This is a genomic window from Myroides albus (genome assembly GCF_024722315.1).
GTDB lineage: Bacteria > Bacteroidota > Bacteroidia > Flavobacteriales > Flavobacteriaceae > Flavobacterium > Flavobacterium album_A.
This window is the reverse complement of record NZ_CP102754.1, coordinates 2,846,543-3,077,228: the sequence shown is the minus strand read 5'-3', so window position 1 is coordinate 3,077,228 and position 230,686 is coordinate 2,846,543. Positions and strand designations below refer to the sequence as shown.

General features: G+C 32.9%; 176 protein-coding genes, 4 pseudogenes and 1 riboswitch (2 of these 181 cut by a window edge). Of the genes and pseudogenes, 45 read left to right on the top strand and 135 right to left on the bottom strand.

From position 1 onward, the window contains the following. The 7 genes from NWE55_RS13750 to NWE55_RS13720 all read right to left on the bottom strand — a co-directional run. A protein-coding gene (locus NWE55_RS13750; protein ID WP_258204254.1) for a T9SS type B sorting domain-containing protein crosses the window boundary here: on the bottom strand, positions 1 to 472 show its 5' end (the start). It extends 815 nt beyond the left edge of the window; only the first 472 of its 1,287 coding nucleotides appear in the window; the start codon lies at positions 470 to 472; its stop codon lies off the left edge, out of view. A 1-nt stretch (position 473) separates the two neighbouring features. Further along, on the bottom strand, positions 474 to 4,664 hold the full coding sequence (locus NWE55_RS13745) for a CLIPPER-2 domain-containing protein (protein WP_258204253.1): 4,191 nt from the start codon (positions 4,662 to 4,664) through the stop codon (positions 474 to 476). A gap of 77 nt (positions 4,665 to 4,741) precedes the next feature. Further along, the gene (locus tag NWE55_RS13740) at positions 4,742 to 7,198 is read right to left on the bottom strand and encodes a phage tail-like protein (RefSeq protein WP_258204252.1); all 2,457 of its coding nucleotides are present in this window, start codon (positions 7,196 to 7,198) and stop codon (positions 4,742 to 4,744) included. Between the two features lie 20 nt (positions 7,199 to 7,218). Beyond that, positions 7,219 to 9,735: a phage tail-like protein gene (locus tag NWE55_RS13735; RefSeq protein WP_258204251.1), complete on the bottom strand. Its 2,517-nt coding sequence runs from the start codon at positions 9,733 to 9,735 to the stop codon at positions 7,219 to 7,221. A 25-nt stretch (positions 9,736 to 9,760) separates the two neighbouring features. Next, the gene (locus tag NWE55_RS13730; protein ID WP_258204250.1) at positions 9,761 to 14,986 is read right to left on the bottom strand and encodes a phage tail-like protein; all 5,226 of its coding nucleotides are present in this window, start codon (positions 14,984 to 14,986) and stop codon (positions 9,761 to 9,763) included. A gap of 400 nt (positions 14,987 to 15,386) precedes the next feature. Continuing rightward, complete coding sequence (locus tag NWE55_RS13725; protein ID WP_258204249.1) at positions 15,387 to 16,391, bottom strand: helix-turn-helix domain-containing protein; 1,005 nt, start codon at positions 16,389 to 16,391, stop codon at positions 15,387 to 15,389. A 100-nt stretch (positions 16,392 to 16,491) separates the two neighbouring features. Then, a complete protein-coding gene (locus NWE55_RS13720) occupies positions 16,492 to 17,472 on the bottom strand; it encodes a helix-turn-helix domain-containing protein (RefSeq protein ID WP_258204248.1) in 981 nt (326 codons plus the stop codon). A gap of 593 nt (positions 17,473 to 18,065) precedes the next feature. Here NWE55_RS13720 and NWE55_RS13715 point away from each other — a divergent pair. Next, entirely contained in the window at positions 18,066 to 18,458 is a 393-nt protein-coding gene (locus NWE55_RS13715) for an adenylyltransferase/cytidyltransferase family protein (RefSeq protein WP_258204247.1), read from the top strand. An 88-nt stretch (positions 18,459 to 18,546) separates the two neighbouring features. Here the strand turns inward: NWE55_RS13715 and NWE55_RS13710 are convergent, their stop codons facing one another. Then, positions 18,547 to 19,698 carry a hypothetical protein gene (locus tag NWE55_RS13710; RefSeq protein WP_258204246.1) on the bottom strand — a complete coding sequence of 384 codons (1,152 nt, stop codon included), beginning with the start codon at positions 19,696 to 19,698 and terminating at the stop codon, positions 18,547 to 18,549. A 618-nt stretch (positions 19,699 to 20,316) separates the two neighbouring features. Here NWE55_RS13710 and NWE55_RS13705 point away from each other — a divergent pair. Next, positions 20,317 to 20,454 carry a hypothetical protein gene (locus NWE55_RS13705; protein WP_258204245.1) on the top strand — a complete coding sequence of 46 codons (138 nt, stop codon included), beginning with the start codon at positions 20,317 to 20,319 and terminating at the stop codon, positions 20,452 to 20,454. Positions 20,455 to 20,863: 409 nt separating this feature from the next. Here NWE55_RS13705 and NWE55_RS13700 read toward each other — a convergent pair whose 3' ends face one another. The 17 genes from NWE55_RS13700 to NWE55_RS13620 form a co-directional block, all read right to left on the bottom strand. Further along, entirely contained in the window at positions 20,864 to 21,463 is a 600-nt protein-coding gene (locus tag NWE55_RS13700; protein WP_258204244.1) for a toxin-antitoxin system YwqK family antitoxin, read from the bottom strand. Further along, entirely contained in the window at positions 21,460 to 22,035 is a 576-nt protein-coding gene (locus NWE55_RS13695) for a peptidase associated/transthyretin-like domain-containing protein (RefSeq protein ID WP_258204243.1), read from the bottom strand. The genes NWE55_RS13700 and NWE55_RS13695 overlap by 4 nt, the downstream gene beginning before the upstream one ends. Before the next feature lie 355 nt (positions 22,036 to 22,390). Next, a protein-coding gene (locus NWE55_RS13690) for an IS3 family transposase (RefSeq protein WP_373425571.1) occupies positions 22,391 to 23,748 on the bottom strand; the annotation gives its coding sequence in 2 pieces (ribosomal slippage) (positions 22,391 to 23,433 and positions 23,433 to 23,748; 1,359 coding nt in all). Between the two features lie 48 nt (positions 23,749 to 23,796). Beyond that, on the bottom strand, positions 23,797 to 24,513 hold the full coding sequence (locus tag NWE55_RS13685) for a hypothetical protein (protein WP_258204242.1): 717 nt from the start codon (positions 24,511 to 24,513) through the stop codon (positions 23,797 to 23,799). Positions 24,514 to 24,706: 193 nt separating this feature from the next. After that, positions 24,707 to 25,366, bottom strand: coding sequence for a GDSL-type esterase/lipase family protein (locus tag NWE55_RS13680; protein WP_258204241.1), 660 nt, complete (start codon positions 25,364 to 25,366; stop codon positions 24,707 to 24,709). A 107-nt stretch (positions 25,367 to 25,473) separates the two neighbouring features. Further along, complete coding sequence (locus NWE55_RS13675) at positions 25,474 to 27,165, bottom strand: BACON domain-containing protein (RefSeq protein WP_258204240.1); 1,692 nt, start codon at positions 27,163 to 27,165, stop codon at positions 25,474 to 25,476. Between the two features lie 2 nt (positions 27,166 to 27,167). Continuing rightward, positions 27,168 to 28,088 carry a phosphodiester glycosidase family protein gene (locus NWE55_RS13670; protein ID WP_258204239.1) on the bottom strand — a complete coding sequence of 307 codons (921 nt, stop codon included), beginning with the start codon at positions 28,086 to 28,088 and terminating at the stop codon, positions 27,168 to 27,170. After that, positions 28,088 to 29,350 carry a RagB/SusD family nutrient uptake outer membrane protein gene (locus tag NWE55_RS13665; RefSeq protein ID WP_258204238.1) on the bottom strand — a complete coding sequence of 421 codons (1,263 nt, stop codon included), beginning with the start codon at positions 29,348 to 29,350 and terminating at the stop codon, positions 28,088 to 28,090. Before NWE55_RS13665 ends, NWE55_RS13670 begins: the two co-directional genes overlap by 1 nt. A 12-nt stretch (positions 29,351 to 29,362) precedes the next feature. Further along, entirely contained in the window at positions 29,363 to 32,707 is a 3,345-nt protein-coding gene (locus tag NWE55_RS13660) for a SusC/RagA family TonB-linked outer membrane protein (RefSeq protein WP_258204237.1), read from the bottom strand. An 11-nt stretch (positions 32,708 to 32,718) separates the two neighbouring features. Then, entirely contained in the window at positions 32,719 to 33,621 is a 903-nt protein-coding gene (locus tag NWE55_RS13655; protein ID WP_258204236.1) for a FecR family protein, read from the bottom strand. Between the two features lie 106 nt (positions 33,622 to 33,727). Further along, positions 33,728 to 34,273 (bottom strand): RNA polymerase sigma factor, encoded by a 546-nt coding sequence (locus tag NWE55_RS13650; protein ID WP_155093244.1) that lies wholly within the window; start codon positions 34,271 to 34,273, stop codon positions 33,728 to 33,730. A 566-nt stretch (positions 34,274 to 34,839) separates the two neighbouring features. Then, a complete protein-coding gene (galE, locus tag NWE55_RS13645) occupies positions 34,840 to 35,862 on the bottom strand; it encodes a UDP-glucose 4-epimerase GalE (RefSeq protein WP_258204235.1) in 1,023 nt (340 codons plus the stop codon). 35 nt (positions 35,863 to 35,897) lie between these two features. Further along, positions 35,898 to 36,701: a glucosamine-6-phosphate deaminase gene (nagB, locus tag NWE55_RS13640; RefSeq protein WP_258204234.1), complete on the bottom strand. Its 804-nt coding sequence runs from the start codon at positions 36,699 to 36,701 to the stop codon at positions 35,898 to 35,900. Positions 36,702 to 37,213: 512 nt separating this feature from the next. Further along, the gene (locus tag NWE55_RS13635) at positions 37,214 to 38,044 is read right to left on the bottom strand and encodes an outer membrane beta-barrel protein (RefSeq protein ID WP_258204233.1); all 831 of its coding nucleotides are present in this window, start codon (positions 38,042 to 38,044) and stop codon (positions 37,214 to 37,216) included. A gap of 12 nt (positions 38,045 to 38,056) precedes the next feature. Continuing rightward, positions 38,057 to 43,453 carry a BspA family leucine-rich repeat surface protein gene (locus NWE55_RS13630; RefSeq protein ID WP_258204232.1) on the bottom strand — a complete coding sequence of 1,799 codons (5,397 nt, stop codon included), beginning with the start codon at positions 43,451 to 43,453 and terminating at the stop codon, positions 38,057 to 38,059. A 310-nt stretch (positions 43,454 to 43,763) separates the two neighbouring features. Beyond that, positions 43,764 to 45,449: a hypothetical protein gene (locus NWE55_RS13625; RefSeq protein ID WP_258204231.1), complete on the bottom strand. Its 1,686-nt coding sequence runs from the start codon at positions 45,447 to 45,449 to the stop codon at positions 43,764 to 43,766. Between the two features lie 294 nt (positions 45,450 to 45,743). Further along, positions 45,744 to 46,655 carry an HNH endonuclease gene (locus tag NWE55_RS13620; RefSeq protein WP_258204230.1) on the bottom strand — a complete coding sequence of 304 codons (912 nt, stop codon included), beginning with the start codon at positions 46,653 to 46,655 and terminating at the stop codon, positions 45,744 to 45,746. Positions 46,656 to 47,044: 389 nt separating this feature from the next. Between NWE55_RS13620 and istA (NWE55_RS13615) the strand changes: the two genes are divergently transcribed. Then, complete coding sequence (gene istA / locus NWE55_RS13615) at positions 47,045 to 48,598, top strand: IS21 family transposase (RefSeq protein ID WP_258204229.1); 1,554 nt, start codon at positions 47,045 to 47,047, stop codon at positions 48,596 to 48,598. Between the two features lie 18 nt (positions 48,599 to 48,616). Further along, positions 48,617 to 48,814, top strand: coding sequence for an ATP-binding protein (locus NWE55_RS13610; protein ID WP_258204228.1), 198 nt, complete (start codon positions 48,617 to 48,619; stop codon positions 48,812 to 48,814). A 26-nt stretch (positions 48,815 to 48,840) separates the two neighbouring features. On the opposite strand, the gene tnpC (NWE55_RS13605) is transcribed toward NWE55_RS13610, so the two are convergent. Genes tnpC (NWE55_RS13605) through tnpA (NWE55_RS13595) form a run of 3 tightly spaced genes read right to left on the bottom strand, consistent with a single transcriptional unit; the run spans position 48,841 to position 51,063 of the window. Continuing rightward, complete coding sequence (gene tnpC, locus NWE55_RS13605) at positions 48,841 to 50,391, bottom strand: IS66 family transposase (RefSeq protein WP_258204227.1); 1,551 nt, start codon at positions 50,389 to 50,391, stop codon at positions 48,841 to 48,843. 49 nt (positions 50,392 to 50,440) lie between these two features. Then, positions 50,441 to 50,779 (bottom strand): IS66 family insertion sequence element accessory protein TnpB, encoded by a 339-nt coding sequence (gene tnpB / locus NWE55_RS13600; RefSeq protein ID WP_258204226.1) that lies wholly within the window; start codon positions 50,777 to 50,779, stop codon positions 50,441 to 50,443. Continuing rightward, a complete protein-coding gene (gene tnpA, locus NWE55_RS13595; RefSeq protein ID WP_160338907.1) occupies positions 50,779 to 51,063 on the bottom strand; it encodes an IS66 family insertion sequence element accessory protein TnpA in 285 nt (94 codons plus the stop codon). Before tnpA (NWE55_RS13595) ends, tnpB (NWE55_RS13600) begins: the two co-directional genes overlap by 1 nt. An 11-nt stretch (positions 51,064 to 51,074) precedes the next feature. On the opposite strand from tnpA (NWE55_RS13595), the gene istB (NWE55_RS13590) reads away from it, so the two are divergent. After that, the gene (gene istB / locus NWE55_RS13590; protein ID WP_258204225.1) at positions 51,075 to 51,686 is read left to right on the top strand and encodes an IS21-like element helper ATPase IstB; all 612 of its coding nucleotides are present in this window, start codon (positions 51,075 to 51,077) and stop codon (positions 51,684 to 51,686) included. On the opposite strand, the gene NWE55_RS13585 is transcribed toward istB (NWE55_RS13590), so the two are convergent. The 17 genes from NWE55_RS13585 to NWE55_RS13505 form a co-directional block, all read right to left on the bottom strand. Then, the gene (locus NWE55_RS13585; RefSeq protein WP_258204224.1) at positions 51,663 to 52,670 is read right to left on the bottom strand and encodes a hypothetical protein; all 1,008 of its coding nucleotides are present in this window, start codon (positions 52,668 to 52,670) and stop codon (positions 51,663 to 51,665) included. The genes istB (NWE55_RS13590) and NWE55_RS13585 overlap by 24 nt on opposite strands. After that, on the bottom strand, positions 52,652 to 53,059 hold the full coding sequence (locus NWE55_RS13580) for a hypothetical protein (RefSeq protein ID WP_258204223.1): 408 nt from the start codon (positions 53,057 to 53,059) through the stop codon (positions 52,652 to 52,654). Before NWE55_RS13580 ends, NWE55_RS13585 begins: the two co-directional genes overlap by 19 nt. A gap of 17 nt (positions 53,060 to 53,076) precedes the next feature. Then, positions 53,077 to 54,627, bottom strand: coding sequence for an IS66 family transposase (tnpC, locus tag NWE55_RS13575; RefSeq protein WP_258204222.1), 1,551 nt, complete (start codon positions 54,625 to 54,627; stop codon positions 53,077 to 53,079). 49 nt (positions 54,628 to 54,676) lie between these two features. Continuing rightward, on the bottom strand, positions 54,677 to 55,015 hold the full coding sequence (gene tnpB / locus NWE55_RS13570) for an IS66 family insertion sequence element accessory protein TnpB (RefSeq protein WP_258204221.1): 339 nt from the start codon (positions 55,013 to 55,015) through the stop codon (positions 54,677 to 54,679). Continuing rightward, positions 55,015 to 55,305 (bottom strand): IS66 family insertion sequence element accessory protein TnpA, encoded by a 291-nt coding sequence (gene tnpA / locus NWE55_RS13565; RefSeq protein ID WP_258204220.1) that lies wholly within the window; start codon positions 55,303 to 55,305, stop codon positions 55,015 to 55,017. The genes tnpB (NWE55_RS13570) and tnpA (NWE55_RS13565) overlap by 1 nt, the downstream gene beginning before the upstream one ends. Before the next feature lie 560 nt (positions 55,306 to 55,865). Continuing rightward, a complete protein-coding gene (locus tag NWE55_RS13560) occupies positions 55,866 to 57,002 on the bottom strand; it encodes a DegT/DnrJ/EryC1/StrS family aminotransferase (protein ID WP_258204219.1) in 1,137 nt (378 codons plus the stop codon). 289 nt (positions 57,003 to 57,291) lie between these two features. Next, positions 57,292 to 58,203 carry an IS982 family transposase gene (locus tag NWE55_RS13555; RefSeq protein WP_155093499.1) on the bottom strand — a complete coding sequence of 304 codons (912 nt, stop codon included), beginning with the start codon at positions 58,201 to 58,203 and terminating at the stop codon, positions 57,292 to 57,294. A gap of 176 nt (positions 58,204 to 58,379) precedes the next feature. After that, the gene (locus tag NWE55_RS13550; protein ID WP_258204218.1) at positions 58,380 to 59,447 is read right to left on the bottom strand and encodes a right-handed parallel beta-helix repeat-containing protein; all 1,068 of its coding nucleotides are present in this window, start codon (positions 59,445 to 59,447) and stop codon (positions 58,380 to 58,382) included. An 88-nt stretch (positions 59,448 to 59,535) separates the two neighbouring features. Continuing rightward, entirely contained in the window at positions 59,536 to 59,967 is a 432-nt protein-coding gene (gene tnpA, locus NWE55_RS13545) for an IS200/IS605 family transposase (protein ID WP_155093506.1), read from the bottom strand. Between the two features lie 129 nt (positions 59,968 to 60,096). Further along, complete coding sequence (locus NWE55_RS13540; protein ID WP_258204217.1) at positions 60,097 to 60,678, bottom strand: sugar transferase; 582 nt, start codon at positions 60,676 to 60,678, stop codon at positions 60,097 to 60,099. Further along, complete coding sequence (locus tag NWE55_RS13535) at positions 60,675 to 61,673, bottom strand: glycosyltransferase family 2 protein (RefSeq protein ID WP_258204216.1); 999 nt, start codon at positions 61,671 to 61,673, stop codon at positions 60,675 to 60,677. The genes NWE55_RS13540 and NWE55_RS13535 overlap by 4 nt, the downstream gene beginning before the upstream one ends. 17 nt (positions 61,674 to 61,690) lie before the next feature. After that, on the bottom strand, positions 61,691 to 62,818 hold the full coding sequence (locus NWE55_RS13530; protein WP_258204215.1) for a glycosyltransferase family 4 protein: 1,128 nt from the start codon (positions 62,816 to 62,818) through the stop codon (positions 61,691 to 61,693). A 5-nt stretch (positions 62,819 to 62,823) separates the two neighbouring features. Further along, positions 62,824 to 63,987, bottom strand: a complete 1,164-nt coding sequence (locus NWE55_RS13525; RefSeq protein WP_258204214.1) for a hypothetical protein — start codon at positions 63,985 to 63,987, stop codon at positions 62,824 to 62,826. Positions 63,988 to 64,084: 97 nt separating this feature from the next. Beyond that, positions 64,085 to 65,029: an AAC(3) family N-acetyltransferase gene (locus NWE55_RS13520; protein ID WP_258204213.1), complete on the bottom strand. Its 945-nt coding sequence runs from the start codon at positions 65,027 to 65,029 to the stop codon at positions 64,085 to 64,087. Between the two features lie 24 nt (positions 65,030 to 65,053). Further along, the gene (locus NWE55_RS13515) at positions 65,054 to 66,496 is read right to left on the bottom strand and encodes a lipopolysaccharide biosynthesis protein (RefSeq protein WP_258204212.1); all 1,443 of its coding nucleotides are present in this window, start codon (positions 66,494 to 66,496) and stop codon (positions 65,054 to 65,056) included. Between the two features lie 66 nt (positions 66,497 to 66,562). After that, positions 66,563 to 67,858: a nucleotide sugar dehydrogenase gene (locus NWE55_RS13510; protein ID WP_258204211.1), complete on the bottom strand. Its 1,296-nt coding sequence runs from the start codon at positions 67,856 to 67,858 to the stop codon at positions 66,563 to 66,565. A 33-nt stretch (positions 67,859 to 67,891) separates the two neighbouring features. After that, positions 67,892 to 69,235 (bottom strand): nucleotide sugar dehydrogenase, encoded by a 1,344-nt coding sequence (locus tag NWE55_RS13505; protein ID WP_258204210.1) that lies wholly within the window; start codon positions 69,233 to 69,235, stop codon positions 67,892 to 67,894. Positions 69,236 to 69,687: 452 nt separating this feature from the next. Between NWE55_RS13505 and mobC the strand changes: the two genes are divergently transcribed. Then, positions 69,688 to 71,694 (top strand): conjugal transfer protein MobC, encoded by a 2,007-nt coding sequence (gene mobC / locus NWE55_RS13500; protein ID WP_258204209.1) that lies wholly within the window; start codon positions 69,688 to 69,690, stop codon positions 71,692 to 71,694. 16 nt (positions 71,695 to 71,710) lie between these two features. Here mobC and NWE55_RS13495 read toward each other — a convergent pair whose 3' ends face one another. The 8 genes from NWE55_RS13495 to NWE55_RS13460 form a co-directional block, all read right to left on the bottom strand. After that, complete coding sequence (locus NWE55_RS13495; protein WP_258204208.1) at positions 71,711 to 73,480, bottom strand: DNA topoisomerase; 1,770 nt, start codon at positions 73,478 to 73,480, stop codon at positions 71,711 to 71,713. Between the two features lie 279 nt (positions 73,481 to 73,759). Beyond that, on the bottom strand, positions 73,760 to 75,052 hold the full coding sequence (locus NWE55_RS13490) for a DUF3945 domain-containing protein (protein ID WP_258204207.1): 1,293 nt from the start codon (positions 75,050 to 75,052) through the stop codon (positions 73,760 to 73,762). Between the two features lie 100 nt (positions 75,053 to 75,152). After that, positions 75,153 to 75,446, bottom strand: coding sequence for a helix-turn-helix domain-containing protein (locus NWE55_RS13485; protein ID WP_155092571.1), 294 nt, complete (start codon positions 75,444 to 75,446; stop codon positions 75,153 to 75,155). 437 nt (positions 75,447 to 75,883) lie between these two features. Further along, positions 75,884 to 76,120 (bottom strand): hypothetical protein, encoded by a 237-nt coding sequence (locus NWE55_RS13480; protein ID WP_258204206.1) that lies wholly within the window; start codon positions 76,118 to 76,120, stop codon positions 75,884 to 75,886. Between the two features lie 21 nt (positions 76,121 to 76,141). Beyond that, positions 76,142 to 77,419, bottom strand: coding sequence for a relaxase/mobilization nuclease domain-containing protein (locus tag NWE55_RS13475; RefSeq protein ID WP_258204205.1), 1,278 nt, complete (start codon positions 77,417 to 77,419; stop codon positions 76,142 to 76,144). Then, the gene (locus tag NWE55_RS13470) at positions 77,409 to 77,843 is read right to left on the bottom strand and encodes a plasmid mobilization protein (protein WP_160339618.1); all 435 of its coding nucleotides are present in this window, start codon (positions 77,841 to 77,843) and stop codon (positions 77,409 to 77,411) included. Before NWE55_RS13470 ends, NWE55_RS13475 begins: the two co-directional genes overlap by 11 nt. 151 nt (positions 77,844 to 77,994) lie before the next feature. Next, the gene (locus NWE55_RS13465; RefSeq protein ID WP_258204204.1) at positions 77,995 to 78,522 is read right to left on the bottom strand and encodes a hypothetical protein; all 528 of its coding nucleotides are present in this window, start codon (positions 78,520 to 78,522) and stop codon (positions 77,995 to 77,997) included. 21 nt (positions 78,523 to 78,543) lie between these two features. After that, entirely contained in the window at positions 78,544 to 79,011 is a 468-nt protein-coding gene (locus tag NWE55_RS13460; protein ID WP_258204203.1) for a helix-turn-helix domain-containing protein, read from the bottom strand. A gap of 1,800 nt (positions 79,012 to 80,811) precedes the next feature. Between NWE55_RS13460 and NWE55_RS13455 the strand changes: the two genes are divergently transcribed. Genes NWE55_RS13455 through NWE55_RS13440 form a run of 4 tightly spaced genes read left to right on the top strand, consistent with a single transcriptional unit; the run spans position 80,812 to position 88,580 of the window. Next, complete coding sequence (locus NWE55_RS13455; protein ID WP_258204202.1) at positions 80,812 to 83,847, top strand: SusC/RagA family TonB-linked outer membrane protein; 3,036 nt, start codon at positions 80,812 to 80,814, stop codon at positions 83,845 to 83,847. Positions 83,848 to 83,857: 10 nt separating this feature from the next. Next, positions 83,858 to 85,249, top strand: a complete 1,392-nt coding sequence (locus tag NWE55_RS13450; protein ID WP_258204201.1) for a RagB/SusD family nutrient uptake outer membrane protein — start codon at positions 83,858 to 83,860, stop codon at positions 85,247 to 85,249. A 21-nt stretch (positions 85,250 to 85,270) separates the two neighbouring features. Continuing rightward, entirely contained in the window at positions 85,271 to 86,029 is a 759-nt protein-coding gene (locus NWE55_RS13445) for a hypothetical protein (RefSeq protein ID WP_258204200.1), read from the top strand. 4 nt (positions 86,030 to 86,033) lie between these two features. Continuing rightward, positions 86,034 to 88,580 carry an alpha/beta hydrolase family protein gene (locus NWE55_RS13440; RefSeq protein ID WP_258204199.1) on the top strand — a complete coding sequence of 849 codons (2,547 nt, stop codon included), beginning with the start codon at positions 86,034 to 86,036 and terminating at the stop codon, positions 88,578 to 88,580. Positions 88,581 to 88,619: 39 nt separating this feature from the next. Here the strand turns inward: NWE55_RS13440 and NWE55_RS13435 are convergent, their stop codons facing one another. Next, a complete protein-coding gene (locus tag NWE55_RS13435; RefSeq protein WP_258204198.1) occupies positions 88,620 to 88,973 on the bottom strand; it encodes a hypothetical protein in 354 nt (117 codons plus the stop codon). Positions 88,974 to 89,558: 585 nt separating this feature from the next. Next, entirely contained in the window at positions 89,559 to 90,137 is a 579-nt protein-coding gene (locus NWE55_RS13430; RefSeq protein ID WP_258204197.1) for an RNA polymerase sigma factor, read from the bottom strand. Between the two features lie 524 nt (positions 90,138 to 90,661). Here NWE55_RS13430 and NWE55_RS13425 point away from each other — a divergent pair. From NWE55_RS13425 to NWE55_RS13410, 4 genes are all read left to right on the top strand, one after another. Beyond that, the gene (locus NWE55_RS13425; RefSeq protein WP_258204196.1) at positions 90,662 to 91,789 is read left to right on the top strand and encodes a FecR family protein; all 1,128 of its coding nucleotides are present in this window, start codon (positions 90,662 to 90,664) and stop codon (positions 91,787 to 91,789) included. An 81-nt stretch (positions 91,790 to 91,870) separates the two neighbouring features. Further along, entirely contained in the window at positions 91,871 to 95,197 is a 3,327-nt protein-coding gene (locus tag NWE55_RS13420; RefSeq protein ID WP_258204195.1) for a SusC/RagA family TonB-linked outer membrane protein, read from the top strand. A 5-nt stretch (positions 95,198 to 95,202) separates the two neighbouring features. Next, entirely contained in the window at positions 95,203 to 96,567 is a 1,365-nt protein-coding gene (locus NWE55_RS13415; protein ID WP_258204194.1) for a RagB/SusD family nutrient uptake outer membrane protein, read from the top strand. Further along, on the top strand, positions 96,554 to 99,115 hold the full coding sequence (locus NWE55_RS13410) for an alpha/beta hydrolase family protein (protein WP_258204193.1): 2,562 nt from the start codon (positions 96,554 to 96,556) through the stop codon (positions 99,113 to 99,115). The genes NWE55_RS13415 and NWE55_RS13410 overlap by 14 nt, the downstream gene beginning before the upstream one ends. Before the next feature lie 412 nt (positions 99,116 to 99,527). On the opposite strand, the gene NWE55_RS13405 is transcribed toward NWE55_RS13410, so the two are convergent. From NWE55_RS13405 to NWE55_RS13385, 6 genes are all read right to left on the bottom strand, one after another. Further along, on the bottom strand, positions 99,528 to 100,304 hold the full coding sequence (locus tag NWE55_RS13405; RefSeq protein WP_258204192.1) for a hypothetical protein: 777 nt from the start codon (positions 100,302 to 100,304) through the stop codon (positions 99,528 to 99,530). 581 nt (positions 100,305 to 100,885) lie between these two features. Next, positions 100,886 to 101,617, bottom strand: coding sequence for an IS21-like element helper ATPase IstB (gene istB / locus NWE55_RS13400; RefSeq protein WP_016649259.1), 732 nt, complete (start codon positions 101,615 to 101,617; stop codon positions 100,886 to 100,888). Between the two features lie 12 nt (positions 101,618 to 101,629). Next, on the bottom strand, positions 101,630 to 103,183 hold the full coding sequence (istA, locus tag NWE55_RS13395) for an IS21 family transposase (protein WP_038988475.1): 1,554 nt from the start codon (positions 103,181 to 103,183) through the stop codon (positions 101,630 to 101,632). 356 nt (positions 103,184 to 103,539) lie between these two features. Continuing rightward, positions 103,540 to 103,761, bottom strand: coding sequence for a MauE/DoxX family redox-associated membrane protein (locus NWE55_RS17060; protein ID WP_373425585.1), 222 nt, complete (start codon positions 103,759 to 103,761; stop codon positions 103,540 to 103,542). A gap of 137 nt (positions 103,762 to 103,898) precedes the next feature. Further along, the gene (locus tag NWE55_RS13390) at positions 103,899 to 105,158 is read right to left on the bottom strand and encodes a S41 family peptidase (protein WP_258204191.1); all 1,260 of its coding nucleotides are present in this window, start codon (positions 105,156 to 105,158) and stop codon (positions 103,899 to 103,901) included. A gap of 217 nt (positions 105,159 to 105,375) precedes the next feature. Beyond that, positions 105,376 to 106,188, bottom strand: a complete 813-nt coding sequence (locus tag NWE55_RS13385) for a helix-turn-helix domain-containing protein (RefSeq protein ID WP_258204190.1) — start codon at positions 106,186 to 106,188, stop codon at positions 105,376 to 105,378. A gap of 251 nt (positions 106,189 to 106,439) precedes the next feature. On the opposite strand from NWE55_RS13385, the pseudogene NWE55_RS13380 reads away from it, so the two are divergent. Next, positions 106,440 to 107,284, top strand: a pseudogene (locus NWE55_RS13380) (RteC domain-containing protein). 501 nt (positions 107,285 to 107,785) lie between these two features. Further along, positions 107,786 to 108,631 carry a hypothetical protein gene (locus tag NWE55_RS13375; protein WP_155093419.1) on the top strand — a complete coding sequence of 282 codons (846 nt, stop codon included), beginning with the start codon at positions 107,786 to 107,788 and terminating at the stop codon, positions 108,629 to 108,631. Between the two features lie 513 nt (positions 108,632 to 109,144). On the opposite strand, the gene NWE55_RS13370 is transcribed toward NWE55_RS13375, so the two are convergent. The 8 genes from NWE55_RS13370 to NWE55_RS13335 form a co-directional block, all read right to left on the bottom strand. Next, positions 109,145 to 111,106, bottom strand: a complete 1,962-nt coding sequence (locus NWE55_RS13370; protein WP_258204189.1) for an OmpA family protein — start codon at positions 111,104 to 111,106, stop codon at positions 109,145 to 109,147. An 18-nt stretch (positions 111,107 to 111,124) separates the two neighbouring features. Continuing rightward, entirely contained in the window at positions 111,125 to 112,054 is a 930-nt protein-coding gene (locus NWE55_RS13365; RefSeq protein WP_258204188.1) for a PorP/SprF family type IX secretion system membrane protein, read from the bottom strand. Between the two features lie 14 nt (positions 112,055 to 112,068). Next, entirely contained in the window at positions 112,069 to 113,379 is a 1,311-nt protein-coding gene (locus tag NWE55_RS13360; protein WP_155093382.1) for a T9SS type B sorting domain-containing protein, read from the bottom strand. Positions 113,380 to 113,394: 15 nt separating this feature from the next. After that, the gene (locus NWE55_RS13355; protein ID WP_155093381.1) at positions 113,395 to 113,943 is read right to left on the bottom strand and encodes a phage tail-like protein; all 549 of its coding nucleotides are present in this window, start codon (positions 113,941 to 113,943) and stop codon (positions 113,395 to 113,397) included. Positions 113,944 to 113,956: 13 nt separating this feature from the next. After that, a complete protein-coding gene (locus NWE55_RS13350; protein WP_155093380.1) occupies positions 113,957 to 117,367 on the bottom strand; it encodes a DUF8202 domain-containing protein in 3,411 nt (1,136 codons plus the stop codon). A 10-nt stretch (positions 117,368 to 117,377) separates the two neighbouring features. Next, complete coding sequence (locus tag NWE55_RS13345) at positions 117,378 to 119,666, bottom strand: phage tail-like protein (RefSeq protein ID WP_258204187.1); 2,289 nt, start codon at positions 119,664 to 119,666, stop codon at positions 117,378 to 117,380. 250 nt (positions 119,667 to 119,916) lie between these two features. Continuing rightward, positions 119,917 to 120,780 (bottom strand): helix-turn-helix domain-containing protein, encoded by an 864-nt coding sequence (locus NWE55_RS13340; protein WP_196216240.1) that lies wholly within the window; start codon positions 120,778 to 120,780, stop codon positions 119,917 to 119,919. A 284-nt stretch (positions 120,781 to 121,064) separates the two neighbouring features. Next, positions 121,065 to 121,316, bottom strand: a complete 252-nt coding sequence (locus tag NWE55_RS13335; RefSeq protein ID WP_258204186.1) for a helix-turn-helix domain-containing protein — start codon at positions 121,314 to 121,316, stop codon at positions 121,065 to 121,067. 404 nt (positions 121,317 to 121,720) lie between these two features. Here NWE55_RS13335 and NWE55_RS13330 point away from each other — a divergent pair, with 404 nt between their 5' ends. Further along, positions 121,721 to 122,035, top strand: a complete 315-nt coding sequence (locus tag NWE55_RS13330) for a transposase (RefSeq protein WP_155093491.1) — start codon at positions 121,721 to 121,723, stop codon at positions 122,033 to 122,035. Beyond that, positions 122,011 to 122,922 carry an IS3 family transposase gene (locus tag NWE55_RS13325; protein ID WP_308860670.1) on the top strand — a complete coding sequence of 304 codons (912 nt, stop codon included), beginning with the start codon at positions 122,011 to 122,013 and terminating at the stop codon, positions 122,920 to 122,922. Before NWE55_RS13330 ends, NWE55_RS13325 begins: the two co-directional genes overlap by 25 nt. 683 nt (positions 122,923 to 123,605) lie before the next feature. Here NWE55_RS13325 and tnpA (NWE55_RS13320) read toward each other — a convergent pair. From tnpA (NWE55_RS13320) to NWE55_RS13270, 11 genes and pseudogenes are all read right to left on the bottom strand, one after another. Further along, complete coding sequence (gene tnpA / locus NWE55_RS13320; RefSeq protein ID WP_155093506.1) at positions 123,606 to 124,037, bottom strand: IS200/IS605 family transposase; 432 nt, start codon at positions 124,035 to 124,037, stop codon at positions 123,606 to 123,608. 244 nt (positions 124,038 to 124,281) lie between these two features. After that, complete coding sequence (gene traN, locus NWE55_RS13315; protein ID WP_155093330.1) at positions 124,282 to 125,151, bottom strand: conjugative transposon protein TraN; 870 nt, start codon at positions 125,149 to 125,151, stop codon at positions 124,282 to 124,284. 24 nt (positions 125,152 to 125,175) lie between these two features. After that, on the bottom strand, positions 125,176 to 126,423 hold the full coding sequence (gene traM, locus NWE55_RS13310; protein WP_155093331.1) for a conjugative transposon protein TraM: 1,248 nt from the start codon (positions 126,421 to 126,423) through the stop codon (positions 125,176 to 125,178). A 267-nt stretch (positions 126,424 to 126,690) separates the two neighbouring features. After that, a complete protein-coding gene (traK, locus tag NWE55_RS13305; protein WP_155093332.1) occupies positions 126,691 to 127,314 on the bottom strand; it encodes a conjugative transposon protein TraK in 624 nt (207 codons plus the stop codon). 3 nt (positions 127,315 to 127,317) lie between these two features. Then, positions 127,318 to 128,316, bottom strand: a complete 999-nt coding sequence (traJ, locus tag NWE55_RS13300) for a conjugative transposon protein TraJ (protein WP_155093333.1) — start codon at positions 128,314 to 128,316, stop codon at positions 127,318 to 127,320. Positions 128,317 to 128,318: 2 nt separating this feature from the next. Further along, a complete protein-coding gene (locus NWE55_RS13295; protein ID WP_155093334.1) occupies positions 128,319 to 128,951 on the bottom strand; it encodes a DUF4141 domain-containing protein in 633 nt (210 codons plus the stop codon). A gap of 25 nt (positions 128,952 to 128,976) precedes the next feature. Continuing rightward, positions 128,977 to 129,417: pseudogene (locus NWE55_RS13290) on the bottom strand (TraG/VirB4 family ATPase); the annotation flags it as partial. 92 nt (positions 129,418 to 129,509) lie between these two features. Beyond that, complete coding sequence (locus NWE55_RS13285) at positions 129,510 to 131,222, bottom strand: reverse transcriptase domain-containing protein (RefSeq protein ID WP_258204185.1); 1,713 nt, start codon at positions 131,220 to 131,222, stop codon at positions 129,510 to 129,512. A 653-nt stretch (positions 131,223 to 131,875) separates the two neighbouring features. Beyond that, positions 131,876 to 133,957, bottom strand: a pseudogene (locus tag NWE55_RS13280) (TraG family conjugative transposon ATPase); the annotation flags it as partial. Positions 133,958 to 133,961: 4 nt separating this feature from the next. Then, entirely contained in the window at positions 133,962 to 134,285 is a 324-nt protein-coding gene (locus tag NWE55_RS13275) for a DUF4133 domain-containing protein (protein WP_155092736.1), read from the bottom strand. 11 nt (positions 134,286 to 134,296) lie between these two features. Then, positions 134,297 to 134,605 (bottom strand): DUF4134 domain-containing protein, encoded by a 309-nt coding sequence (locus NWE55_RS13270; protein ID WP_155092737.1) that lies wholly within the window; start codon positions 134,603 to 134,605, stop codon positions 134,297 to 134,299. 969 nt (positions 134,606 to 135,574) lie between these two features. On the opposite strand from NWE55_RS13270, the gene NWE55_RS13265 reads away from it, so the two are divergent. Further along, the gene (locus NWE55_RS13265; RefSeq protein WP_160339944.1) at positions 135,575 to 136,477 is read left to right on the top strand and encodes a DUF4299 family protein; all 903 of its coding nucleotides are present in this window, start codon (positions 135,575 to 135,577) and stop codon (positions 136,475 to 136,477) included. Positions 136,478 to 136,630: 153 nt separating this feature from the next. On the opposite strand, the gene NWE55_RS13260 is transcribed toward NWE55_RS13265, so the two are convergent. The 3 genes from NWE55_RS13260 to NWE55_RS13250 all read right to left on the bottom strand — a co-directional run bounded on the left by NWE55_RS13260 (position 136,631) and on the right by NWE55_RS13250 (position 142,373). After that, positions 136,631 to 138,229: a DUF6850 family outer membrane beta-barrel protein gene (locus NWE55_RS13260; protein WP_258204184.1), complete on the bottom strand. Its 1,599-nt coding sequence runs from the start codon at positions 138,227 to 138,229 to the stop codon at positions 136,631 to 136,633. Further along, positions 138,226 to 140,994 carry a TonB-dependent receptor gene (locus NWE55_RS13255; protein ID WP_258204183.1) on the bottom strand — a complete coding sequence of 923 codons (2,769 nt, stop codon included), beginning with the start codon at positions 140,992 to 140,994 and terminating at the stop codon, positions 138,226 to 138,228. Before NWE55_RS13255 ends, NWE55_RS13260 begins: the two co-directional genes overlap by 4 nt. Positions 140,995 to 141,203: 209 nt before the next feature. After that, on the bottom strand, positions 141,204 to 142,373 hold the full coding sequence (locus NWE55_RS13250; RefSeq protein WP_155092741.1) for a DUF4876 domain-containing protein: 1,170 nt from the start codon (positions 142,371 to 142,373) through the stop codon (positions 141,204 to 141,206). Positions 142,374 to 143,042: 669 nt separating this feature from the next. Here NWE55_RS13250 and NWE55_RS13245 point away from each other — a divergent pair. Both NWE55_RS13245 and NWE55_RS13240 read left to right on the top strand, forming a co-directional pair. Next, positions 143,043 to 143,456, top strand: a complete 414-nt coding sequence (locus NWE55_RS13245) for a cold-shock protein (protein WP_155092742.1) — start codon at positions 143,043 to 143,045, stop codon at positions 143,454 to 143,456. A 32-nt stretch (positions 143,457 to 143,488) separates the two neighbouring features. Then, positions 143,489 to 143,680, top strand: coding sequence for a cold-shock protein (locus tag NWE55_RS13240; protein WP_155092743.1), 192 nt, complete (start codon positions 143,489 to 143,491; stop codon positions 143,678 to 143,680). 217 nt (positions 143,681 to 143,897) lie between these two features. Here the strand turns inward: NWE55_RS13240 and wecB are convergent, their stop codons facing one another. The 21 genes from wecB to NWE55_RS13135 form a co-directional block, all read right to left on the bottom strand. Continuing rightward, the gene (gene wecB / locus NWE55_RS13235; RefSeq protein WP_258204182.1) at positions 143,898 to 145,016 is read right to left on the bottom strand and encodes a non-hydrolyzing UDP-N-acetylglucosamine 2-epimerase; all 1,119 of its coding nucleotides are present in this window, start codon (positions 145,014 to 145,016) and stop codon (positions 143,898 to 143,900) included. Between the two features lie 55 nt (positions 145,017 to 145,071). Continuing rightward, positions 145,072 to 146,277, bottom strand: a complete 1,206-nt coding sequence (locus tag NWE55_RS13230; protein ID WP_155092745.1) for a glycosyltransferase family protein — start codon at positions 146,275 to 146,277, stop codon at positions 145,072 to 145,074. Next, positions 146,264 to 147,523 carry an O-antigen translocase gene (locus tag NWE55_RS13225; protein WP_155092746.1) on the bottom strand — a complete coding sequence of 420 codons (1,260 nt, stop codon included), beginning with the start codon at positions 147,521 to 147,523 and terminating at the stop codon, positions 146,264 to 146,266. Before NWE55_RS13225 ends, NWE55_RS13230 begins: the two co-directional genes overlap by 14 nt. Next, a complete protein-coding gene (locus tag NWE55_RS13220; RefSeq protein ID WP_155092747.1) occupies positions 147,523 to 148,620 on the bottom strand; it encodes a DegT/DnrJ/EryC1/StrS family aminotransferase in 1,098 nt (365 codons plus the stop codon). The genes NWE55_RS13225 and NWE55_RS13220 overlap by 1 nt, the downstream gene beginning before the upstream one ends. Before the next feature lie 24 nt (positions 148,621 to 148,644). Beyond that, positions 148,645 to 149,142 carry an acyltransferase gene (locus NWE55_RS13215; RefSeq protein ID WP_155092748.1) on the bottom strand — a complete coding sequence of 166 codons (498 nt, stop codon included), beginning with the start codon at positions 149,140 to 149,142 and terminating at the stop codon, positions 148,645 to 148,647. Beyond that, positions 149,129 to 149,548: a sugar 3,4-ketoisomerase gene (locus tag NWE55_RS13210; protein ID WP_155092749.1), complete on the bottom strand. Its 420-nt coding sequence runs from the start codon at positions 149,546 to 149,548 to the stop codon at positions 149,129 to 149,131. The genes NWE55_RS13215 and NWE55_RS13210 overlap by 14 nt, the downstream gene beginning before the upstream one ends. Next, entirely contained in the window at positions 149,541 to 149,948 is a 408-nt protein-coding gene (locus tag NWE55_RS13205) for a sugar 3,4-ketoisomerase (protein ID WP_155092750.1), read from the bottom strand. The genes NWE55_RS13210 and NWE55_RS13205 overlap by 8 nt, the downstream gene beginning before the upstream one ends. Before the next feature lie 2 nt (positions 149,949 to 149,950). Then, positions 149,951 to 150,820 (bottom strand): glucose-1-phosphate thymidylyltransferase RfbA, encoded by an 870-nt coding sequence (rfbA, locus tag NWE55_RS13200; protein WP_155092751.1) that lies wholly within the window; start codon positions 150,818 to 150,820, stop codon positions 149,951 to 149,953. Between the two features lie 142 nt (positions 150,821 to 150,962). Further along, complete coding sequence (gene rfbB / locus NWE55_RS13195) at positions 150,963 to 152,012, bottom strand: dTDP-glucose 4,6-dehydratase (protein ID WP_160340079.1); 1,050 nt, start codon at positions 152,010 to 152,012, stop codon at positions 150,963 to 150,965. Positions 152,013 to 152,462: 450 nt separating this feature from the next. Then, entirely contained in the window at positions 152,463 to 153,647 is a 1,185-nt protein-coding gene (locus NWE55_RS13190) for a porin (protein WP_155092753.1), read from the bottom strand. 20 nt (positions 153,648 to 153,667) lie between these two features. Then, entirely contained in the window at positions 153,668 to 155,014 is a 1,347-nt protein-coding gene (locus NWE55_RS13185; RefSeq protein WP_258204181.1) for an anaerobic C4-dicarboxylate transporter family protein, read from the bottom strand. 164 nt (positions 155,015 to 155,178) lie between these two features. Then, the gene (locus NWE55_RS13180) at positions 155,179 to 156,249 is read right to left on the bottom strand and encodes a type II asparaginase (protein WP_155092755.1); all 1,071 of its coding nucleotides are present in this window, start codon (positions 156,247 to 156,249) and stop codon (positions 155,179 to 155,181) included. Positions 156,250 to 156,262: 13 nt separating this feature from the next. Further along, positions 156,263 to 157,672 (bottom strand): aspartate ammonia-lyase, encoded by a 1,410-nt coding sequence (gene aspA, locus NWE55_RS13175; RefSeq protein ID WP_155092756.1) that lies wholly within the window; start codon positions 157,670 to 157,672, stop codon positions 156,263 to 156,265. A gap of 635 nt (positions 157,673 to 158,307) precedes the next feature. Continuing rightward, positions 158,308 to 158,838 carry a YceI family protein gene (locus NWE55_RS13170; protein WP_258204180.1) on the bottom strand — a complete coding sequence of 177 codons (531 nt, stop codon included), beginning with the start codon at positions 158,836 to 158,838 and terminating at the stop codon, positions 158,308 to 158,310. A gap of 99 nt (positions 158,839 to 158,937) precedes the next feature. Then, positions 158,938 to 159,609, bottom strand: coding sequence for a hypothetical protein (locus NWE55_RS13165; RefSeq protein WP_258204179.1), 672 nt, complete (start codon positions 159,607 to 159,609; stop codon positions 158,938 to 158,940). 234 nt (positions 159,610 to 159,843) lie between these two features. Then, the gene (thiD, locus tag NWE55_RS13160) at positions 159,844 to 160,653 is read right to left on the bottom strand and encodes a bifunctional hydroxymethylpyrimidine kinase/phosphomethylpyrimidine kinase (RefSeq protein ID WP_258204178.1); all 810 of its coding nucleotides are present in this window, start codon (positions 160,651 to 160,653) and stop codon (positions 159,844 to 159,846) included. Between the two features lie 12 nt (positions 160,654 to 160,665). Further along, complete coding sequence (locus NWE55_RS13155) at positions 160,666 to 161,319, bottom strand: TenA family protein (RefSeq protein WP_155092760.1); 654 nt, start codon at positions 161,317 to 161,319, stop codon at positions 160,666 to 160,668. A gap of 2 nt (positions 161,320 to 161,321) precedes the next feature. Beyond that, complete coding sequence (gene thiE / locus NWE55_RS13150; protein WP_155092761.1) at positions 161,322 to 161,963, bottom strand: thiamine phosphate synthase; 642 nt, start codon at positions 161,961 to 161,963, stop codon at positions 161,322 to 161,324. Next, positions 161,960 to 162,757 carry a hydroxyethylthiazole kinase gene (thiM, locus tag NWE55_RS13145; protein ID WP_258204177.1) on the bottom strand — a complete coding sequence of 266 codons (798 nt, stop codon included), beginning with the start codon at positions 162,755 to 162,757 and terminating at the stop codon, positions 161,960 to 161,962. The genes thiE and thiM overlap by 4 nt, the downstream gene beginning before the upstream one ends. Before the next feature lie 115 nt (positions 162,758 to 162,872). Then, positions 162,873 to 162,965: riboswitch (TPP riboswitch) on the bottom strand. A 38-nt stretch (positions 162,966 to 163,003) separates the two neighbouring features. Continuing rightward, positions 163,004 to 164,170 carry an MFS transporter gene (locus NWE55_RS13140; protein ID WP_258204176.1) on the bottom strand — a complete coding sequence of 389 codons (1,167 nt, stop codon included), beginning with the start codon at positions 164,168 to 164,170 and terminating at the stop codon, positions 163,004 to 163,006. A 65-nt stretch (positions 164,171 to 164,235) separates the two neighbouring features. Beyond that, on the bottom strand, positions 164,236 to 165,066 hold the full coding sequence (locus NWE55_RS13135) for a helix-turn-helix domain-containing protein (protein WP_155092765.1): 831 nt from the start codon (positions 165,064 to 165,066) through the stop codon (positions 164,236 to 164,238). 916 nt (positions 165,067 to 165,982) lie between these two features. Between NWE55_RS13135 and NWE55_RS13130 the strand changes: the two genes are divergently transcribed. Both NWE55_RS13130 and NWE55_RS13125 read left to right on the top strand, forming a co-directional pair. Next, entirely contained in the window at positions 165,983 to 166,864 is an 882-nt protein-coding gene (locus NWE55_RS13130) for a hypothetical protein (protein ID WP_258204175.1), read from the top strand. A gap of 369 nt (positions 166,865 to 167,233) precedes the next feature. Then, a complete protein-coding gene (locus tag NWE55_RS13125) occupies positions 167,234 to 168,079 on the top strand; it encodes a methylated-DNA--[protein]-cysteine S-methyltransferase (protein WP_155093067.1) in 846 nt (281 codons plus the stop codon). A gap of 44 nt (positions 168,080 to 168,123) precedes the next feature. Here the strand turns inward: NWE55_RS13125 and NWE55_RS13120 are convergent, their stop codons facing one another. Beyond that, on the bottom strand, positions 168,124 to 168,798 hold the full coding sequence (locus NWE55_RS13120) for a DJ-1/PfpI family protein (RefSeq protein ID WP_258204174.1): 675 nt from the start codon (positions 168,796 to 168,798) through the stop codon (positions 168,124 to 168,126). Positions 168,799 to 169,005: 207 nt separating this feature from the next. On the opposite strand from NWE55_RS13120, the gene NWE55_RS13115 reads away from it, so the two are divergent. Continuing rightward, positions 169,006 to 169,893 carry a helix-turn-helix transcriptional regulator gene (locus tag NWE55_RS13115; protein ID WP_258204173.1) on the top strand — a complete coding sequence of 296 codons (888 nt, stop codon included), beginning with the start codon at positions 169,006 to 169,008 and terminating at the stop codon, positions 169,891 to 169,893. A 61-nt stretch (positions 169,894 to 169,954) separates the two neighbouring features. Here the strand turns inward: NWE55_RS13115 and NWE55_RS13110 are convergent, their stop codons facing one another. Next, on the bottom strand, positions 169,955 to 170,944 hold the full coding sequence (locus NWE55_RS13110; RefSeq protein ID WP_258204172.1) for a helix-turn-helix transcriptional regulator: 990 nt from the start codon (positions 170,942 to 170,944) through the stop codon (positions 169,955 to 169,957). Between the two features lie 149 nt (positions 170,945 to 171,093). Here NWE55_RS13110 and NWE55_RS13105 point away from each other — a divergent pair, with 149 nt between their 5' ends. Next, positions 171,094 to 171,828, top strand: a complete 735-nt coding sequence (locus NWE55_RS13105; protein ID WP_155093071.1) for a DUF6796 family protein — start codon at positions 171,094 to 171,096, stop codon at positions 171,826 to 171,828. 200 nt (positions 171,829 to 172,028) lie between these two features. Here the strand turns inward: NWE55_RS13105 and NWE55_RS13100 are convergent, their stop codons facing one another. Together NWE55_RS13100 and NWE55_RS13095 are read right to left on the bottom strand one after the other, a co-directional pair. Continuing rightward, a complete protein-coding gene (locus NWE55_RS13100) occupies positions 172,029 to 173,645 on the bottom strand; it encodes an IS1182 family transposase (RefSeq protein ID WP_258204053.1) in 1,617 nt (538 codons plus the stop codon). Between the two features lie 147 nt (positions 173,646 to 173,792). Beyond that, positions 173,793 to 174,626 carry a universal stress protein gene (locus tag NWE55_RS13095; protein ID WP_155093072.1) on the bottom strand — a complete coding sequence of 278 codons (834 nt, stop codon included), beginning with the start codon at positions 174,624 to 174,626 and terminating at the stop codon, positions 173,793 to 173,795. 1,665 nt (positions 174,627 to 176,291) lie between these two features. On the opposite strand from NWE55_RS13095, the gene NWE55_RS13090 reads away from it, so the two are divergent. Both NWE55_RS13090 and NWE55_RS13085 read left to right on the top strand, forming a co-directional pair. Continuing rightward, positions 176,292 to 176,555, top strand: coding sequence for a hypothetical protein (locus NWE55_RS13090; protein WP_155093073.1), 264 nt, complete (start codon positions 176,292 to 176,294; stop codon positions 176,553 to 176,555). A 447-nt stretch (positions 176,556 to 177,002) separates the two neighbouring features. Beyond that, positions 177,003 to 177,245, top strand: coding sequence for a hypothetical protein (locus NWE55_RS13085; protein WP_155093074.1), 243 nt, complete (start codon positions 177,003 to 177,005; stop codon positions 177,243 to 177,245). Positions 177,246 to 177,398: 153 nt separating this feature from the next. Here the strand turns inward: NWE55_RS13085 and NWE55_RS13080 are convergent, their stop codons facing one another. The 3 genes from NWE55_RS13080 to NWE55_RS13070 all read right to left on the bottom strand — a co-directional run bounded on the left by NWE55_RS13080 (position 177,399) and on the right by NWE55_RS13070 (position 181,442). Continuing rightward, entirely contained in the window at positions 177,399 to 178,796 is a 1,398-nt protein-coding gene (locus tag NWE55_RS13080) for a UDP-glucose 6-dehydrogenase (RefSeq protein ID WP_160339716.1), read from the bottom strand. Positions 178,797 to 178,929: 133 nt separating this feature from the next. Then, positions 178,930 to 179,364, bottom strand: coding sequence for an adenylyltransferase/cytidyltransferase family protein (locus NWE55_RS13075; protein ID WP_155093076.1), 435 nt, complete (start codon positions 179,362 to 179,364; stop codon positions 178,930 to 178,932). 560 nt (positions 179,365 to 179,924) lie between these two features. Then, the gene (locus NWE55_RS13070; RefSeq protein ID WP_258204171.1) at positions 179,925 to 181,442 is read right to left on the bottom strand and encodes an NAD(P)H-hydrate dehydratase; all 1,518 of its coding nucleotides are present in this window, start codon (positions 181,440 to 181,442) and stop codon (positions 179,925 to 179,927) included. A gap of 192 nt (positions 181,443 to 181,634) precedes the next feature. On the opposite strand from NWE55_RS13070, the gene NWE55_RS13065 reads away from it, so the two are divergent. Together NWE55_RS13065 and NWE55_RS13060 are read left to right on the top strand one after the other, a co-directional pair. Next, on the top strand, positions 181,635 to 182,159 hold the full coding sequence (locus tag NWE55_RS13065) for an NADPH-dependent FMN reductase (RefSeq protein WP_155093078.1): 525 nt from the start codon (positions 181,635 to 181,637) through the stop codon (positions 182,157 to 182,159). Positions 182,160 to 182,535: 376 nt separating this feature from the next. Beyond that, complete coding sequence (locus tag NWE55_RS13060; RefSeq protein ID WP_258204170.1) at positions 182,536 to 183,663, top strand: FUSC family protein; 1,128 nt, start codon at positions 182,536 to 182,538, stop codon at positions 183,661 to 183,663. A gap of 53 nt (positions 183,664 to 183,716) precedes the next feature. On the opposite strand, the gene NWE55_RS13055 is transcribed toward NWE55_RS13060, so the two are convergent. The 3 genes from NWE55_RS13055 to NWE55_RS13045 all read right to left on the bottom strand — a co-directional run bounded on the left by NWE55_RS13055 (position 183,717) and on the right by NWE55_RS13045 (position 191,208). Further along, positions 183,717 to 185,270, bottom strand: coding sequence for a RagB/SusD family nutrient uptake outer membrane protein (locus tag NWE55_RS13055; protein WP_258204169.1), 1,554 nt, complete (start codon positions 185,268 to 185,270; stop codon positions 183,717 to 183,719). Between the two features lie 11 nt (positions 185,271 to 185,281). Continuing rightward, a complete protein-coding gene (locus tag NWE55_RS13050) occupies positions 185,282 to 188,503 on the bottom strand; it encodes a SusC/RagA family TonB-linked outer membrane protein (RefSeq protein ID WP_155093081.1) in 3,222 nt (1,073 codons plus the stop codon). A gap of 1,196 nt (positions 188,504 to 189,699) precedes the next feature. Continuing rightward, entirely contained in the window at positions 189,700 to 191,208 is a 1,509-nt protein-coding gene (locus tag NWE55_RS13045) for a WG repeat-containing protein (protein WP_155092262.1), read from the bottom strand. Between the two features lie 318 nt (positions 191,209 to 191,526). Between NWE55_RS13045 and NWE55_RS13040 the strand changes: the two genes are divergently transcribed. Then, positions 191,527 to 192,381, top strand: coding sequence for a helix-turn-helix domain-containing protein (locus NWE55_RS13040; RefSeq protein ID WP_155092263.1), 855 nt, complete (start codon positions 191,527 to 191,529; stop codon positions 192,379 to 192,381). A gap of 542 nt (positions 192,382 to 192,923) precedes the next feature. Continuing rightward, the gene (locus tag NWE55_RS13035) at positions 192,924 to 193,652 is read left to right on the top strand and encodes an FAD-binding oxidoreductase (RefSeq protein WP_155092264.1); all 729 of its coding nucleotides are present in this window, start codon (positions 192,924 to 192,926) and stop codon (positions 193,650 to 193,652) included. A gap of 258 nt (positions 193,653 to 193,910) precedes the next feature. Here NWE55_RS13035 and NWE55_RS13030 read toward each other — a convergent pair whose 3' ends face one another. From NWE55_RS13030 to NWE55_RS13000, 7 genes and pseudogenes are all read right to left on the bottom strand, one after another. Continuing rightward, positions 193,911 to 194,438, bottom strand: a complete 528-nt coding sequence (locus tag NWE55_RS13030) for a DUF4269 domain-containing protein (RefSeq protein ID WP_258204168.1) — start codon at positions 194,436 to 194,438, stop codon at positions 193,911 to 193,913. A 128-nt stretch (positions 194,439 to 194,566) separates the two neighbouring features. Further along, on the bottom strand, positions 194,567 to 194,899 hold the full coding sequence (locus NWE55_RS13025) for a DMT family transporter (RefSeq protein WP_155092266.1): 333 nt from the start codon (positions 194,897 to 194,899) through the stop codon (positions 194,567 to 194,569). 131 nt (positions 194,900 to 195,030) lie between these two features. Beyond that, positions 195,031 to 195,591 (bottom strand): Crp/Fnr family transcriptional regulator, encoded by a 561-nt coding sequence (locus tag NWE55_RS13020; RefSeq protein ID WP_155092267.1) that lies wholly within the window; start codon positions 195,589 to 195,591, stop codon positions 195,031 to 195,033. A gap of 22 nt (positions 195,592 to 195,613) precedes the next feature. Next, a complete protein-coding gene (locus NWE55_RS13015) occupies positions 195,614 to 196,135 on the bottom strand; it encodes a GNAT family N-acetyltransferase (RefSeq protein ID WP_155092268.1) in 522 nt (173 codons plus the stop codon). Next, positions 196,125 to 196,679 carry an AAA family ATPase gene (locus NWE55_RS13010; RefSeq protein ID WP_258204167.1) on the bottom strand — a complete coding sequence of 185 codons (555 nt, stop codon included), beginning with the start codon at positions 196,677 to 196,679 and terminating at the stop codon, positions 196,125 to 196,127. Before NWE55_RS13010 ends, NWE55_RS13015 begins: the two co-directional genes overlap by 11 nt. A gap of 290 nt (positions 196,680 to 196,969) precedes the next feature. Continuing rightward, positions 196,970 to 197,767, bottom strand: a pseudogene (locus NWE55_RS13005) (class I SAM-dependent methyltransferase). A gap of 1,891 nt (positions 197,768 to 199,658) precedes the next feature. Then, on the bottom strand, positions 199,659 to 201,059 hold the full coding sequence (locus NWE55_RS13000) for an NAD-dependent succinate-semialdehyde dehydrogenase (protein ID WP_155092271.1): 1,401 nt from the start codon (positions 201,057 to 201,059) through the stop codon (positions 199,659 to 199,661). 225 nt (positions 201,060 to 201,284) lie between these two features. Between NWE55_RS13000 and NWE55_RS12995 the strand changes: the two genes are divergently transcribed. From NWE55_RS12995 to NWE55_RS12985, 3 genes are all read left to right on the top strand, one after another. Beyond that, positions 201,285 to 201,626, top strand: coding sequence for a DUF6660 family protein (locus tag NWE55_RS12995; protein ID WP_155092272.1), 342 nt, complete (start codon positions 201,285 to 201,287; stop codon positions 201,624 to 201,626). Positions 201,627 to 201,708: 82 nt separating this feature from the next. Then, complete coding sequence (locus NWE55_RS12990; protein ID WP_258204166.1) at positions 201,709 to 206,052, top strand: CusA/CzcA family heavy metal efflux RND transporter; 4,344 nt, start codon at positions 201,709 to 201,711, stop codon at positions 206,050 to 206,052. Positions 206,053 to 206,068: 16 nt separating this feature from the next. Then, positions 206,069 to 207,268 (top strand): efflux RND transporter periplasmic adaptor subunit, encoded by a 1,200-nt coding sequence (locus NWE55_RS12985; RefSeq protein ID WP_258204165.1) that lies wholly within the window; start codon positions 206,069 to 206,071, stop codon positions 207,266 to 207,268. A gap of 52 nt (positions 207,269 to 207,320) precedes the next feature. Here NWE55_RS12985 and NWE55_RS12980 read toward each other — a convergent pair whose 3' ends face one another. Then, on the bottom strand, positions 207,321 to 207,815 hold the full coding sequence (locus tag NWE55_RS12980) for a hypothetical protein (RefSeq protein ID WP_155092275.1): 495 nt from the start codon (positions 207,813 to 207,815) through the stop codon (positions 207,321 to 207,323). A 142-nt stretch (positions 207,816 to 207,957) separates the two neighbouring features. Further along, the gene (prmC, locus tag NWE55_RS12975; protein ID WP_155092276.1) at positions 207,958 to 208,800 is read right to left on the bottom strand and encodes a peptide chain release factor N(5)-glutamine methyltransferase; all 843 of its coding nucleotides are present in this window, start codon (positions 208,798 to 208,800) and stop codon (positions 207,958 to 207,960) included. Positions 208,801 to 208,845: 45 nt separating this feature from the next. On the opposite strand from prmC, the gene ribD reads away from it, so the two are divergent. Together ribD and NWE55_RS12965 are read left to right on the top strand one after the other, a co-directional pair. After that, the gene (gene ribD, locus NWE55_RS12970; RefSeq protein WP_258204164.1) at positions 208,846 to 209,913 is read left to right on the top strand and encodes a bifunctional diaminohydroxyphosphoribosylaminopyrimidine deaminase/5-amino-6-(5-phosphoribosylamino)uracil reductase RibD; all 1,068 of its coding nucleotides are present in this window, start codon (positions 208,846 to 208,848) and stop codon (positions 209,911 to 209,913) included. Between the two features lies 1 nt (position 209,914). Then, positions 209,915 to 210,541 (top strand): IMPACT family protein, encoded by a 627-nt coding sequence (locus NWE55_RS12965; RefSeq protein ID WP_155092278.1) that lies wholly within the window; start codon positions 209,915 to 209,917, stop codon positions 210,539 to 210,541. A 75-nt stretch (positions 210,542 to 210,616) separates the two neighbouring features. Here the strand turns inward: NWE55_RS12965 and NWE55_RS12960 are convergent, their stop codons facing one another. Then, on the bottom strand, positions 210,617 to 211,090 hold the full coding sequence (locus NWE55_RS12960; protein WP_155092279.1) for a DUF7832 domain-containing protein: 474 nt from the start codon (positions 211,088 to 211,090) through the stop codon (positions 210,617 to 210,619). 378 nt (positions 211,091 to 211,468) lie between these two features. Between NWE55_RS12960 and NWE55_RS12955 the strand changes: the two genes are divergently transcribed. Next, a complete protein-coding gene (locus tag NWE55_RS12955) occupies positions 211,469 to 212,041 on the top strand; it encodes a GNAT family N-acetyltransferase (RefSeq protein WP_258204163.1) in 573 nt (190 codons plus the stop codon). A gap of 79 nt (positions 212,042 to 212,120) precedes the next feature. Here the strand turns inward: NWE55_RS12955 and NWE55_RS12950 are convergent, their stop codons facing one another. Continuing rightward, a complete protein-coding gene (locus tag NWE55_RS12950) occupies positions 212,121 to 212,861 on the bottom strand; it encodes a hypothetical protein (protein ID WP_258204162.1) in 741 nt (246 codons plus the stop codon). Between the two features lie 75 nt (positions 212,862 to 212,936). Continuing rightward, positions 212,937 to 213,338, bottom strand: coding sequence for an acyl-CoA thioesterase (locus NWE55_RS12945; protein ID WP_258204161.1), 402 nt, complete (start codon positions 213,336 to 213,338; stop codon positions 212,937 to 212,939). A gap of 185 nt (positions 213,339 to 213,523) precedes the next feature. Between NWE55_RS12945 and dnaA the strand changes: the two genes are divergently transcribed. The 3 genes from dnaA (at position 213,524) to NWE55_RS12930 (ending at position 216,233) form a co-directional block, all read left to right on the top strand. Continuing rightward, on the top strand, positions 213,524 to 214,966 hold the full coding sequence (dnaA, locus tag NWE55_RS12940; protein WP_160339200.1) for a chromosomal replication initiator protein DnaA: 1,443 nt from the start codon (positions 213,524 to 213,526) through the stop codon (positions 214,964 to 214,966). Next, positions 214,966 to 215,424, top strand: a complete 459-nt coding sequence (locus NWE55_RS12935) for a low molecular weight protein-tyrosine-phosphatase (RefSeq protein ID WP_258204160.1) — start codon at positions 214,966 to 214,968, stop codon at positions 215,422 to 215,424. Before dnaA ends, NWE55_RS12935 begins: the two co-directional genes overlap by 1 nt. An 83-nt stretch (positions 215,425 to 215,507) precedes the next feature. Then, complete coding sequence (locus NWE55_RS12930) at positions 215,508 to 216,233, top strand: SAM-dependent methyltransferase (protein WP_160339202.1); 726 nt, start codon at positions 215,508 to 215,510, stop codon at positions 216,231 to 216,233. A gap of 107 nt (positions 216,234 to 216,340) precedes the next feature. On the opposite strand, the gene NWE55_RS12925 is transcribed toward NWE55_RS12930, so the two are convergent. Next, positions 216,341 to 216,667 carry a DUF6787 family protein gene (locus NWE55_RS12925; RefSeq protein WP_155092286.1) on the bottom strand — a complete coding sequence of 109 codons (327 nt, stop codon included), beginning with the start codon at positions 216,665 to 216,667 and terminating at the stop codon, positions 216,341 to 216,343. Between the two features lie 373 nt (positions 216,668 to 217,040). Beyond that, on the bottom strand, positions 217,041 to 218,066 hold the full coding sequence (locus NWE55_RS12920; protein WP_258204159.1) for a threonine aldolase family protein: 1,026 nt from the start codon (positions 218,064 to 218,066) through the stop codon (positions 217,041 to 217,043). A gap of 46 nt (positions 218,067 to 218,112) precedes the next feature. On the opposite strand from NWE55_RS12920, the gene prfB reads away from it, so the two are divergent. Continuing rightward, positions 218,113 to 219,211 (top strand): peptide chain release factor 2 gene (prfB, locus tag NWE55_RS12915; protein ID WP_258204158.1). Its coding sequence is split into 2 segments (ribosomal slippage): positions 218,113 to 218,175 and positions 218,177 to 219,211, totalling 1,098 coding nucleotides; the frame shifts between segments, so codons are not numbered across the junction. Positions 219,212 to 219,457: 246 nt separating this feature from the next. On the opposite strand, the gene NWE55_RS12910 is transcribed toward prfB, so the two are convergent. Together NWE55_RS12910 and NWE55_RS12905 are read right to left on the bottom strand one after the other, a co-directional pair. Next, positions 219,458 to 220,555 (bottom strand): inorganic phosphate transporter, encoded by a 1,098-nt coding sequence (locus tag NWE55_RS12910; protein ID WP_155092289.1) that lies wholly within the window; start codon positions 220,553 to 220,555, stop codon positions 219,458 to 219,460. Between the two features lie 18 nt (positions 220,556 to 220,573). Further along, positions 220,574 to 221,218, bottom strand: coding sequence for a DUF47 domain-containing protein (locus NWE55_RS12905; protein ID WP_155092290.1), 645 nt, complete (start codon positions 221,216 to 221,218; stop codon positions 220,574 to 220,576). 177 nt (positions 221,219 to 221,395) lie between these two features. Here NWE55_RS12905 and NWE55_RS12900 point away from each other — a divergent pair, with 177 nt between their 5' ends. Beyond that, positions 221,396 to 223,024 carry an acyl-CoA carboxylase subunit beta gene (locus NWE55_RS12900; protein WP_160339204.1) on the top strand — a complete coding sequence of 543 codons (1,629 nt, stop codon included), beginning with the start codon at positions 221,396 to 221,398 and terminating at the stop codon, positions 223,022 to 223,024. A gap of 192 nt (positions 223,025 to 223,216) precedes the next feature. Here the strand turns inward: NWE55_RS12900 and NWE55_RS12895 are convergent, their stop codons facing one another. Further along, complete coding sequence (locus NWE55_RS12895; RefSeq protein ID WP_155092292.1) at positions 223,217 to 224,161, bottom strand: YeiH family protein; 945 nt, start codon at positions 224,159 to 224,161, stop codon at positions 223,217 to 223,219. Positions 224,162 to 224,230: 69 nt separating this feature from the next. Continuing rightward, positions 224,231 to 225,127 (bottom strand): LysR family transcriptional regulator, encoded by an 897-nt coding sequence (locus NWE55_RS12890; RefSeq protein WP_155092293.1) that lies wholly within the window; start codon positions 225,125 to 225,127, stop codon positions 224,231 to 224,233. Positions 225,128 to 225,255: 128 nt separating this feature from the next. On the opposite strand from NWE55_RS12890, the gene NWE55_RS12885 reads away from it, so the two are divergent. Further along, on the top strand, positions 225,256 to 225,453 hold the full coding sequence (locus NWE55_RS12885) for a heavy-metal-associated domain-containing protein (protein ID WP_155092294.1): 198 nt from the start codon (positions 225,256 to 225,258) through the stop codon (positions 225,451 to 225,453). Positions 225,454 to 225,503: 50 nt separating this feature from the next. Here the strand turns inward: NWE55_RS12885 and NWE55_RS12880 are convergent, their stop codons facing one another. Beyond that, on the bottom strand, positions 225,504 to 226,130 hold the full coding sequence (locus NWE55_RS12880) for a 2OG-Fe(II) oxygenase (protein WP_258204157.1): 627 nt from the start codon (positions 226,128 to 226,130) through the stop codon (positions 225,504 to 225,506). 224 nt (positions 226,131 to 226,354) lie between these two features. Between NWE55_RS12880 and NWE55_RS12875 the strand changes: the two genes are divergently transcribed. Next, positions 226,355 to 226,687, top strand: a complete 333-nt coding sequence (locus NWE55_RS12875; protein ID WP_258204156.1) for a hypothetical protein — start codon at positions 226,355 to 226,357, stop codon at positions 226,685 to 226,687. Between the two features lie 230 nt (positions 226,688 to 226,917). Continuing rightward, a complete protein-coding gene (locus NWE55_RS12870) occupies positions 226,918 to 228,600 on the top strand; it encodes a PepSY-associated TM helix domain-containing protein (protein ID WP_258204155.1) in 1,683 nt (560 codons plus the stop codon). A gap of 110 nt (positions 228,601 to 228,710) precedes the next feature. Here NWE55_RS12870 and ybiA read toward each other — a convergent pair whose 3' ends face one another. Together ybiA and NWE55_RS12860 are read right to left on the bottom strand one after the other, a co-directional pair. Further along, positions 228,711 to 229,274 (bottom strand): riboflavin biosynthesis intermediates N-glycosidase, encoded by a 564-nt coding sequence (ybiA, locus tag NWE55_RS12865; protein ID WP_258204154.1) that lies wholly within the window; start codon positions 229,272 to 229,274, stop codon positions 228,711 to 228,713. Positions 229,275 to 229,916: 642 nt separating this feature from the next. Further along, positions 229,917 to 230,686, bottom strand: the 3' portion of a protein-coding gene (locus tag NWE55_RS12860; RefSeq protein WP_258204153.1) for an XAC2610-related protein. Its footprint extends 106 nt past the window's final position; 770 of the gene's 876 nt are visible here — the last part of the coding sequence; its start codon lies beyond the right edge, outside the window — the gene reads right to left on this strand; its stop codon occupies positions 229,917 to 229,919.

Below are 230,686 nucleotides of genomic sequence, written 5' to 3'. Positions count from 1 at the left end.
CACCTTGGTGAAAAGTAAGCATACCTTGCAAGGAGTCAACTTTTACTATCCCGTCTTGAAAATCCACTGAGCCGTAAACATTCGCTTCATTCTTTAAATCAAAAGCGACCTGTTTCTCAGGGTTATTTAAAACAATGTGATAGAAATCTGATGGCTTGCTTCCTGAGATGATTTGTTTACCTTTAGCCCCTTCATAACGAGTAAAAACAGCTTTTGACTTTGTTGTTAAATCGCTATGAGTATAAAGATTATCGTTATTAAAATTACTATAAAAGTACACGCTACCATCGTTAGAGGTATAACCCTTATCGGTATTATCAAAGTCATAAGTTGTCGATAGTACACCTCCTTCAGCTACATAAATCACCCCTTCATTTATCAACTTTTTATTTTTATCATCTTGCACTTGAGCATTTGCCACAGAAGGCAAAGCCATAGAAGTACAAGCAACAATTTTAAATATCTTTTTCATACTATCTTATTTTTTGATAAATCATTGGATTGGTAATCAATAATCCATCAGCCTTCAAAGGAACGTAAGTATGATTAGGCAAGGTAGCATCCCATCCCTCGTCACCTTCTTTATATGGTGTAGGATCTGTTGAAAGTTCCTCAACATTACGTTCTGATTTAGGCAATTTACCAACTCCTTTTACTGTTGCTCTATTATATACCCCTTTAGTTTGGATAATATCAGTTTCAGTTACTGTATAAGATACAGTGAACCTCCAAGTCTCATTTCTATTTAAAATACCATTATTGTTATTATCACCTGAGAAAGTCACTCCCTCTTGTAATGGTTGATGAGTATGTTCATCCAGCTTAATGGTGAATCCAAACAATGGGTCAATTATCTCAATGTCCTCTATATCCATATCACCTGCATTTTTCACATCGAAAGTATATAAGATTGTTTCTCCTACTTGTGCATATCCATCTTTACTCTCATCTATAAACACTCCATCTTTCTCTATAGTACAAGTTTCACACTCTTTTTGCTGTTGACCATAACCAAAACCATACATTCTAGTAACATTGACCACATTTTGAGTTACTCTAATTTTATTCGCTGAAGAATCAGAAGAATCAGTATTCCATGCTATAGATGATAATTGAACAACTTCTTTAGTTGTTTTATCAAAAACCTCTAATTCTTCTAAAGGACTTTCTTCTGTACGTTTTCCATATAACTTCACATTTCCCCACTTATCAATTACTACACGAATTGTAGGTACAGGATTATTAAATCGATCCTCTAAATCGAATGTTCCCTTTTCATGAAATTTCCAAATATCTTTAATCGTACCATCTTCCCAAATACCACCTGCTTTGAAACGTACATTTTGCACTAGCCCTCCTGCTCTTTGGAACTCAAGTTCTTCTGTATGTAATGGTACATCGTTTATAATCATATTAAATGAATTATCTAACTCATAAATATCCAAAATATAACCACCATCAGTACCTGGTTGTGTAAAGCTTTCCTCAATTACTTTCTTTCCGTCTAACTCTCCTGCATAATGCCCCCATCCAAATCCTTTACCTACGATATCTTGATAGCACTCATCTGCACAAGTAATATTAGAGACATGGATTCCACAACTTGAATCTTCAATACGCTTAGAGAATGTGATATTATCTATCAGAGTATGTCCAAAACCTTTTCCTGTTTCTAAAGCTCTATCTTGACTACCTCTAATAGCAATTTTCACATCTTTACCTAAAACATCTACACATTCAGCATCAGCAAATGTAAAACTAGCAGTTAGTGGCACCCATCCTAAACTAAACCCTTCTGGTTTAGCTCCTTCTGGCAATCCAACACCTCCATACTTTAATGGAACTGATGCGTAGATATGACCTGTTTCTTTATCTAACACATCCATGATCATATAATCTTTATCATGGTAAGTCACATAAGAATAGATATCTAAAGTATAAACTTTGTCTTTCTCTATTTTTTCTGCTAATTCAAACTCATAAAATGGTTTAATACTTTGCGCAGCTGAAGCAGCTCCTCTTACTAAGAATGCTGAACCATTTACCGCTCCCGACATATCTCTTATCGCTTTAGCATTATCCCAAGCTGGAGTCCAGTCGAAATTACTATTTGCTTCAGTTGGATCATTACTTGGTGCATTCTCTACCCATATTCCTTCATGCCAAGAATCTGTTGTTGGGATTCCCATCTGTACATACCCAGGAGGATTTACAGAGTAATATCCATTTTTAATACGTGCAACGGAGATAGTTTGACTATGAGGATCTCTATTCGCACTTGCATAACGACTATCATTAATACCAGGTGCAAAAAGATAAGATGCTGTTGCTCCTCCTCTAGGACCTTGTCTTTTTATCGAACCATCTTGATTTTTTAATATCTCTCCATTTGCTCCTATACTAATAGAAGCTCGTTGAGTCCAATCCGTTCTTCCAGAATTCACATTCCAATATCCGCGATCAAAATCTTCAAAATACAATATCTTATCTACACACTCACCAAGTGCCATAAAGACAACTTCATTGATATTGTTACATCCTATTGATCCACTTCCTCCAGGTAAATTACCTGAATCATTATTGTAACATTCAAAATGTGGATTTGTTGGTTTCACATTTGGGTCTCCATTTGTTGCATCTGGATCAGAAACATCAGCAGGTCTCATAATGGTTGATTCAGCAATCATTGATCCTGTCATACCATTTAACACTCCTGTGATTTTATACTCAACTTTACATCCATTAGGTATTTGTAATTCTGAACGAAACGTACGCGTTAAAGGATCATAAGTAAGCGCTACCGATTCTTTAACATTTCCATTTGCACATTTAAAAGTTGCTTTTACTCCTTTGGGGTTAATTACATCCACCCCAGGAGGAACTGTAAATGTAAAAGGAGCTCCATGAATTCCTTTACTAGCATCTGCTATAATATCAGAAGGACCATTATTACCAGCTGTTACTATAAATTCTACAGCATCACCTTTATGTCCACTACCTTTTCCTACAACTCCACCTACCTTATAAGTTAATGTTGTATAAAGGTCTGCCTCTTTTATAACAACCTCTGTCTCAACCTCTTTTTTATTTCCAACTCTGAATGTCCAAGTATCCATTGATTTTTTATCACCAAATGTATTATTAGCTCCAGAACCTCCTTCACCCCATTTATGCCCATTAGTATTGCTACTAATTCCTCTATTTCCAGGTTTTAAATGACTATTATTTTTAGGCGAAACATTTGATCCATTTCTTGCATCTGGTATATCTCTATCATCCCAAAATACTAAATCAGAAATAGGTGCATCTTGTAAGTTTTTATAGTCTAAAAGTTCTATAACAATTCCTCCTTTATTGTATTCCATATCAAAGAAAGGAAAGTGAACTTCAGCTCCTTGTAATTGTACATGTAAATCTATGGGTACCACACCTTTTAATTTTGTACCATTTATACCAATTCCATCCCAGTAAACTTTGTTAAAACCTTCTTTTGTATTACCTTCTAATCTTTGAAATACAGAACCATCACTTATAATTTCTATTGTAAACTGCTGTCCACTCACAGGAGCCTCAAATTCCACATAACCACCCTTATGTCCAAAAACTCCAGGAGTCCCTTCTGCACCAACAACATTAACATTAAAAACTTCTGGCTCTATTACTGTAGGATTTAACCATGTAGTTAAACCATAAGAGGTACTATTAATAGCTACTTTTGCCTTATCAGGCATATCATCTGCAGGTAATGTATAGTAGATCTTATGGGTAATATTACTATCATTATCTGGATTATTAGGATTATGGATATTGTTGATAACCTGACTAGCCTGACTATTCATACTTTTATACAAAGAATTCTTTGTTTTAGCGTCATAGAAACCATTATTATTAACAAAAAATGCCCATACAATACCTGAAGACCCCTTATGAGTCACTCTATATGTAAACCCATCATTGGTACGAACAAAAAAAAGTCCATTAAAATTAACATTCTGATACACAACAGTATTATCATTCCCATTAGTAAAGTTCAGATTTGTAGTATAAACACGTCCCTCAATAAACTTTGTTTTACCCTTATTAATCACTGACACATCCCATGCTGCAATAGCTGCATTATTACCTTGAGTCCAATTACCATTAGCATTAACTATAGCACTAGATGCATTAGTACTTCGAGATGTAAATTCTACACGATAAATCCCCTCTCCTCCTTTTGGAACTTCATAATAAATAGGAGTATATCCACCTTGACTACTTGTTGACAATTTAGGTCCGGCCAATTCAGCAGAACGACTTGGAATTTGTCCTTCTATTTGATTATTATCAACAACTCTACTCCCCAAAGGATTATACAAAGTAATTCCACCTTTTTCATCATTATACCTCCCCCTCTTATCTGTGGAATTAGTTCCTTGTGCTGAAGATGCCATTGTGATGATCTCTCCTTCTTTAGCATATACATAATGCGCTCCACCATTAGGAAAAGGTATTGCCTCCGGTGCAGTAAACCCTTTACCTAATAACATAGCACGATGTCCTTTAACACCACTAGGATATAAATTTCTAGAACCATCTGCCAACATAGTGGTACTTACCCCTAAGACTAAACTTAGAGTAAGTACTACTTTGATTGTTATCTTATTTATAATTTTATATATCATATTATATTTGTAATTATAATTTAGTTTAATAAGTATCTTAAGCTATATTAAACTAAAGATACCTAACTATTTTTTCGTTATTTGATTACAAAAACGATATTCATATAAGAGGCAGGTGTCGCATTACCAATGATATCATAAGTAAGCTTACCATCTTTATCTATACTCAAATTAGCAAATACTTTTGTGTCATAATAAGTCACATAGTAATGAAGCTCTCCACTACCAAACACAGCTATATCTGCTGGAGCACCATCACTCCCCACTATTCCTCCTGTATAAGGCATCGTATATCCACCTGCACCATGAGCAATAGGATAACCTTCTTTTTCTACTCCTGCTTTTTCTACTCCTGCTTTTCCTCCTGTAAACTGATTTACATATTCTTGATATAAATCTCTTACTAAACCAGTTCCTTTTGACTTTGTATCAAAAATAACTGCTGGCATATAGAAGAACTGAGGAGCTACTTTAGCACGTTCTACAGTTTTTAACACACCATCAGCATCCGCTACCACAACTTTATCAGTTGATTTCCCAGCAAATTCAGGTTTATTAATATTATTAACTTGAACACCTCCATCACCTTTTACAGTTAAATAAATATCAAAACTTTCATTTCTCTCACCTTCTTTAAAATAAAATGTACCTAAAGTAATATCTTTATAAAATCCAGCTGCAATTCTTAATCCTTGCTCTGAATTCGCATTAATCTGCGATAATTTATTGTCATGGTAAAGCTTTAATTTTGATTCATCCCCATCAATCTCATCTCCTGTAAGTAACCCTATAGAAGAATCTCCTTTACCCCACATATTTAATCCAATTCTATTTTCATCAAAAGTAAAGTCATAAACTTGACTATCTCTTTTGAATTTTAAAGCAGTATGTTCTCCAAAGTTAACAGTACGCTCATTAGCAGTTAAAGTACCATTTGAGTTATAAATATTTTTATATTCTTCAGGTTTTTTCCATTCTACTTTAGTATCCCCTGATGTTCCTCCATCAACTACTGTTAATACATCACCTGCATTTCCTCCATCAGTGTTAATTGCTACGTTATAATCCGTAGTAGTACTTCCTGTTGCTGTAGTAGGTGTTACTTTCACTCCATTTCCTTCAGAAACAGTAGTTAACTTCTGTGCTGCTTGAATATCGGCATCAGAAACATGTACTTGATACTCTGTCGTATTACTCCCTGCTGGATTAACAGATGAACTTACTGTTGTATTTGTTCCATTAACGACAGTAGTAACTTTTTGTCCTGCTTGGATAGCGTCCTTTAAATCTACTGAACCTGACTCCACTCCATTAACAGAAGTAACAATAGAAGTTTCCTTAACTGTATTTGTAACATTATCAATTACTTTAACTTCAGCAGGTTCTCCATTCACTGTAGAAACAATAGTATTTACATCTACAGTACCATTACTATCTTTCTTAGTTAAAGTATTTGTAGTTGTAGGTACTATATCTGATTGATCTACCCAAGTACTAACTCCATCTTTAGTGATTAATACCTGCCCATCATTACCATTTACTAACTTATTAACAGGTAATTTACCTCCTAAGTTTTCTAATTTGATATTAGCTTCCACTATATCAACTTTGTATTCTGTATTATTATCTTTTGTACCAACTCCATCAGTTACAACAGTAACTTTATTAGAACCATTCACTACAGAAGTAGTCTTTTGCCCTGATTGGATAGCTGGTGTTAAGTCTAATCCATCTCCTGATTTACCATTAACTGTAGTAACTAACTTATTATCTTTATCAAAAGTGTTTTCGATTGTATTTACAATATTAGCTGTTTCAGAAACACCATTAACATTAGATGTAAGTATGTTTCCATTAGATATTAACTCGTTAGTTGTAGTAGGAACTAAAGTTGATTGATCTACCCAAGTAGTTCCATTTCCATCAGCATTTGTTACCATCACTTGATTAGCTTCACCGTGTGTAATCGAGAGAGTTACCTCTTTTAATACTGATCCTTCTCCATTATCTGTACCTCCTACAGTAATTCCAGTACCTATAATTCCTTTTGAACTTGTCAGGTTATTTTCTGTTAAGCTTACCGCTTTCCATTTTCCTTCTGTTACATCATAAGTTAATACCTGATTAGCAGTTGGGGCAACATTTGAAATACTTGTTCCTTGAATAGCCACAACTTTTGTATCTCCTGTTTTACCTGTTACATCACCTTTTAAAGTAATCTCTGTAATTTCAGATTGTTTAGCAAAACGAGCCCATTTAGCTCCGTCCCAATAGTAATAACCTGGTGTAACATCCTTAGATGTAGCTATATTATATACCATCAATGATGTTTCAGGCGCAGTGATAGGCGCTTGATTAGTTGTTTCAACTAACTCTACACGTGGTATCAACAATCCTCTTTTTGAGGATTGTATATCTACTGCTGCTGATCTATGTGGGTTGTCTGTTCCGAATCCTTGTTGAGCCTGAACGGTTTGAGTTCCTAATAAAAGCAATAAACTAAGTCCGGCAAATCCTATGTATGTCTTTTTCATCTTTTGTATTCTATTTTTTATTAGTTACGTCCAACAACAATCCATTTAGATCCATTAGACTTTAAAATCCATCCTTGGAATGGCATAGCTCCATAAGCTAAAACATCGCTTCCTGATTTGATATTTAAATAACCGTTGTGATCTTCTGTAGCATTTACAATCTTAATACTGATAGTTTGTCCTTCAGTACCATTAACAACTGGTAGAGTAAGATTAGTATCAGTAGCTCCTAAAGTCACTTCGATAACAATCTCTTCCATTGAAGGGTGATAGTTATTTACTACTGAATTATCTCCTCCAATAGTAACATCTCCTTCTTTATTAATTGTAACGTTACCTACTCCTTTATCAATTGTAGCTAATTTACCATCTGCATCTACTACAACTACTTTTGTTGTTTTATCTTTAGCTGGAGAATCTAATCCAGTAATAGCTAATGAACCACCTTTACTATTATCAATTGCTAAAACAGTATTTTTATCAACTGTTCCACCTAATTCAATATCATTACCAGCTTTAGTTAAACCATTACTCGCTGTAACTGTGTTACCTAAAGCAGAAGCATCAATCCATTCTGTTACATAAGTAACTTTACCTTCACTATCTGTAACTTCTTTAGTAACTAATACTTGACCTGCAGTAGTACCTCCTTTTATTTCTATTGTTGTCTCATCTAACAAAGCTTGTGTTCCACCAGTTACAACAATTGATTTAGATTCTAATGCTTTACCTTTAAGAGTCTCACCAGAGATTTCTTTATAAGTAACTCCACCTTTACCATCTGCAACTGGAATCTGTCCTTCTCCTGCAGGAGTAGCTGTTCCATTAGCTGTAGTATTAGAAGTCATTTTATCTGCTGATACAGCTCCATTGCCTAAGTCAATATTTGCTATTGTACCATCAAGAATCTCTGTAGATGTAATACTTCCTTCTTTAATACTTAGTTGAGTAGCTACTAACACAGCATTCTCTACTTTATTAGTTGTAGATTGGTTATCACCGATAACAATCTTACCATCAGTAGTTAAATCAGCTCCTAATGCCGTAGATACATTTTTATAAGTAACAGTTCCATCAGCATTTGCCACAGGTACAGTTCCTTCTGCTGCTACAGTAGCATTACCATCACCATCTTTACTACCTGCATATAACTTATCTTGTGTTACTGCACCGTCGTTAATTTTATTAGTTGTAATCGCATTATCAGCAATACCTAAAGTCACATCTTTCAATAAAGAGTTAGCAACTTCAAGAGTTGTTCCAACTACATCACCAGCAGTTACCGTAATTCCTTTTCCTTTTAATGTTTTTGCTTTTAATGGCTCTGTACCATCTGTACCTTTGTCAATAGCATCTTCAATTAAGTTTTTAGCAGAAGTTTGTTTTAATACGCCATCTTTATCTGCGATAACAATGTTATTATCAGTTACAGGTTTATCAACATGAGCTAATCCTTCTATAGCTAAAACATTATTATCTGTCGTTGTAATACTAGTTTTATCTTCTGTTAAAGCACCACCTAATCCTAATTTAGTAGTTCCATCAGCACCCGTAATCTTTTGAATACCATTAGTTACTTCTACGCCTACTTTATCAGCATCAACCCATTCAGTAACGAATTTGTCTCCTTCTTTTTTAGTAACTAATACTTGACCTGCTTTTTCTCCACCTTTAACTTCGATATTCACATCTTTTAAAAGAGCTGTAGCAGCTGCAGCACCATCTATTTGAATAGATTTTCCTGTAGAAGTCAATGCTTTTCCATCTATAGCCCCCTTATCAATAGCATCTTCCATTAAATCCTTAGCAGATACATTCTTTAAGATACCATTATCTCCCATTACTACGATATTATGTGTAGTAGCATCGAATTTATTTCCATCGGTAGCATCTTTACCTACTAAAGTTTCTAAACCAGAGATAGCTAATGTATTTTTATCTGTAGTCTTAATTTGAGTAGCTTTTGATAAATCACCACCTAATCCTACATGTACTTCATCTCCAACTTTTTCTGCTGTAACACCATTTACACCTATTATAAATTCCTCTGGATTAACCCATTCTGTTACGAATGTATCACCCTTCTTTTTAGTAACTAACACTTGGTTAGGAGCAGTTCCTCCTTTAACACTCACTTTATAGTCAATATCGTGCCCATTAGGAGTTTTATCTATATGTACATTAGTTCCTGGAGAAACGGTTACAGCACTTCCTGAGTTAGAAGATACGAAACGCACCCATCTACCTTTAGTTTTATCAGTGTGTTCAAAATTGGCATCCCAGTAGTAAAAACCAGCTGGCGTTCCTTTATTTCCTTCATTAAATACCATTAAGGCATTAGCAGGGTTAATAACTGGTGATGCTTTATCTAAATCCTCTATATTTAGTCTTGGAATCAATAAACCACGTTTACCCGAAACGATATCTACAGCAGATGATCTATCTGGTGTATTTGTTCCGAATCCTTGCTGAGCGTATATATTTGAAGTTGCTAAAACTGTGAAAGCAACTGTAGCTGATAATATTAATTTTTTCATTATGTATTCTTGTTAAGTAAGGTGATTAAAATTTGTTTACGATTTGCCAAATAGTACCATCAGATACTAAATCCCATCCAGAGTAAGGAAGAGCTGTGTATAACTCACTTGCTCCCTCTATGTTTCCTTTTACAGTTACATAGAAATCTTCTTTAGCATCGTTCTTTTTGATTGTATATTTCTTTCCTTTATTTGCTGTTGCATCAGGTAGAGTAACTACTAAGTCTTCAGATTCAGCAAGTACCAAAACAATTACATCTTCTACTTTAGCTGTATAATCTACTCTAGTCTCAACAATAGCATTCATTCCCTCAAGGTTTAAAGAAATAGTAGCCTCATGACGTAGAGCATCTTTACCACCATCATCGATAGTTAACATACCTCCTGCCACTTTAAGATCACCTTTTTTACCTGCTAATTCATTGATTACTCCCTCTACAGTATTAGATACTAATCCGTTATCCTCAGTAGGCTTCGTATAAGTAACATGCTTAGCGTTAACTTTATTATAAGTAACTGTTCCATCAGCATTAGCCACTGGCACCATACCTTCTTCTGCATGTTTAGAACCTCCATTCCCGTCTGCAACTGTCGCTTTCATTTTATCAGAAGTAACAGACTGTTCATCTAATTTTTCGTTCGTTATTCCTTTATCTGCTACTTGGATATTAGCATCTGCTAATAATTTTTCAACTCCAGTTGTATTAGCAGTAAATTCAAGACCACCTGATACTACTAAATTTCCTGTTGTTCCTTCTACTGTTTTTATTTTTTCTAATAATTTCTCTATCGCTCCTTGAACATTTGTTACGCCAAGGTTTGTAGAGTTATCATTATAAAAAATTGCATTTGCATTTGCGTCGATCTCACCAATTACATCACCGTTTGAGTTTTTGAACTCATACACCTGCTTTGTGGTATCTAAAGCAACTGATACTTCTTTTGGATCAATAGTTACTCCTGTTGCCCCACTTAATGGTTGACCATTTACATCTATTTCTTTCTCGTTATAATAAGTATAAGTACCATCACCATTTTCAACTAATGTCGTAACAGTCTCGTTTGTTTTAACAATAGTGCTAAACTTAGTATTATCAACATTTACCCATGAATTAGTAGTCTCATCCCACTCTTGGAAGATAGCATCTCCTGTTGTAGCATCGTAGATAATCTTGGTAAACCCACCTGTTGATTCAGTTAAGTGAGTTATATAATCATTGATTGTTTGATAAGTAGTACCATCAACTGTTATTGGCCCGTTGTTTACTATCTCCTCAAAGTTATTGACAACTCCTCCAACTACATCGATAAGATAGATACCCTCTGGTAAGTTAGTAGGATCAACCGTGGTTGGTACTACTCCTTTATTTGCTTTTAAATAAGACTCTGATACGTAATATTGTTTATCTTCTAAAGTGATGATAACTGTCTTACTCTCGTTGTCTGTTACTATCTTGTTAAACTTAGTGTTATCTACATTTACCCATGAATTAGTAGTCTCATCCCACTCTTGGAAGATAGCATCTCCTGTTGTAGCGTCGTAGATAATCTTGGTAAACCCACCTGTTGATTCAGTTAAGTGAGTTATATAATCATTGATTGTTTGATATGTAGTACCATCAACTGTTATTGGCCCGTTGTTTACTATCTCCTCAAAGTTATTGACAACTCCTCCAACTACATCGATAAGATAGATACCCTCAGGTAAGTTAGTAGGATCAACCGCGGTTGGTACTACTCCTTTATTTGCTTTTAAATAAGACTCTGATACATAATATTGTTTATCTTCTAAAGTGATGATAACTGTCTTACTCTCGTTGTCTGTTACTATCTTGTTAAACTTAGTGTTATCTACATTTATCCATGAGTTAGTAGTCTCATCCCACTCTTGGAAGATAGCATCTCCTGTTGTAGCATCGTAGATAATCTTGGTAAACCCACCTGTTGATTCAGTTAAGTGAGTTATATAATCATTGATTGTTTGATATGTAGTACCATCAACTGTTATTGGCCCGTTGTTTACTATCTCCTCAAAGTTATTGACAACTCCTCCAACTACATCGATAAGATAGATACCCTCAGGTAAGTTAGTAGGATCAACCGCGGTTGGTACTACTCCTTTATTTGCTTTTAAATAAGACTCTGATACGTAATATTGTTTATCTTCTAAAGTGATGATAACTGTCTTACTCTCGTTGTCTGTTACTATCTTGTTAAACTTAGTGTTATCTACATTTACCCATGAATTAGTAGTCTCATCCCACTCTTGGAAGATAGCATCTCCTGTTGTAGCGTCGTAGATAATCTTGGTAAACCCACCTGTTGATTCAGTTAAGTGAGTTATATAATCATTGATTGTTTGATAAGTAGTACCATCAACTGTTATTGGCCCGTTGTTTACTATCTCCTCAAAGTTATTGACAACTCCTCCAACTACATCAATAAGATAGATACCCTCAGGTAAGTTAGTAGGATCAACCGCGGTTGGTACTACTCCTTTATTTGCTTTTAAATAAGACTCTGATACGTAATATTGTTTATCTTCTAAAGTGATGATAACTGTCTTACTCTCGTTGTCTGTTACTATCTTGTTAAACTTAGTGTTATCTACATTTACCCATGAATTAGTAGTCTCATCCCACTCTTGGAAGATAGCATCTCCTGTTGTAGCGTCGTAGATAATCTTGGTAAACCCACCTGTTGATTCAGTTAAGTGAGTTATATAATCATTGATTGTTTGATAAGTAGTACCATCAACTGTTATTGGCCCGTTGTTTACTATCTCCTCAAAGTTATTGACAACTCCTCCAACTACATCAATAAGATAGATACCCTCTGGTAAGTTAGTAGGATCAACCGTGGTTGGTACTACTCCTTTATTTGCTTTTAAATAAGACTCTGATACATAATATTGTTTATCTTCTAAAGTGATGATAACTGTCTTACTCTCGTTGTCTGTTACTATCTTGTTAAACTTAGTATTATCTACATTTACCCATGAGTTAGTAGTCTCATCCCACTCTTGGAAGATAGCATCTCCTGTTGTAGCGTCGTAGATAATCTTGGTAAACCCACCTGTTGATTCAGTTAAGTGAGTTATATAATCATTGATTGTTTGATAAGTAGTACCATCAACTGTTATTGGCCCGTTGTTTACTATCTCCTCAAAGTTATTGACAACTCCTCCAACTACATCAATAAGATAGATACCCTCTGGTAAGTTAGTAGGATCAACCGTGGTTGGTACTACTCCTTTATTTGCTTTTAAATAAGACTCTGATACATAATATTGTTTATCTTCTAAAGTGATGATAACTGTCTTACTCTCGTTGTCTGTTACTATCTTGTTAAACTTAGTATTATCTACATTTACCCATGAGTTAGTAGTCTCATCCCACTCTTGGAAGATAGCATCTCCTGTTGTAGCATCGTAGATAATCTTGGTAAACCCACCTGTTGATTCAGTTAAGTGAGTTATATAATCATTGATTGTTTGATAAGTAGTACCATCAACTGTTATTGGCCCGTTGTTTACTATCTCCTCAAAGTTATTGACAACTCCTCCAACTACATCAATAAGATAGATACCCTCTGGTAAGTTAGTAGGATCAACCGTGGTTGGTACTACTCCTTTATTTGCTTTTAAATAAGACTCTGATACATAATATTGTTTATCTTCTAAAGTGATGATAACTGTCTTACTCTCGTTGTCTGTTACTATCTTGTTAAACTTAGTGTTATCTACATTTACCCATGAATTAGTAGTCTCATCCCACTCTTGGAAGATAGCATCTCCTGTTGTAGCGTCGTAGACAATCTTGGTAAACCCACCTGTTGATTCAGTTAAGTGAGTTATATAATCATTGATTGTTTGATAAGTAGTACCATCAACTGTTATTGGCCCGTTGTTTACTATCTCCTCAAAGTTATTGACAACTCCTCCAACTACATCAATAAGATAGATACCCTCTGGTAAGTTAGTAGGATCAACCGTGGTTGGTACTACTCCTTTATTTGCTTTTAAATAAGACTCTGATACATAATATTGTTTATCTTCTAAAGTGATGATAACTGTCTTACTCTCGTTGTCTGTTACTATCTTGTTAAACTTAGTATTATCTACATTTACCCATGAGTTAGTAGTCTCATCCCACTCTTGGAAGATAGCATCTCCTGTTGTAGCGTCGTAGATAATCTTGGTAAACCCACCTGTTGATTCAGTTAAGTGAGTTATATAATCATTGATTGTTTGATAAGTAGTACCATCAACTGTTATTGGCCCGTTGTTTACTATCTCCTCAAAGTTATTGACAACTCCTCCAACTACATCAATAAGATAGATACCCTCTGGTAAGTTAGTAGGATCAACCGTGGTTGGTACTACTCCTTTATTTGCTATTAAATAAGACTCTGATACGTAATATTGTTTATCTTCTAAAGTGATGATAACTGTCTTACTCTCGTTAGCTGTTACCACATCTTTAATAGATACCTCTTTTGTCTCACCAGTATTAGTTACATAAGTAAGTTTATCGCCATCGTAATACACATTACCACCAACATAAGTTCCATCAAGGAAGTTAGTAATATAATCTTGAACAGATTTATTATTGATAATATCACCAAATTTATTGATAACCGTTTGTTTTACTTCAATGCGAATACCTTCACCAATGATTTTACCATTGCGATCTACAGCACCTTCATTATAATAAACATAGTCTCCAGTTTCTTTGTCATAAATAATTGTAGTTAACTTATCTTTTATTTCAACTTTCTTACCATCACTATCAATATAATAAAGTTTATCATCTTCATATACAACATTACCCTCGGTAGTATTTACGATATTTTTGATAATATTCTTAACCTTATCTCCATCCTTGTTTACAATTTCTTGAAAATTATTAACAACAATATCTGGGATATCTCCTTCATTGGTAAGGCGTACCCACTGATCAATAAACCAATAGTAAAATCCAGGTGTTAAACCTTTTTCTTTGCCTGATGCTTTAACCGAAGCGGTATTAAACACAAGCAAACTATTAATTCCATTGGTAGGGAAATTAATGATTGTAGTTCGGTCTTGATATCCTGTTAAGCCAAGTCTTGGGATAAGCACCCCTCTATTGCTTGATTCAACAGTTAACTCAGCCGACTTATTGGGTTTTATTGTTCCTACTCCCACTTGAGAATAAGCACTAAAAGACCCAGTCATTAACAATGCAACTGATAGTAATCTTTTTTTCATACTTTTTTTTATTCAATTTGTTAATTGTAATTTACTGTTGGACATATAAACAAGATAAAAAACTATAAATCTAAGTTCTGCTATATTAAAACATCCAAGTTGAAATCATTTTTATTTTAATGGAATCAAATTTACCTTATACGGTGTTAAAGTTTGTTCCAAAAGTACCGGTACTACTACAGTTAAGACCTATTGAAACAAAGTTTAACAATTAACTTTACGCAACACACAATAATCAACAAGATTACCGCAACTAATTAAAAACCAATGAGTATCAAGTCATTTTTTGTCATTAAAAGCAAAAGAATAATAGACAAAACACCCTCCTATATCTTATTAACACAATAAGACAAATAAGGTATTAGTCGGTAATTAAATTTTGAATCAATGCAGTTGTAAATTAACTTTCTAACAACTCAGATGGAGGAAACCCCATCACATTTACAAACGCTCTATAAAAAGAAATTCTACTATTAAAACCACATAGTTCTGCAGCTCTTTCCACGTTCAAATCTCCATCAGCATTAGTGCGCAATAAAGTAACGGCATGCTCGATGCGAAAGCGGTTAATATAGTGAGTAAAGGTATTTGCTTCGGTACGAGCAAAAAAAGATTTTAATTCTTGTTTATCGCGTTTCAAAATCTTGGAAAGCTTTGAAAGTGTTAAATCACTTTTCAAATACAATTGTGGTTCAATCACTTCTTGCCAAATTAATTGCCTAATTTCAAGATCATTAACATCGTTATCGACCTCTTTGATTTCATCGATAGATAAGACTGGATCTATTACCACAACTGACAGTGATTTATTCTTAATTTCCAGTTCTACATCAACCATTTCTGATTCAGTTGTGACAATTTCATTAGTAGAGTCTTTCTCATTTCTTTTACCTTCCTCCCTCCATGCCTGTATAGCGGTAAAACAAACAGATACAAGTAAGACAAGGCAAACATGTAACGTATAGATTGTAGTATTACTCACTAGAATCTCATCAGTAAATAAAAATGATATACCTAAAAATGATCCCACAAAAAGCGAAATAATATAAAAAGTCGCAATACAGCGATAATAAGATATCAAAATACTTTTACTCAACATTACAAAACCAAAACAAGCATATCCAACATTTATAACACCTGTAGTAATAAGAGCAGCACAATTGGCTTTAATCATAAAATCAACATTGTCAGCAAAAGAAGTTGAATAGATTATGACATAAAAAATTAACAACATTAATGCTATATAAAAGTGTATAAATAAATACTTGTTTTTTAGTCCTAATAAAAAGACCAAAAAAGAGCCATTAAAGAAGCTAAAAATTAAACCTAAGGCAAAATCTTCATTTAACTGTAACTTTTGAGCAAAATAAATTAATATCCAATTGAATACTAGAATAGCATTCACAAGAACTATTTTTAAATCAAGCAACTGTTTACTTGACTTTGCACGATAAATTAAAAAAAGAGTTAGTAGTAATAGTAGTAAGGTGGGGAACATATATAAATTAATCGATTTTAATATTTCTATCTTTATAATCAGAGGCACGAATACCTACGTAATGAACAAAGTATTTATTAAACGTTGTAAAGGAGCGAAACCCGGAACTTTCAGCTACAGAAGTAATACTCCAGTTTTGTTTGTTTTTCAATAATTCCAAAGCATGCGCTATGCGATATTTGGCAAGCAATTCGTTAAAGGTTAAATGAAAAAAACGCTGAGTTATAAGATTCAACTGTCTTTGGTCATCCAATCCCACTTCATTACTTAATTGTCTAGCTGTGAAATTACTCTGCAAATAATCATCGCAACTTTCAAAAAAAAGGATGATTTTCTCAGCAATTATATACTCAAACTTATCTTTATTCTCCTCATTAATTTCTACTTGCTTTTCGCTATTATCAACATTTAAAGAGAACTTTTTCTTATATTGACCGATGCTTGTAAATAAAATAAAAACACCTGTTATAAAAGATAAAATCACCGCAGATAGTTCTAATAGTAAATGAAAATAATCAAATAGCATATCGCTTAAATTCCATTGAAAAAACATCAAAATATACTCCACATTAAACAAGATAACATTCAATCCAAACAAAATACTCAAGAAAACAATAAACTCATGTTTAATTTTACATTTTACTTCATTAAAATTAAGTGGAAGTAAAAAGAATAATAAGTATAATACTGCAATAAAGTTTGAAATCCCAATAGAAATCCAGCTTTCAAAATCAAATAATAAAACCACCGAACTCAAAAGAGAGATAACCGATAAATTCTTTACAATAGTTCTCTGTAATTTATCATCGAAATAAATTGTACTTGAAAAAAGCAGTATACTAATTAAAAGAGGAAACAGACTATTCTTACTTGTTAATGAAATAAAAATCACTAAAAATAATCCTAAAATCAACGTTAATATACCTACTAAAAAAAAAGTTTTTTTACTACGTAATCTCAAATCAAAAAATGGCAAATTTTCACTCATTATCTTTTAATTAAATCTTCTAACAGATTGCCTGTCACAAAGTAAGACCATAAATTCTCAATTAGTCACAAATTCTAAACAAACAAACAAAATACTCTACAACATCAATAGCAATTTAAAGGTTAACATACATATCATATCATAATAAAATCACAAATAGCGACTAAAAAAAATATAATTTTATATAATAAAACAATTTAAAAACAATAATGTTAAACTTTATTTTTTAACAAAAAATATCTTATTTAGACCTACTAAACTCCACTTTAAGCAAGGTAGTTAAAAAAATAGCAGTTCATTACCTAAGCTACTAACATACTTACTCAAATCGACACAAATAAACATAAATGTCACTAAATTGCAGTCAGAAAGTCACAACGTATTGTATAAAACACTTTACTGATAAGGCTACCGATTTTATCTAAAAGGTAGCCTTATTTTCTTCATTTCAATTAATGGCTTAATTCTTGGGGTACCCATAAAAAAACTACAGCAGTACATTAGCGTTTTCTAATCTAAAAACTACTTAATACATATCTATTTAATCTAAAGTTTGTTTAACTTTGGCAGTTACTCACATAAACAAACACAATATGATAATCGGAATCACCTTTGCCGCATTTTCACATTTACACGCAGGATATATCAAAATGCTTGAAGAGGCCAAAAGTCAATGTGATTACCTCATTGTTGGCTTAAACACTGTTGCCAATTACGACCCTACTGCTCCTATTATTGAAGACTTATCTTTAGTGGAACGCTATATTCAATTAAAAGGATGCAAATACGTAGATGAGATTATTCCCTACCAAAATGAAACAGACTTAGAAGACATTATGCGCGCCTATAAAATAGACGTGAGAATCATCGGTAAGGAATACAAGCTCAAACCCTTTACAGCGAAAGAATACTGCCTAAAGAAGAATATCCGCATTTACTACAACAACATGGATCTTCGACCAAGGAAAGTAATGCGTCAAAAATAAAAAAGAGATGCCGTTTGGATAGCATCTCTTTCTTAAACATACCTCTAAATACTATTATTACTTAGAGCTTACTAACTATATCCATATTTTATGGACGCGGCTCACCTATCACAGGTACACCATTAAATTCAGCTTTAAAGTGCTTTTTAAAGTCACTTAATCTAACCATATCGACAACTACTTTATAGTTTGCCCCTTGTTTTGTTATGATTATATCTCCATAATCAATATCTGTATCTTTTTCATTAGTCTTTTTGTTTAGGATAGTATAAGATTTTCCTACTTGTCCAGGTCCAGGATTTATCTCAGCTTTACTATTTCTGATATACTTACCTTCTTTTAATTCTTCTTCTTTAGCATCTGTTGCAGCAATTTTAAATGTTACATCCCACTCCTCACTTGTAAAGTATAGATAGTATGTCACATTCTTATTTACTTCATCCCCCGTAAAGTTCAATTTAGAAAAACGCAACGTTCCATCGTCCACTGGATCAGTTGGCACCTCCTTGGTTCTCACCTCTTCAGAGACAAGCACTGTCATCCCCGTTGCAGAAAGCCCCGCCACGTAGATTACATAATCAGTATCAGGCTTAGACACTTTTGGTTTTAAATTAGAGGGTTGTTTTAAATTGATAATATTATTTCCATTTTCTAAAACAAATTCTGCTGTAATCTCCAAGTCTGCTACATCAGCTTTCTCTAATACCATATACCTTGCCTGTACAGCATCAGTAGGAGTAAGCGTAAATAACACTCTCTCGTGTGTCGCATCTACCTCAGTTAAAGTAACGCTAACATCTACTACTTGATCCTTAGTCGCAAACCCAATCCCTTTGTCGGTCATCGTTACAACTTCCTCTTGGTTTAGAGCTGCCACATACAGTTCATATTCTTTACCAGGCTGTAATCCTTCAGCAGTAATAGCTCCCTCTAAAGCCTCTATCTTTACCCCCTTTTCAATAATCTCTTTTTGATTTACTTCCATTCCCTTGTCCACGATGTGATAATAAGCACTCACAGCGTGTTTAGCCCCTAGAGTAAAGGTTACACTACTTTCAGTCACCTCTTTTACCACAACATCCAAAGTTGCCTTTTCTACTTCCTCTCCAGGTTCAGTAGGTTCCACTTCCGTAGGTGGTTTAGAATAGGGCGCACTATCATCACTCGAACAGCTTACAACCGTAACTGAACCTAACAAGATAAGAGATAACAAGCTTAATCTCACAGAATTTATTTTCATATTTATTAACTTTTACTTTTCGTTTGTATTGAATTATAATAAACAATAATAACACAAATAATAGAATAGTCAGAAAAAAATCAAATAAATATTATACATAAAACAAACACAAACTCATCAGTAGTAAAAAAATTAAGCTAATATTAACTAAAACAAAAGAAGAAAGTACTATCCAAACAGCACACAGTCAGTCGGCAATCACCATAAATACAATTAGTTAACCTCTTGTTATCCTTATCACTAACCACAGTTCACAACTCGATCTATTAAAAAATCGTATATTTACACTATAGTATTTAATCACAGAGTACTTCTGTATGATTACAAGTCTTTGGATTGAGATACAAACTTTTTATACTTTTAAGAATGATACTTTTTCTTCATTCGTAATAAAAAAAGGAAGCTGATCAGCTAATAATAGTCGGGAGATTAATCTTCCGACTATTTTTAAATAAAAAAATAAGGTAATGTATACTTTTGGTATGCTAAACCAGAGTTCTATCAATACATTCATAGACCATAAAGGAACCGCGGGACAGATTCTACAATTTAAACCAGAAGCATTATTGACAAAGTTATCATAGACTACTTCTGTAGATAAATACACTAAAGCTATACATGGAAAAAAAGATGTTTTACTTATTCTTATACTCCATTTTAGAAAATAATAGATTGAGTGAACACAGTTTGAAAGATACTTTTAATGGCTCTATTTCTAAAGCTTTGCTTGATTTAAATGAGAGCGAAAAAGATTAGATTATAAACTAAAAAAATAACAAATACAGTACTTTATTTGATGGAATATGATCATGAGATTGAAACAAAACAAAAAATTCCACAAGAAAAAGACTTTAATCAAAATATCAATTAACAAAAATCTGATAACTACCTAATTATCAGAAATGCAAGAGTTAATTTTTTTTATAGGTAAAAGTTAACTAATAAAATAGCCTAAATCTATTCTAAAGAAGAATGAATAGAACAATATTTCAGACTTGTAACAGTGAAGACTAAAGATAGACAACAAAAAGAATTTTTGTTCTTGACTAATGATTTTGAGATGACAGCTTTTCAAAATCACAGATTATTTTATTGACACAGTTCACGGGACCCCCTCTACAGTTCAAGAGAAATCCTCGTTATCTATGTTTAGTTGAGTGACTTTCTATTCTACCTCTTGTTTCATTTCTTCATACGAAACTTCTTCTCCTTTTTTATTATAAAAAGCAACTTCTTTTTCTTTCTCAATTTTACTTCTAACTCTCCCATCTTCAAAGTAAGTAAATCCATTACCTAAAGAATCAAATTTTGTCTTTATTTGTCCACTTTCATAATAAGATAAAACATCTCCTATGATTTTATTATCTACATAATTTTTTTCAGATTTTAATTGCCCATCTTCATAATAAGATTTTGTCATCCCATTTACAATTCCATCTACTTTATAAGTTTCATAATCTAATTGTCCATTAAAAAAATATTGTCTCCAATATCCATTTTCTTTTCCATTCTTAAATTGAATTTCATATTCTTTATTTCCGTTTGGATAAAAAGTAGTTCCTAAAATCTGATCACCTTTTTCAAATACATTTATAGCTATTATTTCTTTTCCTAATCTCTCAATTGTCTGTCCTGTATATGGTTCTTCACCCCCCTTTAAATAAGACAATCCCTCTCGTTGCTCTAAATTTTTCAAAGAATACTCTTTTTCTTGACATCCTAATAAAAAGAAAAAGCACATAAATAATAAAACTATTTTTTTCATCTTTTTTTAATTGCTATTTCATGTATAGTAGATACATAACTATTACCAATACCCGTTAGAATAGGTAAAGTTACATAAATAAATAATTCTGTTTCATTTCCTATCTTGAGTCCTTCTAGTTTAAAAGATTTTAAAACATGCTGATCTTGAGGAACAATAACTGGTTCTAGTAAAGAATAATCTTTATATAAATAGTTATTCAAATTAGGATTTATAAGTAATTCTCTCTTTTCAATTTCCAGAAATTTATCTTGATATAAATAACCTAAAACATATCCCTTTTGATCATTAGGCCCACTAATTGTAACAGTTACTTTTATATCTACAGTATCATCTGCTCGAACCTCATAAAAACCATTCACATAAGAAGTAAAAATATTAACCTTCCCTCCTCTTATTGTTTTATCTGATATTGTAAAATTCCCATTACTAGATATCAGTTTTAAAGCTCCTGCTGGAGTTATTTTAAAGGATCCTTCTTCTGAAGAAAAAAAACTAGAATAGACTACTTTGTGCTGTTCAAAATAACCATCTATAGAATCCTTGTTTAACATTTGATGCCTTATACTCATAACTGTATTTTTTTGTTAAAATTAAACAATTATTTTATAAAAAATGAAAATTACATTATTTATAAATAAGATATAAATAAAAAAATACTTGATTGAGTAGTCATGATCAAAAGATTAATCTTCCGACTTTTTTTAAAAAAGTAAGGTAATATATACAGTGGTCTTGATAAATTAAAGTATATAAATACCTCCAAAGACCATAGAATAATTGTCGGAGAAATTATATCATTTATACCAAAAACATTATTGACAAAATTATCATTTGTGGCAGTGAATACTAAAGATAGACCACAAAAAGTGTATGTCTTCAAACTAATGTAGACTTTTAGGACGTAAGCATAAGATAGTGTTTTAGTTATAAATTTATTAATTTTTGTTGATTATACAACTGTCTTCTTTTAGTTAAAGTTTCTTGTTTTAAAACAGCTCTTTTTTCTAATATTTTATCTGATTTTCCATAATATACGTCCTTAGGAGTTAAGTTTCCAATTGCCTCGTGATATCTGTTATTATTGTAGTTTTCTACAAAAACCTCAATAGCATCTATTAGCTCTTCAGGATGATAGTAATTATTAAGTTTTACAACATTTTTCATTGTTCTATGATATCTCTCAATTTTTCCTTGTGTTTGAGGATGTAGAGGTCTCCCATGTACTTGCTTCATTTTCATATCCTTCTCTAAAAAGATCTTTAAATCTTTTGCGATGTAGCAAGGTCCGTTATCAGATAACAACTTAGGTTTTGCTTTTGATTTGAGTTTTGCCTTGTTTATAGCTGTTTCTACGGTTCTTTTTACATCATTAGCTTCCATAGAGTCACATAGTTCCCAATGAATAATATAACGGCTGTAATCGTCTAAAATCGTACTTAAATAATACCAACCCCATCCAATAATTTTAAAGTACGTGAAGTCTGTTTGCCACATTTGATGTACAAACTGTGTTTTATCTTTAAATTCATTAGATGCTTCTATTAGAATATGATTTGGAGCGGGTATTAAATCTCTCTTCTTTAATATTCTATAAACACTGGACTCTGAGATATAGATACCTTGTTCATCTGTAATTTTATAAGCTAATTCTCGTGAAGATAATTCAGGATATTCTAAAGCTATCTCAACAACTAAGTTCTGTTGACTCTCAGGAATACTATTCCATTGCCTATTACTTATTCGCTTACTTTTTTCTAATCCATCATATCCTTTTTCTAAGTAACGTTTATACCATTTATAAAAGCTGCTTTTAGGAATACCAAACTCTTCAAGAGTCTTTTTAACTCCCAATTCACTTGTGGTTACACTTTGGATTAGCTCATATTTCTCTGCTGCTGTTAGTCTCATATACTTGCGATATAATTCATTTATTCCAGCATGTCTAAGGTTTTTTTTACAATATCGTAACGCAATACCAAATCTGCAACTACCTCTTTTAGTTTTGCATTTTCTTTGCGTAACTCTGCTACTTCATCACTGGTAGCCTCTCTTGTAATATCTCCTGATAATCGTTTTTTACCTGCCTCTAAAAACTCTTTATTCCATTTATAGAACTGAGTTTGACTAATGGAGTATTTTCTACATAGTTCTGATACAGATAGCTCTGCTCGTAATCCTTCTATTACAATCAATACTTTCTGTTCTGAGGTAAATAGTCTACGCGTATTTTTACGGATATCTTTTACCATACTTTCTGGTGTTTTCTTACTGACTCTTCCCATAATTATAAAGTTATCATTTTTTGAAAACACTATCTTATTTATAGTATCTTAATTGTCCACTTTTTGCTGACGATTTACAGTTTTCTTGACAGTCCCTACATTCTTACCATTTACTTCTTTAACGTCGAAATCAAAACTAACCGCATCAATTTCAAAAGCATCTCCACTCAATACTAAGGTATCTTGGTAAGGTGTCTTGTCCTCTAAAACAGTTAGAGAAACTTGATTTGAATCTGTAAACCCTTCTCCTTTAGCCACAAAAGAAACCTGACCAGGTGTTTTAGCGACATAAGTCATTTGCTCCAATGCCTTCTCGCTACCTACTTCATATATCTTCACCCCACTACTAAGCTCCTCTTCTCCATTGAAAACCTGAAAAGTAACCGTTTCGCCCTCTGTCACTTCCTTGTGACTTAATCTCAACTCTAAAGTAGCCTTACCAACGTTAATCACTACTTCATTACTCCCAGCAAAATCTTTGTGGATAGCACTTACCGCATACTGACCAGCTTTGTCAAAGGCGTGTTTAGCAGAAATACTACTGCTATTGACCACAAACTTTGCATCTTCCACTACAGCACCGCTCTTGTCTTTGGCAGTAAACTCAACTACTTCCCCTACTGTAACATCGGTAGCTGTTGCACTTATTACAAGCCTACTCTTTACTTGTACATCTTCACCCTCTACAGGTGTTGTTGTATTATCATCACTACTACACGATGACAATACTAATAAAAATGCAAAAAGAAAACATACTTTCTTCATAATACTCTTACTTTAATTAATTATTAAATAACCTTTTGTTTTTTGGAACTCCAAACATAGTTAAATTTTAATTAATAATTAACAAATCAAAGAATACAAGTAAAAATCACAAAGCCAGTCATTGGCAAAAGAAATAATAATGAGTTCATAATAAATTCTTTATCCAAGACAAACTTCCCATAAAAAAAGTGTTCTATAGCAAAGATTCCTTCTTTATTAAATCTACCCACAGCGCATAGCCCTTTGCATTCAAGTGTAAACCATCCAGCGAATAGTCTTCATTTAACTGCTTTCCCTCATTATTCAAGAAAAAAGGAAAGAGATCTAAATACGCAATATGTTCTTTCTTCGCCAAAACTCTAAGCTGCTTGTTTATCTTTTTGATAGTATCTAAAGGACGTTCTGTTCTTTTGTAAGTAGGAAGTATACTCTGCAAAACGATTTGAGAAGTAGGGCTATTTGCTTTTATAACACTGACTATTTGTTCAATCCTACTGACAATATAATCCACAGATCGCTTGTAATAAATATCATTAGTCCCTATTAACAAAAAAATCACTTTAGGCTTGGACTCGACAACTTCCCCTAACCTAAATAACACCCCATCAGTTGTATCTCCTGATATTCCTCTGTTCACCACAGGATAATCTAAACCACGAAAAAGTTCATACCAAGGTCCTTGCTCCGTGATGCTATCTCCCAAAAAGACAATCTCATTCTCACTATTGGCCATGTGGTTAAAGATATCTACCATATGGTAGTACTTGTAACTAAAATGCTTCTTATCGATTTGTTGAGCGACGAGCGTACTACAGAAAAAAAGACAACAAAACACAATACACTTTATATTCATCTTACTATTTTTTACGATTCAATTATTTCAAATTTAAAAGCGCTTAAGAAAACAACTTTCCTAAGCGCCTTAGCATAGTTTAACACAACCAAACTATTGTATTTTTATCACAGAGCAAATGCTCCTATACTCTTCTTACCATCTCTGGATTGATTATCTAAATCAAGTTCAATAGCCTGAGTGTCTATTTGCAAGCTTTGCTTAAGCTCAGTAAGTTCTGCCAATTCAAATCCAAAATTAGCAATAGGACTCTTCTCTGAAGCAGGTCTCACTTTTAGAGGATCAGTAGTATTCAAATCCATAGCTTCAAACAGTGCCACTTGACCTCCTTTTTGATCGTAGACTTTGTTAACGACCGCAGATTTACTAATGACCAATTCCCCTTGAGGATTCACTTGTACATTGCCATTTGCACTGTAGTTATCAAACAGCAAACTGTTATACATATAGATACTGTTGCCATTTTGATTATTCACGCCTGAGAAGTCTTTTGAAGAACTATTTGCATAAATAGTACTACTGATCATATGCATGCTTGTTGCATCGTGATTAGAGATTGCTCCACCCGGACCATCAGTCACTTCATTATTGTAAAAATACGAATTGACAATCAGCGATTTAGAACCACCTCTATGGTAGAATCCTCCCCCATTAGCTCTTGCTTTATTATTGCTGACAATAGTATTGACAAGGTTTACCTCAGCGTAATTCAAAGACTGTATACCTCCAGATACTCCCCCTGCTTGGTTGAATGACACCTCGCTAAAATTCATATGCAGTTTCGAAGCACTTACAAATATTCCACCAGCATTAGAGTTTGCGTTGCTTCCCGTATTGTGATTTACTTTAGAATGATTCACAACCACATTGCTATCTTGGGCAATGTAGATACCCGCAGCGTGTCTTCCTGAATTATTGTAAACAACCTCACAGTGTTCTAAGACCAGATTGGACTGCATGACAATAAGCCCAGCTCCGTGATCTCTTGGCAAGTCAAACCCATTAATATTCACTTTACTACTTGCTTGATCTCCCAAGCCTTTGGTGATCGTTAAATTTTCTAACACAACCTGAAGGCCATTTACCTTTGGCGCTATCACACTCACCACGTGTACACTTGAATCACTACCCGATAAAATAGTTTTGTTCTCAACAGAAGGCTTGCTCTCTTTAGTAGCATTCTTAGGATATCCACCTATTAATTTTATATTGGCTTGAATCAAGAAAGTATAATCCTTTTTTTGCTCACTGTCAATCAGCGCATTTGCATCGGGATGATATTCACCCATTTCGATGTGAATGACATCATTTTGATTCACTGCCAACTCAAGGGCTTTGGACAGACTGGTTGCCTCTTGCCAGCTACTTCCATCTCCACTACCTTGTTCACTGACATAATAGTTATTATACGTATCTTCTAATGTCGCTTGCCCTTGAACAAGTTTAATTGTTTGTTTACTTTGATCCGAAATCCAAACAACTACCTCTGCCACTCTGGCTTGCAAAGAAGTATTTCTCGTGTAGGCAAGCTTCACCGTGTGACTCCCCTTCTCTCCTTGCTCGACACTTGGTGTCACCCAGCTCTGATTGGCTTGGAGCCTCCAAGGAAGATTAGCTTGAATATTCACTTGGATTTCTCCGCTGTTTTTATCTACTGAAAACTGACTTTGATCTATTTTTAAGTCAGGTGTGTCCACAGCAAAACCTCCCATAGAATCATCCTGACTACAACTTACGACAAACAGACTAAAAACCGCTACTATCCACGGTAAGATCAATTGTTTTATACCTTTCTCCATCTCTATTTTGCTTTTGTGATAATCACTCCATTAGCCACAGCTCTTTCTTTTCCACCGTTGTCAGCTGGTAAATTTCTAATCAAAAATTCATTTGCATTTCCGTTGGGATTGATAAAGAAAGTAGAACTTCCACCGCCGTCAAAATTAAGTGCTTGCTCCGCACCAATAGCTTTCATAAACACACCTAAATCAGTGTAATCCATTCCGTTTGACCAAGTATAATTTCTCCCGTCCACTACCATCAACAAAAGGTGATTGTCTTTGGTTGTCCCAATTGCCGTTCTCGGGTGCACAGCCTCATCACTTTGCTTGACAAGCTCAGCGTCTTTAACAAGCCATACACCACCAGAGACAACATGTTGATAGTTATCTTTATTTTCTTTAAACAATTTTATATCCTGCAGATAGACCTTATTGTTCTTATCCACCGCCAAGAAACCTTCATTTCTATCGATATACGTATCCTTTAGTACCATACCATTAAATACAAAGACTCCTCTTGGAACGCCCGTAGTCATATCGTAAAAATCGCCATTGACACCGCCAATGACATCAAACTTAGTGTTCAAAAGCGCAGTGGCTTGTGCCGTCATCGGTTGCATCGCAAACTTTGGTTGATTATCTGGCAGGGAAGCAACCACAGAGACATCGGGTCTATTCAGGTCTATATCATAAACGAATGTCTTCATCGCCAAGCCTTTTTGCGACAAATAATCAAACTCGTGAACAACCACTCCTTCAGTCAAAGTATAGGTTGAGTCTTTGAAAACCTGAGCTACTAAATTGGTATTCTCAATTAGCTGCTTTGCTCTATCGGTTTTAGCGACTGCCTTATAAGTTGTATAGTTATCATCTGATGTAGTTTGACAAGATACTTGTAAACTGATGAATAGAGTAAATAATAAAAATTTAATTGCTTTCATTAGTAACCAGGATTAGGTGTTAAGTTTTCATTTAATTGTAACTCTCCCCCAGGAATCGGAAAGAGGTGTTGATAGTCTAATAAGTTTAAGTTTTCTTGAGCAGTTTGGGTTCTCACATAGTCGTAGTAAGCAAATCCCTCAGCCATAAGTTCTTTTCTTCTCTCGAGTAAAACCATCTCGAGCATTTGCGCTTTACTTGAAGGCTGTACGGGGTCAAGACCTCTTTTTGCTCTGAGCTCGTTTAACCTTTTCACCCCTACATTCAGCGGAGAAGCCTCGGCACTGATCAAGTACATTTCGGCGATACGAGAGATAATCACAGGATCAGTTCCCGTTTGCCCACTTGGGTATTTATTAATACAATCTTGTCCTCCCACATTTATAAATGAGATATCGCGTCTTTTGTCTTGTTCAGTGATAAGAGAAAGGATTTCTTTTGACGGAGCATAGACATAACTTCCCTTGTTGGGATGTCCATAATTATAGAAAAGCGTACTAATTGTATTGGAAGACTCTGAAGATAAGTTTTCAAAGGCAAAAATCACCTCTGTATTACTTTGCTTTCTGAATATTTTCTCAAACCCATCTAAGGCATACTTTCCACTTGTAATCAGTCCTTCCGCAATTTCAGCCGCTTGATCCATCTTATTTTGAGATAGCATCACTCTGGCTTTCAAAGCTAAAGCCGCATCTTTAGATACGTAATAGTAGTTCTTCGCATTGCCAAGTAAACTAATGGCCGAATCAAGATCGCTTTCTATCTGCTCCCACACTTGTACTTGAGGCGTACGACCAGGTTTCTCCATTGAGTTTTTGGTCATTACTGGTACATCTCCCCACCTTGTTACAAGACTATAGAAGATATAAGCTCTAAAGTAATGAGCCGTTCCCTGTACGCGAGACACATTTGCATCTATCGGTAGCGACTGGGTGATTTCCAATACGTTGTTTACCTGATACAAAGCACTGTAATACCCTTTCCAACTATTGACTATTAAGCCATTCAAGGGATTTAGCGTATTATTGATAACATCTTTACTTGTCGTAGTTGATCCTTGTACATTTCCACCGACAATATCAAAGATGATCCACGATTCTCTCTTGGGATCATTCTGCACATTATTATACATCCCACGTTCTAAGGCAGGTAAATCACTTGGTTTAATTTCCTCAGGTGCCAAGCCCGTACGAGGATATAGATCTAATTCTTTACTACATCCAAATAAGCTAAGACATAGTACAGCTATAAGTAGTTTTTTCATTTGTCTAATCGTTTAAAAATTTACATTTACCCCTACAGATACATTTCTTGTTGGCGGTACTCCAAGGGCGTCATTTCCATAGAATCTCGCATCTAAGCTCGGACTAACACTTGGGTCCCAACCAGAATACTTTGTCAACAGCAGCAAATTAGTTGCCTGCACATAGACGCGTAACCCACTCAGGTGAATCTTCTCCAATACTTTTGCGTCAAAGTTATACCCAAGAGTAACGGATTGAATCTTAAAGAACGAACCATCCTCGAGCCATCTATCCGAGTTTTTATTGTTATTTGTATCTCCCATAATCGCCCTTGGATACTTATTAGTACTACCTGGATGCGTCCAGCGATTGTTGTAGTAAGTTTCAAGCACAGGCATTCTATCTCCCAACCTACCCAATACGGTACTTTTCCAATTGGCATAAACATCGTTGCCATAAGAGAACGTACTTAAGATATCAAATTGAAAGCCTTTATAAGAAAAACTATTGTTCCATCCTCCAAAGAACTTGGGATTTGAACTGCCTATTACTTGCCTATCATTGTCATTGATAATGTTATTTCCATCTACATCTCTCCATTTGACATCTCCAGCTCTAACACCTCTTTCATACTGCTCTTGTGGTACCTCACCATCGTACTGATAGATACCTTCTTGTACAAACAAGTAGAAAGCCCCAATATCTTTACCAACCTGCAAGGCTCTATTTCCTCCTATTGACAAAGGCTCTCCATTATTGTCTATTAACTGAGTAATTTTATTCTTGTTGGTAGCAATATTAAAGTTTGAACGCCAATTCACTGCTCCTAAGTCAAGATCCGTTCCCAGGGAAATCTCAATTCCCTTATTCTGCATTGAACCGATATTGGTCAAAATACTCGACATTCCCGATGTGGCGTGAATAGGCATAGAATACAATAAGTTATTCGTTGTCTTTTTGTACATATCCACAGTCAGAGAAAGGCGTCTTTGAAAGAAAGACAAGTCAAACCCCAGGTTAACTTGATTGGCTTTTTCCCAAGTAAGCTTTGAATTTCCAAAACTGGACACTGCTATTCCACTCTCTAATCCGTAATCGTTTCCACCAGATAATAAAGCTTGATAACCATAGTTGCTAATACCTTCTTGGTTTCCTGTACTACCATAACTCAACCTAACTTTGGCTCCCATATCAAGTTCTTTCATGAAGTCCTCTCTATCGATATTCCAACCTACAGATACTGAAGGAAACCATCCCCAACGCGTATCTGGAGCGAACTTAGAAGATCCATCGGTACGAATCGAAGCACTCAACATATACTTGCTCATATAATCGACGTTCACCCTCGAGAAATAGGATTCCATGGCATAATCAGTAACATATCCTGTAGCTCCTTTTATTTCTGAGGCAACATTAACCACATCAAAGGAAGCGGAAGGAAAGCCCCTTGCGTCAATTCCCGTGGTATTATTACTCACTTTTTGAAAGCTATGCCCAAGCATTGCCGTAACTCCAAAATCATTAAAAACATTAGAGTAAGTCAATACGTTTTCAGTTTCTATATTCGTTATCGTTCGCTTAGAATCGACCAGTCTTCCCACCCCTGTTCCATAAGGGTGTTTCTCGTTGTAATACAAATAATCATAAGTATAGTTATAATCTGTATTCAAGCTGTTCTTAAACGATAACTCAGGAGTGAAGTTAATGCTTGCATACAGATTTCCGATATAGCGATACATATCGAGATAAGCCTCTTGCTCATTTAATATCTGTACGGGATTGTGACGGGTCAACTCCTCTGTTCCCCCGATATAGTACTCTCCATTAGGTTTATAAGGGCGGTCGAAAGGGCGCTGTTCGATTGCTCTGGCTACGATTGTTGTTCCAAGATTAGGACCCGGTACTTGGTTATTCTTGACATAGGCCAAATTATTGTTTGTTCCTATTGTAAGCCAAGGGGTCACCTGTGTCTCTAACTTGGTATTTAAATTGTACTTTTTCATGCTATTGGTCTTAATGACTCCTTCTTGCTGCATATAAGTACCGCCTATATAGTAGATTGTCTTATCTGACCCCCCTGCAAAAGACAAATCAGCATTTAGAAAACTCCCTCTTTGGGTGATCACATCTAACCAATTAGTATCAGGCAAGTTGCCAAAAGGGTTGTATATATGAGTTTTATAATCATTATCTCCAACCGTTAAACCATATTGCGTATTGTAGTTATCAGCAGCTTCGTTATACTGAGACACAAACATCTTTGAGTTGGAAATCTTAATTTTATTCTTGTTGGCAAACTCAGAAATCCCCGTATTTAAATTAAACTTGACACTACTGCTGTTCTTCTTTCCCTTTTTAGTGGTTATGATAATAACCCCATTATTGGCTCTTGAACCGTAGATAGAAGCAGCTGCTGCATCTTTTAAAACCTCAATGGATTCAATATCATTTGTATTTAACGTAGTTAAGGAGCTCATCGCCTCGCCTTTGTTGAACAATTCGGCAGAGGGATTATAAAGAGGAATTCCGTCTACCACATACAAAGGTTCATTACTTGCACTAATAGAGGATATCCCACGAATAGACACCCTTTCTCCAGTACCCAAGTTACCCGAACTTGTATTTATACTTACCCCAGCCATTTTCCCTTGTAGGAGTTCCACAGGAGAAGCTATTTGTCGCATTTCCTCTGAAGATACACTGAGCTTTTCAATTGCCGTAGTTAGGGTTCGCTTTTCTTGGGTTCCGTACCCCACTACGATGATTTCATCTAACTCACTATAGGATTGTTCTAAGGAAGTAACACTATTGCTTTGAGCTACAATACTCTTGGGCTTGTATCCCATAAATGTAAATTCTAACTGATCCTTTCCCTTGAGCGCTTGAATAGTGTAATTCCCATCAATATCGGTAAAGGTACTTTCGCTCTTTCCCTTGACTTGCACAACTACCCCTGGCAGTCCTAATCCGTTTTCATCAAGCACTTTACCCCCAATAGAAGCTACCGCTACTTGCACGTCTTGCTGCTTCGCTTGTTTCTTAAAAGAAATTAAGCTACTATTGATCTGATACTGAGTCTGGGTAGCCTGACTAATTTTGTTCAACAACTCGGTTACCCCAATATTCTTCTTGTCAATCACAATAGTTCCCTGAGGATCTAAAGCCGAAGAAAAAGCTATCTTATAACCTGTTTGAGCTTCTATTTGCTCAAATAAAGAGGCAATCGACACGCTTCCTTGAATTAGCTCAATTGATTGAAGATGCTGATCACTTGCTTGGTGTTGCCTTTGCTGCGCATAGTGCTCCTGAGAATACAGCAAGATACAACAGGCTAAATACAATCGCGTTTTCGACTTAAAGCCAGTTTTTGTAAACATAATTTATAGAATTATTTAATAGTTACTGTTTTACCGTTTATCTGATAGGTCAAGTTGTGAATGAAACAAAAGCTATTGAGAATGTCGCTTAGGCTACTGTTTCTATAGTCTCCTGTTATCTTTATGTACTTCAACTTATTGTTACTTGACTCAATCACCACATCAAACTCCTGTTGTAGAGCAAGACTCCAAAACTCAAAAGAGGCATTTTTCATATTCATTGCCTGATTCAAAGAAGATATAATCTGATTAGAGGCGTCTTTTTTCAGTAGTTTGCTATTGTGATAATAGGCTTTTTGGTTCTGCTGTAAAATCACAAATTCCTCGCCGTTAGTAGCCATTACTTGAACCTTACCACTTTGAACATCGACAAGACTTGTCGTTGTTTGTTCATCTACAGTAAAACTGGTTCCCAATACCTTGGTTTGCAAATCGCGAGTAGTTACGATAAAAGCGAGCTTTTTATTGGGAGTCACGTTAAAGAAGGCTTTACCCTGCAGGGAAACTTGCCGGTTAGATTGATTATAGTCCTTATCTACCACTATTTTTGAATGTGCAGACAAAGTCACCTTGGTTTGATCAGAGAGAATGATTGTTCTCTCTACGGAAGTGGTCTCATAAATATGGGTAGAATCAACTGGAGATGATAAAAAGTAGAACAAAGCAGAGGCCATCATAAGAACCCCTACAAGGGCAAACTGATAAAAGCCTTTAGAGGACTTGCTTTTTACTTTAGTCTTGGATATAATCGCATTGTAGATTTTTGCTTTGCGTTTTCTATCAGATGTGACTTGCTCTAAAGAAATCCCCCTTTGATTCATTCTACGGATAAAGTCCTCAACGACTTTATCCTGAGTTTGATCGCTTTTCCCTTCTAAATAATCTGTTGTGATTTGCTTAAATCTCTTTTCCATTACACTTGCTTTATACCCTAAAGAGTAGCACAAGTGGATTTCCCCCTACATAAAACAACAGAGTTAACCAATTGGTAACAAATCTGTTATTTATGTTACCTCAAGGTTAATGAAAAGACAGGATCATGCACAAAATAGGCAGGGAAATAGAAGTAGGTAAATTAACACGCAGAATCTTAAGGGATTTGGAAATATGATTCTCCACTGTACTTTCTGAAATACTTAGCCGACTGGCAATTTCTTTATAAGAGTAGTGTTGATAAAATCTCAAGTAGAAAACTTCAAAACAACGCAGAGGCAACACCTCTTGAGCTTTAGAGTAGATTAGATCTAAGAGTTGACTTTGAAAAACCTCTTGTTCTTGTTCACTCAAAAGGTCATTCTCTGATAGCACATGGAACACTGTTTCTAATTGCAGTGTATTTAAAGGCCTATTTTTAATGTAGTGCAGACTTTTATACTTGACAGAGCTTAGCAGATAAGCTTTAGGTTTATCTATAGTTAATTCATCGTATTTACTCCATATAGCTATAAATACGTCTTGTACTATATCACTGGCTATGTCGTGTTCTCTTGTCAGATTATAGGCATACCTATACAAGATATCCCAATACAAATCGTAATTGGTTTGAACCCATTTATTTCTATCCATAATTAAAACGCAGTGTTAGTTAATAGATTTGGATAAAAGTAGGTGTAATAATTAGGATGTATATTAAGTAAATATTAAACCATGGTTAAGTTGATTTTAACTTAACCACCCATAGAAAGTAGTTACATTAAGAAGGCGTTTGCAAAAAACAACCCCTTTTGCAATGCGAAAGTTTACAGTTTGCCACTGCCCCTACCCTTATAGATTAGGTAAGCGCCTAAGACAATACCAAAGAAAGCCCCTAAGACAAAGCCCTCTTGTGGGAGATCCTGTCCAATACCGCCAATGCTGATGCCTAAAAATATAATGCTAAAAAGAATAATTACCCAACCCAGTAGTTTCATAATCTAAATTTTATACCCTGCAAAATGCAACTATATTTCTACATAAGCAAAAACATGGCCAAGGTTAACAAGTAAGAAAAGGAAATTTACTATTTTACAGTTAACCACCTCCTTAGTTTTGCTATCAACTTTACAACAAAACAGCAACTGCCTATAAAAACAAAAAAGGTGTATAAACCTTGTTCAGTTATACACCTTTTTGTTATATATAAGCTCTTCGAGTTAATTCAATCCTCTTACTTTCTTCTCCCAAGCCCAAGCACTAAAGAGCATATCGTCTAAAGTCTTTGTTGGTTTCCATCCCAATACTTCTCTTGCTTTTGTATTATCGGCCCAGGCCATATCCACATCTCCAGGTCTGCGATTGACAATCTTATAATTGAGCTTTATACCGCTTACTCTCTCAAAAGAATGAACTAACTCTAACACTGAATATCCTTGTCCATTTCCAACATTAAATGCTTCTATTTGCTGAGTATTCTCCTTATTTAAAAGTCGCTTTAATGCGCGAACGTGCGCATCTGCTAGGTCAACCACATGGATATAGTCCCTAACACATGTACCATCAGGTGTATTGTAATCATCTCCATAAATTGATAAAAACTCGCGAATTCCAACTGCAGTCTGCGTGATATAAGGAATTAAGTTATAAGGAACCCCTAAAGGCGACTCACCTATCATAGCTGATTCATGGGCTCCTATGGGGTTAAAATAACGCAACAAAATACCTTGTAAAGGGTATATCTTAGCTAAATCTTCAATAATCTCCTCTCCCACTTGTTTGGTATTTCCATAAGGAGACAAAGCAGTCTTAATAGACTCGTTTTCCGAAATTGGCATCACCTGAGCTTGTCCATATACGGTGCAAGAAGAGCTAAATATTAGCTTGTCTAAGCCACATTCTTGCATGCCGCTAAGTAAGTTGATAAGAGAAAAGAAGTTGTTCTCATAGTACATCAACGGCTTTTGCATACTCTCTCCCACTGCTTTGGACGCAGCAAAGTGTATGACTCCATCAATCTGACTTTGACGAGTATTAAAAAAATCAAGTACTAAGGCTTTATCTCTTAAATCGAGTTTTACAAATTCTGGCATTTTACCAGTGATGGCAAAGATTCCGTCTAATACACTAAGTGAAGCATTTGACAAATCATCTAAAATCACTACCTCATAGCCTTGTTTTTGCAATTCTACCACTGTATGAGAACCAATAAAGCCAAGTCCGCCTGTAACAACTATCTTCATTCTATTTTTTATCTAAATTGAATTTTGTTCTAATTCTAATTATTGCCTTTGTCTAATAAACTGGCCGCTGCTTTGTCTAAGATGTACTCGACATGGGCCAACTTTTGCAAATAAGTTGCTGGAATATCCGCTGAGATAGCCCCCTTCAATGCTTTTTGGATGATTTCCGCCTTGCGCTGAGACAGGGCCATTAAGATAATCTCCTTGGCTTGGGTAATGGTTTGTATCCCCATAGTGATTGCTTGAGCAGGCACTTTCTCCTTACTTCCAAAATCACTTGAGGCATCCTCCCTTGTCAAGTCATTTAAGGTAACTAATCTAGTTTTAGAACAATCCCCTGAGCCAGGTTCGTTAAACCCAATATGTCCAGTACGGCCAATACCTAATAACTGCAAATCTAAGCCGCCAAAATCGGCAATCTTCTTTTCATATAAATCACAGTAGGCGTGTATTGCTTCCATGGAAAGCGTCCCATCGGGGATATGAATATTTTGTTTTGGAATATCAATATAATTAAACAGATTTGACTTCATAAACGATACATAACTCTGTTCCTCCACTGGATGCATGGGATAATACTCATCCAAATTAAACGTGACAACGTTCTGAAAACTGAGTCCTTCATACTTGTGCAAGCGCACAAGCTCTTTATAAACCCCCTTGGGAGTGGATCCGGTAGCTAACCCCAATATAGCCTTTTGACCTTGTTCTTGTTTTTTAACAATAACCGAAGCGATGCGATTGGCCACATAAGCCGAAGCTATTTCTTGATTCTCATAAATCTTGATTGCCTTTTCTTTATCACTTACCAGATCAATGGATTTCAACAATTCTTTCATTTAATTCTTTTACTACTTTTTTTCTCTCTATACTAAAATAGCCAAAACAACAAAAAACAACTTAAAGTTGTTGTTTGTTGTTTTAACTCAAAAGTAAGGTGTAATTGACTTTGTACCTGCACATTTTTAGTGAAGACTACAAAAAACTGAGGCAAACCAGGAGTTATCACCTGCTACAAATAACGCATTTACTCAGCTCTTTCAAAAGTACAAAAAAATTCTTAGTTCTGATAATTTTATCAAAAACGGCATCTATTACTTTTCGGTCTAAAAAAGAAGGTACAACACCCGGTTTACAGAACCTTAAACCGCATGACTACTCCATTGACAATAAGCCTAAAAAAAAGCAGCTCAAAAAAAATATCTCTGAACACCAAGCATTCTAAAGTATGTTTTTTTAAATGGGTTCAGAGATATAATTTCACATTAACACGCCCTATTTGATAACGGTGAAATTTTGGTTATGTAGACATTAATAATTTCATTACTGGTACTTTCAATAATTTGCCCTATTACAAGCTAAAAGCATAACGCAATTTAAGACCAATCATTTTATTTTTAAAATTTCGATCCTTGAATCGCTCATCTGACCAAACAGACGAATACTCAAGTGGTTTTGCAAGGTCGTTTCCATGGATAACTGCAAAGTTATCAGCCTTTCCTTTAGGGCGAATATCATTTAATCCCAATTCAAAATACACGCCTATGTAAAGGTGACTATCATGACTTAAACGCTGCTTCACCCCTGTTTCGATCAGCCAAGAGTACCCGGTTTTTAGCCAGTACTTTTCAGTATCTGAAACCTTATTAAACTCACCAAATCCCATAAAATCGGGCCCGCTTAATAGCGCATCCCACTTGGGGTAATACCCCTTTGTGCTAACCTTGTCTATTTTGATTGTTGACTCAGACTTCGCAAGAGGTATACTAAAGGCCATTCCACTACTGACATACCAACTCAGTATCCCTTTTGTTTGGTATTGCACCGTTAAAGGTATTCGAAGATTCTGGGTGTGAATCTTCTCTGAATAACCACTTGTTTTATAGCTAAACTCAAAACTATCCGATTCTATATCTTCTTTACTATACCCTCCTTGATTTCTTGCTTGGTAAAAACGGTAATTTTGCTTAGCATAGCCAATAGAAGCATTAACGCTCCATTGCGGTAAAAAATCATACTCGTATCCCAGTGAAAAAGCATATCCCATAGAACTTCTCTCACTGGAAACCTCATGCTTAACTGGTTGAATAAAAAAACCGGTTCCCTCTACTGTAATTTTTTGTGCGTGGGTTGTCAATGATATAAAAACAACCCAAACAATATATAAGATCTTCGTATTCATATCTCTATTATTTTAAGGTTTAACAATGATTGTTTTGACTTGTTTTGTATCTCCAATATACATCACCAGATAATAATTACCTGATTGAATGTGCATTGGAAAAGACAATACAGAATCTCTTTGATGTAAAACAGTAGAGTAAATCAAAGCGCCACTAACGCTAAATACCTCCACCCTGACATTGTTAATTAAATGCGCTGGATAATCAAACACAACATTCATCTCTTGTCCTATGGACACAGGATTTGGATAGAGCGTGACTGTGTTTTTATGTTGATAAGTAATCTCGCCGATACAACTGCTGATTTGCTCGTTTTTATCCGTTGTCAATACCACTGTGTACTCCGCATGCTCATCTAAAATATCATCGATTTTATTTCCTACAGAATAGACCTGTTCTGTCCCTATTAGTTTGCCATTTTTAAACCACTGATAAGCAATAAACTTATATCCTCCATTTGTCGATGGATTATTGTTAACCAGTAAAGTATTGCCGAATTTCTCAATAACGATATCTTTAAATGCAAATGGTTTTTCAATGACAATTCTATACTTGCGTATTTTTTGTTTATTGTGCGACTCCACGGTAATATCTTGATTATATATCCCAGCTTTAGGCGTGTGAATCACAAAGTTTTCACTAACCGAGGCAGACGCCCCCAGAGGGATTGCAATACTTATTTGAACCTCTTTGGAAAGATCATTACAATCCATGCGATATACAATTGTACTTTCAGGGTTAACATAGCGTTTCCCGTTAATACTAAGCTCACTAATATCCGCTTGACTATTTGTCACTACTAATGTTCTACTTACAGCTTCCGCTGGTAGATAATTTTGATTTCCTATCTGATTTGCGGTAATATCCACCTGACCTACGTCTTTTATTTGCACAAGCCCTTGGGTATCCACTGTTGCGATATCGGGGTTTGAAACGCTATAGCTCACTTTCAATCCCGAATCACTATGGCTTACTAAAAGAACGGATTGTTGTTTGTCTAAATCTATCAAAGGAATCTGTTCAAATTCAATCCTTTGATCAGCTTTTTCAATAGTTAGTGTAGCCTCAAGAGATAAAGGATGGTAATTATCTCCAGCCAAGACCTTTGCCTCTACCTTATATTCACCCACATCACTATGGCTGTTATTTGAATATGTCACATCTGTCACTATATCTATATCCCCTGAAATAGCCAATGACTTTAATTCACCATCGTATCGATACACAGCATCTTTTAGCTCCACTCCAATAAGATCAGCTTTTTCTATAGTAAGTGTAGCCTCAAGGGATAAAGGATGGTAATTATCTCCAGCCAAGACCCTAGCCTCTACCTTATATTCACCCACATCGCTATGGCTGTTATTTAAATATCTTACATCCGTCACTATATCTATATCCCCTGAAATAGCCAATGACTTTAATTCACCATCGTATCGATACACAGCATCTTTTAGCTCCACTCCAATAAGATCAGCTTTTTCTATAGTAAGTGTCCCCTCAAGGGATAAAGGATGGTAATTATCTCCAGCCAAGACCCTAGCCTCTACCTTATATTCACCCACATCGCTATGGCTGTTATTTAAATATCTTACATCTGTCACTATATCTATATCCCCTGAAATAGCCAATGACTTTAATTCACCATCGTATCGATACACAGTGTCTTTTAGCTCCACTCCAATAAGCTCGGCTTTTTCTATAGTAAGTGTCCCCTCAAGGGATAAAGGATGGTAATTATCTCCAGCCAAGACCCTTGCCTCTACCTTATACTCACCTGCATCGCTATGGCTGTTATTTGAATATGTCACATCTGTCACTATATCTATATCCCCTGAAATAGCCAATGACTTTAATTCACCATCGTATCGATACACAGTGTCTTTTAGCTCCACCCCAATAAGCTCGGCTTTTTCAATAGTAAGTGTAGCCTCAAGGGATAAAGGATGGTAATTATCTCCAGCCAAGACCCTAGCCTCTACCTTATATTCACCTGCATCGCTATGGCTGTTATTTGAATATGTCACATCTGTCACTATATCTATATCCCCTGAAATAGCCAATGACTTTAATTCACCATCGTATCGATACACAGTGTCTTTTAGCTCCACCCCAATAAGCTCGGCTTTTTCTATAGTAAGTGTCCCTGAGATATACTGTGTTACATGGTAGTTGACAAGTGATAATTCAGTTGGAGTGATCATATAAGTCCCAATGTTTATAGCCCCTTGTGAATCACCTACATAAGTAACATTTATATCCACAAGAAAATCTTGTTCTAAAATGCCTTCTACAAACAATCCATGACCTCCCTTATAGGCAATGCCATCATACTTTTTGATCTCACCTAAGGCTGTTACACGGATTGGCTTTTTAGTGATAGTTAGAAAAGCTTTTATGCGCTGCTCCTTAGAACACCCCTTAATGATAGCCTCTACGGTATACTTACCTGCATCAATAGCCTGTTTGACTTCTTGTTTATGCTCATCATAGATGATATATTCAACTTGGATTTGATCACTTGGCAAATTCTTAATTTCAATAGTGTGCTCTTCCCCATTGTATTGCACTTTCTTATCCTTCAATACTAAATCACTTCCTAATTTAATATCACCATATATTTCCCAATTATACTTTTTAATTAGCGTTTCTCTATCTTGTTCACTCGAACAATAATATACTTTTTCTGCCCCTAGCATTATACCTTTTGGAACAGTAGGTAAACTTGCCCATCCCTTTAATGTTTTGTCATAATCTGCAAGCTGCATACCCGAATAACTAAACATGGCATCCAAGTCTTCTGCTTGACTAATGTCCCATTTACTTAAATCTTGGCTAAAAGAGCGTGCCGCATTAAACATCGCATAAAAATCTGTACCCTTAGAGACGTCCCAACCACTTATATCCTGATTAAAACTTGTGGCACCAGAGAACATCGCATAAAAATCCGTACCACTTGAGACATCCCAATGACTTAGATCCCCATTAAAACTTGTGGCATCAGAGAACATTGTATTAAAATCTGTACCCTTAGAGACATCCCAACCACTTATATCCTGATTAAAACTTTTAGCGTTATAAAACATCGCATAAAAATCTGTACCACTTGAAACATCCCAATTACTTAGATTCCCATTAAAATTTATAGCATCAGAAAACATTTCACTAAAATTTGTCACATTAGAGACATCCCAATTATTTAAATCTCCATTAAAACTTTTAGCTCCTGAAAACATTCCATACATATCTTCAACCTCTGTTAAGTTTGGAGTATCAGTGGCTTTTAACTCAAGATTTACTGCTTCTAAAAAACTTGAGTTCATGCTTTTCCATTGTTGAGTTCCCCATTGAGTAATGGCGCGTAATTGTTTCGGATATTTCGTTCTAAAATGTGGAAACTCCCCACTAATAGATACCTTATACCTTCCTTTAGGCAATACGGCACTTGTGTAATTACCAGTTACATCTGAGCTTATCTGATTGATTTGGGGATTATCTATTTTTTGATACGCTACCGTATAGTGATAATTATATGAAGGATCTGTAAGTATTGTTATAGCAGTGTTCTGCTCATCTATATCCCACTCCAAAATAAAACTGTTACTTGAATTAATACAGTCATACTCATCTGCTACAAACTCCCATCCTTTACCCTCTAATTGATCTCTATATTCTTTTGATAAACAGTACTTCAACCCCACAACACCTATTTTTATATTATTTGGAACAGTTGCTAAACTTGCCCATCCCTTTAAGATTTTGTCATAGTCTGCAAGCTGCATACCCGAATAACTAAACATGTCTTTCAAATCTTTTGCTTGACTAATGTCCCATTTACTTAAGTCTTGGCTAAATGAGCGTGCTCCATAAAACATACCATAAAATCCCGCACTCTTAGAGACATTCCAGCTACTTAGATCCCTATTAAAACTTGTAGCTCCTAAAAACATAGCACTAAAATTCGTACCACTTGAGACATCCCAACCACTTATATCCTGATTAAAACTTGTAGCTCCATTAAACATATAACTAAAATCCCTACCACTTAAGACATCCCAACTACTTATATTCCCATCAAAGCTTTTAGCTCCTAAAAACATACCTCTAAAATCCCTACCACTTGAAACATCCCAATTACTTATATCCTGATTAAAACTTGTAGCTCCTAAAAACATCCAATAAAAACTTATACCGCTTGAGACATTCCAGCTACTTAGATCCTGATTAAAACTTGTAGATCCATTAAACATACCACTAAAGTCCCTACCACTTGAGACATCCCAATTATTTAGATTCCTATTAAAACTTGTAGCTCTATTAAACATATTACTAAAATCCCAACCACTTGAGACATCCCAACCGCTTATATCCTGATTAAAACTTGTAGCTACATAAAACATACCTCTAAAATTCGTACCACTTGAGACATTCCAACCACTTATATCCCCATTAAAACTTGTAGCTCCTTTAAACATATATCTAAAATCCCAACCACTTGAGACATTCCAACCACTTATATCCCCATTAAAACTTGTCGCACCAGAGAACATTTCACTAAAATTTGTCACATTAGAAACATCCCAATTACTTAGATCCCTATTAAAACTTGTAGCTCCAGAGAACATATAACTAAACTTTGTCACATTAGAAACATCCCAATTATTTAGATCCCCATTAAAACTTGTAGCTCCTTTAAACATATAACTAAAATCCCTACCACTTGAGACATCCCAATTATTTAGATCTCCTTTAAAACTTGTCGCACCAGAGAACATATAACTAAAATTTGTCACATTAGAAACATCCCAATTATTTAAATCCCCTGTAAAATTTATAGCGTTTACAAACATCCCATACATATCTTCAACCTCTATTAAGTTTGGAGTATCAGTGGCTTTTAACTCAAGATTTTTTGCTCCAGCAAAACTTGAGTTCATACTTTTCCATTTTTGTGTTCCCCATTGATTAATCGCAATAATATTCTCACGTGCGCGAGATTTGTAATCCAAAGAAACATTAAAGTAAGGAAACACACCACTAATGGCTACCTTATACTCCCCAGCTTCTAACTTTGTTTTATAAAATGCACCCTTATTTCCTTTACTATTTCCTTTAACAGAAGGTTGACCAACCTTCTCCCAATAAACATCATACGAGTATTGATAATTATTTCTTACATTAAACGCAATAGAATCATTACTGGATGAAATTTTCCAAGTAGTAATAAACGAGCTTGCATCAGTTAAAGGATCACCCTGTAATTCGAAAAACAAGTTTGAATTTTCATTGTGTTGTTTCACAGTTCGCTCTAACTTAAGTGAAGAAGCCATGTCAGATGCTTCTGACAATGTCCACAGACTACTTAAAAGCGAAAATAGAAATAGATATAAAAAAGTAATTGATGTTTTCATCAGCATAATTGTTTTTGTTTGCTTTACAAACTTTATCAATCTTGCTAAAAACACCTAATAAACACCTGGGACAAAAGTGGGACAAATAGAGAAAAACACACATAAAAAACCACCTAAAACACAGAATACAAGTACATTAAGCCCTTAGTTTTACAAAACTAAATCGCGTAATTATAATAATATTACAATTTAAAACCAAGTAATCACAGAGAACAAACACCTGAGAAAAAGAAAATAGTAAATGGCTAACTAATCCAAAAAAAGAAAAAATGCTGCGTTCACAGCGCGAATTTGACCAAGGAAAGCAGACTTAAAGCAAATGATACTTTTCCCCATATTTCTTTTTAAGTCGCTGATTTGCCTTTCGAACTGCCTCTGAAGTTATACCGAGCAAATTTGCAATTTGCTCTTTAGATAGTCCAATTTTCTGCAATAAAACAATACGCAGATTACTCTCTGTTAAGTCAGCAAAGTGTTTTTGAAGATAATCTACATACTGCTTTTGCTCTTTATAAAAAGCAAGCTTAAACAAGTCCCAGTTTTCCTCTGTCATAAGATGGGACTGCAACAACTCCTGGATAGCTGGTGTATTGTGTTTTAAATAAGTGCTGGATGATTTTTTCAGCGCTTGTAATTCTTCCTCTAATTGTGCAATTTGCGTCGTCTTTTCACTGAGAAACTGCTGATGCGCTGAAAGCGTATTCTCGGCTTTGTGCAATCGGTCTTCTGACTTGATTCGCGCTAACTCAAAATGCATCAGCTTTGTCTGATATGCAAATGCCTGCATCTTATTTCTGCGTTTAAAAAACAGATAAACGCCTAATAAAAGCAAACACAGAAAACTCACAACCAGAAATAAAACAATGCGCTGATACCAAAGTGATTCAACCTTTGCTTTTTTCAGTTCTAAGTCCCAAAGAATCTTGTGATAGTTCAACTTTCCATTGACTAATTGAATGGCAAGCTCCCCTTCCTTTTCTTTGGCTATTGGGGCTATTTTATCCACTTCACGTGAATAGTATAGCTCTAAGCTGTCCTCTTTTTTTAATTGAGCAATTTGTTTTAAAAAGCTGAGAATTTCAAACTCATAACCTACTTCCCCTCCAATTTTAAACGCATAAGCATGAGCCTCTTCTAAAGCCGTAAACGCGCTATCGATTTGATTATTCTCAAACAATCCTTGTCCGAGAAGCAATCTACTGTACATCATATTCTTTACATCCCCTACTTGCCTTGAGAGTACAAAGTCCTTTTCTAACAACTCCCTGGCACTCTTTACCCTGCCCTCTTTCATGTCTATTTGTCCCAATCCTCCAAGAGTTTTTGCATAGCGCAAAGTATCTTTCGTATCTAATGCAAAGCCTTGACTTTTTAAATAATATTCTTTAGCCTTTACAAAATTGACTTGCCTATAGGCTAACTCCCCCAAGTTGAAGTAAACCGTAGCTGTGGTGGTATCTTCTAACAAAGGCAAACTTAAAATAAGTGAGAAATACTCCTGTGCAAGGCGGTATTCCTCTAAGGTTTGAAAAAAGAATGCTGTATTTAGCAATATATCCTCTTTACCTAAGCTCAACTCTTCTAGTTGATTCTCGATAAGAAGGGAAAGCTCTATAAAATATGGAGCTGCTTGCACATACTCATTCTCTGCATAAAAATAAAAGCCTATATAGCTATAAACCCAAGCCTTAACACTAAGGCTAATCACAGGGTTTTGAAGTGCATCATAAAGCAAGTTCACCTGCTTTAGAAATACCCCTTCTGTCAGCTCTCCTTTCTTACTCGCTTTAACTAATGCTATAGCTTGTTTTAACACCTTGACATTCTCAAGCTCAATGGCTGTAAAATCTTGTTGTTCATGCTCTAAATCAACAGCATCTAAGGTATACTTGTCGATTAGCTGCTCATAGATACGCACATCTTGCTTAATTGCACGATCACAAGAAAACAAAAAAAGAAAAGACGAAAACACCAAGTAAAAATGCTTTACCAACATAAAATGTATTTTTAGCTTGATGATAAAGATATCTTATTTTAAGGGAATTATGAATAATTTATCAATGACAATTAGGAAACAAGGAACTGGGAACCGAAAACCTGAAGCCGGAACACTGCTAATAAAAAAAGCCATTGTCTTTCGACAACAGCTTTTTACTCTACTAATTTTATATTTTATCACGTAACCTCTCGGCTCCTATATCGGTTACCCGTTACCAAATCATTTACCCGTTGCCGAATCAGTGCTTTAAGAATATCAAGAACTTTAATAATAAAATTAAGAAATTACTTCTTATCTATAATGACGGCCACCTCCCCAAATAGCTCTTCCACCAGTATGGGGTATTTTGTTATGTACTTCAGTATTCACTAAGTCGATTATTCCATAATCTTCCTTATGATGCCATGTAAGTCCAATAATTCTATCTTTACTATGATTTTGAATATCTCTCATCTGCAAATCAACAAGTTTTCGACCTGAAACATCTCCATAATTAGGGTGATAATATTTTGAATGACCATTTATCTCAAGAAGCTTTTTTTCTATAGCTTTTGAATTATTATTAACTACTACTCTTTGAAGTTCTCTCTTAGCTATTTTAAACTGTGCACGATCACTTAAAAAATACTGTTCTGCTCGCAGCTTTGTAGAAAAAGCAGTATAATTTGAAAAATCAGGAAAAACACCTTTAATGTGAAATTCTTTATGCTTAAACACTTTAGCAACTAACTTAACGTTGTAATCTGTTCTATTGACTGCTCCTCTTCGAATAACTATTACAGGCTTCTTATTTGGGTTCTCTATTAGTTGTCTTGAAACACTCTTTAAGTAGCCCATATCTGTACGCAGAGAACGATTAGCGTAAATCTTTTTATATGTAACAATCTGGTCTGGATTGGATATAATCCATTTTCTAAACTCAGCAAACTTATTCATTTCTGTCGTTAGATCAACCCATTGCTTTTCATCTAAAATATTAATTTTCGTTAAATATTTAGAATCAATTTTAAATTGAGTTAAAAAAAGTTTTGCATTTTTAATTTCAAGGTTTTTAGTAAAAATTGAACTTTTTTCAACCACGTTAGTCTTTAAGGCAGTAACAAGAAAACGCTTAGGCATACTTTTTACTGTTTGTTTTGCAACTTTATTACAAGAAGAAAACAATATAAACAATACCGTTAAAACTAATAACTTATACTTCATTATATTTTTTTTTACATAGCCGAGTTTACTGCATTAATGTTTATCACTTACCTTTTCTTTTTTTCTTCTCGATCTTGTTCCTCCTATTTTACATCATTTTCAATGACCTCTATATACTCCATCTCCTCTACCTCTAAACTTTGACTATCCTCTATATAAATAGAATCATCATTAGATAAGTGGATATTTCGGTTCGATTTGTGCCAGTGATTTCGGAGTACTTGTGCCAGTGATTTCGGTCAAACTGTGCCATTTATTGCGTTTCGACTATAGCCAGTTTCCGGTTTGATTTGTGCCACTGAAAATAACTCTTGTCGTTATTTCGGTTCAAACCGTGCCACTTTGGAAAGTTAATTACACCTATCTTGTTGTTTTCTAAACGATAAGATATGGCTAATAAACTTGATCCAATGGACTTAAAACAAATTATTACCTTACATTTAGATGGCTATAGTAATCGAAAAATAGCTCATACATTAGGTATTTCTCGCAACACAGTTAATACCTATATGCAACTCTTTACTGCAAGTGAGTATTCAGTTGAGCAGCTATTATCGTTTGAAACCCTGCAATTATCAGAGTTATTTTCTAGCTTTACCACTGTTGACACCCAACGTCATAATGCGCTGATGTTATACTTTGAAACAGTCAATAAAGCCCGAAATCATCCTGGTTTTACCTTTCTATATCACTATAATCAATATGCTGAAACAACAGTAAATCCGTATAGCTATACTCAGTTTATGGAGCATTATAATCGCAAGTATAAACAAGCAAAAGGTTCCATGAAGTTAGAACATGAACCAGGCAAAGAGATGTATATTGACTTTACGGGGAAAAAACTCTCCTATGTAGATAAACAAACAGGAGAAATAATACCTGTAGAAGTCTTTGTGGCTATTCTTCCCAACAGTCAATACACTTATGTTCAAGTCTGTGCTAGCCAAAAGAAAGAAGATTTAATCCAATGCTGCATCAATGCTTTGCACTTCTATGGAGGTGTTCCTTTGGCTATTGTATCTGATAATTTAAAATCAGCTGTATCTCGTTCTAGTAAATATGAAGCACAAATCAATCGAAGTTTTAAAGACTTTGCTTCACATTATGGCTGTGTTGTGAATCCAACAAGAGCCTACTCTCCACAAGATAAAGCCTTGGTGGAGAATGCAGTTCATCTAGTTTATCAAAGAATCTCTTATCCCATTAGAGAAATGACCTTTTTTTCATTAGAAGAGTTAAACCAAGAAATACAAACAAGGCTAGCTCATTACAATCAAATTCTTTTTCAGCGTAAAGAAGCAAGTCGAACAGAACTCTTTCAATCTGTAGAACGGCCGTATCTAAAACCTTTACCATCTACAAACTATCAAATCAAGGATTATAAAAGAGCTAAAGTACAGAAGATAGGTTATGTGTATTTTTCACCTGATAAGAGCTATTACAGTGTCCCTTACCGCTACATAGGTCATCAAACTACCCTTCACTATACCCATACCACGGTTGAAGTTTATTACAATCATCTACGCATAGCTCTACATCAACGAAATCCTTCAAAGGGATCATATAACACAACAAAAGACCATCTGTCAAGCACACATCAATACTATACTAGTTGGAGCCCTGAATTCTTTAAAAAGCAAGCACAACCCCTTGGTAAAAATGTAGTTAAATGTGTAGAAAAAATACTTGATAACGTTGAATATCCAGAAATCGGATATAAACGAGTTATGGGATTAATACAGCTACATAAAAGCTATGGTTCAGATAGATTAGAAAAAGCTTGTGAACTAGCCTTAAAAGAGAATATAGCAACCTATAGGCACATCAAAAACATCCTTAAGCACAAGATGGATCTCAACCAAGAAACAATACAACAACTCAATGCCGATACTCCTCATATCCCTTCACACGCCAATATTAGAGGAGCTTCTTCATATCAATAAACATTAATAATTAATTATATGGATAACAATCAGACTATCGAAAAACTAAAAGCAATGCGATTAAGTGATATGGCTTCACTACACAGCAGACACCTTAAAGACAACACCATCACATCTTTTACTATAGATGAATACATTGCTTTACTAACAGACCATGAATACGAAAACAGGCAAAATAGAAAAGTAGAAAGATTAATTAAACAGTATCCACCCTAGCAAGTACATCTTGTGAGGTATAAAAATTATTCTACAGCGTCAGAGATTGCCTTTTTATAGTTATGAGGATATAAATCTGTAATATTCTTATGATTGATAGATTGAATATTTTCTAGAACATATTTAAGCCATTGATATGGATTAACATCGTGTTTTTTGCAGTTAGCAAAAAAGGTATAAGCCATCGCTGCTCTTTGCGCTGCATCGTGTGATCCTGCGAACAAGTAATTTTTACGACCAAGCGCTACAGGTCTAATAGCGTTTTCTACAAGATTATTGTCAATCTGTAGATTTCCATCATATAAGTACGCACTAAGATTATCCCATCTAGTTTGAGAGTAAGCAAAGGCCTTGCCTATTTGACTTTTAGGAAGTGTAAGTTTCATTTGAACAAACATATACTTACCAAGTTCATTGATGATAGGTAAACTCTCTTTTAGACGAAGCTCTTTGATTTGATCAGGTGTTAAGTTTTGTTCCTTCGCCTTTTTTTCCACAGCATATAGTTTCTGTATTTCTATAAGTACATGCTGTGCTTTTGCGATTTTGTTGTCAAGAGCTCTTTCAAACTCACGACGAGCATGTGCCCAACAACCAAGATGCGTTACATCTGACTTAGCTCCATAGGCTTTGTATCCGCTATAACCATCGGTTTGCAGATATCCTTTGAAGTTTTCTAATACAGGTAGTGCAGCGCTACCACTACGTGTGGGACTGTAATTGAACATTACGAGTTTGGATATAGGTGCGTGATACACCCAATAATACCCAAGATGAGATTTATCTTTCTTTTTCTCATCTAAGACTTTGATGGTGGTTTCATCAACTTGAAGATATCCTTCATTTTTGATGTCCAGCAGAAGCTTTTCATATAGTGGTTTTAAAGCATCCATGCTTTGAGTTGCCCAGCCATCTATAGTAGAAGAAGCTATATCGATATTTTCTCTTGAAAAGCGTTGCTTCTGGCGATATAGTGGAAGGTGATCTACATACTTGTCAACAAGTATTGTAGATAATAATCCTTCTGAAGGTATTCCTTTATCTATAATTCGCTCTGGAAGCAATGCAATACTAATTTGAGTGTTGTCTTTATCTTTCGTGGCGTATTTATATCGGATGTACCGTTTGATTTTAAAGTAACCTGGAACATAATCTAACACATCTGTAGTTTCTTTACCAATGCAAATCTTATCAGATAAATCTCCCTCTGGGTAGATTTCTATTTCTTCTACTGGTAAATGATCAGGTAGTTTAGCTCTTCCTGGATGTTTTTTCTTCTGACGAGAATAAGTGATCTCTTGTTTGATTACTTCTTCTTGTTCTTCTAAGACTGCTTGCTGAACCTCTAAAGGTAACTGTGTTTGATTAGGGTCTTCGAAACGCTCGCGTTTTTGTCCAAATTGCATGCGTCGTAAAAGATCTACTAAGCGTTGGAGTTCTTGCTTTTCTTGTTCTAGCTTAGATGTCTTTTGCTCTAACTTAGTATTTACTTTGTCTTGTTTGGAAATAGTCTTGGACTGCTTTTTTATAAGCGCCAAAAGTTGTTCTTTCGATAAGTTTTCTAAGTCTATTTCCATGAAGTAAAAATACGTCAAAAGCCTTAAATATACAAGGTTTTAACCTGTTTTACTTCAATGAAAAACGCCTTTTTTGGTTACTTTTGATAACCTGGATTCCCTCTATCATCAGTACTAAATCACTCCAACTTATTTGAGCTTTACTATGCGTGGGAAAAGCAAAAGTTCCTTGTTCTAAGCGTTTGTGGTATAGTACAAAGCCTCCTGCTTCCCAATGCAAGAGCTTCATTTGATTACAGCGTCTATTGATAAATATATAGACACTCCCGTTATGAGCTACTTGATGAAGTTCATTTTGGACAAGTCCACAAAGGCTATCAAAACTCTTGCGCATATCACAAGCTTGTCTATACAAATGAAATTGATTAGAACTACTCAAACTAAACATTACACTAAGTTTACTAATGAATATAGTTCACTAAGATTATCCGTTTGTAGACGTAACTTTACACCATTGGGATATACGATTTCATATTCTTGAGTTTTGCTTACTTGGCCTTTTGTTACAGTTATAAAATTATTGTCTAATTGTGTTGACTCTGACTTATGCTTAACTACCCAATAACTAAAGGTTGCTAATTTAATTCCTACACTTTCACAGTATCTTGATTGCGTTAATCCACTTGTTCTCCAATCCTCTACATGAGAATACATTATTTCTTGTTTGCTCATCTATTTATTATTTGAAACAAACTTACTACCTTAAGTTAGCTTATGAAATATGTGGTTGCTCGCGTGGATACATTAAACAAGCTAATTTTAGACAAAATGCTAGTATCGCTGATATTAATTATACTCAAAATAGAGGCCTTGATAAGAATGCTTTTAATAGGTTAGCCTCTTTAGATTTTGTACTAAAAAAACAGAATATTATTTTAACTGGTGCTAGTGGAGTTGGTAAAAGTTATCTTGCGCAAGCCTTGGGATACCAAGCTTGTCTTATGGAGCATAAAGTACTTTACTTTAATACAGCTAATCTATTTAACCTGCTAAAATCAAGTAAAATAGATGGAACGTATCAAAGGGAAATTAAGAAAGTACTCAAATGTGACCTGCTTATTTTAGATGACTTTGGACTACAACCTTTTGATAACCTGATCAGAGAAGCACTCTTTGATATCGTTGATCAAAGATATAATCAAGCTTCTATTATCTTATCCTCACAAATACCTGTATCGGCTTGGTACGATTTAATCGGAGAAAACACCATTGCTGATGCTGTTCTTGATCGTATCGTGAACTCTTCCCATAGAATAAATCTTAATGGGGAATCAATGAGGAAGACAAACTTTTAACGTTTGAAATAACTTTTTTCGTATTATTGTATTACTTTTTAAAGTGGCACCATTTGACCGAAATAGGTGGCACGGTCTGACCGAAATACCCAATAAGTCTTCATCCATAATCAAACGAACTTGCATTGGATCCACTTCTTGACCTGAATTATAATAAAACTCCGTATTCTTATTTAAACCAATCAACAAAGCATTACTTTCTTTAAAGACAAACTCATTTGATACCACATCCTTAAGACTCTCTCGTATAATAGCCTCGCGTTTTCCTTCTGTATAAAAAAGCAATATAAAACCAAGAAAGAAAGAAAATATTGATCCAGCTATAGAAAAAGGTTGAGGAACTACAAAAGAACTAATTCCAAACACCAAGGATAATATAAACAATACAATAGCAACAAAATCCCATACTATAAGAACTATATTTAAAATTTCATTAGTAGCATCCTCCTCAATATTATTTACCATTTGATTTGCTCCCATTTTAATATTCTGCAGTACAGTACCATTTCTCCAATCTAAGACTTCTTGCTCTGTATAAAACTCTTTTTCACCTAATTCAAACTGCCTTCTATTTAGTTGTAATCTATCTAAATACTCATTTATTTTCTTTTGCTCAAACTCCTGATAATCTAGCAAGTTAAATGCTAAGTGCATAGATTGGGAAATTTCCTTAACGTTCTCTTCATTAGTTTTAAATACACGTCTTCTTAGAATATTCACCATTCCAAAACTATCGTAATCTTCAATAAACTGATTTATCTTTTCATCAAAATACTCTTTCTTTTGCTCACTTATTTCACTTACAAATTTGATATGGCTTTCTTTTTCCAATCGTATATTCTCCAACAAATATGCTTGTTTATTCACCTTTAAGTCTTCCATCTCTTGTATTTTGTCTTTCTTACATCCAACTAAGAAAAAAACACTCAGAATTGTCAAAAACGTACTTACATATCTACCTAAAGTTAATCTAATTCTTCCCATACTAAATCTATAGTTGTTTCAAAACGTGTCAAATCTCTGTTTTCAGATAGTTGCCCTTTAAAAATATCATTAAAAATAACTAAACGCAATTCCTTAAAATTATCAGTGAAATTAATGCGTTTACTTGCTTTTAACACGAATAATTCTTTTACAATTTTACGCAAAGCATCTTCTCCTTTACTTGTTAAATAGCTTCTACCTTTCTCTATTCGTTGAAGAGAATATACAGAACAATTCAGGTACTCACTCCATATATGAAAATCATTATTATTTTCAATTAACATAATTTGTACCAATTGAGAAGAATCTAAAGTTTCAACAAAACTTTCGACAACTTCCCTTTTAAGCGCAATCAATTCCCTTTTAGGTATCCACCCTAGCAAGTACATCTTGTGAGGTATAAAAATTATTCTACAGCGTCAGAGATTGCCTTTTTATAGTTATGAGGATATAAATCTGTAATATTCTTATGATTGATAGATTGAATATTTTCTAGAACATATTTAAGCCATTGATATGGATTAACGTCATGCTTTTTACAATTAGCAAAAAAGGTATAAGCCATCGCTGCTCTTTGCGCTGCATCGTGTGATCCTGCGAACAAGTAATTTTTACGACCAAGCGCTACAGGTCTAATAGCGTTTTCTACAAGATTATTGTCAATCTGTAGATTTCCATCATATAAGTACGCACTAAGATTATCCCATCTAGTTTGAGAGTAAGCAAAGGCCTTGCCTATTTGACTTTTAGGAAGTGTAAGTTTCATTTGAACAAACATATATTTACCCAATTCATTGATGATAGGTAAACTCTCTTTTAGACGAAGCTCTTTGATTTGATCAGGTGTTAAGTTTTGTTCCTTCGCCTTTTTTTCCACAGCATATAGTTTCTGTATTTCTATAAGTACATGCTGTGCTTTTGTCTTATCATTGTCAAGAGCTCTTTCAAACTCACGACGAGCATGTGCCCAACAACCAAGATGCGTTACATCTGACTTAGCTCCATAGGCTTTGTATCCGCTATAACCATCGGTTTGCAGATATCCTTTGAAGTTTTCTAATACAGGTAGTGCAGCGCTGCCACTACGTGTGGGACTGTAATTGAACATTACGAGTTTGGATATAGGTGCGTGATACACCCAATAATACCCAAGATGAGATTTGTCTTTCTTTTTTTCATCCAAGACTTTGATCGTGGTTTCATCAACTTGAAGATATCCTTCATTTTTGATGTCCAGCAGAAGCTTTTCATATAGTGGTTTTAAAGCATCCATGCTTTGAGTTGCCCAGCCATCTATAGTAGAAGAAGCTATATCGATATTTTCTCTTGAAAAGCGTTGCTTCTGGCGATATAGTGGAAGGTGATCTACATACTTGTCAACAAGTATTGTAGATAATAATCCTTCTGAAGGTATTCCTTTATCTATAATTCGCTCTGGAAGCAATGCAATACTAATTTGAGTGTTGTCTTTATCTTTCGTGGCGTATTTATATCGGATGTACCGTTTGATTTTAAAGTAACCTGGAACATAATCTAACACATCTGTAGTTTCTTTACCAATGCAAATCTTATCAGATAAATCTCCCTCTGGGTAGATTTCTATTTCTTCTACAGGTAAATGATCAGGTAGTTTAGCTCTTCCTGGATGTTTTTTCTTCTGACGAGAATAAGTGATCTCTTGTTTGATTACTTCTTCTTGTTCTTCTAAGACTGCTTGCTGAACCTCTAAAGGCAACTGTGTTTGATTAGGGTCTTCGAAACGCTCGCGTTTTTGTCCAAATTGCATGCGTCGTAAAAGATCTACTAAGCGTTGGAGTTCTTGCTTTTCTTGTTCTAGCTTAGATGTCTTTTGCTCTAGCTTAGTATTTACTTTGTCTTGTTTGGAAATAGTCTTGGACTGCTTTTTTATAAGCGCCAAAAGTTGTTCTTTCGATAAGTTTTCTAAGTCTATTTCCATGAAGTAAAAATACGTCAAAAGCCTTAAATATACAAGGTTTTAACCTGTTTTACTTCAATGAAAAACGCCTTTTTTGGTTACTTTTGATAACCTGGATTCCCTCTACCATCAGTACTAAATCACTCCAACTTATTTGAGCTTTACTATGGGTGGGAAAAGCAAAAGTTCCTTGTTCTAAGCGTTTGTGGTATAACACAAAGCCTCCTGCTTCCCAATGCAAGAGCTTCATTTGATTACAGCGTCTATTGATAAATATATAGACACTCCCGTTATGAGCTACTTGATGAAGTTCATTTTGGACAAGTCCACAAAGGCTATCAAAACTCTTGCGCATATCACAAGCTTGTCTATACAAATGAAATTGATTAGAACTACTCAAACTAAACATTATACTAAGTTTACTAATGAATATAGTTCGCTAAGATTGTCTGTTTGTACACGTAGCTTTACACCATTGGGATATACGATTTCATATTCTTGACTATTGCTTACTTGGTCTTTTGTCACAGTTATAAAATTATTGTCTAATTGTGTTGACTCTGACTTTGCCTTATACTTAACCACCCAATAACTAAAGGTTGCTAATTTAATTCCTACACTTTCACAGTATCTTGATTGCGTTAATCCACTTGTTCTCCAATCCTCTACATGAGAATACATTATTTCTTGTTTGCTCATCTATTTATTATTTGAAACAAACTTACTACCTTAAGTTAGCTTATGAAATATGTGGTTGCTCGGGTGGATACCCTTTTAGAATTCATTCCACATCCCATAAATAAAACGGAAATCATTACATATAATATAAATAATCTTGTTCCCTTCAAAACACTAAATTTATAGTTTAAAAATACGCTTCAAATTTAAATAAATTTCAAATAAAAAAGCAATAAAGCACCACAACACACTAAAAAAAAACAAACCACTATGGATTGAAAGTTCATAGTTTGTTAAAGCAGACTAAAGTCTGTGAATATTCCATATATCAAAGGTAAACATTTTTAGAAGCTGAAAGCTAAATTCACTAAAGTACATAGTTTTAACTACAGTTTGCAACTAATAAAAAAAGCTATTATCTCTCAACAATAGCTTTTAATTTATATAATTAGTTATTAATTAACCGTTTACAAAAAGACTGAACTTAAAGAAAATGTCTGGTAGACAATTTTAGCGAAGGCCCTGGAAGGCCTCAGGATGTTTACTACCATTAACTGTAAAGTGTAACTGTGAACTATTTTCTATTTAAAAAACGCTCTTACAGCCTTAGCTATACGCGCTCTATCTTCATCTGTTAAATTACTTCCCGATGGCAAGCAAAGGCCTCGGTCGAATAACTTCTCAGCGACATTGGTTCCGTAGTATGGAGCATCTTGAAAAACGGGTTGCATGTGCATTGGCTTCCACAGTGGACGCGTTTCGATATTATCCTCAAGAAGTGCCAAACGCAATTGTTCTCTGTTTTTTCCACAAACAGCTTCATCTATCGTTATACAGCTTAGCCAATGGTTAGAGAAGAAATCCTCAGAAGGCTCGGTAAATACAGTCACCCCTTCGATATCCTTAAACAAATCTTGGTAAAAGGCATTATTGGAACGACGAGCCGCGATGCGATCCTTTAACACCTCCATTTGTCCACGACCAATCCCCGCTACGATATTACTCATGCGGTAGTTGTATCCAATGTGAGAGTGTTGGTAGTGAGCCGCTGTATCACGAGCTTGTGTGGATAAGAACACCACGTGATCTTTTTGCTCTTTTGTTTGACAAACCAAAGCACCACCGCCTGAAGTTGTTATGATTTTATTTCCGTTGAAGCTCAAAGCAGCCATATGTCCTATTGTACCACATTGACGTCCTTTATAAGTACTCCCCAGTCCCTCTGCAGCATCTTCCAATACAGGCACTTCGTACTTGCGAGCTACCGCCATGATCTCATCCATCTTGGCAGGCATCCCATATAAGTGAACAGGGATAATAGCCTTTGGCTTTTTACCAGTTGCCATCGCGCGAGACTTGATAGCATCCTCCAAAGCCTTTGGACACATATTCCACGTATCTGCTTCACTATCCACAAAGACAGGTTTGGCACCTAAATAAGCAATTGGATTAGCAGAAGCGGAAAAAGTCATTGTCTGACAAATTACTTCGTCTCCAGCCTCTACTCCAAGGTTTACTAATCCTAAATGCAAAGCTGCAGTTCCAGCGCTTAAAGCTGCAACTTGTACACCATCTGCTAAAAAACTTTCCAAATCAGCTTCAAATCCATTTACATTTGGTCCTAAGGGAGCAACCCAATTCGAATCAAATGCCTCGTGAATATACTTCAATTCATTACCTCCCATATGTGGAGAGGATAACCATATTTTTGACTTCATTATACAGTAATGTTTTGTTCAAATTTGAAGGTTAAAGGTAAGAAGTTTTAAACAATTAATTGAAAAGTTTTCGATCTTTTATCAAGGCTGCACCGTGAATAAAAAAGGTGAATACAAACACCACTGCCGCACACCACCACTTGCCTTGTTTCCATTGAACTAAACTATTAAAGACGATAAAGAAAGATGGGAACTAAATATAGTAGCTTTATTATAAGCTACTATAATACAAAAGAGTTTTAATTTTTGATAAAAACATACATTTCATATATTATAACGTGAGTTCGACTTAAGCTATTAGTCTATTTTGATCAATAATGTCGTTAATATTATTAATAGAAGGCTTTTTCGGGAAGTATGAATATGTAATCAAAGCAGCTAACATATTTGCTATAAAATTATTAAAGGATCTGTGTCTTGTATGTTCTACTTGACACATATTCTTTAATTCATCATTTACAGTTTCAATAAGTGCTCTTTTCTTTAAATGTATTTTATCGGCAAGTAGCATCATTGAGTTCTTCATGTTTTTTTTGATTTTAGTAACTAAATGTACTCCATCAACGAACATTTGTTCAAAAAGATCTTTACTGATATATCCTTTATCTCCAAAGAGTTTACCAAAAATACGTTTATGAAAATTCAATTCTTTTAAAGGTTTTCTATCATCAACATTGGCTGGAGTTAATAAGAAATCAAGTATTTCACCTTTATCATTTATAATTAAATGAAGTTTAAACCCCATAAACCAACCAATAGAACACTGACCTTTTGTTGCTATATTCTTAAATGTTTTATGCTGCTTTTCTCTTTTAATGTGTGACACTCTTAAAGGAGTAGAATCTATAAATGAAACTCCTGTACATTTGCCTAATCTATTAGATTTTAAGAAGATTCCTAAAGGTACAATAACCGTTTTTTGTAGTTCTACAAAGCGATTATAAGAAACAGTTTTAGGAAATTCCTTTTGCATATGAACTTTTACATAATCAATATAATAATGTTTTAAACATCTAAAACCACTATCATGAAATAAAATCAAAATAGTCATTACTTCACTTGCATTAAGTGTTGACTTTCGATTACGTTTTTTCTTTGTACTATCTGATTCAATACTATGAGATTGCAAAACATTTGAATATGCTTTAAAAAATTCATCGACTTCATAATAAATTTCAGTAATTTTGTCTGTAGATAACATAGAGATAGTTTTAGTTAAATATTTGTGATTCAGAACCTTAAATATACTAATCCTATCTCTTTTTTTATAGCTTTTTTTTGCTTTTTCTTATATCGAACTCACGTTATTATAAAATATGAAGAAAAAGTGAATTAATATTTATGAAATTGAAAAATAACTTATATGGTATGAAAAATTCATTTCTCAATTATATCACCAATAATAAAATTATTCTCAATACTAATATTTCCTTTAGCATTAATTTGCATAAATTGATTTTTATCCGGATAATTTTCATTCTTATTTCCTCCTATAAGTTTCACATAATTATTCTTAAAGAAAGATTGTTTTACAGGTACACCTCTTAACCAAGCAGCTTTACGACCTTCTTTATTTCTTTCAAAATAATTATTATAAACATACATATATGAACCTGCTATATCAGTATTATCATTCCTATCTTTTCCACCATGCATATCAATACTATCAGAATGTGTATTTGCTAAAAATACATTACAGTAAACTTCATAGCTAGACCCAATGATACCTGTTCCAGCAATATCATGCCTATTATAATCAAATAAATTGCCAAATACAATCGCTTCCCCGCCATCAACCATGATACCATAACCAAGCCCATAACGTTGATTATGATGAAAATAATTAAACTTAAAAATATTATTCTTAGAATTCCTTTTCACATGAACCGCAGTATGCGTCCAACCTAATAATTCACAATTTTCTAAAATAAAGTTATTTCCATCAACATGAATACCTGCACTGACAGGATTTTTATATCTATTCAAATTAGCAGCATTTGTACCTTTATATTCTTTATTTTTATAAAATACATCTTTATCATTACCCTCAATAATTATTCCTTTAATTTTAACATTATCTAAAACAATAAAAAGAGGAAGAATTCCTGAATCACTTGTAAATAATCTAGCTCCATTACTCTTATTAACGCCACGATCTCCAATTATTGTAGTATTGCTATAAATAAGTATTGCTTTTTCTCCACTCAAATCAATACGTAAATTACGAGGAATATAAATAACTTTATTCTTAATTACAGTATCTCTAAGAGCTTCTAAAAATGAGTCCTTATTTGTTACATAAAAATCAACAACATCTTGTTCATCTGATTGGGAAAAAACTGCTTTCCCAGATTTCATCCCACCTATATATTCATTTTCAATTTTATAATTATCTTTTAGTTTAATTAATTCTTCTAAAGGTAAATCTTTAGTCTGAGAAAACACATTACTAGTATAAACTAAAAATAAACCACTATGGACTGAAAGTCCATAGTTTGTTAAAGCAGACTAAAGTCTGCCTGGGTGGAGCTACTTACTCAAGTATAAAGTTACCTCCGTTATCATTTGGTTTACGATGGTGTTCAAGATATTGATTTAGCATTTCATCAGTAATATTTCCTGTACTCCAACAACCAAAGCCTATTGCCCAAAAGTGACGTCCCCAGTATCTGTGCTTCAACTCAGGAAATTCTATTTGGAGTTTCCTTGAGGTACGACCCTTGAAGAGTTTGACAATATTACTTATGTTTTGAGATGGTCGATATTCTATATGAAGATGAACATGATCCTTTGATACTACACCTTTTAAAATTTGAATATCTTCTGCTTCACAAATCTGAATGATCAGACTACGACAACGTATCTGAATATCTCCTTCCAATACTGGATAACGATATTTAGTCACCCATACTATATGGGCGGTTAAACGTGATACACTATGTCCTCCGGTTCGTTGATATTCCATATATCAAAGGTAAACATTTTTAGAAGCTGAAAGCTAAATGCACTAAAGTGCATAGTTTTAACTACAGTCTGCGACCAATAAAGTACAAAAGATAACAATAAGAATATTTACTTTATTCATCATTCTTGATTAACCTAAAACAGTTTTAAAAATAATTTTGATATCATTCACAAAAGACCAGTTTTCTAAATAATGAATATTAATCTTAACTTTATCTGGAAAAATCACTTCATCATTAAATTTAATTGGGTCTTCTTGTTCAGCTAATATTTCTTCTTCATTTTTATATTTCAAACTTGCAGGGCCAGTAATCCCTGGTTTTAATAATAACATCTTTCTATCATCTCCTTCTAATTTATCAGCATAACCAGGTACATCGGGACGAGGTCCTACCAAACTCATATCGCCTATCAGAACATTCCATAATTCGGGAAGTTCATCTATCTTATACTTGCGAATCTTAGCTCCAAATGGAGTTATACGACTTTCTCCACGCACTGATACAGAAGATCCACTATGCCCTATCGTCATAGAACGAAATTTATACATCGTAAATAATTTACCATGCTGCCCCACTCTCTTTTGTTTAAATATTGCTGGTCCTCCTGGCATTTTCACTTTAATCATTATAGCAACTACTAATAGTAGAGGCCAAATTAATAGTAGCCCAAAAAACGAAGCTAAAAAATCAAATATTCTTTTAATTATCATACCTGCTTAAATAATACGCGTTTTAACCCAACCAATGATCCAACACCATATGAAATATGTAAAACGTAGAATGTTAATATCATATAGCATATACTCACTTCATTCTTCATATATGCCTTAATAGAAATAATACAAACCAACAGAAAGTACAACACAAAGGACAAAACACTTAAAATAACAAATGGAGCCCATATCAATCCCAATAAACTTGGTATAACTAAAGATAATACAAAAAGCAAAGGAATAAAATGACGCAAAGACAGTGAATCCATCGCATTGGTATAATATACGGTCAAAATATTCCACATACCATTTTGAAAATTATTCTTTGACAATGCTTTATAAGTCTCTCTTGCTAAATATGTACAATAAGTATCCGGAACTAATAAAATTCTACCACCATCTCTCTTTATCCTTTTGTTCAGCTCAATATCCTGATTTCTCACCAGCTTAGGGTTATACAACCCATACCTATCGAAAACTTCCTTGCGATAGCAACCAAAAGGAACTGTATCAACTTCTGTAATCTTATCGACTCCTAATCTAAACAAAGAGTTTCCTACACCAAACGGATTACTTAAAACCTCACCTATAGCTAAAGTCTTCGCATTTTTATTCAATACGTCTGTTCTACAAACAGCTCCCACGTTTGTTGCTCCAAATTCTCTAATAGCATTTAGTAAAACAGAAATATAATTATCCGCATAAAAAGAATGTGCATCAATACGCATAACAATATCACTTTGAGAAGCTTTTATACCATAGTTCATCGCGTATGGCACAATACGTTCTGGATTATTCAGTAGCTTAATCCAACTATACTGTTTTTGATATGTTTTTATAATTTCGACTGTACTATCTGTACTATTACCATCTACAAAAAACACTTCTATTTTTTCTTTATCTATATCTTGTTTTACTAATGAATCTATACACGTATCAATGTACTTTTCTTCATTATATGTTGGACATATAATACTAATTTCCATGCTCATTCTATCTAATATCCTTTTTATTGTAATACACACTCATACATACCTTTATAATCTTTAGCAATATACTCCCATAAATGGTTACTTACAATCTCGAAAGGTACAAAATCATAAGAATTATAATTTTCTCTTAATGTTTTTATTCCTGCAGAGATAGAGTCGATACTAGTACTTACAACACTTTCTCCCACATTATTATAGATACCATAAATACCTTCATTAACTGTATTCAAGATAGGTAAACCTTGAGAGATAGCTTCCAAGTAAACTAAACCAAAAGTTTCAGCATGAGAAGGCATTGCAAACAAATGATGCTCTCTAAACTTTTCCTTCAATTTCTCCTTATCGTATATAACCCCTAAGAAATTAATAAATTTACAACCAATAATACTTTCTAAAACTTTTCTTTCATCATTGCCCCCACCTCCAATTAAAGTTAAAGAAAACTGATTTCTCTCTATGTTTAATCTTTTTATAGCTTTAATTAAATTCAAAACATTTTTTCCTTTATCAAACTTACCAATATACAAAATCTTAAAAATATTATTTGAAGAATATATCATGCGCTGATTTGAATTAGAAATCCAATATTTATCTATACCATTATACTTAATAGTAATTTTATCATTAAAGCTTTGATAATTTCTTTTATAGACAGAAGTTTCTAAAAATCTTTCTTTATAAACATCTGAAATAAAAATAATTTTTCTGGCATTTTGTAATATTTGTTCTCCATACTTCCGTAAATGCAACATAAATTTATAAAACAAATTCATGTCAGTGTTTCTAATTGTAATGACATAAGGAATATTACAATCTTTAAATAACTCATACGCTACAGCTCCATCGCTATACCAAGTATGAGCATGAATTAAATCTATTTTTGATAAATCAACAAGTTTTTTTAGATCATTATTAAGTTTTTTTACTTTATGGTAAAAATTGATTCTATCATATTTTGTCAAAATATTTCTATAGATAATTCTTGACTTTGAACTACAAAAAATAATTTTATTACAATCAATAAGACTAGCATCGCGAATACCTGTATATATTATTTGATTTAAATCTAAATAATCTAAATTCTTTATTAAGTTCTGATAAACTTTTGAACCAGAATAGTCATTAGCTATATGCAATATATTCATATTTTTTATCGATTATGTAATTTACTTCTTATGGGAAAACAATATAACAAATAACAGACTAAAGCTAAACCATTAGTTAACAGAACTGAAAAAAAAGCCCCTGAAATGTATGTAAATGTAATAAAAATAGAAAGAACAACCATAATTCTCGTATCAACACCTTGAGCACAAAAATCATATAATTTCAACATAAACACTCTTATAAAAGGATAAAACACAATTGCTCCCCAACCAAACTGGGCATAATCATTACCTAAGAGACCTGTATTAGCATTTGTATCCTCGTTACCTCCATACATTAAGCCAATCATTCGTTGAAAACCATTTTGAGCAGCATAAGGATCTTCTAATCCAAAAATTCTTAATACTGATCCTCTAAGGTACAAGAATTCACGATGAGGGGTTTCAAAGAAATCATACATTTGATACGATATACTACCAGGTATAAAAAGAGATCTTCTTGTCCAAATATCATTTATCGTTGTTGAATCAAAAACCCGAAACTCTATAATGGAAAATGCTAGTAAGAAAGTCAATGCAACAGGAGCCCATAGTTTAAACTTCTCAGAATAAAAATAAAAAGCTATAAAGCAAATAAAAATAGTAAAGAACTGTGTTTTAGAAGCACCAAATGCAAATGACATTAGTTGTAAAACAACTACAAAAAATACTAGTCCCCAATTTCGAGCTTTTAATGCATACATTAGTGTTAAAATACCAACGTAATATGATGATGCTTTAATATAACTCAAAATACTAGGAATAGATAATTCCCTTACAGCCAGACGATTTTCATAAACATCGCTCAAATCTATTTTTATTTTAAATCCATTATAATAGGCTGTAATAAAAAAATTAGACACTAAAATAAACCCAACAATCCAAAAGAAAATATCTCGACTTCTCGGCAAAGAAGCTCGGAACGAAAAACTTTTCAATTGATATAATATAAAAAAAGATAATTGGTACAAAATAACAAAAAGAAAAAAACCTTCGGCTATATCTTTATAAGCAATGAATACATATAAAGGAAAATAAAATAATAGATTAGTTAAATTCATAATCATAGCAGAAGGCTTATCACTTTTATGAATTCTAACAAAAGTAAAAGTAGTAAATAGAACTCCTAAAATTGATAGATACAAGTTTATTTCAGGAGCATCATTCACAAAACCTTTGTAACTCCACCTAGGAACTATTAAAAACTTATATATCCACAGTAGTAAACAATAATAAATACTTAGGATAAAAACTATCTTTATCCTATTACTTTTCTTGTACATTACACTCTATAAATTTTTTATTCACAATAAATTTCTTTGGGTCTGGTTTAGAATACATAGTTATTCCTCTTTCTGCTAAGTCTAAGAGTAAATCTAAAGTATACTTAGCTTCAACCATTTCTAATCTAAGATTAGAAATTTTCCTAACATGGAACTGACTTTTGTCAAAATATTTTTTCACTATCTTCTTCTTATTTCTTTTACGTTCAAACTCATGAGTTAAAAAAATAGACTTCAACACATTACCATCATAATCCCTATAACTATATTTAACTTCTTTCGTAAAAAAATTAGAAAAATAAACATACTTTTCTTTTAGGATGCTCTCTGTACAATGAATTACAGTACCAAGAAAATAAGGCAAGCCTAAAGCAAAAATTAATGTTTTCTCTTGACACATTTTATAATAAGGTGAAAACTCATCCCAAGCTGTAATGGAATTTACATGCTCTGATAGAAAAAAATCAGCATTTTTACCATAAGCACATACAGAATGCTGTAAATTAATACTTCTCTTTACTCCTGGGTATTTCCGGAATATTTCTGATAAATATCCTGCTCCAGATGGAGAAGAATTGACATCGAAGACAACCTCACTGTCATCCATTTTACTTAACATAAATTTATTCTTGGGATAACAAGGCATCAACAAAGTGCCTTCATCACCTAGAACATCTAAAATACAATCTATTAGCTCATTTACAGAGCCATTGTAATTGTAAAACTCTGTCATTGAACTATGAATAAAAACATTAGATCCCTTCTTCATCCCCATATCACACATCATTGATACGATATCATTTGCTGTATACTTTTGTTTATATATTCTCGAATAGATTTTCTTCTTTTGTTTTTTAACAAAAAGAGAGAGCCCATCTATTCCAAATAAGTTCTTTACAATTTTACGCCCAACACTTTTTACTCCCATTTCAAAATATATTAATTATAATCTTTATTTTATTTTATTCTTTAACGATTGAACAATAGCAAAAACTTCATAATATCCATCTAATCTAAAAGCTCTAGATCCACAAATAAAAACAATTAAAAAAACACAACCTCGAAAAGCAATAGTAAACAAGTCAGACTCAAAGTTAGGTATAAAACTTACAATAACTCCCACAGTAATTGCAATAAGATATGTAGGAACTAAGCACCTAATCTGCTCAGATAATCCCCAAGAAATTAAACTCCCAGATTTATACAAATTTACTAATGCCATTAAAAACGTACAAATAACTAAACTGATTAACATATAATCAATCCCATATTTTATCGTAACAACAATTGAAGCAAGAACTATTAAGTGTCTGAAAGTATCTATCCATAACAATACTTTACCTTTCTTAAACAATTTATAAAGATTATAACTTATTTGAATCATTGGTAAAACCATTCCATATAAACATAATATACGAAAATAAGGAACAGCTGGAAGCCATTTTTCCGTAAGCAACACCCTAAATAACGACTCTGCAATACACATCAAAAAAACCATTAAAGGTACTATCAAAAAAATAGTTGTTGTAAATATCTTAGAGTATGCTAAACGTAAAAAATTTATATCATCTCTTTTTTGTACTAAAGCTGGAAAAGAAACTTTCATAACAACTTCTGAGATAGTAGAAGCTGAAATTTCTTGCATTTTATTAGCTTGATCATAATAGCCTACTTGAGATACTGGATAAAACTTACCAATTACTAACACATAAATATTTTTCATTGTTACATTTACAATAGAATGAAACATTAAATTCATACTAAAAGCAAACATATCTTTTATAGTTTTAATAGATAACACAAAACTTGGTAACCATCTTCTTTGTGCAATATACAGCAATGTTCTTACAGTATGAACGGATAATTGCTGTCCTACTAATGCCCAAATTCCAAAACCTGAATAAGCCATACTAATACCAATTATACCAGATAAAACAGCAGAAACAATATTTGCAGTAGCAGTCTTTCTAAAATCTAACTCTTTTTGAATAATTACATTCTGAACTAAACCAAATGAATTAATCGGAATAATTAAAAATAGTACTCTCGCATAGTTAGTTAACTCAGGTATATCATAAAACGAAGAAATATAAGGACTTATAAAAAACAAAACAAAATACAAAATAAAACCTACGAACATATTTAAAAAATAAACTGATGATAAGTCAGTTTCGTTTGCATCTTTCTTTTGAATTAATGCCTGAGAAAAGCCAGAATCAAGAAGTATTTGTCCTAAAGCTATAAATACAGTAAGCAGACCAACTACACCAAAATCAGAAGGTAACAGAGCTCTTGCTATTATAATTGTAACTAAAAATTGAATGCCAAGTGCAGAAAATCTACCAATAGATTCCCATAAAACACCTGAAATAAACTTTTTCTTTATGCTAGTCATCTTACTTTATATCACAATAGAATTAATACTTAAGGACAAATACCCTCAAATAAATAATATTAAAAATTACAATCTAGCGTCAACAATATTTCTTTCTAAACAAGCTTTAGTGTCAAATACGACAGCATTATTAACTGTTAAATCCTTTAAATTTAAAGTTAAAAACTGTTGATGTGCAACTGCTATAATAACTGCTTCATATTTTTTATCAATAGGCAAACTTTCTTTTAATTGTATCCCATATTCATGTTTTACTTCTTCAGCTTTAGCCCAAGGATCATGAACATCTACACTCACACCAAACTTTTTCAATTCTTTATAGATATCAGCAACTTTTGTATTACGAACATCAGGGCAGTTCTCTTTAAACGTTACTCCTAATATTAATACATTAGCCCCCTTAATATGCAAATCTTTTTTAATCATCAATTGAATTGTCTTTGAGGCTACGAATGAGGCCATACGATCATTCACTCTACGTCCTGACAGAATAACTTCTGGATGATAGCCTAACTGAGTCGCTTTGTGCGCTAAGTAATAAGGATCTACTGAGATACAGTGTCCTCCAACCAATCCTGGTTTATACTTTAAAAAATTAAACTTCGTACCTGCAGCATCTAATACATCATTTGTATCAATTCCTACTTTATCAAAGATTAAAGCTAACTCATTAACGAAAGAAATATTCACATCTCGCTGTGCATTCTCTATTGCTTTTGATGCTTCTGCTACTTTTAAAGAAGGTGCTAAATGTGTTCCTGCTTTAATGATAGTCTTATACAGATTATCTATCTCTGTCGCAATTTCGGGAGTACTTCCAGAAGTTACTTTCATAATAGTAGTCAAAGTATTCACTTTATCCCCAGGATTAATACGTTCAGGAGAATATCCTACATAAAAATCTTGGTTAAATACTAAGCCTGAGAACTCTTCTAATAAAGGCACACATACTTCTTCTGTACATCCAGGATAAACAGTTGATTCATAAATCACGATATCACCAGTTTTCAACACTTTACCCAACATGGTAGATGCTCCTTTTAATGGCTTTAAATCAGGAGCATTAAATTCATCAATAGGTGTTGGAACAGTTACGATATAAACATTTGCAGTCTTTAATAATTCAAGATCATTAGACGCTAGATAGCCTTTCAAAAAACCATTTGATTTTGCTTCATTCAAAGAGTTGTTTAATTGTTCTAAATCTGCTTCTAATGTATGATCTTCTCCTCTGTTTAATTCCTCTACTCTTTCTTTGTTAATATCAAATCCTATTACAGGAAAATATTTAGAAAACTCTATAGCCAGAGGTAATCCTACATAGCCTTGTCCTATTACTGCTATTTTATAATCTGTTCTCATTGAGATAATTTAATTTTATATACTTAAATATTATTACAATCTACTATCTATTATTTCTCTATTTAATGCAGCTTTCGCATCATAAATAACCGCTGGCGAAGATACCATATTCTCGATGTCAAGTGTACGAAAATCAGTATGTGCAGTAGTTAAAACTACTCCATCATAATGTTTATTCGTAGAAGGTAATCTATGATCATTAATTTGAAATCCTTTTTGCTCTACTTCATCCAATGTAGTTATCACTTCAATTTCATATTCTTCTCTCACCTCTTCAGAATTTACCCATGGATCATATACATCTACCTCGATACCATACGAAACTAATTCCTCATAAATTTTAGCCACCTTGGTATTACGTGTATCCGGACAGTTCTCCTTAAAGGCAAAGCCTAATAGTAATACTCTAGAGCGACTCACATCTATCCCCTTTTGTACCATTAATTTCACCACCTTACTGGCAATAAAAACAGGAATCTCATCATTCACGCGACGTCCTGATAAAATCACATCAGGGTAATAGCCGACTTGAATAGCTTTATGTGCTAAGTAATACGGATCTACTGATATACAGTGTCCTCCTACTAATCCTGGTTTGTATTTAAGGAAATTGAATTTAGTTCCTGCTGCCTCTAAAACATCTTGAGTATCTATACCAATTCTATCGAAGATCAGAGCTAATTCATTGACAAAAGAGATATTGACATCGCGCTGTGCATTCTCTATCACCTTTGCAGCTTCTGCTACTTTTAATGAAGGTGCTTTATGGGTGCCCGCTTTGATAATCATGCGGTATAATTGGTCTATTTCTTCCGCGACAACTGGTGTACTACCTGAAGTTACTTTGACAATTGTCTCTAAGGTATTGACTTTATCTCCTGGGTTAATGCGCTCTGGTGAATAACCTACGTAAAAATCTTGGTTGAACTTAAGCGTTGAAAACTGCTCAATAACAGGAATACACTCTTCTTCTGTACATCCTGGATATACTGTCGATTCGTAAATCACAATATCTCCTTTTTTAATCACAGAGGCGATGAGTTTCGACGCTCCTTTTAATGGAGACAAATCTGGAGCATTAAACTGGTTGATTGGCGTTGGAACAGTTATGATGTAAACATTGGCTTGAGCCAAATCCTCTAAAGTGTAACTTGGCAAATACCCTCGTATTCCTCCTGAAGTTTGATATTCCAAAAGAGAGACTTTTAACTGGTCGATTTCTACCTCTTTAGTTAGGTCCACCCCTTGTTTAAGTTGCTCTACTCTTTCTTTTTTAATATCATACCCCACAACAGGATAGTGTTTAGCAAAGGCTAATGCCAAAGGTAAACCAACATAGCCTTGACCTATGACAGCGATTTTATATTCTTTACTCATAACATTTTTATTTATTGCCGCTTTGCAAAGCAACAACTTTTATTCCTTTTCCAAACGTCGTATTTAGTCAAAAAATTGTCCTTTTACAACGAAAAAACAAAAGTACGGTATTCACATTATATAACCTTGAATTTTCCTAAAAATTCCGTAGACACTCACTTTCTTTTAGTAAAAGACATTTTATTTCATTTATAATCACTCACTCAAACAAAGAATCGTATTAGACTTTAATTACAAATTTTAAATACTTTAATAAAAATAAATAGCTATCATAAGTGAGTTAATTTAAGAAAACTCTAAAATGTTAATTATTATAATCAAATTACTGAGCACTGATACAATTGACTTACAAGCATAGGTTTTAAAAGGACAAACAGTACAATACAAGGTCATGGGTTAAGAATTAAAACAAGGCTTTGTACTTTTAATTCTAACCCACTAATTAATATGCTATGCAAAGTGAAGATGATTTAAAAGCTCTATCTAAAATTCTTTCATTATTAAGAGCTGTTAGTATTCTACTATTACTTATTCACCTATACTGGTATTGCTACTACTTGTTTGTTAAGACTAACATCTATAGTCCAGTAGTAAACCAAATACTTTTAGGCTTTAATAAACACTCTTTTCTTTTCTATCATCCTTTAGTTACAAAACTCTGTTGTTTTGTTTTGCTAGCTCTAAGTCTTTGGGGACAAAAAGGTGTAAAAGATCCGTTGATAACTCTAAGAAAAATATTTTGTGTGTTCTTTGTTGGCTTTATATTATACTTTTTAAACTTTTGGTTACTTGACAATCAATCTACCCTTTCAAACATCACTTATATTTTAAGCACTTTTTTAGGATACCTACTTCTTCTAATATCAGGAGCTTGGATAAGTAGGCTTTTATCAGATGATTTACTTGAAGATGTATTTAATTTTGAAAATGAAAGCTTTTGGCAAGAAACCCGTCTTATTGAAAATAAATATTCGGTTAACTTACCAACTGAGTTTTTATATAAAAACAAAACGCACAAAGGCTGGATAAACATTATTAACCCTTTTAGAGCCACCATTGTTCTGGGTACACCAGGTTCGGGTAAAAGCTTTGCGGTTATTAACAATTATATCAAGCAATTAATCGAAAAAGGGTTTTCAATGTATATCTATGACTTTAAATTTGATGACCTATCCACTATAGCTTATAATCATCTACTTTTACATAGCGATAAATACAAAGTAAAGCCCAAATTCTATGTTATTAACTTTGATAACCCCAGAAAAAGTCACAGGTGCAACCCTATAAACTCCAAGTTTATAAAAGACATATCCGATGCCTATGAATCGGCTTATACCATTATGCTGAATTTAAATAGATCATGGATTCAAAAACAAGGAGATTTTTTTGTTGAATCGCCAATTATTCTGTTAGCGGCAATAATTTGGTTTTTGAAAATCTACAAAAAAGGCAAGTATTGTAGCTTTCCTCATGCCATAGAACTACTAAACAAAAAGTATAAAGATGTATTTACCATTTTAACAAGCTATCCCTCTTTAGAGAATTACCTATCTGCCTTTATGGACGCATGGCAAGGTGGCGCGCAAGAGCAACTACAAGGTCAAATAGCCTCGGCTAAAATCCCTTTATCGCGAATGATATCACCCTCACTGTACTGGGTTATGAGTGGGGATGACTTCAGCCTTGATATCAATAATCCAGAAGAACCGAAGATATTGTGTGTTGGCAATAATCCGGATAGACAAAATATTTACTCAGCTGCATTAGGACTTTACAATTCAAGAATTGTAAAACTAATTAATCAAAAAGATAAACTAAAAAGCGCTGTTATTATAGATGAGTTACCTACAATTTACTTCAGAGGACTCGATAATTTAATAGCAACGGCTAGAAGTAATAAAGTAGCAGTATGTTTAGGATTTCAAGACTTCTCTCAACTAAATAGAGACTATGGAGACAAAGAAAGTAAAGTTATTCAAAACACAGTGGGGAATATTTTTTCAGGTCAAGTAGTTGGTGAAACAGCCAAACAGTTATCCGAGAGATTTGGAAAAATTCTACAAAAGCGTCAAAGCATATCAATTAATAGATATGATAGATCTTCTTCAATATCCACTCAATTAGATATGTTAATACCTTCCTCGAAAATATCCACTCTTAGTCAAGGAATCTTCGTTGGGGCCGTGGCTGATAACTTTGATCAAAAAATAGAGCAGAAAATCTTCCATGCTCACATTAAAATAGACACAAACAAAGTCAATCAAGAGCAAAAAAACTATAAATCAATTCCCACTATAACCTCTTTTACAAACTACAAAAATGAAGACTTTCTAGACAAAGCAATTCAAGATAACTACAACCAAATCAAAAAAGACATTGAAAAGATTATCAAAAATGAGCTTTTAAGAATTGAAAACGATCCTGATTTGGCACATCTTTTAAATAAAAGCAAATCCTAAAAAGTCTCCATTTCAATTATATAAATTCATATTGTAACTCACAGTTTTTATTAAGACGTAAATAACCTTTAACTTTATTGCTTTTACTTATTTTAAACTCAAACAAAGAAGACGATTTTCTTTTTTGTATAAGCTGATTTACATCACTAACAGATAAATAAACACCCGATATTTGACGCTTTAGACTCCATTTACACTGCTTGTTTTGACAAATAACCCTATCCAAGTAAAACTCTAGGTTATGCTTTTGACAAAAAGGACATAAAGTGGATTTATTCTCTATAGAATAAACCTTTTTAGTATTATTAAAAAACCCAACAAGCTCATTTACTTTCTTATCTAAATTTGCTTTATCAATGTCTGTTTTTGTATACCTGTAAAACAATATTTCAAGCTCGAAAACTCTTTGCAAGAATTCACCTATATTAAAATCTAACTCCTTAAATAGTTTAGCTACTTCACCATTTAGAGTAACTCCAGCTTTAGATGTTTTTAAAATCTTGCTATAGATTAAACTATCAAGGCAGAGAACAGCACGTTTAAAAAAGTCTTCAAAAAAACAAAGCTCGTTTTGACTTATTCCCCTGGTTTTTAAAAATTGCAAAAAATCCCTTTCTAATGACTTTAAAACAGAGTTTGCAGATAAGAAACAATTTTTTCTAATTTTTGTTTTTTCAACTAAGGCGCTTTTTACTTGAATTTTACTCTTAGAACTAAAAAACTCATCTTTAAATGAATCAACTATATTATATGCTTTAAAACTGTTACTGGCAACCAAAGAAAAATTATCTTTCGAAATAAGATAAAACTCTAAATAGTGCTTATTAGAATCAAGGGATATTTGAACTTTTTTTTGCTGTTTTTCTTCAAATGGCTTAAAACACAAAATTATCTGTTCTATCAAAAGATTATAAATAGCTTTTTGTTTAACTCCTAAGCCTTTTGGTATTTGTCCTCTTGCAAGCAAAGGCCACTTACAACTGCTGGAATTATCTAATATGCCTTTGTAATTAAGGTTTTTACTCTTTATAAAAATCATTTGATGCTTAAAATCTGAATAATCTCTAATTTGTGATAAAACCCCAGGTATATCCTTTTTAAATTTCACTGGCAAATACCGATATAGCGTAATTGGATAGGATAGAAAACCCTGATAATACAAAGTCTTTAAAATACTCAATGTCTCTTTATAAAGAATACCATACTGTTTATAAGCTTTTTTACACAGGGTTATAAAATCAAAAAAAAGTGGTCTTTGAGCACTTAAAACTTCCCTTTGCACTTTTGAAATAGATAGTGATTTAGATTTTAAAATTTTATTTACAACAACTATAGCTGATTGTCTATTCTTATATTTTTTAGTGTAATTACTATAATACTCTTGTTCGTTTATTAAAACCCTAGCAGTTACGGAGTATTTTGCTTTTCTACCAAGAGATTGAAACTCTTTTTGTTTTTGATAAACAAATGAAATAAGAAAAAAGGATATAAAACAACTTGGCCCAGCAGAGCTATTTACAATCTGTTTTAATTTATAGCTTAGCTTATCGCTTAAAAAAGTATAAACAAGATCTTTTTGCAAAGGCTTTTCAAACAAACACAACTTTTGCCAATAATGCATTTTTTGTTCAAAAGCTTTTTCTAAACTTTTCTTATCCAAACTAAAGAGCGGCAATCTTGTAAAGGGTAATTCCAAGTTTAAATACTTGTATAAGTACGCAAAAAAAACATCAGCTTTTTCACTGGGCTCTGTAGCAAAGAGAATACTCTTACTTTTTTTAGCCAACTCTTTAATTGTAGTAAACTGATTTAAATAATAATGGTCATTTTCTAAAAAGATTGCCTTATACTTGTCAAAGGCTTTAACTTGAAATGCAAAGCCTTCGCCTTTATTTTTTTTATTGACTTGAACAGCTTTAAGTATAATATCTCTACTACCAATCCAAGTTACATAGTATTTATCTGAATAATAATAGTTATTTGTTTTTTCAAAAGCTAAAACAAGCGTAGCAAGAACACTTGCCACACTTGCTTTACGAGTTATTATTAGTTCCATATTTAAAGTTTATCTAGGTCTTAAAACAGCATTATCTTTACTTGTTTGATTCTGCTCTTGAGTATTTTTAATTTGATTACTGTCTTTGTTTATTGGATTGTCAAAGGAAAAACTCGTTTTATTATTTACCTTATCATAACTCACATAGCCGTTATAGGGGTTTCCACGCTTATCAATAATCCCTTGAACAAATACAGCTTTTCCTTGCAAAAGATTGTTATACTCAGAATCCGAAAGAGTCTTACCTCTAAAAACTCTTAAGTCTTCTTGGTTCGTTTTTTGATTTTTCTTATTGACATTGTCAAACAAAAATTCAATATGTCCTTTAGAGGCATTATACTGAATCTCTGCATCGAAAGGATTGCCTTTACTAGAGTTCATTCCTTGCACAAGCACCGCCTCACCGTGTTTTAGCTTTTGAATCTGCTGTGCACTAAGCTCTACTCCCTTTATCTCAACAGGAACTTTTACAGCCTGCACGCTTGTCACGGCAAGATTATTAGTTAATCTATCAACGCTAACCACAGAGGGTACCTTCTGTCCTGAAACTGGATCGATAAGCTCTACTACTCTACCCATATTACCAGTCTTTAAAAGATTGTGTTTATCGAGCTTGGTAAATTCATGCCCTTGAAAAGGAACATTTAAATTAGGATACTTTTTAACTCCCTCTAGGTTCATAACCACCTCTCCGTTTTGATCTCTTTTTAAACTCAAACGGGCATCTAAAGAGAAAACAGCGGCTCCTAAGTCTAAATTCACCATCACTAAATCCTTTGTTTTATATCCCTTTAGTAAAGGTTCTAATAAATCCATTTCATCAAGTTTTTGTTTAGATAGACCAATCTCTGAGAGTGCCTCCCAATTAAGCTCGTTTATATTGTACTTATATGGATTGTATTCTTTACTGGTTATTAAACAAGAGGATTCTTCTCTTTTTAAACTCTCTATAACTTTATCTGGATCGATTTGGTGCTCCAGGTAAAGTTCTTTGTTTATAGATTGTTTTTGATCTAGCTCTTCTTGCATTTGCTTGGCTAGATTAAGGGCTAGTGATTCAGGGACTTTAAAAAAGCTAAACTGAGTCGGATCTTTTAATTGCGAAAAGAAGTTGGAAAAGAAATTAGAGAAAAAATCACCGTGCTTATCTACCTTTAAAAAGGATTTGAGATTTGCTTTGTTAACCGGCGCACTTTGTAAACGACCATTCTCGCTTAATCCCTTAACTCCTTTAATTTTGTTGTCCTTAGCATCGCTAACTAAAAGAACTTGCTGTTCTTGTTTGTTTACTTTAGTTTCCATAATATAAATTTTTAGGTTTTTTAATACTTAAAACTATATTCAAATACTATAGAATCTATTAGTTGACCCCATTTGGTTATTATTTGTCCTTTACAGGCCGTTAATCATTAATGGGTCTTGAGAAACAATCCCTTAAGAGTTTTTCAACATCCGAGAGTTTGTAGTAAATCTTACCTTTTAGTTTATAATATGGCAGCTTTTTCTCAGAACGGTACCTTTGCAAGGTTCGGTAGGAAATTTTTAAAATTTGAAGAACATCTTGATTGTCTAAAAGCTCTTCGCCATCAACATTTAAAGTTTGGAGTTGTAGTTTAGAAATATTTTCATTTAAACTATCTAGTCTGGTAGTAAGTCTCTTCATCCAAGAAAGAAACTCTAAACGATTAATACTCATAATTCAAGTTTTAGTGATTAATACATGTTAGCTAACACTACAAATCTGTAAACTCTTTTTGAATAAAATTGCCAATTGGCATGTTTTAAGGTGTGTTAAACTCTCTAAAGTAAGACACTGACAGGCTTTAAGGTAAAAACAAATATAAAAAAGGCCTAAAATCAGGAATAAAGCGTATTTTAAAAAAGTAGTAAAATAGTAGTTTTTAAGGCTTTACATACGAAAAAAAAATGAATTTGTTTGCCAATTGCTAGGAGTAAAAAAGACATAATTATCTCATTAAAAATACTTTAACTTTTACGGTAAATAAAAAAACAGTATAAATTTAAATAAACAGCAATAAATCACACTTTTAAGGTAATTAAATATATATTTTACCAGACACTAAAAAATAAAGTTTTAAGGGGGTTATACTCTTTTTTCAATTTTGATATAAACTAATCTAATCGCTTGGCAATTTCTTTGGCTGATTTATGATCTTCCCCTTTTAAAAGCGTATCTATATTTTTTGTTTTCAGGTTATTATTTTCTAATTTCTCATAGTTAATCTCACTTCTACTCTGCCCTATTATATCATAATAATCCTTTTTAGAATTATTGATAAAAATTAGCCTTGCTATACTAAAAGTTAAATAGTAACACAACCAATAAAGTCCTAAGAAAAATTCAAACATATTACATTATATTAATTAGGGTTAAACCAAGTATTTACTCTTGGATTTTTTTTTCTTTTTCTTTATCGAGTCTTCAAACTGCTTTTCTTGCATATCAAAACTTGGCCCTGAAAGCAGATAGTTGAAAAAGCACACAAAACTACTTTGATTACTCTCTAGCATAAAATCCTCTAAAAAATTAAAACTCTCATGACTCTGCAATGCTTTATACTCCTTTTGACTCTGGTTGTATCTTTGTAGCACTAAATTTTTAAGTGGATTTTCAATCTTTTTTCTAAGCGTATTAAAATAGGAGTTGTGTTTGGAGTTTAACTTTTGACTTAATTTTTTAAAGTTAAACACCACTTTAAGCTCATGAGATATAAAAACAAAGTCTTTTTTAAGCTTATTGGATAATTCAACTAGATTAATACCTTGATTTTTCAATAGCTTTTTAAACTCCGAAAAAGACTTACTTTGTTTAAAATAAGCTTGAATCATCTTTTTTAGCTCTGAAAGTTCACTAGTTTTATCCACTCTTAGCTGTGTTGATTTATTATAGTGACTCTTTAAAAAATCTTCATCTACTACTAAATCAAAGCGGTGACATGAAAAAATATTACTGGCTTTATTCTTGTTTTTATCTAAAGCCACATAAAACACATGGTCTTTACTTTTTGATTTAATAGCCTGGACATTAAAAAGTGATAAAAGTGCGTTATACTTTTTAAAACTTGTAAACAAATAGTGTTTAGGCAAAGTGCAAACAACGCTATTTATTTGATCATAAACCGAAAACTCAGCGTGATTTACAATATCTAGTAAAAACCGCTTATAACCTTTGTCTTTTTTCTGATACCCCGTTAATCCGAACTCCTTTGTGATTTCTCTACAAGCATTATGCGCATGAGAGTAATCATAGAGCTTTTCAATCTTCTTGCCCCATAAATTAACTGCAATAGTAGCAATATGTATGTGAATCCTTTTTAAATCAAAGTGTTTATAGACAATATAAGGTTGGTTTTTTAAATTTACTTTAGCCATATAAGTTTTAGCTATAAGCAGTAACTCTTTATCACTTAATTTATCCTTAGGATGAGGATTAAGCGATATGTGCCTCACTGGCCTTTGAGTTGAAATATTTTTTAAAAGATAAGCTTGGAAATACCTTTGAAAATACACAGATAAATCCTCCACTTTATAAAGTGGATACGCTACTTTGTGTAAATATAAAATACTAGCCTCACAGGCCTTCACCTTATTTTGATTATAACGAAGCACATTTAGAATATCTTTGCTTTTGCCAATTCTAACTATCATATTCTTTTTGTTTATCTATGACAATCTTCTCAAAATCTAGGGTTAGCGTTATTATATCTTTACAAAGTTTTGAAAGATCAATAGTTTCTTTAAAAAGCTGTTGATAGACCTCTAACTTCTTGTCTTGCTCTTGGCTTTTTTGAACTAAAGTATTATAATTTACAGCGATTGCTTTAAAATGATTGATAAGTTGAGTTAAACTAGAGTGGTATTCTATAGCTATTGGGTCTATAATAACACTCTTGATCTGATTGTTTAATATTCTTGAGATAACAAAATTAGATTTGTTTCTAACTTGATATTTTTCAATGACTTTCTCAAACTGTTCAGATTCCGATTCAGTTAGATAAATGGAAAGTGTTTTTACTATTTTTCTAGTAGTTTCCCTTTGCCTTGAAACCATCTTTTTATCATTAGTATTCATAGTCTTATTATTTAGATTTACAAAATCTACTTAATAAAACATCAATTAAATTATCATGGAATACAAAGGACACTTTTGGAATATATTGGCCTAATCTTCTATTGTTTAGAATTATATATAAAAATAAATAGCTGATTGCTATTATTAAACACTATAAAACAAAGCCTTTAGGTAAGCTAGAGATGTCCAAGTCTTTAGGATTAGCTCCTTGAAGTAGAGCATTAATAACCTCATCTTGCTTTAATTCTTCAAACTCATCATAACTAAGCCCAAACATAATTTGCAGGTTAACCTGAGTTATGGCTTCATTTGAATCAATAAACTTATCGGAATACATTCTTAAAAACTGTTGCTTTAAAATCTCTTTTACTTGAAACTCTTTATAAGCTATAAAATCATTTTCTTTTATAGATAAAATTCTCTTTAAAGCAATAAAGTCATTAAGCTCTGCCTCAGTAATACAATCATCTTTTAAAGTATAATACGCATACAAGACTAGAAAATCTAAAGCCTCTTGTTTGATCTGCTCTATTATGATATTATTCTCAAACAAATAAGTTTTTAACTTAGCAATTGAAGTGTCTTTAGAGATTAAAATTGTTACTATTTCTTGTAAAGCCTTATTATTATACTTATAAGTTAAAGCGAATTCTTTAAAATGGTCAGATAGATTATACATAGTTTAGCAGATGAATTTAAATTATTTTCTCTTATATAGGTTCTTTCTACCATTGGATATGGAAATCACAATTCCTTCTTTTCTTAGATTATTCAAAACATTTGATATAGCACCACTTGTAACTGATACATCAATAAGTTTATCACTTTGCATTTTCTCCTTAATCTCAGCTACTGTTCTATAGTCAGCGAAATATTTACTAACTACTAATTTACGTACTTTAGCTGTTAGATTAACTTTTTGCTTTAAATCTGCTTTTAGTTTGTAGATTGTAACAGAATTTAAACTAACATCCATTAACTCACTTAGAGCATAGTCAACTGCTTTAGCATACTTCACATAGAAGTCAATATTTTCAGCATCCCCACTTTCAACTCTATAAAGACTACCACTTGAAATCTTGGTAATTTCACGTACGTGATCTATAGTATAGTTTAATTTTTCTCTTTTCAATTTTAATCTGTTACCTATTTCCTTTTTATAAGACATACTACCAATCTTTTATTGAACACAAAAAATCCATGTGTTAAATATTTTGTGTTTAAGGTTTTTTTACTATATTTGCTTTTATATAGATGTAGCTATTAAGCTTTCTATCGTTTTCAACGATGTTATCGTAGTGTAAAATCCTACAATACAGAATAGAGTATCCGTAAAATCACTCTATGCAAAAAGGTTTATATTTTTGCATTACATACGAGTAATACTCACGTATACTTTTATATTCAATGAGTTTTCTCATTTAGAATTTAGGACACCTACGACTTGATTGTATGCAGATATTCCCATGTAAAGATTTACATGGCTAATCGACTATACAATACATCGTTTATATAATCTATGTGTGCGATTTTGTTTAATAACATCGCTAAGCAATTCTTATAAATAAAAAGGGTTGTTTATATGTGAATAGACAATATTATCACTCACATACTAAGTGGTGTAAAAAAAGGTTGTTTCCTATAATACACTACCCTAACCTTTGGTTAAAGACATAGCTTTACCTAAGATTGGTTTTTTCTATTTTTAAGATTCGCACTCTAAAAGTAATTCCTTTCTTGCTGTTTTCCAAAACAGATACATTTTAAAGCAAGTCTAAAAGCAAAAGGTTGCAACAAAAGTGATAGTCTAGCAATTATTTGCTAGGCTATCTCAGTGAAACTAAAGCATTGGATTTATATCTTTTATGCTTAAATAATACTAAATCTCTTATTCATGCCAGTCTCCCAATTAGGCATTAAGAGATTAAAATACAAGGTATAAGTGTTTTTATTTTATAAAAGCAATACCACTTCCTTAAAGGACTTATCGAATAATCCTATTCGAGAATTTTCAATTATTTTTTATTACAACAAAACAATTATTAACCAAACTAAACCAAGTAATTACTATGAAAAAACAAACTTGTTAAAGTGATTATTTACAATAGTGATATTAACGTCCTAAACTTTATTTTCTTACCAATAAACTCACTTTTACAAGCAGACAAACTTTGATATAAAATTGAATTAGTGAATTAGTTAGTACTGCTTAACAAGTTTAATATATCAAACCAATTCATGCATACTTTAGCGGGAAGCTAAATGGCATACAGACAAACACCATTACTTTTTAATTGATCAAGCAAATAAAAAGTAATGGTCAATTAAGCATTAAATACAAACAACAACTATAAAACTAAACTATCTATTATGTCCTTAATTATCACAATTACATATAGCGCGCTGCTAAAAGATAAGACATAGGTAAAATCTACCTTAAAATTCATTGAATTGTAATACTACAGATAATTAGTATACCGTAAAAAGACAACTCTTTTTTCAGTGTACAGGATAGCTATTGCCTTAATCCACAATTAAACAACAACAATAATCATCCATTCGACAACAAGGCTATAGTGTTAGTTTATTTAAAAAATTGCCGTAGAAGCAAATCTATTAATGCTATTTATTAACCACTAAAACTATTTAATTATGAAACACTTAGCTCTTAGCATAAACTTCTTTAACAGTAAAGTAATCCAAAATTCATAAAGTTAGAACGGGAAAGATAGTTTAGCTAAGGGCACTAAAAACAACACAATGCGCTGGTCAAAGGGATTTTGAAAAGCGCTATTAAGTCCTATGACTATCTCTTGTCTCTTAGATAAAGCATTTTGGGAGACATGCTATAGAGGCTAGAGATAGTCTATAAATATTATTAACTAACTAAAAAGATACCCTAGTGATACTTAACGGCAATAAAAATCTTAATGATTAAAACTAGTGTATCCAATCAATTATAAACATTATGAAACTAAATTACACAATCAAAATCGGTTATAGGATGGCACTTTTTCTAAGTATACTACTCACCTATAACACACATGCCGTAAATTTTGATGCAAACCTTACTGACTTTGATCAAAATAAAAAAAACAAAGTAACTGGCCTAGTTAAAGACAATTACGGAGCGCTTCCAGGAGTTCACGTTATAGTCAAGCAAACAAACGTAGCTACCTCAACTGATTTAGATGGTAAATTCACAATTGAGGTAGCTAAAGGACAAACCCTAGTTTTCTCAATGATTGGATTTGAAGATAAAACTATTACTTATCAAAGTGGAAACAACTTCAATATAGTCTTAAATCAAAAAACAAGTACACTTGATGAGATTGTTGTCAACGCAGGGTACTACTCTGTAAAAGATAGAGAACGTACCGGTAGTATAGCACGTGTAACGGCAAAAGATATAGAGCTTCAACCAATAAATAATCCATTACAAGCACTTCAAGGAAGAACACCCGGAGTTTCCATAACAGAACACTCAGGGGTACCTGGCGGTGGAATAGACATAGAAATTAGAGGACAGAATTTTATGGGGGCTAAAACAACTGGACGAAATACGCCTTTCTACATTATAGATGGTATTCCCTTTTTAGCAAGCCCTTTAGGAAAAAACAACGGTAATTTATCAATCAACCTATTTAACAATAACATTAGTCCTTTAAATGCAATAAACCCAAGTGATATAGAAAGTATAGAAATACTAAAAGATGCTGATGCTACAGCCATCTATGGATCTCGTGGAGCTAACGGAGTAGTACTTATAACAACGAAAAAAGGAACACAATCAAAAACTAGTTTTACAGTAAGTTCTTCTACAAGTTTTAGTAAAGTACCAAAGTTTTTAGACATGATGAATACCCAACAATATATCAAAATGCGTGAAGAAGCATATTTGAATGCTAATGCTAGTTTTCCTGCCAATGCCTTTGATATAAACGGAGCATGGGATAAAAACAGATACACCAATTGGCAAAAAGAACTAATTGGAGATACAGCCACAGCTCAAGAATTTTCCTTAGGTGTTAGAGGAGGTAATGAATTTTCTAATTTTAATATCAATTACTCACACAGTGAAAATACAACAGTCTTTCCAACAGATAAAGGTTATAAAAGAAACTCTGCTCTTATGAGCTATAATTATATGAGTAAAAACAGAAAACTTATTGTAAACTCATCTACATTATACTCTAACCAAAGTAATAACTTGCCAACGGCAGACCTGACAAAACAATCATTAACCCTTGCTCCAAACGCACCAGCACTTTACAATGATGACGGATCTTTAAACTGGCAAAATAGTACATGGCTCAATCCAATTTCAGAACTACAAAGTTCTTATCAAAATAAAACATCTACAGTTATTATAAACTCAAATATTTCCTACGAATTAATTAAAGATGTATTTACAAAGCTCAATATTGGATATACAGCAAATAAATTTGAAGAAAGAAAAATAATACCACATACAATATACAATCCCGCTGCAAATCTAACTAGTGAGCGCTCAGAGTCATATCGTTCAAATCAAGACAATCAAAGTTTTATAATTGAACCACAGATTAATTACATATTTAATAAAGCTAAGCATAAGTTAAATACAATGATAGGTTTTTCCTATCAACAAACAGATAATGAATCTCTACAACTCATAGGGAAAAATTTCACTTCAAATGCCTTTATTAAAAACATTGGAGCCGCTAAAGAGAAATTAATTGTTTCATCAGGAAAAGACCAATACAAATATGCTTCAATGTTTGCTAGAGTAAATTACATGTATGCACAAAAGTATATAGTAAACTTAACCGCTCGTCGTGATGGCTCTAGTAGGTTTGGAGATGACTATAAATTTGGAAACTTCGGAGCTATAGGTGCTGCCTGGATATTCTCAAAAGAAAATTTTGCTAAGAATATCTCATGGCTTTCATTTGGTAAACTAAGAACAAGTTATGGAATAACAGGAAGTGATAATATTGGCGACTACGCATACCTAGACACTTATACAGTACAAAATAATACTTACAATGATGAAATGGCATTATCTCCAACTGCACTTCATAATCCAAAATTTAAATGGGAGAAGACAACAAAGTTTGAAATTGCCACAGAACTAAGTTTTTTTAACGATCGTTTAAACACCACAATTGCTTATTATAACAATCGTTCTTCTGATCAATTAGTTGGAATGACACTACCAACAACCACTGGATTTTCAAGCATAACTGCAAACTCTCCTGCTGTGGTTGAAAATAAAGGATGGGAATTTTCAATTTTTAGTCAAAATATAAAAACTAAAAGCTTTTCTTGGACTACTGACTTCAATCTGTCTTTTCCTAAAAATGAATTAGTTTCCTACCCTGGTCTAGAACAAGGAACTGAAAGTAGTTTTTATGTTATAGGTCATCCTATCAATATTGTAAAACTTTACAAATATGAAGGACTAGATCCTGTATCTGGTAATTTTACTTTTTATGATTACAATGGAGATGGTAAAATTTCTTCAGCTGACAAAAAACATATAGCAAGCCTTGCACCAAAGTTCATTGGTGGTTTACAAAACACGCTAACTTATAAAAACTTTAGTCTTGACTTTTTGTTTTATTTCATAAAAAGAGACAACTATAATATAGATATGTATTATAACTCACCTGGAGCTGCAATGCTCAACCTTCCAGCTGTTATGAGTGACTATCACTCGAGTAGTAACCCAAATGCTACTTATATGCCAGCTATTTATAACAACCCTAATAATAACCTACAAATGACTTATAAAGAAAGTACTGCTGTTATATCAGATGCTTCCTTTATAAGATTAAAGAATGTAGCATTAGCCTATTACTTGAAAATACCAAAACTTAAAATGGAATCTTTGAAGCTGTATGTACAAGGACAAAACCTATGGACAATTACATCCTACAAAGGTATGGATCCTGAGTTTGTATCCTTTGGCTATTTACCCCCTCTTAGAACAATATCATTTGGAGCACAATTAACCTTTTAAACGTATTATTATGACTAATATCAAACATGCAGTAAAAAGTAAAGTCAACATCTTTTTGATCTTATTAATAACTTTATCTACTTCTTGTACAGAACTTGTAGAAGTTGATTTGCCAGATACTAAAATCGATAAGTCTGAAGTGTTTAAAGATGCTTCAACCATTAAAGCAGCTCTAAACAACTTATACCTAAATTATCTTAGCTCATCTTTATTTAACAAGGCTAATACTGGTATAAATTTCAATATTAGCTTATTTACTGATGAACTAGATTATTATGGTAGCAATGCCGCTTCAAATGATATTTACTTAAATACAATCACAGATACTCATTCAACTATTAATAATTGGTGGAATAACTCATATCAACATATTTATGTTATAAATGCCTTTATAGAAGGTGTAGAGAAAACTGATGTTTTACAGGAAAAACAAAAAAACACATACCTAGGTGAAGCATATACTTTAAGAGCTTTATACTATCAATATTTAGCTATTTTCTTTGGCGATATTCCATACACAAAATCAACTGATTATAAACTCAATAAGAATCTAGTAAGAACTCCTTATACCCAAGTAATACTCAATATTGAAGAAGACTTAAAAATTGCCTCAAATCTTCTAGATTATACCTATAGAGATACAAACAAATTCTATGCAAATAAAGCTGTTGCCGATTTACTGTTAATTGAAAACTATTTACTTCAAAACAGATACGATAAAGCCGAGCAAATAGCTCAAGCATTAATCGATACAAATATCTATAATATAGAAATAGACCTTCAAACAACATTTAAAAAGAACGCAAAAAGTACATTATGGCAACTGAGTCCTAGATCATTAGTAGGCAATAGTGCAACATCTGAAGCTCTACTATACATTTATTCAAACTTTACAACTAACAGTTCAACAATATCTGATGCGTTGCTAAATTTATTTGATGAGCAGGACAAAAGAAAAAATAACTGGTTAAATAAAATCACATTAGACAATCAAGACTTTTACCAAGTATACAAGTACAAGAATCAAAACAACAATACTGATGAATTCTCAATTATTTTTAGAATAGAACAAATCTATTTTGATCTCGTATTTTCTTTTATCATGCAGGATAAAATAGATAAAGCAATAGATACTTTAAATATCCTTCGACAAAAAAGAGGGTTAGACAACTTACCTGTTTCACTAAATAAACAAGAACTTATTGATTATTATTTACAAGAGAGTAGCAAAGAATTCTTTACAGAAAATGCAAGGAGATTCATTGATTTAAAATTAACTAATAAACTAGAGGTTTTACAAAACACAAAACCAAGTTTTAAATCGCATCACAATCTATTGCCAATACCAATTAAACAAATAGAAATAAATAAAAACTTATTACCAAACAATCCTGGCTATTAACTTTTTTAAAATCTGAAAAATATGCAAACCAAAACAATAATTACAACCCTTCTATGGGTTTGCCTTACTATTATCTCTTGCCAAAGAAAAATAGCAAGTGATAATAGTAAAGAAGAGCCAGCTCCTATCGAAACAAACTTAGATGGGAGTATCACTATTCAAGGAAGAGTAACTGTAAAAGGAAGTGATAAACCCTTACTTGGTGTTACTACCATGAATGTAAAAAACAAATGGACTCACTCTCAAGAATTAAACAGTTCCTACAAAGGGATAAAGACAATTGCTTATGGAGAAAACAAAAGAGTATTTGTTGATAAAAAAGGATTTTATAGAATTACAATAGACAAAAAGGATACTCTTGTTCTAATACCTACCCATAGTTTGTATAAAAGACCTAAATACTATACTGGCTTTACTAAAAATCAGATACTCAATATAGAACTTGAACAAACACCAGAAACCTATCTAGCATTCAAGAAAAAATATAAAGATAGCGGTATTGAACAATTTGAAAAATATCTGAAAGAGGTAAACCCTGAAAAAATTATTACCGTTACCGGGACAATATATGACAAGAAGACCAAGAAACCACTATATCAGAAAGATATCAATATTCTCAACCAGGAAAACACTCGAGGTTCTGTTAGCTTTCACTTTACAGATAAATATGGTCAATTTTTTCTAAGAGTACCGCAAAACAGTCATTTACTAATAGATGCTTTTAAAAACCCAACAAACCTTTTCCCTAAAAACGACACTATTGTTAACATTTATCTTTAAGTACATGAAAAAATTACCTTTAATATTCTATATGCTTCTTAGTTTTTTATTTACAATAAATACTATTAGTCAAACAACTACAATAAGTAGCTATGATACACCGATATGGAACACCTTAGATTTAAGTACTGTTACACCTGATGGACAATGGGCATTAATCATCAAAAAAAAACACTCAACTTCTTTAACTAATAAGACCTATTTCCTTAATACTACGACGAAAAAGGAAAAGGAAATAACACACTTGTCTAACTTTTACAATTCTCTATATAACAATGGACTTGTAGTAGGTAATACTCAAGGAGAAACAGTTATTTACTCCTTAAATAAAAATGACTCTATAGTTCTTAAAAATAGTGTGAAATTTAGTGCAAGTATAAAAAAAGACTTACTATTTGTTCACAAAAAGAATAATGACTTTGAGATTCTTAAGCTTAATGAACGCTTAGAAAAAATAAAGTCAATTTTAGTAGTACAAAATATTGACAAGTACTTTTTAAGTCCAGATTCTCAAACGTTATTTGTTCAAAATAATAACAATGAATTAATCCATATTGATTTAAAAACCCTTAAATCAAATATAATACATAGATCTGATTCGATAATTCAAAAGTTACAATGGAATCTACAGCAAAATGCTATTTTAATACATTCCGAATCTTCGGTATTGACTTTTATCGATCTTACAACTTTTAAGGAGACAAGCATTAACTTAGATGAAAATCACAATGATTTAATTTCTGATATTCTACCAAACAACAATATTTATATTTCATATAGCATCAAAACTGACGAAAAATTAAAAGAAAGTGAATACCTTGATATTTGGCAAGGAAATTCTAAGCTGCTACTACCTAGTAACTTTAAAGCAAAATATAAACATATTGAGAAAGCTTTTATTTATAATACAAAACAACACAAAACAATACCCCTTGAAAAGTCACGTGATATTGACTATCTAAACATTGGGATTCCTGATGTATTAATTTCATATAATCAATATATTAATCAAGATTTTTCAGGATCTATAGCTAAAAAACAATTCAATCTTTATGACTATAATAAAAATAAAATTATAACTCCACTTTCACTAACATCACATAAATTATTTTTTCCCTCATTAAACAACAAATACTTACTCTACCCTATCAATAATCAACTAGATAGATGGGAAGTTCTAAATCTTTCAACTTTGGATAAACACATAGTTAAAACCGATTTAGTCTCCAATGGGTTTAATCCCATTTGGGCTAATGACTCTGAAACTATATTTTACACACAAAAAGGGAACCTCTTTACATACAATGTTAAAAATAAAAAAGTAGTTCAAATTACTGATTTCAAATCAGAGAATCAACAACGTTTAAGAGTACTTAATAAGGAAAACATACCTTTTTACACAACCTTTCTTAACTTAGAGAAACCTCTTTATTTTAAATTTACCGATGAGACAAATACAATAATCTATTCGTTGTATAACAATAAAATTAATTCTCTATTTACTACAGTTAAACGTTTAACTTTAGGAAACAGTTTAAACAGTAAACTAACTAGTGAAGACGCTAATACTTGTCTATTTTTAACAGAAGACTACAACTCACCGCCAAGCATTCAGGCAATAAAAAATAAGAAAGTATTTACGTTATTAGAATCCGAGATTGATACAGCCCTATACTCATGGAGAAAAAGACTTGATTTCATATTTACTGATAAATACAATACAAATCTTAATGCTTACCTACATTATCCCAAAGATTATAATCCAAATAAAAAGTACCCTATGGTTGTATATATATATGACTTATTATTACCCGTTTCACCTAACTCATTTTCAATTCCAATGCCTTACACCTCACATTCAGGATACAACACTTCATTATTAACTGAAAATGGGTACTTTGTCTTACAAGCTCAAAGCTATGTAAGTGATGATGGTCCTGGAATAAGTGCTGTAGATTGTATTACCAATGCTGTGGAAAAAGCCACTAAACTTGAAACGAGTATAGATAAAAAAAATCTAGGGTTAATTGGGCATTCTTTTGGTGGTTACAAAACAGCAGCTATATCAGTACTCTCTGATTTATTTAAAGCTTCTGTTTCAGGTGCTGGAGCTTACGATATGATTAGTCAGTTCACCTTCAATTATGGTTATAGTAGGAAAACTCCTGAGTGGTATATGACTGAAAATGCACAATTAGGAATGAAAAGTAAATTCTCTGAAGACCCAGAAAAATATTATGAAAACACACCTATTTTACATGCTCATAAAACAAATACAGCAATGCTACTCTTTACGGGATTACAAGATTATAATGTACATTGGGAAAATACTCGTAAGATGTTTATAGCGTTAAAAAGAGAGCAAAAACCTGTCATTGCACTATTTTATAAAAATATAGGTCACGGAATTTCCTCTTCATCGCCAATAGAAAATACTGATATTACACTTCGAACACTTGATTGGTTTAATTATCATCTGAAAAATGAAAAAAAAATTAATTGGATTAAAAAAGGATTAGACTATAATCAATATTCTTTAAGTCCTTTATAAAGTAAATAGGGAGGTAAATGCCTCCCTATTTTAATTTAATTACATCTCTTCTTGTTTATGAAGTTCTGAATAATTATTAGGAGAAATTTCTCCCCAAAGAATCCTCTCAGTCCCATCTACTATAGTCTTACAAGATGCCTCTGTTAGATCTAAAGTACATTCTCCTTCTGTGATATCTCCAACATATACATAAACATATTCATTTAAACTAGTATCGAATTCTCGATAATAGGTTGGGCCACTATACGGATTATTAGCTTTTACTGATTCTACAACAGGATTCTCTTTTTTGGAATCTTTTTTTAATTCGCTAGCATTCACAGTGAATGCACCTACACTCAGCATTGCAATAACAGCTAATCCTGTGAATAGGTTTTTAATATAATTTTTCATTTTTTCTGCTTTTTGATGTTAAACTAAAAACACCTTGTCTTTAGCCATATTATATTTGAACAAAACACACTGCTTTGCTTTAGGTTAACTTAAAAACACAATCTAATAGTTAACTCTATTGGCCTATAGAATTAATCAGTAATAAGTCACTTTAAGTAGCTAATTTAAAGTGATAAACTAAATTGATTTACATAAAGTAGTATAAAAGGGTGTATTCTACTAAAACAAAGTTCTATAATGATCAAAGATAAATTTATCCCCTAAAATGACATTTTATCCCTTATTGTGACATATTTCACCCCCTATTGCGTTATATAAAAGTAACAAAGAGAGAAAATTCAAATAAAAACAACATCTGTTATTGACAATAAAAGTCCCACATTAGATTATCTCTTTTAAAATTTTTTACAAAATTAGATCACTAAATATTATATGTTTTTTGAAATAAACAGATAGTCACATTATCTAAAACCTCTAATAGCTAACAATCTTTGGCACTATTAGAAGGTTTGTAAGGTAATATTAAATATTACAACATGCTGTAGTTTTTACATATGTCAAGAAAAACTTTTCTTTTACCGAAATTTAATTAACTCGACCAAAAACTAGGAAAAGAAGTATATTGGTATTCTCTCCTAATCTTTTCTTTAAAATACTATATGACTTTGAAATATGAGCTTCAACAGTTTTTAAAGAAATATTTAAATAATCTGCAATCTCTTGATTTGTTAATCCTTGACGTTTACTTAAAATAAAGACTTCTTTACTTTTGTTAGGTAAGTTATCTATCTCCCTTTGCATTAAATTTATAGCAAGTTCTATGTCTTCTTGAGAATTTGTTTCCACATAAGCATTGATTACTTTCAAGCATTGATATTCTAAAGGCTCAAGCTTCTTATTCTTGCGATAAGTATCTACAAACTCATTAAAAACAGACTTATAAAGTAAGTTCTTAATATTTGCCTCTGGATTGAGCTTTAGTCTCTTAATCCAAATTTTCATAAATACATTTTGTACTAAATCTTGAGCTTCTTCATTACCAATAAGCTTATAGGCATAAACACATAGTGATTGATAATATTTTTCAATCAACAAGGTAAATGCCTTTTCATTACTTAGGACAATCATTTCAACTAATTCCGTATCTGTAGTAAGGTTATTCATAAGAAAAAAAAATAAAAAAACATTCAAACATAGGGTTATGTAAAAATGTAACGTTACTAACTATAAAGTGAAATATGATTAATAAATACTAGAAATAAATGTTGAAATCCAAATATATATAAAATTAATTGCTAAATGATGTATTTAACATTTATCATCAAAATATAAATGAAAATTCTTTTTTTTATTACAAACTGCGAACTTTATTACTTACATTATCTATGAAAACACAAGGCACTGCTTAAAAAGAAAGTATCACAACTAAATCAATTTTAGTTTTTAGCACAAGTCAAATCAATTTTCTTCAAATCAATTATTAGTTAGTTAGCTAAGTGCTATTTTCTACCTTTTGAATTCTAAGATAATAATTTGCAGTAGGCTATTCCTTTTTCTTGTAAACACAAAGAAATTGGGATAGCCTTTTTTCATACTAAATATTTTATTAATAAAAACTAAAATAAAACTTAAAAAAAACATAGGGTATTACTTTAGTCAAACGTAATAAGAGTATAAAAGCTAGTGAAATGAAAGAAAATAGAACAGAAATATTAATGTTGAAATATATTTCAAGGTCAATTACGCCCCAAGAAAAACAAGAACTTTTAAAACTCTTACAAACCAATGATGACAATCAAACAATACAAAGAATTATTGAAAATGACTTTATTGCTGATAATGTTATAAAATCATTTGATAAGGATTTAGCCCTTAAACGTATAAGTTACTTTATCACAAAAAGAAAAAGAGCTAAAAAAATAAAAAAAACATTATTAACCACAGTGATTCCCTTTGCAATAATAGCTTGTGTTTTAACTCTTGTATTTCAGCCTTTTTCCCTAACAAAGCAGTCTATTAATATTAACCAAGAAAGTATAACAATTGTATCCTCTCAAGGAAAACAAATTCAAATAAATGATACAGATAGTGAAACAATATTTGATGAAAATGGTCAAGCGCTAGCTAAAGTTGAAGATAAAACAATGACTGTTGATCCAAGTACTACTCAAATGCAACTAAATAAGCTTATTGTACCAAAAGGTAAAACCTTTTCATTGGTTCTCTCAGATGGAACAAAGGTATTTTTAAATGCACAAACAAGCATTGAGTTTCCAACAAGTTTTCAAAATCTTAAAACCAGAGAAGTCTCTATAACAGGTGAAGCCTATTTTGAAATACAAAAAAGTGATAAACCTTTTTTAGTTGAATCAAAAAATGCAAAAGTTAGAGTTCTTGGTACTAAGTTCTTGTTCTCTGAATATGAAAAACAGAACTATACTTCGCTTGTTTTAACTCATGGTAAAGTTGAGTTTTCAAGTACTTCACAACAAGATAAAAAAGCAGAAGTTACACCAGGACAAAAAGTAAGCCTAGAGAATTCTACCTCAAAAATCCAAGTTGAAAATGTCAATACCCGACTATACTTAGGATGGATCAGTGGAGAATTAATCTTCAGAAACCAAAGCTTTGATCAAATAATTAAAACCTTAGAACGAAGCTTTAATGTAGAGATTGTTAATCAAAACAAAGAATTAGCAAATACAGTCTTTACAGCTTCATTTGATAATAAAACAATACAAGAGATAATGACATACTTCAATGAAGTATTTGCCATAGAATATACCATTAAAAACAATAAAATTATTATTAAATAAAAACACTGGCTATTCGGCAAAATAACCAGTGTTTACAATGTGATTACTACCTAAGTAACAACCTTTAACTATTTCAAATATATGAAAAATTTTTTATTAAGAAGTAGAGGAATTCCTCTGTTAAAACTCGAGTTAAAAATGAAACTATCCTTTATTTTTTCCTTTGTTTTTGCACTTAATTTATTTGCAACAAACACCTATTCTCAATCAAAAATTTCAGTAGATGTTATAAACATACCTCTACATGAAATACTTGAGATTATTGAAGAGTCGTCTGAATATCGTTTTATTTATAATACAAATGAAGTCAACGTAAATGAGAAAAAAGTTCTTCAAGTAGATAATCTAAATGTAGAAGAAGTACTAAAAAAGCTCTTTAAAAACTCTACAATTAACTACACTATAATGGACAATCAAGTTATCTTAACTAACAAACCTAATTCTAATTCCAATAAAATTAATCAAGACTATTTTCGTCAGATTAAAGGCGTTGTTAATGATGATTTAGGTCCATTAGCAGGAGTGATAGTAAAGATAAAATCAACAAATAAAGCTGTAACAACTAGTCTTGATGGTAGTTTTACAATTGATATTCCAAAACAATCAAACACTGACAAAGAGCTTTTCTTAGAAATATCACTAATTGGTTACAAGACGCAATTAATAAAAATAACAAATCAGAACTTTTTTAATGTAACATTAGAGGTTAATGATCAACTTTTAGACGAAGTTATTGTTAATGCTGGGTACTACTCTGTAAGAGATAGAGAGCGAACAGGAAGTATAGCACGTGTAACTGCAAAAGAAATTGAAAAGACTCCAATTAAAGACTTTATAGGAACTTTACAAGGTAGAGTAACAGGAGTACAAGTTTCTCAAAAGTCAGGTGTTCCTGGTAGTGGCTACTCAATAAAGATAAGAGGAAATAATAATCTTAGATCTTCTGCAAATAATCCTTTATACATAATTGATGGTATTCCTATACCCTCAGATAATATGAGCAGTTCAATAATCTCAGGAAGTGCACTCCCTCAAGGGGGAATTTCACCACTAAACAATATTAACTTAGAAGATATTGAAAGTATAGAAATACTCAAAGATGCAGATGCTACTTCTATATATGGCTCACGAGGAGCTAATGGTGTAGTTCTAGTAACAACTAAACAAAACAAGGAAAGAGGTACACATTTTACACTTAATAGTTCCACAGGTATAGGACACACTATTAATCGGATGAAAATGATGAATACTCAAGAGTATTTATCTATGCGAGAAGCAGCTTTCACCAATGATAACATACTAGATTATCCAGTAGATGCATATGATATAAATGGTGTATGGGATAAGAATAGATATACAAATTGGAGAAAAGAACTACTTGGAGAAACAGCTCATTTTAATCGGGTACATCTAAAGGTAACTGGTGGAAATGATAACACCCGATTCTTAATCAGTACAACAACTAAACAAGAATCTTCTGTTTTTAAAGCTAATACACTTTATAAACAACTAAGCTTTTTCTCCTCTATGAATCACACATCAAAAGATGAGCGATTTAAATTGTTATTTTCAACTTCTTATTCAAAAAATGATAATAAACTTCCTTCTGTTGATTTAACCAAACAAGCGTACTCACTTAGCCCTAATGCACCTAAATTATATAATTTTGATGGCACTCTTAATTGGGAAGATGGTACATGGGAAAATCCATTAGCTAGAACCAATAGCATATACAAAAATAAAACTCAAAGCTTCATTATTGGTGGTGACCTAAGCTATCAATTGTCTCCAAGTATTACTGCAAAAATTAATATTGGTTACATAAATTACAATAACTATGAAATCAATACATTACCCTCAACCATATATAATCCTAAATATGGTAGGACAAGTACTAATTCTTCATTATATCTAAACCAAGGTAATACAAATACACTAATTACAGAGCCGCAAATTTCTTGGAACAAAGGTTGGGGTATTCACAATATACAGGTACTATTAGGAGGTAGTTTTCAACAGCAAAACACAGATATACTAAATCTAACTGCCAGCAATTTTATTAGTAATAGTCTAATTGAAAGTATAGGGGCAGCTAATAGTATAAGAGTAAACTCTCATTTATTAAATCAATACAGATATCAAGCATTCTTTTCAAGAATAAATTATCAATTTAAAAATCAAGGTTTTATTAACTTAACTGCCCGAAGAGATGGTTCAAGTCGTTTTGGAGATAATAATCGTTTTGCAAATTTTGGAGCAATTGGGGCTGCTTGGATTCTGATTAACAATCAAAATATTAAGGCTTCAGATATTATAAACTTTGCTAAAATAAGAGCTAGTTATGGAACAACTGGTAGTGATCAAATTGGAGATTATCAATATCTAGACACCTACTCAGTAAACTCAAATAGTTTAGCCTATTACGATGGTAGTGTAGCCATACAACCCAGTAGATTATACAACCCAAACTTTGGCTGGGAGGTTAACAGAAAATTTGAAATTGCATTAGATCTAAACTTTTTTAATGATAAAATAGTTCTAAACACCGCTTGGTATAAAAACACTTCATCAAATCAGTTAGTTGGTTTGCCTTTGGCTGCAACAACAGGTTTTAATACAATTCAAGCAAATCTAGATGCGAAGGTTCAAAACACAGGACTCGAAATAGACCTTATTGGTAAGATTATAGATACAAAAGATTGGAAATGGTCAAGTTCTTTTAATGTCTCTTTTGAACAAAACAAACTCTTAAAATTTCCAAACTTAGAATCTTCTCCTTATGCAAACCAATATGTGATTGGTAAATCTACTCAAATACAAAAAATGTATCACTATCAAGGAGTTGATCCAGTTACAGGTCAATATAAGTTCAAAGATTTTAATGAGGATGGAAAACTAACCTATACAGATGATAGAGAATCACTTATTGATTTAAATCCAAAATACTATGGTGGAATTACCAATAATATAAGCTACAAAAACTGGTCTTTAAGTTTCTTATTCACCTTTAGCAAGCAAACCTCAATCTTATATAATCTAACAAATGGTGTTGCTGGGGATATGATTAATCAACCGAAAATGATGAAAAACAACTTTGATCAATCTCCATCTAATGATTTTCAAAAATACACCTCTGGTCGAGACTCCAAACTTACTGAAGCCTATTATGATTACTTTATTGAAAGTGACTATTTGGCTCAAAACTCAAGTTTTATTAAACTCAAGAGCCTTGAATTTTCATATATGATTCCTAAAATTCTAAATAATAACATGCAGGGGAAAATCTATTTTCAAGGATACAATCTATTAACTATCTCCCCCTTTAAAGGAATTGATCCTGAAACATCCAACTTTAATTTTTTGCCTCCAACAAGAACCTTCACAATTGGAGCTGAACTAAATTTTTAAGAATTATGAAACATTTAATCAATATAGCTATAAGTATAATTATTCTTGCATTACTATCTAACTGCCAAGATTATACTGAAATTGATTTACCTAAAAATCAATTAACAAGACCCGTTGTATTTGAAGATCAACAAACTGCAACAAGTGCTTTAAATTTTATTTATTCACAAATAAGAGAATATAGTTTAATGGGAGGAAATTCATTAAGTGCCACTCAAATCTGTTCAATATATGCGGATGATCTAACTTATAACAGTAGTTCGGTAAATGATTACTCGAATCTATTTAACTACAATATAACTGCCAATACAAACATTTTCTACTCTATTTGGTCTAGAAACTATAGTATACTTTACTCTATAAACTCCTTTATTGAAGGAATTGAAAAGTCTTCAAAACTTGAAAATAGTTATAAAAATCAAGTATATGCAGAAGCCTTAACCTTAAGAGCATTTTTACATTTTAATTTGACCAATCTTTTTGGAGATATTCCCTATATAACAACTACAGATTATACCCTCAATAATAAAGTTTCACGAACTAACCAAGAGCAAGTATACAGACTATTAACTCAAGATTTATTGCAAGCTGAGCAATTGCTCTTTGAAACCTATCCTACCCAATTAAAAACACGCATCAATAAGTCTAGTGCTCAAGCACTACTGGCTAGAGTTTACTTATTTCAGCAAAATTGGACAGAAGCTATCTCTTGGGCTACAAAGGTCATTAATGCAAACTCCTTGTATCAACTAGAAACAATAGACAAGCTCTTTTTAAAAGAAAGTAGCTCAACAATCTGGCAATTACAATCAGGTAATACAGGAAATAATACGCTAGAGGCGATGTCATTTATCTTGGAAACACCACCAGTAACCTACTTAATTTCAGAAAATTTAATTAACAGCTTTTCTTCCAGGGATCAAAGGTTGAAACTTTGGACAAAAGACATTGGCAATTTCAAAATTCCTTACAAATATAAAGCTAAAGGAAACACTACTACCTCTAAAGAGTATACCATTGTTTTAAGACTTGAAGAACTCTATTTAATTCGAGCTGAAGCTTATGCTAAAAGCAATCACACACTAGATCTTGCTTTACAAGACTTGAACACCGTTCATTTAAAGTCTGATACACAAAAAATCACTTTAACTAATCAAACTGATATTCAAGAAGCAATTTTTAAAGAAAAGCAACTAGAGTTCTTCTCTGAACAAGGACACAGATGGTTTGACCTAATAAGAACAAATCAAGTAGATGCCATATTAAGTAAAAACAAACATAACTGGAAAACTAATAATAAACTTTTCCCTATCCCCTTAAAAGAAATAAGTATTAACCCTAATCTATTACCTCAAAATGAAGGCTATTAATCCACTTCTAATACTGGTTTTTACATTTTCAATACTTGCTTATTCACAAGAGCCTAAACAAATTCAAATAACTGATTATAGGCTTTGGAGCAATCTTTTAAATTATGATATCTCCTCTAATGAAAAATGGTTTTATTGGAACATCAATTACCCCAATATAACAGATACCCTTTTTATTAAAAACACAAATGATAATAAAATCCAAGCCTTTAGGAACAGTCAACTAATAGCGTTTGATGCACAACAAAAATTTGCTTTAATTCAAAATGACAACGCTCAAACCTATTATACAAATCTAGAGGATCGAAAAGTGCAAATTTTGCAAGGAGAAGATGCTAAATTTATTTTTGATGACCAGTTCATAGTTACTACCAATCAAGCAAAGAAAACAATTTCTCTATTTAATAGAAGTAGTAATCAAGTAAGTCTAACTGCATCCTTAGAAGAGTTGTTTGTAAGTGCACAAAAAAATATACTAATATGGATAACATCTGATAATAGTATACAAATAGCACAAATGATAAAGGATAAATTAGCGATTAAAACTATTTGTCAAGCAGGTGGATTAAAACGAAAAAGACTAACTATGAATAGTCAAAATTCGATGCTAGCATTTTTAGAAGAAGACAATGAATCTTATGGGACTTTAAAGTCTCATAGGATTCATATCTTAGATTTACAAAAGTTGACTAATAGTACAATCGATTTAAAATCCTTCAAAGAATTTGGACAATACCTCATTGTTGACCATTTGAATTACAAATCACTTCAATTTAATGAACAAAGTAATTCTCTGCTATTTACAATACAAAAGAAAACAAACAAATCTGTGCAAACAAACCAGGTTCAAGTCTGGCATGCTGACGATACCTTAGAATACCCAAGAAAAAAGATATTGAACCCTGAAAACATTCCCATACTATCAAGCTACAATTTAAAACAAGAACATATTAATATTCTAAGTCAACCTAGTTCCATACAAACAATAATTCTTAATAACTCTAATTTTGCCTTACAATACTATCAAAATCAATTTGATAGTAAATACAGTAGATTAGGTAGTAGCGATATATATATACTGGATATAGAAAATCAAACAAAACACTTACTTGTCAATCGTTTTCCAATAAATAACTTAAGTAAAAATCTGAGTTTATCTCCAAATAATCAGTACCTGTCTTACTACTGGCAAGACAATTGGAATATCTATAATACAAGTACTCAGACAACAACTAAAATCCCTATTAACAAATTTGATTCCTTCACTGCAGCAAACCAATACAAACCTGATAATAGCTTATTACTAGATTATGCTATATGGACTACAGATAACACACTCTTGTTAACTGGAAATCAATTTTATTGGTTATATAATCCTAAAACAAGTAAAATTCATAAAGTTGTTTCTAGAAAACATCAAAATTATACTTTGACAATCAAACAATTTGCTAATCATCTCAAATATAGTAATAACTTCTATTTGACATATCAGCCTATAATTGATATAAAACAAGGATTCTATTTTACAGGTATCAATAAAAACTTTTACCACTCACTCTTTACCTATAAAAATAATCAGCTTACGAAAATACTTGAAACACCACATAAGCTAGTTGATGTTAAAAAGATTAGTCCTAATAGCGTACTCTATAGGATACAAGACAGTAACCTTGCACCTGAAATCTATCTTAAAAATAAAAAGCATAATAATAGATTACTACAAACCAATGATTTTCAAAAAGACTTTACTTATCCTAAAAAAGAAATTATTTACTATACCAACTCTCAAGGTGATAGCCTAAAAGGACTCTTACTGTACCCTACTGTTTTTAATAAAGATAAAAAGTATCCTATGATAACTCATGTCTATGAAAAACAGGTAAACTTTGAATACCAAGCTTATCACATACCCACTCTGTATAATCCTAATGGGTTTAACTCCATTAATTATACTTCTAATGGATACTTTGTCTTTTTTCCTGATGTAACCTATGAAATTGGTAATGTTGGTCAATCAGCTTTTGACTGTGTAATCTCTGCTATAAAAGCATTAGAAGTAAAGGACTACATTGACTTTAATAACCTTGGTCTAATTGGTCATTCCTTTGGTGGCTATCAAGTTAATTTTATAGCCACACAAACAAATATATTCCATGCTATTGTATCTGGTGCAGCTAACTTTGATATCATATTTGCTTCTCTTACTTTAGATAACAACAATACTTATACTAATCAAACTTGGAGGTATTTAAACTATCAAATGAGAATGGGCACCAGCGCTCAAGATAACTACTTAGGTTATCTCAACAACTCTCCTATTTTCTTTGTCAACAACATCAATTCCAACGTATTATCCTGGACTGGAGAAAATGATTATTCAGTCAATAAACAACAAAGCATTGCTTTTCATCTCGCTATGAGAAATTTAGACAAACAACATACTTTACTAATTTATCCCAATGAAGGACATATTCTAACTATACCAGAACATCAAAAAGACCTATCAAATAGAATAATGTCCTTTTTTGAGAAAAACTTAAAAAAATAGCGTTGGATTTCTCCAACGCTTTTATTATTAATTAGCTACTTTTTTGAATAACGGTAACACACATTGTGTATCGGATTCCCATAAATATAGATCATGAGTTCCGTCTTTACACATTTGTACATTTTCAGTTAGCGAGCAAGTAATATTTGTACAAATACAAATATTATTTATTTTTCTATATCCATCTCTACCGTTAGGACTAGCTTTTGTATCAATATTACTTGCAACAGTACCTACAATTGCTTTTTAAATTAAAGTAAACTATTAATTAGTAAAGTTTTAGAATATGATTTAGGATTGTTTGGATTCAATAGTAAACATAGAGCTGTTAAGAATTGATTTTACAACAAAAACGAGGAAAATTTATCTCTAAAATCTCCATTTCGTTAATACAATATTAGCCAGAGATGCTTTAATCACTAAATTCTTCCAATTTTTTTAGTCCTATTTCAGTTCTCCATTTATTAATTTTTTTTTCATCGACAAATTTGTAATAGATTCTTTTAAAGTCATTATCATAATCTATATTAAAAATCGCCCCATACTTTTGCGGTTTGTTAGCTTTTTTTTGTACTAAATCATATGTATCGGCAAAATACTCACAGTCAATCTCGCCTTTTATACACAACTCTTTTAATTCTTTTAGGTGTTTCTTAGCTTGTACTAAAAACAAATCTTCATATATTAATGTAGCAAATATATAACTAGCGGCATCTCCTACTTGACTTTGTTTGGGCCATCCCTTTTTATTTATTAACTCAAAAAGTAATTTAATATTAGTATTCTCTTTATCTGATAAAGCTAAAATTCTAAAGATCTCGGCACTGAAAGTTACGTCCTTACATGGAATATGTTTATTAATTACGCTTTGCTCATAAGTTGTCCATCTTTTATCTTCTTTAATTCCAATAAATTCTTTGTCTCTTAAAGATTGTACTGCAATTCGTTTATTAATATTTTCTTCTAAATAGAAAAAGCAACTATCTACTTGTCCTGCTAGCGCAAGAACTTTTGCGTAATTATACTTATGTCCCCAATCCCAATATCCCTCTTTCTTTTCGTTAAGATAATAGCTAATAGATTCCTCATATTTTCCTTCATCTCTTAAACGCACACCAGGTTCAAGTATGCCTTGTCCAAAAGAAATAGAAAAAAATAAAACAAAAATTATCGATAAATAGGTTTTCATTGTTACAGTAAACGTTTCTTAACTTTGAACTGTGGTACGAATTAAAGACAAAAGTTAAAATTCAGCACCTTATAGAACAAAATCTTGTTAATTGATTAAATGTAGAAAAAAAAACGATATAATTAGTATCGTGAGAGCTATATTTAAATTTCAAGTTTAACAGAAACCTAGAGAGTATAAAAAAACAGTAGCAACTAAAGTCCACTACTGTTATATTTTATAATTTTAAATTATCAATCCTATATCGCTTTTTCAAGACTAGTAATATATAGTTTTTTCTAAACTCAAATCCTAACATATCATCCTCTACCACGCCATAAGGCAAATATCTTCTTATAAAAGGATTTTCTTTTTTTTATAATATGCTCAGAAGATAGAAAAAGCAGGATAACAAATACACTACTTATTTTTGTGGTGATAATTGATCCTAGATAGCATCTTTTTCTTTTGTGTTCTTCATGAATATTCCACTGAAAGTGAACAGCCTATTCCGGTGTGAAAGTGAACAGTGTATTCCAGTGTGAAAGTGGACAGTTCTTCGCCTTGTTTTTTAGTAGTATAAATATAGCTAAAAAGAGTTATTATTTTTTGATTATTTTTCTGAGAGATTCTCCTTCTAATTCAAAGCGAATAGCAGAGTGAATTATTCTATCTAAAAACGCATCTGCAATTGTTTTTTCTGAAAATAAATCATGCCATGCTTTTACAGGTAATTGTGAGCAAAAGATAGTTGTCTTATGATGATTACGATCCTCAATAATATCCATTAGTATAAGTTGCTTATCACCAGTAATGGGTTGTAATCCAAAATCATCTAAAATAAGTACATCAGTGGCGCTTAATTTTAGCAATTCTTTTAAATAACTACCATCAGCTTTAGTCATAGCCAAACGATGTAATAATTTACCTAAATTGTAGTATTTTACTTTATAACCAGCTACACAGCTTTGGAAGCCTAGTGCAGTAGCTAAGTAGCTTTTCCCTGTTCCAGTACAACCAGTAATAATGATATTTTGATTTCGATCAATAAAACTACAATCAGATAATCTTATAAAAGTGTTTTTATCTAAGTTTCTCTCAGCAGTAAACTTTACCTCTTGTAAACTAGCTTGATAGTGGAATCTAGCATTTTTTATAAGCCGCTGAGTCTTATCATTATTTCTTTGGTTATCTTCTGCCTCAACTAACCAGGCTATAAACTCGTCATTGGTAAAAGAGTCTATAGCTTTAGTTTCTAAGGATGATTCATAGGCTCTTTTCATACCATTAAGCCTAAGTTTTTGCATTTTTTCAATTGTTGCATTAACATTCATAAACATAAAGATTTAGTTAAAATAATTATTCCCTCTGATATTCTCATGTTGGGGTATAGCTTGTAAGTTTTGTTCTAATTCCTGTTGATCTAATCCGTTTTTTAAAATATTTTCAATAGCCTTATAGCTTATATGTTCATAAGCTAACGCTCGTTTACAAGCTAAGTTTAGTCTAGAATTCCCTACTTTACTAGCAAAGGACAAAACAGCTATACATGATTTAAAGCTCTGTTCTACAAAGGTTTGTTTGTGCAGTATTTTCCCAATAAAAGCTTTTGTTTCAGGGCCTATTTTATTGGCCCAACTAATAAAATACTCTTCACTCCAACCTGCATTATATTGACTTTTTGGCGGTAAATGCTCCTTTAAGGTTGAGTATCCACTAGTTCTCCTATTACGAGGATGAACAGCAATGCGTTGATAGTTATGATAGATTTCAACAATATTTTGATCTACAATAAGAGTTACTTTCTTTCCTAAGTACTGATATGGAACACTGTAGTGGTGTTTATCCTCTCTAAAATCAACGTGATAGTTTTTTAATACAGTAGCTGTTTTATAAGTTTTAATTGGATATAAATCGATTGGTAAAGCTTTAAGAGCTTGTTTTTCAAAATCCAAGAACATCTCTGTTCGGCTGCTTTGTTTCTTCTGAAAAGGATAGTCATTGTAAGGCTTTAAAAGTTTTTTAATAGCTGTGTTTAGCTGATTTATACTGAAAAATATCTGACCATGTAGTTTGGTGTAGATTCGGCTATAGGTAATATTAACTGCCATTTCCACTGGAGATTTATCCTTAGGTTTTCTGACCCTAGCAGGCATTATAGTGGTATCATAATGCATGGCAAATTTTAATAGTTGCTGATTTAATTCTGGTTCAATACGGTGTGGTTTAATTACTGCTGACTTTAGGTTATCTGGTACAATACAATTAGGTACACCACCAAAATAGTGTAATGCATTTTCAATACTTTTTATAAAATCAGGGGCTTTTTGACTTGCACAAGCCTCTACATAAGTATATTGACTAGCGCCTAGAGTGGCTACAAAAACTTCTACTTTACTAATATTTCCTGTTTGTGGGCATACAATTTCTAATTTTTTGCCAGCATAGTCAATGAATAGCTTTTCACCTGCTTTATGTTCAATAGGTACATAACCTTTTCCTTGAGCACACCAATTACTATAAGCCTCACAAAACCTACTATATTGGACCCCTTCAGGGTATTTCTCTTTGTATTGCTCCCATAGTATTAATCTTGTAAAACCTACTTGTGGTAACATTCTATCTACATAGGGAAAATACTCTAGTAGATCTGTAGTAACCTTATCGTTTTTGATTTCTGTCAGCAGATTAGGAGTATGGAATAAATCTGCTAAATCTTTTTCACTTAATTTGTCTAATTCACCAAAACTAAGCCCTGATTTACAAATATTATCTACATATTTAATCAATGTAGTTCTTGAAATTCCTAAACTAGATGCGATTCTAGAATTAGAAATTTCTTTGATTTTCATCTTAATGATACTTTTTATCATGGTCGTTGAGATAGGTTTATTAGCCATAACTTTGTGATTTTTAATCACAATTTACACTAAAAAACTAAGCTCAGAACTGTTCAGTTTGCACCGGAATCATCTGTTCAGTTTGCACCGGAAATACCTGTTCAGTTTGCACCGGAATTACCTGTTCAGTTTAGACCGGAATTACCTGTTCAGTTTAGGCCGGAATTACCTGTTCAGTTTGCACCGGAATTACCTGTTCAGTTTAAACTGGAATTACCTGTTCAGTTTAAACCGGAATTACCTGTTCAGTTTAGACCGGAATACCCACTTCATAAAATAAAGCAACTAAGGCCAGTAAGCTTACAATGATATTAAACCACAGACGCTTTGTCCATCCCATCTTTTCAAGTATGCCTTCACAAGAACAAAGAATAAAATCGCTGTAGTTTAATATCAGGTAGATTTAAATGAAAAAAAGCTACCATTAAACTGTAACTGAGATACAAACCGAAAGTCTTAGTTTGTTTTAATGATAAGAGTAAAGCAATAACAAGTTCAACAATAATAATCAAATAGGCTATTATACTAGCATAAGCGCTAAGTAGTGAGGAACCTAGAAAGCTGTAAAAGTGATGAATATGCTTATGGCTGCATAAACAAAAAGTAATACAAAAACATATTGTACAATAAGAGTGTATTTGGCTTTCATGGTACTGGCATTTTGGGATATAAAAACATACAAACAGCTAAATACCAAAACAATACGTGCTTTTACCTAATTTTTAATATACTTTAGTATACTATCTTCTGAAAAGGCTTCTTTAACCAAAATATCAGGTTCAACACCTATTTGATCAAGTACTTTTCCTTGACTTGTTACATACATTGCAGTGGGCAGAAAAAGTGTATAGCCATCTCTTATTTTAAATTCCTCTGCATTTAGCATCTTACCAGCTGATTTCTTACCAATTATTAAAGCCATTTTATTTTCTTTAAAACCTTGTAAAATAGGCTCACAAGTACTTGCTGTTTTTTCATTGACCAAAAAATAAAGCTTTTGATAAGCTATTGTATTTTTAGCTTCAACCTTTAAAACAATACCTTCTTTTTCTGAAATTCCCTTTAGGAGTAACTCGTAGTTTGCTTTACTAAAAACATCATATTGATTAAGTTCTTGCTTTGTTGGTAGACTATTGTTTTTATTGTAGTATTTTCTTGTAAGAAATACCCCTGCTACTATATCCTGTTTCACAAGTCGTTCTGCAAAAGTCATTCCTGCATCGATACTTCCTCCGGAATTATCTCTTAAATCAATTACCAGGTTTTTAAACTGCTTTTGAGCTACTTGATCTAAAACCTTATTCATATCTTCTAAACTACCTGAAAAAGAGCTTATTTTCACATAATACGTATCACTGTCTAAATACTTATGTGGAAAATCTGTAGTTTGAGACTTTATATATTTATCCCAATCCTCCCATGCAATAAAAGCGCTATAGTGGGAAAAACCTAAATCATTACTGAAATAATAAAAACCCATTAAAAATTCTAAATCATCTCTGAACTTCTCACAAGAATTGTCCATCTGTTTTTTAAAAGTATGCCATTTCTTGGAATCTAAAACAGATCTATTATATATCTTATCTTGAGTTATTTTTTCTATATCATGCCAAATTGCTTTATAATCTTTCTTTTTAATATTCAGATTCAAGTCAGAATCAAACAAACCAACTGCTTCCTTTTTTCCATTGAGTAACATCCCGTGTATCCTATCATTTGTTTTAATAGCTCTAAAATAGAAATTACCAAACATTGTGGTCATAACTCCTTTTAAAGAGTCACCTTTAATCTCTCCCTTTTGAATCTTTATTAAGCTCCCTGCTTCTAACTTTTTATTAAACAGACGAGCCACACCTGCTTTGATTCCCCCTAAAATAAGTTTATCACTTCCTTTTGGACTCTCTGCAAAGAAAGTATTGTCTTGGTTATTAAATGAAAAATCAAAATGGGTTTGTACAACACCAATATCTTTCATTTTTAGCGTTGTTGGCCAGTTTTGTATTTCATTGGCTAGAACAAAACAAGTACTAGTGATGAAATAAAATAAGAATATACATTTTAAATAAATTTTTAATCTCATAGTATCCTTTTATAACGTTACTCAATACATCAATTTACTATCTAAGTGTTACATATACCTGTTGCAATCCAATATATAACTAAACTATAAATACTTTACTTTAAACAAAAAACTATAAAATTCTAAAGTCAGATGCTCTTAGATTATGTCCATGGCTAAAAGCTCTGACAAAGTTCTTATAACTATTAAAATCACATCTATAAGCTATCTCAGAGATCAAGTAGTCACTAAACATTATAAGATAAAGCCCTTTTAATAATCTTTGTTGCATGTGATAGTTATAAAAGCTAACACCCATGAACTTTTTAAAATTGCGCTGAAATGTTCTTTTTTGCAGTTTATTCAAATTAACATATTCACTTAAAGTAATCTTTAAATAAGTGTCACTTTTTAATTGACAAAATCTCTTATAATGATTCTGATAGTAATTAACTCTATAAGCACTATGTAAAGAATTTAAACGTAGTTTTTTTGCTTGTTTAATTCTAAGGACAGACAAAAAGCACTGCTCTTTCAAGAAAACACCTATTAGTAAAACTTGAGTTTTACCTTTATTAATTACTAAATACTTAAATACTTTAGCCTCAAGTCCACTTATTATAAAACTAGAAAACTCTTTATTTAAATACTTGGCTATAAAACTAGAATCAATACCAAGAGTTCTTTTTGCTTTTAAACTAAATTCTCTACTAGCGCAAAGATTCTCTTGCGTTAATAATAAACAAGCTCTATTGTCTTTATCAAAGAAAAAATCAGGAGTTAATCCGAAATACTTTTTACGAGAACAAAACAGTAAAAACTTATTGAAAAATTCATTGAAAAGATCAAACTCCTTATTTTGATCAACAAGTAAAAAATGCTCTTTTAAAGCGTTTAAAAAAACTTCTAAATTCTTAGCTAAATCATATATAAAACCATTTTGCATGACTAAAAAAATCAATTGAAACAATAGAGCCTACGGGAGAACTTACATTGTTTGATTACACATCTACTTCTTCAATTAATTAAAAAAACTGATAAACAACACATTACAAAATAACACTTTTGTTTTACAATCGCAAAATGTACTAATTTTTAACATACCAGGTAATTTATTTTTTTTACCTTTTAATGCATAAACAAACTAGTTAGTAGCGAACTATTAAAACTCAAATAATAATTTTAATCCTAACTATTATGAAAAATTTTGATTACAAATGGATTTGTCAAGAATTTTTAAGTAATGAACAACAATTAAGTACTGATCCTGAAATGGCCATTAAACAAGCCAAAGAAATGGCTTTATACTTTAAAAAAGGCCTTTCTATGGTAAAACAAATTGTAACAACTAAAGGTTTTACAAGTCAAGAAGAACAAATCATATTTTTTAAAAACATCAAGCCTAAGTTTTTAGCAAGACTTATTTTCTACAATAAAGTATATCGAATAGAGGCCAATGCTCCAATAATTGGTTCAAAAACAATAGAGAAATACTTTATAGCACAACAAAATAAATTGCAAAGAGATTTCTTTGAACACCTACATAAATCGGATTTTTACAATTATTACAAATCCGGACGCTCTGATAAAGATGTCAAGTATTTTACCCTAGGGAATATAAATATTTTACAAGGGGTAAATAGCTTTGTCTTTGAATTAGACGCAGAGTTCTCAACTTACTATGATTATATAATAGCTAAAATTATTTCTAATGAATTATTCTATAACTATATCAAAACAAGGCTAGAGAATATAACAAATTCAAAACAACCTACAATTAAACATGCAAACCAACCACATGTTTATTGGTCTGATACAAAAGCTGCGCTTGTGGAACTTATATATGCCTTATATCTTAATGGTTCAATTAATAAAGGTAATGTTGAACTGCAAAAAATAGCTTTTTTTTTCAATTGATTTTCAAGACTCCTCCTATAGATATTCACCATATTTTTCATCGAATAAAATCAAGAACTACATCAAAAACTATTTTTTTAGATAAGCTTACAAAGATTCTTAAAGACTATATTGAGAAAAACTAACATTAGTATGTAGAACTTTAATAAAAACAAACAAGGAGAAAAACCACACGCCTTCTCCTTGTTTTAATTAAATATTACCCTTTGCGCAAGAGCAACTCTTTTGACAATGCTTTTAAGTTTTCTGATTTGTTTATCACCTATAGCGATTATGCTAGAAGTACCCTTTAAATCTATTTACCTATTTAAATTCCAATATTTCTTAGCTAATCCACTAGCAGATAATTACATAAAGGTTATACGCCCCAAAATATTACATTCACACTGAGTTATTTTCCATTTTATAGATAAAAAAACGATTGTTTTTATTTTAAGTTAAATTTAAGTTAAATAATATTTTAATGTTTTTAACTTAATTCCATTATTTATATGTAAAGTACCAACATATAATGCTTATTAATCAACTAAGTTCTATTTAGATATAATTTATAATACAATAAGTCTAAATCAATAAAAATCAAACAGATATATGATTATTTTTATACAAACTAAATATAATTAATCATGAGAAAAACTCTAAAACTAATTTTCCCCTTTAGTGTAATACTATTACTAATTGCATGTTCTAGTGATGATAACACAACTGAGGTAAAAATACCAGGGGAGCCAGAACCACCAAAAACCTCAGTAACCTTAAATTTTGAACAGCAGAGTATAAAGTACAAAGATTACGTTGAACTAATAATCAAAAATAGTGATAATGATACGAATGCTCAATATGAGTTTTCATTAAACAACAAGGACATAGCTGATGTTGAAAAGGTGGATGAAAAATACTATATCAATGCTTTACAAATTGGAGAAGCTACTTTAACAGTTACATACAAACAAGCCACAAGTCAGGCAAAAATTAAAGTCATCCAACGCGATGATAATATCGACTTTACCTTCATTAGTATTATTGATAAAAAACACGCTCTTCCTTATCTAAGACAATTAGCAACTAGGGACGAACAAAAAGCTGCTGAGCAGTATATTGATCAACAATTAAAAAAGTATAATTCACCTTATAGAAGAGTAGCTCTTGAGGTACCTGAACAAGAAGATTACTTAAACTACATCAGCGAAAAAGCAACTGAGGATAACATAGGTATAAATGAAACCTTATACGGGGCATCAGCTCAAGGTTATCTAGTGGGATATGAATCCCTACTTGATGCAAGAGAATTTATAGATAATTCTCTTATACCTTTAGGCTTTAAACCTTTAGATGAAAGTATGTATACAACACAGTTTTATGCCTATACATACTACTCTGGAGAGGATAAAATAATTGTTATTATCTCTCCTTACACTCACCCTGTAACCAATAAAGTATCTCTAAGGTATCTAACAGGTGTAGCATGGTAAAATGATAAGCTAATACTATTGTGCTAATTAGTACAATTAAATTAAAAGTAAAACCCCTGTCTTTTTTTTAAGACAGGGGTTTATTTTCTTGTTTTATTTGTTAATCACACCTAAAGAGACAATGTTATAAGCTATACCACAATTTTAAGCTATCTCTTAAAATAAAATACAATAATTAAAATCTTACATACCAAACCACAAAAAAAATCAGACAAAATCACTCTATTAATATAGGTAATACCAAAGAGATAAAACATTTTTTTGAATAAATACATCATTATTTTCATTAGATAGTAAACAAATCTTTCACTCAAAAAAAATTATAATTGCATCAAGAACTATTTTAAATAAGTTAAAGCATACTTAACAAGAATAGAAAAAAGATTTTTATATAAATCAATAAGGGGAGATTCTAGAATCTCCCCTTACCTTTGGCTAAGCATTACCTTTTAAAGTAATGCAGTGAAAAAAAAGTTTTGTTGTTTTTTTTCAAATTAATCACAGTAGCTCTGCTTATAATTCTTTTATAATAAATTCACTTCTTCTGTTCTCTTGATGTTGTGCTTTTGAACAAGGAACATGGTTCTTACACTTATTCACTAACTGTGATTCACCATATCCTTTACCAGATATTCTATCGCTTTGAATACCTTGTTTAACCATCCAGCTGATTGTAGATTTGGCACGTCTATCTGATAGTTTCAAATTGTAAGCATCGTTACCGCGACTATCGGTGTGCGAGCGAACATCTATTTTAAGTTGAGGGTACATTTGCAAGACTTCCACAACTTTCGCTAATTCAATTGCTGCATCAGGACGAATATTCGATTTGTCAAAGTCAAAGTAAATTGGCTCTAATTTCAACTTCTTAAACAAGTCATCGTCTTTTTCAATCTTCTCCACAATCGGATCAAGTCCGATATTTACCTCATTAAAAGCGTCAAATTCACGGCCAAGCACTGTTGATACTTCACTGGTTTGATACCCCTGTGCACTTGCCTTTAATCTAAACTTGAAATTACACGGTAGTGATTCAGTGATATAGCCACCATTGTCATCTACGTTATACTGACCTAGTTCTTTGTAGTTATTGTCAAACAGAACAACACTAGCTGTTGGAATAACAAAAGTTGTACTGTTATCAAATACCTTACCTGTGATTTGTTGTTTACAATCCACTACTTGAAAGAAGTAAATATCATCTCCACCCATACCAGCTTCTCTATTAGAAGAAATGAAACCTTTGCGGTTTTTATCATTGATAAAAAAGGCGAAGTCATCACCAGGACTATTAATAGGTGCTCCAACATTTACCACTTTAGAAAAACTGCCATCTACGTTAATCTTCGCTTTATAAATATCCAATCCTCCAAGACCAGGGCGGCCATCTGAAGAAAAGTATAAGAAATTGTCATCAGATACAAACGGGAATGTTTCTCTTCCTTCTGTATTTATTTGACTTCCTAAATTAACAGGCTCACCAAATGAACCGTCATCGTTGATTGCTACTTTAAAAAGGTCAGACTCTCCAAGGCCTCCCTTTCTATCTGAGACAAAATACAACAGCTTTTCATCAGGAGATAGCGCCGGATGAGCTGTATTGAAATCATCCGAGTTGAATGGTAGCTCCACTGCTTCAGACCACGTGCCATCACTTAACCTATTTGCTTTGTATAATTTCAGTAAGATACTATACTGCTGATTGTGAACTTTCTTGCCTTTTTTAAAGTTATTACGCGTAAAATACATGGTTTGCCCATCTTTAGTAAAAACAGCTGAAGCTTCGTTAACCTTTGTTTTGACAGATTTGTCGAATAATTCTGGTTCAGAAAACTCACCTTTTTCGTTTACTTCCGTGAAGTATAGACTGGTAAAAGCCTCATTGGTCCATTTGTGTCTTTTTCCCTCTCTTGTACTTTCAGTATCTCTTGCCGAGGTAAATACAAGCTTATTGTCCAAAAGTGCAGAGCCATAATCAGAATACTGGCTATTAATCGGTAAAGGCTTCACCTCATATCGCTTAATTGTCGCATTTATCTGGTCAAGGTAAGTATCCTTATCCGCTATAAATAGTTTTCCTCGACTATCACTTTGCTCAATACCAGCAAATTCAGCCAAGTACTTGTCGGCACTCTCATAGTCTTGTATTGCTCTAAAAGTCTGTGCAAATCGGTAATAGTATTCAGACTCTAACTTTACTTGTTCTTGTTCTGCCAAGACAAATAAATCTTTATACCACTGATGAGCGCCCTTTAGATCTCCTTTAAAGTAATAAGCATCCCCTAGCTTAGAGAGTATATTTACATTTTTATATCCTTTCTCAACAATTCGCTGGTAAACCTCAATGGCATTTACATACTCGAACTGATCAAAAGTTTTCTCAGCCTTTCTAACTTTAGCTGTTTGCGCTTGGAGTCCGTAAACTCCAAACAAAAAAACTGCAATAGAAAGTGCTCTTACTATCCTTTTTTTCATAATCTACTCTTTTTAGTTTTAGAAGAATCTAGGCGTATTAATTCGCGTTCTTCTATTAAATAATTCAAACTTCAAGAATATTTCATGTGAACCTGAATTATAGTTGGCCAGCTTTGTTGTTTCTGCATCATAAGAATAACCTACAAACAGATTTTCATTCACTTGCAACCCTACTAGCCCACTTACTGCAGCATCCCAACGGTAAGCTGCTCCTAGAGTAAACTTATCCATGAACAAGAAATTCGCAGTCAAATCTACTTGCAGTGGAGCCCCTTCCACTACTTTTATAAGAGTTGCTGGTTTGAACTTCAAACTTGGGTTGAGTTCAAATACATATCCCCCCATTAAGTAAAAATGTGCTTTTTGACGTAGAGTAGTAAACTCATTGTCATCATAACGGTCTGTTGTTAAAAAGTTTGGAACAGAAATACCAACATAAGATTTATCAGAATAAAGGTAAACCCCTGCTCCAATATTTGGAGTAAACTCATTGTTGACATTGTCATTTACTTTATCACTACCATCAAATATTCTAAGCTTTGTAAAATCTACACTCATTAAATTAGCTGTGGTCTTTAATCCAAAAGCCAATTTATACTCATAGTTGATATCAATTGCATAAGATAAGTCAATCGAAATATTGTTCTCATCCATTGCTCCTAATCTGTCATTGGTAAAATTAACTCCCAAGCCTAGACCTGATTCTCCAATAGGTGTGTTGGCAGATACACTAGCTGTCTTTGGTGCACCATCCATTCCTACCCACTGAGTTCTGTAGTGTCCGAAGATATTCAGTGTCCCTCTACTCCCTGCATAAGCAGGGTTTATCTGTGAGGGATTATACATATATTGTGTAAATTGAGGATCTTGTTGCGCTGTAGCTACCTGTGAGCTACCTACCAAGACAAGGCCCAATAAACTATTGTTTAATAATGCTTTATAATTCATTTTGAATTTTTCTATTAGTTAGTCTCCAAATGCAAGTAACCCGCTTTCTTTATAGTACGAGATCCTTTGTCATCCTTGTATTCATAAGTAATTACGTAGTAATAAGTTCCCGTAGGTAAACTCTCACCTTTACTAATAGTTCCACGTCCATCTGACTTTCCAACAAATACATTCCCTCGAGAGTTATAATTTGTCGTTTCATACACCCTTACTCCCCAACGGTTGAATATCTCAACTGTATTATTGGGAAAACGCTCTATATTGTCAATTCGAAAGAAATCGTTTTTCCCATCTCCATTAGCAGATACAAGATTGTAGATCACCACATCTCCGTCCAACAGCCAATCTTTATTAACTGTAGCCAGTGTAAAAAAACCATAGCCTTTAACAGAAGTTGGAGTAGAAATACTCTTAGTATCTACATCTACTATTCCTCCCTCGTCAACCCAGATCTGAAGCTTTTCATCCCATCTTACTATGTGCAATTCCCTAACTGGATCTTTCAACAGCTCACCTGGCGTGGTGCGCTCATCCCAAGTCAAAGTCAAGATGATATCGTCAGTATTATTACTATTCTTTGATTTCTCAATAACCCAATATTCCTTTTCATTGAGTTTATTAATTACGCCTGAGACATTGTTTCTAATATTAAAAAACTGATTGTCATCAACCTTATATTTACTTTGAAAAATATTTTTATTACTCTCACTAGCACTAATTCTAGCATATCTATAATAATTTCCATTACCTATTGGAAAAGTTATCTCTTGTTGGCCAACTTTTTCAACAAACCCATCTACATATGATACATTACTAACATTTTGAATTTTTGATCCATCATGGAAAGAAACCGCACCACTGTATTCTAACTTATTATCTACAGAAGCTTGCTGAATCTTTAAAATTCCTTCTTGAAAATCAACAAGTCCATATAAGTCTAAACTCGCTTGAATAAAAAAAGCAAAATCAGATGTTGAATTACTAAATATTACATTATTAAGTTCAGTTAAACCAACACCATCGATATTTTGTGGTTTTTTATTAACTTGATTAATATTGCTAAATATTGTTCGAGAATTTTTTAATTCTTTATCAAAGCTATGGATTCCATCATTTCGATAATCATTAAAGAAATACAAATTACCATCGTTTTGGATACTAGCACTTGTATGATTGTAAAAGCTTAGGTAATTGGTAAGTATACCGTGATTTGCAACTTTTAAAATACCATGATTGGAAATTATATTATCTTGAGCCCTACCTTTAAAGCAAATTGAAAAAGCTATCAAGCTGCAAAAAAGTATTTTATTTTTTAAATTATTCATAACCTTCACTTTTACTTATTTAACATCACTTGCCCAAAAAGACCAATCTTTCCCATTATAAATACAAAGCATTTTACTGTTTGTATCATAAGCAATAGTTCCGGCTGTAGGATTTTTAATATTTAAATGTGGACTCTCTACTCTAGGTAACACAAGAGCTTTTGAATCACTCTGTAAAACTAAAACTCCTGGTATAGTCAAATTTGGTTCTAAAGAAATACTACTTTGAACCCCTGAAATTTCCTGTACTCCATTGTAATACTCTAAATTTACTTCACCCGGTGTAACAGATAGATCCATATATTTTTCTTCCCCCAAAAAAAGAAGTACTTTCTTTTGTGTCTCATCCAAGAATAAGGTACCAGCTACTGATTCCTTATCTAAATTATCTTTTGCAAACACAGGTAAAACCATCCCTTTATTTTGCATATCAGCAAATTCAAGTATTGAGCTTTTAAACTCAATACTCTCTTTGCCAATTGTTACTTGTTGAGCATAAGTACTAACACTTGTTAATAATAACATAGAGATAATACCAATACTCCACTTTATATTCATTTTCATCCGTTTCTATTTTTTATTCCACACAAGATTGAATTATACAACCCCATTGCAGACCATTAAAGAGTTTTAAACAATTTTGATCAACATCAAATACAATCATACCCTCAACAGGAGATTCAATTTTAGTTATCTCTAAAGTGTGTAATCTTGTTGGCACAAAACCTTTAGAGAAAGAGTCTAATACTAAAAAAGCATTAGCATTTCGCTGGTCATTTGAAATATGAGTATCAAGTGTTGAGATATTAACGTAATCGGTAGGCGATACGAAATTCTGATCTATTACTCCAGGCATATAGCACACAGAGCAATATTCAACATTTAACTCTGTAAATGAATCATACACAGCTGAGTTTAAACAAACATCCTGATTGTCACTTGATAATTCAATAAATACATTTAAATCAAGAACTTTTTGTGTTAAAGAATCTACTTGTAAATCTATTTTCTTTGGAGCCTTTAAAACAAAAGTAATAGTAGACTCACCAACAGGTAACAAGAAATCCTCTATTGACAAGGAACCTTCCTCTACCTCAATTTCACTCTTTGAGAAATCAATAGAAGTTGATTTTAGAGAATCTTTAATTACCTGAAACTCTTCATTAAAATAAATATCAATATTGGTTTGAGCTAAATTATATGTATTACCATTATTATAAGTGGCTAAAAACGTGTATTGTGAATCCTCTGTAAAGCATTTCTTATCTAACAGCTGTAAGTCTACTAAAATTGGTTCGAACTGAGTCGCAGCTAATGCAGTTGTAATAGTTGGATTACATTGATCTGAAGATAGAAAATCACAACTCTCTAAAGTCACATCTTCATACATATCTGGATCATTCAAATCTTGTTTAGCAAGTCTTCTTTTATATGTAAAACTAGCTTTATTCTCATAATCCTGAACTTGAGCTTGTTTACTAAAATAAGCTCTTGCTCTAAAAGTTAAAGTTTTACCTCCAGGGATTTTTAATCGATCAATTTTTAACTCTTTGCTATCTTGGTAAGCATTTACAAATGCACCTTCAATGAAAACATTATCAATAGATAAACCATCTTTTTTCCACAATAATCCCTCAGGTAATATATTTTCAAATGGTACTACTTTAGTCTCACAATTATTATTGGTAATTCTATAGGTATAAACCACATCCTCACACATACTAACTTGCTGATCTGCTTGCAAACTAAAATATAACCCATCTTCATTTGATACTGGAATACTACTTGGACATCTAAAACTTAAGCTACCTATCCCAATTTTAGTTTTTGCTGAAGAACTACTCTCTCTTCTTACTGTATATTTAACATAAACCTTAGAAACAGCCCTCTCAAATTCAACATGAACAGTTCCAGCTACTCCAGTATAAGAAGAAGACTTCTCATTAGCTACAGCTTTAACACTACTAGCTTGATTAACAATTTCATAACTACTTTTATCTTGACTTGTTGAATAACTCAAAACAGGTTTTATAACAGTAGTACCACATAAACCATAAACTTCAACTTCATCATAATGTTTTCCTTTTTTATCTACATTGTAAATATCAAATTCCAATAAAGCAGAAGATGATAATTCCAAAAGAGTTGTTACAGATTCAGTATCGTTTTTAAGTTTTGCTTTTCTTAAAATCTCTAAAGAAGTTTTCCCACTAGCCTTAGGGTAACCTTTTTTAATAACTGTTGGATTATTTTGCATGGTAGTATTCTCATCAATCACTTTTACATCTACTGTAAAATTATCACCTAAATTATAAAAATGTTGAAGGTTACCTTTTTGCCAATCTGTCTCTAAAAAGCTTATTTGCTTAACTTTATCAAATTCACAAGTTTCACATTTTCCTTGAACTTCTACAGCTCCAAAACTAATGTAGGTATACTTATCTTGTAAAGGAAGTTCAAATGTATGTTCTCCATCCTTACCACCAATGTAGTTACCAACAATAGCACGATCCCATTGTCCACTCAAAGCTCGTTGCTCATCATTACTCAAAAGAAGATAAACCTGATATCCATCACCATTAAAAGCAAAATCAGCTCCACCAGCATTTACATTTAAAGTAATCTGATCAATATTAGTTTTATCTATTAACCATATTCTATCAATACCAAAATCATAATCTAAACACATACCTTGCTTGTCCTCCACATAAGTGGCTTGACTAACACTCTTGCCATTATCACCGAAAAAAACGGCTGATAAATCTTGATCAAACTCTTTTGAAATATTACTATATAACTCAGTTCCTTGGGTATATAAAGTTAAAATAGAACCAAGACCTGTTGAACGAGTTTTGTATATTCTAGATTCCGAAGCGTCATCTCTTACAAGACCTGCGACATTATTATGATACTTCCAGTTAACAACATCTTGTAGATACTCATTATAATTTCCTGGCCAAACTTTAGTTTCATCGGACAATACGTAATCATAGTTTAAGTAAGGATCGTTTCTATCAACATCCATTGTAATTCCGTACTTAACAGCTAAGTAAGACTGTACTTTCTCTTGCTGGTATTTATCCAATTCTTTTTCAAAGAAAATAACCTCTGAAATATTTCCTAAAAACTGTGCTTTTGTACGGCTTGCACCTCCAATAGTTGCACCTTGGGCTAACTTAAATCCCTCAGCAAAATCTTTCCCTTTATTTGTTGTAATTACGTCTTGCCAACCACCAAAATCATGAGTTATGGTAGCAAATCTGTTCTTATCATTGCTAGCAAAATCCGTTCGTTCATTTCGAACTTTAATCATTTGCATAGCTGTGGCACCTAAATTAAATCCTACTATATTACCATCTTGAATATGATTATTACCTATTGATGTAGCTCCATCATTTCTAAGCCTTCCAACTCCTTCCTCTGGTGCGAAACCCATAGCAGGATATCTAGTTCCGCTATCATTTGTGGGATCTGTTCCACCAAACCCATGAGTATAAAGTCTTTTATCTGATTTATTATCCTCCGCATAATAAATAACAAAAGTTGTTACTCCCAATGGAGAATTCTCAGTCATGGGCCTAGGGTCATGATTGGCTTTGTTAGGTGCATAATTACCATCTATGGCTAAGAATTGTCTATCTCCAAAGTGAACAGTATTATTAAAGTTCATTGATCTTTCATGATAAACAATAGTAGGACTGCCATCCTTTTTAGAACTAGATAAATCTTTAAAACTAAAATTGTTAAAATTACCAGAGTTATCTTTCCATACATCAACATTTTTTCCTTTCTCTAGTACAATATCTCCCTCATCATCTACTTTTAACCAAACTCTTAAGTCTTCAAAAACACCACCTGGACCAATTCTTTCAGATTGCGTTTGAGACCACATTACTGTATTTAGTAAAGCGATTAATATTATAAAACTTATTTTTCTCATCAAATTAATAGATTTAAACTCCTCTTTAGAAGAGGAGTTATTTTTCAAAAAAACTTTTTTACTTGATATACTCCAAGATTAATGTATATCCACCTGCTTGGTAATTAGTTATAATACTTCCTGGTATACCCAATAACAAGGTTGTCTTCTGACCTATTATTTGTTTTTTCACGACTCCTCTAACAATAGCATTAGTATCATCACTAATAAATTTAGCTTCTAATATTTTATTTGCAATAACTTGATTCACCTCAATTGTAGCTGAAGCTGAAGTTAAATTAATTGTATATACTTTTCGAACAATATCTTTACCATCAATCCATTTACCAATAACTGTTTCTTGTGATTCACTATACTGAGTTGTTTCATTCAATGTATTAGCTAGCTTTTGCTTATTATTTTTAAGAATTAGATCAAAATCATTGTTAACGTCTTCAGAAACTGTAATATTTCTCACCTCACCTTCTTCATTAGTAAACTGATAATATGTAAACTCATTATTTGGCGTGATTACAGGTTGAGTACCTTTACGTTCAAGACTAGTTATGGTTTCATTAAAAGTCCTCTCTGCATCTGTGGAATTATCTTTAGGATTTCCACTTTTAAAAATAAACCCTTTAGATTTTCCTGTTTCATTTAAAAGTTGAATAGAAGCGTAATTTTGAGAAGAAATAAACGTATCGTTTTGAGATAGTTCTGTAATAAACGTATCATTTGATGCCACGTTTTTAACAAATGTGTCATTGGATGATAACTCATCAATAAATGTAGTATTATTCGCAATAGTAGTTACAAACTTAGAGTTGTTGGCTATATCCTCTAACTTAACTGCAAACTCGGTATTTTCTGAATCTGTAATTACAAGCTCGTCACCCTGAAGCTTATAACTTGCTACTTTTGTATCAAAATCTGACCACTCAATACTTTGTAATTGATCGCTTCCATCTTTATAGTAAAAAGTATTAGCGTTCTTATCATAGTAAACATTACCATAAGTATTGGATAACTGAGAGATTATATTTGAAATAAATTCATCGTTATTATTTGTGATGTTAGTTACAAACGTATCGTTTTGAGACAGTTCTGTAATAAACGTATCATTTGATGCCACGTTTTTAACAAATGTGTCATTGGATGATAACTCATCAATAAATGTAGTGTTGTTTGCAATAGTAGTTACAAACTTCGAGTTGTTGGCTATATCCTCTAACTTAACTGCAAACTCGGTATTTTCTGAATCTGTAATTACAAGCTCGTCACCCTGAAGCTTATAACTTGCTACTTTTGTATCAAAATCTGACCACTCAATACTTTGTAATTGATCGCTTCCATCTTTATAGTAAAAAGTATTAGCGTTCTTATCATAGTAAACATTACCATAAGTATTGGATAACTGAGAGATTATATTTGAAATAAATTCATCGTTATTATTTGTGATGTTAGTTACAAACGTATCGTTTTGAGACAGTTCTGTAATAAATGTATCATTTGATGCCACGTTTTTAACAAATGTGTCATTTGATGATAACTCATCAATAAATGTAGTATTGTTCGCAATAGTAGTTACAAACTTAGAGTTGTTGGCTATATCCTCTAACTTAACTGCAAACTCGGTATTTTCTGAATCAGTAATTACAAGCTCGTCACCCTGAAGCTTATAACTTGCTACTTTTGTATCAAAATCTGACCACTCAATACTCTGTAACTGATCGCTTCCATCTTTATAGTAAAAAGTATTAGCGTTCTTATCATAGTAAACATTACCATAAGTATGCGCTAACTTATCGATAATGCTTTGAACTACTTTATCATTTGAAACAATGCTATCAAAGTTATCTCTGATTACATCAAGTACTGGAATATTATTTTTATTTCCTTTCTCGTCGGTAAAAATAAAATTACCTGGAGAAGTTGGATCATTTATTAAACTTGTATTTACTTGTATTTTTTCTAACAAAATACTTACAGTATCACCTTTAGAGTCCTTAAGAAATAGCGTATCATTCTCAACATATAGATTTTTATTAGATCTAGAATCAAAAGCGTCAAGATCAGTTGATGAAACAACCTTAATCCATTTCCTTTGTGCTTTATTCCAATAGTAATATCCAGGAACAATATCAGCAGACGTGTTAACGTTATATACTAATAAAGATTCAACTGCATTTTTTATTGTCAATTCATCTGTTGTAGACTTTAGACTAATTTGTGGAATAACAACTCCTTTATCAGCAGAGTTTATTTCAAGCATTGCTGAATCATGTGGTTTCATTGTTCCTATTCCTATTTGTGAATACGTCGTACCAGTTAGCATTAAAACAGCTATAGGTAGTAATCTTTTTTTCATAGTGTCGTTTTAAAATTATTCTTTAGAAGGTGAGCTTCTACTTTTCTCATTAACACTACAAATTTCAATCTACTTTTTTTAAAGATTAATTCATAAAGTCCACTTTTAATCCATTACAATTTTTTGTAACATTTTTAAGGTAGTTCAAAAAATTGGATAACTGTAAATCAAGCTCTTACATTTAAAAAGAAACTATTAATTAACACTTAGAAAAACAAAAAAAAAATTAAAAACAACTAAAAAAATACTATTAAAAATCTGAGGTAGCCTTATTTAAGTAGATATATTCTGAAGGAGAGATTCCTACTACACTTTTAAAACTTCTAAAAAAAGAAACGCGACTATTAAAACCACATTCAAAATAGAGATCATTGATAGACATATCAAAGGAATCATTTTTTATTAAACTTTGAGCATGTTTAATTCTGTACCTATTTATTACATTATTAAAATTACTTTCATGTACAATATTGAAGTATTGAGATAAATGATGTCTTGAAATTTTGGTCATCATAGAGAGTTTGCCTATACTTAAATTACGATCTAAATAAATTTTTTTGTTCTCAAGTAAATCAATTATTTTTAAATCGTAATCTGTTAATAAATCACTCTTAACTAATGAATTTAAATATTTTACATCTTTAGATGAAACAGATAAATCATTACTAGCTACTTTTTTAGAATTAAGATTTTGCAAGTGAATTTTTGCTTTAAATTGATATTGATTAGCAAAACTTGCACTAATAAAACATAGAGCCACAAAACTAATACCTAATAAAAGTTTAAAGGTATATATGTAATCAAACCCCCAAAAAGGAAATGAAATTAGAACAATTGAGATTAGTAAAAAAACAGAACTAAGCTTAAGAAAAAAATACTGTCGAAAGTCATCTACATTATGTTTAAAAACTATTGCATATACATTACATATGTATATTAAAAGATGAATACCAGATATTACATTAAAGACATTAAAATAAGGTAAAATTATTTCAACATCTAAAAACTCATCTATAATCAGCAATGTTAAATAAACAATAGACAAAGCTACAGGCAGTAAAAAGTGGATTAATATCCTAAATATAGACTTAGGCTCTACTCTATTAATGATCATTAAACTAATAATATATAAAAAAGGACCATAGAATAGAAAAAAAGGGCTCCCATAAATTGAGAAACTTTTTTCAGAAGTGAATATGAAAGTAAAATAGCTATAAACTATATGCAAAAACAAAAAAGCAATAGAGTATGTTATAATACTATTGGTTTTAATATTTATTAAATCGTATTTAACTTTCCACAAACAATAAATCAATAAGAATATATTGACAAAAAAAATAAAAGTAACTATCATTTAAAATAATTTAAAAAGTAAACTTTAATGAGAAAAGCAGTTCACTACAAATTATACTCAAATGTTTTACGATAAGCTGAAGGACTCTCTCCCACAAACTCTTTGAAATACTTTATAAAAGTTGATCGAGAATTAAAACCAGACTGCAGCATTACTCCATCTAATAAAAGATGTCTATTAGTTTCTAATAGTTTTTTTGCATACTCAACTCTATATTTTGCCAATAAAGAATAGAAACTCTCGTTTAACTCTGAGTTAATAACAGTTGATATTTGATTCTTTGGTTTATCTAACATTGTTGCTAAAGCATCTAAATTGAAACTAGAATCTAGAAATACCTTATCTATTATAAACAAATGCAAAATTTCATTTGCTAATTCACTAAGCTCACTTTGATTAATCGTTTTCAGAAAAGCAGAACAGAAATTTTCTTTAAAAAAGTACTCTTTACTTAAATTAGCTAAATGTAAACTAGAAAAATAATATGTTATAAGACTAAGTGTTCCATAAAACAAAAAAAGAATCACATGAATTAAACCATGAAAATCAGAATTGTCAAAGTTAATTACATAAGTAAAAATTTCGGTGACTTTAACACACAAAATAATCAACAATACATATAAAGAAATTAATATATAATATCTTAGCCCCTAAATAAGCTGGAGTGAAACTAGTAAATTAATTACATAACTTTGGACTTATGAAATACAAGAAATGGAGCTTATCTGAGAAGCTATCAATTTTAGAAGAAGCAGAAGAAAATGGGGTAATAGAAACTTGTCGTAAACACAGTTTAAGTACAGGTACTTTCTACTCATGGAAGAAGAAATTCGATTCTCAAGGAGAATCAGGATTAAGACCTGCTGTTTCTGACAAATCAAAAGAACTTAAAAAAGCAGAAGAAGAGAATAAGATTCTCCGTAAACTACTAAGTGATAAAGAAATAGAATTAGAAGTTCAACGTGAACTTCTAAAAAAAAAGTTTGGGACATCCGATCCAAAAAAGATCTGGTAGAATACTTTTATAGTAAATATCAAAAAAGTAAAGCTAAACTAATACATTGGGTTGGCTTAAGTGAAAGCACGTACTACTTCAAGGGTTCTGGCAAGTCAAAAGGTAATAAAGCTACTTTATTAACCTATCATAAAACCCAAGGTTGGGTTAATGAACAAACTGTTGTAGAGTCAATTAAAGAGCTTTTAAGGGGTGATTTTATGGATTGTGGCTACCGTATGATGAGCGAGTATCTTAAACGCGAAGGGTACACCATTAACCATAAAAAAGTATATCGTATCATGAAAAACGCCAAGCTTTTACAAACTCGTATAACTAGAGATCATTCGGATAAGAAGTACGTTAAGCATCGTAAAGTAAAGACTACGAGACCCTTAGAGTGTATTGAAATGGATATTAAGATGGTATGGATACCACAAAAAGGTAAAAATGCTTATTTACTTTCTGTAATTGATGTACACAGTCGTAGAATATTAAAAGACTACTTCAGCTTTAATATTAAGCAGAAGCAGGTAATAGAATTATTGTCAGGGCTTTTTGAAGAGTTAGATTACCCTAAAAATGTGGTTATTAGATCGGATAATGGTAGTCAATTTATTGCCAAGAATGTAAGAGAATATCTTTCCTTAGTAGGTGTATCACAAGAATTTACACACGTAGCAACACCAGAGGAAAATGCTCACATAGAAGCCTATCACGGTACTTTAAAAAGAGAGGTTTTTACTAAATTTGAATACTTTACTTTTGGACAAATAGAACAAATATTAAAGAAGTACGTAGTATTTTATAATAACAAAAGACTACATGGCTTGCTTGGAAAAATCACTCCAATGGAGAAATGGGAAAAGGACAAACACTTGATTTGTAGCAGAGAAAAAGTAGCCTAAAACATTATACTTTAAAAATTTAAAAATACTCTAGGTTTATAGGGGTCAAAACATATAATTGAATTCTAGAGCGTAAAAATTTGTTTTAATCTTTTTGAAATCCGCTAAAGACATAGTTATTCGAACTAGTGGATAAAGACTAAAAACAATAACTAAAATATTAAAAACAAGTTTCTTTTGAACAAAAAAAGAACTTGTAAGTAAAAAAAGTGTAAAAACAAAAACATCTAAATGCTTAACAATTTGTCTTTGTGCAACTCTTGATTTAAGAAAATATAAAACCAGATAACTTTGAAAATAAAACACACTCAGCTCTAAATCAAAATAATCAAAAAATACAGTTAAAGAAAGTAAACTAATTATTAAAAATAATAATTTATCAAATTGTTTTAGATAATTAATCTCATTTATCATGATTAACTAAAGCCTTATATAACCAATTAGTAATTTTACAAAGGTCCTTAATTTTACTAGTATTAACAAGTCAAAATATTTTGATACAAATATTAACAATTAAACAAAAACACAATAATTCACAATAAACATTAAATAATTTAATTTAATCAACTTATTTAAACTAAAAAATAAAAAAAAATATTAATCATAAATAAAAAAATAAACCACTATGGACTGAAAGTCCATAGTTTGTTAAAGCAGACTAAAGTCTGCCTGGGTGGAGCTACTTACTCAAGTATAAAGTTACCTCCGTTATCATTTGGTTTACGATGGTGTTCAAGATATTGATTTAGCATTTCATCAGTAATATTTCCTGTACTCCAACAACCAAAGCCTATTGCCCAAAAGTGACGTCCCCAGTATCTGTGCTTCAACTCAGGAAATTCTATTTGGAGTTTCCTTGAGGTACGACCCTTGAAGAGTTTGACAATATTACTTATGTTTTGAGATGGTCGATATTCTATATGAAGATGAACATGATCCTTTGATACTACACCTTTTAAAATTTGAATATCTTCTGCTTCACAAATCTGAATGATCAGACTACGACAACGTATCTGAATATCTCCTTCCAATACTGGATAACGATATTTAGTCACCCATACTATATGGGCGGTTAAACGTGATACACTATGTCCTCCGGTTCGTTGATATTCCATATATCAAAGGTAAACATTTTTAGAAGCTGAAAGCTAAATGCACTAAAGTGCATAGTTTTAACTACAGTCTGCGACCAATAAAAATAACTAAATATTCATAAATTTTATCTTTTTTATATCATTACTTTTACTTAAAGGGAGTCTTTATCCAACAAGACTATAGAATCAATACCTTATCAAACAAAAAAGATAGAGTAAAACTATTAATTACTCTATCCTTTTATAACTTATAACTACTTACTATTTATTGATATCTCACGGCTAGTTTATTGATTTTCTTTGCCTTTAAAATATCTCGATGACTCACCCTTAAACTCTGCCAAAGCATATCCGAGTTAATATCAATACGCAATATTTTGTAGTTAGATAAATCAAAAGCATCCAACACAAAGACATTCTCTATACTTTGATGGCTTTTAACCACATTAATATCCCTGTAAGACTTTATAGGTTTTAAGTCTATCTGCTCAATGGTACTTTTCTTTGATAGCTTTTTATCTAAAAGCTTAAAACTAACATAGTCTAAATGATAATCTAAATTACTTTTATTTTGCCAAGACAAGTGGAAGTACAACTTCCCTTCTTGAGTGTAAATACCCTTTAACTGCACTTTAATCCCAAAACTTGAATCTGAAATATTTAAAAAACTCTTATCTCTTTTGACAATAGATTCCAAAAAATAATCCACAAGAGTAGGACTAGTTTGACCAAACTCCTGAAAAAGAATATTACTATTTAAACGCTCCTTTTCGGTTTGTAGTTTCTTTAAATCATAATTCAAATTCTCAGGGTTATCACTATAATTTACATTAAAGTTATAAAACAAACCACTTTGAGTGATAACTGTAAAGTTGGTTTGTGTTATTTCTGAACTTATCGCTTTCAAGCGTAAAACATTCTCAGCTGATTCAACCTTACTGGCTATAATATCATTGCTACCTAAATCAACATATCGGATACTACTGTCAAATAAAATATGTGTTGTTTTGTTTAAAGTTAACTCTATTTGAAAAGGTTTTATCTCTGCACTAGTAAGATTATTGTGCAGTTTACTATTTTGTCCTACTGCCATGATTTGCATTAGAACTAAGCTAAATGTTATAATAAATCTCATAATTTTCATGTTTATTAGTTATTTTTATTGTTTGGGTAACAAGAAAACCTCTTGTCCTTTTTTAAAGGTTACTCGTTGGGTTTTTACTTTCTTTGAAAAGTAGCCTGATACCCCTTGAATGATTCCCTTTGTTAAATCTCCTGCAATTTGATCTGCAACACTCTTGGTCATAGAAATACTCGTTGCAGTACTCTGACCTGCATTAGCTAGAATTTCTTTACTCGCATCAATCTCTTGAGAATTTAATACCTCTAGTCCCCTTTGACCAAATCGGTCATAGCCAATTAATTCTACCTCAACAATGCTTTGATCTAACTTTATGGATTCCACAACAAACTCAGCTCGACCACTATTAAGAGTAACTCTTGCCACTATAACACTTTGTTTGCCCAAAGGAGCTCCTTGAATTAAAATATCCTCTAAAAGCAAAAGTTTCACCCATCCGTTATTTACAATTGTTTGATGCTCGAGTATACTTGCCTTTATTGAATTTTTAAACCCCAGTGATTCAGTAGTGGTATAAGCGGTATTAAACCCATTTACCTTTTGTTTTGAATTGAAAGTTGAATCCCCTTTTAAGGTAGAACTCAACTTTAAAGACGATACAACATTAAGTGATTTAAAATCAGATTCTACCGCTGCTATATTTTTATTAGGGCTTTGTTTAAATCCCAAAAGATCACTTTTAACCTCTGGTTGACTCCCGGGTATATACCGAGAGGCCATCTCAAAAGATTTCTGCATTAACTCTAAGTGTTCTTGCTTTCTCACTTGCCTATTATCAACCCCTTGTTTTAGCTCGGATTTTAACTGATCTAGCTCTTTAAAAAGTTTGTTATAATCATCCTTGTCTTTCTCTGGTTTATAAAACTCTGAAACGGCCTGATTAGCAAGTTGATAATTCTCTAAAGAGCGCCGCTTGGAAGACCACTCTAAGTTAGGGTAATCACTTACCTGTTGCACGGAATCTTTTTCAATATAATAATCCAAAAGTGTTTGATTACTATGACTATTACTTGTGTTTCTGGCCTTTAAAAACTCTTGCTCATAGGCCTTGAGTTTATCCGAGGGTAGTTCAATATTAGTAACCTCTGGAATAATTGGGTTAATATCACTTTTGTTGGAGGTTTCATACAAGAAAAGAAAATACATAACCACTGAGAAAATTCCAAATAGCCCCAAGTAAACAAAGTATTTTTTATATTTATTAAAAATTCCATTTTTGTATTTCTCTAAGACAAAACCTTTTGAACTTTGATTGTTACTTTGCATAAGTTTTCTTTAAAATTTTAATTGGTTTTAATTCTATTGTCCTATTATAAAGCATAGGTAAAGTAAGTTTTACCTTGTATGATTTATCAATAGGTTTAACCTGGTTTAGACTACTGAGAAAAACCTTTATACTGAGTATTAAATAAAAAATAAAGACAAAGACCAGTACTAAAGTTTGTTTTTTTCTATGCAAATTTGTCCACCAAGTATTAATGCTAAGTAGGTACTTTGAGTTTTTATTAAGCTTAATTTTATCTCTCATAGCCACTAACGTTTAATCGAACTAACTGTTTTATTCTCTAAAACAGTAAATTTCTCAATTATAAAGCCTTGGGGATTATTATCCGACCTTACCGCATTTAAAAGCTGACTACTAGTTATTATACTATTTTGAGTAATACTACTGGCTCTAATTACATGCTGAGTTAAATGCACTTTACTCTTATAAGGATATGACTTAAAATCAACCCATATGCTATCAACCGATACTCTTTGTTGAATACCCCCGGAGATAATACGAGAGTAATACCCTTTTTCAAGTAAATCTTGATAGTAATTAAAAGCACTTTTATCCGAGAGATTAAAGGCCCTTTGCATATTACTCTCAATGGCGGCTTTCTCTGGAGAGATACTAAAAAAGAATTCATGAAAACGCCTTAAATGTTCCCTTGCCTCAACAGGTCTATTTATACTTGCATCTTGAGAAAGAGCAAGCATTAAAGATTTGCCTTTATCAAGAACATATATTTTTTCTCTTTGTTGCTTGGCAAAATCATAGCTCTTGTAGATAGAAAACACCGTGACTAAAACACATAAGCTTGAAAAAACTAAAGTGTATAATCGTATTGTTAAAAATCTATTTTCTATATTTTTAAGTGATTTAAAATCCATAACTTACTTTTTAATCAATTGTCCTAAAATATTACCCCCAACAGATCCACTAACAGCACCTGCCATATTAGTTGTGCGTAAAGCAGTTTGATTAATATTACGAGTGTAATTCCCTCCTGCTCCTGCTTGAATAATCCAACTTGATAGAGTTGGGATTGTAAAATATCCCACAATACCAATTATCATAAATAAAATGTAAACAGTATCAAAACTATCTAACGTAGAAGTGGAAGAGCTAGTTAACCTCTCAAGGTCTTTTCCTATAATAAGGGTTTGTATTCTCGCTAGAATGCTACTTAAAATATCCGAGATTGGAAGCCATAAATACACACTAATATACCTTGAGAGCCACTGCGATAAACTCGATGAGAATCCACTCCAAATTGAAATGGCAAAAGCTATAGGTCCGAAGATACTGAGCACTATTAGAAAAAAAGTTCTAATGGTATCGATCACTAAAGCACTGGCGTGAAAAACATTCTCTAGAAGCTCTCTAAAGCCATCTCGAATACTCTTTTTAAAATCATACATCCCACGCTCTAAATACATGGTGCTTATACTAGTTAGATCAGATATAGACCAACCTAATTCTTGAATTTTATTATCAAATTCTTCATTGGACACCAAATAGGCCGTCTCGGGGTTATTGGCTAAAATTTGCCTCTCTAATTGATCCTTTTTTTGCTGTAACGCTCTAAGGTCAATCACCTGTTCTTTTAAAATTAAATGTGTTCCTTTAACCACCGGGCTCAAAACACTATTTATAGTTCCTAATACCAACGTTGGGAAAAACATAATACACAAACCTATAGCTAAAGGCCTTAAAAGAGGATACACATCAATAGGTTCTGCTCTAGATAAAGCAGCCCATACTTGTAAGGCTATATAAAAAAGCGCACCAAGCCCCCCTAAACCCTTTGCCATAGCAATCATATTACTAGCCAAGGGCATCATCTCGTTGTAAAGGTTTGCTAAAACCTCATGCAAATTATCACTTTCCATAACTACCAATATTTACTGTTAGACTCCCCATATAAATCAAGAATACTCTGGGTGTTACTCTTTTTTTTTGATCTTAAAATACTAACCGATATATTCTTTTTCGTATAGTAATCAACCAAATTATAATAGTATTTGACCCTGGAGTATATTGTATCGATAATATCCATTCGCTCTTTATCGTTTAAAGACAAACTTGTTTTGGTAACAATTTGCTTTAACTCGTTTAATAAAACAGTAGATTCAGACAATAGCTTAGCATACCCATTTGCAATAGCTTCAAGCTCTTGGTCAGAAAAATTACTATCGTTGAGCATTTTGGAGAATCCCTGTACATATAATTTAGATACATCCGAGACTAAAAGAACAGTCTGTTGAACTTTTCTAGCATCTTTTACAAGGTGATTCACAGATTCAAGTTTATTGTAGTAATCTTTAGTTTGATTATAGATTTTCTCTACTTCCTTAAAATTCCTAATAACATTTTCAACCGTTGCTGAAGTTTGCACAATCTCATTGGTACTATTGATAATACTTTGAGCAAAATTTCCCGGATCGTATACGGTCCATTGACCAAAACAAACACTTGAGAATAAAAACAAAAAAGCAGTTAATATTCTCTGATATATTTTTTTCATAAGTCATTACTTTTAAATTAAAACATTACTGTATGCGCTGCTCAACAAGAGCTTTAATGGCAAGTTCTACATCACCATCAAATTCTAAAGTAAGTTGCTCTAGTTTGAGTTTTTCCTTCTCCTCGGTGGTATAGGCTAAATATTCAGAATAGCTCACCTCTGTGGCATAAACCCCAGAGTGAGTACCACCTAAATCAATCCACACCTCTTTATAAAGCCTCTGAGGGTGATTATTTAAATTAATGGATAAGATTTGAGCTTTTTGTTGGGAGTTTAGTCCTAACATTTTTTGAATCTGATCAAACTTATTGATGTATTTACGCTGGTCTAAAAGAATCTTACAATCTGAATTATTGATAATGCTCTCTTTTACAATCGGAGAGTCAATTATATCATCAATCTCCTGAGTGACAACTATAGCCTCACCAAAGAATTTTCTAACGGTTTTAAGTAGGCTAAGCACCCAGCGCCTTATCATATTTCTATGGTAGGTTTCCAAATGCTCGCCCCCGAACCGGACTTACACGTCTCCGCGTATCCGGCTCTCCACTAATCTTGTCAGTCTAATGTTCCATTATGGATTTTCTGATGACAGCTATGGCATACAGCGACAGTTTTTCTTCTTCTTGCAATCATATGTCTTTCCCAACTCTTTTTACCTTCTAGGTTTTTGAGTTTTCGTACATGATGCATGACAAGCTTTTCCGTAGCTCCGCACATTTCACACTTTTCAGCTTTGAGCCTATCTACAAGACTTGTCCTACTTGCATCAAAGATGGAGTAAGGCATAATGTCAAAGCCTGCGTCTGTCATTGGGTTCTTTCTCCTAAACCCCAAGTCATAGAAGTATCTTTCTTTGACCGCTCCAGATTTAGTGGTAAACCTTACTGTGAATTTTCCATTTCTACGATACTTGGAATTTATCTTTCTCGTTGAACTTTTGTATTTCCCAGCAAAGGTTTTGTACATACTGTACTCCATGATAAATTTGAAGTTGTGCAATTCAGAACAGTTATTAGCAATAGAAAAGTAATTGTAGAATCCTCTTATTTCCCGATTGTATCGGTCAAGAATTTCAAGATCGTCATTGAATATAAGTCCAGATCTGCATTTCGGTTTCCAAATTTCCTTTCCGTTTTGGTATCGGAATTCCAATACACCATAGTCAAGTAATTTGTTCCTTATCGTTTCCGTACTCAATTTAAGATATACCCTTTTACCATAGGTTCTTCTCAAACGACCTGCAATATCTCTTCTCTGTGCGTTTGACTTTCTCACAAAGATTTCATAGCCGAGAAAATGTGCCGAATCTTCCGTGTGGGTAATGAGTGTTTTCTCATCTGACAGTTCCAGTTTGAGCTTTTGGTCAAGGAAATTTTTAATATCTTCCTTAACTTCTTTCGCATCTTGCTTACTACCAATTATCCCGATTAGAAAATCATCTGCATATCTGACGTATTTCAATCTTTTGTATTCCGTGTCCATTTCGTCACAGCTTGGAAACATTGCACGCTGCTTATCCTCTGCCTTAATCCTTTGGATTAAAATTGTTCTTTCACTTTCGTCTTCTACCGACTTTAGTTTTCTCACAGTTCTCTTTCTTGCATTGTCAAAGTCCATACGAACTCTACTTGGTCTGCGTTTTTTCCCTTTATCGAAGTTTGTGATGTATTCTTTCATGTATTTGTCTAATCTGTCGAGGTAAATATTTGCTAATATTGGGCTTACAATACCTCCTTGCGGCGTTCCGCTGTACGTTTTATGAAATTTCCAATCCTCGATATAACCTGCTTTAAGAAACTTTCTAATTAGCCTTATGAATCTATCGTCAGAGATACGTTCTTTAAGGATACTTATCAATATATCATGACCAATATTATCAAAGAATCCTTTTATATCTCCTTCGATAAACCATTTAGCTCCGTTAAACGATTTCTTGATTTGAGCTAGTGCAGTATGGCAACTACGATTTGGACGAAAACCATGTGAAGAATATTCAAAACTCTCTTCATAAATAGCTTCTAAAATCATTCTTATCACTTCCTGCACCAGCTTGTCATCGAAAGCAGGTATGCCAAGAGGTCTAACCTTACCGTTTTTTTTCGGTATGTAAATTCTCCTCGATGGTTGGGGCTGATAGCTTTCATCTCTCAATGAAGCTATCAGTTTCTCAATGCGTGACAAGCTCATATTGTCAATACTTTGACCGTCTGAGCCTTCTGTCATATTACCTTCTTTTGCATAAATGCGCTGATAGGCAACATAGAACATCTCGTCATTAAACAGAATTCTGTAAAGCCTTTCAAACCTATAGCTTGAAGTTTTACTGTGTTCCACTAGACTGTTTAATACTCTTTCTGGATTTCTCATAATGTCTCTCACATTTTCCTTTAATTGTATTAATAAAAATTAGCTGCTTCCCTTGGCCATGTACAAGGCTTTCCCTTGCTCAAACTACTACGGAAGCTCCGTTACCATGTCGGATATTCAGAAAACTTAACTTTCATAGCCTTTCGGCATTCCGATTTAGGTAATCCCCGTTTGCGACTTAATAACTATTGGCACGATGGATTGTCGGATACGACTTCCGTCCTTTGTACGCTTACTGCGACTGCGCTGTAATAAGTTCAAGCTCCAACCATACCAATTCACTGGTGGAGTATTACAGTATGACGATTGATAGCTATCTTACGCCATAACTTCAAGTGGAATCGCTTGGACTATCGTTTAATCAATTCGGATTTTATCCTCATATCCATCTTTTCATCTCGCCATTCAGTAGCAGTTTGATAGCTGACTGACTTATGACTTTACCGACATGCTTCACTCCCTGTCCAGTTTCCCTTTCAGATAAGTCGGTTGATGATAGGTTTTCCAAAGAACACTAACCTAATCTCTTGCCAAAGAGATATTTACTAAGCCACCTTGACGGGCGCACATAAATACTTGATATAAGAAGCCATATTTTGTTTGGCTATGGCCTTCCAGGCCTCTTCAATTAAAATGACTTTTCGCTGTCCTTTAAGGCGTCTCATTTTATTTATAAAAACTTCCATAATGATTATAGTAACCACAGGAAAGAGTATTTTATGATCCTTTATACTATCTATTTCAAAGACAATAAACCTTTTAGAGAGTAGATCCAACTCCTTATTGGAGTTTAATAAGTAATCATATTCGCCACCTTTATAATAAGGCTCTAAAACATTGAGAAGATTGTGTAAGTCAAAGTCTTTTTCCCTTACTTTTTTAAAATCTAATTCACTTTTATAATCAGTATTTAAATACTGATAAAAACCATTAAAACTCGGAATATTACTTTTGTCTTCAAGAGTTTTTAAATAACCATTTACAGCGTTAGATATAGCTACTTCCTCTGAACGGGTTGCGGGCTGATCATCGCGTTTCCAAAGAGTTAGAATCAGGGTTTTGATACTCTCTTTTTTCTCAATATCAAAAATACCATCTTGGGTATAGAAAGGATTAAATGAAATTGGATTCTCTTGGGTATAGGTAAAGTAAATACCATCTTGATTATTTGATTTACCACCAATTAAATCACAGAGTCCTTTATAAGAATTTCCTGTATCGACAATTAATACATGAGCGCCTTGTTCGTGATATTGCCTTAAGAGGTGATTGGTAAAAAAGCTTTTACCACTACCGGAAGGCCCAAGAATAAATTTATTGCGATTAGTAATGATTCCCTTTTTCATTGGAAGATCTGAAAGATCAATAAAAACAGGTCTTCCACTTAAACGATCAGTCATTTTAATTCCAAAGTCAGATTGTGAATCTTTAGAATTAGTCTCTGAATTAAAAAAACAAATAGCAGGTGCAACAAAACTATAAAAACTCTCCTCGCTTGGAAAATCTGAGCTATTACCAGGTATACCTGCCCAAAAAAGAACAGCCGAATCAACCGTATTGTGTCTAGGTATACATCCCATTGATGCAATACTACTTGTTACTTTATTTTTAATTTGTTTTAATTCTTGTGGACAATCCGACCAAGTCATCACATTAAAATGAGCACGTATGGATTGTAGTCCTTGGCTATGGGCTTGATTTAAATACTGTTCTATCCATTGCTTGTTGATTTGATTAGAACGGCTATACCTAGAGAGAGAATGCATGTTTTTTGCCCTTTTCTCAAACATTTTTAAGTTATCATCACTATCTTCAATAAAAAGATATTGATTGTAGATGTGATTACAATCTAGTTGTAACGATACATGACTGGCAAAACTAACTAAGAGTTCACTTTTATCACTAGAGAGTTTATCATAAGCCCTAGCCATAGAAACCTCTAAAGGAAGATCGAAAGGGTTGGAAAAAGTAAAAAAATTTATAACATTCTCTCCTACCCTAACTCTTTGAGCATTAAGCTCAATGTCTTCTAAAACAGCATTATCTTGCTCATTTAAAGACATATACCTTTGTAAGAGTCCACCTTGACTAGTTGTTCCAACAATTTGGTTACTACAGAGTTTTTGTATCGAGAAATACTCACTGTCGTTTAAGATTCTTTCAAACTGTAGACAGGCCTGTTCGAAGTTCTGCAAAACTGTTTTATCTTTAATTTGCTTTGGTACTAATTCACCATAGACTAAGGATGAAAAATTACTGCGGCTTTGAATTCTTTGCTTGTTTGTCTTAGTTATATATAAATAACATTCGTGTTTTAAAAAACCACGACCCATAAAGTGTTTTTCAAAACTCTGACTCAAATAACTCATTTGTTGTAAATCATCTAAACAAGAGTAACTATGGTTTGTAAACCAATCTTGTTTGTGTACAATGGTAAAATCAGGCAAAACTTTTAAAGCCTTTTCCCAAAGAGAATGTATAGCTTGGTAATCCTGACTTGATAAAGAAAATATCTCGGGTAATTCAACCTTGTAACAAAATGTGATATCTGCTTGTTTGGATATTATGCAGTTTTGTTCCACACTTAAAAGGGGAAACATCCGCTTTAGAGTGTTTGCTTTGGCAATATTTCTCATAAAGTTAAGTGTTAGAATTAAACTCAAAAAAAGTAGTTATACACTCCCTTGATATGATGTATTTTGGAAAAGACCTTCTAGCTACAAGCTTTAATAGTCCATACTGACCGTATTTGTAATTAAAGTGAAAAACCAAACAGGTAAGACTAACAATTAATACACTGGCTAAAAAAAGACAAACATAACTTGATACACCCAGTATATAGAGCATCATAACAACTATAAGTACACCTAAAAAACCACCAGCCAAGTAAAATAGATACTGGGCTTTTAGACCATTAAATTCAACACAACTACCTGTGCCTTTATTAATACTATATTTTTGCATACTCAATGGGTTTATAAAAAGAATGATCTTAGAATTGTAGCCGCTACAATTAAAAAAATACACGCGCCAAACCAGCTTGCTGCAGTTTTACTAGTATCTGGGTCTCCACTAGAGAATTTATTATATACTTTAACCCCTCCAATAAGCCCCACCACAGCACCTATGGCATAGATCAGTTTGGTGGCAGGATCAAAATATGAAGTAACCATTTGAGTTGCCTCGGTAATACCTGCTATTCCATTTCCTTGGGCAAGTAGAGTTCCACATTGCAAAAAAACAAAGTAGAAAAAAACACTTTTAATGTTTAAAAACTTTTTCATAATAAATAGATTTAGTTAATAATCAAGTACCTTACTTGATTTTAATTAAATATCTACTTATAAAAAGTTAAGTATTTAAAAAGGAATAAAAAGTCCGTATTTGACTTAAAAACGCTCAGTATAAGCAAATTAAAAGCTTACAATAACCACTAGTTAAAAAAGCAAACAGAATATCGAGGTATCTCGATTGTGAAATCCTATAAGTAAAACACAAAAAAAGAAGACTATCAAGATTAATAATCAAACAACTCTATAATACAACTATGCACTATAAATAAAAACATATTAAATGTAAAAAGGATAGCTAAGTAAGCCATCCTTTTCATTCAAAATATAAAATAAAAATACAAAGTAACCAATAGTTACTCTTACTACATTACGATTTTTTAGAAAATGCTACTATAGAAATCAAATAGCGCCTTTCTATTTGCCCTTCTTTGTTCTTTGATTTTCTAATACAAAATTAGAATTAATATTCTATAGAATAAATATCTAAAATGCGATTTACACAAAAGATAAATCACATTGTCAAATTTCTAATCTAAACAAAATGTGTTCCATAAGTAAATCAATATACTTTCAGCTTCTAAGATAAGTAAATTAGACAATAGATAAAAAGGACAGTAAAACTTCCTTCAGCCATAGAGAAGATACAAATCATCAAAACATCGCACAATGACTTAATAATAAGTGTATTGAGGATTTTTTCCACTATTTATAAAAAGCACCCATTTCTCTTAACAAAATATAACTATGCTAAAATTATAACACAATTACTAATAATTCAACAATACATATTCAAGATATCCGTGTACCATTTAATACCAAATCCACTTAAAAACAAGGCGTTGATGCCTAAAAGCACTTAAAAAGTATAAATTAAAGAATTACAATCAATATTGTAAATAAATCGAGATAGTTGCAAAAAACAAACTGGATATCCCTATATTTGAAATAAAAAGAAAAACCATGGCAATCGAAATACGAATAAAACAAAAAGGACTGTTCAAAAAAGCTATTAATTTAGCAGTCATAGAATCTTTATTTGACAACCCTGTACTCCTTGGATGTAGAGACCTTAACTCTGCTTATGTCTTGGAGGAGTTACGCGATAGCCAGATTGAAGAAATCAATATAGTGGCAGTCAATCCAAAGCAGATCGGAAGGGGATTCATCCTCTCTAAGGATGCAAAGGACTTGAAAGTTTCACTGAATGTACCAGCTACCGAGCAAGACATAACAGATTTCTTTCACTGTATAGAATCAGCTTGCAAATTGTTTAAAGTGCATACCTTTATCTTAGACGACGAAAAAGAGATCGAGTTGGCAGGACTGAATGAACTCAAACAGGATATACAGGCATGGAACAACAATTACCTGTTAGAGCAAGTGGCTCAGCTTCAACAAAAGCAAATGACCTTTGTTGTATTTGGTGGATACAATCCTATCTATATTTCTTCAGCAACTTTAGATCACTGGGTTAAATTGCCAGTAGAAGAATTAACCGATACTTTTAAACAATTCCTACATCAAAAGCAAAGCGAAGACCTTTACTATATGAAACCGATGTTTTATCAAAACCAACAAGGAGAAATCCTGGGAGCCTATAGCCTAACGTTAGGGGTAAGTAGTATTGTTCCAAAACAGGCCTTTGTCCCTGTCATTACTTCAGGACTACCCGATGGGATAAAACCTACTCATTGGCAACTGGCCTTGGTGATGCTATCCGAAAAGCAAGAACCTACAATAAAATATATAGACTACGATTCCTTTGTCAAAGTGATTAATCAAATGAACTTAGAACACTACGACGAGAATCACTATATCTTAAGAGAACCTAATCAATTGCTTTTTGATCAGTTACTAAAATAGGTTCATTATAAAGATCAATCACATAATCTTTGAAATAACAAGAACATTAATTTTATCTAGTAAAAAAGTATTTTAAAAAGAACTTGCTTTTCTACTCCAAACAAATAAACGCTAGTTTATCTAAAAGCAAAAACTAGCGTTTTTTGTACTGGGTTAAAACCTATAATACAAACTAGTAAAAGCGCTTAAATAATTAATATCTACTACCTGCATTGTTTTCAACTTTGTGGAATCAGCCCAAAGCTCAGATACTTGAACTTTAATTCCTATTTGTTGATTACCTTTAAGGCGATAGTTATAATCGACAAATAAAGCTAACATATTTTTATCCAATGAATCATACAGAAAAACTGGATAATAAATTTCATTATACAAGCTTGAAAATCTATTGTCATTTTGCGCTAAGGCCTTAGTTGTGTTTTCTAATTGATAGATAACTCCCCAAGTTAAATGATTTTTATTTCCCTTGTAATCTGATTTTATCTCAGCACTAAAAGTATCTTTATCTAATTGCGATCTAAAATTACTTGCTTTATACTTCTCATTCAGTGATTGGTTTTGGTAGCCCAACAAAAATGAATAACTACCACTGTTATTCGATCGATAAGTTATTTCTGTTTGTATCCTTAATCTATTTTGCTTTAGACTATAAGCTTGTAAAGAACCAATCTTTACATAATCATATACCCCACTATAATTCTGATTAACACGCGTATAACTATACCTATTCTCAGTACCTTTTAAAGTCTTATTTTGATAAAACAGATTTATTTTACTTAGCCAATTCGATGAAATATAGTACTTTAAAACTGTTGAAAGTGAAATAATTGAAGTTTTTAATTGATGTAAATTAATGGGAATTTGCTCCTCTGTTTTCATATTTCTACTTTTGGCTAACAACAATAAATCTATATTAAACTTTCTGTCTTTCCATAGAGAACTAGAAAGGTTTACATCGAATTGATCTTGAGTATAAATGCGCTTTCTTGAAAATACATAATCCTTATGTTCGTGATCAATCATACCAAAACCACGTAAAACAAAAAACTGTTGTTTTATGTTTCCTTTCCAAACATCAAGCTCTTGAGTTTGCCTGTGTAGTTGATAAGTTGTACTTAATCCAAAATCAAAACTCTTATTTAAATGATAAACACTACCTAGTTCAACTGAGAACCAAGAAGAAATATTTCGAGCTCGCGGATCTGTTTGTTTAAAGGAATAATCCCCTGTGTAAGTTAAGTTAGTACCTAAAACAAAATTTTTTATTCTTTTGCTATAACGTGCACTTAAATCATAATTCTGATACTTATAATCTCCTTTTTTTAAATTAATCATTTGATAAGGGCCGTAAATTGATGAAACTCTAGAAGTAAATCCGTAGATATCCTGCTGTACCCCTTTTCTAACCACAACCTGCGAAAAGAAATTAGAAGTACTATCCACAGGTGTAAACCAACGAGCTGTAATACCATACTCACTTGATTTTTTACCTTTGTCTATTCTATATGATTTATCTTGATTTTGATTGTGATAAAACAATTCTAAATAGGTCTGTGCCCCCACATGACTATAATTATTTAAATAAGCAGAATTAAATACAAACTTTGGCAAATCACCTGGGTTAGTATTTAATATAAACTCATTATCATCTAAAGCAAAATATTGACTTGTTAGCTTATTTGTTTGACCTATTGCTAAACAAGTGAACAAGAAAATAAAACAAACAATTATTCTTATTGCAAATTGTTTCATAACACATCTAATTTTAAAGTTACTTCAACTCCAAAATATGCTGAAGACCATTTGCGCTGGTTTACATTGTAATTATTCTTATACTTAGAGTTTAGATTTAAAATATTATTGACAAAAAAAGATATACTTCCAAAATTTTTAATCTCTTTACTTCCCTTAAAGTTGACCATAAAATCAGGTCTGGTTGTATCTTTAGAAAAATTAGTTTTTTCATTGCGCAAATCCAATGAAATTAAGTCAGGGTTATCAATTTTAACCTTATCGTAATCAATTTTATAAATAGTATTAGTCTTATCCAAATAAGCTGAAGGGACAAAAGATTCATTACTTGATAATTGAGAAGATGTATACCATAATGCTTGAATAAAGGTTGTAAAAACAAGTTTCAAACGCGGTATTCTTGTATTAAACCAAACATTAGTATTCAAGCGGCTAAGAGTTATCTCAGGAGCATTATCATATATACCTACATAAGGATATAACTCATTATTAGTGATTGTTTTAGGATAATACATCTTGGGTTGATTTGAGCCATATTTAGTTTTATAATAAGCCCCGTTAATTTCAATACTTGTAGATAAAAATTTAATCTCTGGCAATACAATCCTATACTCAAGCCCCTTCTTATGTAACTCACTACTATTTAATGCCCTTGGAAGCATAATAAAATTATGCTGGGTATCCATATCAAAATCCCCTATAGATGGCTTACCTACAATAGGCTTATTAGCAGTGGTTAGCTTATTGTAATTAACAGGACTATACTGATAGTGATATTCAAAGCCTCTATCATATTTTTCATAAAAGCTGGTTAATGAGAACTCAAAATCCTTATATGAAAAATCCATACCAAATTCAAACTTCTTGGCTCTACTGGCTCTTAAATTCGGATTTTCTACATCGTGTATAAAAGTATGAGTAAGTAATAATCGATTCTCTGGTAAATTATCATACCAGTTTAAAACTTCTATATCTCGATAAATTCGATCAGGATACAAATAATCTAAAGTCGGAAGTTTGTTTTGCTGACCATATCCAATTCTAAAATTTGTATAGATATCTTGCTGTGAATTATAATTGGTTGTAAAATTCATTTGCAATCTTGGTTCAACCAAAACCTTGTTGTTTAAAAAATAAGATGAAGGTAAATTAAACATTTGCACACCTCTTAACCCGGTTGTTAAATCAATTTTTGAATCTAATTTATCTATGTTAATACCTATGTTGCTTTCAATATAATAAGCAGAGTGAATTAAAGAAGGAATTGAAGAATTTTTACGTGGGCGAATAAATGAATTATCAGAAGGAAAAGGTGGAAGATTGGGATCAATTACTGCGCCTTTTCCGTGATTCTTTACACTATTGTATTCTATCCCGTAAATAATATTTTGAGTGATCTTATCTGACAAATTCCAAAACTTCCCCGCATTGAATTGTAAAAACACATTCAGTGGAGCATTGTCCATTTGATAACTCGTCTTATATTTAGAAGGTAAAAAAAAAGCCTCATGTACTCCTGGCTGCGTCGCATTAGACATATTTATACCACCATCAGAATAAACAAGTAAGGAACGATCTAACACATCTTTTGTGTAATCAAAATGTGCAATAAGTTCAATATCGTCAATCCATTTTTTATCAAGCAAAGTAGATGCCTTCCATGTAAAGTCTAATTTGTGATATTTCACTTTGTAGAGTTCCTCATTATACTCGGTAGACTGGTCACTTTTATGATTATCTAAAGTTTGAGTATAATTCAATTTAGTATTAAGCTCAATATAATTCCCTAAAAAATCAAGACCTAAATTATGATTGATTTGAGAGGTAACCCTAGTGAATTTTGTCAAGGTTTCACGAACATCTGGTTTTGAGCTTAAAACATCCATACCTAAGTGTAATACACCATAGTTGGACCCCAAATCAATTCCTTTTCCAAGATAAGCCAACTGAACATTTGGATCTACCTTGGCGCGTATTTGCAAAGGGCTAACTCCTTGTTTTGCCTTAAGATTAATTTGTCCACTTGATAAATTCCCAACCTTAGCTGAGGAAATCCCCCTAACAACACTAATACTCTCAATATGGTCAGTTGATATCATACGCATATCTAGTCCAGAGTTAAACACAAGGTTTCTTTCCTTAGCAAAAGAAGTTCTAGAACCTTGAGTTAATCCATAAAGTTGATTTCTACTACCATCATTGTGCATTGAAACACCATTGGAGATAATAGATACACCTAAAGCATTATTTTGATCACCACCTGAACTACGAAAATTAACACCACTGAACTGATTTAAAGAAGATTGCTGATGTAAACTCCCTGGAAGAAGAATTAATGCATCAACAAGTGAGGTAGGGTGAATATAAGACAAGGCTGTTTGATTAATAACAGCCTTGTCTTTTGCTTTACTATTATATTTAGCCATAATAATAAATTCTTCCAATTCGATACTCTCCCTATTTAAATAAACCTTCGTCTTAGAAAAAGATGATACATCTAAGGTCTGCTCTAAAGGTAAAAAACCTAAAGCTTTAACGGTGTATTTATAACTGCCCTTGGGTAGCTTTAAGTATACTAGACCTTGAGCATTGGTTGTAAGCTCAAAATTAAGATCGAAAAATTCAAGAGTTGCATAAGAAATAGGTTCTCCTTGAAAATCTAAAACTTCAATAACAACGCTATACGTAGTGTTTTTAGAGTTATTAAATGCAAAACAAAAGCAGCTAATTAAAAATAATATAACAATAAAATATTTTTTTCTCATCGGTAATGATTCTACCATAGTCATACTAGTGGTCAGACTTTTGAAATTATACAATATATCCAATGTTAAGCCAATTAATAAAGCTTAGAAATTCTTAGTGAATTACTAGTAAACACTTTGTAAAATTCACTAAGAATTAATTGTGACTTTAATACTATAATATCTTTAGAGCTCGCCCACTTTTAAAGATATCATACAGAAGTTCAGCTCTATTTTGCGGGGAAGTTTCTTTGACCTACTCTAATTTCAAAATCCTCACTTGAGTTATTTGTATCCATATAAACTTTTCTAGATGACTGGTTTTGTTTTATACGTCTAACATAAACCTCTCTTGTACCGGTATCTGAAACAGTAACATATCCTCTATCTATTTCATTTAATAGTGATTTATACTTTACTTGATTCACCTGTCCTGTTTCAACACCATCAACAATAATATCAACAGGAATTTTAAATACAGGTTTACTTCCATACATACTTTCAACAACAATAGAGTTTTCACTCAAAAAAGACTTAAGATCACCCTGTTGTCTAAACAAGAAAGCTGGTGAATAACCAACTCCATAGCCTAACATATCTGCATGAGTAGTCCCGTTTACAATCATATTAGGAACTTTTGGATTGTCAGTATCATTAGATGGCATAACAATTTCAAAATCAGCTCCACTTAAATCAGCTGCAGCTTTATTTTTTCCTTTCTCACTAAAATCTCTAGCTGAACGAGCCAAAACCACCTCTTGACCAGGAGCTATAGGATAGTCTGTTCCTGTACCTGGGAAAGTATATACAATAGCAGCTAAAACAGATTTTTCATCCATAGCTTGCTGGGTAGTTGCGTTATATGGAAACTTATTCCAATGTTCAGTAATCCCATAAGAAAGGCCATCTAAGTACTTAACCTTATCGCTATTATTATAGATAACAACGTACTGATCAGCTAATTCTACATACTCGCCATACTCGTCCTCTGCTCCCTCTCCCGAGGTAAAGAGTTCACTGATTATCAAACCTTGGTAAGTTGGTTTAACAAGCTCAATGTCAATGACAATAGATTCACTTTTATTAATTGACACATTACCTAGAAAACCAAATCCAATTTCTGGGCTCTCGAGATTAAAATCATAATTACCTACTTGTAATTCAATAGTAGCTAATCCCTTCTGATCAAGATTACCTTTGATAGACTCAGAAGTATTCTGATTGTAAACACTATAGGTAAAAGAGGAATAATCAGTTAATGTGCCACTTTTATCTTGACCTTTTACAACAATTGAGAATTTCTTTAATTCCTCCACTGAATTTGAATCATCACTTGAACAAGCTGTCAAGAAAAGCAATGTACAAATCAATAGAAAACTAGTGTTAATAATGTTTTTCATTTTATTTATTTAGATTAAATATAATTAGACGCAAACTTATTAATTATTTTTAACTGTTCTAAATAATTAAATGAAATAAATTAACCTACTTAAATTCAAACAAATACACACAAATAAAGACACAAAAACACCATCTTAATGAAAAATAATTAATAATTTCTTAAGCATTTTTTTAGAAAATGATATAGTACACAAGTGAATAATTGAAAATCATGAGTCATAATCAGAACATTTTAAACAATAGAATAAAGTAAAATATTCAGTAATTAAATAAGTTTAAAGTAAAATCTATCCGCATTCTGTCATTTAAAACAAACAAATCCAAAATAAATACCTCCTATTAAATAAATTAATAGTATATTTGCCAAAGTATTTAATACAATAAAGTTTTTTGCTTTTATACATATATTCCTACCAGATTATTCTTCTAAGCATCTATTCTTTATTCTCATTTAGATAATTCATATTTATCGATACGAGAAGAATATAAAACAGCACCACAATCTGGTCTTCTTTTCCTATCTACAAGTTATTTGACTAGCTGAAACTAGCACACTACTTATAATATGTTTAACAGTTTGAGTTCTGTTTACCCATTAAGTATTCTGACACAGTGCAGATCGCTTAATACTAACTCAAGGATTAGATAATTATAAAATACAAATATTTATGGCAGACTCTTTTTCTAAGAAAGAAAAGATTAAAAAGAAGTTACAAAAACAAAAAGAAAAGGCTGAACGCAGAGAAGACCGAAAAACCAACAACAACAAAGGTAAGGACTTAGAGGATATGCTTGTTTATGTAGATTATTTAGGAAACTTAACAGACATCCCACCTGATCAGCAAGAAAAGGAAAGAGAGAAAACTAAACAACCTAAGAACCAAACAACAGAGTTCAAAGGAATAATAACCTTTATAAGTGAGAAAGGATTTGGATTTATCACTGAAGAAGGAACAAAAGAAAACGTGTTTATTCACAGTAATGATGTAGGTTTCCCACTGCAAAAAGGAGAGCTAATATCTTATCAGAAAGAAGAAAACGCTAAAGGTATTAGAGCTGTGAAAGTGCAGAAAATACAATAAACTGTTTATTACAATTTTTAAATATTTACATCATGCAAGAAGGAAAAGTAAAATTCTTCAATGAAACAAAAGGTTTTGGATTCATCACTCCAAGTAACGGAGGAGACGATATTTTCGTACATACTACAGGTTTAGTTGACCGTATCCGTGAAAACGACGAGGTTACTTACGAAGTAGAGAATGGAAGAAAAGGACTTAACGCAGTTAATGTTCGTAGAGCTTAATTACCCGTTTTAATTTAGCTCTTCTCTTAAAAGAGAATTACGCAATTACTTAAAAAGTATGAAGTTTTGACTTCATACTTTTTTTTGTTTGGTCTTGATGTAAAAAAATGCCATTTAAAGTACTCTTTTTATTTACTAACATACTGGCTATAATATAACTTACCTTAGATCATACAAGAGTCATCTAATACCATACTTTCCAGGCTTAATCACACAATTACAATTTAGCAATAAAATCAACTATACGTTTACAAGCTTGTCCATCACCATAAGGGTTATGTAATTCTGACATTGCTGTATAATATTGCTTATCAAGTAACAATTTTGTTGTATGGTTAACTATTAACTCTTTGTCTGTTCCCACTAATACAACTGTACCTGCCTCTACAGCCTCAGGCCTTTCAGTTGTTTCACGCATTACAAGTACTGGTTTTCCTAAGCTCGGTGCTTCTTCTTGAACTCCACCACTATCAGTAATAATCAAATAACTCTGATTCATTAACCAAACAAAAGAGGGATAGGCTAATGGATTAATCAACTGTATATTTTCAATATCAGATAGAATTTTATAAACTGGTTCTTTCACATTTGGATTCAAGTGCACTGGATAAATAATCTGCACATTATCATGTGCAATTGCAATCTCCTTTAAAGCTTCACAAATACGTATAAATCCATCTCCGTGATTCTCACGTCTATGTCCTGTTACTAATATTAACTTTTTATTGAAGTTAACAATTTGCTTTAGATACTCAATTTCTTGAATTTCTACATCTTCTACCCTATTCACACTATCTAAAAGTGCATCAATAACAGTATTACCTGTAACTAAAATATCTTCCTTACTTATATTCTCTTTAATTAAATTCTCTTTTGAAGCATTTGTCGGAGCAAAATGATAATCCGCAACGCGCCCTGTAATCTGTCTATTAATCTCCTCTGGAAAAGGAGCACGTTTATTATGAGTTCGCAATCCTGCCTCTACATGACATATTTTAGCACCACTATAAAAAGCAGCAATACTCCCAGCCATAGTAGTTGTTGTATCGCCATGTACATAAACGTAGTCAGGCTCAAAATCTTCCAATATTGGCTTTAAACCAGTGATAATTTCACCTGTCAAAGAATACAGGTTTTGATTGGGTTTCATCAAATTTAAATCATACTCTGGTTCAATTCCAAAAAAAGACAAAACCTGATCAAGCATTTCTCTATGCTGTGCAGTAACACAAACACGAGTATCGAACTCATCGCTACGCTTTTTAAATTCCTTTACTAAAGGCGCCATTTTAATCGCCTCAGGACGTGTACCAAATATTATTAAATTCTTTTTCATACTAATTTACATTTACTCTTTCATTAATACTCATAACTAATGAAAAGACAACAATTTATTTCAATAAACTGTTTTTAAATCGTTTAATCTTAAATAAAATACCATAAATAAAAACTTTATTAAACTTAGTCTTTCTAAAGCTTATACTATCTAAAGTACTAGATACTGCTCTATGATATAACTCATTACACGTGTGCTCTATGGTGTGGTACTGCTTAAAGTAGTTATAACATTCATTCTCAATCGCTGCTAATTTACCATTAGTTATCACGTCAATTACTTCATCGAAACTATGATTGTACACAACCTCTTTCTTATACTCATCTCCTACTGAATAACGCGTTGACTCATACAACCATCTAAATTGGTTATTCATCTGCATTTCTTCAAAAGACAAATCTACTAAGATAATAGCCTTCTTTAAGCTAGCGACCTCTAAAGTAGAGGTTCCCATCCCAAACATAACATCAATATTTTGATAAATAAAATCGTATAATTCAGCCCCAGTTACAACTCCATGAAAACAAATACTAACATTTCTTGGCAAACTCTCTTTCTCCACTAAGTAACGACATTCTCCATCCCCGATAATATGAAATATAAACTGTTGATCATGATTAGTTAAAGCACGAAGTTTTAAATGTCTTAAAACATTAATCAAAGGATTAACTTTTTCAATACACAACCTACCTAGCCATCCCAAATGAATTGTAGCTGTCGGTACCTTTTTAGATACAAGTGGTACTTGTTTCTCTAAACAGAAAATAGGTAAAAAATCTTCTTTATGCAATGAGAAGTTAAACTTATCTCTCTGATAGTCTACATTGGAACCATCCATAAAAACAACAGCATTATGATTTAATAAAGCATTAATATCAGAAGTAAAATCAGTATACTTAAATCTAGAGAACTTGCAGTAAGTCGCTACTCGCTCATACAATCCTGCTGGATGTATAGACCAAAACAAAATACTGTAATTGCCTTTCAAACTAATGTTGACCCAAAAAGCAGAGGAAAAAGGACAAATAACAATTTGATTCTCTTTTAATTTCACTTTCACCAAATCACTATAGACTATGAATTCAACACTCTTAGATCCACTCAGCTCTCGCGCTACAAACCCGTCAGCATAGTCAATATACTGAACTTTTAGATTCATTTGTTCTGCCATAAACAAAGCGCTACGCATAAATAAATACTCTGCACCACCAACAACCTTACTAGGATAAAAAAAAACAATAGTTTTGTTAAACTCTTCCATTTCTAAATAAATAGTCTTTAAAGTAGATACTCATAAACACAAAATAACCAATATAATTAAAGAAAAAAGCAAGTGTAGCACCTTTAACTCCGTAAATTGGAATCATGATATAAGATAAAACAACATATAAAACCGAAAAAATAATTTCTGTAATAATATAGACTTTAGTTAATGCTTTTGCTAACATCAAATAAGCCAACAAGAAAGCTGCAATTTTAAATATATCACCTAACAATTGCCACAAAAACAACTCTTCCATTATATAAAATTCAGGTGTATATAAAATCCTAATTACAAAAAACCTAAGTACATACATTATAAGACAACTAACTACCACTAAAGGCATTATAAGCTTAAAACCTTTATACAACTCGCGAGTGATATCCTCTCTATCAATAAGAGTAGATAACTTAGGCAAATAGTATGTACCTAAGGCTGTATTAATGATTAATAAGTAAGCATCAGAAACTCTTATCATACCTTGCCAAATACCAGCAGAATCAATCCCCATATTAACAGTCAACATATTTCTAATAAGAATTTGTGCTACAGGAACAGTCATTGCACTAACAATAGCCATAAGGCTATATCCACTTAATTTCTTCGCTATATCTCTATCATAAAGACTCCATTTAATTTCATGCACAATCAGTTTTTTCTTGTACACGATAAATAGAGACACGAAAAATATAGCAGTTTGTGACAATATCAATGCTAATAAAGCCCCTTCTATTTGAAAAAAGTAAACTAATACACATGTTAATACAAGTCCCAAAAGACTCCCTGCCATATTAACAATAGAATATATTTTTATTAATCCTTTTCCGTTTAATACAGATATTAATAAACTATTTAATGCATAAAAAACAATAGTAACACCCAAGACACGCACAATAGTTCCATACTGAGAAGTTGCAAAAATCAGTGTAGATAACCAGTTAGAAAGCGCCAATAGTAAAGCTCCTATTGCCAAAGAACACAATACAGAAATGCGGAACGAAGTACTAAAAAGCTTCTTACTTTTTTCTACATCATCTTGATATTCAGCAGTATACTTAACAACTCCTGTTTGAATAGCTCCATTGGCAAAGGCTAACACAATATTCAAGAAATTTCCAAAAGCTCCAATGGTTGCCACACCTGCAGCCCCTACAAACATAGCGACTATTTTTGTGGAAACAAATGCAGCAGTAGTCTTTACAATAGTAATTAATCCGGAATATAATGTTGTACTTATTAATTTCATTAAAACTTATTCAAACAATCAATAATATAAGCTACATCTTTATGTTCGATTACCTCGCTTATTGGCAGACTCAAAACTTGAGTATGAAGTAATTCACTAATAGGCAAATGCAATTCTTTCATCTCTTCGTATGCTTTTTGTTTATGAGGAGGAATTGGATAGTGAATTAAAGTTTGAATACCATTTTCTAAAAGGTAGTTTTGTAAAGCTTCACGTTGATTTGTTCGAATTACAAATAAGTGCCAAACATGAGCATCTATTTTCTCTACTTTAGGCAAAATAATCTTGCTGTTTTTAATTCCTGATAAATACATATTTGCTACGGCTCTACGCTTTTCTATTACAGTAGCTAATTTCCCTAACTTAATCTCTAAAAAAGCTGCATTCATCTCATCTAAACGACTGTTAACCCCTTTGTATAAGTTTTGATATTTTACATGTGATCCATAATTTAATAGCGCACGAATTACAGTTGCTAACTCATCATCATTAGTCGTTACAGCACCTGCATCTGCCAAGGCACCTAAGTTCTTACCTGGATAGAAACTATGTCCTGCTGCATCCCCAATTCCTCCAGATACTTTTCCATCTAACTGAGCTCCATGAGACTGAGCTCCATCTTCTATTACTTTAAGATTATGATTTTTTGCTATTGCATTAATGGCTTTCATATCGGCTAATTGTCCATATAAATGTACCACTAAGATAACTTTCGTTTTAGGTGTTATATGATTTTCTATTAGATTAGGATCCAAATTAAATGTATCCATATCAGGTTCTACTAATATTGGCACCAAATTATTAGCCGTAATAGATAGAATACTTGCTATATAAGTATTAGAAGGTACGATAACCTCATCTCCATCTTTTAATATCCCTAATTCTTTATATGCACGTAAAATTAACACTAAAGCATCTAATCCATTTGCTACTCCTATAGCATGCTTTACTCCACAGTATTTTGCATACGACTCTTCAAATGCTTTTACATTGTTACCTTGTAAGAACCAACCTGAATCTAAAGTTTGTTCAAAGGCTTGTTGAAAATCTGCTTTATACAGATTATTTATCTTTTGTAAATCTAAAAACTTAATCATATTCTCTATTTTGTTAATCAAATACTACTTTTCAGCAGGAGTAATTTCTCCTTCTGCCGAAATAAAACCTTTCAACTTAGCAGGATTTCCGTAATAAACACCAAAAGGTTCAACATCTTTAGTTACTACGCTACCTGCACCTATTAATGCCCCTTCACCAATTGTAATTCCACCTAGTAAAGTGCTGTTAGCTCCAATAGAACAACCTTTTTTCAAAACAGTTTGTTCAAATCGCAAAGGATACACCTTAGATCTGGGAATTAAATCATTTGTAAACGTTACATTAGGTCCAATAAAACAATTGTCCTCCACCTTTATACCATCCCATAGTTGAACACCAGATTTTACAGTTACATTATCTCCAACAACAACATCATTCTCAATAAAAACATTACAATTTATATTGCAATTTTTGCCAATTTCAGCCTGTTTCAAAACAACTACGAATTGCCAAATTTGTGTACCTTCTCCGATATTAACACTTTGCACATCGGCTAAAGGATGAATCTTAACCTCTTTCATAATATGCTAAATAATCATTGTAATTTCTAAAATAATCTGCTTCATCATAACCATGCGAAGCTAATACTAAACAAATTGAACCACTTGAGAAATTAATTTCTGTTGCCCAAATGCCAGGAGGAATATGTAAACCAACATCTGCTCTATTGAGAAACACTCTCTTTTTATCAACACCATCATCTAAAATAACATCAAAAGATCCGCTCGCAGCAATTAGAAATTGATGACATTCTTTATGAGCGTGATTCCCTCTTTCTTCTCCTCCTTTAATATCATAGAGATAAAAAACTCGTTTAACATTAAATGGTAAATCTTTGTTGTTTTCAACAGGTGTTATGCATCCAGCATCATTGTCTATTTTAGGTAATTGTATAATTTTACAATCCGCAAGAGATACTCTATTCATGTTGATTTCTTAATTTAATAAATTCATCAAAATCACGGATATAATCAGTCTCACTATATCTTGTACTCGCCAAAACAAAAGCTAAGGCATTAGACGAAAAATTTCTTATTGTTCTCCAATATAATTTAGGTACCAATACACCTTTATTGCTTCGGTTTAAAGAAAAAACTTGTTCTTTTTCTCCGTCATGTAACACTACATCAAAAGATCCCGACAAAGCCACAATTAGCTCTTGCTGCTCTTTAAAAGCATGACTACCTCTAATCTCTCCACCAGGAACATCATATATCCAATATACTCGTTCAATAACAAAAGGTATATTTACTAACTCTTGAATAATTGATAAACTACCACGTTTATCAGCGAACTTAGGTAAATCTATTAATTGCGGTTCTTTCATTTCTATTTAGCAATGCGTTTCAAGTATTCAAAATAATCTCCTTTTAAATCCTTTATATTTTCAAAAACTGATTCTTTAGTTATAAATTTCATGAGAATACCAATCTCTTCTAAACAAGCAATTTTTAAACTTGTGCGTTTCTCAACCGCTTTAACAAACTCAGTTGCTTCAGTTAGTGACTCATGTGTTCCTGTATCTAACCAAGCAAATCCACGCCCCATAGTTTGTAACTTTAATGTATCATTAGTTAAATAAGCTTGATTCACAGAAGTAATTTCTAATTCACCTCTATGAGAAGGTTTTACTTGTTTTGCAATTTTAACGACAGAATTGGGATAAAAATATAATCCCACAACAGCATAATTAGATTTAGGTGCAACTGGCTTTTCCTCCAAACTCAAGACATTTCCATCTTTATCAAACTCAGCTACGCCATAGCGTTCGGGATCATTTACATAGTATCCAAACACTACCGCCTTCTGTTCATTTTTCACGGTTTCTACTGATTTATTCAATATTTGTTGTAATCCAGCCCCATAAAAAATATTGTCTCCCAACACTAAACATACATCGTCATTACCTATAAACTCCTCCCCTATAATAAAAGCTTGTGCTAACCCGTCAGGAGTTGGTTGTTCAGCATAACTTAATTGGATACCTAATTGACTCCCATCTCCAAAAAGCTTTTGAAAATTAGGCAAGTCATGTGGCGTCGAAATAATCAATATCTCACGAATACCTGCCAACATCAAAACTGACAATGGATAATAAATCATCGGTTTATCATATATTGGCAACAATTGTTTTGATACTGCTAATGTTAGAGGGTGTAATCTGGTACCAGAACCTCCAGCTAATATTATTCCTTTCATATTTTTTTAAGCCTTTTTGTCTTCTTGAGATTTTGTTTTTAGATATGCTCTGCAGCAAAAAAACAAATCAACAATCTATTATTAATCGCAAAGTATTGTACCTTTGCATCTCTATAAACCCTTAACAGTAAACTGTCAACTATTACTTATATTGCTCTTTGTAGTAATCTTGATATGCTCCACTGGTCACATTCGCTAACCACTCTTGATTATTCATATACCAATCAATTGTCTTGGCTAACCCTTCTGGAAAGGTTACAGAAGGACTCCACCCTAATTCCTTATTAATCTTAGTAGCATCAATAGCATAACGTAAATCATGTCCTGGTCTGTCTTTGACAAAAGTAATTAGTTGCTCACTCTCACCTGCGGTACGACCTAACACTTGATCCATCTGCTTACACAATTCTTTCACTAAGTCAATATTCTGCCACTCATTAAATCCTCCAATATTATATGTCTCTGTATTACCTCCTTTGTGAAACACATCGTCTATAGCTCTTGCATGATCAATGACAAATAACCAATCACGTGTATATTTTCCATCTCCATAGATTGGCAATGGTTTATTGTGAATTATATTGTGTATACACAAGGGGATTAACTTCTCTGGGAAGTGATTCGGTCCATAATTATTAGAGCAATTACTAATTACATAGGGCATATTATAAGTCTCACCATAAGCACGTACAAAGTGATCTGAACTTGCTTTAGATGCAGAATAAGGTGAATTAGGATCGTAGGATGTTGTTTCTGTAAAAAGACCACTTTCCCCTAAAGTTCCATAAACCTCGTCCGTACTAACATGGTAAAAACGCTTGTCCTGCCAATTGTCCTGCCATAGTGCTTTAAATGCTTGAAGTAGATTCACAGTACCTATGACATTTGTTTTAACAAAAGCTAATGGATCAGTAATAGAACGGTCAACATGTGACTCTGCCGCTAAGTGAATTACTCCATCAAACTGTTCTTTTTGAAACAACTCTTGTATAAATTCTTCATCAGTGATATCACCTTTTACAAAAGTATAATTAGCAGCATTTTCAATATCTCTAAGATTTTCTAAATTACCTGCGTAAGTTAGAGCATCAAGGTTATAGATATGATATTCAGGATATTTTAATACAAATTGTCGAACAACATGAGAGCCAATAAAACCAGCTCCACCAGTGATTACAATCTTTTTCTTCATTTTTTTACCTCAATTAAATTCTATTCTTTTTATTAGTTAATACCTTGTAATCAATATTTATCCATAATCGATATAACAAAAACTAACAAAACTATTCTAAACTCTTTTATTTTTTGATTGAATACTCTTAAAAGTAATGCAATCTTAATTCCAAACGAATAAGAGTCATTTCTTATTGTAATGTAGCAAAATTAAACCATTACAATGAAAAACACTATCTATTTCCCTGCAAACTTATTTATTATATTTTTTTATTTAAAAAATCTCATAATCACAAAACAAATACTATTTTTATAAAACAAACAATACATTATTTAACAATATTCAATAAAATTAATCGCTTTTAATATAACAAAGAAAACTTTCTACTTAATAACAAAAAAACAGCTACTTCATTTACATGAAATAGCTGTTCAATAAAAAAATTATAAATATAATTTACACTATAGCCTAAAGTATTAATAAAGGAGCTACAAATCCGATAGATAGTCTTCCTGTATTGTAGTTTTCTAATCCTAATTGATCTTTTGCAAATCCTGAGTGTTTGTAGTAACGTCCAACATAAGAAACAAAGAATCTAATGTTGATATCTTTAAATGGGATGTACTGAAGCTCTGGAATAAAACCATAACTTGTGCGTAAGTGGTTTGTTCCACTTTGCTCAGGTGTTACATTTTTACCATAAGCATCACTTGTCATTAAAGTAAGTGATAAATTAAGCTTAGGAGTAGCTAAGTATTCCATTTTAAGCCAGTTTTCCATATATGAAACATCTTGAGCTGTAGCTTGGTTATCACCTTGACTGTTTAACATCCCTGTAACAAGTCCTTTGCGATCAAGCCCCTCGTTACTGTATTTAAAGTCATACATTAAAGTAAGTTTATTATCTTGATATTTGTGACCAAGTGAATAATAATTCATTCCTTTTTTCTTAGCTTCTTGGAAATAACTATAACTGTAAATAGTCTCGAATTTACCATCGAAGAAACTACCTCTCCAGTTTGTAATATAAGCCATTGCAGTTTTTGATGTTTCTACTCCAACTGGCACAGTTCCTTTGTAAATATCTTCAAAATCACTGTTACGCGCATTTAGAACTTGTACACCAAATGTGTGATTTGGATTTACTTTATGGGTAATACCAACCCCTGTTAAGAAGTTATCGGCATATTCCAAGATATCGTTATATTCAACGATATCAATTGGATTCAAATCAAACTCGTATCCTCCCCAATCAGCACTCATTTTCCCTAAAGTAACTTGTGTATTTGGAGTCACATCTACCCCGATAAATGCAATATCAGTAGAACGAGCAAAATTATCGCGACTTCCTGGTTCTTTTGTTTTTGTATAACGATCTCTGAATCTAAAGAACACTTTCTCGTGTATCTTACCTTTAATTTCTAAACGACCTTGGTTATTATTAAATTTAGACTCGGTGTGATTACCGTCTAAAAATTGATTATCCAACCCAAAACGCATATTAAAGATTACATCAACGTTTTTCAATAAGTTTTGCTTCTCTGTTGGAATAATAGGTTTAGAGATAGAATCATTGCCAGATTGTTTCTCTAAGGCTTGACCAAACACAACGGCTTGCCCCATTAATGCCATTAATAATAATAATTTTTTCATGATATGATTATTTTTCAACTTTATATTACAATGGAACCTATCAAGAAACCGGCGGCGATCGCAACGACAATGGCTACTAAACCAGGTACCATAAAACTGTGATTAATTACAAACTTTCCAATCTTTGTACTTCCCGTGCGGTCAAAGTTGATTGCCGCTAATAGCGTTGGATATCCCGGTAAAACGAAATCGGCGTTTACAGCAGGGAAAATAGCAATCAAAGCAGGGTTAGACAATCCTAAAGCCATACCCAAAGGCATCATGGTTTTAGTAGTAGCAGCTTGGCTAAACATCAATGCACCTAATACAAATACAGCGATGGCAAAAGTCCAAGGATACATCGTTACAATCTCTTCCAAATAACCTTGAATTTCAACGTAGTTGTGACTCATAAAAGTAGCGCTCATCCACACCACACCGAAAACAGAAACAACGGCTGTGGCCATAGAGCTAAACAAACTTACTTGTGTTACTTTAACAGCACTTGTTTTAGTCAACAAAAGCATTGCTGCAGAAGCCGTTAAAGTTACCATACAAATAATAGCAACCATTTGCATCTCACCTGTAGCTTTCATTACCAAGCTTGCCTCACCTGGGGCAAACGTAGGTAGTATTCCAGGAAAAGCTCCTGCTAGTACAATTAAAAGAACTGCAATTGAAAAGATAATAACAGATAGTTTCGCACCTTTTTGTATTTCTTTTGGTTTACCATTCTCGTTAGAGTCCAAACTCGCCGCGAAAGCAGGGTCTTTCATCTTTTCAAGAAAGATTGGATCATCGTTTAATTCTTTACCCTTTTTCAAAACAGCTAAACAAGAAACAAAGATTCCAATGATACAAGCAGGAATACAAATTTTCATTATATCAATTAAAGCTCCTTGGTAATTCAATATAGTCGCTCCAGCGAAAGCCGCAGTAGCAGCACTCATTGGACTTCCAGTAATTGCTAAGTGAGAGGCAATAACAGAAACACTAAGTGGTCTCTCTGGTCTAATTCTCTTTTTAGCAGCCACCTCAGATATAATGGGTAGAAGCGAATATAACAAGTGAGCTGTTCCTGCAAACAAGCAGAAAAAATACACTGTAAATGGAGCGATAAATACTATTTTAGAAGGATTGCTTCGAATCACTTTCTCAGCCAGATACACAAGATAATCTAATCCTCCACAAGCTTGCAGAGTTGCGGCTGTTGTAACAATAGCCATAATCACAAGCATCACGTCAATAGGTGGATCTCCTGGGCGCATATCAAAGAAGAATACAAAAATGATAAGCCCTACCATTCCCATCACACCTAATCCTATTCCTTTCATCTGAGAGCCAATCAATATCATGGCTATCAATATAATAAACTGTATTAACAACATATTGTGTCAGTTTAATTTCACTTAAATAAGGGCATAAAAAAAGGAGCATGCCTTCTCTTAAGAGATACATCTGTTGCTCCTTTTTCAATATTTTAAAGAATACTATAAACCTCTTATTTATAAAAGTGAGTAAAAGAAGTAGTTATAGTAATACCCTGATTTTATTAGTATTTAAAGAAAATATCTTGAATTGCGTTAGCATCTTTTGTTCTTGTCAAAGCAAGCATTAAAAGAATACGCGCTTTTTGTGGATTCAGATCATCAGCTACAACAAATCCTAAAGCTTGGTCGTCTACCTCATTGAATAAAGTAACGCGTCCTGCACCAGCTCTTGCTGCTCTACATACTGCGATTCCTGATTTTGCTGCTGCTTCTAATTCAGCTCCCACTTGAGCGTTGAAGTTACCATTCCCCATACCAGCGTAAACAATACCATCTACTTTAGCATCGCGTACTGCTTTTACAGTAATTGCACTTGCATCAGCATAACCATAGATAATCTCTACTTGAGGTAATTTTTTCAATCCTTTAATGTTGAATTTAGGCGCTGAAGAGCGAAGTGATTTGTAGTAGTAGCTTACTTTACCATCATAGATTAAACCAATTGGTCCAAAGTTTCTTGATTGGAAAGTAGCAATATTAGTAGTAACTGTTTTAGTCACATCTCTGGCTGCAAATACAGCTTCATTCATTGCTGTAACCACACCAATACCTTGACTATTTGGAGATGCTGCAACCATTACTGCATCAAGTAAGTTTCTATTTCCATCTTGACTCATTGCAGTTGATGGACGCATAGCCCCTACAAGAACAACAGGTTTATCTGAATGAACAGTTAATTCTAAGAAATAAGCAGTTTCCTCTTGAGTATCTGTACCGTGAGTAATTACCACACCATCAGCTTCATTGTTGTCAAATATCTCATTGATACGCTCACTTAGTTTTAACCAAGTTTCGATATTCATATCTTGACTACCAATTTGAGCGATTTGCTCTCCTTTTACTTTTGCCAAGTCGTGAATTTGAGGAACGGCATTTAACAAGTCATCTACTGGTACTTTACCAGCTGTATAAGCAGCTTTAGTAGAAGATTCTCCAGAACCAGCGATTGTTCCACCAGTTGCTAAAATAATTACTCTTGATTGTGGGGCATCTGCAGATTGAGTTGCCTTAGTTTGTGCTTGTATTTGGAAAGTAAACATTACTCCAAACACGATTGCTAATACCTTTTTCATGTTTTAAAGACTATTAAGAGTTTATTAATTTTGGATGTATTAAATTTTCTAATGAATAAATCTCATCCCATTTTTCTTGTGTAATTAACTTGCGCTCTACCACTACGATTTCATGGATATTCTTACCAGAAAGCAATGCTTCACCTGCTACACTCGCACAAATTTCATACCCTAAGATAGGATTTAATTGTGTAACTATCCCTATACTCCCCATAACTAAATTCGCACAATGTGCTTCATTAGCCGTAATTCCTACGATACACTTGTCAACTAAAGTTTCCAAAGCATTTTTCAAATACTCCAACGAAGTAAACAGTGCGAAACCGATTACTGGTTCCATTACATTTAGCTGTAATTGTCCCGCTTCAGAGGCCATAGTCACAGTTAAATCTTGACCTATTACATAAAAACAAGTTTGGTTTACCACCTCTGGAATAACAGGGTTAACTTTACCAGGCATAATAGAAGATCCTGGTTGACGTGCTGGTAAATTAATCTCATTTAGTCCTGTACGAGGTCCTGAACTCAATAAACGTAAATCGTTACAAATTTTAGAAATCTTAACTGCTGCTCTTTTTAAAGTTCCCATGATTTGAACATACGCACCAGTATCACTTGTTGCTTCAATCAAGTCAGGTGAAAGTGTTAAAGCAAGTCCTGTCTCTTTTGCCAAGTATTTCACACATAATTCTGGATAAGCTTCTGGGGCATTTACTTTTGTACCAATTGCTGTAGCTCCCATATTAACTTCCAAGATTAAACTTTGTGCTTCTTTTAATCTAAGGTAATCCTCACCAACTGTTGTTGCAAAAGCATTAAACTCTTGACCTAAAGTCATTGGAACAGCATCTTGTAACTGTGTACGTCCCATTTTCAATACCTTGTCGAACTCCTTACCTTTAGCAGCAAAAGCCTTTTGTACTTTTTGCATAGATCCACAAAAAGACTCTATTTTTAAATATAATGCAATTCTAAAAGCAGTAGGATATGCATCGTTGGTTGATTGTGAACAATTCACGTGATTGTTTGGATGTACAAACTGATACTCTCCTTTTTTATGACCTAAATGCTCAAGGGCGATATTGGCAATTACCTCATTTGCATTCATGTTAACAGAGGTACCTGCTCCACCTTGAATCAAATCACTTACAAACTGATCGTCGTATTTTCCCGATACAACCTGATCACATGCAAAACAAATAGCATCTGCGATTTCAGGCTTCAATACCCCACAATCCTTATTTGCTAATGCTGCAGCTTTTTTTACCCATCCAAGAGCCTTAATAAGGTCTCTTTCTTTAACAAGGGTAATTCCTGTTATATTAAAATTTTCAATAGCTCTATAGGTTTGTACCCCATAATATTTGTCGTTAGGAATATCTAATTCTCCTAAGAAATCATGCTCTCTTCTAGTATCTTTCATATTATACTATTTTGAAGTTATTTATTAAAAATTATAAAAAACATATTAGATAACTATTTTATATTGATTGATAAGTTACTTTACATTTAAAAGCTTCTAATCAAGTAGCTATAAAAAAATCAAATAATGTATTTTGATATAGTACTTACAAAAACAGTTCCAAAATCTTTTATTGATTCAAAGGTAAAACATATTGAAAATTAAAAATATGGTAATTTATCATGTTTTTATTAGATATAATTTCATAAATTATAAAAGAAGACTTACAAAAAGATATATAAAAAAAGTTGAGTATTTTCAAAAACAACAGTAAAACGATTCATATTTTGATACAAATTTTAAATTAAAAAATACAAATCTCAATAAAGTAGGTAGATTATTATAAATTACATGAAAGGGCAAAAGTCCGTAGTGGAAGAACAAGAAAAGTGAAGAAGTCAAATATTTTTTTTACTTTTTTTTCTCATTAGCCTATAACTCCCTATGAAAAGGTGGTATTAAAGCCGTTTTTTTTAAAACATTACACCTTTTACTACTAAAAAAGGGCATTTTACATCGTAAAACACCCTTTTTTTTAATTAAAATATTTGATTTTTTTATGTTTTATATCCAAAATGGATACTTAAATTAAAGATTTATGCCTTTGCAAATTGTACTTCTGCAAATAATTTGATATCCTCTGCCACCAAAACACCTCCTGTTTCTAAAGCGGCATTCCAAGTTAAACCAAATTCTTTGCGATTAATCTTTCCCTTTAGTGATAAACCGATTTTCGTATTACCCCAAGGATCAGTTAAGACACCACTATACTCAGCATCAAAACTAACTGATTTAGACACACCTTTAATAGTCAAAAGGCCCGTTACTTTAAATGTAGTATCAGCTACTTTCTCTATTTCTGTAGAAGTAAACTTAATCTCCTTAAACTTATCGGTTTCAAAAAAATCTGCACTTTTTAAATGGTTATCTCTTTCTGTATTATTGGTATCAACTGAATCAACTTTTGCATTAAAAGCAATCAACGAATCTTCAAAGTTATCGGACTTGCTTTCAATAGTAGAGGTAAATTCATTAAATTTTCCTGATACATTAGTAAACATCATGTGTTTTACTTTAAATCCAATTTCAGAATGAGTAGGATCTATATTCCATATTGCGTTTGTCATAATCTTGATAATAAATATTATTAATCTTTTTGTTATGCCAAAGATAGTAGCTCAAACATATAGATACACTTGAACTACATTAAGAAAGAGAATCAATAACTAATACAAGCGAGCTGATACAAAAACACCAATATTGTTATAATTATCCTTGTCTGGTCCGTACCAATCAAAATTACTGGCCAAACCAAAGTCAACTTCTTTATACGTAACTCCAGCTCTTAATTTGATATAACTACGAGCGTGGTCACCATTATCTGGTGTAAAACCATAAAGTCCTTGAAGTCGATAATAGTACTTCCAGTTTGTATCAATCACAGGTTTGTACTCTACAAACAAAGCTGTTTCTTGTATAGGATTACTTTGCAAATCTATACGAGGATTAATATTAAATGTATACTCTGCATTGGCTTTTGTATAAGATAAAGCTGCTGAAGCTCTAAGTCCAGTCACATCTGTATAGAAATATCCTCCCATAATGTCTAAACCTCTCACTACATTATAAGTTAAATACCCTTGACTCATTACATCATCAAAGTCTTTCTTGTCAAATTCCGCTACTAAATTAGAGACGCTAAAAAGTCCTAACTTAGGGACAGATTCAAACTTTTTGTTAATTACAACTTCAAAAAAACCTCCGCGATTTCCCACTAATGACTCAAGTACTAAAGGTAAACTTCCCTTGGATAGCACAGGTGATTCTTGTGCTTTTACCCCTACTACAGTAGATAACAACACTGCTATAACAGCTATAATTATTTTGCGTATAAACATAAGAGTTAGATATTTAGTTAATAACAATACAATACGCAAATATCTATCAAGAAAATATAGTTTCCAACGATTTTCTTATCACTTCTTCCTATTTACCCAGTTTTTGATCTTAAAAAAGTGAATTCTTTTTACATTCGAAATACATTATTTGATTCGTTTATTAAAAAAACAGGAGCTTACTTTTGCAAACTCCTGTCTTTTTACAATTTTATTATTTATAGTGGTATGCGTTAATTACCAGAAATCAACAAAATGATGAACTGGTCCATGTCCTTTTCCTATCTCGTATTCTGCTCCTGCTTGTATCACTCTTTCCATATAAGCTTTAGCCAGTCGCACGGCCTGATTCAAGCTTTCACCTTTAGCTAAGTAAGCAGCTAAAGCAGAGGAAAAAGTACAGCCTGTTCCATGGGTATTGTTCGTGTAAATTCGAGGTGAACTCAACGCTAAGAGTTCATCAGTTTCGGCATTGTAAAACACATCAGTTAATACATCATCCGAAAGATGACCAGCTTTAAGTAAAACAGAAACCTGTCGATTCATGGATAATTCCCGTGCAAAATCAGGCAAATCTTCTTGTTTCTCTATACGTCTGTTAAGTAGTATTTCGGCCTCTGGAATATTAGGTGTAATAACCCTTACATAGGGAATTAACTCGTCTTTTAAAGTTTGTATAGCCTCGTCTTGTAAAAGTTTATCACCAGAGGTTGCAACCATGACTGGATCCAAAACGATGTTGGTATAATTATATCCGATTAATGTATCCCTAATAGCTATAATTAACTCTTTAGAATGCAACATTCCTATTTTTATAGCATCGCTTCCAATATCATCCAATACTGATTTTATCTGACCTGTAACAAAATCTACCGGAACAGGGTGTACACCAGTTACTCCCACTGTATTCTCATCTACTACAGCTACAATAGCACTAGCACCATAACAGCCACAAGCTGAGAAAGCTTTTAAATCTGCTTGGATCCCCGCCCCACCACTGGGATCACTTCCTGCGATAGTCATCGCAATATGATATTTCTTTTTCATACGTTTGCTTGATTAAATTGGCCATTTCTCTAAACGATAAGCACTATCCCAAAAAATCCACTCCAGCTTACTACACATCACAAAAGCAGCAGTCATTTCCTCTTGGCGCTGCCCGGTGGTTTGCTCTGCAATTTCATCGCAAATGCTAATGGCTTTTTTAACTGCTGATCCAAATTCTTCTCCCCCATAAGTATTAATCCAATCTTGATAGGGATTATCTGATGTAGTTTGGTTTTCCAAAATATAATCTCCCACCTCTTTATAAATCCAAAAACAAGGCAATACTGCAGCTAAAGCAACTTCCAAAGGAGCATGAGCAATTTGCCTTTCCAAGTAGTTGGTATATAACATACATCCAGGTGAGGCCTTTAGCTCCGATAAATCCTTTAGCTCTCCTACATAAGATTCATGTAGTATCTTCTCTACCATCATTGTGTCTTTAGCAAATCCCAAGAAGGCCTCTGTATGCTCCACTTTGTCAAGTTTTACAGCCAGAGCCGCCAGAACTTTGCCATAGCGAGCTAGATACAACGCATCTTGTTGAATATACTGTACAAATTTTTCTTTAGCTAAAGTCCCCTGCATCAACTCAGTGATAAATGGCATACTAAAAATTGCTTGATTAACCTCTTGGCTTGCTTGCCAAGCTCTTTCACTCCATTTCATAATTACATATTGTTTTTTGTTTGTTTGACTATATTTAAAAGTTCCGCAGCTGCTAATTTGGGTTTATCTGCTGAAATGATTGCCGAAACAAGTGAAATACCATCAGCTCCAGCATGTATTACTTGCTCTGCATTACTGACATTGATTCCTCCAATTCCCACACTTAAGTGTTTTGATTTTCTTGAAAAATCCCTTACCCCTTCAATTCCAATTGCCTTTGACGTATCTTTCTTTGTAGTAGTATCAAATACAGGAGAAAGTCCAATATAATCAACATCTAAAGTATTGGCATATTCAAGCTGCTGAGCATTAGAAACAGAGAGACCTATGATTTTATCTGGTCCCAACAATCTTCTAACTACTTGATAAGGCATATCTGATTGACCAATGTGTACCCCTTGCGCATCACAAGCTAAAGCTATATCTACGCGATCATTGATAATCAAAGGAACATCATACGGTTTTAAACACTCTTTGAGTCTTACTGCTATATTGTAAAATTGTTTTGTATCACATTGTTTTTCTCTGAGTTGCACTATAGTTACTCCTCCTTGAACAGCTTGCTCGACAATATCCACAATATCTCTACCTAAAGCACATTCCCTGTCTGTCACCAAATAAAGACTTAAATCCAATTGCCTCATGCCTTGAAATACATTTTAATTATTGCCTGATCTATCTTGTAAAGTTCATCTAAGAAATTCACTTGCATACTACCATTACCACTAGCATTTGCTGCTGCGAGTTCCCCTGCAATCCCCATAACAACCATTGCGTTGTAAGCGGCCTTTAACACATCATTATTCACAGCTACAAATGCACCTATAAGAGCAGTAGCTGAACACCCCATACCAGTTACTCGCTGCATGAGCGTATGACCGTTTTTTACTTCTAAGATTTCTTTACCATCTGTGATATAGTCAATCTCTCCGCTTACCACAACCACACAAGCGTATGACTTCGCCAACTGCTTTGCCAAATCAATAGCACTATCAGATGATACTGTGCTATCAACGCCTTTTGTCTTGGTATTAACTTTGGCCAAAGCCATGATTTCAGAGGCATTTCCCCTTATAATAGTAGGTTTACATTGTTGCAATATTTGCTCTGCCACTGTATTTCGATATGCAGTAGCTCCAACGCCAACAGGATCAAATACAATAGGCGTATTTAATTGTTTTGCTTTATTTGCTGCCAACAACATTGCCTTTACTTTACTGGAATCTAAAGTTCCAATATTTAGAACAAGTGCAGAAGCAATACTTACCATGTCCTCCACTTCCTCTATTGCATGAGCCATCACAGGTGATGCCCCAATTGCAAGTAAGGCATTAGCTGTATTGTTCATCACTACATCATTGGTAATATTGTGTACCAATGGAGAGTGTTGTCTTACTTTATCTAAGTCTTCGATAAGACTACTTAATTGTGCATTCATATTTAATTGTGTTTGATTAATAACAAAAAAAAGACCGCTTTGCATCGTGCAAAACGGTCTTATGGTATATAATAACGTCTATCTATAAGTATAATACCCTTATAGCTTGTCTTTTTTATAGTACAATCCGTTTCCCTCCGATGTCAATTACAACATATCAGGTTATAGGGTATAATCTCAGCTTTTTAAAGCACCCCTAACAGTCTTGCTACAAACATACAGTTAAAATTGAACACATGCTAATTTTTAACCATTAACACCCCCTTTAATAAATCGCTTGAAATATTGGTAACAAGCAATCAGGACTATTACACCGTTAATCAGCATCAAGATATAAATACCAAACCACTGCAATAGTAGCCCACCAAGTAAGGCCCCTAAACCTATAGCTCCATTAAAACAAGACACATAAATTGCAACGGCATTACCTGCCTCTTGTTTTGCAAGTTTTATTACAAGTGCCTGAAAACAAACAATTAAACTCGAAACACAACCTCCCCATATTACAAACAAAGGGTATAATACAAGGGTATATCCTTTGATTCCAAATACACTAAAGAGCAATAAACACATAGCTGTTAAAGCAATGGCGTACAACACAATTTTAGACAAATACTCTTCAATGTAGCGCGTGAGTAACGTATTGGATAAAAAACCTGCTACTCCAAAACACAACAAAAGTAAAGAAACACTTGATTCCTCCAATGCCAATGTATTTGCAAGCCATGGCTGAACAAATGAGTAAATAGAGAAATGGGCTGTGATACAACACACACTTATTAATAAGATTGCTACTACATCTTTATTCTCAAATGTCTTCTTGAACAAAGCAAAGCCTTTTGATGAACTATGTTCTCTTAAAGTAGGAACAAAAACTAATAGCAATATACCACACGCAAAAGCTGATAAACTCAAAATATTATAAATAGTTTGCCACAAAAGATAAGTACTTAAAAAATTGACAATAACTATACAGAAAGCACTGGCAAAAGACACTCCTAAAAAAGCGATTGCTGTGGCTTTTGCTTTGACTTCATCCTTGACAATACTCGTAGCTGTAATAGCCAAGAAAGCTAAAAACGCTCCATTGGCTATTCCTCCTATAACCCGTGCTAAATACAAATAGAAGGTGTGATCTGCTATAGAAGTTATATAATTAGCCAAAGCAATCAAACCCAATAATACTGCCAACAATACTCTGCGATTTATCCCTGCCAAAAACATTGGAGTCACAAGAGCTACCAAAGTTCCTATCCAAGCATATATAGTCACACTTACTCCTATTTCGGATTCACTTGCCCCTAAGGATTCTCCCATTAATGACATAACCCCCAAAGGGGCAAACTCAGTACTAACGATAATAAATGCACTAAAAGACAATAAAAATAAGGTGATGTAGTTTCTAACTCCCATTTGTTTAATATTTACGGGCAAAACTACTAAGTACAGTAAGGGGAAAATTGTCAAAATAGGTAAACCTATTGTATAAACTGGTTTTGATAAGCTTTTCGAAAATCCAAAGGGGACATTCCCACTTGTTTTTGAAAGACTTTATTAAAATGAGCCACATCCTTAAACCCAAGTTCAAACGCAATCTCTTTGATAAGTAAATCGTTTGTGTACAAGAGACGTTTGGCCTCCAAAATAATGCGATTGTAAATAAACTGCTTTAAACTCACACCTGTATGTTCGAGCATCACCTTATTCAAAGTCCTTTGATTCACTGCTAAGTGATTGCTGTAAAAAGACAGTTGTTTTTGTGTTTTGTAATTTTTATCCACTAATTTTAGTACAAAATCAACCAATGTTTTATCTAAAACTTGATTTTCGAATTCTCTTGATACAAAAACATCTGTTATGTGAACAAATAATGCTTTAAAGTAAAAGCTTAGCAAATCTCCTCTACGCTTATCACTGTACTCCTGTTCAATTAATTGCACTAACAGTTCCAAGTGATTTTTTAATACATCACTTAAAATAGCACAAAAGTAGTTAGCAGAAAAACAAAATGGATGAGCAGCTCCTAACAAATCAATAAAATACTCTTTGGAGAACTGAAAAACATATCCCTTGACTTTAACCTTATCAAATTTGTGAACTTGATTAGGAGTCAGAAGTAAAACTGTATCAGTAACTAAGGCAAGTTCACTTGATTCAACATAATGTAGCCCCTGTGATTCTATATCAGTAAACCATAGAAACTCAAAGTAATTATGCCTGTGAAAATCACAAACTTCTTGAACCTTTATATTTTCTAATCGACCTACAAAAAAAGGAATTTGTATCGGAAGGTTTACACTTTCTATCATTGAAATTAGCTTGAACAAAGTCACTTTGACCTACTCACTTATAAAAAACTAAATTACTAAAAAATCAACGAACCATAGTTACATCCCTAATAAAAGCTAAATAATAGCTTGAAGTCAATACAATAACAAAGAAGTAAAGATGATATAAGAAAATAGAAATACTACTTACAAACAACTAAAATAAAGCCACTTGGGCCTTTATCTGAAAGAATCAATTGTGTTCTCTAAAGATAAAATTACTGTAATTGATGAAACTTTCAAAGCACATTTCAGTGCTTAGCTTGCACTTTTTTGGGGATTACTTCGGTATTCCTGGGGGTTTTCTCGCCCAGAAGGCCTTTTTCTCGAAGAAGGGTGCAAGAAGGGTGCAAGCAAACCGAAGCAAAGCCATTGTTAAATTACTCGGAAATGTAAATAAGCAACAGATTCTCTTTACACCTATTTTTACAGCTAATAATGTTATGTTTTGCCATTTCTTTCTCTAATGTGTATTTATTCTACTACCTAAGTCAATATAAATAAAGAAACACTAACGAGCTATATCTCTTGAACTGTTCTTGAAAAAGGGAGTAAAACTAATTGTCAAAATCAAAAAGAATAGAGACAATGTAATGTTACTATTAATCAACACAGTACATAAAAAGAAAACATTGCTTAGTGAAACGTCACAGAGGTGAACTAGTAATCTTGTCTCAAGTAGAACAGACAAGCCTATGTAAATTCAATACATATTATCTAAGTTATCATTGATAAAAAGGACTAATAACTTAAGTCTTATTTACGTTAATATTGCTTAAAACAAATTGTTCAATAGAAATAATTATACACAGATAAGAGCAAAAACATAGTTATCAATTACCATAATTATTAAAAATTATTAAAAACAAGTATCTTTACAATCATAAAAAAAACAACTATGAAAAAGTTCTTAAAGCCAACTGTGCTTTCATTGATCGCATTAGCTATTCTTAGCTGTAATTCAGATGACAATAAGTCAAATGATGATTTTATTACTCAAGATATCACGGTTCTTCGCTCGATACATGATAGTAATTACTACAAAATTAAAGGTGAAAGTGAGTTTAAGTTAGTATCAACTAACCTTATTGAGTACAACTATAACGATATTGCACAGTTAAAAAATATACTTTCAACTGATACTGAAATGAAAGTTGAAGGAGATAAAAAACAAGAAACTAAAGACATCATCGAAGATGAAATACAATATGGAGAAAACGGCAAAATTAAATCTATAAAAACTACAAATAAAACCGAAGGTGAGATTATTTCTGAAATTGTATTTGAATATGATGAAAATAACAGAATAATTAAAAGCTTTGATAAGGTAGATAAGATTACAGAGGTTTTCGAGTATAACACTGAAAACTTACCTGTAAAGTCAATAATTTCTCAAGAAGGAAATCCTACATCAGACATAAATGTGTACAAATATGAAAATGGCAACTTAATTTCTGCAGAAAAACTACAATCAAAAGAGGATGAAAAAGACATCACTTACTTTGAATACGATAATTATAATAGTCCTTTTAAAGATATGTCTGTAAATAACTTTTCATTTGAACATGACTATGTTGATGGATTGAGCTATGCTTATACTGTTAAAAACAATATTTTAGCTTATCATTCTGAATATAATAAAGATAAGGTAGAGATTAAATATAATTACAATCAACAAAATTACCCTATTCAAGCAGAAACAATTGAAGTTGAACCAAGTGGCAATGAGTTTAAAACCATAACAAAATATACCTATCAAACCATAACAGTTATTAAGTAGATTACCAAACTTTAAAAAGAGGCTTTTGTTAAAACAAAAGCCTCTTTTTAGATTATTGTTGTAAACAAATCAAATAATAAGCACCTAATTCAATCAACTAACAAACAACTAAAAATCAATATGTTAAAAATTAATTATATTTATATCAGAGTTTTTTTCATAGCTGATTTGACTTGTTTAACAACAGCAAATTATTTTTAAATTACAAGAAGTTACAACAACAAACAACATAATTTGGGACTTCGCCTTTATTAACACTAGAGAGATACACCTATTTTTGTATCTCTCTTTTTTTTAAACATTAGCAAGAATTGGATTTTTTATTTATAAAAACATTTCCACCTTTGTAATGACCTAATCTGAATTAAAATGCAGACCCAAGAGCATATAAACTACAAAAGGATAGAACAAGCAATTATTTACTTAAAGGACAATTTTGCCAAACAGCCATCTTTAGAGCAAGTAGCAAATCACGTGCACTTAAGTCCTTCCCACTTTCAGCGTATCTTTGATAATTGGGTTGGGATTAGCCCTAAAAAGTTTATCCAATACATCAGTTTAAACCACGCTAAAACACTACTATCAGAGCCAGAAGCTACACTATTTGATACCACCTATCAAACTGGTCTATCAAGTAGTAGTCGCCTACACGATATGTTTGTCAATATAGAAGGGATGACACCGGCAGAATACAAAAATGCTGGTAAAAACCTTCAAATCAGCTATGCTTTTTATAATAGTATTTTTGGGAGCATTATCATTGCTTCTACATCAAAAGGCATTTGTTATATAGCCTTTGAGGATGATCAATCACAGGCTATTGACAACCTTCAAATGCGCTTTGCCAATGCTCATTATACTCAACAAGAAACAGACTATCACAAACAAGTATTAGGGGTTTTTCAAAACGATTGGTCACAGGTAAACAAAATCAAACTTCACTTAAAAGGGACTGACTTTCAGCTCAAAGTATGGGAGGCGCTTTTACAAATACCCATGGGTAGATTATCTACTTATGGACAAATAGCAAAAGAAATAGGTAATCCTTCTGCCTCAAGAGCTGTAGGTACAGCAATTGGCAGTAACCCTATCGCACTGCTTATCCCCTGCCACAGAGTTATACAAGCCTCTGGTATATTTGGCGGATATAGATGGGGACCAAGTAGAAAAACGGCTATTATCGGTTGGGAATCTGCAAAAACGGATCACCTATAAAACAAATAACTCTTTCATTGCAGAATCCTTGATAAGGATGAATTTTATATTTTTGGCCATTCTTGATTCACACTATACTGATACTGCATCATCTTTGCGATCTTCTCTTGTATGGGTTTTCCACTGTATTTTTCTACTAAATAAAGTGATAGATCAATGCCAGAGGTAATTCCCGATGCCGTAAGAACCTCTTGTGAATCCACCAAGCGCACATCTTTTACAAGTACTGCTTTTACAAACTGATCTTGCATATTGTTTGCCTGCATGAAATGTGTGGTAAACTTTCTGTTGTCTAAAAGACCAGCATAGCCTAATAAATAAGCACCAGTACAAACAGAAGCTAATTTTACGCCTTCTTGGTTTTTTTGAATCAAAAACTGCTTGATTTGAACTTGTTCTGACAATGCCTTTACTGCATCAGAGGGTGCCCCTGGCAGTAGAATTAAGTCAACTAAAGGCAAATCTTCAAAACTATACGAAGGAGTGATACAGACAAGTCCTTGCTCAGTCTTTATTTGATTACCATCTTGGGAAAATAAATAAATCTGATATTGTTTATCTGTTAAACGGTTGGCTTTGATAAACACATCAGTTGGTCCTGCAAAATCTTGTAACTCCATCTCTGGATAAACAAATACACCTATTCTCACTTTAGTTTGTCCTGATACAATTATTGGAAAATAACACAATAAGAATGTGATTATAATATTTAATTTCATTTGACTTGATTTTAAAGCAAATTTACATTTACACTACCGCTAAAGTGTTTCATTTAAGATGCTTTTTAAATCAAAATTCAATACCATTAGTCATTGAATTATTTTAGTACTAAAAAACAAGTGCTCACAACTAACTTTTAACACTACGTTATTTAAAACCATTATAATTAAGTAACTTTACACCAGATTAAACAAATAAACTTGATTTTGAATACTACTAATATTACATTAACAAAACAGCAAATTAAAGCCCAAGGAATAAAGATGGATATCGCAAAGCTATGCAGTGATGATTTCTATATCAAATACGGAAAGTACTATGCTGAAAAACCATTCAAACATACAGTAGTATCAAACAAACAAAGCGTACTAACTTGTAATTGCCTTATAGGTAATAGTACTACACTAAATCACTCAAATTTAGATATAGCCCAACGAAGTTCAGTATTATTCGTTGAACAAGCTACAGATTATCAGCATATAATGCACACCAATCAAAATAAAGAAGGAGTCTTTATAGAGACATCCGTATCTAAGGATTTCTTTTATGCTTTATTTGAAGGTGAAGACCACTATCTCGAGAGTCTTTTCAACCCTACTAATGCCCGCATCCACTTACCAATTGATTATAATTTAGTAAAAAGCCTAAACTCCCTAACCACTCACCCTTATCAAGGAAAATTGGCAGAACATTTCACAGAGGCTAAAATTATTGATATACACTTACAACAGTACAACAACTGGTTACTTTGGCAAAACAAATCGACACCACATTTACTTGAAAAAGACAAACAAGCAATTCACTATGTCAGACAATACATAGAGCAATATTACGAGCAAGATTTTACCATAAGACAATTAGCTCTAATGGTAGGAATTAATCAAACAAAGCTTAAAGTAGGATTTAAACTACTATTTGATACAACAATTTTTAAATACTTACACGATTTTCGAATGAATATAGCTGCTGAGTTAATCAAAGAAAATAGCCTAAGTGTTTATCAAATCGCAGAAAAAGTTGGTTATAAACACAGTCATCACTTTAGTAATGCCTTTAAAAAACACTTTGGCATTTTGCCCTCACAATTTAAATAAACTGTAGTATTTAATTCTATTACTTTAATAAATCAATGGATTCTTTTGTTGAAAATACAACTTAAACTCTATTTTTAATTTGACTAGGTACAATACCGTATTTTCGCTTAAAAGCAGTTGAAAAATGTCTTGCATTACTATATCCTACCATGTGAGCTATCTCAGTTATCGAATAGTCACCTTGATTTAACAAACGATTAGCTGTCTGCATCTTTACATTGTTCCAATAGCCAAAAACAGTAGTTCCGAAAAGCTCTTTAAATCCCTTTTTAAGTAAAAAATCATTAGTTCCCACACGGTGAGCTAAATCAAGTAATGTATCTGTTGAATCTAAATGTGAAGTGATATATTCTCTAACAGCGTGTAGTTTATCTATATCTGCTTTTCTAAGTGAATACCCCAACGATGGTGTATCTGTGGTAAACTGTTCAAGTTGAAGCAATAAAAGCTCAAGTACCTTTGATTCGATAAACATGCGTTTAAAGGTTCCCTTTCTTTGACAGTATTTTATCTGATGAATAATATCGTACATATCTGGGGTTATTATACGATGAGACTCGCTAAACAACCCAGATTGACCTTTGGATAATAAGTTTCTAAAATGATCAAAAACGCCATGAGTATCAGGTAAGAACTTCTCAAAAAAAACAGGAGCAATATTTATCTCACAAGTTTCAAAATACTCACTGCTCCAATCCATTTTGCCACTTATTCTATTTCCGTAAAGAATATTGTGCTGATTAGCTTTAAAAGCTATATCACTACTGATATTACTTGTTCTTGCAAGGTTAGATCCCTTTAAGGCAAAGTGCATTTCAATCGTTTCAAAATTACTTTCAAACTCAACAACAATTGGTTTCTTAAAAAAGGTATCTCCAAATGTAATATGGATACCCTCAAGAAAAATCTCCATAGTATCCCCTTTAGCCAAAGCAGAGTTCATAGTACTTTGCTTGACTTCGATACCGTCTTTAAAACTTGCAAACCAGTCAGGATAATGTTTCTCAAATAACATTAGTCCTTGACTGTTGTCATAAACTCTTAAATTCATTATTGTTTTTTAAAATTCCGTATCACGGACATTACACTCCGTATAACCAACATGCTTGGTTCAAGTAGTCTGTTATATTTGCACAAAGATATTTAATAATTAAGAATAGTTCTAAATAAAACAATTAATAAAAACTCAACAAATTAAGTATGACGTATTCAACAAAAGTAAAGTGGTCATTTATCTCAGCTATCCTGGCATCAATTTGCTGGATTATAGGAGATATGTTCGTGGCGGGATTTGATGTAAATCCAGAAGATTATCCCTTATTTGCACAAACTTATGCAGATCAAGTAGATGTAGGTTTTGCCACTCTAATGCTTGAGGGCTCAAGCTCTCGTCTGATGTTTGGTGCACTGATTGCCTCGATGACAGCCACTTTGTTTCTACCTGGTGTATGGTTAGCTTGCCAATATATTATTGATAAAAACAAATGGTACGTTTGGGCAACCTATTTTCTACTTATTATCAGTGTAGTTTTAATGCCTCTGGGGCATGGTGTTTTCTTCTACACTGGTGAGATATTCAAAGCTATTTATCACACCGATCCAATTGCCCATCCATATTTGTTAGAAATGGCCAATAATTTTATGACAGTTACATACATTACTTGGGCAACAGCAATTGTAATTCTGCTACTGGCATGGTTATGCTATTCTATCTTAGTTTTTACAGGAAAAACAAGACTTCCTAAATGGGCAGGGTTAATCTCACCTGTATTTATTGCCATTTATCAATTACCTATTAAGTTTATTCTTCCTCAATCTGAACTAAGAGGATGGTTAATGGCTGCAGCTTTCAATATTGCTTATCTAGTGTTTTTTGTTATTCTATTGTTTGTATTCAAAAACAGATTAAAGCACCCATCAGTTAACAACAATTAGATCTATAAATAATACACTTTTTATATATACAGGAAGTACTTCTCCCCTAAAGAGTGCTTTCTAAGTCAAAAAGCTAATAAAAACTTTAAAGTTCAAGAGTACTGCAAAGTAATTAGCTGACAATTCTATACAAGCAAAAAGAGGGTGTCCCAAAAGGTCACCCTCTTTTGTATTATATAAAACGTTACTTTTCTCTTAGATTAAAAGTTCTTGCAATTAAAACGAGTTTTAGACTTATAATTTGTCATTTTTCGTTTATCAGTCTCTTTTTTAGGATGAAAATTGTTGTTTAAAGTCGATTTTTCTCTATTCTTAGTAAGTTTTCTTAAATTATGTGCAAGAGCCATCAGTCCAAATTCAATTTCGACCATTTCTAATCCTCTTAGAGTAAACCTAGTAAATTTGTTGTTGCTTTTTAGTTGTCCAAAAACAGCTTCTACTTCTACAGGTCTTTTACTTCTATGATATTTACCGCGTTCAGAGTTGAGTAATTCTCTAATATGTTGTTTTATTTGAACCAATCTATGATTCATAGAGACTGTTCTGTTTTCTGCTGCTTTATTACATAGCTCTTTTAACGAGCATTTCAAGCAGTTAGAAGCTTGATACAGATGTATTTTTGACGCAAAACCAGTGGTGGTGTATTTAGTACTACTTCCAATATTAGGTAGCTTTTCTCCATTTGGACATAAGATGTAATCAAACAATTTATTGTAGTAAAGATTGTGTTGTAGAAAAGGGTTGTTCTTCCAAGCTCTTTTCTGTTCCATATGAAAATAATTAAATTTCACATAGGGCGTTATTTCTCTTTCAAGTAAATACAGATAATTCTCTTCGCTACCATACCCAGCATCTGCTACAACTTCTTTACTTTGTTGTGCATAGGTTTGTTCAAAAGTCTCTAGATGATTGATTAAGGTAGTGGTGTCAGTTGATTTTTGTGCAATAGTATAATGTGTAATAAATTGATTTTCAGTACTTATTTGAGTATTGTAGGCAGGTTTAAGTTGCCCGTTTTTCATGTGATCTTCTTTCATTCGCATAAAAGTAGCATCTGGATCTGTTTTACTATAACTATTTCGAGTACCTAAAGTTTCTAGTTGTTGTTCGTATTTTTGCAAGCGAGGTAAATGCTCGTCTTCTAACTGTTTGAGCTGTTTAGCTGTAGGTTTGGGTAGGTCTGCCCTATGTTTATTTAACTGAGTCACTTTTTCTTTAAGCTCTAAACTATCAATATTTTTGGAACAGTGTTCTTTTGCGAGTTCACTTTGATCCTGTTTGATTTGACCCTCTATTTCTGTGAGAACATCTTGAATTTTTGTTTCTAATTTAGCCTTGTTTTTCTCCACTGAACCACGCCATACAAAGGTGTATCGGTTAGAGCTAGATTCAATTTTTGTTCCATCAATATATTGAACTTGTAAACTAACATATTGTAATTCTTGTAACAGACGAACCACATCTGCAAAAAGCTGATGGATTTGACCTTTCAATCGCTTAGCGCGAAAATAATTAATCGTGCGATGATCAGGCAAGCTATTACCAGATAACCACATAAAATAAATGTTCTCCGTCAAAGCCCGTTCAATCTTACGCGATGAATAAATATTATTGAAATAGGCGTAGAATAAGACTTTTATCATCATACGGGGATGATAACTGGTGGTCCCTCCTCCTTTGTATTGACTTAAAATAGAACTAATATCTAACTCATCAACAACAGCATTGATAAGACGAACAGGATGGTCTAGAGGAATTTTAGAAAAAATATCTTCAGGAAATAGACTCGGCGATTTTAAACTTTCAGATTTGAACATTATATTTGTCTTTCTTATTGTTTGGTTGCACCTTGAAGATAATTATTTTTGAGGACAAACAATGAAAAAACCCCGCCTTTTTTAGACGGGGTTTTGTTTTTTAGGCTTTTTAGACAGCCTCTTTCACTTTATAAATAATTCGTGTACTTATTCTTCGTGGAATGCAAGAACAGGAACGTAATTGTGGTAACTTAATTTCTTAGTCATACTACTTGTAAATAATTTCTCAAAGAAATTTCTACTACGAGTAATAGAAACTAATAAGTCAATGTTTTCCTCATCTAAGAAATCAAAAATTGCTTTCTCAATATCATTAGACTCTACAACGAAAAACTTAACTGGTTCACCTTTGTAGTTTTCTTCCCAACTTTTGACAACTGCAGGATCTATTTTGTTCTTAGTAGTAGAAACGTGAACGCATTTAACTGTAGCTCCAAATCCCTTAGCAATTGGAATTAACTTATCTAAAATAGCTTTATCTTGTGTCTTAAAAAGTGTAGAGAAAGCAATAGAATCAACTCCATCAAAAATAGCATCATGTGGGATACTCAAAACTGGAATATCTAAAGAGCTAATAGCATTAGCTGTATTTGAACCAAGCAATTTCTTGTCTAATCCAGAGTTACCATTAGTTCCCATAACTACTAAATCAATCTTCTCTTCTTTTACGCGTTTTTTCAAAATCGTGTTCAAGAAACCTTCTTCTAAGATAAAGTGCATAGGAACATGATCTAAATTGTGCTTCTTAGCAATATCTCTGATTTGTGGTACTTGATCTTTAAAGTTTTCAAAGTTGCTTAACTCAATTGTTTTATAAACGTCCTGAACCATAACTGGATTAGCAGTAGCTGAAATCACAGGCATTTCATAAGCATGTAGAACAAATAGAGTAGCATTCTGATTTTCTGCCATTCTCAAAGCGTAAACTAACGCGTTATTAGCTGTATCAGAAAAATCTGTTGGGAATAATATTTTTTTCATAGTATGCGATTGTAATGTTTGTATAAAGATAAGAATAAACTTTATTTTTTTATAGTAAACTAAACAGGAAAAGTTGTAAAATAAGATAATTCACTAACAAGACTACTTAAAAAATACAAAAATTGCTTTACTTATTCTATAAATATATAAGACTGAACTACCAAAACACTTAGTCAAAATTTGGACAATTTATAAAGCGATTATATTATCAAAACAAGTATGGATTCTCAAATAAAATTCACATAATAGGAATAATGATTTTTATGAATAAATAAACAGTTTTAAGCTCCAACATAAACCTTAAAAGAATAACATATTTACAAATTATAACCTAAACTTCTAAAACATGCATAAATATTACAATTTTTATTTAATAAAAATTAACTAAATCCATTTATAACATAAAAATAAACTAACAAAAATATAATACTCAACAAATACATCAATACATAAACATCAAATCAAAAATTAATATAAAAATATACACATAACATAATAAATACCCTATAATAACTATATTTGTCACAACATCTTAGTAAAACATTTTATTATGCAAATTGTATCCGTTAGAAAACCAGTTGATTATTTCGGCATGCAACAAGAACTTACCGAAATACAATATTTAATTGAAAAAGCAAAGTGCAATGGCCAACAGACAGTCTATGTAAGAAGTCTGTGTTATCACAATCACTTGTATTTAATAAAACAACGTTATGCAATTAGAAAATTCATAAAAAGAACATCTATATTTTCCTTCATAAGAAAACCAATAAAGTATTATGTTATCAGTTTTCCAAGTGATACAAATAAAAGATTTAAACAACTATAAACAATCATATATTCATTTTTAAATTTTGCTTTACAACATAGATACTTAATTATTTTGTGTTTATAGTATCTCTTTCTATTAAAAGGTCCAACCTAATGCAACAAGACGGAGATTTCAAGAATTATAAAACCAGTTATTAAAATCAATAACTGGTTTTTTTTTACCCAATATCGTATTTTTAAAAATATAGTTTTAAATAAATAGTATCAACTCTTCACTACTATAAACTAATTAACACAAGTCTTAGCTTGAGCCAACTCGCCATTAAAATTAAGAAGGTTCAAATATTCACTTGCTTTTAAACCTGTAAAGCAACAACTAATTATTCCAAACATATCAAAGTAAAACTTCAAAAAAAGCTACAAATAGGATAAACTCAAATTAATCTAAGAATTATACAAAATGATAGTTTACCCCAAACCTTTCAAAAGAAAACACACTGAAAACCTGCTACCATTACTATCTTATTAATCAAGCACTAACGTTAACCAAACATATATATAAAAAGGGAATAGGATCAACATCTATACATCATTTTGCGAATTATATATTAAGCCAGTATTAATACCGAATATCTTTCAGAATTTAACCAATATATCTTATTAAACAATCAATAAAATAAAGATAAAAATAGAAAATTTAAAATTAAATATATAAAAAAACAAAAAACATATGTCTATTTAACAAAAAACAGTTCTTAATATTTTGTTAAATAGTCAAAAAACTGCAAAACAAATAATAATTCAAACTTAACACAAATACAATGATTAATATTCACTAACTGATACTATTTATTATACATTTGTAAAAACACCTTATTAACAAATAAATATAATATGCAAATTGTTTCAGTCAAAACCCCTATTGATGATTTCAGTATGCTAAAAGAGCTTACTGAAATTGAGCAATTAATAGAGAAAGCAAAGAAAAAAGGAGAACAAGTGATCTATTTAGACACTCTTTCTTACCAGAATCACATGTATCTAATTAAACAAAACTATGTGATTAAGAAGTTTATTAAAAAAACTACTTTATTTTCTTTCCTCAGGAGACCTAAAAAGTACTACGCTATTCGTTTTCCTATGGAACATGTATCTTAGAATAGTATCGATCTTTTTATAAACACTATAACATCATCTTAATTTCGCTTTACACCTTATTATTTGAATTAAATACGTTTATAAAAGCTATTCTATAAAAGCCCCCTAATTCTATCCTATCTAATAGAGATAGAGTAAATTACAAAATGATAGCTATCAGAATTGGTAGCTATTTTTTTATGCACAACAGCTTTAAAAATTTACTAGTCAATTGCGAATACCTATAAATTTTAACATTCATAAGTACTATTAAGATAAATAAAAAAATACAATAATTATTTATCTAATTTCATATAAAATAACACATATAAATCTCATTTTGTGATTAAAAACAACAATTATGATATTATTGTTAAAAATGGTGAACGCACAATTTCTTGAGTGAACAAGGTCTTTTCCAATTTACCTTTGGCTATATTTGAGATAACAACAAACACCTATTTAACGATGAAAATTGTATCTGTAAAGAATGCAATTGAGTTCAACATACACTCTGAGTATGAAAGATTGCAAGACCAAATTGATCAAGCTAAATTAAAAGGCCAACGTTCTCTTTATTTGGAAGAATTACATTCTGAACTACATCTGAAACTAATCATGGACAACTTCCAAATTAAAAAGATTATTAAGAATATGTCCCCTATTCCATTTATAAAGAGAAATAAAAAGTATTATGTAATTAATCTTTAATCTTTTAATTAGAAAACTGAGATAATCAGAGATATCTCTCTTCTTAAAATGTTTTGTAAGTATAAACTAACCTAACATTTTAATTCCTTACTAACTTTACACAAAAAGGCACCACTTTACAATGGTGCCTTTTTACTTATAACTATTCAAAGTTTAACCAATACCAATGGTATAAACTTCAAAACCAATATTTTCTAATTCTTTTTGATCTAATATACCTCGACCATCAAAGACAAAAGCAGGCTTTTGCATCTGCTGATAAATCCTTTTCCAATCCAAACCAATAAACTCATCCCACTCGGTTAAAACTGCAATTGCATGCGCTCCTTCAATTGCACTATAAGCCTCTTGATGGGCTATTAACCGCTCGGAATTTATATCACATGAGCGTACATTAAGATAGTCCAAATCAGCCAACATTTGCATCTGTGTCACCTTTGGATCATACACGTGTACACTTGCTTGTTCCTCTATTAACTCGTTAGCTATATAAATAGCGGCAGATTCCCTGGTATCATTAGTATCTTTCTTAAATGCCCATCCCAAAAAAGCAATCTTCTTGTCACTAACTGTATTAAATAAAGTCGTGACAATTTTTTCAGAAAATCTCTTTTTTTGATGATCATTCATTATAATGACTTGCTCCCAATACTGGGCAACTTCATCCAAACCATAAGATTGAGCGATATAGACTAAATTTAAAATATCCTTCTGAAAGCACGAACCTCCAAATCCAACAGAAGCTTTTAAAAATCTATTGCCAATTCGAGTGTCAGTACCGATAGCTCTAGCGACCTCATTTACATTAGCTCCAGATACCTCACACAATTCAGAAATAGCATTGATGGAAGAAACTCTTTGTGCTAAAAAAGCGTTTGCTGTTAACTTCGACAATTCTGATGACCACACATTCGTTGCTAAAATCCTATCACTTGGTACCCAAGCTCTATAAAGCGAAGCAAGTGCTTCTATAGCCTCATTACCTCTTTCTGTTTCAGCTCCACCTATAAGCACGCGATCAGGCTCTAAAAGGTCTTTAATAGCTGTTCCTTCTGCTAAAAACTCAGGGTTAGACAATATCTGAAACTCTACACCATTTCCGGTTTGATCTAAGATGCGCTTGATGGCTTGAGCCGTGCGAACAGGTAATGTGGATTTTTCAACAACAATTTTACTTGATTTAGAAACACGTGCTATTTGTCTTGCACATAATTCAATATATTTAAGGTCTGCAGCCATCCCCTTACCTTTTCCATAAGTTTTAGTCGGGGTATTAACAGAAATAAAAATCATATCTGCCTCTTCTATAGCTCGATCAACATCTGTATCAAAAAAAAGATTACGACCTCTAACTTGTGAAACTATTTCTCCAAGTCCTGGCTCGTAAATTGGAAGTTCATCCATATTTTGACTATTCCACGCATTTATTCTTTGCTGATTAACATCAACCACAGTAACTTGAATATGGGGATTCTTTTGCGCAATAACAGACATAGTTGGTCCACCAACATAGCCTGCACCTATGCAACATATCTTTTGAATCTTATACATCTACAAACCATTTTAGATTTAAACCTGCAAGTTAATCTTTTTAACCTTTAGCTAAAAAGTTTAAAGAAAAGTTCTATTAATAAAAAAAGCACAACAATCTCTTGTTGTGCTTTGTATATCTTATCAAGGGCTATTAACCTAATTTAACCACTTTACTATTCTCTTTTTCAGCTACTTCACGGCGTAATGAACTACTTGAAAAACGGTGATCTCTACAATTGTAATAAAGCTCTATCCCTTTTTCTTCACAGTAAACTCTACCTGTAAAGTTCTTATCTTTATACTCATCTCCTAAGATTCTAACATCAATCTTAAAAGAACGCAATATATCTTCTAAGTCTTGTTCTGTTGCATAAGGAACAATCTCATCTACAAACTTACAACCTTTTAACTGAATGTATCTTTCAACAACAGTTTGTGTAGGTTTGTTTTTCTCTGGACGATCAAGTGTTGGATCTGTTTGCAAACCAACGATCAAGTAATCACATTGACGTTTAGCATCTTCTAACATCTTTACATGACCTGCGTGCAATAAATCAAATGCACTAAAAGTGATTCCTATTTTCATAATAATTTCTTCTTAGTTTATTTTCGTTTCTAACTAAATGGACAATAATAAACCATACTTTTTCCTTAATAACCTTTCCTTTTCTAACCAATTTTTTTACTACAAAACACTTCTAATTCGCAGTTCCTCATCAAGGGAATCAATGTATTAACTCAAAGTATTCTAATCCTACTGTTTAAAATTTCAAACAAATAATGAAGGATTATAAAAAAATTATGCTTCGCAAAAGTAATACTATTTTTACTCTTAATAAAATTAAATTTTAACATTTAAGAAAAGATAAGATTACCTTCAATACTCTTTTTATCAAAATACAACCCTACATCCAATCCATCTTGTGACAAAAAAAGGCATATAACCGAAATTATATGCCTTATATTAACTTGTACAAATAGATTAACTCAAGATATAATATCGTGAATCACACAAGCTATTTTTGCTATTGAGAAGCAATAAAGTCCCCACTACTATTGTTCTCTGTTGACAAAAATAAAAATCTTTCTTAAACAAAAAAGTTAATAACGCGATTTTAACGTTAGATTTATTTCTTAATATGTGATTTATTCTAAATTTAGAATCTCTTTATACGCAGAACTAAGTTTATTGATAATATCAGAGGCTAATATACAATGAGGGTGTTTATCTTCAAGAACAAAATCTCCAGCCAGACCATGCAAATAAACTCCAATAAGTGCCGTATGTTCACTATTGTACCCCTGTGCTAAAAGCCCTGTTAAGATACCTGTCAATACATCACCTGTTCCTGCAGTAGCCATTCCCCAATTACCCGTAGAATTAAAGTAAATATCACCAGATGGCAAAACTATTTCACTATGCGCTCCTTTAACAACTACAACTACGTTATGCTTAGCTGTAAAACCTTTAACTAACTCCATTTTTTCAAAATCTGATGTCCAACCACCAAGTAACCTTTCTAATTCTTTTGGATGAGGAGTTAAGATACTTCCAGGAGCTAAAAACTTAAGTAAACTATTATCTGATGCCAAAATGTTTATAGCATCAGCATCAAACACCATTGCCTTATTTGTGTTATCCTTCAAAAATGCAGCAAATCCTTTTACAGTGTCTGCGTTTTGCCCCAAACCTACACCTATACCTATAGCTTGATAAGAATCAGTTTCTGGAAATAAACGAATATAATCAGCTTCATTATCAGTTAAACACATCACTTCACTGATTGTTGACTGTAAAATTGAATATCCACATTTTGGCAAATAAGCAGTTACTAACCCTGAACCAATACTAAGAGCTGCTTTACTCGCTAATGCTACTGCTCCAATTTTACCATAACTTCCCCCAATGATTAAGCTATGACCAAATATACCCTTATGAGCAAACTTAGTAGGAGTGTGTAATAATTCTTTAACTATTGCTTTATCTAAATAATAATTTTTCGTTTCGAACAAACTAAGCGTTTGTTCATCTAAATTGATATCCACTACTGTAAAGTCTTTAGCCCACTGTGCAGATTCTGGCAAAAGCAAAGCTAATTTAGGCGAACCAAAAGTATAAACCATATCCGCTTTAAATACAATAGAGTCATTAGCAGTGGCAATATCAGCAAACATACCTGATGGCATATCTATGGATATTCGGTCTTGACACACGGCAGTATTTAGCAAATCAAACACTTGTTTCCACTCTGAATCAATTGCTTCTGTTAAGCCCATTCCAAAAAGAGCATCAATGATAATATCGTCTTTTTTAATAACAATATTGTGCTTGCTTGGCAAGAACTTCTCTATTTTAATTCCTCTATCATCAAGCATTTCTTGGTTCTGACTATTATCTGGAGTATACTTCTTGTTTTGATGTAAATACACCTTTACAAATGCTCCTGCCTCTTTTAATAATCTTGCAATAGCTAAACCATCGCCCCCGTTATTGCCTTTTCCACAAATAATCACAAAGCTATTGTGATACAACTTATGTCTATCCTTCAGTATTTCTACAACTTTACTTGCTGCTCTTTCCATCAATTTGAAAGAGGAAATATATTGATTATCAATCGTTTGTTTATCTAACAACTGCGCTTGATCGGTCTTTAGTATTTTCATGACTGTGTTTTTTTCAAATGTTTAAGGGGTTAAACCAATGTAATATTAAGCATAAAATGCACCATATTGTACAACAGACTAAATGTATACCTTATTTACACATAAAGCAAAGGTATTTCTTGTTGTAGATTAAGTATCCAAGCTCTTGTCCTATCCTATCTTTGCCTTAACAAAAACAAACAAAACAATCAAATGAAAATAACCGCATTTGCAGCAAGTAACAGCTCAAGATCAATAAACTTAGAATTAGTAAAAAACGTAGCAAGTCAATTCAACAAAGACCAAATCAACCTATTGGATCTAAACGACTTTGAAATGCCAATATATTCACAAGATAGAAATGATAAAGGAATCCCTGAAAAGGCTACCAAATTTAATGAGATAATGCAACAAAGCGACGTAATCATAATCAGTCTTGCTGAGCACAATGGAACCTTTAGTACTGCCTTTAAAAATATCTTTGATTGGGCTTCAAGAGCCGATATGCAAGTATTTAAAAATAAACCAATGTTATTGCTTTCAACCTCTCCTGGTGCAAGAGCAGGTATGGGAGTTATGCAAGCTGCTCAAAGTATCTTTCCTTACTTTGGGGGCAATATCAAAGCTAATTTCTCTTTACCAAGTTTCCACGACAACTTTAAAGATGGACAAATTGTAAATGAGCAATTAAAGCAACAATTGGAATCAACTTTAGAAAGCTTTAAACAAGCTTTGTAATTTTTTTCATACACTAACTTTTTATAATTGTGTTATTTCCCTATAATCGATGCCCAAGGTTATAGGGATTTTTTATTGGCATAAATTAAGTGATAAATTCCTGATAACACCAATACACTAATGAGCTTTAAAGGAAACTCTCACTTTAAGTACTAACTTAATTAAACGTTATAAAAAAAACGAAAAAATTATTCACTGGGTAAAGGTTTCCTAATTCTTTGCGCATTTCGTACTTTTGTAAAACCTTACACAAAGTGCTTGTTTTGTTTCAGAAAACGACATCCTTGTACTTATCTACTTTTATGTAATAACCATTAAGCTAACAAAACAACTTACTAGCCCTATTATTACATATAATAAAAAAACTTAAAAGACTATGAAAGATAATTTTTTTGTCACTTTAGTAAGACAAGAAAGTAAAACGCTATTTAAACTCAAACACAGTGAACGTTTATGGCATATTCCATTAATGGCTATGCTGGCAACGGGAATCCCACTATTAACCGGATGGTACTTTGACAACTTACAAGCTGGACTATTAGCCTGTTTGGCAGGGCTTGTTATTCTATACCTTCCCTCTAATATTCCAACACCTCAACGCATGGTAACCATGCTTGTTTGTTCCTTTGGATTCATGCTTTCCTTTGCCGTCGGAATTACCTTTAGTTTTAACCTATACCTATCGGCTGTTGCCTTTGGTATATTCACAACAGCGGTTCATTGGTTAACCCTGTATTTTAACACAAGACCACCTGGTAGTTTCTTCTTTATCATGGTAGCTTCGATGTCCAGTAATATGCCTTTTGAATTAGCCACCATACCCACAAGACTTGGATATGTGGTTATGGGAACCATGTTTGCTTGCACCCTTGCCCTTATCTACAGCATTATTGTAGGCAAAAAATACAACAGTACAAAAAGAATACAACTCATAAAACCAGTGCCAATAAAAGAGCAATTAGACTATCTAATTCGCGCTATAATTGTCGGTAGTTTCATGTTTATAGCTTTAATGGTCGGAAACCTTTTGAAATTCGATAATCCTTATTGGATTCCGATCTCATGTGCAGCCATTATGCAAGGAATCTCTCTGTATCACGTTTGGCAAAGAGCACTTCAACGCATTACAGGTACTTTTATTGGTTTAGCGCTGTGTTGGATATTAATTTCCATATCCGACTCCCCTTTATACTTTTGTATTTGTATAATGTTCTTACAGTTTGTTATCGAAATGTTTATCTCGCGAAACTACGCTGTTGCAGTGATTTTTATAACAGCTCTAACGGTACTACTTGCCGAGGCTGCTAACCCCATTATCACCACACCAAACATCTTAATTAAAACGCGTTTTATAGATATTGTCATCGGTAGTTTAATTGGAGGTGTAGGCGGTTGGTTTTTACATCACGAATACCTTCGAAACCAAACAAGAGATCGTTTACGTACAACGCGATTACAGCTGTTAAAGCAAAGTAGAAAAAAACGAATCAAACAAACTAAATAAAAAAGGACTGCCAAAGAGCAGTCCTTTTTAGATTCAATGAATACCAATCTGTTTTATTTATTTCCGTGATTATAATCATTCTCTTTGTTAGGCGTTTTATACGTCCATTTATTTCCGTAGTCTGGCGCCATCTCACCTGCTAATGAAGTTGAGAAGTTACCACCTTCGGCAGCTGACAAACGAACAATTGTCTTATTCCAACGCTTGTAATCAAACCAATCAAATCCCTCACCCCATAATTCAAGACCTCTGTATTTTACAATCTCTTGGAATAATTCATTCCCATTTTTGTTAACAGTGTAATCCGGATCGCGGTTAGTCTTAGTATTAAGCTCAACTAATAATTCGTTAGCCCCTGCTTCGTCTCCTAAGTAGTATTTTGATTCGGCTTGAATTAACAACATTTCTGAAGCTCTAAAGTGATTCAAATGACCTACTCCTGGCAATTCGTTAGCCTTAAACTTAAATTGCATATAAGCAGCAACTTTTGCAGCACCATCAAGATCAGGATACTTCTCACGAGCATCTACATTCATTTGGGCCTTAGCACTTTTAACAATTCCATCATCGTGGTTATATGAGTCTGAAGGATAAGGTCTTGGATCAAGAAATAATCCTTTTCTAATATCTGTATCTGGCAAAACATCATACAATTCTTTAGCTATGCGCTTAGGGTAAGATTTTACTTGAGTTGTATTAGCATTATACCCCACATAAGCAAAGTAAGAATAGTAGTGCAACTGCTCTGTACTAGCTCCATAACTACTCCAAATCCATTCAGAGTTTGGCGTTGCAAAACCATTTTGATACTCCTCGGTTGTCATTAAAGGATACTTCTCACGAGCTAAACCAGCCTCTTGTGCAGCTGTAGCATAATCTTGTCTATTTAGAGCTGCTCTTGCATGAATAGCGTGAATCACGTCTTTATTAATAACAAAGTTCTCAGCCTTACGATCAAAATTCGTACTACTAAAAAATGCTTTAGCATTATTTAAATCCTCATATATCTGAGCATAAACATCTGCCATAGTAGCAAACTCTAAATCTTTAGGCTCTTTATTTGTCAAGCGCAATGGCAAAGCTTGGAACTTACCATCGTTACTATCAACCCAACGCTGTCCATAAATTTGCAACAACATAGTATAGGCATATGCTCTATAACCTAATGCCTGCGCTTTTAGGTCTTTTTTATCGCTTTCTGGTCCTGTTGCCGAATCAACATTTTCAATTACGTCATTTGCATTACCAATCAACATATAATAATAATGCCAAGGAAAGTAATTGTAACTACTATCTAAAGTTAAAAAGTGTTTACCCATTACTTGATCTCCAGCCGCACCTTTCATGTTTGCTCTGAAATTCTGACCTGGGTATTCTCCATAGTATAACTTTATAGTCCCCTCTCCATTGAACCCCTGAGAACTAATATGTTGAGCAGTCATAATCTTTGCCAGACCATTAACTAACATCTTTACATTCTCAGTGGTCTGAAATACTACATCTGGTGAAGTCTTATTTGTTGGGTCTGTATCTAAATAATCATTACTACAAGATCCAAGCGACATAACTGCTGCCAAGGCAGCATATTTTAAATAACTAATTTTCATAAATATATTTTTTAGAAACCAACATTAATTCCAAAAATCACTGTACGAGGCACTACATATCCATTGTAATGTATTCCGTTCCATGCTTGTTGCGGGTTCATACCTTTTAATTTAGTAAAAGTATAAAGGTTCTCAACACTTAAATTCATACTTAACGATCTCAATTTTAATGATTTCAATAAGTCTTTGTCAAAATCGTAGTTTAATGTCAAAGATTTAATTGCTAAATAAGATGCATCTTGTAAGAAACGGTCTGAAGTCGCGTTAGCCTCTGTTGAAGTTCCAAAATCTACTCTTGGCGTTCCATTTGAATCTAGTCGATTAGCAGATGATTCAGTCATACCCTCAGGCGCTCCATTCCAAGAATTAAGAATATCCTTGTGAAGAGCCCCTGGTGAACTCGATGCAGTCATTAAACTCTTATATGAATAATCTAATATCTTCCCTCCAATTCCATAAGTTAACAAAGCTGAGAAAGTAAAACCTTGGTGTTTTAAAGATGTAAAAACACTTCCATCCATTTTCGGTAGTGCATTTCCTGACCATCCTTTCTTAGCATAGCTTGTTAAATTAGTATATGAATTACCATTGATCTCAATAATATTCTCTGCAGGAATCTCAGCAATATCATTGTTCTCAGTATCTAAATAATATAAAGCATCTCCTGTCATTTGATCTACACCTGCATATTTATACAACCAAAAATCGTAAATACTTCTTCCTTCAACACGTTTAAATGAACCAGAAACAATTCCATTTTCTCTGTTCTCCTCCGGTAAAGTAAGGATTTTGTTTTTTAACCATGTTGCGTTTGCTCCTACATTCCACTTCCAGTTTTTATTGCTGATAATATCAACGTCAAAAGAAACCTCAATACCTCTGTTGGAAATACTTCCCACATTACTTGTAATATATGTGTTAGCACTTGTCGGAGATAAAGATCCCATTGATAAAGGCAATTGTAAATCCATTAAAAGATTTTGAGATTGTTTGTCAAAATACTCAACAGTTAGATTCATTCTCTTAAACAATCTTGCGTCAACTCCAAAGTTTGTAGAAGAAGAAGTCTCCCATTTCAAATCTTTATTTTCAACTTGATTCTTATACAATGCAGGTCTTCCACCATTTAATGTTATACTATACAATGGTTTAGCTGCATAATCGTCAACCGATCTATCGTTACCCACTTCACCATAAGAAGCTCTAACTTTTAAATAATCAATGAACTTAACATTAAAGAAATTCTCATTGCTAATTACATAACTACCACCAACTGACCAGAAGTTACCCCATCTGTTATCTGGGTGAAACTTAGATGAACCATCTCTTCTGAATGATCCCTCAACAAAGTACTTATTAGCATAGTTATACTTACCTCTTGTAAAGTAACCTTCTGTTCTATAAGTATCATCATAATCACTTAAAGCACTCATTTCAGAGAAATTAGCCCATTGAATCATACCCGGGAATGTCTCATTAGTCTTTCTACCTGATAAATACGATCTTTCTTGACTGTAATTCTCATGTCCAGCCAATACTTCCATATGGTGCTCCCCAAATGACTTCTCATAATTAAGGATTTGTTGGCCAGTATAGGTTTTAAATCTGTAGATTTCTCTTCTTGAACGACCTATATTTCCTTTTCCATCACCAATTACAGCGTTGTCATACTTTCTCTCTTCAGAGTTACGCACGTTTAAATCTCCTAACACCTTAAATGTCAATCCTTCGTATAACTTAAATTCTCCAAAGAATTGTCCACTTAAATTATTGCGTACTGTATATTGTTGATTCAATTCATTCTCTTGAATTACGTGGCGTCCTACGTATTGCTTACGAGTATCACCTCCCTCATCATAAACCTTATTACCCATAAGATCATAAACATAGTCACCTGTTAACTTGTCGTGTAAATGCACCGGGTAAATAGGAGCAATATTTCTACCATACATAAATGGATTTCCATAAGAACCATTGTTATCAACCGGATCGGCACTAATACCATTTTTCTCAGAGTGAGCTCCTGAGATATTAGCACCAACTTTCAACCAATCATTTACTTGATAATCAGCATTCACTCGACCTGTAAAACGCTTGTAATCAGAAGAATTAAAATAACTTTCGTTATTTAAGAAACTACCTGAGAAATAAGCCCCTCCTTTATCGTTGGCTACTCGTCCGTTCATATTTAAATCTTGATATAATCCTGTACGTTCAATTGGCTTATACCAATCAAGGTCATTTTTATATCCTGCCAATATTGAAGCCTCAGGAACTAAGTTTCCATTTGCATCAAATAAGGCAGTATCTGGAACATTATAGATATTAAGTCCTAAGATATCAGAAATTAATTTCTCACTTGCTAAAGCAGAAGCTTGTTCACGAGAAACTCCTTTCTTAGGGTCAATCAAACTATTTCTATATCCCGTCCACATTGTTTCCATAAATTCATCTGGTCCAAGACGATCATATTCCTCCATTCCACGAGTATAAACTCCTTGTTTCATGTTGAAATTAAAACTCCCTGTCCCTTTAGATGCTTTTTTAGTAGTAACAAGTACAACTCCATTAGATGCTCTATTACCATATAAAGTAGAAGATGATGCATCTTTTAATACCGACATACTATCAATATCATTAGGATTGATATCTGAAAGATTTCCTGAGAATGGAACTCCATCCACTACTATCAATGGAGAGTTACTTCCACTTTTAGTTGAAAACGATGAAAAACCTCTAATGCGAATCTCTGGTTCAGCTCCTGGTTGTCCAGATGTATTATTTACACGAACCCCTGATGCAGCTCCCTCTAAAGCTCCTAAAGCATTGGTTGCTGAACGCTTTGCAATTTCTTCCGAACCTACCATTGCTACCGCTCCAGTTACTGCTTCTTTAGAAGTAGTTCCGTAAGCAATTACAACAACATCATCCAAGACTTGATCATCACTCTCTAAGACAATCTTATATGAATTTTGCTTTCCAATCTTCACATGTTTTGTTTTGTAAAACACATAAGAAACCTCTAAAACCTGTCCTTCAGATACACTTAATGAAAACGCTCCGTTCTCATCAGCTCCTGCTCCTTGGTCTGTTCCTTGTATTAAAATGGATGCTCCAATAAGCGGCAATCCATCAGCGTCTAATACAACACCTGAAACTGCCTTCTTATTTTGCGCCCAAGCCATGTTTGTTAAAACAAACAACAAAATAATTAAGTAATTTTTTAATTTCATAAAGTTAGTTTTAAGATTTTCTTCACATCGGCGAATATATCACAAATCAAACAAAAAAAAACTTAAAGTAAAATTTTGAAACATTTTTTATACAAATAATTTAATATAAAAAGGAAACTACAATAAATATTGTATAACAATATTTCGAAACATTAAAAATATATACATTTTATTAACACAAAATCATCCTGAAAAATCAGTAATAAAGTCAATTAAAGTTAAATAAAACAAAAATACATTAACACTCACTTAACAGACAGTATTTGTCAAAAAACAAGCCCTAAACCAACAGATACATAGGCTTTATCAATGTTAAAATAGAAATCAAAAACACCCCTTACTACTTATTAATCAACACCTTAAACAAAATTAATGGTGTTTTTTATCTTTTAAAGAAAGACATTCTTCTTCACAAATAATTTTATCTGATTGATTTACAAGGCAAAACACTACACCAACCAATTCAAGGGGCTGTACTTTTTGTCGTAAATCCCAAAAAGGCAGTAGAAATTATTCAAAGCAGAGCTGCTTTTAAGTATCAATTTACTTGATTAGTAAACACGCGCATATTAAAACTGCTTTCTGTGCTGTTTCTCTAGGTGTTGCTTGGGGTTTTCTTTTAATAAAACGTTTTGTCAGCAAAACCACATTCAATAAATATCCCTAGTAAGTGCAAACTTAATTGCACTAATTCAAAAATTAAAATACCTAATACATGCCATCATTACACCTAAAAAAAAATACTTTGATTAGATCACAATAGGTTATAACTAATCAAAAGCCGTCTAGAAAAGACAAGAAGTATGTAGTTGGTTACACGGTGCAATTGCTAAAAAATGAGGCACTATCCTACATTTTTAAAAGGCCATTTGGATAATTTGAAAATAGAGTTTCTATGAAAAAACTTGAACGAAATAAATATCTCATAGATAAAAAAATTTAAATAGACTATGGGATAACTAAACCAATCTTATAGTATCTCTTTATAAGTGCAAAGACAAAGCTACAAAACAGAAAAACCCAACTTCTTGTGAGAAAGTTGGGTTAAGCTTTTTTTAAATATTTTAAGCACTAAAATCCGTTGTTTTTATCTTAGTGCAAAATACTCGGAGAATTAATATTTTAAATTAACACAACAAAGAATTTGAAACTAATAGAGAAGAAAATCAATTACCTTTTACCCTCTCTTTACACATTTACTTAAAACTGAACGAAATACCCGTTTTCTCAAGCTCCGTATAACTAAGGTGATTTGACATCTTAAAATAATAAGCATAGTAACGCATAATCTGATTCTCATCTTCTAATCCTTGTACAACTTGATACAAATCATCTACAATGTAATGAATCATATTATAACGATCAGGTATAACTACATTACTTGATAAATCCATTAGACCAAACTGTGAATCATACGCTCTGCGAAAGCGAACAAACTTAAGATCTTTTAAAACAGTCAAAGAGTGATACTCAGGCTGTATAATCCAACGTTTATTTAAAGCATCCCATAATCCGGTGCGCAATTCATCCTGCAACTGATAACTCACATAATAATAGGGTTCATTGATAAATCCAATGTTTCGAACTTTGTGAAATTGACTATCCACAGGAAAATCTTCTTTGGCAATAATCTCATACTTGTTTGGCCAGATCAAATCCTCATAGCTTGTCACACTGTAACTTAAAGGATCTGGAAGATAATCTTTCAATACTCCCGTTGTGGTTAAAATATAAAAGTCATTTGTTGTTCTAGTTTTATCACTTGGCAAAACCTCTATTAAAAAGAAATTATTCGAAACTACTGCATCAATATTGACAACATTTTGCCATATCTCTAAAAGAGGTCTATCTTGTTTTAAATCCAGACTTTTTAAATGTACAGGCAAAGGCATATCAAACTGCTCATTAACAAAATAACGCCCACTTGTCTTAGTATCTCTATAAATAGTTGGAGGATTTTTCCAATGACTCTCATTAATTTTAAAATACACCAAATGCTCCTTGCCTTTATAAGTTATCGGAAACACGCGACTTTGAATTAACTCATAAGATTTTATCTTCTTACCAAGAAGATTATAAGTCTTTACTTTATCTGCTCTTAATTGACGTACCAACTTGAGCTTGTGATCATAAGTGCCTTTAAAATTTGAAAGCAATTTGACAAAGCTATTGACTTTTGCTTTATACAAGTGATGTCCTATTTGAATGAACTTAGATGATAAAGCTTCTATTGGTATTTTTTGCAATCCCTGTGTTGATTTCAAACTTGAGCTAACCCTGGCTATAGTTTGATTGGTTTCTAAAACAAACACACTGTGTCTAGCTCTGTTTACATCTTTATCAAATAAAGGGCTAAAAGAAGAATTCCTACTAAGAATATTGAAGTTTGGCAAAAACTTCCACTCCCAAAAACGCGTTTTAACTGTATAGTATCGCAAAGCTGAAACTACCGTAAATTTCCTAACCACATACAACTCTATAGATCTAAAGCGAAACCCTACCACAACTTTATTCTTTGTATTAATCACACCTACCTTACCTTTGTTATCAGTGACAACTGCAAAACCAGTAGAGGTGAAAACTTTTGCAGATAAATATTGCGGAGCAATAACTACGTTCTTGGCCTGATCCCAATAGCCGTACAATTTATTCTTTGCCAAAAAAGGAACGAGTTTTTGACTTTTTAATCCATTTTTGTAGTTCATAGCAGTTGAGATTTTAAAGCTTTAAGAGATGGTAAAAGTTACTTATTTTTCTTTTAAATTACTACTCTACATTTTATAAAAAATAAGAAAGGGACAATAAAATAGACTTTAGAGCAACTCTGAGAAAAAAACACCTAAGAATTAACTACACTAGCCAATGTTAATGATAAAGAGAAAAAACTTAATAGTATCCCAAAGTACAAGCATCAGTTTATTGACCTATATCAAAAACAATCACTATTGTAGAACTTTAACACTAAATTATTTATACCAATTCTAAATAATTGTTATTTTTGTCTACAATCAATTTAAAAACTTATGCCTTATAATAATGAAATAGTAACCTATAGTCAAGGTCCAAATGCCGTTGGAGGTATATATGTAAAAGACCACAATTGTTTAGGCAAGAAGTCGCAAATGATAAATCACACCCATAGAGATGATTACTACGTAATTAGTATTGCGACAAATGGTGCTATGGTAATGGATTGCGAATTAAACAAATTCCAAGTAAAACGCAATAGCATTTTAATAGTAAAACCTTACCAAATACATAGCTTACGCGAGATTACCGAAGACTATAACGGATACTTTTTAGGTGTACAGGATTTTCGAATTCCAAATCACCTAAGTGATTTACTCTTTACTATTCCTGGCAATAAACAATTGATTAGCATTTCTGAAGAGGATCTAAGTCTACTGACTCAAACTTTTGATTTAATGCGTTGCTATATGAAAAAGGACAATACATATCAAACGCAGATTATCAATGGGTTGTTTTCCACTGCCCTACACAAAATATGTTCTTTGGTGGAATCTGAACATCCAATTACAGATTTAGCTTTGTTGAGTCAACCCGCTTTAATTACTTCTAAATTCAAGCGTTTAATTACCCATCAAACACACTTAAATTTACCTTCTTTCTTTGCAAGCCAGCTCAATATAACTACAGCGCACTTAAACGATTGTGTCAAAAAAACAACAGGGCAAACTGCTAGCTATTGGTTAAAGAAATCCATTATTGACGAGGCCAAAAGATTACTGTATTATACAGATAAAACAGTCAAAGAGATTGCCTTTAATTTGGGCTTTGAAGATCATACCTATTTCTCGCGTATGTTTAAAAAAAACACCTACCAAACACCTTTAGAGTTTCGCATAGAGTATAGATAACCTCAATTATCTATATCCCTCTATGGTTGCTCTTTTGCCTTTCATTTTACTTTTACAAAATGATCTATAACTACCTCTTGTGTCCTCTACTGACCATTACACAGAGCAACACCTATAATTATGCGTTTTAAGATACTATTTAAATAATATTCTTTGATTTGTTATTCTATCAAAAGGTCTTTTCAACTTAATTTTACTAACATCATACAATTGATAATTAAAAAACACATTAGACAAGAGTAGTTACTATCTTATGGGGATGGTAAATAGAGTAGTTAATTTTAATAATAAATTGACTACTCTTTACTTGAAATGAATCATTTTTACTATCAACACGTTGATAGACATAAATACAAACAAGTTTAAAAGATTATACTTTATTACTTTTTTTTACACCTCACACCTGTCAAAATCGGTATGAGGTTTTTTTATAAATAAATTCCCAAATACCTTTTTTTGTCCAATGAACTCCTTTATACTCCCATTTATTTAGAATGACTTTTAATAGACCTTTGCTACAGTAAAATTAAAAGTCGAGAATTATGCCAAAAATACCAAAACTTATAGGAACATTAGTCAAGACTGCTTGGAGTAAAATGTTTATTGAAGTCACAGTTAGTGAAAAAGAGCAAATAAGCGACAACCTACTTAGAATAAGATTTAAAGCAGATATACAACAAGCTAAATACGAAATCGGACAAGCTATACTCATGCAGATTTCCGAGACAGAATACAGAAACTATACCCCAAGTGAATACAATCGCGAACAAGGTTATTTTGACGTTCTATTTCATCAACAAGCTGACGGGCCAGGCACTCGCTTTTTTAAAGATATCCAAGTAAATGACAAACTGACCTCAAGCATTCCAAGAGGGCAAAATGTCTATGATAAAAATATAGATTACCATTTTTTCTATGGAGATGAATCGTGTATTGGATTCTGTCTATACCTACAACAACTCTTAAACAAAGATAACAAAACTCTAAAAGGCATACTGGAGGTTAACGATAAGAACAAAACATATATTGGAAGTGAACTCAGTCATATTGAATTTGTTGAAAAATCTTTAAGCAATAAAGCGCAAACGGCTATTGAATATATCGATTCACTCAACGAGTTTCAGTGGAATAGAATACAACATGGGCAGTTCTACATTATGGGAAATGCAAAGAGTATATCCAAATTCAAAAAAGCATTACGCGAGAGAGGTGTTTCAAATAACAATATTGTTACTCAACCTTTCTGGGTAGAGGGTAAAGTAGGACTATAACAATAGCTCCTTGCTCAAAACAAAGTGATTAATCCTTTACCCGGTAAAGCAGAGAAGATAAACTACAAGAATAATCGATTAATTGAAGATAAGTGGCGTTGCCCTAAAACTTTAAAACAAGCTATAAAACAACAACCTGCAAAAAATTCAACCTTATAACAACCCAATACAAAAACGACAAGACAGAGTCTTACCATATAAAATCCAGATATGTGTTGTGTAAGTGGTACAGTGACTACCTTACTGTACCACTTTTTATTATTTTGTATCCCTATACTTTAACAAAGCCAGATAAGGGTCACCTGGAAGATTCAGCAATTTAGCAAAGGCAGGTTCTGTTTTCATCCCAGCTTTTTTTAGTGCAATTACTTTTTGCTTAAATAAAGCCCCTTCTTCAAGTAAAATTTTGTACTCAACTATCATATGCTGATAGCCATTTTGCTGCTCTACAGGCCTATTTTGAGCGAATAACTCAATGGGATATCCTTGGATTTGCAAATTAGCCACTACCGTTTCTACACCCCCTATTAGGCGGCTACAAGACTGGTAGAAATCATATTCTTTAAAGCGCTGATCTATATCATCCAAAAAGGCATCTAAATCTTTTGCTTGACAACAAATATCTAAATCACTGCCTTCTACAGCAATATCTATTGGAAAGGTACCTATTAACACAGGGTTATACCCCTGTAGTTTATCCATTATTCTATATTCTGTGAGTAATCGATAAATCTCTTGTTGTTGCACAGTACCACTTTTTAGATAGGCAAGGTTCTTAAAATTCATAGACGATGTTAATAACAAAATGATGACGCAGCAAAGTAAACAATTTAAACCAAAATTAGCTAGCCTGTAAATGGTTATACTCCCTCTTAAGAGGATCTTTACCATGTAGTATGCTATACTTACGGTAATCAATGAGTACCCGATTTTGAAAACAAATTAATTATCACTACACCTAAAACAATGCACGAAATCCCCAAAATAGCAGCAGTGTCTAATTTTTGATTGTACAAAAACACACTCAATAGACTAACAAGTACAATACCAATACCAGACCATAAGGCATAAGCAATACCTATAGGGACGGTTTTTAAAGTAAGGCTTAAAAAGTAAAATGCTATAACATAACCTAGTAGAGTCAGCACACTTGGCCAAAACTTAGTAAACTCATGCGTCGCCTTCAAAGCGCTGGTTGCAATCACTTCAAAGACAATGGCAACAAACAAGAAAAGATAGTCTTTCATTTTATGGATATTATATCATTTAATTGGGCAAAAATACAAGTAGATTATCCGTTTTGTTTTTGACATAAATCAAAAAAGGTTATCTATGCACAGTGGCGTAGATAACCTTTTAACTATAGTAAAAGAGAATATTAAACTCTGCGAATACGGCTCAATGTCTCTTGTGAAATACCCAAATAGGAAGCTATATTACCCAAGGGAATACGGTGAAAGTCATCCCCTAATTCTTTAATTAAATTATAATAGCGTTCACTAGCACTCATGGTTTGTAAGCCAAAAGCCCTTTGTTCTAATTGCAAGCAATAATCCTCGGTTGATCTACGACTGATAAGATTTAATTCAGGATGTTCTCTATAAAGCCTTAGCAATACTTGATTGGAAATTGCGTGAACGATGCAGTCTTCCATACATTGTATGTACTCAAGTGATGCACGACTTTTGTACATTTGATAAGTAGATCCCATAATAGTATGCTCAAAGGCAAACCACACATCTATTTCTTTTTCTGAAACTAGATAATAACCACGTACAAATCCTTTTTCCAATACATATAGACTTCCTGAGAGTTGTCCTTTCTTTAAAAGTAACTCTCCTTTTTTCATATGAAATGTCTGTACATTCTTCTCCAAAGCATCTCGACACTGAGAAGATATATAGCCATATTGCTCGAAAAGTCTAATTAAAACATTCATAGTGGTTCAATCTTGTAACTATTTATTTATTCAGTCTAATATACCAAAAATGTGGCACATTCTCATACAAAAATGTATTTACTGCCTTAAACCCAGCCTTCTCCAAGACGTTCTTCGATCCTTTGTTCCCAACTTCTGAAATAGCGTGAATAGGTAATAGAGTTAAATACTTATCAGCGTAAATTAAACAAGCAAGAGCTGCCTCTGTAGCATAACCTTTACCCCAGGCATCATACACAAAGCGATATCCAAAATCAAGATATTCTTCAACGCCGTTAACACCATTGTTAATGTATTTAAACCCAGTCCATCCGATAAATGTATTAGTCTGTTTCTCAATTACTGCCCATCTACCTATACCAAAATCCTTATATTGTTTGGTAATAAAACTAATCATCTGTGCAGCTTGAGTTTTATTCTCTAATGGCTTTTTACCTAAAAATTCTTGAACGCGTATATCGCTATCTAACTTATAAATACCCTCTAGGTCATTGTCCTGGATTGGACGAATCAGCAATCGCTGCGTTTCAATATTATGCTTCATTTTCCTTGTTTTTTAAAAAAGATACTATAAACTCTGTGCGTTGTTCGACTGAAGATTTAGGCACCTCTATCAAAGAATATCCATATCGCAGATAAGTTTGCCTGATCACCTCATAGGTCTTTATGGCCAATGACATATCTTGTTTGCGCTGTTTGTCTTGAGTGTAAATCTCTGGCCATGGTGGTAATATAAACACTGTTGGATTAAACGAAAGTTCCCTGGCAATTTGCCTATGCAGTTCCGTCACTTGTAATTGTTCTAAAATAGCATAGCCAATACTATCAATAATTCCCCTATCCCATAACACAAGCTCAGAAGAATCACAGTCTTGATAATCAGACACCGATCGACTCAACATGGCTTGATAAAAGAGCTGTTTGTCTTTCCATGGCAAAACTTCGCTATTTGCCAATTGTTCCACTTGAATAATAGCCCTACCTACCTCAGGCATAATCTGGTATCCCTTCTTCTCTAATGCATTTAATAAAGTAGTCTTTCCACTACCTGGTCCACCAGTAAATATATAAAAGTTTGATTTGATCATTTCTTTATAGTTTAATTTGTTTTGCAAGGATCAGTGTATCCATAGCAAAAAACATTACAAAATAATTTATATACTCTAAATACTTGGGAAAAACGAGAAGTAGAAAAACTGTAGTAGAGCCTACATACTCCTCTAAAGCAAGTCGTCTAAATAAGAAATACCTCTTAGAATAAGGTGATTACAAAAGTACAAAAAAAGCATTGTAATTAAAAAACACTTTAAACAACTCATACTTATCTAAGTTAAGCTCCCACTAAAAAAACTATCAAAAGTAGCTAAAGAATATTTTATTACAAGTGAGCTTCAATAGCATAAACCAAAGGTACTTTATCACCCAAAGGTTTAATCTGATATTTCCCAGGAGCTATCTCTATAATCTGATTAAAACATGGATATGGAGAATAGTTAAATTCTTGAAAAACACTAATTGTCAACCCATTCGATATTAATCCTTGCATTACATCAGATAAACTGTGATTCCAATTAACTGTTTTAAATGTCTTGTGAGCATCTTTATCGGCATAGGTTCCACTTTCTACTTCCACAATATCTTCAACGTTGAAATAAGAATACGCAATTTCACTAAAATTATAATCATACATCCATACAAAGGGATGAAACTCTACCAACACAAATTTGCCATCCACCTTTAGGTATCTTGATACCACTTTTGCCCACTGAAACATATCAGGTAACCAACCTAACACACCGTAACTTGTATATACTATATCAAACTGCTCACTCAACATTGTAGGTAATGCATAAATATCACTGCAAATAAAACGTGCATTTAAACCTAATTGTTGTGTAAGTGCGTTTGCTTTCTCTATTGCCACCTCAGATAGATCAACACCAGTAACCTCTGCTCCCATTCTAGCTAAAGACAGAGTATCTTGGCCAAAATGACACTACAAGTGTAAAATCTTTTTACCTTTTACATCACCCAGCAAATCAAGTTCTATATCATTTAAAGAAGATTTACCTTTTAAAAAATCTTTCATGTTATAAAACTCAGATTCAATATGTAAATCAACTTTTTCATTCCAAGTCTTTTTATTTACTTGTATATAATCACCGTGTGTATTCATACTTATATCAAGTTTAAGATATCTACTTATTATTAATCTAATATAGAAATTGAGAATTTAAAACTAACAAAAAAAAGACTTCTTTTCTCTTAAATCTCCCTTGTTTTTATAACCAAAAATACAACATACGCTTTAGTAGATTCCAAAGCATTCATTTGAACCTTAATTCACTGTTGTAAATATCTATGCATAATTACTTTTTACCACTAACTTTTAGTTTAAAAAAAGTTACTTCACAAACCCCCTGCAATCATAAGGTTTTGAACGATTATAAGTAAAAAGCTTAAAAAAATAAAAGATAAATATTTTTAAAAGAAATAGTTTTTGGCACGAATATTGAAAATATGCAAAATACAAACCTGATAATAAGCAGAATAAAGGTTTTCAAGTATCAGTTGTAGAATAAACAAGTAAGTATTTTTTTTTCATAATTTTTTTTTATCTGCTAAATCTAGTAGTCAATAGTAAAATTGATTAATTAGTTCATAGTAAGTTAATTTTTTTATTTTTAAGGCCCCTTCATTTGCACTTGAAGGGGCTTTTTTTATTTGATAATTTTAAAGTAACCTACTCAATAATGGGATTTGTCAAAGCCTTTAGAAGCTATAATCTCAAATTACACATACTTACTAAAGCATTAAAAACCTCACCAGCCTAGTATTCTGACATTTATTATCTGTTTCGTTGCACTAATTAACTTACAATAAACTAATTCTAAATATTTGGTATAGTATATGCTATAAATACACATATAGAATGTGACAAAACAATTATAACAATGGAAAACCTACTAACTCAAAGCCTAGCAGGATACTTTATTATATACATAGCATTAATTATATTATACACTCTCTTTATTTTAAAGAGTAAACGCATTACAACTGATGATAAATACTTAGTTATACTATTCACAGTTGCATTATTGCCTGTAGGTTTAGTCTATGGACTATACTTAATTTACTCGAACTCTAAGAGTTCTCAAACAAACTAACACATATTTGGTTCTTTCTGGTTAACACTCAAAAGCAGTTAATACGCAAATTAACTGCTTTTGTTTTTATTGTGTTTCTTATTTATTTACTAGACAGATACCCTCTTTGTGCTGCCAAAGCGCATTAGTGCAAATGAACTAAAAGCCAACAAAATTCATGATTAAAAAAGATCACATTCTTATTCAATTTTTATACAATAAAAAAAGCCAACAGATACAAGACCTGTTGGCTTTCTACTTTAATAACTAATTGGGAAAATTAAATTTGATTAATAATGTTAGTGACAATACTAATAACTAACAGAACTTATTTCGTGTAAAGGTATCAAATTTCGATTTTTTATTCTCTGCCAGGTAAATACTCCTACTTATGGGATTATATACCATTTAGTTTTAATCAATTCAGCCAAGCAAAAGATTTAATCCTCTAAAGAATACGCTTATCTACACACCCCACAACTATTGCCATTGACAGCACAATGTTTACAATACTTGCAATTTTTACACGCCTTACAGCTTGATGAACCTGTACAAGTGGCAAATGTAGACTCGTAGTAATAGCCTGCAGCTGCGGCTAAAGTTGTTAGAAATACACTAAAGAGGATAATCTTTTTCACAACAATTTTTTTCTTTTATTTCTTGGTCAAATTTACCAAGTCTATAATCATTACACAATTAAATAAAATACCATAATATTCTAAAAAGCAAGTAATTACACACAAAATAATACGCTTAGATTATATTCTACCTCATGGCTGTACTCTTGAGCTTTTTCTGTAAAAAAATCGGCAACTGTTCTTTGTAGATTGAGTCCATAAAAAAAGGTTTCCACTATTAGTGAAAACCTTTTACATAAAAAGAATAATAAAAAATCAATTCATATTCACGTTCCTTACCTCGTTAATATGCCTTGTCAATATCTGTTACACGAATTAGTTTTTCATTTACAAACTCATGTATACCATATTTTGCTTGTTCACGTCCATAACCTGATTTCTTAGCACCTCCAAATGGCAATTCTGGAGCAATACCAGTAACGTGATTAATATAAACCATACCTGTTTCTATTTGACGAGCTACTTTAACTGCGCGCTCTTTGTTCTCACTAAACACACTACCACCTAACCCATAAGGTGTATCGTTGGCAAGTGCAATAGCTTCAGCTTCATCAGCTACCTCGTAGATCATAAATACCGGACCAAAGATCTCCTCTGAATAAGCATTCATTCCTTTTTTAATTCCAGTAAGTATAGTAGGTTCCATAAACCATCCATCACGATCTAATTTTTTACCACCACAAACAAGTTTTGCTCCTTGTTCTACTGCTTTAGCAACTTGTTTTAGTACATCTTCTCTCGCCTTTTCACTACTAAGTGGTGCTAATTGAGTAGCAGCATCCATGGGATCCCCTACTTTCACTTGTTTTACTTTCTCAATAACACCTTGGGTAAATTTGTCTGCTACTTGTTTTAAGACAATTAATCGTTTAGGAGATACACACACCTGTCCTGCATTCCACAAACGCCCTTCTACTGCCCCTTTAATAGCTTTATCAATATCTGCATCATCTAATACCACAAAAGCATCACTACCTCCAAGCTCAAGAGTAGATTTCTTAATATTTTTACCTGCAATAGAGGCCACACTTGCACCAGCTGGCTCACTTCCTGTTAGTGCTACTCCCTTGATGCGATCATCCCCTACAATATTTGCCAATTCACTTCCTGGTACAAATAAGTTTGTGTAAACATCTTTTGGCAAACCACACGCTAAAAACAATTCTTCCATGAGCTTAGCACATTGAGGAACATTAGAGGCGTGTTTTAAAACCATAGTATTTCCAGCCATTAAGTTAGGTGCAGCTGAACGCACAATTTGGTAATAAGGAAAGTTCCAAGGTTGGATACTCAATAGCAATCCTATTGGCTCTTTACTAATGAATGCTTCACCAAATGGCGTATCTAATTTTTCGTCTTTCAATAACTCTGCGGCATTTGTTGCATAATAATCAAAGATTGCTGCAGAAAGCTCTACTTCAGCTTTACTCTCAGTAAATAGTTTACCCATTTCAACGGTAGCTAATCTAGCTAGTTCATCTTTGCGCTCACGCATAGTATCAGCTATTTTGTGTACAATTTTTGCACGATCAGCAATCGAGACATTCTTCCAACTTTTAAATGCTGTAGTTGCTTTGTCTAATATTGTATTTATTTGTTCTGAAGTCATTACTTCAAAAACTTTTTCTTCTTTTCCTGTTGTGGGATTGATGGTTTTAATTGAAGATTTTATTGTTGTAGCCATATTTTATTTTTTAAAAAATTAATACTTACTAATTTACCACTATTATTTTAAAAACAATCTTAAAGTATTCTAAACAAAACACTTATAAGTTACTTTTAAAACAAATCAATTAAAAAACACCATTATTTAAACAATCGAAAGTTTTTGAATGCAACAGCATTGCAATTGTTACTAAAACGGACTTTTAGCTAACTTTATTTGGGCTTTTTTCACTAAGTTTGTCTTATGAAAATGTTACAACAAATATTATCTATACTTTTAGTACTGGTTATTTTTACAACTAGTATGTATCCTTGTGCAGATAAATTTGTTGATAAAACAGAACAATTATCCTCTTTTGACAAGGTAGATTTACCTACCTATAATCAAGATAGGGATTATCATTCTTTAGACGCCTGTTCCCCTTTATGTGCTTGTAGTTGTTGTGCTAGCTCTATTACTCTTGCCTTGGCGCTAAACATCACACAAGTCAAAACAGTAATTCACAGCCCTCAACACTTTAATCACTATGACAATCTGTTTTCCAGATTGGATAGCAGCATTTGGCAACCCCCTAAAATAGCTTAGTTTTTATTCGAATTAATTACTCCTCCTAAGGTCAAAGACTTCTGGGAGCAGCATTTACATACATATATTAAACTATGCTACTATGTTAGATAAAATCATACATTTTAGTATCCGAAACAAATTCATTATAGGAATACTCACTTTAGGTCTCATCGTGATGGGAATCTATTCAGTGATGAATTTGCCTATGGATACACAACCTGATATTACCAATAATCAAGTTCAAATAATCACTACTTCTCCTACACTAGCTACCCAAGAAGTAGAACAGTTCATTACTTACCCTATTGAACAAGCCGTTAAGCCAATACCAAACATTACCGAATTACGCTCCATTAGCCGTTTTGGATTAAGTGTTGTTACTGTTGTTTTTACAGAGAAAACAGACATTTATTGGGCAAGAGCTCAAATCTCTGAAAAACTCAAAGCTGCAGAAGAAATAATTCCTAAAGGAGTAGGTGCACCCGAACTTGCTCCTGTTAGTACAGGACTGGGCGAAATCTATCAATATGTTGTATTTCCCAAAGAAGGATATGAAGACAAATACAATAGTATGGACCTTCGAACTATTCAAGATTGGATTATTAAACCTCAGTTAATTGGTGTAAAAGGCGTAGCTGAAGTCAATACACTTGGCGGTCATTTAAAGCAATATGAAATTGCTGTAAAGCCTGATAGACTAAGAAGTATGGATACTTCTATTATCGAAATATTCCAAGCCTTAGAGGCTAATAACGAAAATACAGGTGGAGCATACATTGACAAAAAACCTTATGCTTACTTTATTCGAAGTGTAGGAATGGTGAATAGCTTAGAAGATATCGAAAAAATTGTCGTGAAGAATATAAGCGGTACTCCCGTTTTAATTAGAGACGTTGCAGATGTACGTATCGGCAGTAGCATTCGATATGGAGCAGTGACCAAAGATGGAAAAGGAGAAGATGTGAGCGGTATGGTCATGATGTTAAAAGATTCAAATACGCAAGAGGTTGTAAAACTTGTCAAAGAGCGCATGACGCAAATTGAAAAATCACTTCCAGAAGGTGTGGGAATTGAGCCTTTCTTGGATCGTACCAGATTAATCGAAAAAACAGTAAGCACCATTCAGACAAATTTAATTGAGGGTGCCCTAATCGTAATCTTTGTACTTGTCTTATTACTTGGAAATTGGAGAGCTGGTCTAATCGTAGCTTCAGTTATTCCCCTGGCTTTGCTATTTGCTATTTCCATGATGAAACTATTTGGCGTTAGCGGAAACTTAATGAGTTTAGGAGCAATTGACTTTGGTTTAATTGTCGACGGAGCAGTAATTATCGTCGAGGCCATTGTCCATAGATTACACGCAGGTAAAAACCGAAGGTTATCACAAGATCAAATGAATACCGAAGTGTATTCAGCTGCATCCAAAATTAGAACCAGTGCCTCTTTTGGAGAAATTATCATTTTAATAGTTTACTTGCCAATTTTAGCTCTAACTGGAATCGAAGGAAAGATGTTTGGCCCGATGGCAATGACTGTTTCATTTGCTATCCTTGGAGCCTTTATCCTTTCTCTTACTTATGTACCTATGATATCTTCCGTATTCTTATCTAAGCATGCAGGAAAAGAAAAACCTAACTTTAGCGATATGTTAATAGATAAATTATACAGTTGGTACAAACCTGTACTGCAGAGTGCCTTTAAAGTAAAGCGCTTCGTTCTGATACTGGCATTTGGTTTGTTTGCCATTGCCTTATACTTTTTCACTCGTATGGGTGGAGAATTTATCCCAACCTTAGATGAAGGTGACTTAGCTACTCACGTGATTATATCATCAGGTAGTTCTCTATCTCAAGAAATTGAGACCACTACCAAAGCAGAAAAGATTTTATTAGATCGATTCCCTGAAGTAAAAATGGTTGTTTCAAAAATCGGTAGTGCTGAGATACCAACAGACCCTATGCCAATGGAAGCTGCCGATGTAATCATTATTCTAAAGGACAAGAAAGAATGGACAAGCGCAAAAACCAAAGAAGAACTCATCGACTTAATGGAACAAGCTCTTGAGGAAATTCCTGGAGTAAGCACAGAGTTTTCACAACCCATACAAATGCGCTTCAATGAGCTGATGACGGGAGTAAGAAGTGATGTTGCCATTAAGGTGTTTGGAGAAGACTTAGACAGACTCTCAAGTATAGGAGATGAAATCAATACTTTAATTAACGATGTGCCCGGTGTAGCCAGTACAAAGTTAGAACGAGTAACCGGTCTACCTCAAATATCTATAAAATATGACAAGGACAAATTGGCTTTATATGGATTAAAAATCTCGGATATCAGTCAAATTGTTCGCTCTGGATTTGCAGGTGAGACTGCTGGAGTTGTTTATGAAGGAGAAAAGAGATTCGACCTTGTAGTACGCCTTGATCAAGACTATCGTTCAGATATAGAAAACTTGCGCAATATCTTTATTCCTCTTACTGATGGTCAACAAATTCCATTGGGCCAAATTGCCACAGTAGACTATGAAGATGGACCACAGCAAATCAGCCGAGAAGAAGGTAGAAGGAGAATTGTACTTGGATTCAATGTTCGCGAACGCGACGTAAAAAGCGTGGTTAGTGATATTCAAGTTATCCTTGATCAAAAATTAAAACTGCCTGAAGGCTATTATATTACTTATGGAGGGCAATTTGAAAACTTAGTTGAAGCTACCAATCGATTAATGATTGCAGTACCAATCGCATTAGCTTTAATCTTTATTTTATTGTACTTCACCTTTAAATCAGTAAAGCAATCCTTGATGATTTTCACTGCTATCCCCCTATCTGCAATTGGCGGAGTAGCTGCTTTATACCTAAGAGATATGCCTTTTAGTATTTCAGCTGGTGTAGGTTTCATTGCACTTTTTGGTGTAGCTGTGCTCAATGGTATTGTGTTAATTGGACAATTTAATCACTTAAAAGAAGATGGAATGGGATTATATGAAAGAATAATTGAAGGGACTAAACTGCGCCTTAGACCAGTATTGTTAACTGCTTTGGTGGCATCCTTAGGCTTTTTACCAATGGCACTAAGTACAAGTGCAGGTGCTGAAGTGCAAAAACCGTTAGCCACAGTGGTTATAGGAGGATTAATCACTGCTACAATACTTACTTTAGTTGTGCTACCTATCTTGTACTATTACGAAGAAAAAGGATTCAAGTTCTCCAGAAAAAAAACAATTGCTACTGTCATTCTATTTTTAATTGGAACGACAATACAAGCTCAACCAATTCAAAAACTGACTTTGGAACAAGCCCTTGCATTGAGCATTGAAAACAACAAGTCTATTTTAGCTGCTGAGCTAAATACAAAAGCTCAAAAACAAATGACTCGTACCAGCTTTGACCTGGAAAAAACATCCATTGAAACAGGCTTTGGCTATTTAGATACAAAAGAAAAAAAAGATATCACTTTGTCTATTTCTCAATCTTTTTCTCCTTTTAGCTATGGCAAAAAGAAGAAAGTCTTAAACAAAGCCTACGAAACAGCTGTTCTCGAACAACAAGGTACTGTGATTACAACACAATATGCCGTCAAACAAGCTTGGGAGAACTTGCTCTACGCCATGACAAAGAACAAACTCCTACAAGAGCAAAGTGAACTGCTAAAAGATTTTTCTAAATCAGCAAAGCTTCGATATCAAACTGGAGAGACAACACTTATGGAAAGCAATGTTGCTATTGCTAAAGAACAAGAATTAAACGTTGTAATCTCACAAAATAAAACAGTGATTGACAATCAAATCTCGAAACTAAAAGCGCTATTGCAATTGGATGAAGACTTTGTCCCTGCCGAATCTACTCTATTGTACGACAAACACAATCCAGACGATTCTTTTGACTTAAGTCAGAACAATACTTTGCTTTTAGCCCAGAAAGAAATTGAAAGTATTGAAGCTAATAGAAAATTAGAGAAATCGACATTACTTCCAGATATTACGCTGGGATACAATATAAAATCCGACTCTGGTACTATCACAAACAGCGCAGGAGAATTAGTCACTTATGGAAAAGAACTACGCGTGCCAAGTTATAGTGTAGGTGTATCTATTCCACTGTTCTTTGGCAGTCAAAAATCGAAAATCAAAGCGATGAAATACCAAGTAGAAATGGCTACAATGCAAAAAGATTATATTCACAAACAACTACTCGAAACAGTACAGCAACAGTTAGATATAATCTTAGCACAGGAAAACGTGATTGATTACTACCAAGAAAACGCTTTAAAGAATGCTTTGATTATCAAAGATCACGCAAAGAAATCTTATAATAATGGAGATATCTCTTATGTTGAATACATACAATCTGTGGAAACAGCACTAACGATTCAAATGAATTACTTAGATGCTTTACTCCAGTACAACCTAAGCCACAATACCCTGCATTATTTAATCAATCAATAATCAACAACGAATCGATATGAACAAATCAATTATATATTTAGTTTTTGCCTTGTCTTTTACACTTTGGAACTGCAAGGGAAATACTCAGGATGACCACACAGACCACGAGAGCAATCAAGAATCAACCTCTGCAAAGAAAGAAGAATCCCAAAATAAAGAGGTAGAACTAAACCAGATACAATTTAAAGCAGCTAATATAAAATTGGGAGCACTGCAAAAGAAAAACCTCAGTGATATTATCCGCGTGAATGGGCAAACAGAACTACCTGCACAAAGTCAAGCTGAAGTGTCTTCTTTTTTAAGTGGTACAGTTACTCAAATTATGGTAAACCTGGGAGATAAAGTAAAAAAAGGTCAAGTCATTGCCTTAATTGATAGCCCTGAATTTATACAGCTACAAGAGGAATATCAAATCTCTAAAAATACTTTAGAGTACTTAGAACTCGAATATAAACGTCAACAGACACTCAGAGCAGAAAACGTGAACTCTGAAAAGGTATATCAAAAAACAAAATCAGATTTGAATATCGAACGTGCTAAGTTCCAATCTTTGAGCAATAGACTAAAGCTGGTAAACCTTCAACCTGGAGCCTCAGCTACTTCACTGCGTATCTTAGCGCCTATTTCAGGAAATATCGCTACTATGCCTGTTAAGATTGGAAGCAATATCTCCCAAGGGCAATCCCTATTTACACTTGTGGATAACTCCCAGATTCACTTAGACCTTATGGTTTATGAAAAGGATTTACCTAATATTCAAGTAGGCCAAAAAGTATCATTTAATCTTACTAACATTAACAAGAGTGAGATTACAGCTACAATTTTCAGCATAGGAAAGTCTTTTGAAGCTGGTACAAAAACTGTTATTGTACACGCAAACATCAATGAGATTAACGAAAATCTAATCCCAGGATTATATGTCAATGCACTTATTCACATCGGAGAAAGCACGGTTGATGCTTTACCGAATGATGCTATTGTAAAAGCGGATGGTAGAGAATTTGTCTTTGTCCTTGAGCAAGAAGAAGCTGGACTTAAGGCGGATCACTTCCACTTTCAGCGTATAGAAGTCAAAACAGGAGTTTCTGAATTGGGATATACCCAAGTAACATTAATGGAAAAATTGCCAGGTGACGCGCAAATAGCTATCCAAGGTGCTTACTATATCCAAAGCCACTTGATTAAAAACGAAGGTGGCGGAGGTCATGCTCACTAATTAAAAACAACTATAAAAATAAAGGTCGGAATTATCCGACCTTTATTTTTATCTATTTATAGTACTGCTTAATATGCGCAATTATAATCTTTAAATCTTCAACAGGTACCTTAACAGCACTTCCAAATAATTTAGTGCCAGACTGCATCAGCAAAACCCCCTTGTGATCATCGGAACTTCCAATTGAACGGATCTCGAAGGAAATAGCCTTATCAGTTAAATTATAGCGTTTTCTCTTGTCTTTAAACCAACCGTAATTCGCTTGATAGTATACGTGATCGTCTGCAAAATAGAATTCTTCTTCCCCTTTTGTATTCCAAATCGCCAATCTAAAAATAAACAAACTGATAAACAGTAAAGCAGTCATGACAATAATATTGACTATGGACATTGTTGTTGTAGGTAGCAATATAGCACTTACCGTCGCGATTATTGGCAATAGTATTCCTGCTATAGCAATGACATAAAGGATAATTCGTATTGCTAAAGGTGCTTTTTTAACTCTCAGCAATAACTGTCTTTCGTTTATTTGATACTGTGTACTCATAGTTTATTGGTTTAACAAAGTAAAGGTAGATATATTTATGTACAAGTCAATATACACAACAAATAACGCTATACTTTTTTCTTCGCTTTTGACTCTCTTGTTAACTTATCAGATGTATTTCTACTACTATTAACAAAAAATACTAATACTTCACTGCTTTAATCATGCGGTCATTACCAACCATATCCTTTCGAAGCTCAATTTGCTCAAACTGCAAACTGTTAAATAGGTCTACTGTTTCTGGTCCTAAGTATTGGTTTATCTCATAAAATAACATACCTGATTTAACCAAATTATCATTGGCTAACTGAGCGATTTTACGGTAAAAAATCAAAGGATCTTCATCTTTAACAAAAAGCGCTAAGTGAGGTTCATAGTCGAGTACATTCTTGCGTATTTCAACTTTTTCAAGGTTTCGAACATAAGGAGGATTTGATACAATAATATCATACTGACCTTCAAGTCTATCTAGTGCCAAGACATCTTGCAAAATGGTTTGCACACTAACGCCATTTCTAATTGCGTTTGCTTTAGCGGTATCTAAAGCCTGCTTTGACACATCCATCAAAGTAACCTTAGCCTTTGGCAATTCACTTGCTAATGTAATGCCAATACAACCACTTCCCGTTCCTATATCTAATATACTGACTTGCCTATCCTGTGCTACACTATTGATAATCCACTCTACCAACTCCTCAGTTTCACTTCGCGGAATCAAGGTATACTGATTCACTTCAAAGGTCATTCCGTAAAAATACGCCCTTGAAAAGATATATTGAATGGGTTTTTCCTGTATTAAATCTCGTAAGACACTTTGCCAACGCTCCTGTTGCTGAGTTTGTAACTCGGGATTCATAATCAAATCTATTCTCGATTTTCCCTCTATCTCATCTAAGGCAATGAAGAACATCTGCTCTGCCTCACTTAAATCATACAAAGTAGAGAGAGATTCTATAAACTGCTGTTTAAATAACTTAATCTGCATAGTAAAAGGCTAAAAACAAATATGTTTTAGCTAAAAAGTTTAAATTTGCTCAAAGATACAGTTTTATCAATTTTGGAGAAACACGAATTATATATTTATAGATGTATTCAACTTGCCAAGCAAGGAACCTATGCGGCAATGCCTAATCCGAGTGTCGGAGCAGTTATTGTCCACAATGACAAGATTATAGGCGAAGGGTTTACATCTTTGTACGGAGGACCACACGCAGAACCCAATGCAATTGCTTCGGTTAAAAACCAACAGCTACTTAAAGAAAGTACGCTCTATGTTAGTCTTGAACCTTGCAGTCACTTTGGAAAAACCCCTCCATGTTGCGATTTAATTATCGAAAAACAAATACCCAGAGTAGTCATTGGCACAGTAGATCCGTTTGCTAAAGTCTGTGGAAAGGGTATTGCAAAAATGAAAGAGGCAGGAGTTGAAGTCACTGTAGGTGTATTAGAAGATTCTTGTCAAAAAAGCAATAAACGCTTTTTTACATTTCATCAAAACAAACGCCCTTATATTATTCTAAAATGGGCCCAAACAAGTGATGGGTATATTGCACCTTTACACAAAGAGAAACAACGTCCTTTTTGGATTTCAAACACTTATTCTAAACAATTAGTGCACAAGTGGAGAAGCGAAGAAATGGCTTTCCTTGTTGGAACTAATACTGTTTTAACAGACAATACCGAGCTAACAACAAGGCACTGGTATGGGCAAAACCCCATTCGCGTATACATCGACAAAGCCGCAAAAATAGACCAGCAGTTTGCCATTAGAAATAATCAAGTAAAGACAATTTGCATAACTGCAAATAAAGAAATGATCTCTCAAGGGAACACAATATTTGAATATGCAAACTTTCAGGAGAATCTCCCTGAGCAAATTTGCCATATTTTGTACAAACACCATATACTCTCAGTAGTAATAGAGGGAGGAAGACAAACCCTACAATCTTTTATAGACAGTGATTTGTGGGATGAAGCTCGTATATTTGTAGGACAAGCTACTTTAAAACAAGGGATAAAAGCACCTGTGCTCAACACCTTTAAAACATTAAACCAACATCACATACTAAGTGATACACTAAAGATCGTTACCCGATAAAATGAGTGAAACAATTGATTCATATAAAACAATAAGTCAACCGACACAAGAAGTATTATACAAGGAAAAAAACAGTAAGTTCTTTGGCTATGCCTTCCCTATTCAAAATGAAGAGCAGGTAAAGGAAATTCTCGAGCGCATAAAAAAAGAGCACTACAATGCACGACATTGGTGTTATGCCTTTCAATTAGGTGCAGAACAAGTTTACTATCGCGCCAACGATGACGGAGAACCCAGCAATACAGCAGGAGCACCTATACATGGACAAATACAATCCTTTGAGGTAACGGATATCCTTATTGTGGTTGTGCGCTACTTTGGAGGAGTCAAGCTCGGAGTTGGTGGACTAATTACTGCCTATAGAGCTACGGCGCAAATGGCTATGGAAGTAGCAGATATTATCGAAAAGACAATTGATAAAAACTTCAAGGTTAGATTCCAATACAAGGACATGAATAATGTAATGCGCGTTATCAAAGAAAAAAACCTTACTATTATCGCTCAAAACATGCAGATGAGTTGCGAAATTGAGCTATCGATACGAAAGAGTGAATACCAACAAGCCTTAGAAGCTTTCGTTCCATTTTACGAAGTAAAGGTTATAGAACCAGAAGATGAGGATTACTAATGCAAAACAAAAAGCAGAACTAACTACCTGAGTTAATTCTGCTTTTTGTTTTAGCCAGCTATAATCTTACATTGATTACTCACTCATATAAGCCAACCATTCTATATATCGCTTGTCAATAACAGTTTTAATTAATAAATAATTCTCCTGTGTGTCAGCTACATGATATATACTATCAAAATGTTGATTTGCTTGATGAGCTTTTTGATTAAACACGCTTGTATAGTCTTCCAAATAAGAATTATACTTGGCAGTAAAAGCTGTATCCTCATCGTAATAGGCTTTTGCAAAAGCGTTTCCTTGTTCATTTAAATCATAAGACACAAACTTTTCATCGCAAACTTCCAAGAGAAACTCTGCTCCTGTTAATTCACCTTCTAACAATTCTTCAATCTCCTGCTCAGAATCCTCAAACAACTCCTGAGAATATAGTTTCTTTTCAATACACCATTTTAAAAACATCCCGATATGCGTTGCAGCACACTCGTCCGCTAATCCTTGAGGGTAATCCCCTCCATAATGCCAAGAGGCATCGTCATACTTAGACATAGGCTATCTATTTTCTTAGATTTAATCAAATTTAGCAATAATTGCGATATTTATAAAATGTCTTTTTACACAAAAACTCACTTGTAAAAAACAACATAACCAGACAAGGTATAAAAGTAAACAAGCGATTAAGTAGCTACTTAATCGCTTGTTCTAGTTATATAATTTGGTAAACATTAATTAACTTTTCCCTTTAATTATCTCTATAAAAGAAATATAGAATGTAAAACCATTACAAATATATATGATAAGTATACATCCCTTGAATAATTTATACAAACGCTATTGGTAAGAATTCAATAGGTAATTACACTTGAATAATAACAAACTTCTTCTAAAATAGATACTTTTGCATTACATTTATTTAAATAAACACGCATGTTTGACAAAACAATATTTGAATCATTATACACACCAAGATTTACCTTATACAAATTAACCCCAGATAATTACCAAGAATTTCTTAAAAATGCTACTGACAAGCAATTAGTAGAATTCTTAGGAATAGAACCCGAGGAAATACTAGCGGAGCGCAAAAAAGCAGAACATGGTTTTAGAACTTACAATAAATCCTATCTTATGTTTATTATCACAGATACGCAAAGCAATAGAGCAATAGGTCACTGTGGTTATCATACCTGGTATTTAGAGCACGATAGAGCAGAAATTGGCTACGCATTATATAATAATTCATATAAAGCAAAAGGTGTTATGTCAGAAGTCTTGACTAGAGTATTAGATTATGGTTTTGAAAAAATGAACTTACAAAGAGTTGAAGCTTTTATTGGTCCAAACAATGAAGCCTCACTAAGACTGATTGAGAAATTTGGTTTTGTACAAGAAGGCCAATTAAGAAATCATTTCTTTAAAAATGGAAAATGGGAAGATTCAATAGTATATTCTAAACTAAAAACTGAATATAAACCACTAAGTGAATCAGAAACACTTTAATAAAAATAATCAAGCGCGCATTGTAGACAAAAAAAAGAGCCTTTTGTAAAGACTCTTTTTTTTTGGTATTTTATATTTTTTATGGTTTTAATCCTGTAAAGATTAAAAACTCATCATAGTATTGCGCTAAAAGCAATTGATATCCTTCTGAGCGATCAACTGGTATTTTTTGTATATCAGCTTGAGCAGCCAAGTAGTATAAGAATGCATCAACTTGTTCGGAAGGGATACTCAAATCTTTTGTCAAATCTTCTTTTGGATACTTCTCAACAAAATCCTTAACAATGATTTCTAAGCGTTCATATACAATAGCCTCTTTATCTTTTTTGCGTTGTCCTGAAAAAAGATTCACCAACGCATCCACGCTAATACCAAGTCCTCCACTTGGGGTAGCACTTGTAAGGGTATTTCTACGTGAATAATTAGCCTCTGCTGGTGAGAGAATTTGTTCGTCAGACTTGCCAAAAAAGTCAGGACCAAAATCTTTTTTAATAATGATAATCTCCTCTAAATTTTGTCCTGGTTTAGCCAAAACAACATTCACCCTGCCTTTTTTAATATCTTGTTTCTCCACTACATAATCAGAGGTAACACTAAACTTACTGGTAAAACGAAGCGTATCGCCCTTTTGAGCCGTAATCATATAATATCCTGTTTGGTCAACAACAGCTATTTCTTTACTACTTCTATTTTCAATTGTAACTGGTACACTTCTACCATCTAAAAGACGAGCGCGCCCATCAATCATTGCTTTCTTCTGAGCATAAGTAGAACTAACCATTAGTGTAGCTACAACAAGTAGCCATTTTCCTGATCTCATATCGTTTGTTTTTGTAAATATAACTAAATACTTCGTTTATTGCGAATGAAAAACAAATTAAAAAAATAGTAGTTTTTATAATAATTTTATTCGCTCACTTACATAATCAGGTGCAGCGCAAGCACGACCGGTTTGCATATTGACAAACACTAAAACCGAGTTAGCCGTTGTTAATAACTCGCCATCTTGATTGTACAATTCGTAGTCAAATTCGATCTTCACCGCTGTAGCTTTTTTAAAGATTGTTCTAATTGTAAGATTATCATCATACTTAGCTCCTTTTTTGTAATTCATTGACAAACTAACCACAGGAAGCATCACTCCAAGCTCCTCCATTTTCCTGTAAGAAACTCCCAAGTTCCGAAGCCACTCAACTCGCCCAATTTCAAAATATTGCGCGTAATTTCCATGGTAAACAACACCCATTTTATCAGTCTCAGCGTAGCGTACACGCACGTTTGTATCAAATATTTTCATATATCAATTAGATTGCTTGTTTATTTATTTATTTTAAGTACTTACCAATTTTTTTTGGTTTTTACAATGCCTAAAAAGTTTTTTTATCCCAAAAATTGTTCACATATTTGTCATCGAAATCAAATGCGATTTCTACCCCCATAAATCACTCAAAAATAGTAACTGTTTTTTAATTCTAACCAAAAATGCGTGAATATACAAACATGACAGCTGAATCTGTATGGAACAATTGTCTGGAATTCATAAAGGATAATATTCAAGACCAAGCTTTTACAACTTGGTTTATGCCTATTAAGGCAATTGAATTGACCAAAGAAAATTCTTTGTGTATTCAAGTACCAAGTAAATTCTTTTATGAGTGGTTAGAAGAGCACTATGTAAAAATTCTTAAAGTAGCACTGACTAAGCAATTAGGACCAGATGCGAAATTACTATACAAGATTCAAATGGAATCTACAAAAAGTAATAAAAAGCCTTTTACAGAACAATTACCAAGTGCTCAAAGAAGTCCACTTAAGCCACAAGAATTAGACGTACCAATTCAAAACAAAAACCCTGAACTAAAGAATCCTTTTGTTATACCTGGTATTCGCAATGTTAAAATTGAATCTCAGTTAAATTCAAACTATTCTTTTGATAATTTCTTAGAGGGGGACTCTAACCGTTTGGCGCGCTCAGCTGGTTTAGCTGTTGCTAACAAACCGGGAGGAACTTCATTTAACCCATTGTTGATATTCGGAGGTGTTGGTCTTGGTAAAACACACTTAGCACAAGCTATTGGTGTTGAAATCAAGGAACTTTATCCTGACAAAACTGTTTTGTATATTTCAGCAGAAATATTCACTCAACAATTTGTTGACTCTATCAAGAAAAACACAAGAAATGACTTCATCTACTTTTATCAATTAATTGATGTTTTAATTGTCGATGATATCCAATTCTTATCTGGAAAAACTGGTACTCAAGAAGTATTCTTCCACATCTTTAACTATTTACACCAAAATGGAAAACAGGTTATTATCACTTCTGATAAAGCTCCTGTAGAGATGCAAGATATAGAACAACGTTTATTATCTCGTTTTAAATGGGGATTATCTGCAGAGATATCACACCCTGATTTTGAGACAAGAGTAAAAATTGTTGAAGGTATCCTATTCAGAGATGGTGTAGAAATGCCTCAAGAAATCATTGAATACGTTGCACAAAACGTATCAACAAATATTCGTGAATTAGAGGGAGCTATTATTTCTTTAATTGCTCAATCGTCTTTCATCAAACGCGAAGTAACTCTTGATCTTGCTCGTTCAGTGGTTGAGAAATTCGTTAAAAATGTCAAACGAGAGATATCAATTGACTTTATTCAAACAGTTGTATCTTCTTATTTTGAAATCGATACTGAGACACTTAGATCTAAAACGCGAAAAAGAAATATTGCTCAAGCTAGACAATTAGCGATGTATTTTGCAAAAAAATATACAAAAGCTTCTTTAGCGAGTATAGGTTCTCAAATTGGTGGTCGTGATCACGCTACAGTATTACACGCTTGTAAGACAATAGACAACCTAATTGAAACAGATAAAGAATTCAAAAAATACCACGACGATATCAACTTGAAATTCAATATGTAATGAAGGCAAAGATCTTGATGGTTTGTTTGGGTAATATATGCCGCTCACCTTTAGCAGAAGCAATACTACAATCAAAACTTCCCAAAGAAGATTTCTTAGTAGACTCTGCTGGTACAGGCGCTTGGCATGTAGGACAATTACCAGACCCAAGATCAATTGAAGTCGCACAGAATTACAATATTGATTTAACAAATCAAAGAGCACGTCAGTTTACAGTTGAAGATTTTGATACTTTTGACCGCATATATGTAATGGATCAATCTAACTTTGACAATGTAATTGAACTAGCTCCAAATGACCAGGCTAAAGCAAAGGTCAAATTGATTTTAAACGAGCTTAATCCAGGTAAAGACCAAGAAGTTCCAGATCCTTATTTTGGAGGACCAGGAGGTTTTTACAACGTATTTAGAATGCTAAATGAAACTTGTGAAGTAATTGCCAAAGATTTAAGATCTTAGATATATAGAGAAAAGGAAGAAAGTAATTTTCTTCCTTTTTTTTTATTCATACCTTTGGCAATTCAAAAGACTTCAAATCACCAATGGATAATAATACAAACTTCGGTACACTATATTTAATACCGATTACATTAGGAGAAACCACTAACCCCTTAGATGTTTTACCGCAAACTGTAAAAAGAGCAATCGAGATGCTCGATATCTTTATTGTAGAAAACGAAAAAACTGCAAGGCGCTTTATCAAGAGTATTTGCCCTGAAAAAAAGCAATCTGAATTAATCTTATTCCCACTGAACAAACACACAGAGATTAGCCAGTACAAAGACTATATCAAACCTTTGTTAGAAGGCAAAAGCATTGGAGTTATGAGCGAGGCGGGTTGTCCTGGAGTTGCTGATCCAGGAGCAGTCATTGTTGATTTAGCACACAAGAAGAATATTAAAGTCACTCCTCTGGTAGGACCTTCATCTATTCTATTATCGGTTATGGCTTCTGGAATGAATGGACAAAGCTTTGCATTTAATGGCTATCTCCCAATTGACAAATCAGAAAAGAAAAGCGCATTGAAAAACTTAGAGAAAATCTCTTTAGAGAGAAATCAATCTCAATTGTTTATTGAAACGCCATATAGAAACAATCAGCTATTACAGGACATGTGTCAAATACTAAACCCAAACACGCTGATATGTGTTGCTTGTGACATCACACTTGAAACTGAATTTATACAAACCAAACCAGTTTCACTTTGGAAAAAAACAAAAGTGGATTTACACAAACGACCATGTATTTTTATCATCCACAAGAATTAATTATACGCAACTACCCCAATCAATTAGAAGATATCACATAATTACACCATAGTAAAAGAGCTCGATAAATCGAGCTCTTTTACTATATGATTAATAAATATTGTTTCTTATTTTTCTTTTTCTTGTTTCTCTTTCGGAAGCAAAAATCCAAGGCGCATTCCCCTTAGCATTTTCTTGACAAAGTTCCAAAAGAAAGTGTGCTGACCAAAAATAGTACCTATAGTAACAAGAAGAACTTTATATACAGGCATAATGATGATGATATACAAAATCCAATATGGTATTGGATGCATTACCCCACGTTCTATACCTAAAAAAGCTAAGATTGGCTTGGATACAATTGCAGCTGTAGACCCAGTAATAGCAAAAACAATAAAAACAATGACTAACTGAAAATTAGAAGTTAGTCCCCAACGCTTTTTTAACTTTTCCATTATTTAATTTTAATCTAAACAAAATTAAACTTTTTAAACTGAGTAAAAAACTTAAACACCACTTTTATACTTTTATTATAAATTAGCCTTATAACCAATTCTATTTTTTGACAAAAGACATCAAAACAAAGACCTTGCTTGCCAATATCACCCCTGTATTATCTTCGCGTAAAACAACAATCACTCCCTAAAAAGTAGTGAAGGTAAACGCGGAATTATAAACGCACATCTTCACTTTTTAAAACAAGGAATGTCCCTTGCCCCGTTTGTTGAGATTCCACTAAATGTTTGCAAACAGCAAATTACCCATATAAGCGAAATCAAAACTCTTAAATACACGCACAAAAAAAGCCATCAATGTGATGGCTTTTGTTTATATTTCTAACTGTTGTAGTGCTTCTGTTACATACTCGTGCATTACCTCCCTGTAATCCAAATGCGTTACAATGCGAAGCCAACCACCTCCCATTTCACTAATGGCAATGTTCTTTTGTTTTAGTTTATCAAAAAACTTCTTCACATCCTCTTTTCTATGCAAGCGAAACACAACGATATTTGTTTGCACTGGCAATACCTCAGCTACCCAAGCTTTTTTATTCAAAAGTACCTCTATTTGTCTCGCTCTAAGGTGATCACTTTGCAATCTACTGACATTATTCTTTAAAGCATATAATGCAGCAGCAGCTAAATACCCAGTTTGGCGCATACCACCCCCCATGAGTTTACGCAATCTAATAGCCTTTTGAATAGACTCTTTACTACCAATTAAAGCAGATCCCACAGGAGCGCCCAATCCCTTAGAAAAACAAACCGATATAGTATCAAACAATTTACCAAAATGTGTTGGGTGTTGGGCTTTAGCTACCAAGGCATTCCACAATCGGGCACCGTCCAAATGCAATTTCATTCCCTTCTCATCACATACTTGGCGTATTTTTTCAATCTCTGGTAGCTCATAACATGCCCCACCACCTTTATTAGTGGTATTCTCAAGGCAAACAAGTGTAGAGATTGGATAATGAAAATTAGACGCATCTGTATACATTTCTAAAACTTGATCTGCCGTAATACGACCTCTATCTCCGTCAATAACCCCGCAGGTAACCCCACTGTGAAAAGCAGGTCCTCCCGCTTCAAATTGATTAATATGTGAACTACGCTCACAAATAAGCTGATCTCCAGGCTGAGTATGCAATTTTATGGCTACTTGATTAGCCATGGTTCCCGAAGGAAAAAAAAGAGCCGCCTCCATACCAAATAGCTCTGCTACAGCAAGTTCTAATTCATTTGTACTTCCATCTTGTTTATATACATCATCCCCTACCCTTGCCTTAAGCATATAATTCAACATCTCAGGAGTAGGCTTTGTTATTGTGTCACTAGTTAAATTAATTTCCATATATAGTTTGGAATAAGTATTTTTGTGCATAAAAGTATTAAAAATTATGGTAACTACAGAACAACAGAAGGACATTATTGATCGCCTTGGTGCGTTAAGGAGGTATCTTTGACATCGATAAGAAGTTAATCGAGATCACTAATGAAGAAGAAAAAACCTTTGCACCAGACTTTTGGAACAATCCAAAACAGGCAGAAGTAATCGTAAAAAACCTAAAATCTAAAAAGAAATGGGTAGAAGGTTACGAGAGTGCAAAAAGCGCAATTGAAGAATTGCAGATACTTTTGGAGTTCTACTCTGAAGGCGAGGCTGCACAAGAGGATGTAGAGAGTCAATACCAAAGTGCTCTGACTATTATCGAAGAGTTAGAATTCAAAAACATGCTTTCTGACGAAGGAGATAATATGAGTGCTGTATTGCAAATTACCGCAGGTGCTGGTGGAACAGAGAGTTGCGATTGGGCCTCTATGCTCATGCGTATGTACATCATGTGGGGAGAGAAAAACGGCCTAAAAATCAAAGAACTCAACTACCAAGAAGGTGAGGTTGCTGGAGTAAAAACAGTTACTTTAGAATTTGATGGTGAATTTGCCTTTGGTTATTTAAAAGGAGAAAACGGCGTGCATCGACTTGTTCGTATCTCACCTTTTGACAGTAATGCCAAAAGACACACCTCGTTTGTCTCTGTCTACGTTTATCCCTTAGCCGATGATACCATTGAAATTGAAATCAGTCCAGCGGATATTTCATGGGAAACAATGCGTTCGAGTGGTGCTGGAGGGCAAAATGTAAACAAGGTAGAAACAGCAGTTCGACTGCGTCACCACCCTACTGGAATTATCATTGAAAACTCGGAGACTCGTTCTCAATTGGACAACAAAACAAAAGCGATGCAATTATTAAAGTCGCAATTATATGAAATCGAGCTCAAGAAAAAACAAGCCATGCGAGATGAAATCGAGGCTAACAAGAAAAAAATTGAGTGGGGATCTCAAATTAGAAACTATGTAATGCACCCATACAAACTTGTAAAAGATGTGCGTACAGGCAAAGAGTCTACAGATGTAGATGATGTAATGGATGGTGGAATTGACCAGTTTTTAAAAGCCTATCTAATGATGATGGGACAAAAAGATGAGGATTAAGACACACAAATAAAGAAAGACTGCTTTAAAGCAGTCTTTTTTTATTTACCAACATTGCTTTTTTTAAATCTCCCCTGAAAAGATCTACCTCAAATAAACCCAAACAAAACCTTCTTAGCGATTATTTCCATAGAAAGACAAGCTAATCGCTCAACTACAATAAAGCCTCTTAAAACTCTTTAATAGCAATAAAAAAAGGAAAGCACTATGTACTTTCCTTTCTATGATTATAAATAAATTGTCTTTTTAGATAAACAGGGATACAAGATAGTAAACCACCATAGCGATTATCGCAGATACAGGAATAGTTAAAATCCATGCCCATAAAAGATTAATAGTCACCCCCCATCTTACAGCGGATACACGCTTAGTGATACCTACCCCGATGATAGAACCTGTAATAGTATGAGTAGTAGATACAGGAATTCCCAAGTGCTCTGTTACATACAAAGCCACAGCTCCAGCTGTCTCAGCAGCAACTCCTTCCAATGGAGTTACTTTGGTAATCTTTGACCCCATTGTTTTAACAATCTTCCATCCTCCCGATAAAGTACCTAAACCGATGAAAATGAATGATGCCAAAGGCACCCACCACCAATGCTCTACAAACACAGAGAAAGTATTTACACCTTCTACAGTATATGCCGGGTCCATATCGATATTAATGTGATAGTAAATTACCGCCGCCCCGATAATACCCATTACCTTTTGAGCGTCATTTCCACCATGTCCTAAAGAGAACAACGCAGAAGACACCAACTGCAAACGCTTAAACCACACTTCGCACTTGTGGTGATTCATCTTGCGGCAAATCCACAAAATAGCCACTGTGATAAAGTATGCTAAAAACATCCCTAAGAAAGGGGCTCCAAAGATAAAAAGGAAAATAGGAACAACTTTTTCATATACAATAACATCCACTCCTCCTGGCGCAAATCCACCAGCGTGAGCTACAGCTGCCCCAATAAATCCACCAATTAATGTATGTGAAGACGAAGATGGAATACCCAACTTCCAAGTAATTAAATTCCAAATAATTGCCGCAACCAATCCCGATAAAATTACCTCCAAAGTAATAAAGTCAATATTGACTGATTTGGCGATTGTATTACCAATTTTAAATTCTCCAATAATATACAAAGAGATAAAATAGGCGACAAAGTTAAATGCAGCTGCCCACAAAACTGCTTGAAACGGAGTTAGTACTCTCGTAGTTACAATAGTGGCAATAGAATTGGCAGCATCGTGAAATCCGTTAATATAATCAAAACCAAGAGCTAATATGATAATAACAATCAGCATTATACCAGCTTGATTACTTAACATTTCTGTTATAAACTCCATAAGTATAAACCTTAGTTATTAAGCATATTTTACTGTAATAGTCTCCAATACGTTAGCTACGTCTCTACAACTATCAGTAGCAGATTCAAGAGCCATCATGACCTCTTTATACTTAATTATTTCTATTGCATTACTTTCATTCTCAAAAATATCAGCTACGGCTTTATCAAATACCTTATCTGCTTTTCGCTCTAATCGAGAAATATTCTTACAAACCTCAGCCAATGCTGTTAAATTCTTCATGTCTTTCAGTTCTAATAACCCACGTGAGACTTCACTACAAGCCTCTAAATTAGCCTCTGTCAACTTTCGAAGCGGTTTAGTTACCTTGTCTATTTGGTACAAACGCATACGAGAAGCAGCATCAGATAGATTATCTGCAATAGCGTCAACAGCAGTTATAAGGTTGTGGATATCTTCTCTGTCAAAAGGTGTAATGAAGTTTTTTCCCAATTCAACACGAGTGGTTTGGGCAATAGCCTCAATATCTTGTTTTAGGACTTCTACATCTTTAAGTAATTTATCTCTTTCTTTTGCTGGAGCATTTACTGCTTCATGCAAGGTTTTTGAAAGTGTCTTAATCTTACTTGCTGCCTTTTCAAATAATGGATAAAAAGTTTTATCCTTAGGCACTAAAAACTGAAAAATACTATTTAATGACATTGTAAATAAAATGTGTAAATAAAACGAGACAAAATTACACTAATAAAACCATACAATAGTACGCTAATTGCGTTTTTTTTTAAATAATCAATTCTCACAGCACTTGTTTTATATCATTCTAATTTTTGTATTTTAGCGAAAACGATTACACAGAACAACAGAAATAACCAAACTACTATGGATATAAACTTCAATAAAAACGAAGACCACAACAAGCTTTTACTTTCTGACTTAAAGAGAAAACTTGTCAAAGTTAAACTTGGTGGTGGAGAAAAGAGAATTGCCAAATTACACGAGCAAGGTAAATTAACAGCAAGAGAAAGAATTGATTACTTATTAGACAAAGGTGCAAAGAGTATAGAGATCGGTGCATTTGTAGGGGATCAAATGTATGAAGAACACGGTGGTTGTCCATCGGGAGGTGTTGTTGTTAAAATAGGATATATAAAAGGAAAACAATGTATCGTAGTGGCTAATGACGCTACGGTTAAAGCAGGAGCTTGGTTCCCTATTACAGGTAAAAAGAACTTAAGAGCCCAAGAAATTGCCATTGAAAACAAGCTGCCTATCATTTATTTGGTAGATAGCGCAGGTGTTTACTTGCCTTTGCAAGATGAAATTTTCCCTGACAAAGAACACTTCGGACGTATATTCAGAAACAATGCTGTGATGAGCAGTATGGGTATTACCCAAATTGCAGCAGTCATGGGAAGCTGTGTTGCAGGTGGCGCTTATTTACCGATTATGAGTGATGAGGCCTTAATTGTAGACAAAACAGGCAGTATTTTCCTTGCAGGTAGCTATTTAGTAAAAGCTGCAATTGGTGAGAGTATAGATAACGAAACACTTGGTGGTGCAACAACACACTGTGAAATATCAGGTGTAACTGACTACAAGGCCAAAGACGACAAAGATGCTCTTGATACTATTAAGAACATCGTAGATAAAATAGGTGATTTTGACAAAGCTGGTTACAATAGAGTTAAACCAGCAAAACCAAGTTTACCGCAAGAAGACATTTATGGTATACTACCAAAGGCACGTTCGGAACAGTATGATATGCTGGAGATCATCAAACGCCTTGTAGACAACTCTGAATTTGAACAGTATAAAGAAGGATACGGACAGACAATCATTACTGGGTATGCACGTATTGATGGTTGGGCTGTAGGAATTGTAGCTAATCAGCGCAAAGTAGTAAAAACTAAAAAAGGCGAAATGCAATTCGGTGGAGTGATATACTCTGATTCAGCAGACAAAGCAACGCGTTTTATAGCCAACTGTAATCAAAAGAAAATACCATTAGTCTTCTTACAAGACGTTACTGGATTTATGGTAGGATCTAAATCAGAGCACGGAGGAATTATCAAAGATGGAGCAAAAATGGTTAATGCCGTTGCCAATTCAGTAGTTCCAAAATTCACCGTTGTAGTAGGAAACTCTTATGGAGCTGGAAACTATGCCATGTGTGGAAAAGCTTATGATCCAAGACTTATCTTTGCATGGCCAAGTGCAGAACTTGCCGTAATGGGAGGTGCACAAGCAGCTAAAGTTTTACTACAAATCGAAGCTTCTTCCCTAAAAGCCAAAGGAGAAGAACTTACTGCTGCACAAGAAGAAGAATTGTTCAATAAAATAAAAGCTAAATACGACAATCAAGTATCTCCCTATTATGCAGCTGCAAGATTGTGGACAGATGCTATTATCGATCCTTTAGATACCAGAACATGGATATCTATGGGAATTGAAGCAGCTAATCACGCACCAATTGAAAAACCCTTTAACCTTGGCGTGATTCAAGTATAATTACAAAACAAACAAAAAAGCCTTTAAGATGTCTTAAAGGCTTTTTTGTTTTGTATTTTAGTTTGCTTGTTTCAATTAGTTTACTACTGGGAGTATCAATCTTTACTCTTGGTGATATTTTACTTGACTAGTATCCACAACTGTGTTGTATTGTGATTTAAACACAATTAAATTATTTCTCTATAAAACACCTTAATTCACATAAAGGATATACAACAAAGAAGTAACAGAGATAAATATCCAAAGCCCTACTCCTTCTAACAGGGGTTTAACTCCGACAGATTTAACCGTGCGGTAAGATAAAGAAGTACCTATTAAAAATAAAGTTAAGGTTAAAGCTTTTTTGGAAATTTCAACAATATAAGGACCTATAGTCTGTACAAAGGGAATATATGAATTAGCAAGCATGGCTAAAACGAATAAACCGATAAAATAAGGCAACTTAACCTTACCCCCCTTATTGTTAAACAAAACTGTTGACAAGAACGCTACGGGAATAACCCATAAAGCACGCGCTAATTTTACAGTCGTAGCCACTTCTAAAGCCTGGTCACCATACTTTGCAGCCGCGCCTACTACCGAACTAGTATCGTGAATGGCAATAGCTGACCAAAGTCCAAAGTCAACTTGACTAAGTCCTAATGCATGACCTATCGGAGGAAATATAATCAAGGCCAAAGAATTTAAAATAAAGACAATCCCCAAAGCCACAGATATTTGTTTCTCATCAGCCTTTATCACAGGAGAGACTGCAGCGATCGCACTACCTCCACAGATAGCCGTACCCGATGAAATAAGGTAAGAAATCTTCTTATCTATTTTAAGGGCTTTACCAAGGATAAAACCTAAAACAAGGGTTAGAAATATAGAGAAGATCGTCAAGATAAACCCATCTTTACCCGCAGAAATAGCACTGTAAACATTCATACCAAATCCCAGACCAACAACCGCTACTTTTAATAAAAGTCCAGTTGCTTTCTTTGTTTGGCTATTATACGGATTTTCGAATATCTGCGCGTAGATAATTCCCAATACCAAAGCAGTTGCTGAGGATATAAAAGGGAAAAAACTCAAAAGAGCTAAACCGATTAAAACAATCTTTGCAAGATTAGTTCCACTATTGTTGTTTGTTGACATTATTATCTGATTTTACTTTGCAAATTTCCTACAGTAAACTCAAATAAGTAAATACATAATTGTTATACTCTATAACTTTAAGTTATACGATTGTGCAAAACGAATAAATAATTCAACCAAAGCACTCTCCTGCCCTTGACGTTGAATAACACTAAAATAGCGGTGAATATCCAATCCATTAATATCTACCACGATCAACTCGTTGTATTTAAGCTCTTTTAAAATGGCGTGAATAGACAAAAAAGCAAAGCTATTAGAGTGCATTAAATACATCTTAATACTCTCTGTGCTTGAAAAACTCATATCGCTTTTTAAATCATGGACAGAAATTCCAACCTTATTAAGGTTACTCTCAATCACATCAAGAGTTCCAGAACCACTCTCGCGAAGTAAAAAAGTAAAATTCTTCAAATCACTTGGCGATACAACACCACTTTTAACAAAGGGATTATTTGCTTTACACACCAGTACGATCTCATCTTTGATAAAGTCAATATACTTAATCTGCGGATTCTTACTGTTGCCTTCAACCATTCCCACATCGATTTGCTTATTCAACAAAGCGTTTTCGATAGCAAAAGTATTGTCCGATACAACGTCTATGTGTATATCACCCACTTTCTCTCTAAAGGCAGCTAACATTGGCGGCAAAACGTACTGAGAGATAGTAGTACTGGCTCCCAGGCGAAGACTTCCATCCATCTTGGCATTTAAAGCGTGCATATCAAACTCTAAATTTCGATAAGTAGAGAAAATATCTTCGGCATAGCCACACAGCAATTCACCTGATTCAGTAAGCGCTATCTTCATGCCATTTCTCACAAATAACTTTGTCTTATAATACGACTCTATCTCTTGTATATGCTTTGTTACAGCTGGTTGCGAAATCAACAATACCTTAGCAGCCTTGGTAAAGCTGTTTTTCTTTGCTACCGTATAAAAAACCTTTAAGCGAAAATCAAACATAGTACTCTAAGTATAAGTGAAAATAGTTTAAACCAACAAATTAGACAATTAATCCCACGAATTATATAACATAATCTACTAAGGTAGCTCTAACTTTGTAATACAAAAATAAACTAACAACTTAAGTTATGACAACAAAATATAAAATAAAAGGTATAGGATGTCAAGGGTGCATCGATTCAATAGAAAAACTAGTAGCTGATCACCCAGAATTGGAAGCAAAAGTAACTTTATCTGACCATTCCATAGAAGTTAAAAAAGACAGTATAGATAAGGTTGCTTTAAATGAAATAATCTCCAAAACGGGGCATTATTCATTAGAGTAGACAAAAGGAATGTCGAAATAAAAAGAGCTGTCACCAGGCAGCTCTTTTTGTTATCTTGTCTTTAACCAACCCGTAATGCTATATCGCGTATGGTTAACCATCTTCACCTCGTGTTCTAACGCTTTGCTATCAAAGATAACCAATCGCCCAGGCAATGCATGGATAATCTCCTGTTTCTCATTTGCATTTTCATCTTGAAGATAAATAGCAAGCTCACCACCCCAACTCGGATTCCAGTGTTCATCGTTTAAGTATAACACCATCGATAAGGTGCGTCTGGTATCACTGTGAAAAATATCCAAGTGTCTCTTGTAAAATGTACCAGGAGGATAACACGCATAGTGAAACTCTCCCCCTTGTAAACCTAAATAACAAGTGCGATTAACATATAAGATAAAGTCATTTACTTTATCAAAATACATTTTCTCTACTTCATCAGGTTCTGTCTGATCTAACCACAAAATAGAATCACCTCGTATTTCTTCAACGATTTGTTCATTTTCGTTATTCCCAATAGCTGCTTTTTTGAAACTGCTTAATTCTCGTTTAAGTTTCAAGTTTGCTCGGAACAGTTCTATTTCCTGTGCAGTAAAAAAAGCGTCTACTACAGAGTATTTACGATTCATCAAATCGCCTATTATTAACTCATAAAATAAATTAACCTCAAAATCACTCATGTATTACTAAATAAAACTTACGCAAATATAATTTACAGAACAAAAAAAACAATACACTATATTACACTTTTTTATACCCTATCGTGTTAAAATTTACAGTACAAATTCAAGGCCATTTTTTGTCATCTTTATATTATTATTACTTTATCAAGTAAATTTTATCATTATTTCTTATTGTAGAATAGAAATATTGAGTACTTTTGTTTTTAATTAATCTAAATAAGATGCATACTGTACTATTTACTATTATTGCATTTGGTTTTTTTATGCTTTACAATACATCGAAAAAAGTAAAGTTCGAAAAGCAATGTGCTCTAACAAATTGGATAAGAAATAACAAAAAGATAGCCACTATATTAGCTTATAGTTTATTAGCAATTAGTTTTGTTTTAGAAATACGCTTAGATGGCTTTGCTATTGGGGCATTTACCTATTTCGTCTATCTGATGTTTATAGGTATAGCCATTTTATCACTCTACCCAACTATCGCTATTAGAACCAAACACATTGCATCTATAGTAGGGTTATGTCTTTTTTTTGAAGTAGTTATATTCTAATCACTTGTCATGCCAGCAAATAAAAAACACTTAGAAACCTCAATCTTACAAAGGTTTTTAAAGATTACCGCGGGATTAATCGGAGGGCTTTTACTCACCGTTACCCTACACTTGTTCTTCATGTATTTTTTTAATAAAGAAGTTGTTTATACCACAATGTTTGTCACAGCATATATTATATGGGCATCTCTATTTGTCGTAGCCTTCTTGTTTGACAATGGCTTAAAAGTATGGGGGATCTACTTAGGTCTGAGCTTGTTGTTTTACCTACCCTATTTACTTTAAGACAGACTACATTACACAATACTATCAAAAAAACCATGAACGTAAAAAACTACAATCGATATTTTCACCTACATACAATCAGTGGAATTATCATTACAGTAATATTATATATATTCTTTTTTGCAGGCTCATTTGCCTTTTTTAAAAATGAAATAAACAGTTGGCAAAATAATGCTCCTAAAAAACAATATTCAGCCACAACAATAGACTACGATACAATCTTAGATTCCATTGATACACAGTATGGGTTATACGGAAGAAGTGTATCTTTTAGACTTTCGCAAAAAACAAGAGCAGTAGGCCTGAATATTCAAGCAACTCAAGATTCGCTAAACCCCAAAGCTAAAGAAAGAAGTTTTGGCAGTTTGGATCCAGAATCACTTGAACTAAAAAGTTACAGTGAAGGATATGCCTTAGGAGAGTTCTTATACCGTCTACATTTTTTTGCGCAGGTAAACTCCTTAGGTAATTTCATGGGATGGCCTATTGGCTATATGATTGCGGGGTTTGTTTCGTTTGCCTTTTTATTTGCCCTTATTACAGGTCTATTAGTACATTGGCAAAAAATAGTATCAAACTTTTACATCTTTAGACCTTGGGAAAAAATAAAAACGGTGTGGACTGACCTACACACTGCCTTAGGAGTTATTTCCTTCCCATTTCAGCTAATCTTTGCTGTTACTGGCTGTTACTTTCTGATGAACTACTATATCATCATGAATAGCGTTGCGCTAATCGGTTACCAAGGGGATAATCAAAAACTACAAGAAGAGGCCAGCTACAGAAGATCACAAAGCAAGGAAATTGTATTTCAAAATAAGCCTTTAGGCAAAGAAGTTGACTTAAACTACTATGTAGATAAGACAATCCAAAAATGGGACGGCGCTATCCTATCAATGGTTCAAGTAACCAATTATGGAGACCAAGGAATGACTGTGCGAATTACAGGTAATGCTCCAAGAGAAAAGCGCTTTCACAGTCAAGGAGAAATCATATACGAAGTAGCCACCGGTGAGCAACAAGAAATTAGCAATCCCAACAAAGCACCAGGATATGGTTATACCTTTGCCAATATCATATACGAATTGCATTTTGGCGCATTTGGAGGATATGCCACTCGTATCGCTTACTTCTTAGTAGGTATTGCTGGATGTATTGTCATCCTATCGGGAGTACTGATTTGGCTTGTAGCAAGAGATAAAAAAAATGTACCAGAACGCAAGCGCAAATTTAACTTTTGGCTGGCAAACATATATATGGCAATTTGCTTATCGATGTATCCAATTACAGCTTTAAGTTTCATCGCAGTAAAAATAAATCCAAATGCAGGTCAAGAATATATATATTCTTTCTATTTTTGGAGCTGGCTCATAGCTTCAATACTGCTATCTGCACGTAAGAGCATTTATAAAACCAATCGAGATTGCCTTTTATTAGGTAGTATCATTGGACTTATTATACCTCTGGTCAATGGTATTGTGACAGGTTCATGGTTTTGGGACAATTGGAAAAACGGGTATCACGATATCCTATTGATAGATTTGTTCTGGATTATTGTGCCTATTATTACGCTCATTGCATGGAAATTAATAAGAAATAAACATGAGCAAAAACAAATGACAAATTAAAGAGAAACGCTTTGGCAATGCCAAAGCGTTTTCTTTTTATCGCAAAGCAAGTAATGCTATAACGCAAAACTACCTATGAGTTTTAAACTAATGTGAAGCCGAGGGGTAAACTATTCTCCTGCTAATAAATACCTTACCTCCATTAAAGCAAAGCCCAAGAGATTCAGTCCATTCCACTGCATTGGGTTATTGATTTTCTCATTATCAGCAGCTAAACCGACTCCCCAAATGGTATCCACAGGGCTCGCCTCTACCAGTATTCTATTTTTGGTATTGAGTAAGAACTCCTTCAAATCAGCATTCTGATTGAATTTGTGATAATTGCCTTCAACGACAATCGCGTAGCGATTCTCTACCCAGACATCTTCCTTAAAGCCTTTTACTTCTCTACCTAAGGCCTTCATCTCCATAGGACTTTTCGCCTGCATAATGCGGTTGTATATCTCAACATCGTTAAATAGTAAAGCTTTCTGTGCCATCATCCAATGTTCTGTAGAAACATACACTTGTCCATCAACTGCAAACGGAGAAGTCCACCATTGACTAAAACACGAAGAGGTAATCAAACCGCTCTTGCTCTTTTGATGTCCCCAAAAAAATACGTATTTCCCCCGTTTGCCTTTTCGATAATCCTCGATATGTCGCTTTAAACTATATTGCTTTTCAAATTTCATCGCTTACTTTACTTATTTTAAGTAACGCAAAATTAAATAAATAAAACAAGATGAACTCTCCCTTTTAATACACAGCATCAAAAACACCTTGCGCTGTAGAAATTAAAATTATTTGATTGTTATAAAATAAAGCATTGACATAATGCTTTATCTTACTGAGAAATGGTGTTTTTTACAATATTGAAATTTTATACAAAAAGTAGTCAAAAAGACAAGTTCGTCAACTACCGAACCACCCTCAAAAGCTTACAAACAAAGGCCTTAATCCAAATTCACTCGGAGATCCTTCGGTGAATCTTCAAAAAAACATGGGAAAATGAAGGGTTTTGCGAGCAACTCCCGAACAAACACCGAACAAATCGGCATAAACACAGGGAATTAATCAGAAAAAATCGAAAAAACACCACGGAAATGATTAAAAATGAAAAACCATAATTTGAGATTAAAAGTACTTTTTACTTTAACTTAGAAAAGCTTAAATATTATTTGATTTACATACACACAGAGCAAAAGAACAACTCTTTAAATCAATAGTCCAACAAAATTTACAAGGTAAAAATACAAAAAACATCTACATTCTTATAAACTCTTTATACAGATTGAAGGACTAAAAAGTTCTCTTTCGAATCACTGCTACTTTGCTTAACGCCTATTGATTTCCACAGACTTGCCATCGCGCACTTCATAGCTAATTTCTTCTGAATCACCGAATTCTGTTTGACTCCAATACCTAACTAAATAAAAATTATCATCTATGACTTTGTATTCGTATTTTGATTCATTACCTCTACCATCTGCTGTCTCTACAACCAAAACCTCTTTAAGGTGATCAGCTCTCACGTAATGACCAAATTCGTCCCTGTACTGGGGTTGGTAGTCGAATTTTTTACTTATTGGATTATAAATTAAGAGGTATAATCCATAATCACGTCTTGCCTGAAAGGGAAAACGGTGATAGACAACAAGGTCTAAATACCCATCAAAATTGTAATCCTCCAATATGGTATTTAACTCTTCTTGCTTATAACAATAAGAGAATGGCAGTTCTACTTCTTGCAATAACTTCCTATTGCTATCATATAGTTTAATAGCGTCAAACTCATAATAATGCTTCTGTATGTCGCTATCATCACTTTCTCTTGTATTTAAGGTATAAAAGTATTGTTCAGAAGGTTGTTTCTCAACAGCGATTAACTCAAAATCTAATTGTTTAGAAGTGAGCATATTTGTCCATATTCCTGATACAACATCAAAATTTTGAAAGTCCTTTGCCGTAAATAAACCGGTATTGATCATCTTCTTGCTTTGAAAGTTATAAACCTCCTCTCCAATTCTCAAATCCCCTTTATGATAGGTTCCGCTAATACCTATTGGTTCATTATTAGGATATTTCTTATACGTATAATATCCAT

Coding starts and splice junctions, on each gene's coding strand:
- NWE55_RS13485 (WP_155092571.1), bottom strand. CDS start 75,446: ATGAGTATTAATCGTTTAGAGTTTCTTTCTTGGATGAAGAGACTTACT.
- NWE55_RS13715 (WP_258204247.1), top strand. CDS start 18,066: ATGATAATCGGAATCACCTTTGCCGCATTTTCACATTTACACGCAGGA.
- NWE55_RS13155 (WP_155092760.1), bottom strand. CDS start 161,319: ATGAAATGGAGTGAAAGAGCTTGGCAAGCAAGCCAAGAGGTTAATCAA.
- NWE55_RS13015 (WP_155092268.1), bottom strand. CDS start 196,135: ATGAAGCATAATATTGAAACGCAGCGATTGCTGATTCGTCCAATCCAG.
- NWE55_RS13405 (WP_258204192.1), bottom strand. CDS start 100,304: ATGAAAACCTATTTATCGATAATTTTTGTTTTATTTTTTTCTATTTCT.
- NWE55_RS13010 (WP_258204167.1), bottom strand. CDS start 196,679: ATGATCAAATCAAACTTTTATATATTTACTGGTGGACCAGGTAGTGGA.
- NWE55_RS12920 (WP_258204159.1), bottom strand. CDS start 218,066: ATGGAAATTAATTTAACTAGTGACACAATAACAAAGCCTACTCCTGAG.
- NWE55_RS13245 (WP_155092742.1), top strand. CDS start 143,043: ATGGCAGACTCTTTTTCTAAGAAAGAAAAGATTAAAAAGAAGTTACAA.
- NWE55_RS13180 (WP_155092755.1), bottom strand. CDS start 156,249: ATGAAAAAGGTATTAGCAATCGTGTTTGGAGTAATGTTTACTTTCCAA.
- mobC (WP_258204209.1), top strand. CDS start 69,688: ATGCAAAGTGAAGATGATTTAAAAGCTCTATCTAAAATTCTTTCATTA.
- tnpB (WP_258204221.1), bottom strand. CDS start 55,015: ATGTTTAGTTTGAGTAGTTCTAATCAATTTCATTTGTATAGACAAGCT.
- NWE55_RS13050 (WP_155093081.1), bottom strand. CDS start 188,503: ATGAAATTAAAAAATTACTTAATTATTTTGTTGTTTGTTTTAACAAAC.
- NWE55_RS13555 (WP_155093499.1), bottom strand. CDS start 58,203: ATGTTATCTACAGACAAAATTACTGAAATTTATTATGAAGTCGATGAA.
- tnpB (WP_258204226.1), bottom strand. CDS start 50,779: ATGTTTAGTTTGAGTAGTTCTAATCAATTTCATTTGTATAGACAAGCT.
- NWE55_RS12885 (WP_155092294.1), top strand. CDS start 225,256: ATGACAACAAAATATAAAATAAAAGGTATAGGATGTCAAGGGTGCATC.
- traK (WP_155093332.1), bottom strand. CDS start 127,314: ATGGATTTTAAATCACTTAAAAATATAGAAAATAGATTTTTAACAATA.
- tnpA (WP_160338907.1), bottom strand. CDS start 51,063: ATGAGCAAACAAGAAATAATGTATTCTCATGTAGAGGATTGGAGAACA.
- NWE55_RS13505 (WP_258204210.1), bottom strand. CDS start 69,235: ATGAGTAAAGAATATAAAATCGCTGTCATAGGTCAAGGCTATGTTGGT.
- NWE55_RS13090 (WP_155093073.1), top strand. CDS start 176,292: ATGCAAATTGTTTCAGTCAAAACCCCTATTGATGATTTCAGTATGCTA.
- NWE55_RS13440 (WP_258204199.1), top strand. CDS start 86,034: ATGAAAAAATTACCTTTAATATTCTATATGCTTCTTAGTTTTTTATTT.
- NWE55_RS13255 (WP_258204183.1), bottom strand. CDS start 140,994: ATGAGAAAAAAATATTTTATTGTTATATTATTTTTAATTAGCTGCTTT.
- NWE55_RS13275 (WP_155092736.1), bottom strand. CDS start 134,285: ATGCAAAAATATAGTATTAATAAAGGCACAGGTAGTTGTGTTGAATTT.
- NWE55_RS13425 (WP_258204196.1), top strand. CDS start 90,662: ATGAAAGAAAATAGAACAGAAATATTAATGTTGAAATATATTTCAAGG.
- NWE55_RS13355 (WP_155093381.1), bottom strand. CDS start 113,943: ATGAAAATGAATATAAAGTGGAGTATTGGTATTATCTCTATGTTATTA.
- NWE55_RS13635 (WP_258204233.1), bottom strand. CDS start 38,044: ATGAATACGAAGATCTTATATATTGTTTGGGTTGTTTTTATATCATTG.
- NWE55_RS12985 (WP_258204165.1), top strand. CDS start 206,069: ATGAACAAATCAATTATATATTTAGTTTTTGCCTTGTCTTTTACACTT.
- NWE55_RS13210 (WP_155092749.1), bottom strand. CDS start 149,548: ATGAATAGAGTATCTCTTGCGGATTGTAAAATTATACAATTACCTAAA.
- NWE55_RS12890 (WP_155092293.1), bottom strand. CDS start 225,127: ATGTTTGATTTTCGCTTAAAGGTTTTTTATACGGTAGCAAAGAAAAAC.
- NWE55_RS13035 (WP_155092264.1), top strand. CDS start 192,924: ATGCCAAAAATACCAAAACTTATAGGAACATTAGTCAAGACTGCTTGG.
- NWE55_RS13075 (WP_155093076.1), bottom strand. CDS start 179,364: ATGAAAATAGGAATCACTTTTAGTGCATTTGATTTATTGCACGCAGGT.
- NWE55_RS13170 (WP_258204180.1), bottom strand. CDS start 158,838: ATGACAAACGCAATATGGAATATAGATCCTACTCATTCTGAAATTGGA.
- NWE55_RS12905 (WP_155092290.1), bottom strand. CDS start 221,218: ATGTCATTAAATAGTATTTTTCAGTTTTTAGTGCCTAAGGATAAAACT.
- tnpA (WP_258204220.1), bottom strand. CDS start 55,305: ATGAGCAAACAAGAAATAATGTATTCTCATGTAGAGGATTGGAGAACA.
- NWE55_RS13345 (WP_258204187.1), bottom strand. CDS start 119,666: ATGAAAAAAAGATTACTACCTATAGCTGTTTTAATGCTAACTGGTACG.
- NWE55_RS12960 (WP_155092279.1), bottom strand. CDS start 211,090: ATGTCTAAGTATGACGATGCCTCTTGGCATTATGGAGGGGATTACCCT.
- NWE55_RS13125 (WP_155093067.1), top strand. CDS start 167,234: ATGCAGACCCAAGAGCATATAAACTACAAAAGGATAGAACAAGCAATT.
- NWE55_RS13695 (WP_258204243.1), bottom strand. CDS start 22,035: ATGAGTATAAGGCATCAAATGTTAAACAAGGATTCTATAGATGGTTAT.
- NWE55_RS13085 (WP_155093074.1), top strand. CDS start 177,003: ATGAAAATTGTATCTGTAAAGAATGCAATTGAGTTCAACATACACTCT.
- NWE55_RS13655 (WP_258204236.1), bottom strand. CDS start 33,621: ATGGAAAAGAGATTTAAGCAAATCACAACAGATTATTTAGAAGGGAAA.
- nagB (WP_258204234.1), bottom strand. CDS start 36,701: ATGAAAGAATTGTTGAAATCCATTGATCTGGTAAGTGATAAAGAAAAG.
- NWE55_RS13260 (WP_258204184.1), bottom strand. CDS start 138,229: ATGAAACAATTTGCAATAAGAATAATTGTTTGTTTTATTTTCTTGTTC.
- traJ (WP_155093333.1), bottom strand. CDS start 128,316: ATGGAAAGTGATAATTTGCATGAGGTTTTAGCAAACCTTTACAACGAG.
- NWE55_RS12870 (WP_258204155.1), top strand. CDS start 226,918: ATGGGGGATCTACTTAGGTCTGAGCTTGTTGTTTTACCTACCCTATTT.
- NWE55_RS13435 (WP_258204198.1), bottom strand. CDS start 88,973: ATGAAAAATTATATTAAAAACCTATTCACAGGATTAGCTGTTATTGCA.
- tnpC (WP_258204227.1), bottom strand. CDS start 50,391: ATGGAAATAGACTTAGAAAACTTATCGAAAGAACAACTTTTGGCGCTT.
- NWE55_RS13445 (WP_258204200.1), top strand. CDS start 85,271: ATGCAAACCAAAACAATAATTACAACCCTTCTATGGGTTTGCCTTACT.
- NWE55_RS13375 (WP_155093419.1), top strand. CDS start 107,786: ATGAGAAAAACTCTAAAACTAATTTTCCCCTTTAGTGTAATACTATTA.
- aspA (WP_155092756.1), bottom strand. CDS start 157,672: ATGAAAGATACTAGAAGAGAGCATGATTTCTTAGGAGAATTAGATATT.
- NWE55_RS13285 (WP_258204185.1), bottom strand. CDS start 131,222: ATGTTCTATGTTGCCTATCAGCGCATTTATGCAAAAGAAGGTAATATG.
- NWE55_RS13455 (WP_258204202.1), top strand. CDS start 80,812: ATGAAACTAAATTACACAATCAAAATCGGTTATAGGATGGCACTTTTT.
- NWE55_RS13105 (WP_155093071.1), top strand. CDS start 171,094: ATGACGTATTCAACAAAAGTAAAGTGGTCATTTATCTCAGCTATCCTG.
- NWE55_RS12950 (WP_258204162.1), bottom strand. CDS start 212,861: ATGAGATCAGGAAAATGGCTACTTGTTGTAGCTACACTAATGGTTAGT.
- NWE55_RS13060 (WP_258204170.1), top strand. CDS start 182,536: ATGAAAGATAATTTTTTTGTCACTTTAGTAAGACAAGAAAGTAAAACG.
- NWE55_RS13670 (WP_258204239.1), bottom strand. CDS start 28,088: ATGAAAGCAATTAAATTTTTATTATTTACTCTATTCATCAGTTTACAA.
- NWE55_RS12900 (WP_160339204.1), top strand. CDS start 221,396: ATGGATATAAACTTCAATAAAAACGAAGACCACAACAAGCTTTTACTT.
- tnpA (WP_155093506.1), bottom strand. CDS start 59,967: ATGGAATATCAACGAACCGGAGGACATAGTGTATCACGTTTAACCGCC.
- NWE55_RS13330 (WP_155093491.1), top strand. CDS start 121,721: ATGAAATACAAGAAATGGAGCTTATCTGAGAAGCTATCAATTTTAGAA.
- istB (WP_016649259.1), bottom strand. CDS start 101,617: ATGAATGTTAATGCAACAATTGAAAAAATGCAAAAACTTAGGCTTAAT.
- NWE55_RS13055 (WP_258204169.1), bottom strand. CDS start 185,270: ATGAAAATTAGTTATTTAAAATATGCTGCCTTGGCAGCAGTTATGTCG.
- NWE55_RS13610 (WP_258204228.1), top strand. CDS start 48,617: ATGGATAACAATCAGACTATCGAAAAACTAAAAGCAATGCGATTAAGT.
- NWE55_RS13270 (WP_155092737.1), bottom strand. CDS start 134,605: ATGAAAAAGTTTTTAAACATTAAAAGTGTTTTTTTCTACTTTGTTTTT.
- NWE55_RS12895 (WP_155092292.1), bottom strand. CDS start 224,161: ATGTCAACAAACAACAATAGTGGAACTAATCTTGCAAAGATTGTTTTA.
- NWE55_RS13620 (WP_258204230.1), bottom strand. CDS start 46,655: ATGAAGTATAAGTTATTAGTTTTAACGGTATTGTTTATATTGTTTTCT.
- NWE55_RS13705 (WP_258204245.1), top strand. CDS start 20,317: ATGGAAAAAAAGATGTTTTACTTATTCTTATACTCCATTTTAGAAAAT.
- thiM (WP_258204177.1), bottom strand. CDS start 162,757: ATGAATGCACAATTAAGTAGTCTTATCGAAGACTTAGATAAAGTAAGA.
- NWE55_RS12880 (WP_258204157.1), bottom strand. CDS start 226,130: ATGAGTGATTTTGAGGTTAATTTATTTTATGAGTTAATAATAGGCGAT.
- NWE55_RS13585 (WP_258204224.1), bottom strand. CDS start 52,670: ATGGGAAGAATTAGATTAACTTTAGGTAGATATGTAAGTACGTTTTTG.
- NWE55_RS13120 (WP_258204174.1), bottom strand. CDS start 168,798: ATGAAATTAAATATTATAATCACATTCTTATTGTGTTATTTTCCAATA.
- NWE55_RS13225 (WP_155092746.1), bottom strand. CDS start 147,523: ATGAAATTAATAAGTACAACATTATATTCCGGATTAATTACTATTGTA.
- NWE55_RS12990 (WP_258204166.1), top strand. CDS start 201,709: ATGTTAGATAAAATCATACATTTTAGTATCCGAAACAAATTCATTATA.
- NWE55_RS13420 (WP_258204195.1), top strand. CDS start 91,871: ATGAAAAATTTTTTATTAAGAAGTAGAGGAATTCCTCTGTTAAAACTC.
- NWE55_RS13080 (WP_160339716.1), bottom strand. CDS start 178,796: ATGTATAAGATTCAAAAGATATGTTGCATAGGTGCAGGCTATGTTGGT.
- NWE55_RS13165 (WP_258204179.1), bottom strand. CDS start 159,609: ATGTTTATACGCAAAATAATTATAGCTGTTATAGCAGTGTTGTTATCT.
- NWE55_RS13250 (WP_155092741.1), bottom strand. CDS start 142,373: ATGAAAAACATTATTAACACTAGTTTTCTATTGATTTGTACATTGCTT.
- NWE55_RS13630 (WP_258204232.1), bottom strand. CDS start 43,453: ATGAAAACATCAATTACTTTTTTATATCTATTTCTATTTTCGCTTTTA.
- NWE55_RS13185 (WP_258204181.1), bottom strand. CDS start 155,014: ATGTTGTTAATACAGTTTATTATATTGATAGCCATGATATTGATTGGC.
- NWE55_RS12945 (WP_258204161.1), bottom strand. CDS start 213,338: ATGAAAATATTTGATACAAACGTGCGTGTACGCTACGCTGAGACTGAT.
- galE (WP_258204235.1), bottom strand. CDS start 35,862: ATGAAGATAGTTGTTACAGGCGGACTTGGCTTTATTGGTTCTCATACA.
- NWE55_RS13070 (WP_258204171.1), bottom strand. CDS start 181,442: ATGAAAATACTAAAGACCGATCAAGCGCAGTTGTTAGATAAACAAACG.
- NWE55_RS12925 (WP_155092286.1), bottom strand. CDS start 216,667: ATGGAAAAGTTAAAAAAGCGTTGGGGACTAACTTCTAATTTTCAGTTA.
- NWE55_RS13650 (WP_155093244.1), bottom strand. CDS start 34,273: ATGGATAGAAATAAATGGGTTCAAACCAATTACGATTTGTATTGGGAT.
- NWE55_RS13540 (WP_258204217.1), bottom strand. CDS start 60,678: ATGATAATTAAAAGAATATTTGATTTTTTAGCTTCGTTTTTTGGGCTA.
- NWE55_RS13745 (WP_258204253.1), bottom strand. CDS start 4,664: ATGATATATAAAATTATAAATAAGATAACAATCAAAGTAGTACTTACT.
- NWE55_RS12995 (WP_155092272.1), top strand. CDS start 201,285: ATGAAAATGTTACAACAAATATTATCTATACTTTTAGTACTGGTTATT.
- NWE55_RS13520 (WP_258204213.1), bottom strand. CDS start 65,029: ATGGGAGTAAAAAGTGTTGGGCGTAAAATTGTAAAGAACTTATTTGGA.
- NWE55_RS13340 (WP_196216240.1), bottom strand. CDS start 120,780: ATGATCATTAATAGAGTAGAGCCTAAGTCTATATTTAGGATATTAATC.
- NWE55_RS13365 (WP_258204188.1), bottom strand. CDS start 112,054: ATGAATTATAAAGCATTATTAAACAATAGTTTATTGGGCCTTGTCTTG.
- NWE55_RS13415 (WP_258204194.1), top strand. CDS start 95,203: ATGAAACATTTAATCAATATAGCTATAAGTATAATTATTCTTGCATTA.
- NWE55_RS13230 (WP_155092745.1), bottom strand. CDS start 146,277: ATGGAAGAGTTTAACAAAACTATTGTTTTTTTTTATCCTAGTAAGGTT.
- NWE55_RS13140 (WP_258204176.1), bottom strand. CDS start 164,170: ATGGGAGTTAGAAACTACATCACCTTATTTTTATTGTCTTTTAGTGCA.
- NWE55_RS13625 (WP_258204231.1), bottom strand. CDS start 45,449: ATGTTGGTAAAGCATTTTTACTTGGTGTTTTCGTCTTTTCTTTTTTTG.
- NWE55_RS13410 (WP_258204193.1), top strand. CDS start 96,554: ATGAAGGCTATTAATCCACTTCTAATACTGGTTTTTACATTTTCAATA.
- NWE55_RS13475 (WP_258204205.1), bottom strand. CDS start 77,419: ATGATAGTTAGAATTGGCAAAAGCAAAGATATTCTAAATGTGCTTCGT.
- NWE55_RS13660 (WP_258204237.1), bottom strand. CDS start 32,707: ATGTTTACAAAAACTGGCTTTAAGTCGAAAACGCGATTGTATTTAGCC.
- wecB (WP_258204182.1), bottom strand. CDS start 145,016: ATGAAAAAGAATTTAATAATATTTGGTACACGTCCTGAGGCGATTAAA.
- NWE55_RS13510 (WP_258204211.1), bottom strand. CDS start 67,858: ATGAGAACAGATTATAAAATAGCAGTAATAGGACAAGGCTATGTAGGA.
- NWE55_RS12910 (WP_155092289.1), bottom strand. CDS start 220,555: ATGGAGTTTATAACAGAAATGTTAAGTAATCAAGCTGGTATAATGCTG.
- NWE55_RS13000 (WP_155092271.1), bottom strand. CDS start 201,059: ATGGCTACAACAATAAAATCTTCAATTAAAACCATCAATCCCACAACA.
- NWE55_RS13665 (WP_258204238.1), bottom strand. CDS start 29,350: ATGAAAAAACTACTTATAGCTGTACTATGTCTTAGCTTATTTGGATGT.
- NWE55_RS13720 (WP_258204248.1), bottom strand. CDS start 17,472: ATGAGTGAAAATTTGCCATTTTTTGATTTGAGATTACGTAGTAAAAAA.
- NWE55_RS12930 (WP_160339202.1), top strand. CDS start 215,508: ATGGATAATAATACAAACTTCGGTACACTATATTTAATACCGATTACA.
- NWE55_RS13045 (WP_155092262.1), bottom strand. CDS start 191,208: ATGAACTACAAAAATGGATTAAAAAGTCAAAAACTCGTTCCTTTTTTG.
- NWE55_RS13740 (WP_258204252.1), bottom strand. CDS start 7,198: ATGAAAAAGACATACATAGGATTTGCCGGACTTAGTTTATTGCTTTTA.
- NWE55_RS13430 (WP_258204197.1), bottom strand. CDS start 90,137: ATGAATAACCTTACTACAGATACGGAATTAGTTGAAATGATTGTCCTA.
- istA (WP_258204229.1), top strand. CDS start 47,045: ATGGCTAATAAACTTGATCCAATGGACTTAAAACAAATTATTACCTTA.
- NWE55_RS12980 (WP_155092275.1), bottom strand. CDS start 207,815: ATGAGTACACAGTATCAAATAAACGAAAGACAGTTATTGCTGAGAGTT.
- NWE55_RS13480 (WP_258204206.1), bottom strand. CDS start 76,120: ATGTTTGAATTTTTCTTAGGACTTTATTGGTTGTGTTACTATTTAACT.
- NWE55_RS13215 (WP_155092748.1), bottom strand. CDS start 149,142: ATGAAAGAGGTTAAGATTCATCCTTTAGCCGATGTGCAAAGTGTTAAT.
- NWE55_RS13390 (WP_258204191.1), bottom strand. CDS start 105,158: ATGAAAGATATTGGTGTTGTACAAACCCATTTTGATTTTTCATTTAAT.
- istA (WP_038988475.1), bottom strand. CDS start 103,183: ATGGCTAATAAACCTATCTCAACGACCATGATAAAAAGTATCATTAAG.
- NWE55_RS13220 (WP_155092747.1), bottom strand. CDS start 148,620: ATGATTAAGTTTTTAGATTTACAAAAGATAAATAATCTGTATAAAGCA.
- prmC (WP_155092276.1), bottom strand. CDS start 208,800: ATGCAGATTAAGTTATTTAAACAGCAGTTTATAGAATCTCTCTCTACT.
- NWE55_RS13530 (WP_258204215.1), bottom strand. CDS start 62,818: ATGAATATATTGCATATAGCTAATGACTATTCTGGTTCAAAAGTTTAT.
- NWE55_RS13030 (WP_258204168.1), bottom strand. CDS start 194,438: ATGAATTTTAAGAACCTTGCCTATCTAAAAAGTGGTACTGTGCAACAA.
- rfbB (WP_160340079.1), bottom strand. CDS start 152,012: ATGAAGAAAAAGATTGTAATCACTGGTGGAGCTGGTTTTATTGGCTCT.
- dnaA (WP_160339200.1), top strand. CDS start 213,524: ATGCGTGAATATACAAACATGACAGCTGAATCTGTATGGAACAATTGT.
- NWE55_RS13100 (WP_258204053.1), bottom strand. CDS start 173,645: ATGTTCAAATCTGAAAGTTTAAAATCGCCGAGTCTATTTCCTGAAGAT.
- NWE55_RS12875 (WP_258204156.1), top strand. CDS start 226,355: ATGCATACTGTACTATTTACTATTATTGCATTTGGTTTTTTTATGCTT.
- NWE55_RS13020 (WP_155092267.1), bottom strand. CDS start 195,591: ATGAATGTTTTAATTAGACTTTTCGAGCAATATGGCTATATATCTTCT.
- ybiA (WP_258204154.1), bottom strand. CDS start 229,274: ATGAAATTTGAAAAGCAATATAGTTTAAAGCGACATATCGAGGATTAT.
- rfbA (WP_155092751.1), bottom strand. CDS start 150,820: ATGAAAGGAATAATATTAGCTGGAGGTTCTGGTACCAGATTACACCCT.
- tnpC (WP_258204222.1), bottom strand. CDS start 54,627: ATGGAAATAGACTTAGAAAACTTATCGAAAGAACAACTTTTGGCGCTT.
- NWE55_RS13730 (WP_258204250.1), bottom strand. CDS start 14,986: ATGAAAAAAAGATTACTATCAGTTGCATTGTTAATGACTGGGTCTTTT.
- NWE55_RS13460 (WP_258204203.1), bottom strand. CDS start 79,011: ATGTCTTATAAAAAGGAAATAGGTAACAGATTAAAATTGAAAAGAGAA.
- NWE55_RS13335 (WP_258204186.1), bottom strand. CDS start 121,316: ATGTTAGATAAACCAAAGAATCAAATATCAACTGTTATTAACTCAGAG.
- NWE55_RS13535 (WP_258204216.1), bottom strand. CDS start 61,673: ATGAGCATGGAAATTAGTATTATATGTCCAACATATAATGAAGAAAAG.
- NWE55_RS13515 (WP_258204212.1), bottom strand. CDS start 66,496: ATGACTAGCATAAAGAAAAAGTTTATTTCAGGTGTTTTATGGGAATCT.
- NWE55_RS13385 (WP_258204190.1), bottom strand. CDS start 106,188: ATGCAAAATGGTTTTATATATGATTTAGCTAAGAATTTAGAAGTTTTT.
- NWE55_RS13025 (WP_155092266.1), bottom strand. CDS start 194,899: ATGAAAGACTATCTTTTCTTGTTTGTTGCCATTGTCTTTGAAGTGATT.
- NWE55_RS13295 (WP_155093334.1), bottom strand. CDS start 128,951: ATGAAAAAAATATATCAGAGAATATTAACTGCTTTTTTGTTTTTATTC.
- NWE55_RS12935 (WP_258204160.1), top strand. CDS start 214,966: ATGAAGGCAAAGATCTTGATGGTTTGTTTGGGTAATATATGCCGCTCA.
- NWE55_RS13685 (WP_258204242.1), bottom strand. CDS start 24,513: ATGAAGAAAGTATGTTTTCTTTTTGCATTTTTATTAGTATTGTCATCG.
- NWE55_RS13700 (WP_258204244.1), bottom strand. CDS start 21,463: ATGAAAAAAATAGTTTTATTATTTATGTGCTTTTTCTTTTTATTAGGA.
- NWE55_RS13465 (WP_258204204.1), bottom strand. CDS start 78,522: ATGTATAATCTATCTGACCATTTTAAAGAATTCGCTTTAACTTATAAG.
- NWE55_RS13040 (WP_155092263.1), top strand. CDS start 191,527: ATGCCTTATAATAATGAAATAGTAACCTATAGTCAAGGTCCAAATGCC.
- NWE55_RS13370 (WP_258204189.1), bottom strand. CDS start 111,106: ATGAAAAAAAGGATAGTAAGAGCACTTTCTATTGCAGTTTTTTTGTTT.
- NWE55_RS13095 (WP_155093072.1), bottom strand. CDS start 174,626: ATGAAAAAAATATTATTCCCAACAGATTTTTCTGATACAGCTAATAAC.
- thiD (WP_258204178.1), bottom strand. CDS start 160,653: ATGAAAAAGAAATATCATATTGCGATGACTATCGCAGGAAGTGATCCC.
- NWE55_RS13470 (WP_160339618.1), bottom strand. CDS start 77,843: ATGAATACTAATGATAAAAAGATGGTTTCAAGGCAAAGGGAAACTACT.
- NWE55_RS13265 (WP_160339944.1), top strand. CDS start 135,575: ATGGCAATCGAAATACGAATAAAACAAAAAGGACTGTTCAAAAAAGCT.
- NWE55_RS13680 (WP_258204241.1), bottom strand. CDS start 25,366: ATGAATATAAAGTGTATTGTGTTTTGTTGTCTTTTTTTCTGTAGTACG.
- NWE55_RS13205 (WP_155092750.1), bottom strand. CDS start 149,948: ATGAAAGAACCGCAATTAATAGATTTACCTAAGTTCGCTGATAAACGT.
- NWE55_RS13580 (WP_258204223.1), bottom strand. CDS start 53,059: ATGTACTTGCTAGGGTGGATACCTAAAAGGGAATTGATTGCGCTTAAA.
- NWE55_RS13190 (WP_155092753.1), bottom strand. CDS start 153,647: ATGAAAAAATTATTATTATTAATGGCATTAATGGGGCAAGCCGTTGTG.
- NWE55_RS12965 (WP_155092278.1), top strand. CDS start 209,915: ATGAGTGAAACAATTGATTCATATAAAACAATAAGTCAACCGACACAA.
- NWE55_RS13130 (WP_258204175.1), top strand. CDS start 165,983: ATGAAAAAGTTCTTAAAGCCAACTGTGCTTTCATTGATCGCATTAGCT.
- NWE55_RS13735 (WP_258204251.1), bottom strand. CDS start 9,735: ATGAAAAAATTAATATTATCAGCTACAGTTGCTTTCACAGTTTTAGCA.
- thiE (WP_155092761.1), bottom strand. CDS start 161,963: ATGAGGCAATTGGATTTAAGTCTTTATTTGGTGACAGACAGGGAATGT.
- NWE55_RS12955 (WP_258204163.1), top strand. CDS start 211,469: ATGTTTGACAAAACAATATTTGAATCATTATACACACCAAGATTTACC.
- traN (WP_155093330.1), bottom strand. CDS start 125,151: ATGAGATTTATTATAACATTTAGCTTAGTTCTAATGCAAATCATGGCA.
- traM (WP_155093331.1), bottom strand. CDS start 126,423: ATGCAAAGTAACAATCAAAGTTCAAAAGGTTTTGTCTTAGAGAAATAC.
- NWE55_RS13450 (WP_258204201.1), top strand. CDS start 83,858: ATGACTAATATCAAACATGCAGTAAAAAGTAAAGTCAACATCTTTTTG.
- NWE55_RS13135 (WP_155092765.1), bottom strand. CDS start 165,066: ATGATAGAAAGTGTAAACCTTCCGATACAAATTCCTTTTTTTGTAGGT.
- NWE55_RS13560 (WP_258204219.1), bottom strand. CDS start 57,002: ATGAAGTCAAAAATATGGTTATCCTCTCCACATATGGGAGGTAATGAA.
- tnpA (WP_155093506.1), bottom strand. CDS start 124,037: ATGGAATATCAACGAACCGGAGGACATAGTGTATCACGTTTAACCGCC.
- NWE55_RS13710 (WP_258204246.1), bottom strand. CDS start 19,698: ATGAAAATAAATTCTGTGAGATTAAGCTTGTTATCTCTTATCTTGTTA.
- NWE55_RS13065 (WP_155093078.1), top strand. CDS start 181,635: ATGAAAATAACCGCATTTGCAGCAAGTAACAGCTCAAGATCAATAAAC.
- NWE55_RS13110 (WP_258204172.1), bottom strand. CDS start 170,944: ATGAATTTAAGAGTTTATGACAACAGTCAAGGACTAATGTTATTTGAG.
- NWE55_RS13490 (WP_258204207.1), bottom strand. CDS start 75,052: ATGGAAACTAAAGTAAACAAACAAGAACAGCAAGTTCTTTTAGTTAGC.
- NWE55_RS13360 (WP_155093382.1), bottom strand. CDS start 113,379: ATGAATAATTTAAAAAATAAAATACTTTTTTGCAGCTTGATAGCTTTT.
- NWE55_RS13675 (WP_258204240.1), bottom strand. CDS start 27,165: ATGGAGAAAGGTATAAAACAATTGATCTTACCGTGGATAGTAGCGGTT.
- NWE55_RS13240 (WP_155092743.1), top strand. CDS start 143,489: ATGCAAGAAGGAAAAGTAAAATTCTTCAATGAAACAAAAGGTTTTGGA.